This window comes from Burkholderia sp. 4M9327F10 (genome assembly GCF_005503145.1).
Lineage (GTDB): Bacteria > Pseudomonadota > Gammaproteobacteria > Burkholderiales > Burkholderiaceae > Paraburkholderia.
In genome coordinates, this window is record NZ_SCNV01000001.1 from 56722 (window position 1) to 287407 (window position 230686).

Consider the following 230686-nt stretch of genomic DNA (forward strand, 5'->3'; position numbering starts at 1 on the left):
CGCCACTGGTAAAGCCATCCGGCAACTTCGCCACGACCTTGTTTTTCTTGTCCACCATGGTGATCGAACTGGTACGGGTCTCGCGAGACTTGACTGCATCGAAGAGCCGCATACTTTCAAGCACGCGCACGGCGCTCCCGCGAAAGTCCACGGCGTAACCCCCTGGGCGGATATCCGGCGCCCGCTCCACCACCGTAACGTCGAAGCCGTACTCGCCCAGCCAGTATGCAAGCGCCGGCCCCGCCACGCTTGCGCCCGAAATCAAGACCCGCTTCGTCATGGATGCACCTGTTCCCCGGATGGATGCCTATCTTCGATGCGGCTCCGGCCCCTCGAAGACATGCGTTTGGCATAACGAGTGTAGGGCTTGCCGCCCTGATCACTCTTTCATCGCATGAAGCGAACGTTACATGAAGCGATCGCTTCATGCAAGACTTCGCGTGAACTGACAAAGACGATATTCACGCCGCCCGGCCACTGGTTGGCTCGAATAAGCACGCGGAGTTGTTTCTCTAGCGAGGCGGGCAACATTATTTCGCTGATTCGGGTTCGCGGTCATATGAACCAAAAAGCGACCCAAAGCGCCCCAAAAAGCCGCATTTATTTCGCTGCGAATCGCAAGTTTTATCAAGCCGAAAAAAATTGTTTCGTTTAGCGTCCTCGCGGGCGCTAATCAGGCAGTGCCGGTTATTGGAAATTCAGCGAAATCGGCGCATTGCCCGAACCTTACGAAATATAAGGAAATTCGCAACGCCCCCGAGTCAATTTATGGTTGGTCAGTCAATTAAAATTCAAAATCCGATACCGTAAGTCCCCAATCCGCCTTTAGCCTGTCCATGCTACCTGGCCGCGAGCGTTCGCCCGTGCGCAACACCCTTCAGGGGTACTCCTTCCTATCGCAATCCGTGACTTCTGCCGGATTGTGAGCGTGACGTGGACGAAGCAAAGTCATAGCGCCGCTTCGCATTGCCGGAAATACCGTGCGAAGCGCACAGAAGCGCCTTCCTGTCCCACGCGCCCCCCAACTGGAGCACACCATGACGAAGCTGATCCGCAGCATCAGCATTGCTTCGATTTGCAACCGCGAAACCCAACGTCTTCGGACCGTACCATGAGCACGCATCGCTTCACCGATCTATGGCGGCTGCGCAAACCCGCCAATCCCGCCGCCACCAACGGCCCCGCCGGCAGCACGCTCGCCGTGCAGTTGCGCGACGAGTGTGAAGCGATGGCGCGCTACGCGCTGCATCACGGGCTGCCGGTTGCACCGGAACTCATCGCACAGCTAAGCGCCCTGATCGGCAAGCCGGGGCCGGACATCCTGGTTGCGGCGCAGCAACCGGCGCGTGACAACGCCTACGCGCTCGCCGCCATTCATCGCAAGCTGGCGACGGCGATTGCACCCGCCACGCCGCAAGCGGTCACCTTGCTCGACGCACAGCACCGCGAGCGCCGCGTCTTCGCATGGCTCGGCCCTGTCCCGCTGATCAGGCTGCTCACCGTCGCGGCGCTCGGCTTTCTGGCCGCAGTGATTGTCATTGGACTGTCACCCGACGTATCGAGCGAAAACATCGATCGCGGCTTCCTCCAGTCGAACGGCACGCGGCTCTTGTGGAACGTGCTGTTTCTGCTGTTCTGCGCAGGACTCGGCGCGTCGTTCGCGACACTGTTCCAGGCACACCGCTATATCGCCGCGTCGACCTACGACCCGAAATACGACGCCTCATACGGCGCACGCCTGATTCTCGGCCTGATTGCCGGACTGATCCTCGTGGAGATGCTACCCGCGCGCCTGTTCGATCAAGGCAGCATGCACAGCTTCGGCAAACCGGCGCTAGCCATGCTGGGCGGCTTCTCGGCCACTGCCGTGCACCGTTTGCTGCAGCGGCTGGTCGACACCCTGGAGACGCTGGTGCGCGGCGACCGCGCGGACGACGCCGACGCCGCCCTGCAAACGCAGCGCTCGCGCGCCGCGCACGAGCGTACTCAATGGCAAAGCGAACTGGCCGCGAATCTGCTCGATTTACAGCAATCGCTCGACACGTCCACCTCCGGGGAAGCAGTGCGACGGCGCCTCGCCGACTTCACCCGCGCGATGCTCGCCGCCGATAGCGCCTCCGCGCCGCCCGCCGGATTACAGAGCTTTCAGAAAACCGAGGAGTGACGCCATGCTGTTTCTCTACAATCTGCCGTCTGCCGAGATGGGCGCGCTGATCGTCGCGGCCACGCTGATCGTCGCGCTTGCCGGCTATGCGCTGTTCCGCAGCTTCTTTCCGGTACGGCTCGACGCCGAACAACGCGGCATGACGATCGCGATGATGTCCGCGGTGACCACGATCAATTCGCTGCTGGTGGCGTTTTCGGCAATCTCGGTCTGGAGTTCCTACCAGGCCGCCTCCGACAACGTTGCGGCCGAAGCCGCCTGCGCAACAGAACTCTCCCACGATCTGGCGGCGTTCCACGCCGGGCAGGCCTACACGGCACGCCACGATCTGGGCGTCTATCTGCAGCGCGTCGTGCGCGACGAATGGCCCCTGATGCAGCAGCACGCCAGCTCCGATGCGGGCACCGAAGCCGCGTTCGACAGCATGTTCGCCGCAGTGAACCAGATCGAGCCTTCCGGCGACCGCGAGCATGTGTTGCTCTCCGAGGTACTGACCCGGGTGAACGAGATGGTGAAGTATCGCCAGCGGCGCCTGCAAGACCTCGACTCGGCGATGCCCGTGACCTTGTGGGGCGTCATGTTGCTCGCGAGCGGCATGTCGCTGGTCCTGCTCTACGCGCTGCCGGGTACGCGCTTTAACGTGGTGCTCGTGTCGATCTGGGCCATTACGCTTGGGCTCGCGTTCTTTTTCGTGCTGGCCGTCGACCGGCCCTTTGCCGGCGAAGTCAGCGTGGGCTCCGAGCCGATGCAACGGGCGCTTGCCACGCTCATCGCCGAAAACCCCGGGCAGGCGGGGCCGCCCACATGAACGTGAGCCGGCCCGCAACGGCTGAACAAGACGAGCCGGAGCCGGCGGACCGGCCGCCGCCGCGGCTCGTATCGTCCGGCCTGCGCCAGCCAGGATGCCGTTAGCTGTGCACACCGAATAGCGGCACGCTCTGCGTACGCGAGGCGTCGGCCGCCACGTGGCGAGCCAGCCATAGCGCAGCCTCGGTGCGGTTGCTGACGCCGATCTGGCGAAACAGGGCGTACAGATGATTCTTGATGGTCCCCTCTGCGACGTTCAACACCCGGCAGATCTGCTTGTTCGACTTGCCTTCGGCCAGCAGCCGCAAGACTTCGCGCTGCCGCGGCGTCAGGCGCTCGAACGAGCGCTCGTCGCCGGCTGGCCCATGCGAGCGCTCCGCCTGCGTGCCGATACCGTAGCTGGCCGGCACATAGATCGCCCCCGCCGCGACGCGGCCGAGCGCATCGGCGAATTCGTCGGCGCTCGCGTGCCGCTCGACGATCCCCGCCGCCCCCGCCAGCAGCGCGTCCGCAATCGCCTGGCGGCATATCGTACGGACCACGAACAGCCACGGCACGGCGCCGAGCGCGTCCCGCAGCACCTTCGGCCAACCCACCTGGGCCGCATGGTCGTCCCATTCGATCGTCACCGCTGCGAGGGTTCCTGGGGGCAGGCTGTCACGCAGCCGGTAAATATCCTCAGGATGCTGGGCGGCCCATACATGCCAACTGTTGTCACGTTTCCATAGCACGTCGGCAACCCCGGCTACGAAAAGCGGCGGACTATCGATCATCAGGACGTTCATTTGCGTTGTTTCCCTCGGTAAACGGAACGCTCGGATTGAGATTATTCGCGTCCCTTCGGCTCGCTTTTACCTCTGTTTTAAAAAGGGCGCACTAGGCCCGTCGATCCGTGACGAACGTTCTAATTCGGATACGTGCGTCTTTCATGAAGAATTTCTGTGTCATTTTCATGGGCTGTCGGGCATGACTGACGGCCTATCCCCTACCGTTCATTGTTTATGTAACGTGAATAAAGACAGCGAATCCGCGTTGTCGTAACAGAAAAGGGGAATTTTTATGGACGCCAATTTTATCGGCTCGGTCATTAACGCTTTGCCGATGGATCAAATGATTGCAGGGCCATTGAAAGCAATGATTAGCGCGCAAACCCAGGCGGCAAAGAGTTACGCCGACTTTCTGATGCAGGTCTGCATTCAGAACGGCAAGGCGGTCGCCGTGCAGTTCGACTACGACGAGACCCTGGTCGACGAAAGTGGCGTGTCCAAGGGCGTGATGCAGAAGACCATGCGCATTCCGCTGCTGGCTGCGATCGTCCATCCGATCATCGCGATCGAAGAAGGCACCATCGACTTCGAAATGGAGATCACGCAATCGGAGAAAGAGGCGTCGTCAACCGAAGCGGGCGGCGAGATGCAAGCCAAGTTCGGCTGGGGGCCGGTCAGCGTCAGCATCTCGGGACGCGTGTCGCACAAGTCGGAGCAGACGCGCAGCACGGATACGCGCGCCAAGTACTCGATCCACACCCAGGTCAAGCGGCAGTCGCCACCGGAAGCGCTGATGCGGGTGATCGATTTTCTGACCGAGGCGGCGACCAAGCCGGTCGTCACCGAGGACAAGTCGAAAGACGTGAAGCCGCTGCCCACCACGCCCACCGACGGCAAGCTGATCGGCGAGGCCCCGGCAGCCGGTGCGGCACCGGCGGCGGCGGGCGGAGCGCAGGCGGGTAGCGAGCAACAGGCTGCGTCCCACTAAGTGCGCTAGCGAGCGAGAGCGGACCCTATCATGTTCAGCTTCTTCAAGCGGCGCCGCGCCTCGCGCGATGCAGTGGCGGCCGGCGCGCCTCCCGGCGGGACAGGCGAGCACGCCACAGACGGCGCACACAGCGCGGTCCCAGCGGGCGCTGCACACACCAGCGGCACAGCGCAGCCCGCGAGCGCGACCGGCGAAGCAAGCTCACCCGACAGCGGCGATTCGCAGCAGCGCAGTTCGGCGCAGGCACTGCACCCGGCTGCTTCGGGCTCCTCTGAGTTCGGCCAGGCGCCTGCCCAACCGTCTGCCGCACCCGGAGATGCACCGCCGCCCGCTTCGCCGCCTCCCGCCTCACCGCCGTCCGGTCCGCCGCCGGCGGGCGCCGACCGCCCCCCTCCGCGCGGCCTCGCACTCGACGAGATCACCCGCGGCATGCAGCACGCAGCGGCGGCGGCCAACCAGTTGCTGGCGCAGCAGTACACCAGCGTACTCGACCAGTTCTTCGATCAGGACGAGGACGGTCTGCTCTCACCGCGCGAGGTGGAGGTTGCGCTCGATGCGAAGCACACGATGCCGGTGCCGCTCGTCGCGCTTGCCACGCCGCGCGGGCTCGCGCTCGAGCGGATGGTCGTGCATCTGACGGTGCGGGCCGACTTCGCCGAAGCACTGTCCGCCGGCGGTCTCGCGGGCGAGGACCAGCGCGGCCGCTTCTACGTGACGCTTGCGCCACCATCGGCGAAGAGCCGCACCGACGGCGATGCGCCGCTGCGCGACAGCCAGAACATCGACATTGAAATGCAGTTCGCGGCGCTCGACCCGCCCGAAGCGATCATGCGCGTGATCGACGAATACACCCACCGTCTGCTGCCGCGCGCACGGCCCGGCGACGAGGAGAACTCCCATGCCTGACCAACCCGAACGCACCGGTGCGCAAGGCATCGAGCTGATCAAGCAGTTCGAGGGGCTGCGGCTCGCCCGCTACCTCGACGCGGTCGGCAAGCCCACCATAGGCTACGGCCACCTGATCCTGCCGCATGAGCGCTTCGCGGCGCCGATCACCGCGAGCGAAGCCGAAGCGCTGCTCAAGAAAGATCTGCGCAACGCCGAACTCGCGTTACGCAAGCTGGTGCGCGTGCCAATCACGCAGCAGCAGTTCGACGCGCTGATGGCCTTTGTCTTCAACCTCGGCGCGGGACGGCTGCGTTCCTCGACCCTGCTGCGCTACCTGAATGCAGGAGCAGCCGCGCGCGCCGCCGACCAGTTTCTGGTCTGGAACAAGGCGGGCGGCAAACCGCTTGCGGGCCTCACGCGCCGCCGCCAGGCCGAACGCAAGCTGTTTCTCTCGTAGCTGCGTCGCGCAGGCCGCCCCCTTTGGGGGGCTTGCAGCCCTGTTGTCACCCGTCGCAGTCCTTTATAGCCATCCTTTCTCAAGGAGCCATCGTCATGATTCCGTCACGTTGCGGCCGCCGCAGCCGTTTTCTGCACACGCTCTCCAGGGCGGCTCAAGCCGCCTTCCTCGCCGCCGCTGCAAATATCGCAATGGCCGCGGCGCCTGCTGATCCCGCTTCTCAAACTCCCGCGCCAACCTGCAGCGCGGAAGTCGCCGGCATCAACAGCGCGTTGCAAAACGCACGACAGCCAGCGTTATGCGAACGCTGCGCGGCACGGCTCGCGCAAACGCTAGGCAGTCTCTACGCAAATGGCGTGTTGCCGAACTTCTACCGGTCCGCGGACGGCGCCAACTGGGACGACCCGCAACGCCGGCCGTCGATGCTAAGCGGCCTGAGCCTTGCGCATATCGGCGACGGCAAGGATTTCGCCGCCGACATTGATAGCGGCTACGGACCGCGCGGCGTGCTCAGGTTGCGCTACAGCGCCGCCAACCAGCCGCTCGACGTGACAACCGATGACCACCGGGTGTCGATCCCCGTGACGTATTGCACGAGCAGCGACACGCGCTAGCCGATGTGGCGGCCCGGTCTGCCTCAGTCGGCCAGCCGCCCAGCCGGGCCGTCTCGTCCAGGCCATCAGTCCTATACCTTCGACCCGGCCTTCCGCCCTATTCAACAGGTCCCGTTGCAAACGTACGCTGCAAGTGCGGCACAACACAGCACAAACAACCTGGCAGCCCTCACAGATACCTAACACGATGACAGGAGCAAAGGCATGAATGCAGCCCCGCAGTTCAATGGAATGACCCGTCCACTTCCTCTCCCGGCACGGAGGCGCCTGCGCGCATGTCTTGCCGGGCTCGTATGCGCACTCGCCGCAGCCGGTTATGCCCACGCTGCCGGCAGCCCGCCGCTGCCCGCCTTCGGCGCCGATCTGCAGCGCACGTCGGTATCGGGATTGTCCTCAGGTGCGTTCATGGCCGCGCAATTCGATGTGGCCTTCTCGACGCAACTGATCGGCGCCGGCATCGTCGCGGGTGGCGCCTTCCATTGCGCGGGCGAGTCGGAGTTCGTCACACCGGCGGTCGCTGCCGTCACGCTGTGCATGCAACCGCTTGGCGACGCGCCGGCCGCAGCCGGCGCATGGCGCGATGCGCGCCGTTACGCGCAAGCCGGAAAAATCGACAACACCTCAGGTCTGCGCGATCAGCGCATCTATTTATTTAGTGGTGCAAAAGACACCATCGTATCGACGCGCGTGGTCGATCAGGCGGAACAGTTTTACGAGCTTGCCCAGGTGCCGCGCGCCAACATCGAGTATCAGCGCAATGCCGACGCGGGCCATGCGCTGATCACCAACCGCCCCGAAGACTCGTCATGCGAAGCGAACAAAAGTCCGTTCATCAACAACTGCGGCTTCGAACAGTCACACGAAATCGTCCGCTGGATCTACGCGAAACCCGCCGCACCGCTCAATCCGCCCGCCGCGCAAGCAGGCGGCAAGCTGCTCGCTTTCGATCAGCGCGCCTTCGACCCCAGCGGGCGCGCCTCGCTCGCCGACACCGGTTATGTCTACGTGCCGGCCGAGTGTGAACACAGTGCCTGCGCGGTGCACGTGGTATTTCACGGCTGCGCGCAGAACGTGGACACCGTGGGCGAGCGCTTCGTGCGCGGCGCCGGCTACAACGAGATCGCCGATACCAACCGCCTCATCGTCGTCTATCCGCAGGTCGGCAGCAAGTCGGCCGTCAACCCGCTCAGTTGCTGGGACTTCTGGGGTTACACAAGCGCCGATCCGGAGCATCCCGACTTCTACACCCGTGAAGCGCCGCAGATGGCAGCGGTGATGAAGATGATCCAGCGTCTCGGCGAAGCGCGGCCGTAAGCGCCGCCGCATCAACCACCTCAAGAGCCACACGCCCTTTCATCTCCAACCCGCAACCCAATACAAGGACCCGTCATGCTTTCCTCGTTAATCGCGCAATGGGAAACCGCCAATCTCGCTGCCTTCGAGCTTCTCGGCAAAGTCGTTACGCAGTCGGCCAATCCGGCAGGACTGCCGGGCGCAGTCACCGATGCCGGCGCCTGGCGTGCGTTCGCACGCACCGCATTGCAAGCCGGCCAGCGCTACGCAACCGTATGCCAGTCCGCACTCGACGAAAGCTGGCGCGAGCAGCGCGACCGGCTGGCGCTGAAGGACACCGCGGCGGCCGTCAAGCAGCTCGCCACGCTGAATGCCGATCTTGCCACCCGCATCGCACAGGGTCACATGCAGCATGCCGGCGCACTCGCCGATGCCGCCGCGCAGTACCTCGACGATCTGTCCCACACCCGCGGCGTATCGGACCTCGCGATGGCGTTCGGCAAGTTTTCCGGCGACGTGCAGGCGCAAAGCCGCGCGCATGCCATGCACATCGCGGCGCTCGCGGGCGGTGTCGTCCCCGCCCTCGCGCAATGGGCCGACACGAATCTCACTGACGATACGGAGCGCGCGTCGTGAACATCCACCTGACCTTCATTAACCGCTCGAACGATTGCGGCGGCAGCGAAGTCGTGCTGTTCCAGCGCAACGTCGTCCCCGATCTCGACGAGCTCGCCATTGCGTGGAAGGTGATCCGCTATTGCGGGCGTGATTGCATTCACCCGTTTGTGTTTTCGACCGCACTCGAGATCGCATTGGGCGACGACCACGGCAACTTCTCGCCGAGAGTCGCCGCGCAGGCTGGCGAGCGCTTCGTGGTGAACGCCCATCCCAGCGGGCGCGGCCGGCTCGTGCCCGACGCCGCGGGAGCCAGCGGTGCAGACGGCGCCGGCAGCGGCGCGGATATCCAGGTCGTCAACCGGCTTCCACGCGGCGCCGTCAACGTCAACGCTTTTAGCTCGGGAAAGCTGATCGCCGCGAAACAGGCCGTCGCGCCCGGGCAGAAAGCGGAGTTCCGCTTCACCCCCGCGCTCTGGATCGCCGTCGCTTCGCAGGTACAGGAAAGCCGTGCGCTGAGCTCGGCGGTGATGTCGAGTGACAGCACGCTGCTGCAGCTTGGCGGCATCGCCGCGGCGGACATCGTGATGTCGGGCGGCGGCAGCGACGCGCAGGCGCAGCCGTTCAGCTTCGCGCTCGAAAACGTGGTTCACCTCTAGCGCATGACGCCGCCCGCGCAACGCGGGTCCCCTTCCGGTTTCGTTCGACGGCCTGTTCGCGAGGACAGGCCGGTGGCAAGGTACGCGGCAAACCGATTGCCGTTTTCTCAACTCAGGAGCAAACAAGTGGATATCCAGCTGAATTTCATCAACCGTTCCAACGATGCGAACAACTCGAGCATCGTGATCTTCCAGAAAAACGTCGCAACCGATTTCGACGAACTGGCGATTGCGTGGAAAGTGATTCGCAACTGCGGCCAGGGCGACAACCATCCGTTCAAGTTTCCGATGACGATGACCGTCAGCGCGAGCGACAGCTATGGCAACTACATGCCGCAGCAGAACGCGACCAACGGCCAGGTGTTTCAGGTCGTGCGCTCGACCTCGGGCGACGTGCTCACGCTCGCCACGGAGCCGGGCAACAGTTCCGAAGTCCAGGTGCGCAACGACCTGGCAAGCGGCGCGGCGAACGCCACCATCTACAAGGACGGCTCGCCGCTCGCGACCAAGACCTCGATCGCCCCGGGCCAGAAAGCCGTGTTCCAGTTCAAGCCGACGCTGTGGATCGGTGTCGCGTCGCAAATCGAGCAGGGCGCGCTGCTGAATTCGGCGGTGATCTCCGACATCAACACCGAGCTGTCGCTGCTCGGCATTGCCAGCGCCGACATTGTGCTGACGGGTGGCGGACCCGGCCCGCGCTCGCTGCCGTTCACGTTCCGGCTCGAACGCGTCGTGATGGCCTAAGGCATACGCTCAGGCACACACCGGCGGCAGCCGCCCGGCTGCCGCCCCTCCTACCAATCAGAAAGGGTCTGTCATGGACATCAAGCTTAACTTCATCAATCTGTCGAACGACGCCAACAACAGCCAGATTGTGATCTTCCAGAAGAACGTCTCCACCGACTTCGACGAACTGGCGATCGCATGGAAGGTCATCAGCAACTGCGGACGCGGCGACAACCACCCGTTCGTGTTTCCGATGCGCACCACGCTTTCCGCCAGCGACTCGGACGGCAACTACATGCCGCAGAAGCTCGCGCAGAACGGCGAAATGTTCAGCGTGTCGCGCGTCGCCTCGGGCAATGTGCTGTCGCTCGCCGGCGCCTCGCCGAGCTCGCGAGAGATCCAGTTGCGCAACGATCTGCGCACGGGCGCGATCACCGCGTCGGTGTTCAAGGACAGCCGCCTGCTCGCGCACAAGACCGGCATCGTGCCGGGACAGAAAGCGGTGTTCGAGTTCAAGCCGACGCTATGGATCGGCACCGCGTCGCAGATCGAGCAGGGCAAGGTCATGAACTCCGCGGTGCTCTCCGACATCAATACGGAGCTCTCGCTGCTCGGCATCGCACGCGCCGACATTGTCATGACGGGCGGCGGCGCCGGCACCAGCGCCGTGTCGTATCAGTTCAAGCTCGTGAACGTGGTGATGGGTTGAGCCACGCCTGAGCAACGCGTGGCGCTATCACAGGGGCGGCCCGGGGCTTTGCGGGCCGCCCCGTGCGCCGGCACCCGCAGCGCCTTTCAGGCCACCTGCGTCCCTACATGCGAGCGCAACACATCTACAAACGCCCGCACCTTCGCGGACGGATAACGGGCCGGCGGAAACAGCGCATGAATTCCCGCAGGCGGCGAAGCCCAATCGGGCAGCAGGCGAATCAGGCGCCCCGCCGCAACATCTTCGCCCACCGAAAAATTCGTCAGGAATGCCACACCGCCACCCGCCAGCGTGGCCGCCCGGCAAGCCGGCGCGGTATCCGCAAGAAATCCGGGGGCAAACCGCACGGTCTGCTTCCTGCCGCGCGAATTCTCCAGCGACATCGTCAACGGCTTCGGCAACACCGCCGTCCCCACAAACGGCATACCGGTCAGAGCCGCCGGCGTAGCGGGTTCCCCCCAGGCGGCGACGAACTCCGGACTCGCGACCACCCAGCGCACATAGCTGCTGATCTTCACCGCCCGATGGCTCGAATCGGCGAGCCGTCCCACCCGGATCGCCACATCCACGCCCTCGGCCAGCAGATTCACCAGCCGGTCGTTCGCCACCAGTTCGATCGACAACTCCGGATGCGCCTGCCGCAGCGCCACCAGCGCCGGCGCAACCACCATGGAGCCGTAATCCACCGGCGTCGCGACCCGCAGCGTGCCGCGTAACGTACCGCCACCTTCTTCCACTACCTGCAGCGCTTCGTCAGCAATACTTATTATCTGCCGACTCGCTTCATAGAACGCCCGGCCCGCCTCGGTAACGCTGACGCGCCGCGTGGTACGCACCAGCAGGCTCGCGCCCACCTCCGCCTCGAGCCGCTGCATATGCGTGCTGACCATGGTCTTGGCAATGCCGAGCCGTTCGGCCGCTGCCGTCAGCGATCCCGCCTCGACCACCGCCACGAAAACCGCCAGCCGGTTGAGATTCACATCGCTCGCGCTAGCCATTCGATTGTCCACTTTGAGAGGAAAGAGTAATCATGATTATCCACCTTCTCAGGTCAGTCCGCGGGGCATATGCTGGCCTCACCTACCCACTGACCTATTGTCACTTTGCTTTCAGGAGCGCTCGATGTCCTCTGCCAGGCCCACCCAACCGATCCGGCTGCATACCACCGCGCTGTCCGGCCACGGTCATCGCGTCAAGCTGTTCCTGACCATGCTCGATCTGCCGTTCACGGTGATCGGGCTGGACATGAAGGCCGGCGACAACCGCAGGCCGGAACATCTCGCGCTCAACCCGTTCGGCGAAGTGCCTGTGATCGAAGACGGCGAGATCGTGCTGAGCGATTCGAACGCAATCCTCGTCTACCTGGCGCGCCAATACGGCGATGCATCGTGGTTACCTCAGGACCCGCTGGGCGCCGCCGCCGTGCAGCGCTGGCTTTCGCTTGCCGCGGGCAAGATCGCCTACGGTCCTTGTGCCGCGCGTCTCGTGACTGTTTTCGGCGCGCCGCATCACCTGGAGACGGCGCAAAAGATTGCGGTCGCGCTGTTCAAGGTGCTCGACGCCGAGTTGAGCGACAAGGCGTTCGCAATCGGCGCAACGCCGACGATTGCGGACATTGCCGCTCATTCCTATATCGCGCACGCCCCCGAAGGCGGTGTTTCGCTCGAGCCGTATCCGCATATCCGCGCATGGCTCAAGCGCGTCGAAGCGCTGCCGCGCTTTGTGCCAATGCGCACCAGCAAGGCCGGCCTGCTAGCCGAAGCTGAATAGCTTCGCCACGCACGCCGCCTGCCCTGAGCATCTAGCGAGGCCATCATGTCTACTCCCGCCCATGCACCCCGCAGAGCCGAATCCCCGTTTCATGCGGGCGAACTCGCGGCACAGGAACGCGCCGGCGTGCGGGAACAGATGACCGGCGATGCGACCCGGGGTATCCGCGACTACATGCCCGAGCAGCACCGCCTGTTCTTTGCGGAACAGCCGTTCATGGTGCTGGGCGGGCTGGACGCGCGTGGTCAGCCGTGGGCCTCGCTGCGCGTCGGCGCGCCGGGCTTCGTCTCGGCGCCCGATGAACACACCTTGCGGATCGCCGGACGCGCTCCGGCCGGCGATCCGCTGGCTACGGCGTGGCACGCCGGTGCGCTGATCGGCGGACTCGGCATCCAGCCTGCCACGCGTCGGCGCAACCGCGTCAACGGAGTCATCGCGTCAATAGATGACGGGACGCTCACGGTGAGCGTGAGTCAAAGCTTCGGTAACTGCGCAAAATACATCCAGAGCCGTGCGCCGAGCTTGATCGCCTCGCTTCCCGATCAGGCGCGCGTCGTGCCTGAGTCATCCCCGGTGCTCGGTTCAGCCGAGCGTGCCCTGCTCGCCCGCGCCGACACGTTCTTCATCGCCAGCGCGAATGCATCCGACGAAGCCGGGTTCGCACGCGGCGCCGATGTCTCGCATCGCGGCGGCAAACCGGGCTTCATTCGCGTGGATGACGAACGCACGCTGACCACCCCGGATTTCAGCGGCAACCGCTACTTCAATACGATCGGCAATCTGCTGCAAGATCCGCGTGCGGGCCTGCTCGTGATCGACTTCGAAAGCGGCGACCTGCTCTATCTCGCGGTGGAGGCAGAGGTCATCTGGGAAGGTTCGGAACTGGAATCGTTTGCGGGTGCCGAGCGGCTCATACGCTTTCATATCCGCGAGGTTCGGCGCAGCCCGCGTGCCTTGCCGTTTCGCTGGTCCGCCGTGCAATATGCGCCGCAACTCGAAAAAACCGGCACATGGGCAACGCAAGCCGCGGCGCCTTCGGTGGCAAGCGCCTGGCGCAAGCTGAAAGTGGCGCAGGTGCGCGACGAGACGCCGTCAGCACGCTCGTTCTATCTGGAAGCCGCTGATGGGGCGCCGCTTGCCCGCTTCGAGCCGGGCCAGTTTCTGCCGATCCGTCTGGACGCGCCAGGGCTTGCTGCGCCGTTGAGGCGCACCTACACACTCTCGGATGCGGACCACGGCCGGTACTACCGCATCACCGTCAAGCGCGAAGGCGTAGCCTCCACACAGCTGCATGAGCATATCCAGCAAGGAGACGTGATCGAGGCGAGGACACCCGCGGGTATTTTCAAGCTGGACATCAGCAGCCCACGCCCAGTTGTCTTGCTCTCGGCGGGTATCGGCATCACGCCGATGATTGCGATGCTCAATACGCTTCTGGCGAATACAGGCGGGCAAACGCAGCCCGAGCGCATCTACTTCATTCACGGCGCACGCAACGCGAACGAGCATCCCTTCGCCGCGCAACTGATGGCAGCGGCAGATGCCTATCCGCATCTTTCGGTGCATCTGCGCGACAGCCAGGCCGCTACCGCCACGACGCAGGCAGAAGATCCGCTCGCCGCACACTCGGTGGGACGCGTGGACATAGCGTTTCTCAAACGCGTGCTGCCGTTCGGCGACTACGATTTCTATCTCTGCGGTCCGGCTGCGTTCATGCAGGACCTCTACAACGGGCTGCGCGCACTCAATATCGCTGACGAGAGAATCCGCTTCGAAGCGTTTGGGCCAGCAAGCGTCAAGCGCAGCGAAAGCATCGCCAACGGCGCGCGCGTGCAAGCACAGACGCAAGCGCAAGCGTCACCAGCGGCTCAAGACACCGGCCGGTCGTCGAAAGTGGTGTTTATGCGTACCGGACGTGAAGCACAGTGGTCGCAAAAGGCGGGCAGTTTGCTCGAACTTGCCGAGGCAAACGGTGTGGCGGCGGATTCGAACTGCCGATCAGGGACGTGCGGAACGTGCTCGACGCGGCTGCTCGCCGGTGCGGTGAGCTATCCGACGCCATGCGAGGCGCAGATCGAGCCGGGCCATGCGCTGATTTGCAGCGCGATACCGGCGAAAACGCAGACCGGCGAAGAATCGACGGTGATTCTGGATCTGTAACAGCTACAGCGCGGCTGCGGTGCAACGCGCCCCGAGACTTATTCCGGGCGGCGATGCGCTTCAGCGATGATGGCGCAGGTTTGCAGATGCAGTTGCAGCGCGCGGCGAGCAAGGGCGCCGAGGCGGGCAAGCCAGCTGCTAGCGGCGGGGGCGGACGTGGTGGTGATGTGGCTCATGGCAAGCTCCAACTCAAGCTAGGGTCTACTACCTAAGGGATAACCCTATTATAAACCACTCTTGCCGCAACGCAACAAATCAAAATAAATCCCGATTTACCCCAATCCTTGCGCACGGCTCCTGCGCCGCACCAATCCCCGCAACGCCTTACCAGTCAAGCTCTTGCGCGCAAATCGGCGAAGCCTGCGAGGCCGCGTCGCAGCAATTCCCCCGGCTTGACTCCCATCGGCCACCCTGCTGTACTAAATAAACCAAAGTGATTTAATCAAAAACGGCCGACCGAGACCCGCGCCACCCGGCGCAGGCAGCCCGAGGCCACCAGAGGCGCACTCAGCGCCCGTCAGCTATTGAATCGACCGTAGTCCAAAAACGTCGTTGTCAATTATCCGGAGGAGCGTCCCATGAAGCAGAATTCCCGCAGGCATCCCGCCGCCCGGCGTCTCGCCACGCTATGCGTCACCGCCGGCGCCGTCTGGTGCGCCAGCGCCACGCTGGCCGTCGCCGATCAGCCCGTAGTCGGACTCATCACCAAAACCGACACCAACCCGTTCTTCGTCAAGATGCGCCAGGGTGCGGAAGCCGCTGCGCAGAAGGACGGCGCCAAGCTGCTGACCGCCGCCGGCAAGTTCGACGGCGACAACGCGAGCCAGGTCACCGCCATCGAAAACATGATCACAGCGGGCGCCAAGGCGATTCTGATTACGCCGAGCGATACCAAGGCCATCGTGCCGAGCATCAAGAAAGCGCGCGCGGCCGGCGTGATGGTGATTGCGCTCGATACGCCGACCGATCCGCAGGACGCCACGGACGCCCTCTTCGCCACCGACAACTTCAAGGCCGGCGTCCTGATCGGCGAGTACGCGAAGGCCGCGATGGGCGGCAAGCCGGCGAAGATCGCCACGCTCGATCTCGCGCCGGGCGTCTCGGTCGGGGTGCTGCGGCATAACGGCTTCCTGCAGGGCTTCGGCATCAAGGAAGGCGACCCCGCCATCGTCTGCAGCCAGGATACGCGCGGCGACCAGGCGAAGGGCCAGACGGCGATGGAGAACTGCCTGCAGAAATCGCCCGACATCAACGTGGTCTACACGATCAACGAACCGGCCGCGGCCGGCGCGTATCGCGCGCTCAAGGCGGCCGGCAAGGACAAGGACGTGATGATCGTTTCCATCGACGGCGGTTGTGAAGGCGTGCGCAACGTCAAGGCCGGCGCGATAGCCGCAACCTCGCAGCAGTATCCGCTGAAGATGGCCTCGCTCGGCGTCGATGCGGGCGTCGAATACGCAAAGAGCGGCAAGAAAGTCGCGGGCTATCACGACACCGGCGTCACGCTGATCAGCGACAAGCCGATGAGCGGCGTGGACAGCAAGGACACCCAGTTCGGTCTGGCGAACTGCTGGGGTCAATAAGGTCAGTAAGCATTCCCTGGCAAATGGGAGGCTCGCCTATGAGCCTCCCGCCGATTTGCCGCGTGGCCGGTACGCCACGCTTTAGCATCGAGGAAACACATCATGTCGACTCCCTCTGCCCCGGCTGGCGGCCACCGCGCCTTGTCCGAGCGACTGCCCTCGCTCGCCGAAATCGGTCCGCTGATCGCCCTTCTGCTCGCCTGCGTGTTCTTTATCACGCAGAGCAACCGCTTCCTGTCGTTCCAGAATCTCTCGCTGATCCTGCAGCAAACCATGGTGGTCGCCGTCATTGCCATCGGCCAGACGCTGATCGTGCTGACCGCGGGCATCGACCTGTCCTGCGGCATGGTGATGGCATTCGGCTCGATCGTCATGACCAAGTTCGCGGTCAACCTCGGCGTGCCGCCTATCCTCGCGATTCTCTGCGGCATCGGCGCGAGCGCCCTGTTCGGCGCGCTCAACGGAGTATTGATCACGCGCATCAAGCTGCCGCCGTTCATCGTCACGCTCGGCACCCTGAACATCGCCTTCGCGCTCACGCAGATCTATTCGAACGCGGAAAGCGTCTCGAACCTGCCCGATGCGATCATGTTCCTCGGCAACACATTCAGCATCGGCCCGGCCCAGGTGACCTACGGCACGGTCCTGACGCTGCTGATGTATCTGGCCACCTGGTTCATCTTGCGCGACACCGTCCCCGGGCGGCACCTCTATGCACTCGGCAACAACGCCGAAGCCGCGCGCCTGATGGGCCTCTCGTCGCAGCGCATCCTGCTCACCGTCTACACGCTAGCCGGTGCGATCTACGGCGTCGCGGCCCTGTTGTCGGTGTCGCGTACCGGCGTGGGCGACCCGCAAGCGGGACAAACGGAGAATCTCGACAGCATTACCGCCGTGGTGCTCGGCGGCACGAGTCTGTTCGGTGGACGCGGCTCGATTGCGGGCACCTTGCTGGGCGCGCTGATTGTCGGCGTGTTCCGCAACGGCCTGACCTTGATCGGCGTGTCGTCGGTGTATCAGGTGCTGATCACCGGCATGCTGGTGATTCTCGCCGTCGCCGCCGACAAGCTGTCCCACCGCGGCGCTCGATGAGCTATCAGGAGCCTGTCATGTCTACTCCCCAAACTGCCTCTTCCAACGTGACGCCGGTCCTGCAGGCGCGTGGGCTCGTCAAGCGCTACGGCCATGTCACCGCCCTCGACGGCTGCGACTTCGAGGTGATGCCCGGCGAAATCATGGCCGTGATCGGCGACAACGGCGCCGGCAAGTCCTCGCTCATCAAGGCGCTCTCCGGTGCGACGGTGCCGGACGAAGGCGAGATTCTGCTGGACGGCAAGCCGGTCAAGTTCCGCAGCCCGCTCGATGCGCGCGCCCAGGGCATCGAAACCGTCTATCAGGACCTGGCGGTCGCGCCCGCCATGAGCATCGCCGAGAACCTGTTTCTCGCGCGTGAGCTCGTCAAGCCAGGCTGGCGTGGCTCGATCTTCAAGATGATCGACAAGCGCCGCATGCTCGACGAGGCGACCGCCCATATGAAGGGCCTGCAGATCGGCATCCGTTCGATGCGCCAGGCGGTCGAAACCCTGTCCGGCGGCCAGCGCCAGGGTGTCGCGGTGGCGCGTAGCGCAGCGTTCGCCCGCCACGTGGTGATTCTCGATGAACCCACCGCGGCGCTCGGCGTGAAGGAAGGCAACATGGTGCTCGAACTGATCCGGCGCGTGCGCGATCGCGGCCTGCCGGTCATCCTCATCAGCCACAACATGCCGCATGTGTTCGAGATTGCCGATCGCATCCATATCCAGCGGCTGGGACGGCGCGCGGCGCTCGTCAACACCAGGGACATCCATATGTCCGAAGCGGTCGCCATCATGACCGGCGCGAAAGAAGCGGACGTCAAGGCGATCGCATGACACACGCCCCCCGCTGACGAGCGCCTCGCCATGGACACGACCGGCACCAGGGCTCCCCTGAAGCGCACCGTCGGCTCGAATCAGGTCGGCATGCGGCAGTTCAACGAACGGATCGTGCTGCAGGCGATCCGTTTGCATGGCCCGCTCGCCAAGGCCGACGTGAGCCGGCTCACGCGTCTGTCGATGCAGACCGTCTCGATGATCGTCGACCGTCTGATCGACGACGGCCTGCTCGCGCGTCAGCCGCGCGTGCGCGGGCGCATCGGGCAGCCTTCGGTGCCGATTGCGCTGCGGCCCGAAGGCGCCTATACGATCGGCATCAAGGTCGGGCGCCGCAGCCTCGATGTGCTGGCGATGGATTTCGTCGGCCACGTCTGCAGCCGCGATGTGCTCGAATATGCGTACCCCGATCCGCGCGTGCTGTTTCCGGCGCTGGAGGCCAAGCTCGCACGCGTGAACGAAACGCTTGGCGAGCGTGCCAGGCAAGTGGTCGGCGTGGGTGTGGCGGCGCCGTTATGGCTCGGCGGCTGGCGCGATTTCCTGGGGGCGCCGCCGGATGCGCTCGATGCGTGGCACGACATCGACATTCGCGCCCGCATCGCGGCAATGACCGGCCTGCCCGTCGAATTCGCCAAGGACACCACCGCCGCCTGCGCCGCCGAACTCGTGATGGGCCAGGGGCGCGGCATCCACAACTTCCTGTATCTGTTCGTCGGCACCTTCATTGGTGGCGGTCTCGTGATCGACGGCCGGCTGCATGGCGGCCCGCACGCTAACGCCGGAGCCGTCGGCTCGATTCCGTTCATGGATAGCGCGGGTCAAACGATGCAAACCCCGGCATGGCCAGGTGCACGTCGGCCAACGCGTCAATTGCTGCACGCGGCCTCGGGGTTCGTGCTGGAACAACGGCTAAGCGACGCCGGTGCGCCGGCCGCCGCGGCGCACGATCATCGGGCGTTGGCGCCGGAGTGGCTGCGCCACACCGAACGCTGGCTCGACACGGCATGTCCCGCGATTGCCGGCGCGCTGATCAACGCGACCGCGCTGCTCGATCTCGAAGCCGTGGTGATCGACGGTGAACTCGACCGGCAACTGGTGCGCGAAATCATCCGCCGCACCGAGCGCGTGCTGGATGGTTTCGAATGGGAGGGGATGGTGCGTCCGCAACTGCTGGAAGGCACCATTGGCGCCGATGCGCGCGCCATGGGCGGCGCAATCCTGCCGCTCTATGCGCACTTTGCGCCGGTGCATGAGCTGTTTCTGAAACCCGCAACGGAAGCCGGGTACTGAGGGGCGGTACGCAAGCGCCCCACGTCTTCGCTTTTAGCTGCGCTTGAGCGCAGGCACGGCGGGCGCAGCAGGCGCCTTCGGTTCATCGAGCAAGGGCTGCAAGGTCGGCGCAAGCGACTTCAGCAATTGCACCGACATGGCGCTCGTAAACTCGTAGTGCGACGCATACGGTTCGTGAACGTAGGCGGTCAGCGTACCGTAGAAGCGGTCGCCCATGATGAACACGAAGGTCGCGCTACGGTTGACCTTGCGCGACTCGATCAGCCGGCCGCCGCGTGCGAACACCTCGAAGCGCTGATCGCCCGTGCCGGTCTTGCCGTACACCGGCAAGGTCGTGCCGTTGGGGAAGACCATGCCGTCCGCGAGACGCTTGGCCGTGCCGCCTTGCACGACATCGCTCAACATCTCATGCACGACCTTGACGATTTCCGGCGACAACTGCGTCTGCGGCGCCACCGTCGCGCGGACGAAGTGCGTTTCGTACGGCGTATCTTTGGCGAAGTCGAGCTGGGCGATGCTTTCGGTCGGCACCTTGCTGCCGCCATTGGCGATCACGCCGATCAGCTGCGCGAGCGCCGCCGGCCGGTCGCCCGACGCGCCGATCGCCGCCGCATAAGAAGGCGTCAGATTGGCGAACGGATAGCCGAGCGCCTGCCACGACTTGCCGATCGCGTCATAGGCGCGCAACTCGATCATGCGTTTGATGCGGCGGTCCTGGGTCGCGTGGTAGCGCGTCTTGAAGAGCCACGAATAAGTGCTCGCGCGCACGTCGCGGCTTGCCTCCTGAACCTGATCGAGCGTGACGTCGGGATGCTCGCGCAGATAGTTGACCAGCCACAGTTCCAGCGGATGCACGCGCGAGATATAGCCGCGGTCGTTCAGATTGAAGCGGTCCATCGCGTACTTCGTATAGAGCTTCGCGAGGTCGTCGTCACTCAGCCACTGCGCCGGCGTGCCCTTCAACTGCTCGCGCATCTGCGCGTCGAACCAGCCGAGCGAGCCATTGGGCGCCACGCTGCGCAACACGGTGGCGATCCTCGGCGGCGATTTATGCACGCTGTGCAGCATGATCGCCAGCGCGTCGTCGGGCACCTTGCCGTGGTACTTCGTATAGAAGCGCTTCATATACACGCGGCTTTCCTGATCGGCGAAGCGGGTCAGGTAAAGCTGGCGCGCGGCGGGATCGTCGAGCCATTGCGTCGAGGGCCCGGAGGTCTGGATCATCTCGTAGCGCACGATGTCACGCATCAGCCGCACGAACACGAGGTTCACCGAGTGCTGGAACGCGCGGTGCACGGTCAGGATCTGGCTGTTGTCGCTCGATTCGAAATTGGTGAAGGTTTGCGCGCCGCCGCCGGTATAGAACGTTTCGCCCGCGCTGGCCGAGTATTTTCTTTCCACGGCCGCATCGAGCATGGCCTGCAGCGAGTGGTCGGGCGTCTTCGCCAGATAGTCGAGCGCCCAACGCGTCAGGACATCCTGCGGATCGGGCTGAACGCGCTTGAGCTCGTCCACGCTCATCGAGGCATAGCGGTCGTGCAGGTCGGTGACGATCTGCAGGTAGGTGATGATCGTGCGCAGCTTGGCCGTCGAGCCGAGGTTCAGGCGCGCGCCCGAGTTGATATCGAACGGCTCGTTGACGCTGTCCGTTTGCACCCGCACGAGATTCGAACCGTTGTGCCGCTCATAGAGCGTCAGGCTGTAGGTGATCTTCGAAGGATCGTCGCCGGGGCGCAGCATTTCGAATCCATACAGCCCCGCGGCCTGTGCGCCGTCCTTGGTTGCCGCACTCGCCAACCGGTCGCTGACCGCCTGCTGAACCGCGTTATTGAGCGTGCCGGTAGCCTGCAGGTCGAGCCGGTCGAGTTCATAGAAGCTGCGCAGACCGAGTGCGGCCAGCAAGTGCGAGCGCATCGAGGTGACCGCCTTGCGGCTGATGAACGACTCATCGGTTTGCGGCACCCGCGTGGGGCTGAGCGCAATCTGCGCATTCAGCGCCGCGTCGCGCAATGACGGAGAGATGACACCGCCGGTAGCGAGCAGCCGCAGATAGCTATCGGTCATGCGCTCGAGTTCGCCGTAGCCATGATGCAGAAAGTACGACGGCGCGCGCTGCGCGATCATCAGCGACAGCACCTGGCGGAACGCCAGCGCCTGTTCGGTGAGGTTGTCCGCCGACGAAGGCGCGTTGAGAATCGCATTGACCTCGCCGAAGTCGCGCCCATACCAGGCGGCCAGCCCGTCGCCCATGCCGTTGATCTCGCCGATACCCGGCTTGGCCGAGAGCGGCACCGAATTCAGGTACTGCACGACGATTTCGCGCCGCGCCGGCATGGTCTGCGGTCCGTCCAGGTACGCGCGCACCGAGGCCGATGCGATCTGCCGCAGTTTCTCCGGCGGCGTCGCGGTGCGGCCGTCCGGCGAGTGGCGGAACTTCTCGATCTGCGTTGCGAGCGTGCTGCCGCCGGGCTGCGCCTGATGACGGTTGAAAACCCGCGCGCCCTGGTCGAGCAACGCATGGCCGAAACGTCCCCAGTCGATCGCGGGATTGCGGTTCGGCTGGTTCGGATCGAGCAGTTCGCGGTCTTCGATAAAGCACAGCGAGTTGACGATGAGCGGCGGGATCGCGTCGTAGCTCTTGTAGATCCGGCCAGGATAGGCGGCGTCAAACAGCGGCTGGCCGGTGCCGTCGAACAGTTGCAAGCCGGCCTGGTCTTTCTCCGGATAGGGCAGGAAGAGACCCTCGTCCGCGAGCGAAAGCATCCGTTCCGAATCGCGCGCTTGCGAGGCCACCACGAAACCGCGCGCAATCAGGCGCTGCTGAAACGTTGGCATGAGCGCATAGCCGAGCCGCTCGTCATACGGGCCATTGGTGGGGAAGCGGATATTGGGGCTTGCACCGTCTGCGAGCGTGAAGTCCACGTCGCGCGTCAACTCGGAGAGGTAGCGCGCCTGCAGGCGAGAGGTTTCGATTTCGATCTGGCAAAGTCTGGCCAGGATGGCCAGTGCCACCAGAATGGCCGCAAGCAGCGACCATTTGATCCACTTCCATACCGACGCACCGCCGGCAACGCGAAGCGGAAACCTAACGAGTGGCCGATTCATGGCGGCATCTCCCTCGCAGGCGCCGAGCGATTAACCTATAGCCTGCATTCAATCCAGTGTAGCGCGGATCGGCAAAACGCAAAGGCTCAGGAATAACCCCACAGTCTCGCGCCAACAACACCGCTTCAGCGAGTCGTGGCGCAGCGGCAAATGTAGTGAGATATTGTTGGTTTCCGCGCATGAAATCACTGCCGGGCCACCGGCAAAATCTGCGGGTTCGGCCCGTATAAAACGCGCTTTTCAATCTTTCAATTGCTCGGATTGGGAAAGTTGCTCATTCCGGTCAGGTCAGTTGCATTGTTTTGATCACTGACCCGACCGTGCCGCCGAATGAGCCTGCCCTAATACATCCTGACTGCTGATCCGCCGGGCATTGACCGTCCCGCCAGGCGTGAAGCTGTGCCGGCGCCGCCATACCTGCAATTGCACCGTTTTGCGCCGAGCGCCAGCTCTGGTCACCACGACTACCCCCGTCCTCCCTTCCCTGCGCGGCCTTTTCACGGGATGCGGCTTTTGACGCAGGGCTGCCTACGCACCGATATACGTCGCCGCCGGTGAAAAGGATGCAGGCCGGGGCGAAAAAAGCCGGATATAACCTCAGACGGAAATTGGGTAACATACCCCCGCATGCCTTTACCCATTCTTCCATGACCGCCAACACTCGGGACATCACGCCGGAAACGCTCACCGTGCTCCTCGAACGCGTCGCCAAAGAGGACGCTGCGGCGCTGCGGGAGCTTTATGACATCGCTGCGCCGAAACTGTTTGGCCTCGCGCTCCGTATATTGAGCAAGCACGAGTGGGCCGAAGAGGTCCTGCAGGACAGCTTCGTCAATATCTGGCGCTTTGCGGGGGACTACCGGCGCGGTTTGTCGGCCCCCATGACATGGATGTCGGCGATCGTACGCAACCGTGCGCTCGACCACCTGCGGCGGGTGAATACGCAGGAAACAGAATGGAGCGACGTGTTGGACGATCTGGTGGCAACAGGGGACCCCGATCCGGAAGCGCTGTCGGCTGTGAGCCTGCAGGCAAGATTGCTGGATGGGTGCATGCAGCAGCTTGAAGCGGCGCAGCGGCAGGCCGTCGCGCTCGCCTATCTGCGCGACCAGAGCCACAGCGAAATCGCCGAAGCCCTGAGCGTGCCGCTCGGCACGGTCAAATCGTGGATCCGGCGCGGCCTGAGCAAGCTCAAAAGCTGCCTGGGGGGTGCGCGATGAATCTGCACCGCTATCCCCAACTGGCCGACCTGCTGGCCGCCGAATATGCGCTCGGCACCTTGCGCGGCGGCGCGCGGCGCCGGCTGCAGCGCTACGCCGAGCACGACGTGGTGATCCGCCGTTTGCTGGAAGAATGGCAGCAGCGCCTCGAGCCGATGGCCGAACTGGTGCCCGCGCGGATGCCGTCCGCGGCAGTCTGGGAGGCCATCGAACAGCGGCTAGGCATTGCCGCAGCCCGGGGCCAGACACCGGAGCGGCCGCCGGTGCCGGCGCAGGCGGCTCCCGCCGCCCGTCCGGCCCGCGGCTGGTTCGACAACCTCGCGTTCTGGCGCGGCTGGGCAATCGGCGCCACGGCACTCGCTGCCATCGCCGTGGTGATGGCCGTACGTTCGTTGCTGCCGTCCGCGACGCTCGCCCCGCAAGGCGCGCCGACGCTCGCGCAGCAACCCGAGGCCGAGGTGTCGCATGTTGCAGTGCTCAACAACAAGGACGCGCAGCCCGTCATGCTGGTGGCGTGGGACGAAGCCCACTCCACCATGACGCTGCACCGGATCGGCGACACCCAGTTGCCGCCCGAACGCGCCATGCAGTTGTGGGGCATCCCGGCGAGCGGCCATCCGGTCTCGCTCGGCATGCTGCCCAACAGCGGCAACGGTAAAATCCAGGCCGCGCAACAGCGGCCGGAAAACTACGCGGCGCTCGCCATCTCGATCGAACCGCCAGGCGGATCGCCGAACCCGAACGGCCCGAGCGGGCCCGTGGTGTTCAGCGGCAAGCTGGTGCCGGTGTCCTGAGTCTGGTCTTTCAATCCGTCGCCTGCTGAAGCCGCGGGCGACGGCCAATTCCCCCTTTACTCTATGCAAAGCTTTTACGAAGCCACCGTGGTTCGACCCGAACGCGCCCGTCTTGCCGGGCGGCGCGCGGCCGACGTCTGCATTGTCGGCGGCGGGCTGGCGGGACTATCGACCGCGCTTGGCCTCGTCGAGCGCGGGGTGCGCGACGTGGTCGTGCTCGAGGCGCAGCAGGTGGGTTTCGGCGCGTCCGGGCGCAACGGCGGCTTCGTGTTCGGCGGCTATAGTCTCGACTGCGCCGATCTGCTGAAAATCCTCGGCCCCGTGCGGGCTCGCGAACTCTATACGCTCACCACCGATGCGGTCGACCTGATGCGCCAGCGCATCGCCCGCTACGGCATAGACTGCGATGCCACCCACGCCGGCGTGATTCTCGCCAACTGGTTCGACGAACCGGCGCGGCTCGAGACGCAGCGCCGCCTGATGCGCGACTCGTTCGGCGTCGACTGGGAGCCGGTCGATGCGGCCACCCTCGCCGCGCAACTGAAAACGCGCCGCTATCACGGTGGCCTGTTCGAGCGCAACGCGTTCCATTTTCATCCGCTCAAGTATGTCGTCGGCGTGGCCGCTGCCGTCGCCGCCGCGGGCGGGCAGATTTACGAGCACTCGCCGGTGCTGCGGCTGCGGCCGCAAGGCAGCGGCTTCCTCGCCGAAACCGCGGACGGCGCGATCGAGGCCCGCCAGGTTGTCATGGCCGGCGGTGGCTACGCACGCAACGTTTACCCGAAGGTGGAGCGCGCGGTGTTGCCGATCGCCACCTACGTGATGGCCACCGAGCCGCTCGGCACGCGCCTCGCAGACGCCATCGACACCGCCGCGGCGATCTACGACACCCGTTTCGCCTTCGACTACTACCGCCCGCTGCCCGACACGCGCATCCTGTGGGGCGGGCGCATCTCCGTGCTGAACCGCGAGCCGCAGGCGATTGCCCGGCTGCTGCGCGGCGACCTGCTGAAGGTCTATCCGCAACTGCGCGACGTGCGCATCGAGCACGCCTGGGGCGGCCTGATGAGCTATGCACGGCACAAGATGCCGCAGATCGGCCGCAGCGCCGACGGCGTCTGGTACGCGGTCGGCTTCGGCGGGCACGGCATGGCGCCCACCACGGTGTCCGGCGAATTGCTGGCGGCCGCCATCTCCGGCGAGCGGCCGGTGCCGGAAGCGTTCGCCAGTTTCGGCCTCACGCCCACCTTCGGCACGCTCGGACTCGCCGCCGCCCAATTGACCTACGCCACCATGCAGGCGCGCGACGCGCTGGCGGCACGCCGCCGCGCCCCGTCCTGAGGCCACACCGGCTGCGCCGCCCGATATCCGGCTGGAAACGCAAACTCGCGCAAACCCGCGCAACCTCGCGCAAAGCCGCACGACACCGCGGTAAAGCGCGAATTTCGCCATGCTAGAATGCGCCGTCATCGCCGCTCGAATACACAATGAAAAAGGGAAGCAAGGCCGCCGCGCCCGATCACTCCGACATCCCGTCCGAACCTCGGCGCAATGACGTCCAAGGTAGCGAGGCGCGACATGGCGACGCCCGCCGTAGCGACGCCCGCCGTAAATACGATCCCGAAGAAACGAAGCGCAACATCCTCGAAGTCGCGACCCAGGAGTTCTCCGCGATGGGGCTGGCCGGCGCGCGCGTCGACGCCATCGCCGAGCGCACCAATACCACCAAGCGCATGCTGTACTACTACTTCGAGAGTAAGGAAGGCTTGTACCAGGCGGTGCTGGAAAAAGTCTACGGCGATATCCGTGCGCTCGAACAGGACCTGCACGTCAGCGAACTCGATCCGGTGGAAGGCATGCGTAAGCTGGTCGAATTCACCTTCGACTATCACGACCGCCATCGCGACTTCGTGCGTCTCATCACCATCGAGAACATTCACGGCGCGAAGTACGTCGAGCAGTTGACGACGTTCAAGAGCCGCAACGCGAGTGCGATTCACACCATCGAAGACCTGCTGGCGCGCGGTGTTGCGAGCGGCCAGTTTCGCAACGACGTGGATGCGATCGACCTGCACCTGCTGATCAGCTCGCTATGCTTTCACCGCGTCGGCAATCGCCATACGTTCGGCACAGCGTTTGGCCGCGATCCGTCGCATCCACGCTTGCGCACACGGCATAGGGCGATGGTGGTGGATGCCGTGCTGCGGTTTCTGCGCACCGCTGACTGACCGGCACACAGCGAGGCGCCGGGCGAGGGCAAGCCAGGTTGGGTTGAGTTGGGAATGCCTGTGGCCCGCCCTCCTCGCACTTTGCACTTCGCATCTCGTATGCGAGCCTCAATCGGCAAGCACGATCCGTTTGATATCGCCGACGATAAAGATGTACGACAGCGCCCCAATCAGCGCAATCACACCGATAAACACCAGTGCGCCGACGAACGAGCCGGTCCACGCCACGATCAATCCCACCGCCAGCGGCGTAATGATGCCCGCCAGATTCGCCGCGAAGTTGAAGATGCCGCCCGTCACGCCGAGCAGGCCGTCCGGTGCGATATCCGACACCAGCGTCCAGCCGAGCGCCGCCATGCCTTGCGCGAAGAACGCCACCGACAGGATCACGATCACCGTCACGTTGCTCTCTACGTAGTTGGCGAGAATGATGGTCGACGCGAGCAGCAGGCCGGCGATGATCGGCAGCTTGCGCGCCACGTTGGCCGAGACGCCGCGCCGCAGCAGCCAGTCGGAGAACGTGCCGCCGAACATCACGCCGATCGACGCCGCAATAAACGGCATGATCGCGAAGAAGCCGATCTTGAGCCAGGCCATATGACGCTCGGTGGCCAGATAGGTCGGGAACCAGGTCAGGAAGAACACCAGCGTCGAATTGCCGGCAAACTGGCCGAGACAGATGCCGGTGAGCTGGCGGTGCTTGAGCAGTTGGCCGATGGTGCGCCATTCGAAGCCGCCCGGCTTGGGCGCCTGCCTGGAAATTCCGCTTTCCGCCTGCGGCTCGCCTGCGTTCTGCTTACGATGCGTCAGACCGCCGCCCGCTTCAATGTAATCGAGCTCCGCCGCATTCGCAGCCGGATGGTCGCGCGGCTCGCGATAGCAGATCCACCAGATCACGCCGAATACCAGCCCCACACCGCCTACTACGTAGAACAGCGAACGCCAGCCAAACGCACCCATCAGCGCGAACAGGAAAGGACTGAAAAACGCGAGGCCGATGTATTCGCCGACGGTATAAGTGCCCGTTGCCATGGCCCGCTCGTTTTGCGGAAACCATGTCGCCACGACGCGGCTATTGGTCGGGAAGCACGGCGACTCCGCCACGCCAAGGCCGAGCCGGAATGCCAGCAGCGGCGCGATGCCATGCACCAGCCCTTGCGCGAGCGTACACAACGACCAGAACGTCATCGACAGAAAATACGTCACCTTGCTGCCGAAGCGGTCGAGAAACAGGCCACCCGGAATCTGCGAGGCGACATAGCTCCACGAGAACACCGAGAAGATCAGGCCCATCAACGCGGCGTTGATGCCCAGCTCCCTGGTCAACTGCGGCGCGGCAATGCCGAGCACGGTGCGGTCGAGATAGTTGATCATGGTGCCGATCGCCAGCAGCCCGAGAATCCGGTAACGGACCCTCGTGCGGCGCACGCCGGTTGCAGACGCGCCTGATTGCAGCGGCGGCGGCTCCGGCAAATCGGATTGGGTCGGGTGAATCGGTTGCGGCATGTCTGTCTCCTCTGATCCCATGCAAAGCCGGGTTTTATTGGATGTGCTGCATAGCCCTTCGGTGCAGCTCGTTGCCCTTCGATGTCCGTCTATGGCCTGGGCAGCAGCGACTGGAAATGCGCGAACATCCGCTCGGCGTCCGGTTCCAGTCCGGTAAAAATGCGAAACGCGTCCACCGCCTGATAGACCGCCATGCCGCCTCCGCTCAGCGTGCGGCAACCCAATGCCTCGGCCGCCTGCAGCAACGCGGTGCGAATCGGGAAGTAGACGATATCGGCAACCCATAGCCCGCCATGCAGCAACTCCGCCGGCAACGGCAAGCCGGGCAGCTTCGCCATGCCGGTGGGCGTGGCGTGAATCAGGCCATGCGCCTGAGCGAGCGCATCGGCCAGCGAGTCGGCCTGCGCCCCTCCCGCGCGCACTGTCGCGGAAGGAAAACGCTGTTGCAGTTCGGCCGCGAGTTGGGATGCGCGAGTGTCGTCCACATCGAATAGCGTCAGCGTTTGCACGCCCATCGTCAGCGCCGCATGTGCAACGGCCGCGCCCGCACCGCCGGCGCCTAGCTGCACCACGCGTTCAAGCGGCGCACCCGGCAAGCCGCGCCGGAAGGCTCGCGCAAAGCCGGACCAGTCGGTGTTGTGACCAATCCGCTTGCCGTCTTTCAACAGCACCGTGTTGACGGCGCCCAGGGCGCGCGCGTCGGCAGACAGTTCGTCGAGCAGCGGAATGATCTGCTGCTTGCACGGGTAGGTGACGTTCAGGCCGTTGTAGCCCATCCTTTCGGCCGCAACCAGAATCTCCGGCAAGGCGCTCGCATCGAGCTTGAGCGCTTCCAGGTCGATGCGGCGGTAGACATACTGCAGGCCGAGCTGCCTGCCCTCTTCCTCGTGCATGGCAGGCGTCAGCGAGCCGCCGATACCCGCGCCGATCAACCCGACCAGATACGATTGCTTGTCAGCAGGAGTCGTCATTTCGCACTCCTCGCTTTCAGGATGGTTGCCATGCGCTCCAGAGCCAGCACATAGCCCTGCGTGCCGCAACCAATAATCACCGCCTCGGCCAGCGCCGACACATACGAGTGGTGCCGGAAAGCTTCGCGCCGGTGCACGTTGGAGATATGCACCTCGATCACCGGCTTGCCGATCGCACTCAACGCGTCGGCAAGCGCCACGGAAGTATGCGTGTACGCCGCCGGATTGATCACCACGCCATCTACCCTGGTGCGGGCCGCGTGCAGCCAGTCGATCAGTTGATGCTCGGCATTCGACTGCTGGAAATCCAGCGCAAGGTCGAGGCGTTGCGCAGCCTCGCGGCACATCCGTGCGACGTCGTCGAGCGTCTCGGAACCGTAGATGGCCGGCTCGCGCGTGCCGAGCAGGTTGAGATTGGGTCCGTTCAGGACCAGCACTGAGGCAAAGCTCATTACAGAGACTCCATGAAATTCAGGCGCGGGTGGTGCGGCGCAATACTGCCGCGCGGTACTGCCGATAAGCGGCCGCTTTTCCCCACTGTGGCACTAGTGTGCGCCAGAACGAGTGCCTGGGTCTTTTGGGGTTTTCGCTAATTTGTACGATCTAGTTAGTTTGTATAGAATCGCCAAAAATCGAGCTAATGTGGCGGAAACTGCCCATACGTTCGACGCTTCAAGGTAACCGGATGGACCATTCCGCAGCGCCATCAGCCGCCGCCGACGCTTTACAGGCGAGGTTCGGGCCCCGCTTCGGGCCGCGCCCTGGGCCCCGTCTACCGCCTCTTTTTTCTTGCCCGCAGGAGCCGTCATGCAACGTTCGATTGCCACCGTGTCGATTAGCGGAACTCTGGTCGAGAAGCTGACCGCTATCCAGGCGGCCGGTTTCGACGGCGTCGAGATCTTCGAGAACGACCTGCTCTATTTCGACGGTTCCCCCGCCGATGTGCGCCGCATAGCCGCCGATCTGGGCCTGAAGATCATGCTGTTCCAGCCGTTTCGCGACTTCGAGGGAGTCAGCGCCGAGCGGCTCGCGCGCAATCTGGAACGCGTCAAGCGCAAGTTCGACCTGATGCATGAGCTGGGCACCGACCGCCTGCTGGTTTGCAGCAACGTGGCGGCCGATACGCTGCGCGACGACGCGCTGATCGTCGAGCAGTTGGGCGCGCTGGCGCTGGCGGCGCAGCGGGCGGGCGTAATTGCGGGCTATGAGGCATTGGCGTGGGGACGTCACGTGAATTCCTACCGGCACGCGTGGCGGCTGGTGAATGAAGTGAATCACCCGAACCTCGGCATCGTGCTCGACAGCTTCCACACCTTGTCGATCGACGACCCGCTCGACGAGATCGCCAGCATCCCCGGCGAGCGCATCGCTTTCGTGCAGATTGCCGACGCGCCAAAGCTGGCGATGGACGTGCTCGAATGGAGCCGTCACTACCGCTGCTTTCCGGGCCAGGGCGATTTCGATCTGGCTGGCTTCACCGCCCGCGTGGTCGAAACCGGCTACCAAGGGCCACTCTCGCTGGAAATTTTCAACGACGGCTTTCGCGCGGCGCCGACGGCCGCCACGGCGGCGGACGGGCATCGTTCGCTGCTGTTTCTCGAAGAGCAGACCCGCAACAAGCTGAACCAGCAGGGCCAGCCGGCCGCGCAGCTCTACCGGCCGTCTCCGGCGCCCGCGCATGTGGGCTTTCAGTTCCTCGAATTCGCCGTCGACGACGCGGCGCGCACCCAGCTCGCCGACTGGCTCGGCAAGCTCGGTTTCCAGCGTGCCGGACAGCATCGTTCGAAAGAGGTGACGCTGTATCAGCACGGCGCCGCGTCAATCGTGCTGAACGCCGAAACGGACTCGTTCGCCAGCGCGTTTTTTCAGCAGCACGGGCTGTCGTTGTGCGCCTCGGCACTGCGTGTGGACGATGCGAAGCGCGCCTTCGAGCGCGCGGCGGGCTTTGGCTATGCGCCGTTCTCGGGTCAGGTGGGGCCGAACGAGCGCGTGCTGCCGGCGGTGCGCGCGCCGGACGGCAGCCTGAACTACTTCGTCGACGAAACGCCCAACGCGCCCACGCTGTTCGAAGCCGATTTCCTGCTGAACGACACTCGCTCACAGCATGCACCGGCGTTACTGAGCGAGATCGATCATGTGGTCCTCTCGCTGCCCGCCGACGCGCTGGATACGTGGGTGCTGTTCTTCCGCACGGCGTTGGGCTTCGAAGCCGAGCCGAGCTGGCTGGTGCCGGATCCCTACGGGCTGATGCGCAGCCGGGCGCTGCGCAGCCGCGACGGCTCGGTGCGCATTGCGTTGAACGCGTCGCTCGACCGGCACACGGCCGTAGCCGAGGCGCTGCAGACCTATCGCGGCTCCGGCCTGAATCACGTCGCCTTCCGCACTGGCGACATCTTCTCGGCAATTCCGCAATTCGTCGCCGCCGGTCTGCCGATCCTGCCCATCCCGCGCAATTACTACGACGACCTGGCGGCCCGCTACGCGCTGTCCGACGAGACGATCGAAGCATTGCGCGTGCGCAACATCCTTTATGACCGCGACGAGCACGGCGGCGAGTTTTTCCATGCCTACACGACCCAGCTCGATCAGCGCTTCTTCCTGGAGATCGTCGAACGCCGCGGCGGCTACGACGGTTATGGCGCAGGCAACGCCGCCGTCCGGCTGGCCGCTCAGGCGCAGCACCGCAAGCACAGCATCAACTAGTCGTTTGCATTGTTTGAGCAGTAACGGGCCGGAATAAGGCCTCGATAAAAACTACCAATTTACCTTGGCGATCTTTTCAACAACGAAGGAGACTGCAGATGAAGCAATCAGGCGGTAAATTCACCAAACTCGCATTTACGGCCAGCGCGGCCCTGCTCGCCAGCCCGGCTTTCGCGCAAAGCAGCGTCACGCTGTATGGGGCGGTGGACGACGCCATCGTCTATGCCAATAACCAGAAGGGCGCCTCGAACACCTATCTGCGCCAGGGCAACCTGTACGCATCGAAGTGGGGCCTGCGCGGCACGGAGGACATTGGCGGCGGCACCAGCGTGATCTTCGATCTGCAGAACGGTTTCGATCCGAATACCGGCGCGCTCTCGTCGGCCAGCCAGATATTCAATCGTCAAGCGTATGTTGGCGTGCAAAATCCCGTCTACGGTACCTTCACGATGGGCCGCCAGTACACGCCCTACTACCTGTTCGTCGGGCCGCTCGCCTCCAGCAACTGGCTGACCGGCGCAACGGGCGCACACCCGGGCGATATCGACGGGCTCGACACCACGATCCGCATCAACAATTCGCTGCAGTTCACCACGCCGAACTGGAACGGCCTGCAGGCGAGCGGCATGTATGCGCTCGGCGGCATTGCCGGCAGCACCGGCAAGGGCGAGACCATCAGCGCGGGCGTGCGCTACGCCATCGGCACGGTCAACCTCGCCGCCGGTTACCTGCGCATGGACAACGCGCAGCAGACGAGCGGCTTCGATTCGGCCTCCACGGGCAGCTTCGGAACCTCCTCGCTGAATACCGGTTACGTGTCGGCGAAGGCGCTCCAGCACATCGCCGCGGCGGCCGACTACACGATCGGCAACCTGATGATGGGCCTCACGTACTCGAACGTTCAGTACATCGCAGGCAGCCAGTCGATTTTTCACGACACGGCTATTTTCAACACTTACGCGGCGCTTGCGAGCTACCGGTTCACACCGGCTTTCGATGTTGCCGGTGCGTTCTCGTACACGCTGGCGTCGCAGGCCAACGGCATCACCAGCGCCGCGCGCTACCAGCAGTACTCGCTGAAACAGGCCTATCACCTGTCCAAGCGCACCACCCTGTATGCGCTGGAGGCTTATCAGCGCGCCAGCGGCGACACGCTCGGCGCGAAGGGTGCCGGCAATATCGTGGAAGCGACGCCGGCGGTCGGCGACTCGCAAAACTCGACGCCGTCGTCGACGAATTCGCAGTTCGTCGGCATGCTGGGGATCGCGGTGACGTTCTAGGCGCGGCGTCCCCATCTCCGAGGCACGCTTCTTGCGCCGATATAATCGCGTTTTGATGCGCCATCCGGCGCGGCGCGCGGTCTGCGGCCGCCGCCCGTCTGGCGCCGGCCGCATGCCGCTGGCCGCACGCCGCCAGTTGCATGCGGCAAGAACCGATACATCTGGAGACCTATGAAGAAGCTTGCCGTAGCCCTGTCCGTTCCCCTGCTGTTCAGCGCCTGCGCGTATTTCCAGAACCCGGATTCGGGCGAGCCCGTGATCGACGGCGACACGCAGCGCCCGGTCAACGACGTGGTGGCGTGCATGACCCAGGAAGCCGCCAAACATCACGCCACCTTCAAGACCACCCCGCTGCCGGAAGGCCAGATGCTCGATTTCGGCGACTCGAACGTCGTCAAGATCCGCGCTGACAACGGCGCGACCACCTACCGCTTTTACGCCGGCAAGCGCCACGTCGACAATCTCTGGATTGAGGGCGCGAGCAAGATTTGCGCACCCTGACGTAAGCCTTGGTAATCAGCTCCGGATAAAAAGTTACAAAAGTCGGCGGACTCAGGTCCGAGTCTTAAGAATCGTTTAAGACTTGGGCCCCATGATCCACCGGACAACGAAAAGCCGGAGGTAGGTACCATGAACATGACTGATCGCGACGCGAACCACACGGCCGTGCCGGCCAAGCGCCCGACCATGCTGCGCCGGCTGCTCAGCCACCACGAACTCGCCACGCTCCTGCTGTTGCTGCATGCGCCGATCGACGCGTTCGCCAAGCCTGAAATCCCGATGCTGCACGAAGCCGGCCTCGTCGAAACGGTGGCGAGCGAAGCCGGTGCGCCGAGCATCCGCCTGACGCCGGAAGGCAATGCCGTACTGCGCGGCCTGGGTATCCGCTAACCCGGCCAGCCGCCGGCCTGACGGCCATTCTGGCCGCAAAACCCGCTCATCAAGCCTGCCACACCGCGTAACCCGCTTCACGCAAGCCGATCCCCAGTTCCACCTCCATGTCCCGCGCACCATCATAGGGCATCGGATTGAACACCTCATACAGCTCCGGCATCAGCCGCAGGCCATAGTCGCGCACATAGCGATTCGCCTGAATATCGGCCTTATGCCGGTCGAAGCGCAGGTCCGGGTCCAGTCCCGTCATCCCCACATACACGCATGGCCGCTCGAACCGGTAGTCCGGATTGGCGCGGCGAAAACGCCCCTCGTTCCAGACCTTGTCCGACAACTCGACGACGTAGACGTAATAGTGAGACTCGGGCGACGGCTTGCCATGCAGTGCTAGCGTTTGTTTGGCGGTGTTGATTGGGCGTGTTAATCGGCCATCCTGGTGGGCCACCGTGATCGGCCACCTCGGCTGGCCACCCTCATTGGCCACCTGGTTGGCCACATTAGCTGGCCGCGGTCCCATGCAGCAGCATGCGGTATTCGGTCGGCGTGATGCCGACGGTCGCCTTGAACTGCCGGGTGAACGCGCTGTGATCCGTATAACCGCAAAGAGCAGCGACGTCCGTGACCTTGTCGTGCGACACCAGCAGCGCGGTTGCTGCATCCAGGCGCGTTTTCAGCAGCACCTGGCGCGGCGTGAGATGAAACACCTTATGAAAGTAGCGCTCGAGCTGCGCCACCGACATATCCGCCATTGCCGCCAGCTGCTTCAGATTCAGCGGCTGCACGTAATTGTCCTGAATGTACTGCACCACCGCCGCGAGCCGGCTATAGGCGGGATGGCTGCCCTCGTCCGCTTTCAGATCGCGCGAAATTCCGGCCAGGCCCACCACCTGCCCCGCCGGATCGCGCAGCGGCTGCTTGCAGGTCAGGCACCAGCCGGGTTGCCGCCCGGGATAGAGATGCAGCTCCAGTTGGTCGACCATCTGGTTGCCGACATGGATGATCGCCTTGTCCTGCGCCGTGTAGATGCGCCCGAAGCGGCGCGGGAAAACATCCTCGGCGGTCCTGCCGAGCAGCGCCGCCTTGTCCTTGTAGCCGCAGCGCGAGGCCAACGTGCGGTTCACCAGCGCGTAGCGGGCGTGAGCATCCTTGACGAAAAACACCACGTCCGGCATCGCATCGAAGACCGGTTCGAGCAGCGTGAAATGCGAAAGCATGCCCGTCAGCGTGGCGTCGGCCGAATCGGCTGGATGGGCCAGGTCGTGCGGGTGAGCCAGCGTGTTCATCTTGCGTGTCCCGTGCATCCGGTGCAGTGATGGTGTGCGGTCGATTATAGGGCCGCGTGCGGCGACGAAGAAATCAGTGGCACGCGCTCACTGCGCCTGCGCCGGGCTGGCTTCGCCAGCCGCGATCAGCGTGGCGATCTGCGCCGGATGGAACGGCGGACGCGGCTGCGCCGCCGGCCAGCCGAAATAGGTGCTGGCCGCCGCCCCGCAGATGCGCCCCTGGCATGCGCCCATGCCGCAGCGGGTGTGCAGTTTGGCGTCGCGCCAATGCGAATGCGCCTGCACTTCTGCGATCGTCACGTCTTCGCAACGGCACAGCAGTGTGTCCGCGGGTGGCAACGCCCGGGCCGCGTCACCCAGCGCAAACGCGGTCTCGACGCGCTGTGCAAAACGCTGCCAGCGCGAGCGTTGCGCGCGCAACGCGGTCAAATCGTGGGTTGCGCCGCTCGCCACCCATCCCGCCATTTCGCCTTCGGCGCGCGCCAGCTCCATCCCGCCGATGCCCGTGCATTCCCCCGCGGCCAGCACACCCTCAACCGAGGTTCGCTGCGTGTCGTCCACGCGCACGGCACCGCGTTCGTCGAGCGCGCATCCGAGTGCTTGCGCAAGCGTTACGTTCGGCACCAGGCCATAGCCGCAGGCAACGCGCTCGCAAGCGAGCGTCACCTCACGACCGCCGCGCAGGATCGTCACCTCTTCGACCCGGCCGGCGCCGCGCGCCTCGCGCACGAAACTGCCGCTCCAGTAACGCAGTCCAACGAATCCGCGTGTCAACTGCGCCGCCTGTACCAGCTTCGAAGGTGTCGCCGCGAGCGATGCGGTGAAGCGCGCCAGCGCGGCCGCCGGGGCCTGCTCGACCACCGCGGCTACCTCGGCCCCAGCCGCGCGCGCGGTGGCGAGCGTTGCCAGCAGCAGCGGCCCGCTACCCGCAATCACAATCCGCTCGCCGCGCACCGGTGTGCCGCCCTTGATCAACGCCTGCAGTGCACCCGCCCCGGTCACGCCAGGCAGTGTCCAGCCGGCAAACGGCAGCAGCCGTTCACGGGCGCCGGTCGCGAGGATCAGTTGACCATAGCCGATGCAGCTACCGCCGTGCTCCACTGACTCCAGCAGCAACGCTCGCCGCGCCAACGGCGCCACCACGCGCGTCGAAGGCCACACGGTGACGTTCGGAAGCGTCTGCAATGCCGCGTGCAGTTCGCGCAGCGGCGCCTTCGAGGCCTTTCGCGCTTGCCCCGGTCCTAGCCCCGGTCCTTGCCGCCAGATCTGGCCGCCAATGCGCGGGTTGTCGTCGAGCACGGCAACCCGCGCGCCGGATTGCGCAGCGGCACGCGCGGCATTGAGCCCGGCCGGCCCTGCGCCTACCACCACCACGTCATAGTGCCGATTCACGTTCACACCGGCCCCGTCGTCTGAATGACCTGTCCATCGCGGCAGACGGTCTGACAGGCCAGCGCATGCGCGCGGCCGTCGATGGTGACGCGGCACTCCTGGCAGACGCCCATGCCGCACAAGGCGGCGCGCGGCTGTCCGCTCACCGACGTGCGCGTGCCGCGCAACCCCGCCAGCGCCAGCGCGGCCACGACCAGAGTGCCGGCCTCGACCTCCACCGTGCGGGCGTCGATTGTGACCCGGACCCGTTCGCTTGCGCGATGACTAGACATGGCAGGCTCCCAGCGTGAAACGCTGCGGCAGGTACGGCTCCAATGGAATCGGCGCTGCGTCCTCCGTAATTTGCGCGGCGAGCAGTTTCGCCGTGGCAAGCGAGGTGGTCACGCCAAGCCCCTCGTGTCCAACCGCCAGCCACAGACCCGGCACCGTGTCTTTCATGCGGCCGATCAGCGGCAAGCCATCGGGCGTGGCCGCGCGAAAGCCGGTCCACGCGCGAATCCCGTTGAGCGTCGGCAACGCCGGCAGATAGCGCGCAGCCCGTTGCAGCATCTGCGCGAGCACGGACATCTCGACAGCGGGATCGGTCGTGTCGAACTGGCGCGACGAGCCGATCAACAACTGGCCGGTGGGCCGCGGCTGCGCATTGAAGGCCACCGACGTGCCCGTCGCATGATGGGCGCTTTTGATGTAGCCGAGTTCGAGCAGTTGATGTTGAATCAGGCCGGGATAGCGGTCGGTGATCAGCAGATGGCCCTTCTTCGGCTGAAGCGGCAGCGACGGCACCAGCGTCTGCGCTGCAATCCCGTTTGCCACAATCACATGAGCCGCGGCAATACGTTCGCCGTTGGCGAGCGTGACACCTTGCGCATCGACAGCGGCCACTTCCGTTTCGAGCCGCACGCGGATGTTTCCGGCCGCAGGTGATTGCGTCAGCAACCATTCGGCCACAGTCGGTGCGTAGACGATGCTGTCGTGTTCAATACGCAGGCCGCCCGCCATGTCCGCCGCAAGCGCCGGTTCGCAGGCTCGCAGCGCAGCGCTATCGAGCAGTTGCGCGGCCACGCCTCGCGCCGCAAACGCCTCGTGCATGGCGCGGGCCGCTTGCCATTCTTCGTCGTCAGCCGCGACCCACAACGTGCCGCAGCGCGCAAATGCATCGCGCTCGCGCAGTTGCGGTGCGAGCGCGAGCCACAGCTCGCGCGAATAGACGCTCAGCGCGAACTCGGCGGGTGAGTCGTTCATCACGACAATATGCCCCATGCCCGCGGCCGTCGCCCCGCCGCCTATGCCGCGGCGCTCCAGCACCTCCACCCGCATGCCGCACGCAGCCAGCTCCGCCGCGCACGCCGCACCGACAATCCCCGCACCGACGATAAGCACCTCTGCCGTCATGCCGTGCGCAGGCCCCATGCAAACGGATCACGCTCGTCGAAACACAGGCGCCCTTCGGCCATGATGTGTGCGTGTCCGGTGATGGTCGGCACCACGCTCATGCGCTCGCCGCCAGCTTCGTCCACGTGCCGGTAGGTGGCTTCGAACACGCTGCCGATAATGCTCTCCTGGCGCCACACCGCCCCTTCGGCCAGCTTGCCGTCGGCGGCGAGGCACGCCACCTTGGCGCTGGTGCCGGTGCCGCAAGGTGAACGGTCGTAGGCGTTGCCGGGACACAGCACGAAGCTGCGGCTATCGATCCCCTCGCGCGAACCGGCTGCGAACAGCTCGATGTGGTCGATCAGCGCGCCGTCGGCGCCGGTGATCTGCTGCGCAATCAGCGCATCGCGAATCGCCGAGCTGAAGGTGGTCAATTCGGGAATATGGCGCGCTTCGAGCGTGCGGCCATGCTCGGCGACGAGGAAAAACCAGTTGCCACCCCAGGCGATATCGCCCGTCAGCGCACCGTAACCCGGCACATCGACGCTCACCGCCTGGCGGTAACGATAAGCCGGTACGTTGCGCACCGCGACACTGCCGTCCGGATTGAGCGTAGCCTCGACGATGCCGACCGGCGTCTCGATGCGGTGCTGCCCCGGACCGATCCGTCCCATATGAGCGAGCGAAACCACCAGCCCGATCGTGCCGTGACCGCACATACCGAGGTAGCCGACGTTATTGAAAAAGATCACACCGGCCGCGCAATCCGCATGGTCCGGCTCGCACAGCAACGCGCCCACCACCACGTCCGAACCGCGCGGCTCGGTGACGATGCCGGCGCGCCAGTCGTCGAAACGCGTGCGGAACACCTCGAGCCGCTCGGCCAGCGTCCCGTTGCCGAGATCGGGGCCACCGGACACAACCAGGCGGGTCGGTTCACCACCGGTGTGCGAGTCAATTACGTTTAGGGTTTTCATGCCGCCATCTTAGGAACGCAGGCGCAGCCAGTCTTGGCGTCATTATGCGCAGATTATGACGATTTCAGCATAGTCTCCCACACACGTGACAACGTGCCGGAGCGCTCCCCGCGAGCGGCGCAAGCCACCGTAGGCCAGGTGCAACCGGCTAGCCGCCCATATGCCAGGAAATAACTTCCACGGAGCCGCGAACCGATCAGCAAGAATGTCTTGCCGAAGGCTTATTCAGGCAGCATGTGAGGTTTTTCCGGCGGCATCGCTGCACATCGCCTATGCTGAAATCGTCATCCGGCACGCGCCGATCGCGCAAGACAGCAGCATTTTCCCTGCTTACACTGCGAGCCATTCATCACACTCAGGAGAGAAGCTGTGGCACACATCTGGGAAGGCGTATTGCCTGCAGTCACCACCAAGTTCAACGCGGATTTCAGCATAGACCGTGCGTGGACCGGGAAAAATATCGAAGCGCAGATCGATGCGGGCGTGGACGGGATCATCGTGTGCGGCTCCCTCGGCGAAGCCTCGACGCTCTCTCTCGACGAAAAACTGGAAGTGCTCGATATCGCAGTGGACGCCGCCAGGGGGCGTGTGCCGGTGCTGCTGACGATCGCTGAAAACAGCACGCTCGACGCATGCCGTCAGGCCGAGGCCGGCGTGAAGCACGGCGCGGCGGGTTATATGGTGTTGCCGGGCCTGCGCTACCTGTCGGACCGCCGCGAGACGCTGCAGCATTTCCGTAGCGTGGCCGACGCCAGCGCCTTGCCGCTGATGATCTACAACAACCCGATCGCGTACGGTGTGGATACGACGCCGGAGATGTTCGCTGAGCTGGCCGACGAAAAGAAGATCGTCGCTATCAAGGAATCGTGTGGCGACGTGCGCCGGGTGACGGATCTGATCAACGCAGTCGGCGACCGCTACGCAATCCTGTGCGGCGTCGACAACCTTGCGATGGAAGCGGTCCTGATGGGCGCGCACGGCTGGGTAGCCGGCCTCGTATGCGCATTTCCGCGCGAGACGGTGGCGATCTACAAGCTCATCAAGGCAGGACGTGTGGAAGAGGCCCGCGCGATTTACCGCTGGTTTGCCCCGCTGCTCGCACTCGATGTCTCGCCGAAGCTGGTGCAGAACATCAAGCTCGCCGAAGCGATGGTAGGACTCGGCACGGAGCCGGTGCGGCCGCCGCGTCTGCCGCTCGCCGGCGACGAGCGCAAGGCGGTTGAAGCGCTGATCCGCCATTCGCTCGAAACGCGCCCTGCCTTGCCGCTACTCTGAGCAAGAAGCGCCGGCGGTTTTGGGCGAACCGCGGCGCGGCGCATCTGGGAAAACTGCGCTGGAAGCTCACGCCACCGCAAGACGGGGCCTGGGCGCCTCATTCCTGCTGTGCGCGCCTTCGCGCAGGCTCAGCAAGCGGTAACCGCTCTTATAGACCGGCTGAAGGCGAAAGCCGTTTTGCTGGTCGATCTCGAGCAGCAGGCGCAGGCGCGACACGTGACTGTCGATGGTGCGGGTGAATTCACGGAATTCGCGGCCCCACACCATCGCGAAGATATGATCGCGCGACATCACACGGCCAATGTTCGAGAAGAACAGCGACGCGAGACGGTACTGCGTGCCCGACAACGGCACCGGCACGCCACGCAGCGTGACAAGCTGGCGATGCGCGTCGAAGTGATACGGACCGACATCGAAGCTCGCGACGCTGTGCTGGTCCGGATACGCGCGCCGCAGCAGCGCAGCGACGCGTTCGCGGAACTCCGCGGGACGCACCGGCAACAGCACGTAATCGTCCGCACCGGCGACGAACGCGCGGACCGCGCTGGCCTCCGTGCCGTCGCGCGAAGCGAACATCACCGGCGTGCGGTCCGCACCCACGGCCCGCACCGCTTTCAACACGTCGACACCGGACAGGCGCACGCCGTTCCAGTCGAGTATGAGCAGATCGACAGTCGAACGGGCGAGCGCCTTCGACATGTTCAGTCCGTCGTCATAAGTCACGCAGCTATGGCCCGCTTGTTCCAGGATCTTTTCGATCGACTGGCGCTGCAGGGGGTCGCACTGAAGGATGGCAATACGCATGGGGATAACTCTCAGCTGATAGGTGGTCGGAGGCGATTCTGGGAGTCGTCCTGCCGGCAGCACATAGGAGCAGTCTGAAAAATTACCCACCGGGCGGCCGCTCAGGGTTTTCAGGCACATATGCGTTTTGCATTGGGCCTCTTGCCGCTCGCGTCGTGTGGGGAAACGGCAAACAGGCCTTTGCGCCGTGCCGCCGAAAATCGAACTTGTTCAATCTAATTAAGCACTTCCGGCGGACTTTCCGCTGCGTCGGGTAAAATCCCCGCTTGGCCGACGTTGTCACCGCACCTGCCGTATCCCGGCAGACGCGCCCGTGTTCCGTGCTCTACCCAGCGCCTTCGCACTTCTCGCCCGACAACCGCCGTATTCCACGCGCCAAGCGTGGCTTCTCATTCAATAAAACGACATAGCAATGCAAGCAACAAATCTGGGTGGAGCACAGCAGGCTGTCGCCCCACGCCCCCTCGGCTCAAGCGACTACAAAACGCTCGGCCTCGCCGCCCTTGGCGGCGCGCTGGAGTTCTACGACTTCATCATCTTCGTGTTCTTCGCCCCGGCGATTGGACAACTGTTCTTCCCGCAAGCGATCCCCGACTGGCTGCGCCAGTTGCAGACCTTCGGCATCTTCGCCGCCGGCTATCTGGCGCGGCCGCTCGGCGGCATCATCATGGCCCACTTCGGCGACCTGCTCGGCCGCAAGCGCATGTTCACGCTGAGCGTGCTGCTGATGTCGGTGCCGACGCTGTTGATGGGCCTGCTGCCCACTTACGCCAGCATCGGCCTGCTGGCGCCGGTGCTGCTGCTGGTGCTGCGCGTGCTGCAAGGCGCGGCGGTGGGCGGCGAAGTGCCGGGTGCGTGGGTGTTCGTGTCGGAACACGTGCCGCAACGTCATGTCGGCTATGCCTGCGGCACCCTCACGGCCGGGCTGACGGCGGGCATCCTGCTCGGTTCGCTGGTCGCCTCGGGCGTCAACCGGCATTTCGCGCCGGCGGAAATCACCGCTTTTGCCTGGCGGGTTCCGTTCCTGCTTGGCGGCGTGTTCGGCCTGTTCTCGGTTTACCTGCGCCGCTGGCTGCATGAGACGCCGGTGTTCGCGGATCTGAAGCAACGCAAGTCGCTCGCCGCGGAAATTCCCTTGAAAGCGGTGCTGCGCGACCATGGCCGCGCAGTCGCCGTGTCGATGCTGCTGACGTGGATGCTGTCCGCTGCGATCGTCGTCGTGATCCTGATGACGCCGACGCTGCTGCAAAAGCAATTCCATATCGCCCCCGCCACGGCCCTGCTGGCCAACGGCGTGGCGACGCTGTGCCTGACGCTCGGCTGCGTGGTGGCCGGCTCGATCGCGGGACGCATTGGCGCGGGACGCACGCTGTTTATCGGCGGTTTCGCGCTGGCCGCGTCGTACTACGTGATGTTCGCGCAACTCACCGTCGATCCCGCCAAGCTGCTGCCGCTCTATGCGTTGACGGGGTTCCTCGTCGGCGTGATCGGCGCCGTGCCGTTCGTGATGGTGAAGGCGTTTCCGGCCGCGGTGCGCTTCTCGGGCATCTCGTTCTCGTATAACGTCGCCTACGCCGTGTTCGGCGGCCTCACGCCGGTCGTCGTCTCGCTGATGATGAAGTCCAATCCAATGGCGCCCGCGCTGTATGTCGGCGCCGTGTGCATGGTCGGTGCGCTGACCACCTTCTTCATCAAGGACGCGCAGCAGGGACAAGCGCCGGGCCGCTAATCCGGCCAGGCCACTGAACGGGGTCAACAGCGGGGGCAGCAGCGGGGGGGCAGCAGGCCAGCGGCAGAGCGAATCGAGCCGGCAAATAGTAGACTCGCGCTCGATTCCCCGCTACATCGACACTTCACGCCGCGCCGAAACGTCGGGTGCCAGGCGGGGCTAAGATAGGTCTCATGAAAACGACCACCGCCCCCTTCACCCCCGCCATCGCTCGCCTCGTCGCGACGGTCAGCGTCGGGTTCGTCGTCACGCAGCTCGACGTGACCATCGTCAACATTGCGCTCGCCAGGATCGGCGCAGACCTGCACGCGAGCGTCGCGGGCCTGCAATGGATCGTCGACGCCTACACGCTCGCCTTCGCCGTGCTGATGCTGTCCGCGGGTGTGCTCGGCGACCGGCTCGGCGCACGCCGCATGTATGCCGGCGGCATTGTGATCTTCGCGCTTGCCTCGCTTGCCTGCGGCCTCGCGCTCAACGGCGCGACGCTGGTTGCCGCGCGTGCGCTGCAGGGTATCGGCGCTGCTGCGATGCTGCCGAACTCGCTGGCCCTGCTCAACCAGGCGTGCGGGCACGATCCGAAACTGCGGGCGCGCGCCGTGGGTCTGTGGACCGCCGCCGGCGCGATTTCGATTGCGGCCGGTCCGGTGGTCGGCGGCCTGCTGATCGCCGCCTTCGGCTGGCGCAGCATCTTTCTCGTGAATCTGCCGTTGTGCGCGGCCGGCCTGCTCGCCACCTTTGCGTACGTTCCCTCGCCTCGCGCGGCCCAGGCGCCGGCAGCCGCCGCACAACCGCCGCGCAGCATCGACCTGGTGGGTCAGTGTCTTGCCATCGTTGCGCTGACCGCCTTTACCGGCGCCGTGATCGAATGGCGTCCACTGGGCTTCACCAATCCGCTCGTTGCGGGCGGCTTTGCGCTTGCGCTCATCGCAGGAATCGCCTTCGTGATAAGCGAAGCCCGCGTCGCCGCACCGATGCTGCCACTGTCGCTGTTCCGCAAGCGCACGTTCAGCGCAGCCGTGCTGTTCGGTATCTGCGTGAACCTGACGTACTACGGCATGGTGTTCGTGTTGAGCCTCTATCTGCAGCGCGTGCGTGGCTACACGCCGTTGCAGGCCGGCCTTGCATTCCTGCCGCTGACGGGTGGATTCCTGGTCTCGAACGTGCTGAGTGGATGGGTGGTCGGACACTACGGCGTGCGGGTGCCGATGATCTGCGGCGCAATCACCGCTGGCCTCGGCTATGGGCTGCTGCATCTGGTGGACGCAACCACGCCGCTGATCGGACTGCTGCTGCCGTTCCTGCTGATTCCGTCCGGCATGGGTCTGGCAGTGCCGGCCATGACCACCGCTGTGCTGGCGTCGGTCGAACGGCAACGCGCCGGCACGGCCTCCGCGGTCCTGAACACCGCCCGGCAAGCGGGTGGCGCCGTGGGCGTGGCAGCGTTCGGCGCGCTGGTGAGCGGAGCGGGCGCCGCGCATATCGTGTTCGGCATGCAGGCGGCCACGGCGATTTCCGCGGGTCTGCTGCTTACGGCGCTGGTGCTGGCGTGCCTCGTCCATCCGGAGCCGCATGCGCAGCAACAACATGAAGAGGCCACGAAGCGTCCGCGCAACGCTGTGCGAGCCACTGAACGCAGCTAGGCAAAAACCGCTGTAGCAGGCACAACGCTACAGCGACGCCTCCTGAATCTCTCCCGAATCGAGCGCACGCTCAATCAGACCTTCGCCCTGCACCTTGCGGATCGCATCGGCGATCAGCCTGGCGGGTTCTTCGATCTCCGCCTTGAGCGCCCCGAGAAAGCCCGAGGCGTCGAGAATCACCAGCGTTTCCGCCGAATCCGCCCGGCTGATGATGACGCGATGCGGCGTCGGCCCTTCGCCGAGACTCGCGCAAAACGCCATGCTCTTGCCATCAATCGATTGCTCAAAATTTTGAATCATTGCCGACTCCTAGCCCCGGATTGAAACAGCCTGTCAGCGGTGCAGGCCGCCGCGCGGCGCGCGAGCGCCGTCAATGCTGATACCACCGGCGCCGGTCACGAACAGCAGGAGAAAGCCACCGGCAATCCCGATGTTCTTCCAGAAGTGAATCACCATGTCGTGCTGCATGGCTGCGTCCGTCACATTCCAGAAATCGTGCCCGAGGACGGCGGTCGCCACCGTGTACACCGCCATGATGAGCGCCAGTGGGCGAATCTTGAAGCCAAGCACCAGGCACAGGCCGCCCAGCGCCTCGACGGCAGTGGCGAGCGGCGCCGCGATCTGCACGAACGGCACGCCCCGGCCCTGCAGATACCCGACAAAACCCGCATATCCCATCAGTTTCATCACGCCGCCCCACAGGAACAAAACGGCCAGAGCCAAACGTGCGATGAAGATTACGATGGAATCGCCGGGACGCGTCATGAGAGAGGGCTCCTGTAGGTGAATAAGGAGAAGACCGGGCGATACGCTGTCAGTTCCCGGTAATTGCCTGTCAGAATATGCCCAATGGCACGCATCTCCAAGCAAAAACGCGCCCTGCCCGCCCTCTATCAGGCGAGTTTTCCCTACAAAACGGCATCAATCGGCCAGCCGATTGCTCGACCGATGGCTCGCCGCGCGAGACGGCTCTTGTTATAATCCTTTCATGATTTCGAACAAAATATAACGCACCTGTGCGTCACGGGCCCCAGGACTTCCATGCTGAAAACTGATCGCCTTCGCGCGCTCGCTGACGCGCTGGCCAGACAAAATGTGATGCGTCTGCGCGACGCGGCCGCGCTGCTTGGCGTCTCCGAGATGACCGTACGCCGTGACGTCGCCGCGAGCCCCGGGCAGTTCACCTACCTGGGCGGCTACATCGTCAGCGCGACCGACGTGCCGAACACTGCCGGCTACTCGCTGGAACAGGAAAAGGACCACTTCGCGCAAGCCAAGGCCGAGGCCTCGGCATTCGCCGCGAAACTCATCTCCGACAACGAAACGCTCTTCATTGATTGCGGCACCACCCTCACTACGCTCGCGCGGCTGATTCCTGCCGAGCGGCATGTCACGGTGGTCTGCTACTCGCTGAATGTCGCGGAAATCCTGCGGCGCAAGCCGAACGTGCGCATGATCCTGCTCGGCGGCATGTACGTGCCGTCGTCGGATTCATTCGCCGGTGAAGAGAGCATCGAGGTGCTGCGCCGCATGGGCATCAACAAGGCGTTTATTTCCGCGGGCGGTGTGGATCAGGCACGCGGCGTCACGTGCTGGAACTTCCACGAGGTTGCGCTCAAGCAGGCGGCCATGGCGAGCGCCGTCGAACGACATCTCGTGGTGGATACGAGCAAGTTCGGCGTAGTCAAGGCGGTGCGCTTCTCGCAGATCGACGACTTCGATTCGATCATCACCGAGAAGGGGCAGGAGCTGTGCCAGCGTAAATAAGCCTGCTGAGCGCCCCTGCGTCCTGGCGTGTCATTGGCTCACGGATAGGTGGCCACTTCGATCAGGTTGCCGTCCGGATCGCGGCAATAGACCGAGGTCATGGGACCGCGTGCGCCGGTGCGAGGGCTTGGACCCGCCTCGATTGCAACGCCTTGCGCCAGCCAATGCGCCTTGACGGCATCAGGGCTCGCCTGGGTTACAAAGCATAAATCCGCGCTGCCCGGCACCGGCGCCACGCCGGTAAACCAAGCGACAGTGTCGGCGTCCTTCGGGCGCAGATTGATCTTGTGCGCGCCGAAGTGAACGGCGACCCGCACGCCCGTGCGCGACTCGAAGTCGATGCGCTGCATGCCGAGCACACGGACATACCACTGTGCGCTAGCTTCGACGTCCGCTACGTTCAGAACGAGGTGGTCAAGCGTGTCTACAGAGAAGCTCATGATGATGAGGGATGCCGTATAGGTGTCAGTTATCCGAAGCAAGCGCAACCGGAAGCTCTTCCAGACACGCTGCGCGCACACGCTCGATCACTGCCGGCCAGCCCTCCTCGGTCCCGCGCCGGAACAGCCGCAGCGTCTGCGGATACCACGGCGAATCGGTACGTTCATGCATCCAGCGCCAATCGAGCCCCTGCCCAGGCAACATGACCCAGCACGGCTTACCCAATGACGCAGCGAGGTGGGCGATCGACGTATCGACGCAGATCACAAGATCCAGCCCAGCAATGATAGCCGCGCTGTCCGCGATATCGGTTACCTCGGAGCCGAGATGCAGCAAGGGCTGGCAAGCCGGTGGCGAGCGCCCCTCGTCCTCGCCCTGTCCTTTCTGCAGGCTCACAAAGCAGACATCCGGAACACTCCACAGCGGCGCGAGAACGGTGAGCGAAGGCAGCGACCGGTTAGCGTCGTTCTGATGCCGCGGATTGCCCTTCCAGACCAGGCCGATCCGGCGCCCCGCGGGTAGCGCCGCCAGCCGCGCGCGCCAATGCTCGACGAGCGGCGCAGCGAGCTCAAGCCGCGTGACCGGCGGAATCGTCTCCAGGGTGGTGCGAAAATGCAGCGGCGCACTCAACAAGCTGGTCCAGTAATCGAATTCCGCGGCCTTCGCCAAGGCGCTTTCGTGATCGAGCACGGCGTCGACACCATCCAAGGCGGCCAGCAAGCGCTGCAGCGCCGGAAGACAAGCTACCGTGACATGAACGGCGCCCTGCGCCTTGATCAGCGGCAGATAGCGAGCGAACTGCACGATGTCGCCGATGCCGTCTTCCTGCCAGAGCAGCAGCGACTTGCCTGCGAGTGCATCGCCGTGCCACTGCGGGCAAGGCAGCAAGCCCGGCGTCTTGTGGTAGATGAAGTCCTGCTTCCGATAGCGGTACTCGTAAAGCCGAAACCCTTCTTCGAACTGGCCGAGACTGATCAGCAGCGTCGCTAGCGCGAAGCTGGCGTCGGCATAGTCGGCGCGAATGGAGATCGCTCGCCGGTAAGACGCCTCGGCTTCGGCGAGGCGTCCGAGTTCCTTGAATACGTTGCCCAGGTTGTAATGCGCTTCGATGAGCTCGGGACGCAACGCAAGCGCCTGCTGGTAAGCCGCAGCAGCCTCGGGCAAGCGGTCGAGGGCCTGTAGCACGCCACCGAGGTTGTTGTGCGCCTCGACGCCGGCCGGATTGATGACGAGCGCCTCGCGATACGCCATTTCCGCTTCGGCAAGACGCTCCAGTTTGTGCAGCACGATGCCGAGGTTGTAGTGCGCTTCCGCGTAATCAGGGCGCTGCGCCAACGCCTGACGGTACGCGGTCTCCGCTTCGGCCGGCCGCTTGAGATCGCCCAGCACGCTGCCCAGGTTGTTGTGCGCCTCGGGGTAGTTCGTGCGAATCGTTACGGCAAGGCGGCAGGCAAGCTCAGCTTCGGGCAGCCGATGGAGTGTTTTCAACACACTGCCGAGGTTATTGAGCGCCTCGGCATACTGCGGGCGGATTGTCAGCGCCTGCCGGTAAGCCCGCTCTGCCTCCGCTATCCGCCCCAGCTCCCTGAGTGTGTTGCCCAGGTTGTTATGCGCCTCCGCACAGTCTGGGCGCGCCGCCAGCGACTGCCGGTAGGCGTTTTCCGCGTCATCGTAGCGGCGGTGATCGTAGAGCACGATGCCCAGGTTATAGAGCGCCTCGGCGTAGTCGGGGCGCAGCGCGAGCGCCTGCCGGTAGGCGACTTCCGCATCGCCGAAGCGCTTGAGGGCATACAGCACCGCACCGAGATTGTTGTAGGCCTGCGGCTGGTCGGGACGGATCGACGCCACGCTGCGAAACATCGCCTCCGCTTCCTCCAGCCGGTTCAGCCCCTTCAGCAGAATGCCGAGATTGTTATAGGCGTCGACAAAATCGGGCTGAAGCCGGATCGACTCGCGCCAGTAGTTTTCCGCATCCGCCCACTGGTTCAGACCAAGCGCGCAGACGGCGGCGACGTTCAAGGTCTCCACCAGGATGTGACGCTCAGCGCTCTCGCGCGACGCGAGCACCGGTTGCAGCAACGCCGCGGCTTCGGTGAATTTCCCGGCCGAACAGAGCGAAATGGCCAACTGATGAGGGGCTGTGCTGGAGGGCGCTAACGTCGATGCCGAAGTCATAGGTTGAGATTGCCTGGTTCGGCGTTTGTAAGGTCAGAGAAGGCTTTTCGGGTGTGGATGTCTTGCGGGTATCGCGGGGACGCCCATCGTGCAGTCGGAGCGCCCCACAACAAGGTTAAGGCAAGTGCAAGCCGCGCGATGGGGAGAAATAAGCGTGTTGGAGCACGCTATTCGGTGGATGGGCCGGTGAGGAGAAACTGCGGCCCTTGGGGTGGTCGCTGTTAGCGGACGGGTTCGAGGAGTTCGATGCGGTTGCCGAATGGATCGGCGGTAAACACGCGGGTAAAGCCGTCGATCGCCACATCGCTCTTGACCGGATACCCTGCCTCGTTCAGGCTGGCGACAATCGGCGCCAGGTAATCGACGATCAGGCCCGGATGTGCTTTCAACGCGGGCCGGAAATCCTTCTCCACACCCAGATGCAATTGAATCGCGCCGCAGGCAAACCAGACGCCGCCTCGCGCCGCCAGATCCGCCGGCTTTGGCAACTCGCCAAGCCCGAGAATATCGCCGAAGAAACGTCGCGCAGCCGCTTCCCCACCTGCGGGCATGGCTAACTGAACGTGGTCGATTCCGACTACCGGCATGGATGCGCTCCCGATCTTGTTGTGTGTCGACGCACTATAACGCGGCACGCAATCGGGCGACTTACAGGCTAATGCGCAGCGATTGATTCATTCACTTCCGCTCTATAAAAAACATGCGCGAGCGATTTTCGTAGCGGTGCGCTAAGCTCCCGGCCACACCAAACAAAAAAGCAGGAGCAACAAAGTTGACGCAGATTACGCTGCAACCCGTGACGAAGGACAACTGGACCACCTGCGCCAAGCTCGTTTTGCCGGAAAGCCAGCGCGGCTTTGTCGCTCCCAACGTCTACTCCATCGCCGAATCGAAGTTCGAACCGCATTATCAGCCGCGCGCGATCATGCTCGATACCGAAGTAGTAGGCTTCCTGATGTATTGCAAGGACGAAGAAGATAGCGACGGCAAGCACGACGTGTACTGGCTGTTCCGCATGATGATTGCGCAAACGCATCAGGGCAAAGGACTGGGGTACGAGGCCGTGCGCCTCGCCTTGGCCGAGATGCAAGCCATGGGAGCGAGGCGGGCCTACACGATGCATAAGCCCGGCAACGAGGTAGCCGGCAAGTTATACGTTCGCCTTGGCTTCAGGCGCGTCGGTGTACTCGACGATGGAGATGTCCAGTTGCAACTGGATTTCTAGGTTGATGGAGCAGCGTGCGTCGTCCTAAGGCTCGGGACACGCGCCGCTCCTGCAAACGCAGCACACCCAGCGCAACTAGTACGCTCAGTTGTACAGCAACTGGGTGCGCAGATCGCGCGTCACTGCAAGCCCCAGTTTCCTCAACTCCGGATATTCGTCGGGCTGCACCAATACGCTCTGCTTCGATATGACGAGGTCGCGGGTCACGGTAATCGTCCGGCCATCGGCCACATAGGTCGACGAGTACGTCCCGAAAGGCGACGCAAACTTGACCGGCTTGGGCAAATTCGGCACCGTCATGCCATCCGCCAGCGTGATGATGATCGTCTGCGTGACGTGGCGATTCAGGAACGGCAACGCGAAGTCGCGCTTTTCCGTCCCCAGTCCCTCGAACGTGAAGGCGAGATCATTGAGGCTGCCCAGCCCCGCGGGCACCTGCATCGCCCCTGGTCCCGGCAACTGCGCATAGCCCGGCACCTGAAACTCCGTTCGGTAAACTAACGGTTTCGTCAGATCGTGCACGTCGCCATGCTGATAGCTTCCGGTGCCGTTCTGCCCCGTCAGCGACATGATCCGGCTCGCAATCTGCGGCTCGACGCCTGGGGTGATGGAGGCGAATGCCTCACGCGTAACCCAGTCGAGCGCCCCCGTACTTTCAACCTCGCTGCTGCCCTTCACATCGCCGTCGCTATTCAGCGCGATGCGCGTTGTTGCCTGCTCCCGCGCACTGTCCGGCGTGCCGTTCGGCAACTCGACGATTTTCGCGTTGCCACTGCCATCGTCCACCATCAACCCAGGTTTGCCCAGCTCGGGGCCCGGCAATGTGCCGAAGCGCGCGAGGCCCGCCGTCGAATCCGCGTACAGGTTGAGATCCGGCAGATAGGTGATGACGTGATCGAATACGCCAAGCGGTGCGGCCACACCCGGCAGCGAATATTGACTGCCGCTATTCACCAGCACCGCCGTGCTCTTGATGCCCTTCGCGGCAAGCAAGGCTTGCAGAAGTGTCACATGATCCTTGCAGTCGCCGTACTCCGCTTTGAGAATCGCATCGGCGTCATGAGGCACGACGCCGCCGAACTCGAGCGTGATAGCGACGTAACGAATATGCGTGCTGACCCAGTTGTAGAGCGCCTCAGCCTGTGCTTTCGGATCAGTCATGCCCTTGGTCAACTGGTCCGCCTGGGCCTGGACTGCCGACGTCACGGCCGCCTTGGGCAAGGCACGCTCCTGATATGCGGCGCCGACGGCTGCGAAGCTCGGGAAGGTGCTAACGGCAACGTGCGGGCTATCGTCGTTCGCGCTCACGGACTCCAGTTCCGGTGCGTGTGCCGGCTTGTTCTCCAGCGTCCAGCGCCATACCTGGGTATCCGGCTTGTCAGATGCCACCGCGCCGCCGTTCATGCCCTTCGCATCTACATATAGTTTGAGCGAGGTGGGAGCGCGCACCGTGACAACCGCGGAGCGAATCTCGGTATGGTTGCCGAAGTATTCGATCTGCGAAAATTGGCCTGGGAAAATCGCCTTGCGCTGCGTTCTGTGTTCGCGAAACGTGATCGTGGAACCCGTCTCGACCCCGGGGAAAATGACGGTCTTCACCTTGCTGTCGTCGAACATCGGCGCGCCCGCGCTTTGCGCGCTCTGCTGCTCCATGATCTTGTCGGGCGCGACATCGATACGCTTGCCATCCCTGGTGGTCGTATAGGCATCAAGTACTTCGAGATCCTCCAGTGACGTGCTGTAACGCAACGACACCTGGCTACCCTGCTTGACGCTTTGTTCGGTATTGAGTCGCAGGCTCTCGGTCTCGTCTTTCGTATAGGTGCCGTCTGCATTGACCGTGTAGGTGATGTCGTCGGAAACCAACGTGAAATTGGGCTGAAACTCGGCTGCCTGAATCTGGGCGCATGGGCCGGCAACCACCATTGCGGCGGCTACCACTTGAATAATTTTACGCATTGACTTGATCTGTCTTTTGTTAAATCGGGGAGGCGCAACAAGGAGACGGGAAATATTGATTTATATTCACCCGCCGCCCTCAGGCAATATTGCTCCACCTTAATACACGTGTAAAGCCTACGTGATGAGCTTAAGGCAGGGACTTCCCTATTCGTTGAGGAGTCCCGTGTTTTTTCAGATTTTTCAGGTCTACGCAGCGGATACTTCCCATTTACTCGAAGCTCACATCACCGGAACCGGACCGGTTGACGATCCGCGCAGGAGGATTGCCGCGTATGCGCACGTCGCCGGAACCGGCCACGTTGATAATTGCCGAGGTCGACGCATAGCCGCGTAGATCGCCCGACCCCTGCACGCTTGCGTTCAAGCCCTTGGCATGCACCGCGCGAACGTCGACACCGCCGGAGCCTTTGATCGCCACGTTCACCATGTTCACGTTACCGGCGGCCACGACCGTGCCGGAGCCGGAGACACTCAGATTCAGTGAATCGCCGCTAATGCCGGATGCATTCAGCGATCCCGAGCCCGAAAGATCGATGGCCAGCAAGGACGGCGTCGTAATCACGACCTTGACCGGCTTCGTCAGGATTACCCGCTCCTTGAGCGTGATATCCAATACGTTGTCGTGCACGGTCGTGAGTACGAGCGGCACGACGTCGGCAGGACCGGACACTGAGATCGACGGCGTTGCGCCAATCGAGACGCTCACCTGAACAGGCGCATCCAGGCTGATACCCGAAAACTTGCCTGCCTGCCGCGCTTCGGTTCTATCAGAGCCTGCAACGATGGCGACGCCCGAAGACGCTCCAGCCGGCGAGTCGACACGGATAATGCCGCCCGGATTGCCCTGGGCTTCCGCCAGGCTGGTGAGAATGCAGCAGGCTGCTGCGACGGTTAGTGCGGCGACGGATATATTCATGGTTTTATCGATCCTTTGTCTCGGCTTTGGGCCACTCCGGTTGCGCATGATGCGCCTAAGGAGTGGGAGACGTCAAACCGGCGTCCGTGCGCTGCTCACCTCATACCGACGGTCATGCTGAATCGCTCGCGTCCAGTTCAGGGGAAAGCGTGCCAGTCATCGTCGACGAACCGGAGACTTCAACATACCCCTTGCGCAGCTTCTCCGCGATCAGCTTGGCGGTCTCCCGCTTAGCACGCTCAGCGGTCTCGAAAGTCTTGACGGTAGTGGTGCCCTTGGTCCCCATGCGCCCAAACACAATGGTCACGTCATTCTCCCCTGCCGCAATCTTCCAGAACTTGTCGGAGATACCCTGCTGAAAGCGCAATTCGGTGAAACCTGTCGGTTCCTGGGTAGGACGATCGGCCAGCTCCGCCTTTGCACGGCTTGCAGCGGTTTCAAGTGAAACGCTGGCCGGCACGCCCTCGAACGGATCGTCGTCGACCGGCGCCGCCGGATCAACGCGCAACGCGGCCTCGATCTGGGCAAGCACTGCGTCCTCATCGCGCAACCAGCTATTCGACGGGATATCGATCACCTTCCAGCCAAAGCGCCGAAGCACGGCGGGCTGGAACACGTAGCGGTCTTCCGTGCGGCCGTTCGCCTGGGCATCGAGCAGAATACCAAGCGCATGACTACGACCGTCTGGGGCGACAATCGCCAGATCGCAACGGAAACTGGCGCTGCCCACATCCGTCTGTACTGTATGCCCGCGCGCGCGCAACACCTCGGCAATCGCATGGCGCAGCGCATCGGGCGGCGCAACGCGCGCGAACACGCGCTGCGCCTCGGGGTTGAGCGTCGCCAGAATCGCCTGGCCGTGCGCGGCATCGCCGCGCGATTGTGCGTCTGCGAAGGCGAGGAAAGTGCGCAAGGCACGCGCGCCGTCGTTGTGCGTATTAGTGATCGCTTCGGCCCGGATGGTCGACACCACCGCCATATGCTGGCGGGCACGGCTGAAAATCACGTTGAGCCGCTTCTCGCCGCCGCGCTGGTTGATCGGGCCGAAGGTCATGGTCATCCGCTTCTTGCGGTCGGGCGCATAGCAGATGCTGAGCAGGATGATGTCGCGCTCATCGCCTTGCACGTTCTCCAGGTTCTTCACGAACAGGCTATTGATCTGACCGTCATCTTCCCGTGCGTACTCCTGCTCCAGACGCGCGGCGAAACTGGCATCGTCGGCGGCGAGCGCTTCGAGCGCGCTTTCGATTTCGCCCTGCTGCGCTTCCGAAAACGCGACGATGCCGATACTCGGACCGGGCCCGCGTGCCAGCAAATCGCGCACCATGCCGGCAATCAGCCGGGCCTCAGGCAGGTTGGTCCGTTTGTCATAAACGCCGTCCGCCACCGGATGAAAGCTGATCGCCCGCGCCAGCATCCGCTCGACGGCTGTCCCCGCCGCCTCAGGCGCTTCCGAGTGCAGGGGCTCCGGCGCGCTGGCACTCTCCGCCAGCGTGCGATCCGGTATCGTGATCAAACGGCCGTCGTAGAAGGCAGCATTGGAAAAACTGATCAACGCCTCCGAGCGGCTACGATAATGCCACGCAAGCAAGGTTGCGGGCAACGTGCGAGCCGCCTGGTTGAGCAGGCTGTCCGCATCGAGCTGGATCGCCAGTGCCTCGCCGTCTTCCTCGACGCTCACCTGGGTGTCCTCTTCATCGCGGGTCACCGAGAAAAAGCTCGTCGGAGGAAGCTGCATCTCGTCGCCCACGACGATGACTTGCGGCGCACGACTCAACGCCGGTACCGCCTCCTCAGTCGGAATCTGGCTCGCTTCGTCGAAGATGACCACATCAAACAGGTCGTGACGCAACGGCAACGTGTCGGAAACCGAAAGCGGGCTCATCAGCCAGATCGGCTTCAGGTCGCTCGCCACCGCGCCGGTCTCGCCATCGGCCAGATCGCGGATCGAACGGTAGCGCATCGTTTTGCCGAACTCGTGTTCAAGTTCGCGCCGGCCAGTGGTATAGAGCTTCTTAAACTCACGTCCCGCCGTATCGAGCTGACTGACTGAGATCGACGAGCGCCTCACATTGCTGCGAAACCGATGCTGGCCGGCCGCACAGATGAACGCCCCGTTGTCCTGCTGCAGGATGGTCCGCGCACGCGCCGCGCGCCGCGCACTGGATGCCAGGTCCGCCGCATCGAAGCGCTGCAGGGCCGGTTCTTCACGAAAGGCGCGAACAATCGCCTCGTGCAAAACCAGCGCTTCGATTCCAGCGGGATCGAGCGGCACCGTCCGCAAGGCAAAGGCGAAGCGCTCTCCGGCCGCGTCGAGTGCACCGAGAAGCGGCAGCAGATCGGGTAGATCTTCGAGCGCCTCGCGCAGATCGCGTATGGTCTCGGCCAGCGCCATCAGTGTCATCTCGTGCGCACCTTCAAGATGCTGTGTTGCCAGTGCGCCAAGCGCTTCGACAGCGTCCGCCACGGCGGTCACGCGCGCCATCTCAGCCGCGGGCTCGGTGCTGTGCCGCAGATCGCGGAGCAAGGCGCTGACGCTCGCAGGCGGATGATTTGTCCATTCGTCGCGCAGTGCGGCCAGCTTTTCACCATCCGTGGTGCCGAAGCGCTGGTTCAGCAGTTGCCGGGCATGTTCGTCGGCCTCGGTCGCTTCGTGCCGCGCAGCAAGCTGTTCGAGCACTGTCACGATGCTCGGCTCCACTGCATGCGCGGCGAAATCGTAGCGCGCCCGTACCGTTCGCTTGAGGCGGCGCCATGCACCGTTCAGAAACTTGAATAGCGACGTTTCCTGCCGGCGTGCCTGTTCCAGCGCAATACGGGTGTCGCCGGAGCTAAGCGGATCGGTCCAGTGCGATGAGGCCTCGAGTGCTGCGGCAAGCCGGGCGTGGCTGCGCCCTACTTCCTCGCGACGTGCATTGAAATCCGCAGACGCCTCGGACTGCGGATCCAGCAGAGCAAGGTTACCCGCCAGGTTGGTCCCGGTCGCTTGCCTGATGGCTTGCACCACACGCAACGCTTCACCGAGCGTCAGTTCCGCGGAAAGCAGGCCCACTTCGCCTTCAAGCACGGAATCGAGCGCATCAAATAGACGTTCGCCCTCAATCAACATCTGCTCAGCTTCGGCATAGCTGCGTTCATGTGCGACCGTGGCGTGCGAGAGCCTTGCAAACGGATGCGCAGCAAGACTCGACAGACCAAACGCGTCCGCCACTGCGCGGTGAAGCCGCTCTGCCAGCGCGCGATGCGCGTCCCACTCCACCGGAGCCGGCAAGCGTTCGCGGAGCGCCGCTCCGAGTTCCACTGGTTCCGGCAGCGCGATCAGGCGGCGCACCAGCACACGCAGGCTTTGACCGGCGGCATCGGGCACGCGCGTCATCGCCTTCTCAAACGCTTCGATACGGCCGAGATGGCGGTCACGCGCGGCTATCGTTCGCTCCCTCGCAGCCCGGCAAGCGTCGAGCGTATCGTCGCTCTTGCTCCAGTTTTCATAGCAGTCTCTAAGGTCTGCCACAAAGGCCTTCTTGTCCTCTTGCGAGTCGTGAATCAGGCAGGCAAGACGCCCCAGTCCCGCGAGGCGCAAGCGATTGAACACCACGTCGAGTGCGGCCCGCTTCTCGCAGACGAACAGCACGCGTTTGTTGCGGGCCGCATAGTCAGCAATCAGGTTGGTGATCGTCTGCGACTTGCCGGTGCCAGGCGGCCCCTGAATGATGAAGCTGCGGCCGGTGCGTGCAAGCGCCACGGCGGCTTCCTGCGTCGCATCGGCCGGCACGACGCCCCAGAGTTCCGCTGACGGCAACAGCTCGGGTGCGCTCTCCTCCAGGGCGCGCGGTTCGATCGAGAACAGATGGTCGAATGAGGTCGCGACGCTGCGCTCGTCGATGAGCTGGTTGTAATCGCGCACCAGCGACATCTTCTTGTAGTTGAAGTTGGCAAGCGTGACCTGGGTCAGGTCGATTTCCCACGAGAAACGATGACCCTCGCCACGCGCCAGCGAATAAGCCAGCGACTCGGCCTCGCCGCTACCGGGCAGCATGCGCTCCGGCTGCGCAGGCATTGCCGCACCCACGGCAATACGCTGCGGCAGCGGGCTGGGCTTCACATAAGTCTCGAAGAGCGCGAGGCCGAGCGGACGGTAATCGTCACGGTCATAGCTGAAATCCGGCCGCGTCAACGCTTTCGAACGGGCGCTGCGCCCGCGGCGGCGCTGAAAATTCCGCAGCCGTTGCACAGCTTTTTGGTGAACCAGCCGGATCGCGGGCTTATCCGTGAGCGCGAGGTTCACCCCTGGCTCGCTGCGCTGGATCTGGGCCACGAGGTCCGCATGGATGGTCTCGATGCTGGTCTGGGTCAGATCCACCGTTTCGGGCAACTGGATGTCATAGATCTGCCGCAGGTAATGACGCAGTACGGGGTTGAACTCAGCCTCGGTGTCGGCACAGCGCAGCAGGTACTGATCGCGCACGCCCTTCTTTCTCGCGAATTCGACCGGCAACCATAGAAGCGGTGAGGTGATCCGTTCGTGAGGCGCATCCTTGAGGTTGTGCCAGTGGAGAAACGCAACTACGAGACGCAGATGGCTATAACCGTATTCCGCTCGATCACGTTGCGCCTCCTGAAGAATGCGGTCGAATGCCGAGGACAGATAGGGCTGATCCTCGAAGCGCAGCCATTTTGCCAGCGACACCTGCCGGCCGCTCAGAACGTCCCTCGCAAATGCGCTATTCCAGGTGCAGAGTTGCTCGGGACGGATCGCATCCAGGCGCATCACAACCGGCACGCTGGCAACGGTGAAGTTGACGTTCCCCTGGCTGGGCCGGAAATGAATCAGCCGATTGCGGCGCGACAGATCGAATAGCCGGTCGCGCAGGTGGCTGAGTACGGCTACACGGCGGCCCGGAACGCCGGTTGCCTCGGCAAGCACGCGTTCCACGTCGAAACCGGCCGGCTGCTCGCGGTAGTGCTGCAACCGGTCCGCCAGCACGGCCAGATCGCTGGCGCGCTCATGACGATTGAGCGCGGTCATCTCGCCTATCAGCGAGGCGATCACCGGATGCAACGATCGATTGAAAACGAATGGATTGGTCCGGTGCGCGGAGAAACGGGTGACGTCGGCCTCATCGTTAAAATCGAGGTCACAGACAAGGCTTGCAAGGATCAAACCGATGGAAAAAACGTCGGTCAGCTCATCATGGTGGCCGATTGCATACTCCCAGCAGCGATAGCCGACCTGATAGGCGGGTTTGAGCAGCTCGTCATCTGCATCGCTACTAGCGGCTCGCAGGTCTTCAACACGGGTGCCGGTGTCGCTATCCGTCGTGACCCGGTACTCACCCACGATACGCAGCGCCGAACCGCTGTGCGGTTGCATCTGCCGTAGCTTCGCTTCATTCAGGCACGGCTCGACGCCTTCCGGCACGACCAGCACGAGCCTGCCGTCGCCCGTGTCGACGACATCTTCGGACCCGAGCGCGGCGACCCGCCCTGCACTGTGCAAAGCCGCCACGGCGCGCATCAATGGCACTAGCGCATGCACGACGTCTTCCGCAGGCAACGGCCCCGTGAGTTCAAGAAGACGCTGTTCTAGCGTCACCGGCACGGAAGTAGGATTCAACGTTTCAACCGGTTCGTTCATGTCAGGCGCCCTCCCCAAGCGGTGCGAGCAAGCGCTCGATAGCTTGCTTGCCAAGCTTTAGATCGCGCTTTAGTGCAACGCGGTAAGCGTTGAGCCCGCCGAAGCCCTGTGCAAGATGCGCTCCCGCGGTCAGTAGGGCGTCGCGAGCGTCCGGATCAGCCATGGCGAGGTCGAAGCTCAAGGCGATCAGATAGTCGCGTACCGAATCGTCGATACGATCTGGCGCAAGGGCCGCGTTATCGAACGGTAGCTCATCAACGCGCCAGTCCGGAAAATAGCGACGAAGTTGTGCCGGGACCGCCTCGCCAACCGCAGCTGGGTCAGCGGCGAGCCGCGCGAGGAAACCACGCGTGAGCGCAGTCAACTCATGCTGACGCGGCAAATCCAGAGCATTCAATGAAAGCGGACCGCGAATGCGGGCGTCGATCCAGGACTCGACGCCCGTGTCTTGCTGCCACCACTTATGGAGTGCCTGGACTCGCAGGAAGACCTCGGGATGCGTTTCGCCATAGGACTTGCCGGCCTCTGACTCAAGTTCGGCGGCCTGACGTAGATAGGCGTCAGGATCGGCGACAGACAGGCCCGTCATGGTCTTCACCAGCGTCGCGATAGCCGGCCTCGGCGAACCGGCCGCCTGGGCGGCGCCCCGGTCAGCATACAGCTCCGTGTAGAGCCGGTAAGCACGCGCCGTCTCGTTGTGGCTTGGCGCACACCCTTGATACGCAAGCGAATGATCGAGAATCCGGGTTGCGACGTGATATGCACCGTCATTGATCGACCAGAGCTTGTAGTGGGCCAGTTCGTGTCCGAGTAGCGCAATGCGCTCGGCTTTCGACAGCTTCTCCAGGACCGGTCCGTAGAAAATCAGATGGATCTCGCCGGGGATGTAGCTTAAGGCCGCGTTCATCGAACTGTCCGCGGCCTGGTAAAGCGTCACGGGCGCATCGAGTCCGAGCGTGTTTAGAACCAAGCGACAGTCCTCGTGTAACTCCGGGTGAGCCTCGGCATCGAGCCGGTAGGTTTCGCGCAGCAATTGCGAGCGCGTCTCCTGTACATGCTCTTCGTGTGTTCGTTGCGATGCGCTCCAGTTCCAGATCTCCGGCTCGTTTTCTCGAAGAAAAGCAACGATTGCCCGATGATAAGCAAGCGGCTCGAGCAATGGTGCGCTCACCCGGTCGTTCCTCGTGACGCTGTCATTCATATTGTTCGTTCTTTACACACAGCTAGGATGTTGAACGATCCAGGAGACGATACGTTCTCAAGGCCCGGATCGAATTCCCACAAACGTCGTTCGGCTTTTAAGGAACCCGAATCGGCTCCTGTGCCGATTACGGCACTAATTGGCCACATATGATCGCATATCTTTGCGGTCGATCTGTGGCGGGCTCCGCGATATGCGCAACCCGGCGGGCACCTTCTTTGACAACCAACAGGCTCTCCTAAACCCGCCGGTAAATCGAGTCCTTGCGGGTCATCAACTGACCGTCCACCATTTCTCGCCGCAAGGTCGCGCAGTCCTCATGGAATTTCTTGAGGAAGGTGTTGATCTCCTTCTCGCTGTACTCGCGGACCGGATCCAGTTGCTCGACCAGCCAGCGCAAAATAACACGGCGTTTCTTGAGCATGTCCGGAATCTTGACGAGACGTCCACCAACAATGAAGGACTTGAGAATCCGCTGCGTTTCGGCGTCTGCATTGGCTGCGAAAGGCGTGCTCTGCTCCTCCGTAATCGCCGTCACTTCGAAGTGCTTCTGGAAGTTCTGCAAGTTGGTGGCATTGAGGCTATAAACATGCGTATTGCCTTGCTTAGCCATGCTTACCAGATCCACATCGACCAGGCGGCTCAGATGATGCGAGATGGTCGGCTCGGTCAGCCCCAGTGCCTCGGCGATCGCCCCTACGCTCAACTCGCTCTCGGTGAGCAAACCCAGAATCTTCAGCCTCGATCCATCAGCCAGCGCCTTCAAGACCCTGACCATTTCGTTGATGTCGTCCTCGTTCATCGCTACTCCTTAGATAAATATCTAATTAGAAATCTATCAAAATAGAATGAGGCGGACAAGAAATATTTTGTGGAGCCTTTGCGGCATGCCACACGGGAACATGGGAACGGCCCAACGCCGCAAAGGCTTCCGCGGAATCTTTGCGGTCTGACGAGTGCTGGTGGAATATCGCGCTGTTGATGCGGGGCGCATGATGTTCATGCTGGTGGCGCATGCTTAAACACGTCCGCAGCGCCAGAACGGCAGATGCTTTTTAGTCAGGCCCGGCAGGGGTGGCTTATACGCCTTAGTCGGCGAAGCCGCGATAGTAGCGAAGTTCTCCCAACACCGCAGCGCCAATCTCGATCGACTTGCTCGTTCCGTCCGGGATAAAACCGGCTCGCTCGTAGAACACCCTGGCACGATGATTCTCTGCCAATACCCAGAGCGCGACGTTCTGGTAGCCCGCTTCGCGCAGCACCGTTCGCGATGCATCGCTTAAGCGTCTGCCCACGCCTTTCCCCCAGAATGCGGGCAGCACGTAAAACGCCTCCACTTCCGCCCATTGGGCGTCCTTATCCGCATCGCGGCAAGCGCCGAACGCGATCCAGCCCACCGGCACGTTGCCTAAGTGCGCCAGCAATACACGGATGCGACCCTTCTCAAGCGCTTTTCGCCATGCCTCGGTACGGGCAGCGACACTCAAATCCTTAAGAAACTGCGCGGGCACAATCCCTTCATAGGCAGCCTGCCATGTCAACACATGAACCGATGCAATAGACTCGGCATCGTCCACCTTTGCCTCGCGTATTTCAACCAGCATCCCCGTAGTCCTCTTGTAACTTCAAGCCAGCCAGATTATCCAAAGCAGCCCGCAGTGGGCCAGCGATAACCCAATACCGATTCGTGCGGATAGCCATTCTCGCAGACGCGGCCAAGCTGATTGCCACCCCAAGCGGGTATGGCAAAGCTCCCCCGCTTGATAAGGATAGACAAAGATTGAAGCCAAAAGCAAAACGCGACAGTAACGAAGCCTGCCGCCCCGCTCAATGCAAACCGGCCCGCATCCGCACTTCATATTCCTCTTCGACCGGCGCGGGATCGAGCAGACTATCGACAAAGCTTTGGGTCGCCGGGTCCTTGATGAAACTGCTCGCCGAACTGGCCGCGAGAATTGCTGCGCTCTCCTGCGGCCTGGCAATGACAAACCCCTGAACATAGTCCACGCCGATCTCTTTCAACGCACGCAAGGTATCGGCATCTTCAACCCACTCAGCCACGCTGCGCATGCCGAGATTGCGCGCGAGCGCGACAATCGCTTCGACGATGGCCGTGTCAGCGGGATGCGAGCACATAGTGCGAACAAACTCGCCATCGATCTTCAAGGCGTCCGCCGAGAGGCCCTTCAGATACTTGAACGACGTATATCCCGCGCCGAAATCGTCGAGCGCAATCTTGCCGCCCATCTCGTGGACCCGCGCGATGAAGCGCTGCGTGTTCTCCAGATCATGCAGCGCCACGCTCTCCGTGATCTCGAGGCAGAGGAAGCGAACAATAGAGCGGTAGCGTGCGAACAAGGCAAAGATGTCTTCCATGAACTGCTCGTCATTCAGCGAACCACCGCTCAGATTCACACAGACAAAACGCGTATTCGGCAACGCGTGCCGGTTGGTCTCAATCCATTCGAGCACGGTCGCCAACACCCACCTGTCGATGGCCGCGATGTTGCCGGACTCCTCCGCCGCCACAATCACCTTGCTGGCCGGCAGCGTAGAGCCGTCGGGCGCGCGCCAGCGAAGCAGCACTTCGAAGTCGAGCGATTCGGTCGGCGCCGCAAGCGACATGATCGGCTGCATGACGAGAAACAGGCCGGGGGGCAAGCGGTTCTGCCCAAGCGTCTCGACCAGCATGAGTTCTTTGGCACGCTCCTCGAATGCCGCCGCACCCTTGCGGTAGACGACAAGGTGGCCATGCGCCACCCCTTTCGCCTCCCGGCACGCGCCATCGGCATTCGACAACGCATCCTGCACCCGCACGCCGTGCGAGCACTCCACGAGGCCAATCGACGCCTTGACCTGAAACGCGCAATTGCCGACCTGGTAGGGAGCCGCACTAAGCAGGGTGACAAGTTCGCGGCACAGGATGATCGCCTCGTCGATACCCGTATCGCTCATCACGCAGATAAACTCATCCCCGCCGATACGCCCCACTGCATACTCAGGCCTGACAAGCGAGCGGGTGCGCGCTGCGACCTGCTTGAGCACTTCGTCGCCGGCGCGATGCCCAAACAGGTCGTTCACGAGCTTGAAGCGATCGAGGTCGATATAGGCCAGTGCCCAAGGCGTGTGTTCCTCGCTTTGTGCCGCAATCGCCCGTTCCACCCCCCGGCGGTTCAGGGAACCGGTGAGTGGATCGTGCTCGGCCAGAAAGTGCAGACGCTCGATAGCTTTCGAACGCTCGGTGACGTCCTGCAACGAACCTTCGATCCAGCCGTTCGAGCGCGTCGCCTTCAACGAATAGCGCCGCTCGTTCGTTCCGCGCTCGGGCGAACCGCTCAATTCGAGCTCACCCTCGCTCCCCTTCTGGGCTAGCGCCTGCAGGGCACCCCATGCACCCGCTTCGAAAAAATCTTTCCATTGCCGCGCCTTGTATTGCGTCTTGGGCAATTCAAGCATGGCACGCAACGCAGGATTGGCCCGCACGAAGCGGCCGTTCTCATCGAGCGTGAAGAGGCCGATCGGCGTGACGTCATAGGTGTTGCGCAATTCCGTCTGCATCTGGCGCCGCCGTTCACGCTCGGCACGCATCTGCTCTGCAATCGCAAAGGCGGCCATCATGCTCGACGACAGCGCGGCGATCACAGGATTCACGCCGCCGAACAGCAGTTTGATGCCGAAGGCGGCGCCCAATACTTCGGAAAACGTAGCAAATAGCACGACTGCCATCGACGCCACATACCATAGCACGGTGCGCGAACGCGTCTTCCACACAAGCCGCCCAAGCAGGAAAATCAGCACGCCCATGCCGAAACTGCTCAGCCCCCAAAGCACCGGAATGAACTGCGCGTAGCGCAGCGTCGCAGCGGCGGCGAGCAGCAGCAGACCGTTGTACTGCACGATGCGCAACGTCCAGCGATAACCCGCCACCTTCAACTCGCGGCGGAACAACTGACCGAACAGCGAAACCGTGAGCAGATAGTAGACAGCGAACGTCCCCTGGCGCAGCAACTGGATATGGTCGGGTGGGATGATGCGGCCAATCCACTCCATGTCCCAGCCCATCGCGTTCGCGCACAGGCGCAGGTTGCCGACCAGCCATACGGAAAAGATCACATAAGTCCATTCACGATTGATCAGCGCGGTGACGAACACGAACACGGCTAGCGTCAGCAGCCCACCCGCGATCAATGCCGAGCTTTCCTGGAAGTCGAGCGCCGAGCGGTCGAGGTCGTGCGCATTCCAGGCGAGCGCGTTTAGATACGCGGGCCCGGAGAACGTCCCGCGGCACAGAACCGCGCCCTGGGTATAAGGCGCGTCGAGGGCCAGTTCAAAGCCCGCCTTGATCGGGCTTATCTCGCCCTGGGCGCTTCTGCGGTCGCCTTGACCGAGCAAGGTCAGGTTCGAGGCGTCCCAGCAGGCGAGCCTTTGCGCGTGGCGCGAGGGAAATTCAATCAATGTCGGCTGACCCGAGCTCACAACCGGCGGGGTGAGCAGAAACCAGAAGGGGGTCTCGGCGAGATGGGTGCTGTAACGCCTGGTGGGCGGCGCCTGCAGTTCGCCTGTTAGCGCATGCAATGCCTCGGCGGGGGTGAGCGAGCCAGTCGCGTCCGGCAGCACGTGCAGGTCGACGGCGACTGAGCCCTTCGACTCGAATTGCCGTGGCGCCAACACCAGTGCGAGAACCGTGGCAGCCGCGATAACGCCCGGCACGCAATATACCGAGAATGTGAACAGCAGCCAGTCGATAAACGACCCCGCACGCATGTACCTCGATCGCGAAAAGAAAGTCGCCGGTTCCATACCTCGAATTCCCCTGTTGCGGCAGAGCCTCGACTTGGGTGGGCAATGGTAGAACTGACTTGGCTCCACCATTGCCACGGTACATAAATTGGCCTACCGATCGGACTATTTTGTTTTACCTACCGAGAGCATTGTGCGAAGCCTCCAGGCATCCTACCGTTTCTGGCCCAAAAGATAAATCTACTGGGGATAAATCGATGTCGGGATGGTGGGTTTGAAACACGAACTGAAACAGCGGGTGTCGCACCTCGGCCCAGCGTTGACGGGCAATCGCCACCGGCTTGGCTAATACCCGATGAGGTAAACCCCCAACGTGCGCCATCGGCAAGAACATATTTTTTTCGAAGACGTCATGGAACAGCATGGCTTCATACTCGCGATCCAATGGCGAACGCGCCGTAATGACCATCCAGTCGATCTGCTGTTGCTGGCAATATAAGAATAACGCTTTACACAGTCCGATTTTGACTACCCGCCCGATCATGCCGCCCGCCACGCCAAGCCGCGTGGCTTCCGCCAGACGGGTTCCCCGCAGCCAGTCGGGCAATGCGACTGACTGCTCCACCGCGAGCGGTGCAAACTGGTTGGTTTGAATCCGCATGGTGCCGAGCGGACCGCCGTCCAGTTTCGACTCAGCCAGCAGCACGACCGTGCCGGGCTCATGATCGCCCTCTTCTATGGTCATTTTGCGGGCGAAGTCTGGCAGATGCCGGCTGTAAGCCAACTTTCGCATGACAATGGCCTTTTGAAGGGACGGACGGTCGGCGACGATCCGAATGGTAAACGGCATTCTTTCCGTTTTCTGCTCCGCCGGCATGTCAAAATTTGCCGGGTCGATCGTTGATCCGCGAAGCGATTCGGAAATTAATACTGCTGGATTAAGACGATCCATTTCGTAACCCCATTTGAGCGATAAGAGAAGAAATCGCCGCACCGGGCACGCCATAAGTCCGTGCGTCAGCACGACAGAACAAGGCTCTCACGAACTCAAAATTGAAGGTGAGTCCTATCTAATGTTTTTGAGCAACTTAACAATTACGGTGTCTTCGGAATCGATTTTCCGCACTTGAACAGGGCCGGGAATGGTGTGGCCGGCGGCGACGGTAGTCTGCGTACGCCAAATACCGGGACATGCACTACACTTGGCGGCCGGATAGCGTCGTTTAGAGTCACCGGGTGGCGCTAAATCGCGCCCAGCCGCGACTGCCTGATTTCCCGAGCTTGCCGGCTTCGCAATCTGCCAATTTCTCGCCCATTAGTTACCCTTAACAATGATCAAACGGCCCAGACGCTTTTCATTAGCTCTTTACAATCCCACCTCTTTCCTTGTGGCTGAATCCGATATCAACCCCAGCCACCGACTCCGGCTCGCGCAACGATGAGCCATCAACCTGATAAACCGGCCGCGCAACCGCCCCTCCCCGCTTCAGACGAAGTGCCCAGCAGTCCCTATGGCGAGACAATCCAAAGCCTGCCGCGCAGCAAGCCGTTTCAGCGCTTCTGGCTGACACGCGTGCTTTCGTCACTGTCCTTCCAGATGCTCGCGGTCGCGATGGGGTGGCAGATCTACGCGCTCACGCATAGTGCCTTCGCGCTGGGTCTTCTCGGTCTCGCGCAATTTCTACCGATGTTCACGCTCACGCTGGTGGTGGGCCAGGTGGCCGACCGCTATGACCGCCGGCGTATCGCCGCAATCTGCCAATGTATAGAATCGGCCGCCGCGCTGATGTTCGCACTTGGAACCGTCAGCGGCTGGCTGAGTGCGCCCGTCATCTACGGAGTGGCCGCGTGCATCGGCGCGGCGCGCGCTTTCGAATCGCCCGCCGTCTCGTCGTTACTGCCCGGCGTGGTGCCACGTGCCCAGCTACCGCAAGCCACGGCATGGGCAACCTCGGCCGGCCAAACCGCACAGATCGTCGGACCGGCGCTGGGCGGGCTGCTCTATGGCATTGGCCCGGCTCCGGCATACCTGGTTTGCACACTGACCTTCGCCTGCGCGGCTGCCCTGGTCTGGCATGTTCCCCTGCAGGCGAAGCCCGCCACCCGCGCACCCGTGACGCTGGCATCCGTCTTCTCGGGCATCGCCTTCATTCGCAAACAGCCGGTGATTCTGGGGGCACTTTCGCTCGATCTGTTCGCCGTACTGTTTGGCGGCGCCACGGCGCTGCTGCCTGTGTTCGCTCGCGACATCCTGCACGCGGGACCGCTCGGGCTTGGCCTGCTGCGCTCAGCCTCCGCGGTCGGAGCACTGAGCGGCACCATCTGGCTCGCGCACTTTCCACTGCGTAAGCGGCCGGGGGCAGCCATGTTCGGCGGTGTGATTGTGTTCGGCGCAGCGACCATCGTGTTCGGTCTCTCACATCAGCTTCTGCTCTCGCTGCTGGCGCTGGCAGTGCTCGGCGCCTCGGATGTGATCAGCGTCGTCGTGCGTCTCTCGCTCGTACAGTTGCGCACACCGGATGAAATGCTCGGACGCGTCAGCGCCGTCAACTCGCTCTTTATCGGCTCGTCGAATCAGCTTGGCGAGTTCGAGTCGGGTCTGACTGCCGGATGGTGGGGTGCGCAACCAGCTGTGCTGATAGGCGGCATCGCGACAATCGGCGTAGCATTGCTCTGGATGAAGCTGTTTCCCGAGCTAAGACGCGTCCAGTCGCTTGGTCATGAAGACGAGCCTCTTAGGCCATAGTTCTTCAGATCTCCCAGGTAAATGGGTAACCAGGTGCGTTGCCGCGTAAGTTCGCGTTGCGTGCCGGCAACACCGCGCCGTGGGTGCGGCGCGGGCAATCCGGTCAGTCATCGCGGGTCAGTTTTACCGGGCCGCTGCGCTTACGAGTCGAATCGACCGCCGTGATCGAGAGCCGCAGCGTTCGAATTGCACCTTTCAATGGAGCGTCAGTCAAACTCAGAGTATCGGTCCGAGACTGACGCGAAAACGGAGGAGACATGCAAACCGCTCAACACCCTCACCATTTTCATCTCGAGCTGCGCCACGCAACGGTGCCCACCTATGTGACGAGCTACCTGTTCCCGATCCTGCTGCTGGCCTATGAGGTCTATCGGGTTGGGCGGTGGATCTACGACTACGGCATGAACTTCGCGAACTTCAGGTACATGGGCTATGAATTCCTGCTCATGCTGACGTTCGTCGGCCTGCAGATCTTCGTGGAAGTGGTGTTTCTCGCGTGCGCGGGCATCACCCGCCATCCCGACTTCGAACATCGGGTCGCGAATGTGCTGGTCGGTATTGGCTGCTCGCTCGTGGTGCTCGGTTTCGACCTGGCGTTGCAGTACGCGCTGTAGCAAGTTGGCGCGGGCGGCTCGCCCAGCGCCCGCTATCCTGCGGCCTGGTAAAAACTGAGCGCATCAGCTCTTGCGCTGCAACGCGAAGAGCGTACCGGCGAGGAGAATGAACGCGCCGATAATCACCTTTTGCCAGGTGCTAGGCACACCCACCAGGATCAGCACATTGTTGATCAGCGTGACCAGCACCACCCCCAGCAACGTGCCGACCACGGTTCCAGTGCCGCCCGTGATACGCGCGCCGCCCAGGATCACCGCCGCGATCACATCGAGTTCCGACCCGACCAGATCGAAGGGGTTCGCGAGCCGGTTATTCGACACGTGCAAAATCCCCGCGATTCCCGCCAGCATGCCCGTATAGCCGAACACGAACAGGTGGATCGCGCGCAGGTTGTAGCCAAGACGCTCGGCAATCGCGAGACTGCCGCCCATGGCGTAAACGCCACGGCCCATCATGGTGCGGTTCAGCAGCCACCACGTGAGCACGGCCGCTGCCACCAGCGCCAGCACCGAAACCGGCAGCACCGCACGCAAGCCATCTGCAGTCTGGTAGAAAAACAGGGGAATGCGGCCGAAGCGGTCCATGCTGTGCGGGATGTTCATGAAGAACGTCGTGCCGATGAAGGTCAACAGAATCCCGCGATACAGATACTGCGTGCCGATGGTGACGATCAGCGAAGGGGCTTTCAGACGATGCACGAGCATGCCGTTGATCAGGCCGAGCACGATGCCGCCGAGCGCTCCGGTAATCAGGATCAGGGCAAACGGTTCGTCGGGCCACCATGCGAACACGGCCTTGGTGATCGCATACATGGTCAGCGCGCCGATCGCCGTAAACGACACGTCGATGCCGCCGGAGGCCAGCACAACCAATGTGCCGAGCGCGAATAGCGACACCGTAGTCGCCGAATGCAGCATGTCGAACAGCGTCGCAAGCTGGAAGAAGCGCGGATTGATTGCGCCCACCACGATGCACATCACGACGATCAGCCCCGCCGTGAACCACTCGGGGTTACGTGCGAGCCTGGCGCGCACGCCTGGCGGCTTTACCTCAGGAGCAACGTCGACGACGGTTGGCGTGGTCATGGTCTGATTCATACGCGAGTTCATGCGAGTGACATCCTTTATACAGCGCTTTAAGCAGCTTCCGACAGCAGCGCGTGATACAGGTCAGCTTCGTTCAACTGATCGGCCTGGTATTCGTTGGCGACGCGTCCCTTCTTCATCATCAGGATGCGGTCGCAGTTTTGCAGCAGTTCGGGCAAATCGTCGCTGATCAGGATAATCCCAATGCCGCGCTGCGACAGGCGCTGCATGATCCGGTAGATGATGTCCTTGGAGCCGACATCCACGCCGACCGTCGGGCCGTGCAGGATCAGCACGCGTGGATCGATAGCGAGCCAGCGGCCAATCAGCACACGCTGCTGGTTGCCGCCTGAGAGCGATTGCACGGGCTTGTCGACGTCGGGCGTGGCGATCTGCAACTCCTTGACGGTCTCGACGGCGAGCGTTTGCGCCCTGGCCCGGTCGACCTGGCCGAAGCGGTCGCGCAGGCTCGAGATCATCGCAGTGATCACGTTGTCGCGAATCGGCTTGTCGAGAAAGAGCCCTTCGTTCAGCCGGTCTTCCGGCACGTAGCCAATGCGGTGGTCCTTGGCGTCCGACGGCGTGCGCAACGCAATGCGCTTGCCGTCGAGCACGATCTCGCCATGCTGCGCCGGCGCCACGCCCGCCAAAGCTCGCGCCAGCTCATTGCGGCCCGAATCCAGCAACCCCGTCACGCCAAGAATCTCGCCGCGATGCAGCGAGAACGACACCTCGGCGAACTGTCCATTGCGCGTCAGACCGCTCACGTCGAGTACCACCTCTTTGCCGTACGCGCCTTCGCGATAGCGCTCGCTAGACAGATGCCGCCCAGTCATCAGCTCGCTGATCTGGGCCTTCGTGTAGTTTGTGATCGGCCCCTGCGCCATAGTCTGGCCGTCGCGCAGCACGATCACCTCGCCGCCAATCGCGTAGCATTCGTCCAGCTTGTGGCTGACGAACAGCACCGTCACCCCGTCTGCGCGAAGCTTGCCCAGCACTGCAATCAGGTTATCCACTTCCTTCTGCGTGAGCGAAGTGGTGGGTTCGTCCATGATGACGAACTTTGCCTCGCTCGCAATCGCCCGCGCAATGGCGACAAGCTGGCGCGTCGCGAGCGGCAACTGCTCGACGAGCGTCGCCTGGAATGCTGCGTCGCCGGGCAAACCGACCGCGGCGAGCGCTCGCGCGGCCGTATTCGCCAGCGCACGGCGGTCGAAGGTGCGAGCCAGACGTCCGTTGTGCTCGGCCAGCTCGGAAGTCAGCCCGATGTTTTCAGCGACGCTCATATTAGGCAGCAGCGAGAGGTCCTGATACACCGTCTCGATGCCCGCAGCAAGCGATTCCAGCGCCGACAGCCGCGCGTGCCGCACGCCCTCGATCACGAGTTCGCCTTCGTCGGGCGGCTGCGCGCCCGAGATGATCTTGATCAGCGTGCTCTTGCCACAGCCGTTCTCGCCCAGCAGATGATAAATCTGCCCGCGCTCGAACGACAGGCTCACGCCACGCAACGCGTGCACGCCGGTAAAGCGTTTATGCACGCCGACCACCTGCAGGAACGGCACAGAAGCAGCGTCTGAATTCATAGTCACATCGCAACCTTCAAGGATGCGTCCGCCACCCGATTGAGGCGCGGACGCACCGTTACACAGGAATCGGCAACATGCTCAGCAAACACCGGACCGCCCCCAGTTTTCCTGCTCCTGGTACGGCCCGGTGCACAGCAACAACGAGAGTCGCGCCTAGAACGGGAAGTTCTTGTAGTTGGACTTGTCGACATTCACCCAGCCCTGGCCACGCACGATAATGCCCTTGCCGGGTCCCTTGGTGACGGTCACCTTGGTGTAGCCCGGAATGCCCAGATCATCGCCGTCATGCACGGTCTTGCCCTGGGTCAGCATCAGCGCAATCTTGTTCATGGCGATGCCCGCCAGCTTCGGATCCCAGAAGGCGATGCCGTTAATGGCGCCGCTTTCGAGGAACTTGCCGGCCTCGGTCGGCAGACCCGTGCCGTACACGCAAATCTTGCCTTGCATGCCGGCTTCTTCCACTGCACGGCCAATGCCGATCACGTCCAGCGACGACGAACCCTGGAAGCCCTTCAGGTCCGGATGCTTGCGCAGCACTTCCTTGGCGACTTCATAGGCGCGCTCGCCGTCGTTGTTGGTTTCGAGCTTCGGCTCGACCAGATCCATCTTCGGATACTTGGCCTTCGCGTTTCCGATACCGCCGTCCGCCCATTGCACCTGCGAGCGGCTGCCGAGCGAGCCGACCAGCACCGCCCATTTGCCTTCGTCGTGCATGCACGACGCGAGGCGCTCGTTCAGGCCCGCGCCATACGCCGTGTTGTCGAACGCTTCGATGTCGACCATCGTGTTCTTTTCGTTGTCGGCCTCATGCGTGACCACCTTGATGCCGCGATCCATCGCCTTCTTCAGCGCCGGTTCGAGCGTCGGCGGATCGTAGGGCACCACCGCCAATGCATCGACCTTCTTGGCGATCAGGTCTTCGATGATCTTCAGTTGCTGGGCCGCGTCAGCCTGGCCTGGGCCGGTCTGATACACGGTGACGCCGGGGTTGTCCTTGCCGAACTCCTTGACGCCGTCGTCCATGCGGTTGAACCAGTTAATACCGGTTACCTTGACCACCGTGACGATCGTCTCGTTGGTCGCAGCCTGCGCTGCGGCAATGACCCCTACCGCGAAAACGCCGGCGGCGATCGCGACGCTCAATCGATTCAATTTCATGCCATGTCTCCTTTTTCTTTCGCTATCGCCCTTCTTAACGATTGCGAACATCCAGGGCCCCGATGTCCGCCGCGTACTAAACCGGTACTCAAACCCGTCTGACCGCTGGCGCAGCCGCTAACGCTTCGCGCCCGCGTCCGTGCGTGCCAGACCGAAGATCGCGCTCACCCGCTCGCCACCGGCAAACGCCAGCGACAGCAAGAGCAGAAAACCCCACGCGCAGTCACCGAAGAACTGCGACACGCCGAGCAGATTGAACAGGCTCGCGAGAAACTGCAGCACCGTGGCGGCGAAGAACACTGAGATGATGCGGCCACGGCCGCCAGCGGGATTCACACCGCCCATCACCGCAATCAGGATCGAAATCAGCAGATAGGAATTGCCGTAGTCCCATTTCGCGCTCGACGTATGCGTGGCGCTGATCAGACCGGCCAGCGAGGCCAGCACGCCGCACATCGTGTAAGTGACAATCAGCATGCGGGCGCGCGGAATCCCCGCGTAAAACGCCGCTTTGGGGTTGGTGCCCATCAGGTACAGCCGCAGCCCGAACGGACTGCGCCGCAGCAGCCAGCCCAGCACGATGATGGCGGCAATGAAGATGATGAAGGAGATCGGCACCTGGAACGCCGTGCCGTTACCGATATCCGAAAGCTGGTCGACGTATTCCACCGGCACCGATGCGCCGTTGCTCAGCACCACGGCGATACCGGTAAACAGCAACTGCGTGCCGAGCGTGCAGAGAATCGGCGTGAGCCGCAGCTTCGCAATCACGACGCCGTTCAGCAAACCGCCGAGCAGGCCCATTGCCAGGACGATCGCACAAAACAGCGCGGTATAGGCAACCGGCGAGGCATCGCTGCTGATGAACTTCGGCACCAGCAGCGCGGCGACCATGCCCGACAGATTGGCAAGGCCGACACCGGACAGGTCGATGCCGCCGTTGCCGGAAATCATCGAAAGCATGATGCCGAGCGCCAGCAGGCCGAGTTCGGGCAACTGGCTGCCCATTGACTGGAGGTTGTCGATATCCACGAACTGGCCGTGCGACAGCCCCGTCGCAACCAGCACCACCAGGACGTTGACGACCAGCAGAAAATTCAGTTGCCGGTCGCCGAACAGTTTTCCAACAGCGAACGAGGACTTCATGGTGAAGACAGACTCCTTCAAACTGCAGCAAACTTCAGTTGGCCTTTGAGGCGTGCTTCATGCGCCTCTGGGACCATCCACGCTCATCGAGCCTCGTGTGTACGCAACCGTCAGTGCGTGGACACCGTCAGGCCCGCTTGACTCAATAGCTGGTTCACTTCGCTCAGTGTGGGCATCGACGGCGCAGTGCCCGGCCGCGTCACAGAAATACCGGCTAGCGCACAGCCGAAGCGCATCGCCTCCACCGGGTCTGCACCACGAGCCAGCGCCGCGGCGAAACCGCCGGTGAAACCGTCGCCCGCCCCTGCCGTTTCCACCACCCGGCCGCATTGGAACGCCGGCACCCGCACCGATTGCGTTGCCGAATGCAGCAGCGCCCCAGCCTCGCCGAGCGTCACGATCACCGTGCCCACGCCCTTGGCCAGCAGCACCTCGGCGGCACGGCGCGCATCGTCGGCGTTCTGGATCGGCACGCCGGTCAACGCAGCGGCTTCGGTTTCATTCGGCGTGATGTAGTCGCACAGCGGGAAAATATCGTCGTCGAGCGGCAACGCAGGCGCCGGATTGAACACGGTGGTCACGCCGTGCCGGCGCGCGACTTCAAGACCGCGCCGCGCGGCGGCGAGCGGTTGCTCCAGTTGCGTGACAAATACCTGGGCGGCGGCTATATCCGCTTCGATGGCATCGACATCGCCCGCATTCATCGTCCCCGCTGCACCGGCGGCCACGATGATCGCGTTCTTGCCGTTGATGTCGTCGACAAAGATATGCGCGGCCCCCGTGGAGACGCCGGGCACTTCCGTAGCGCGGGCGGTGATGCCTTCGGCGGCCCATGTCGAGCGCGCAATGGCGCCGAACGCGTCGTTGCCGATGCGCGTGCAGAACACCACCTGTGCGCCGGCACGCGCCGCCGCGACGGCCTGGTTCGAGCCTTTGCCACCCGGCCCCATTGCAAAAGCCGAACCGGCGATGGTCTCGCCGATCAGCGGCATCCGTTCAGCGCGGAAAGTCAGGTCGGTCACATAGATGCCGAGAATGACGACGCGCCCGTTCGGTTCGGACCGCGTAGTCATTTTCTGTGCTCCGTGCTTGCAACGTCCGGCGCCAGCAACACACCCTTCTTGAACACAAAGCAGCCATAGCCGCGCCGCTCACCGGTTGCGATCACGCAATACGCGGCTTTCGCCCGTTCATAGAAAGCGAAACGTTCGATCGAGCCAAACGTCAGGTCGCGTCCTTCGGCGGCATTCACTTCCGCTTGAGCTTCGCGCTGCACGACGGGAATCGTGTCCGGTTCACCCACCACTTCCATGCGCAGCGCCGGATGGTCGACAAAGGTGTCGAGCGGCAGCACGGACAATACCGCGCGAACCGCGCTCGCGGCATCCGCCCCGTCGATGCGCAGCAGCTTGCCCAGCACCGTTGCACGCGCAACGGAGTCGGCCGGGAAATTCGCGTCGCAAATCACCACTTCGTCGCCGTGGCCCATCGCGCGCAGCGCGTGCAGCACATCGGCATTCAACAGCGGGTCCAGATTCTTTAGCACAGTGTCTCCTCCATGTTCGATCTGCCTGCTGCCCGTCCACGTTCAGACGGTCAGTCTCCGTAAGGGATCCAGATATTCTTCACTTGCACGGCCTGGCGCAGCCACGCCGGCCCTTCGCTCGAGCGGTCGAACCAGTCGAACTGACGGCCATGATCGACAAAGGTGCGCTTCAGGTTGCCTACCGAGGCACGCTCGACCAGCGCGGAATCCGCGGCGCTGCCGAAGCACCAGAGCGCGTCGACGTCGTCGTGTTTCGCGAGCGCGGGCAGCAAGGCCGCGCGCTCGCCCGTCACGATGTTCAACACGCCGGCCGGAATGTCCGAGGTTTCGACGACCTGATACAGGTCGGTCGCAGTCAACGGGGAGGCTTCGCCCGGCAGCACCACTACGCGGTTGCCCATCGCCAGCGCCGGTCCCACCAGCGAGACGAAGGCGAGCAACGGCGCTTCGTCCGGGCACGCCACACCGATCACGCCAAGCGGTTCGTGCATCGCCAGCGCCACGCCGCGCAGCGGCGGCGTATGCACCGCACCGTCGAACTTGTCGGCCCACGCGCCGTAAGTAAACAACCGCGTTATCGCAGCTTCGACTTCCGCGTGCGCTGCCGCTTCCGTCACACCGGTGCGCACGACCAGTTGCCGGGCAAATTCGTCGGCCCGTACAGCCAGGTTCTCAGCGAAGTAATACAGTACCTGAGCCCGGTTGTGCGTGCTGGCCTGCGACCACTTCGCCGCACCGCGCGCCGCCTCGACGGCATTGCGAATGTCCTTGCGGTTGCCTTCGCCCACTTCGCCGACCGTCTCACCATTTGGGCCGTACACCGGCAGCGAATAGCCGCCGTCGGGGCGCACCTGCTTGCCGCCGATAAAGAGCTTGGCAGTGCGATCAATAGGCGTGACGTTCGAAGGAGTCGCGAGCGCGTCGGATGAACCCACACGCGTAGATGCCGCGCGTGCAGAACGCTCGGCCAGCTTAAGCCAGGCACGCGGCTTGAGGTATTCGTAAATGCCCTCGCGCCCGCCTTCGCGGCCATAGCCTGACTCGCGATAACCGCCAAAGCCCACCGCCGCATCGAACAGGTTAGTCGCATTGATCCAGACGACGCCCGCGGCAAGTCGCGGCGCGACATCCAGCGCGCGGCCAATCGTTTCGCTCCAGACACTCGCTGCGAGACCATAGCGCGTGTTGTTGGCCAGCGCGACCGCTTCATCCGGCGTGCGGAAACTCATCGTCACCAGCACGGGCCCGAAAATCTCTTCCTGGGCGAGCGTCGATGCGGGCGCCACGCCAGTCACGAGGGTCGGCGGGTAATAGCAGCCTTGCGCAGGCAGCGCGACCTCGGACGACTGCCACACCGCGCAGCCCTCGCGGCGGCCCGCGTCGACCAGCGATTGAATCCGTTCGAGCTGCACTGGATCGACAATCGCGCCCAGGTCGATGCTCTTGTCGAGCGACGGACCCACGCGCAAGGTCTCCATGCGGCGCTTGAGCTTCTCGATGAAACGCGCTTCTACGCCCTCTTGCACCAGCAGGCGCGAACCCGCGCAGCAGACTTGGCCCTGGTTGAACCAGATGGCGTCGACAACGCCCTCGACCGCCCCGTCCAGGTCCGCATCGTCGAACACGATGAACGGCGACTTGCCGCCCAGTTCGAGTGTCAGCGACTTGCCCGACCCCGCGGTAATCGAACGAATCTGCCGGCCCACTTCGGTGGAGCCGGTGAAGGCAAGCTTATCCACCGCGGGATGCTCGACAAGCGCCGCACCGGTGCGGCCGTCGCCGGTCACCACGTTCAGCACGCCCGCCGGCAAGCCGGCACGATGCGCCAGTTCGGCGAACAGCAAGGCGGTCAGCGGCGTGTATTCGGCCGGCTTGAGCACGACGCAATTGCCGGTGGCAATCGCCGGGGCAATCTTCCATGCGAGCATCAGCAGCGGGAAATTCCACGGCACGATCTGGCCGACCACGCCTAACGGTGCAAAGTCCGCGAACTCGCTGTCCTGCAGTTGCGCCCAGCCTGCGTGGTGCAGAAAGTGACGGGCAACCAGCGGCACGTCGATGTCGCGCGTCTCGCGAATCGGCTTGCCGTTGTCGAGCGCCTCGAGTACGGCAAAGAGGCGGCTGTGACGCTGCACCATGCGCGCCAATGCATACAGATGACGCGCCCGTCCGGCGCCGCCCAGCGCCAGCCAACCCGGCTGCGCGGCGCGGGCGGCCGCGACCGCCGCGTCGATATCAGCGGCATCGCCCTGGGCGATATGCGCAAGCAACTCGCCGGTGGCAGGTTCGCGCGATTCGAAGCGCTCACCCGCGGCCGGCGCACGCCACGCACCGCCGATGAAATGCCCGAAGCTCGCCTCGTGCTGCGCCAGCCAGGCGCGTGCGGGCTGATCGTCCTCGGGTGCGGGACCGTACTCCATCGAAGAAAAATATTCGGCTACGCTCATGGGATCGGTCTGTTCAGGCAACGGGGTGACGGTTGAAGGCGGAGTAACGGCCGCTCACGTGGTGTTCAAGCTGGCGTTCGATGTCGGCGAGAAGGCTCGATGCACCGATACGGAACAGTTCCGGTTCGAGCCATGCGCGCCCCAGCTCTTCTTTCATGAGGATCTGGTACGTCAGCACGGATTTGGCGCTGGAGACGCCGCCGGCCGGCTTGAAGCCGATCACGACGCCGGTGCGCTCGTAATAGTCGCGAATCATGCGCACCATCACCAGCGACACGTCGAGCGTCGCGTTCACGCCTTCCTTGCCGGTAGACGTCTTGATGAAATCGGCGCCCGCCATCATGCAGACCATCGAGGCGCGCGCCACATTCGACAGCGTGCGGATATCGCCGGTGGCGAGGATGGCTTTCAGATGCGCCGGGCCGCAAGCCGCGCGGAAGTCGCGCACTTCGTTGTACAGCGCTTGCCAGTTGCCCGTGAGCACATGCTCGCGCGTGACGACGATATCGATCTCCTGCGCCCCATCGGCCACCGACGCTTCAATCTCTTTCAGCTTAAGCGGATGGGGAATCAGTCCGGCCGGAAAACCCGTGGACACTGCCGCAACGGGAATGCCGCTGCCTTGCAGCGCATCGACCGCGGCCGCGACGAAGCGGTGATACACACACACCGCGCCGGTGGTGATGGCTTGCGGCGCGATGCCGAGCGCGCTGAGGATATCGGCGCGCACCGGCTGGCGCGCTTTCGCACAGAGGCGCCGAACGCGGCCCTCGGTGTCGTCACCGTTCAGGGTGGTCAGATCGATACAGGTGACGGCCTTTAACAGCCACGCCGCCTGCGCGTCTTTCTTGACGGTGCGGCGTGTACCGAGCGTGGCCGTGCGCCGCTCCACCGCGGACTGATTGACGCGCAGACCGTCGAGCCAGGCGGCGTCGAACGGCACGCCCGGATTGCGTTCTGGATGAGCGGCCACGCCGCGCCGCAGCGCGATGACCGATGACGACAAAGAAGGAGCTTCAGGCATGGGACGTCCGTGATTTTGTGCGACGCACAACAACGGCTGATGGTTAATTCGCAACCATCCTACATCGAATGATAGAATCGTAACAAGTAGGCGTTACGATCATTTCCTCGCAATAGATATATGCGATTTGCGTGATGAAGGGTGCAACGGCAGGGGCTGTGTTTGAATTCGGATGACAGTGCTGAACCGGTAGGTGCAGCCAAGCAAGGGGGTTTTGTACCCAAAATGGGTAGTTACATACCCATTTTGGGTACGTAGCTACCCATTTTGGGTATATACTTGGCGGGCGTGCCCCCTTGGTCGCTCACGCGCTCTGAAGCGCATCTGGAGACTTGCCATGAGTATTGCCGACTTCATGATTCCTGCTGGAATGCAGCAGGTTCTCGGTCGCCTATACGGATCACCGGATCGGTCCTTCAGACTGACGGAGCTATTAGACACATCGTCAGCAGGACGCGGAAATGCCCAAAGGCAGGTTCAGCGCCTGCTCGACGCAGGCGTGCTTCTGGAAGATGCGCGCAACGGGCGCCAGCGAAGCATTCGCGTCAACACCGACTTTGCGCTGTACCCCGAGCTTCGGGCTATCGTCGCAAAGTCGTTTGGCCTTGTGGAGCCATTCCGGGAAGCCCTTCGGCCGTTCCAGTCGCAAGTCGACGCTGCCTTTATTTTTGGATCGGTCGCCAAGGGAACGGATGGTTTCAGGAGTGACGTCGACCTGATGATCGTTGGAACGACATCCCTTATCGAGCTCACCGACGCGATGCTTGCGCTTGAGAAAAATATAGGACGGCCAATTCATATGACGTTATATGATCGTGAGGAATGGAGCGCATTGGTGGAAAACGACACAGTCGTAGCTGCCATCGCGCAAGGACCAAAGCTTCACATACTTCCCGATGACCCGTCCCGTTGAATATTCCAATCTGATCAAGGCCAGGGTATTCGTCGAGCAGGCAGCAACGCCCGGCGCCATTGATGCTTATCTCAAGAATGCAGACGCCTTCCTTGGGGCTGCGCAGCTACTCATGAACGCGGAGGATATCTATATGCCGGCGTTCTCAGCGGCGTACGAAGGCTTTTTTCAGGTCGTACAGGCGGTCCTGGAATTTTACGAAGTTCGCATCAAGGACGCGGGTAGAAATGCCGCCATCCAGCGCGTTTGCGCGGATCTGAAGATGAACAGCACCGAGATCAAGCTGGTCACCAACGCTCACGGTCGGCGCAACGACACGTCATACATTTCTCCGATTCCCCCCATATCCAAAGCGGAAGCAAAAGCGCTCATCGATATCCTGCGGAAGTATCTCCCTGTGGTCAGCGTGTTGACTCAGACCGGGAATGTCTGAGTCGCCGCCGTTCGTAGCACGCGCCTCATGTTCATGCGAAGATCGCGCCTGACGTACAAAGCACCCTGGCGCCGCCCCCAAACCGTTCCCCTGCCGGAGTCGCAGCACCATGATTGACGAAGCTCGCGTCGTGAGCGCCCTCGCGCCCCGTGCGATCGTGCCCGACGCCAGCCAGCGTGCGGCGATTGCCGCACTCGTCGCGCTGCTCGGCGGCCCCGCGCGGCGCAGATCCCCTGGTCATGCGCCAACGCCGCTGGGTGTCTACTGTCACGGCTTGCCCGGACGCGGCAAGAGCCTCGTAGTCGATACCGTGTTCGAACTGGCCGAATGCACCAAACGCCGCATCCACTTCCACGAATTTCTGCGCGAGATAAACCGGCGGCTCGTCAACGAACCGCGCGGCGACGACCGGCTCGGCTCGGTGTCGCGGCAGTGGCTCGATGGCATCGCCCTGCTGTGCTTCGACGAATTTCACGTCCACGATATCGCCGATGCGTTTCTGCTTGGCCGCTTTCTCGAAGTCGCGCTCGCACTCGGCACGCGTATCGTGCTGACGTCGAACTACGCGCCGCGGAGTCTGCTGCCGAATCCGGAATTCCACGAGCGTTTCGAGCCGACCATCGCGCTCATCGAACAACACTTCACGCTGATTCCTTTCGACGGCGCGCGGGACTACCGCTTCAGCGGCGCGGCAGCAGAGAGGCCGCGCTTTTTTGCGCCGCTCGGCGCCAGCACCGGCGAGCAGGTGCGACGGCTTTTCGTAGCGGTTGAAGGTGAAAACGCCCTAGGGCCGCAAACGCTCTCCGCCGCCGGCCGGCCGTTGCGTGTCCACGCGGCCGGCGCCGCGTTGATGTGGGTGGGGTTCGACGAACTATGCGGCGCAAGCCGCTCGCATCTCGACTATCTGGACCTCGCCGAGCGCTGGCAAGGCCTGATTGTCGACCCGTTGCACACGCATGCGCTCGCCAAAGCACATACGCTGCAGCGTTTCGTGTGGCTGGTCGATATCTTTTACGACCGCAAACGGGCTTTGTTCATCGCCTCGGATCAACCCATCGCAAGCGCGCTTGGCAACCTGGAAGGCGCGCATGACCTGTCGCGCACGCTGAGCCGGCTCGCGGAGATGCAATCGCGCGCATACCCGAATCCGTTCGACGGGGAGCAGGTTTCGTCAGATACCACGGTTTATCCCGTGTAACACGCGGCCTGCCGGATGCTCCCGGTTTGCGCTCATCGCACCTGATTACGTCCCGCGGCTTTGGCAGCGTAGAGCTGCGCATCGGCTGCCGCCAGCAGCTTCGCTGCGCTGCCCCCCTCGTGCGGCCGGCATGCCGAGCAACCCACGCTGATCGTCACATGACCGCTTTCAGCTCCGTTATTTTCGAGTCCCGCCGATTCGACACGCTTGCGGATCTTTTCCGCCACCTTGAGCGCCCCCTCAAGCTCGGTATTCGGCAGCACGACCGCGAACTCCTCGCCGCCGTATCGCGCGGCAAAATCGAGCGGGCGCCGCGTGCCCGATACAATGCGCTCGGCCACGACGCTCAGCACCTCGTCGCCCATCGCGTGGCCATAGGTGTCGTTGAAGCGCTTGAAATAGTCGATGTCCATGAACAGCAGCGCCAGCGGTGTGCGCTCGCGCACCGCCCGTCGCCATTCCTGCGCGAGCCGGTGGTCGAAGGCGCGGCGGTTATTGAGCCCGGTCAACGCGTCGGTCGAGGCAATGCGCTGTAACTCCGCTTCGGCCAGCACCTTGTCGCGCAGCGCAAAGGCGAACAGCCACGACACCACCACATACGCGCCGCCAAATAGTGCCGTCATCAGCAGCGCGAGCTCGCTGCGGTCCCGCCAGTTCGCGAGCACGTCGTCCACAGCCGGAGCAATTCCCACGATCAGCGGTGCGCCTGGCACATGCGCGAAGGTATAGATGCGTTCGACGCGATCTGCGCTGTCCTTCGACACAAACGTGCCTGACTGCTGTTTTGCCAGCAGCGGAAAGATCGGCGTATTCGCATAGTTGGCGCCAACCCCGCCGTGCGTCGCCGGCCGGCCCGCGAGCAGCGTGCCGTCGTCGAGCATGATGAAGGCGCCTCCGTTCGGGCCGAGATCGATACGGTCCACCAGTTGCCCGAAATACTCGATCCGGAAACTGACCAGTGCGACCCCGGCGAAGGCGTCATTCGGTCCGTTGATCCGCCGCGAGATGGCCACCGCCAACGCACCGTTGCGGACTTGCGAGGCATACGGCCGGGAAATATAGAGCCCGAGCGAAGGGTTGGCCTGATGCACAAGGAAGTAGTCACGCCTCGCGAACGAAATGCCGGGATAGGCCCGCCCGGTCTGCGACGCTTTCACGTAACCTTGTGCGTCGAGCACATAGGCGTCACCGAAGAACCACGAACTCATGCCGCGATCGAACAGCACGCGCTGGCGCACATACAACGGCAGCGTCCACGTTTCCGGGCGCTCGGCATCGGCCACCACGCCTTGCAGCGAGACATCGTAGATTGCCACGCTGCGCTGCAGATCCGCGGCAATGATCGCGACAAGATTGTGCGAATTCTCGGCGGCATGCCGGAGTTCCTCCGCGCGGCCGTTGTAGAACGCGAGGAACGTCAGCGCCGCCATCAGGCTCGCGGCAAGCATGCCGACCATGCCCGCGAGCAACGGATGCCGTCCGATCCAGCGGAAAATCTGCGCCCGTCTTTCGACCGCGCGCCGGGCCAGCCGGTAGCGCAAGGTTAGAACCCGTCGTCCCGACACGTACGTGCCTCCCCACGGTAGCGAATATGTTCGCTTCAGGGCAAGCGCGCTTGCTGCGCGCCTGCCGCCGCACTCAACCTTGCAGCGCGGTCTTGCCGCCTGGCCTGCCGCGTTTGGCCTTGGGCGGCACGCGTGGCGGCAAGGCCGACAACCGCATCATGTGGCGCAGCGCCATCATTGCGCCAATCGCTTCAAGCACGCCCGCCGGCACCCACATGATGAGACCGCCCAGGCTCTGGTCGAGCGCGGGCGGCAGCGACGTAAACGCGCGGCCGCAGAGCGTAAACACCGGATAGAGGTCATGCGAGGAGAACGTGATGATCGCGCCCACCAGAATCTGCGGCGTCATGGTGATGACCGGCGACAGAACACGCAGACCGGGCCGGGTACGGCTCGGCGGGCTGGGACGGTGGTCGAGCAGCATCCACCAGTACAGCAGGCCGCTTACCGCCACCGACCAGTTCATGAAGGTATAGATGCGCCAGTCCAGCATGGCGATGAACTGGATCGACGGAATCAGCCAGAACACCACGGAGACGACAAATGCAGCGGAGATAAAGGTGGGATGCAGCACGATCGCGGCAACCAGACGCACGGACCTGCGGCGTTGCCAGCGCCGCAGCGCACTACGCCAGCGCAGCGGCAAGCCGGCGCGCAAAGCGCTGCCCGGATAGGCGGCCATCAGGATCAGCGGCGCCAGGTGGTGCAACACCAGGTGCTGGAGCCGATGAACGAAGAACTGATGCTCGGCGTAATAGTCGAGCCGTGTGTGCAGCGCAATATAGAAGAGCCCGAGCCCGCTCCAGAACGCCACCCGCCGAACCACGCCGATACGAAGGCGGCGCGAGCCGCGCGCAAACAGCACGGCCACCGCGACGAAAACGGCGACGAGAGCAAACGACGGCTCCCATGGGTCAAGCAGGCGGATGAGCGGCATGGTGGATTCGACGGTAACCACAGGCCTGCACGTCCGGGCGGACGCGCAGCCTATGCAACGACCCACATGGTAACAAGGGTTCCGGCCCGAGTGCGCGCGCCGGGCACGGTCACTGCACTCGCGTGAACGGAGTCATGCCCGTCATGGTGGGCAGCACGAGCATGTCGTGCTGCCTGTCGTAGATGACGCTTTCGAGCCCGCCCGTCGCATTGACCTCCAGCACACCGTTGCGGTACGAGGCCGACGCCATCGCGCCCTTCATCCCGCCCGAGGTAGTGTTGGCGATGATAAAGCCGTCGTCATTACGGGAGATCTCGACACTTTCCCGGCCTTTGGTGCTCTGCCACTTGCCGATAAACTCGTCGCCTTCCTTGTTGCCGCACCCTGCCAGCGCGGCAAGCAGGATGGCAGCCAGCATCAAGGCATACGCGCGAATCATGTGACCCCTCCATTTATATAGTGGTTGGACCGCCGGACCTTGCGAAGGGGCGCAAGGTGGCGGCGATCGATTGTAGACACGATCGGGATAACGACAATCGGGTTAACGGCCGTTTGGCGCGCAACCTGAGGCTAGCGGCGCCAGCGGTTCGATACCGGCGCCGGCTTGCGGCTCTCCAGCCCCGCAGCCCTGCGTTGCCCGTCGAGCATTTCGTCGAGCCGGCGCGATTCCTTGTTGATGGAAAAGAGTTCCAGCAGGCAGGAGCCGATGAACAGCACAAAATTCAGGATCATCAACCCGATCACGACTTCGATCCAGTCAACCACAACAACCCCCATCGGCACTCGATTCTTCATTCAATGCATCTGCGCTGACTAAAACAATGAGCCATAAAAATGCCATACTCACGTTATTACTTCCCTAACCAGACAAGCACCCATCTTAAATGAAAAGCCAACTAGACAGATTTGTCTAAATTGGCTAAATCTTAAAATAATGTGAAATAATACCTAAATAGGCGTGAATGGCAAGGCGCAAGCTCGTAGACAGCTAGTGCTGCACTGAGTGTGTAGCCCGCGTAAGCTCCACGGGCTGTTGCACGAGCTTTTCCGCGCTGGCCTACCTGACGCCGTTGAGAGACTCAAGGGTATAAATCACATTGAAAACAATCAACAAAGTGAGCGAAATTCGTCACACGCGCGCGGCCGAGTCAATTGCGGTGATGAAATAAAAATGTCGTAAAAATTCGCGCCTGGCTCGCCTCTGACTACTCTGCGCGCTCACCCGCGCGGATCAGACGGAGTTGAATGTCTTCCTGGATTCGAGCCGTTCCCGCGGTTTTCGGGCAGCGCCGGCTGAGATGATTCAGGCCGTTGAGGCCATATATTGAACGACGGCAGCCCGGGGTTTCGACACCCCAGGCTGCCCTTGTCAGTCGTAGCGCACCGCTCAGAAGGCGCGCAAACACGTTCACGCGCCCCGGCGCGAATGCATTTGCCCTTACGCCGACGCCTAGAACGTGTGCCGTATACCCACACGCACCAGCGTCTGCGTATCGCCGGCCGACGAGATGCCGTTGGCCACGTCGCCGATCGAGGCCGTTGCGTTCACGATGTTGCCGTACTGGTCGAGCGTCTTGCCGCTCGCCTTCTGGTAGCCGAGCAGACCGTACAGCGCTGTGCGCTTGGACAGGAAGTAGAACGTCGACAGGTTGAACTGGTTGTACTTCGGACCCGACTGGCCCTGGATCGACGTGCCCGCCGTGTAGTCATAGCCTGCTGCCACGCGCAACTCCGGGTTGACCTGCCACGAGGCCGTCGCGCCCGCCGAGTTGAAGGTCTCCTTGCCCTTGAACAGCGAGAAGCTGCTCGCCTTGTACTGCGTGTTGCTGTACGACACGCCCAGCGTCACCGCCCCGATCAGGTACGTGCTCGACGCCGCGATGATCTGCATGTTCTGCGCCGTGGCGAAGCCCTGGTTGATCGACGACGAGAACGTGCCGTCATACGAGCTGGTCCACGTACCGCCGGTCGAGCCGTAGATATTGTTCGCCTGCAGGTAGGCCACGCCAAGCGCAAACGGACCGTGCGTGTACTGGCCACCCAGGCTCCACGTGCTCTCGTTCTTGAAGCTGCCCGCCTGGTTGCCGAAGCCGTACAGCGCGCCCAGTTGCAGGCCGCCGAACGACGGCGTCACATACTTGAGCGAGTTGTTCTCGCGCGACTGGTTGTCGATATTGTCGAGGTCACCCGGGTGCGCGGCCATGCCGGTCAGGAAGCTGGTCGGTCCGATCGAGCCGACGAAGTCGACGATCGGGTCGTACTGGCGGCCCATCGTCAAGGTACCGTACTTCGTGCTGGACAGGCCCATGAACGCCTGGCGGCCGAACTCGCGGCTGCTCTGCCCGAGCTGGCCGGTGCCGACGTTAAAGCCGTTTTCGAGCTGGAAAATCGCCGCCAGGCCGTCGCCCAGATCTTCCTTGCCCTTCAGGCCCCAGCGGCTGCCCGACCAGGTGCCGCTCGTGAAGGTGTAGTTCGACTTGCCGACCAGCACCGCGGGCGTGCCCACCTTGCCTGCCGTCTGCACGACCGCCTGGTTGCTGGTGTAACCCAGACCGGCGTCGACGATACCGTATAGCGTCACGCTCCCCTGAGCGTGGGCTGCTGCACAAAACCCGTTAAGGGCAACCAGAGCGAAAAGTGATTTTTTCATCATGTTAGGATTCCTATGTGTTAATAAAACCTCGACCGCCTTGTTCAAACACACTGCCTTGCTGATTCAGTGCCGCAACGCTCCGGGCCTGGCGTAAGCCGCCGGATTCAATCCGCCGCCACTACGGCCATGCCCTCCGCCGCCAGCCACTTCGCCACCGTCACCACCAGTTGATCGATGTCGTCAAACCCATGCGCGCCCTGCACATGGGGCGCGCCGCAGGAAGTAAACACCGGCTTGCCCCATTGCAGGCCGAGAGCCATCTCGGAGAGCGTGCCGAGCCCACCGCCCACTGCAATCAGGCAGATCGACGCGCGTGCAATCAGCGCATTGCGAGTAATCCCCAGCCCGGTCGGCAAGGCGACGGTGAGGTACGGGTTCGCCTGCGCCACATCCTCTTCAGGCAGCAATCCGATCACCACACCGCCGGCCGCTTTCGCGCCGCAAGCGGCCGCTTCCATCACGCCGCCTTTGCCGCCGCACAGCAGGGCCATGCCGGCGCCCGCCAATGCATAGGCCAGATTTCTCGCTGACGACAACTGCTCCGCGCTCGCCTCGCGTGGACCGATCAGGCCCACCGGCATGGCGTGGCGCTTGGGCCCCGTCTGCCGTGCGGCCAGTTTTTGCAGTGCCAGATAAGCCTGGTGTGACCAGTCAATCTCTACGTTGCCGTGCAAGGCATTCCCCCAGCGCAAGAACACAAGTACACCCGGCCATCAGCAGCAGTGACAGCGCTGCGGCCAGCGGAAAATCGGTCTGTCCGTCGGACAGCTTCAGATACATCAGGAGCGGCAAGATATTGATCTGCGTGCCGGCAAGCGCCAGCGCCGTGCCATAGGTGCCGAGTGCAATCGAAGTCACGAGGCACCAGGCCGAAGCGATCGAAGGCCACAGTTCGCGCAGCGCGACATCGAACACCGCCCGCAGCGGCGTAGCGCCCAAGGTCAGCGCGGCTTCGAGCGGCCGGCGGTCCAGGTTCGCGATGGCCGGATACAGCATCAACGCGACACGCGGGATCAGGTAATAGGCGTAGGCCACCACCAACCCTGCGCTCGTGTAGATCAATGAGCCCACGCTGGCCGGGTCGGCGCCCATCCGGGCAAGCAGGCTCGTCACGAAACCGGCGCGTCCGAACGCAAGGATGAAACCGTAGGCGATCACCAGCCCCGAGAACGCCAGTGGCACACCGAGCAAGGCGAGCAGCCAGCGGCGCCGTTCGGGTGACTGGTTGGCTAGCGCCATCGCCAGCGGCACGCCCACCATCAGCGAGACCGTACCGGCGCTGACCGCCAGCACCAGCGAATTCAGCAAGGCGCTCACCACCAGCGGATCCTGCGCGAGCCGCACGAACGCTGAACCGTGCTCGTCAGCCGCCGATACCAGCAACGCGCCGAGCGGCAACGCGAAAAACAGCGCGAGCAGCAGCCCCGCCGGTACGGTGCCGAAGCGCCGCACGAAGCCTGCGCCACCGGCCGGATTGGTTGACGATGCATCCATCGTGGCGTGCCCTCTGTTCAAGACTTACTTGGCGAGCGCGGCCTGCGCCCACAACTGGTCGACCTCGGCTTTCTTCGCGGCGGCCTTCACCACGTCGAGCGGATGCACCTGCGGCGCATCAGGCATCTTCGCGCGCATCTCCGGCGACAACGGCACGTCCGGCACGGCGGGACGCACATAGCCTTGCGCAAACAGCGCCTGACCAACGTCGCTCATGACCAGATTCAGCCAGAGTTGCGCGGCGTCCGGATTCGGCCCGTTCTTCACGAGGCTGATCGCATACGGCGCGGAGACACTGGCTTCCTTCGGAATCACCACTTCGGCGGCATCGCCCATACCGTCGGTGTATTTGGCCTTCAGTCCGTCGTTCTCATAGCCGATCAGGATCGGGATTTCGCCCTTGACGAACTTGGCGTAAGGCGTCGTACCTTCGACGCGCATCACGTTGCCGGCTTCGCGCAGCTTGCCGAAGAAGTCGGCACCGGGCTTCGGATTGTCCACGCTGCCGCCGAATGCATAGGCGGCGGCGAACACGTCCACCTGCCCCTGGCCGGTCGAACGCGGATCGAGATAGACCACGGAATTGCGGTACTCAGGCTTGAGCAGGTCGGCCCAGCCGGCCGGGACGTCCTTGACCAGTTTGCGGTTGACGAGGAACGCAATGTTCAGCGAATGAACCGTGAACCAGCGGCCGTCGGGGTCGCGAAAGACCGGCGGCAGCTTGTCGAAATTCACCGGCTTGAACGGCGCGACCACGTCCTTGTTGACCGCGTCGAGCGCCGAGCCCGCAAAGTAATACGCCGTGTCGGCCTGCGGGCGGCGGCGGGCCTTGTCGAGCGCGACCACGGTGGCGGCCGAGCCGATGTCGTTATAGGTAATCTCCACCTTCGGATAGCGCTTCCTGAACTCGGCGAACAGCGACTTCCAGTTGGCCCATTCCGGACCGGTATCGAACGACACGACAAGTCCTTCGTCCGCCGCCTTCTCATACAGCGCGTCTTCACCCGGATAAAGCGGCGCGGCCTGCGCGCTGCACGCACCGGCCAGCACTGTCATGGCACAGGCGAAACCGGCCGCGCGACGCACGCGCGACGAAAGACTAAACCACGGATTAAACCCTGCAAACATGGTGGTACTCCGTCAAACAAGATGAATGGACAATGTTCTGGTCAGGCGGACAACACGCGCAGATCCTCGGGAGCGATCGCAATCGCCTGTTCGGCGAGGCGCCGCCCTTCGCACAACAGCGGCGTCTGCGCGGAATCCGGCACGAAGTCGTAGCGGCAGGTCGCGCCGAAGTAGCGCACCTCGGTGCGCCGTCCGGCCAGCCGGTTGGGCGCATCGGCGGGGGGGTCGGGCTGCACGTGCTCGGGACGCACCAGCACGCTGACGCGATCACCGGGCCGGAACGACTGGGTGTCGGCGTACAGCACCGCAAACGACACGTCGACGGCGCCCGCGACAATCACCCGCCCCGGCATCACGCTCGAATGGCCCACGAAACGCGCCACCTGGGTCGACGCCGGCTGTGTATAGAGACGCTCGGGCGTATCGACCTGCAGGACGCGCCCAGCGTCGACCACGGCGACGCGGTCCGCCAGGCTAAGGGCCTCGTCCTGATCGTGCGTGACCAGCAGCGTAGTGGCGCCGCAGGCGCGCTGTAGCGAGCGGATCTCATCGCGCAGTTGCTGGCGAATCCCGGCATCGAGTGCGGCGAGCGGTTCGTCGAGCAGCAGAACCTTGGGTTCGATGGCAAGCGCGCGGGCCAGTGCCACGCGTTGTTGCTGGCCGCCGGACAGCACGGCCGGGTGGCGCTGCGCATGTTCGGCGAGGCCAACCCGTTCGAGCATCTCGAGCGCGCGGGCCCGGCGCTTGTCCTTGGCGACGCCGCGCATGCGCAAGCCATAAGCCACGTTGTCCACGACGCTCAGATGCGGGAACAGCGCATATTGCTGGAACACCATGCCGGTCTCGCGGCGCCACACCGGCACCCCGGCAACGTCGCGACCGTCGATGGCAATCTTGCCGCGATAACCGTTTAGCAGTCCTGCCGTGAGCCGCAGGATCGTCGACTTGCCGGAACCGCTGCGCCCCATTACCGCCAGCAACTCGCCGGGCGCGACCGTCAGCGTGACGGCCTCGATACCGTGCTGGGCACCGGGATAAGTGAAACTCACATTGTCGAAATGAAGACTCATTATTCTTACTTCAGCCGTTGAACCATGTTGACCGAGACCAGCGTCGCGATCACCGCGAGGCACAGCAGCACCACCGTGGCGGCGCAGGCCATGCCGGTTGCGCCGTAGAACGCCTGCAACAGCACCACTGGATAGTTGCGGTAGCGAAACCCGGCAATCAGATTGGAAACCTGGAACTCGCCGATCGAAAGCGCCGCCACCATCACGAGTCCCGAGAACAGGCTCTGTCTGAGATTGGGCAACACAACCGTGAGGAACTGGGAGAGCGGCGTCGCGCCGAGCGTGGCGGCACACGCCTCAAGCCGTTCGATGTCGAGATGGCGCAGGTCGCTGAGCAGCGTTTGCGTGAGATACGGCAGCGTCAATACCGTATGGGCGGCGATCAGCAGCGGCAACGAGCCGAGCCACGGCAGGGTGTCGCCGCTAAAGATCGCGATATAGCCGAAGCCGAGCGTGAGCGCAGGAACGCCCACCGGTAACAGCGCGATCAGGCGCGCAAGCGCCCCGCCGCCTGAACGCGAGCGGTAATGCAGCGCATACGCGAGCGGCAGGCCGATCACGGCGCTGGCGCAGCAGCAGGCGAGCGCGACCAGCAGACTCACGCCGAAGGCGCGGCGCAGGCTCGTGTTGGCGGCGAGATCCGCAAACCAGTGACCGGTGAAGCCGACCGGCAGCACGGTATTCGTCCACGTCTTGCCGAATGCACCAATCAGGAGCAACGCAATCGGCAGCAGCAGATAAATGGCAAACAGCACGACGACGATCTGCAGCGCGATGCGTCCGGCCGGCACGGCGCGCCAGGCGCCGCGACGAGCCGGAAGACGTGGCTGGAGAGCCGGTGCGGCGGGGGTGTGCATGCAAGCGTTCCTCGGGGGCAAACGGGACTGCGCCCGTTGTCAGGCAACGGCGCCGGGTTTCGAATTGCTTGCAAGTGTGCGGATACGACATGGCGTCGTCATGAAAAAAACGTACAAAACACGCATTGCGCTGTGCCGATCCGGAACAATTCGCGGAACGACTCGCGGAACAACTCGCTGGATCACCCGTGAAACAGCTCGCCCAATCCCTCGCGTAAAATTCGATGCCGCGCCGCCCATGAAACACCACTATCCCAACGTCGCAGAACTGCTCGCCTTCACGAGTTCGGCCAAACATCTGAGTTTTTCGCGGGCGGCACGCGCGCTCGGTCTCACGCCCAGCGCGGTGAGCCGGCAGATTGGCAGCCTCGAAGCGGCATTCGGCGTGCAACTGTTCATTCGCGACGGCCGCAACCTGCTGCTGACACGGGCCGGCACGCTGTATCTGTCGCGCGTGGCCGGGCCGTTGCGCGATATCGGCAACGCGTCGCTCGAATTGATGAGCGCGGCCGGACAGAGCGACCTGCTGACCATCGCCAGCGTGCCGACTTTCACGACCAAATGGCTGATTCCGCGCTTGCCGGACTTCCTCGCCAGCACGCCGGGCGTGACGATCAGCTTTTCCCGGCACCTCGCGCACGGCGACCCGTTTCCGCTCGATCTGGATGCAGCGATCCGTTATGGCGACGGCAACTGGGCCGGCGTGGAGTGCGACTACATCGATGGGCGCGTTTTCATGCTGGTTTGCTCACCTGAATATCAACGCCAGTATTCGCTGCGCAGCCTGCAGGACACGGCGAGTGCGCCGCGGCTGCTGCATGGGCAGGCGGAGCAGGTCTGGGCGCAGTGGGCCGACTTTTACGGTGTGCGCGACATGCACGCGCTCGGCGGCCCGCGCTTCGAGCAGTACTCGGTCCTGATCCAGGCGGCGCAAGCCGGTCTCGGGCTCGCGCTGGTGCCGGCCTTTCTGGTAGCGGACAATCTCGCGGCGGGTACGCTGATAGAACCCTTGACGGCGCCGCTCGAGGTCGATCATGGGCACTACCTCTGCTACTGCCCGGAGCGGCTGGAGGTGCGGCCGGCGCTGGTGCAGTTCCGGCGCTGGGTGCTGTCGCAGGTCAGGGGGCTCGACGCGAAGACAGGCGCGCGTCCTCCGCAGCCATTGAGCAGTCCTTTGAATATCGCAGGCTGACTGGCTTGCAGCGGTTGGCTGTTTTCGGCGCCGCTGCGGGTGCGCCAGCACCAGCGCAGCCAGCCGACCAACCCCAGCAAGGCGAGCCCCGCGCCGCCCAACACCGGCTCGCGCCACGCGAGCAAGGCAATGAAGGTGAACGCCCGTGCGCCGGCCAGCAGCGCGAAACCGGCGATCCCTGTGCTGAATGCGTCGAGGGCTTCGAGTAGGCGGGTAACAGCGAGCGTTACCGCGCAATCCGCGGCACGAGGCTCGTCATACATGATGTTCTCCTTGAATGCGATCAAGCCGCGCCAGGCGCAGCGTCGAGGAAACCGGTCACGGTCTGCAAGTGTCCGGCCATATCGACCACGCCGAAATCGGAACCCTTGACGATCGGCGTGCCGTCGGGCGTCACCAGTTCCCAGGAAAAACGCACACGGTTCGCGAAACCGTCGACATCCGTGGTGCGGCGGAAGGTATGGCGCGGGAAGCGTTCGTGGACCGCGCGAATCATCGCGTCGATCCCGTCGTGACCGTCACCTGACAGAAGCGGATCGAGATAGCTGCCGCTCGTGCTCCACGTCGCGGCAATCAGCTCGCGGCGGCTGGCCGCGTCGGCTTCGTTCCACGCGGCGAAATAACGGTCGATCAAATCGGTATTGGCGTTCATCGCAAACTCCTTCAGTGAATGGGATGAGCCGGACGCTCGGCAAACGGAGGGTTTGCGGCGGGCTCGGACTGAAGGATCGGCGATAAGGCGAGGCGGGTCGATTACGTCACAGGTAATGCAATTGTCTTGGGCGCCTGGTCAAAACCAGGCCCTCTCTCAGAAGTCCAGTTGATCGGGCAGAATCCCAAGCGCTGCCGCGATCTTCTCGCGCGATGACTTACGCAGTCGCTCGCTACCCTCCTGTTGAGCGTAAGCCGACTGGCTGATGCCGAGACGCTTTGCGACCTCAGCCTGCGTGAGCCCCAGATGCTCACGCCACGCACGTACCGGCGTGGCCCCGTCGACCGAACGGCTCACCACGTCATGGGGAATCAGGCCGCGTTGCGCGTTGTGCTCCGTCATATAGTCCGCGTAAGGAATGACCACGAAGGCGGGCTTCCCGTCCGGCCCGTTGATGACCTGAATGTTAGTAGGTGCGTTCATCGCGCTTCCTCACTTCTTCGATTTCGACGACCTTGATTGAGCCGTCCCAGTTAAACAGAACCCGGTAGTTGCCCACCCGCAGCCGGTAGCCATATTGGTGGTTTGTTAAGGCTTTGACGTTCTGACACTCGGGCATAGCCGTCAATGTGCCAACCCCGTCACGGATCGCAATCTGCTGCTGGCGATCCAGTTTGCGCAGTTGCCTAACTGCCTTTTGGGCCCAGTTTATCGCGGCCATCGCTTAAATTATAAGTTAAATATAAGTAATTTCAATCATATTTATAAGTTTAAGTGAAGCACGCAGTCACCCATCCTGAAAACATCCCATTACCCCCGAGGTAATGGAATCCCACCCCACCTTCGCTATGATCCCTCCATGAGCACCCTCTCCCCTCCCCAATCCGTCCCGCCGGGCAATCCGGCGGCCAGCCGCACGGTCGGCGAGTTGCTGCGCGACTGGCGGCAGCGGCGCCGGATGAGCCAGTTGCTGCTCGCTGCGGAAGCCGACATCTCGACGCGGCATCTCAGCTTCGTCGAATCGGGCCGCGCGCTGCCTAGCCGCGAAATGGTGATGCACCTGGCCGAACGCCTCGACGTCCCGCTGCGCGCCCGCAACGCGCTGCTGGTTGCGGCCGGCTACGCGCCGCTCTTCCGCGAGCGCCCCTTGACCGACCCGCAACTCACCGCCGCCCGCGAAGCAGTGGAACTGGTGCTAAAGGGTCACGAGCCTTACCCGGCGCTGGCGATAGACCGGCATTGGACCATCGTCGCCGCCAACCGCGCGCTGGCGCCGCTCGTCGGCGCCGCGAGCGCGAGCCTGCTGGAACCGCCGGTCAACGCACTGCGCCTGAGCCTGCATCCGCAAGGACTCGCACCATCCATCGTCAACTGGCATGCCTGGCGCGAACATGTGCTGGCGCGGCTGCAACGGCAGATCGAGGTCAGCGCCGACGACACGCTCGCCACCCTGCGCGACGAACTGGCCGCCTACCCGGCCCCGCCCGGCGCGTCCGACGCGCGCACAAACGCGGACAACAGCGCCACGCTCAACCAGATCGCCGTCCCGCTGCGCTTGCGTACGGCGCTCGGCGTGTTGTCGTTCTTCAGTACAACGACCGTATTCGGCACGCCCGTCGACGTCACGCTCTCCGAACTTGCCATCGAAGCGTTCTTCCCCGCGGACCAGCAGACGGCCACCGCCTTGCGCAACTACGCCGAACAGCAGGCGTCACAAGCTTCAGGCAGCACCGGCTAAAGCGCGCCGCCGCCCCGCAAGCGCCCCCCTGCTCCGCTAACATGCAAGGTCAACCCGCACGGAGACATCCGCATGGAGCGCAACCCGCTGATCCGCCAACTCGAACCTGCCGACCGTGACGCCTTCTTCCAGTTACGCCTGCGTGGCCTGCTGGCCCACCCCGAGTCGTTCGGTCAGAGCCACCAGGAAGCGCTCGAGAGGGGGCCAGGTCATTACGATGCGATCTTGCAAGGCGCCCGCGCCGCTGACGGCGATTTCGTGCTGGGCGCGTTCGCCGCGGCGGGCGAGCCGCTGATCGGCATGGTCACGCTACTGCGCGCCCAGCGCGAAAAGGAACGGCACAAGGCAGCGGTAAACGGCATGTATGTCGCCCAGGAAGCCGCAGGACGCGGCGCGGGACGCGCGCTGCTCGTCGAACTGCTGGCGCGGGCCGAACGGGTCGAGGGCTTGCGGCAAATCCAGCTCGTGGTCAACAGCCGCAACGAAGCGGCGAGCCATCTCTATGAATCGCTCGGATTTCGCCGCTACGGCCGCGAAGTCGGCGGCCTCTGTGTCGACGGGGTCTTTTACGACGCGGACCTGATGGCCCTGTTCATTTGAAGACCTGCGCGGGCCGGGCATCGTCCCGGCGCCCCCGTGCTCCGCTCTCCCGCCACAGCGCGGCGACACGGTAGCGGGATCACACAAATAGCACCCTGCCAACGAGCGAACCGACGTGTTCTGACAACACGCGGCAGTTGATTATCCAATTGGCATAAAGCTGTAATATTGATTCGTATAATACGCGCGTCGTGTCAGGCGGATTTCAAAGCCGGCACGCGCTCCCGGCTGCGTCAGCCGGCCCCTCTCCCTGCCCTCGTCTGCGCCCCAGTTTTCAGGGCTGCCTTCGTACCGGTCGGACCAGGCGGCGCCACTCCCTGTCACACGTTACAATTGCGTCCGAGTTTGTAACTGGGGCCACAGCAGAGTGTTACATCCCGATTTGTCCCCAACGACTCCCGACAAGCAGTATTTATTACTGAAAATTTTCCTCCCTTTCTTTTTGCTTTCCGTTTGAAACGCCTATTAGTGTTATCACGGGCAATCAAACAAATTTCCTCATACGATTTCTGCTATCACCCGCTTGCCAAGGCCCACGGGGCGTTGCTGGGCGCTTGGCTACCCCTCTTACCGACTCCACAGCCAAGTATTACGGTCACGTGAAAGAGTTACCGAAAAATGTTGTATTTTTGTGAGATATTTTTTTGAGAGGGTATTGATTTCCTGAAACCCACTTCATACAATTGCTTCCAAGGTGTTACGAGTTGTAACACCTTGTATCAAACGGGCAGGTTCAGTATCAAGTAGTGACATGTCGCCGGAGATCATCAGTGTCCGGCGAGGGTACAAAAGCATAACGGCGCAAAAAAGCCGACATAGCAATTCGGGGCTTCGGAAACAGCAAAAATGGACCGTAGCAGCGAGACGCGGGAGTCTATCCGCGAAATTAATTTGTCTTACATCATGCTTGCGCAGCGCATGTTGCGTGAGGACAAACCCATCGGGATGTTCCGTTTGGGCCTGTCGTCGGAACTGGCCGATTTGCTTGCCGGGCTGTCGCTCGCGCAAATCGTCAAACTGGCCTCTTCCGACCAGCTTCTGTGCTTTTTCCGCTTCAACGACCACTCCATGTTGTCGGCGCTAACGCAAACGACAAAGCATGCAGAAGTGTCGCCGACCCATGCGGCTATCCTGCTTGCAGGCCAGCCAGCAGAGCAATTCGCTTAACGAGGTGACTGCGATGCTCAAGCGAAGCCTGACGGAAGACGCGCAGGAAGTGTTTCGCGCCATTGCGCTGATCGAACTCGGCGCACGCATGCAAGTGCTCGAGAGCGAATTGACGCTGTCGCGCGACCGCATGATTCGCCTCTATCGCGAGGTGAAGGGCGTTTCGCCGCCCAAGGGAATGCTGCCGTTCTCGGCGGACTGGTACATGACGTGGCTGGCCAACATCCACGCATCGCTGTTCTACAACACGTACCTGTTCCTGAAGAACGAAGCGCGTTGCTCGCATCTGGACGCGCTGACCAAGGGTTACCGGCTGTATCTGGAACACTGCAAGCACAGCGACACCGAGCCGGTGCTGGATCTCACGCGGGCATGGACGCTGGTGCGGTTCTTCGACGCCGATATCCTGCAACTGACGCCGTGCTGCCGTTGCACGGGCAAGTTCGTCGCACACAAGCACGACTTGCAGCACAACGTCGTATGTGGCGCCTGCCAGCCGCCCTCGCGCGCCGGCAAGACCAAGAAGGCTGCTGCCGCAGCGAAGCAGGAAGCGCAAGAAGCGCTTGAAGCAGCCGCACAAATCGCCGAAGCCGCCTGAGCCGACTGTCGTTCGGCCGGCTCACCACAGCCGGCTTTCAACCCGGGTGGCTCGGCTCGCTTAACTCACCCACCCTACCGTCTGCACCACCAGCCAAAGGTTCGCCGCCGTAATGACGACGAACAGCAGCCACGCGAGCAGTCGCGTCGGCAGGCGATTGGCGAACTCGCCCATCAGCGAGCGGTCGTTCGTCATCCGTATCAATGGATAAAGCGCGAACGGCAATTGCAGGCTCAACACGACCTGGCTTGCAACCAGTAGCGTGCCGACCGCGCCGTTGCCGAGCGTCTGCACGCCGATCAAGGCTGGAATCAGCGCCAGTGCGCGCGTGATGAAGCGGCGTTGCCAGCACGGAATCTTCAGTTTCAGAAAGCCTTCCATGATGACCTGGCCCGCGACCGTGCCGGTAAACGTCGAGCTCTGCCCGGACGCCAGCAGCGTGATGGCGAACAGCACAGCCGCAAAGCCCGTGCCGACAATCGGCGCGAGCAGCCGGTAAGCGTCTTCGATCTCCGTGACCTGGTTGTGCCCGGTTGCATTGAACGCGGCGGCGGCGAGGATCAGGATTGCCGCGTTGATAAGGAGTGCGATGACCAGCGAGACGATCGTATCGAGGCGCGACAGACCGATCGCCGCGGCGATGCTGCGCGAGTCGCGCTTGACGGCGCGAGTTTGCACAATCGACGAATGCAGATACAGATTGTGCGGCATTACCGTCGCGCCAAGAATGCCGATCGCGAGATAGAGCGGCTCGCGCGCGCTGATGGCGTGCCACGACGGCACCAGCCCCGCCATCACCGACGGCCAGTGCGGATGCACCAGCACCAGCTGCACGATATAGCCAATGCCGATGGTGGCGATCAGTCCAAGGATGATCGCTTCGAGGTCGCGGAAATTCTTACCCTTCAGGCCGAGCACGATCAGCGTATCGAAGGCGGTCAGGATCACGCCGGTGGTCAGCGAGCAGTTGAACAGCAAGTGAAACGCCAGCGCGCCGCCGAGCACTTCGGCAAGGTCGCAGGCAATGATCGACACTTCGGCCAGCAGCCATTGAACCCGGGCGACGGCCGGTGAATAGCGGCTGCGCGAGAGTTGGGCGAGATCCTGCCCGGTCGCAATGCCGAGCCGCATGCTCAGGCACTGCAGCACGATCGCCGCGAGACTCGACAGCACCACCACGAACAGCAGGCTATAGCCGTAACGCGAGCCGGCTTCGATATCGGTGGCCCAGTTGCCGGGGTCCATGTAGCCGATCGAAATCAGCAAGCCAGGACCGGCGAACTGCAGGATTCTCTTCCAGAGCGGCGCGCCCTGCGAGACGGCGACAGTGCCCTGCACTTCGGATGGGCAGAACGGTGCAGTAGCGGTAGTCGGTAAATTGAATGGCAAGCCGGAGCCCTCTTGAGGTGGACGATGCGGCGGCGCGCAGACAGCGCCGCCGCAGCCGGCCTCAAGTGTACAAAGAAACTTCCGGCAATGTTCCGCTGAGTGCGTAGCGTCCCACGTCGCGCACGCGATAGTCGAGCGGGTCGTGCAAGGTATGGACGCGGGCGTTGCGCCAGAAGCGGTCGAGTGCCAGCGGAGCATGCGTGGCGCGGGCACCGCAGGCGTCAAAGAGATTCTGGCTGACTTCGAGCGCTGCCCGATGCGCGAGAATCTTCGCCTCCGAGGTCGCCAGCGCCACCTCGCCGCGCTCTTCGGCGCTGAGCGCGGAGCCTTTTTGCCATGCGTCCTCGAGCGAGCGTGCAGCACGTTCGGCCAGCGCCTCAGCGCTCACCGTCTGCAGGCGCATTTCGCCGAACCGGGCGATCAGGTAAGGATCGTCCGTGGCCTTCTCGACCCCGGAAGTAATCCATGGCCGTCCGTTCTGGGTCACGTATTGACGCGCCTCTTCGAGCGCGCCTTGAGCAATGCCGACGAACAGATTGGTGAGCACCTGTTGCGACACCAGCGTGCGCAACGTGGCATGCGGCGTGGGCGGCGTTTCCGAGCGGTGCAGCACTTCCTCCGGCTCGACCTTCACATGCGCAAACGACACGCTGCCGCTATCGGTTTGCCGCTGGCCAATCGGGTCCCAGTCTTCATTGACCGTGATGCCGTCGCGCGTGGTCGGCACGACCGCGAAAATCGGCTTGCCCGTCTGCGGATCGTGCGCCGAGACGGTCATCATCTGCGAGCCGCGCGTCCCCGAGCAAAAACCCTTCTGGCCGCTCAGGCGGAAACCGCCGTCAGCGGTCGCGCTTGCGACCAGGCGGGCGTCCAGCGGGTTGACGGCATTGCCCCACCACCAGCGGCCTTCGACCGTGCCGTGCAGATAGCGCTCCCGTTGCGCCGCATTGCCCCATACATTGACGCTTACCACCTGCAGGCACTGGAAGCCCAGCAGATGGGCGAGCGCACTGTCGACCCGCGCCAGCGCGCGAATGGTTTCATAGACCTGCGGCCACGGCGCCCCGGCGCCGCCGAACTCGCGCGGCACGGCGAGCGTCAACAGCCCCGCCTCGGCAATCCACTGCTTTTCCTGCGCGGCGTGGCCGCCTTCGCGGTCGCGCTGTGCGGCGCTTGCGCGCAACGCCTCCAGCAGGCCCGGCAGATCGCGCGGCGCGGACGACGCCGGCGTGGGGCCGAGGGCTACGGGACGGCCCGGCTGGTTCATACAATCTCCAGATCAGTAGCGCTCGCAATCGGTAGGAGCGTGGTCAAAAGGATAGGGGATGCCCATATCGGGCCATGCAACCGGCTCACGCGCGTTGCGTGAGCCGGCGCACCAGGCGGTCGCCGACAAACTGCACCACCGTGACGATGATAATCAACAGGACGATGACCGTCACCATCACCGTGGTATCGAAACGCTGGTAGCCATAGCGGATCGCCAGGTCGCCGAGCCCGCCGGCGCCGACCGCGCCGGCCATCGCCGACGAGCCGATCATCGCGACCACCGTGATCGTGAAGCCGCCGAGAATGCCTGGCAGCGCTTCCGGCAGCAGTACGTGCCAGATGATGTGGCGGCGCTCCGCGCCCATGGCCTGGGCAGCTTCGATCAGGCCGCGATCGACCTCGCGCAGGCTCACCTCTGCGACGCGGGCAAAGAACGGAATGGCCGCAATGCTAAGCGGCACAATGGCCGCGCCCACACCGATGGTGGTGCCGATCAGCAGGCGCGTGAGCGGCAACAAGGCGACCAGCAGGATGATGAAAGGGGTTGAACGGAACGCGTTGACGAGTGCGCCGAGCGTCGTGTTGACCGCTGGACGCTCGAAAATGCCGCCACGCGTGGTGGTCACCAGCACGAGGGCGAGCGGAATCCCCACTAACAGCGCGATCACCGCGGAGACACCTACCATCACGAGCGTGTCGCGAATCGCCCCGCCCAGTTCGGAGAGCCATAGATCAGACATAACCGAGCACCTCTACACGATTGGCGTACAGCCGCGCACGCTCGACAAGCGCGGCAATTTGCGTGCGAATGGCCACTGCCGAACCGGCGCCGTGCGGTGCGTCGCTCGCCTGCGCCTCCGTTGCCGCCGGAAGCTGCGCCGCCACCACGAGGCGCCCCTGCGCATGCCCTTGAATCCGGTCGATGCCACCGTGCAGGAAACTCACGCGTCCGCCCGCCACGCTCAATGCCTGAGCGAGCGCACCCAGATCCGGCTCGCGCTCATCCGCTCCCGTGAAGCGCACGTCGAGCAGCACCTGCGCATCGCCTTGCCCCTGGCCGAGCTCGTGCAGCGGCCTCACGCGAGAGGCGAGATCGGCCGGCAAGTCGTGCACCAGCGTGCGCAGCAACGCCCGAGTGGCATCGTGCTGCGGCGCGCCGAACACCTGCCAGACCGGCCCCGTCTCCACCACCTCGCCACGTTCGATCACCGCCACCGTATCGCAGACTTCGCGGATCACTTCCATCTCGTGCGTAATCAGCACGATCGTCAGCCCGAGGCGCCGGTTGATATCGCGCAGCAGCGTGAGAATCGCCTGGGTGGTTTCGGGGTCGAGTGCCGAGGTGGCTTCGTCGCACAGCAGGATATCGGGGTCATGCACCAGCGCCCGCGCAATCCCGACGCGCTGCTTCTGGCCTCCGGATAGGCTCGCCGGGTACGCGTTGCGCTTCTCGGAGAGGCCCACCAGTTCAAGCAGTGCATCGACCTTGCGCTCGATCGCCTCCTTCGGTGCGCCCGCGATCTTCAGCGGCAAGCCGATGTTCTGCCGTACCGTCTTGGCCGACAGCAGGTTGAAATGCTGAAACACCATGCCGGTGCGCCGCCGCAAGGCGACGAGGCCGCGCTCGTCAAGTTCGCCGACGCTGACCTCGTTCACGCGAACCACGCCGGAGCTGGGTTTTTCCAGACCGTTGACGAGCCGCAGCAAGGTCGATTTGCCCGCCCCGCTGCGGCCGATGATGCCGAACACTTCACCGTGCGCAACCTGCAATTGCACATTCGCGAGCGCGGGGGCCGCGTTGGGCGAACCGCGAAATACCTTGCCGACGCGGTCGAACACGACGGCCGGCGCCTGCACGCCGCCAGGCGCGTGGCGGGTGGACGACGCGGGAGCGGCTTCGATGAAACCCGGAGTGTCGAACAGAGAAGCCATCGAACGCGTCCTTGCGGCTACCACGCAACTGCGTAGAGATTGCCAAATGCCTTGTCGAGCTCCGCACGTACTGCCGGCGAATGCTGATAGATGGAAATGAACTTCAGGATACGCGGATCGTTCACGCTTTCCGGACGCACCACCCACTGGATCGCGAAGATCTTGTTCTCGGTGCCATCGAACAGCAAGGCGCTATTCGGGTCTGCCGTGCCCGCGAGCTTGAGGAAGCTCGGATAGCCTTGCGCGAGATCCACATCGTCGAGCGAACGCGCCAGTTGCGACGCCTCAAGCTGGACGATCTTCAGATGCTTGGGGTTGTCGATAATATCGAGCGTCGTCGCACGATAGTCGGTGCCCGGCTTCAGCTTGATGAGGCCCGCGCGCTGCAGCAACAGCAGGCCACGGCCCCCGTTTACCGGGTCATTCGCGATGGCGACGGTGGCGCCGTCCTTCAACTGATCGAAGCGCGTGACCTTCTTCGAATACAAACCGATCTTCATGATCGTGCCGGGAGCGATTGCCACAAAGTTATAGCCGCCCTGCTTTTTCGCGTTCTCCAGAAACGGAATGTGCTGGAAGTAGTTGACGTCGATATCCTTGTTTGCGAGCGCCGCGTTCGGCGTATTCCAGTCGGTGAACTCGATGATCTTCACATCCAGCCCCTGCGCCTTCGCTTCGCGCGCCGCTTCCTGCAGCGCACCGATTTGCGGCGTGGTGGAGATGCCGATTTTAAGCGTCCCAGCATCGGCCGCACTCGCACCCGGCGTGGCAAGTGCGCATGCCAGCGTCAGCGCACCCACGCCGCTCAGGCGCCCGAGCGACGCACCCGTTGCACGCAGCAGCGAGCGCACGGAGAAAAAGGAAAGACTCATGATGGACTCGTTCAATGAAGTGTTTGCTCGGCACGAGCGAACGCCCCGCGGCATGCGGCAACGCAGGCTGCGGGCAAGCGAATGGCAGAATTAGCGCCGCACGCGCGGCTTGAAAGGCGTGATGCAGGAGCCGCTTAGCGCGGACAGCGGAACGGTTGACGGGTCATCGCCTCTCTCCAGATGAGGAGCGAATCATGATAGACGCGGGGCAAGCGGCGGTCTACGAAGGGTTTTTGAAAAGGAAATCGCGCAGCGCGATATGTGACGGCGGCCAAAGCGCCTGCTGCACGGGAAACTGCGGAAAACGTAAGCCAGATGCGGCAAGGGGCTGAGCGACCCGCTCAGCCCCTTGAAGCACCGCTACGCTGCCGGCAATTGCACGATCACTGCTTTGCCACCTGCTGCTGTGCATCCTTCGAAGCAACATTCGCAGCCGCATTCGAAGCCGCAACAACCGCCACACCAGCAGCAGAAGCCCCAACCGGCGCACCCGCCACAGGCGCATCCGAAGCCGGCATGTCGCCCCAGCCGCCACCGAGCGCCCGGATCAGATTGACCGTCGACACCGCCTGCGTGCCTTCCAGATGGCTCGCCTGCAACTGCGACTGCAACACCTGGCGCTGGCTGTCGATCACATCCAGGTAGCTCACCTGCCCTTCCTGGTACTGCGTCTGCGACAGATGCGAAGCACGCTGCGATGCGTTCACCGCATCGTTCTGCGCCTGAATCTGATCGTCGAGCAAGCGCAGATCCGAGAGGTTGTCCTCGACTTCCTTGAACGCCACCAGCACCTGCTGGCGATACTGCGCCACGTCTTCGTCATACTTGCCGTGCGCCTGAGCCAGGTTCGCCTTGCGCCGGCCACCGTCGAACAGCGGCAGCGTCAGCGCCGTACCGGCAAGCGGCCCCAGCAGGAACGTGCGGCTCGACCACATGAACAGGTCGCCCAGCGTCGCCGACTCGTAACCGAAAGCCCCCGTGATATCGAGCTTCGGGAAGAACGCCGACTTCGCCAGACCGACCCTCGCATTGGCCGCGGCCATGGCGCGCTCGGCGGCCGCCACGTCCGGGCGGCGTTCGAGCAGCGCCGAGGGCAGCCCCGGCGGCACGCGGGCCGTCACCGGCACGAGCGGCGTTTCCGGGAACGAGAAGTTCGCCGGCGCCTTGCCAAGCAGGATCGCGAGGCTATGCTCGGAGGCAGCGCGTTGCCGCGCCACGCCAACCGCATCGGCCCGCGCGCTCGCCAGTTCGTTGCGTGCCTGCGCCAGATCCAGTTCGCTGATATCGCCCTCGTTAAAGCGGCGCTGGATCAGCTTCAGCGTATCCTCGCGCAACGCCACCGTCTGGCGATACAGGTTCTGATCGGTATCGAGTTCGCGCAACTGGAAGTAGTTCTGCGCCACATCGGCTTGCAGCGCGAGCTGCACCGAGCGGAACAACGCTTCGCTCTGCTGCGCATCGGCCTGGGTTGCATTCACGTTCGAACCGACCCGGCCGAACAGATCCGTCTCGTAAGACACGGTCCCTTGCGCACGCCACAGCGTGGTGGTTTCCGGACCGCTGCTTTGCGGCAGGAACTGCGAGGCGGACGACACGGTCTCGCGCGTCGGGCCAAAGCCCGCATCGAGCTTCGGGAACCAGTCGGAGCGTGCCGCCTGCACCGTCGCCCGCGATTGCTGCACTCGCGCCGCGGCCGCTTTCAGGTCCTGGTTAGCGGCAGCGGCTTGCTCTTCCAGGTCGTTGAGCGTCGGGTCGCCAAAAATCCGCCACCATTCGCCGCGGTGCGCGTCGTCCGCCGGCTGCGCCGGTTTCCATGTGCCGGCCTCTTGCGCTGTGATCACCGGCGCCTCCTTGAAGGCCGCCGGCGGTTCGACGTCGGGACGCTTGTAGGTCGGCTCGACCGAGCAGGCGGCGAGCAGCGCCAGCAGCAGGCCGCTCGCTGCGGCGCGGCCCCAGCCACTCAGAGATTGAACTTGCTTCATTATTGTTTTCCTCTTCAGGCGTCCGTTACCGGCAACGCGTAGTGCGGCGAGTCTTTTTGCGCGACGTGAATCTTGCCGCCGGCAAGCGTGCGCAGCACCACATAGAACACAGGGGTCAGCATCAGGCCGAACAGCGTGACGCCGAGCATGCCGAAGAACACCGCAATCCCCATTGCATGACGCATCTCCGAACCGGCCCCGCTCGACAGCACCAGCGGCACCACACCCATGATGAAAGCAATCGAGGTCATCAGGATCGGGCGCAGCCGCATACGGCTCGCTTCGATCGCCGCCGACAGCGGCGTATGGCCATCGTGTTCGAGTTCGCGAGCGAATTCGACGATCAGGATCGCGTTCTTCGAGGCCAGCCCCACCAGCACCATCAAGCCGATCTGCGTGAAGATGTTGTTGTCGCCATGCGTGAGCCAGACACCGGTCAACGCGGACAACAGGCTCATCGGCACGATCAGGATCACCGCGAGCGGCAGCGTCAGGCTTTCGTACAGCGCGGCCAGCACAAGGAACACCAGCAGCACGCTGATCGGGAACACCCACATGCCCGCATTGCCGGCGATGATCTGCTGATACGTCAGGTCGGTCCATTCGAGCTTCACGCCACGCGGCAGCGTTTCCGCAGCCACACGTTCAGCCGCGGCTTGCGCCTGGCCGGACGAGTAACCCGGCGCCGGTCCGCCGTTGATGTCGGCAGCCGTATAGCCGTTGTAGCGCACCACCATTTCCGGACCGAAGGTCGGCGTCACCGTCACCAGCGACGACAGCGGCACCATCTCGCCCGCAGCGTTACGCGTCTTCAGTTGCCCGATATCGTCGGCATGCTGACGGAACGGCGCATCGGCCTGCACCCGCACCTGATACACACGGCCAAAGCGGTTGAAGTCGTTCACATACAGCGAGCCCAGATAGATCTGCATCGTGTCGAACACGTCCGTCACCGGCACGCCGAGCTGCTTCGCCTTGACGCGATCCAGATCCACGTTGAGTTGCGGCACGTTGATCTGATAGCTGGAGAACGTCGGTCCCAGTTCGGGCGTAGTCGCCGCCTTCTTGATGAACGCTTGCGCCGCATTGTTCAGCTCGGCATAACCGAGCGCGCCGTGATCCTCCAGCTGCATCTTGAAGCCGCCCAGCGTACCGAGACCCAGCACCGGCGGCGGCGGGAACACGGCCACGAACGAATCCTTGATGGCGCCGTACTGCTGGTTCAGCGCACCGGCAATCGCACCGGCGGACAGGCTCTTGTTGCCACGGTCCTTGAACGGCTTGAGCGTGACGAACACGATGCCCGCGCTCGAGCTATTGGTAAAACCATTCACCGAGAGACCCGGGAAAGCCACCGCGCTTTCGACACCCGGTTGCTTGAGGGCAATCGAGCTCATATCGCGGATCACCTTTTCGGTGCGGTCGAGCGAGGCGCCGTTCGGCAACTGCGCAAACGCGATCAGGTATTCCTTGTCCTGCGCCGGCACGAAGCCGCCGGGCACGATGTGGGTGATCAACGCCGTCGCGCCGAGCAGGATGGCGTACACCACCAGCATGCCGCCCTTGCGTCGCAGGACACCGGTCACGCCGCGGCCATAGGCCGTCGAACCGCTGTGGAACACCTTGTTGAAGCCCTTGAAGAAGGGGCCCAGCACACGGTTCATCACGCGCGTCAGCAGGTCTTCCTTGGCGCCGTGGCTGCGCAGCAGCATCGCGGACAAGGCCGGCGACAGCGTCAGCGAGTTGAACGCCGAGATCACCGTCGAGATCGCAATGGTCACGGCGAACTGCTTGTAGAACTGACCCGTCAGGCCGGTCATGAAGGCGAGCGGCACGAACACGGCCACCAGCGTCAGCGCAATGGCGATAATCGGCCCGCTCACTTCCTGCATGGCCTTGTACGTCGCATCGCGCGCACTAAGCCCGCTTTCGATATTGCGTTCGACGTTCTCCACCACCACGATCGCATCGTCGACCACAATCCCGATTGCCAGCACCATGCCGAACAGCGACAGCGCATTGATCGAAAAGCCGAAGGCAAGCAGCAGCGAGAAGGTCCCGACAATCGACACCGGCACGGCGATCAGCGGAATGATCGACGCACGCCACGTTTGCAGGAACACGATCACCACAATCACCACCAGCGCGATTGCTTCGAGCAGCGTGTGAATCACCGCCTCGATACTGGAGCGGACAAACTGCGTCGGGTCATAGACGATCTTGTAGTCGACACCCGCCGGCATGTCTTCTTTCAGTTCCTTCATCTGCTCGCGCACCTGGTCCGAGATCGCGAGCGAGTTCGCGCCCGGCGCCTGGTTGATCGCGAGCGCCACTGCCGACTTGTTGTCCAGCAGCGAACGCAGGCCGTACTCCGAAGCAGCCAGTTCGATGCGCGCGATATCGCGCAGATAGGTCACGGCGCCATCCGGCGCGGTCTTGACGATGATGTCGCCAAACTCGCCGGTGGTCTGCAGACGGCCGCGCGCATTCACGGACAGTTGCAGTTGCGTGCCCGGCACCGAAGGCGAAGCGCCAATCACGCCGGCCGCCACCTGGATGTTCTGCTCGCGGATCGCGTTGACGACGTCGGTCGCGGTGAGGCCGCGCTGCGCCACCTTCTGCGGATCGAGCCACACGCGCATGGCGTAGTCGCCGGCGCCCCACAACTGCACTTCGCCCACGCCCTGGATACGTTCCAGCCGGTCCTTGACGTTCAGGAGCGCGTAGTTGCGCAGATACGTCATGTCGTACTGGTTGTTCGGCGAGATCAGGTGGACCACCATCGTCAGCGTCGGCGAGCTCTTGATGGTTGTCACGCCAAGGCGCTGCACGTCTTCCGGCAGGCGCGGCAGCGCCTGGTTGACGCGGTTCTGCACCAGCTGCGTCGCGAGGTCCGGATTGGTGCCCAGCTTGAAGGTCACCGTCAGCGTCAGATTGCCGTCGCTATTGGCTTGCGACTGCATATACAGCATGTTTTCGACGCCGTTGATCTGCTCTTCGAGCGGCGAGGCCACGGCTTCGGCGATCACCTTCGGGTTGGCGCCCGGATACTGCGCGTGCACCACCACCGAGGGCGGCACCACTTCGGGGTACTCGGAGATCGGCAGCTTGAAGAGCGAAATAATGCCCGCCAGCAGGATCAGGACCGATAGCACGCCCGCGAAGATCGGCCGGTCGATGAAGAATTTGGATATGTTCATGAGAGGCTCTTGAAATTGAAGCGCCGGGATGCGGCACGCAAGACACAACCGTTAAGCACTGGGCTCACGAGTTGTTCTGCGCTTTCGCACGTCCCTGCGTCTGTGCTACCGACGCGCTGTCCGCCGCGTCGTCGCCGTTCATCGGCACCGCATGAGCGCGCACCGTTTCGCCCGGACGCACCCGCTGCGTGCCGTTGACAACGATCCGGTCGCCGCTTTGCAGACCCGACTTGACGACGCGCAGGCTGCCTTGCATCGCGCCAAGCGACACTTCGCGGTAAGCAACGTGATCGTCCTTGTCGACCACGAACACGAACTTCTTGTCCTGATCGGTGCCCACCGCGGCATCGTCGATCAGCAGCGCCGGATGCGGCGCGCTGCCGCTCACCTTGATGCGGGCGTACAGGCCCGGAATCAGCGTGCCGTCCTGGTTGTCGAAGCGCGCCCGCACGCGGATCGTCCCCGACGAGGTGTCGAGCTGGTTGTCGACCGAATCGATCACGCCATTGCGCGAGTAGCCCGACTCGTCGGCGAGGCCCAGTTGCACCGGCACCTTGGTGCCGTCTTTTTCGCGGCCGATGTATTGCAGGTAGGTCTGCTCATCGGCATCGAACGAGGCGTAGATCGGTGAGACCGACACCAGCGTCGTCAGCGGCGGCGAGCTTGCACCGGCGGAAACGACGTTGCCCAGGGTAATTTCGGCGCGCGAGACGCGGCCCGAGACCGGCGCAATAACCTTGGTGTAGCCAAGGTTAATCTGCGCCGTTTCGAGCGCCGCCTGCGCAGCCTTGACGTTGGCGCTCGCGCCGCGCGCGGCGTTCTGCTTCTCGTCGTAGTCGCGCTTGGCGATTGCGTTGTCGCCGATCAGGCGTTGCGCGCGCTCCCAGTCGCTCTGCGTATAGCCCGCCTGCGCTTGCGCAGCGGCCAGTTGCGCGGCTGCGCGGTCGACTTCCGCCTGATACGGGCGCGGATCGATCACAAACAGCGTGTCGCCCTTCTTGACGAGCGCACCGTCCTTGAAGTTCACCGAGACGATCGTGCCCGACACCTGCGGACGTACCTCGACCTTCTCGATGGCTTCAAGGCGCCCCGAATAGGTTTGCCAGTCGCTGATGGTCTTCTCGACCACCGCCGCCACATCCACTTCCGGCACGATGGTCGGCGCGGACTGCGCGGGCGAGCTTGCGTCGACGCGAATCGCGCCGAACGTCGCCAGCCCGGCAATCACCACAACGGTCAGAACGGCTAGCGCCAAACGAGGACGCGAAGTTGGAAAAATAGACATGAATGGCTCCCGGCTTCAGTTAGTTAGATTGCTTAGTTGGATTGAAATGGGGTTATCGGGGCGTGCGCAGGTCGAAGCGGCACTCGAAAAAACGCACGGCCTCCTGCAGCGCGGCCGGATGGTCGGCCAGCGCGGCATGCGACACGCTCGGGTAACGCACGACCTGGGTCAGCACGCCCGCGCCGATCAGGTTGCTGGCATATTTCTCGGCCTCGACGTGCAGCACGTCGTTTTGCGCGGTCGCAATCAGCGTGGCGGGCAGCCCCGCCAGGCGCGACGCTTCGAGCGGCGCGGCATACGGGTGCATGCGCTGCGAGGCTTGCGGCAGATACGCGCGATAGCAGGCGGCGCACTCCTTGGCGGTGATGTCGGAGCGCAGCCGCGATTCGTCGCCGAGGCGCGTCAGGCTTGGGTCCAGCATCGGACCGAAGAGCGCCTGGGCGCTGATGCGCACGTCGCCGCGGTCGCGGGCAATAAAACTCAGGCAATTGGCCAGTTGCCCGCCGGCGTCGTGCCCGCTCACGCCGATATATTTGGTGTTGCCGCCAAACGCCCGCGCCCGGGTCTGCACCCACAGGGCCGCGCGGTGCGCGTCTTCAGGCGCGGCGGGAAACGGAAACTGCGGCGCGAGCGAATAACCCACCGAGACGACCAGCGCCGGTAAGTGCTCTGCGAAATAGCGTGCCGCGAAGTCGGCATGGTCAAGCGAGCCGCGCACAAAGCCGCCGCCGTGAAAATAAAGCAGCACAGGCAACGCGCTTTTGCCGGCTGGCCGATACAAACGCAAGGTGATGTCCTGCGCGTGCCCCTCTATCGTCACGTCGGTCACGTCGAGTGCCGTGCGTGCGGACGGTGCATCTGTCACCTCGGCGGCGCCAGACGGCATCAAGGAGTACGGCGGTTTGAATGCATTCATATCGAACGGCGCAATACGCTCAAAACTGGAATGATGCGAATTGTGAGTTCGGCAGACTCCTAAATAAATGCCTATAATCCGGCAACACAATTCGGCTCGCCCAAACAATCGAATCCACGGCCCGGTCAAACCCGACTAATCCGTGCCTTGCCGATTGGCTGCACGAGCCGCCAGCCCCTTTTGGAGGTTAGCCATGGACCGTCTTCAGGCCATGCAAGTGTTCACCCGTGTCGTCGACACCAATAGCTTCACCCGTGCCGCGGAAACGCTCGATCTGCCGCGCGCCTCGGTCACCACCATCATCCAGAATCTGGAATCGTTCCTCGGCACGCGCCTCATGCACCGCACGACGCGCCGCCTGTCGCTCACGCCGGACGGCGCTGCGTACTACGAGCGCTGCGTGCGCATTCTCGCGGACGTCGAGGAGACCGAGGCCAGTTTCCAGAGCGGCAACAAGAAGCCGCACGGCAAGCTGCGCATCGACATGCCGGGCTCGATCGGCCGGCTGCTGGTGATCCCTTCCCTGTGCGAATTCCACACTCGCTACCCGGATATCGATCTGCAGCTCGGTTTGACCGACCGCCCGGTCGACCTGCTGCAAGAGGGTGTGGACTGCGTGGTGCGGGTCGGCGCGCTGCAGGATTCGTCGCTGGTGGCGCGGCGCATCGGCATCTTCGAAGGGGTGACGTGCGGCGCGCCCGAGTATCTGCAGAAGTACGGCATCCCGCGCACGCTCGACGATCTCGACGCTCACAGCGCGGTGAATTATTTTTCGAGCCGCACCGGACGCGTGCTCGACTGGGCCTTCAAGGTGGACGGCAAGGAAATCGAGGTGAAGATGAAGGGCACGGTGTCGGTCAACGACGCAGATGCCTATGTCACCTGCGGTCTCGAAGGCTTCGGCCTGATCCAGCCGGCGCTGTTCATGGTGCTGCCGCATCTGCAATCGGGCCAGCTAGTCGAGGTGTTGCCTGACATCAAGCCGCTGCCCATGCCGATTTCGGCGGTCTATCCGCACAGCCGGCATCTGTCGCCGAAAGTGCGCGTGTTCGTCGACTGGATTGCGGAGCTGTTCGATCGCTGCCCGCTGTTGAGCGGCCGCTGCAGTCTCGACACGCCTTGCACGAAACGCACCTTGGAAGAGCGCGAATCCGCGCCGTCGCTCGATACGCCGGTGCTGACGGAGTGGGTCGCCTGATCCGCCCCGCAATTTGCATGACGGCAATCGCGGCCCCTGCGCCGCGATTGTTCTGAATTCACGACAATTCATTTCGCCGATCGGCGGTTTATCCTCCCCTCGCCGAAGCCTACATTTCACCCTGTCGCAGCGCCACAGTGCGCCGCAAACGAATCGACAGGAGTGAATCATGAAGCGCAATCTCTTCGCAGCACTGGTTGTTTCCGTTGCCATCAGCGCACCGGCTTTTGCAGCCGGCGGTGGTGGCATTGGTCGCGCCGGCACCTACGGCGACACGCCGGTGGGCGCCAGCACGGTCAGCCGCGCCGAGGTGAAAGCCGAGATCGTCACGGCCTATCGCGACGGCACCTTGCCCTCGCTGAACAAGACCACCTACCCGAACCTGAGCCTCGAAGGCCAGCGTCAAGCAGCTCGTCTGGCGGAACAGGGCCAAGGCGGCGACAGCACCACGAGCGTGGCGCGCGGCGAATAAAGGAGTCCATCATGAGCCCTTCAGAACTCGACCATTGGGATACCGACACCCCCGTGTGGACACCGTTCCGCCCGCAGCAGCAACACTCGTGAGCGCAGTGAGCGAAACGAGCCGTTAAGGCTGAGGTACGCCGTCACACCACTGGCTCCAGTGGGTCACGATCTGCTGGACCAGAGGATTGCCGGCGATAAACAGGTTGTCGACCGCAATCGTGAAGCCGCCTTGCGCGGCGTAGTTCAGCAGATTGTCGACGCTCGTCTGGCCCGAATAGGGCCTGTCGAAGTCTGAACCGGCGCGCAGGACGGCGACCCGGTTCAGGTCGACGCGATGCACGCTGGCCGCGCGCTTGAGCGCCTCATACGTGGCGTTGTCCTCCTGCTGCGTGGTGCAATAGGTGCCTTTGCCGTCGGTCAGCAGTTTGGTCCAGTCGCGCGCGCGCTCGCCGATGAGCGTGCCCGACCACCAGGTGTCGCCGGCGAGCGTGTCGCACTGGATCACCGAAGGCGGCAGATTGGCAGGCGCGTAGTTGAAGTGGGCGCGCGCCGCTTGCGCCTGTGCGTTATCGGCAAGCGTAACCTTGCGCGACAGCGCAAACGCGGCGTCCGCAAGCCGCGGATTGAGCTGGAACACCTCAGTGCGGTAGTCGAGCGGCGGCTTTTCGGACGGGCTCTTGGTGTTGATGCCAAGATAGCCCGTGTTCCAGTTCGACGGAATTTCGCGCCCATCGAGTTCCCACTGAATGCCGAAGTCGACCAGGTACTTGGCCCACGCCGCCGAGCCGACGGTGCCGCGCTCAGGGTCAATGCCGGCAATACCCGCCACCATGAAATACGTATGGCGCAGATCGAAACGCGATGAGAACGTCAGCGCCATGATCGATGCGGCGGCGTTGGCGTGACCCATGCCGGTGGTCATCACGCAGACGTCCTGCCTGTTGCAGTGAACAGTTGGATAATCGGGAGACAGACCGTCGACGGCGACGTCTTGCCAAGGTCCGAGATGATCGAGCCAGACCTGGCCTTCCGGGCCGAACATGGAAATGATCATCACCTTGACCGGGCGGCCGTGTGAACCATCGGCGCTTTGTGCTGCGGTGTCGTCATCGGCGCGCGCCGGAACAGTCGAGACAGCCGCGCACGCCGCGAAAGTGAGGGCGGCGCTTGCCGCGATAATACGAGTCAGCATCGGTGTCCTTCCTTTATTCTGTTATGCGGATTGGGAGGGCTCTACTACGTCTTACTGCCTTCGGGCCGGGCCCGGATCATCGCTGGGCGAATCGGCTTCGGCCACTTGGCCCGTGAAGTCTGCGCCACAATCCCATATGCTTCAACTGAACATGCGGAGTGGATAAGGGATGGCTTTGCATCGCTCGTCCCGATCGAAGCTCCGCTGTGTGCAATCGCAATCACTGACAGGAGCATGACGATGGACTATGTGAAACTGGGCCGCACCGGCCTCGATGTCTCGCGCCTTTGTCTCGGCTGCATGAGTTACGGTGTGTCGGAACGCGGCAATCATCTGTGGACGCTTGGCGAAAACGAAGCGCGCCCATTCATCAAGCAGGCGCTCGAACTTGGCATTAATTTCTTCGATACGGCCAACGTGTATTCGGACGGCACCAGTGAGGAAATTGTGGGCCGCGCGCTGAAGGATTTCGCGCGGCGCGACGAGATCGTGCTCGCCACCAAGGTTCACGGCCGCATGCAACCCGGTCCCAATGGCATGGGCCTGTCGCGCAAGGCGATCATGGCGCAGATCGACGCGAGCCTGCAGCGTCTTGGCACCGACTACGTCGACCTGTATCAGATCCACCGCTGGGACTACACCACGCCGATCGAAGAGACGATGGAAGCGCTGCACGATGTGGTAAAGGCCGGCAAAGCGCGTTATATCGGCGCGTCCTCGATGTACGCGTGGCAATTCTCGAAGGCGCTGCATGTGGCGCAACAGCATGGCTGGACCCGCTTCGTGACCATGCAGAATTATGTGAACCTGCTGTACCGCGAGGAAGAGCGCGAGATGCTGCCGCTATGCGCAAGCGAAGGGATTGGCGTGATTCCGTGGAGTCCGCTTGCGCGCGGCCGGCTTACGCGCGACTGGAACACCACGAGCGCCCGCTCCGAGACCGACGAATTCGGCCGCTCGCTCTATGCGCAAACCGAAGACGCGGACCGCCGCATCGTCGAGCGGGTCGGCGAGATTGCAGCAAGCCGCGGCGTGCCGCGTGCCCAGGTCGCACTGGCGTGGGTGCTGCAAAAGAGCGTGATTACCGCGCCGATTGTCGGCGCCACCAAAGCGCATCATCTCGACGATGCGGTTGCGGCGCTTTCGCTCAAACTGAGCGCGGAAGAAGTGCAGCAGCTTGAAGAACTGTATGTGCCGCATGCGGTGACGGGCTTCAAGTAAGCGGCGCGCGGTAAGGTGCGGAGTGGCGCCGCGCGTGCCACTCCGCGTTAAAACAGGAGCATGATCGCCGCAGGCTGCGCGCGGCGCTCAGCCCCGTTCAGAGCGTGGCACCTCAGGCTCGAAGAACACCCAGCGCACCTGAGGAAAAGTGGCCTGCAAATCGGCCTCGACCACATTGATCGCGTCAACCATCGCGCGGCCGCTCGGATAGTCGATCATCTCCGCCTGCACCGCAACTACTACATCGCGACCCCATTGCAGCGTGATCATATTGATGATGTCGCGAATCTCGGCACGCGAGCGCAGATGCGCTTCAATGGCGCGACGCACTTCCGGGCTCGCCGATTCGCCCACGATCATCGACTTCACTTCGCGCGCCACCAGCAAGGCAATCAACATCAGCAGCAGGCCGACCCCGATCGAGCCGAGCGCGTCGAACATCGGATTGCCGGAAATCATTGTCAGCAGCACCGCCACAAACGCAATGGCAAGGCCCGCCAACGCCGCGATGTCCTCGCCGGCCACCACCAGCAGCTCCGATTCGCGCGTTTCGCGAAACCAGCGCCACATGGATTTGTCGGGATGGGTCTTGCGAATTTCCCTGACTGCGCCCATCAGCGACAAGGTTTCAAGCACCACGGAAACACCCAGCACGACCAGCGCCACATAGGCATGCGCCAACGGCTCATGCTCGAACAAGCGGTGCACGCCCTCGTAGACGGAAAACGCCCCGCCGACGAAGAACAGCAGCAGAGCCACCAGCAGCGAGTAGAAATTGATTTCACGCCCGGCGCCCATCGGGTGCAACGGGCTCGGCGGCCGGCGCGCCTCGCGCAGGCCGAACAGCAAGAGCAGCTGATTGCCGCAGTCGGCAGTGGAGTGAATGGCTTCAGCGAACATCGAACCGGACTGCGTGAAGATGGCAGCGGCAAACTTGCAAATGGCAATTCCGATGTTGGCAGCGAGCGCGTAAAAGATGGCCTTCGGCGATTCTTCTTTCATCGGTCGCTTACGCCACTTCTACGCGCGGGATGCCGTCACGCATCTCGCCGATCACCGCGGCGCGATCGAATCCGTCCGCGCGGAAGATCGCCAGCACCTCATCCACGCTATCGGGTGCGCAGGACACCAGCAGGCCGCCCGAGGTCTGCGGGTCGGTGAGCAGCGCGCGGGCCCGCTCAGGCAGCCCTGCCCCGAGGCCAACACTCTCGCCATAAGAAGCCCAGTTGCGGCCCGACGCGCCGGTGATCACACCGGCGTCGGCGAACGCTTCGACACCGGCAAGCCACGGCAGGTCCGCATAACGCAAATGAGCGGCAAGGCCCGCACCGCGCGCCAGTTCGAGCGTATGCCCAAGCAGGCCGAAGCCCGTTACATCGGTCAGCGCATGCACTCCCGGCAAGGCGGCCAGTTCGGTACCCGGACGATTGAGCCTGGTGGTATTGGCAATCATCGCGGCATAGCTCGCTTCGTCGAGCTGGTTCTTCTTCAGGGCGGCCGAGAGCACACCGACACCGAGCGGCTTGCCGAGCACCAGCACGTCACCGGCGCGTGCCGACGCATTGCGCTTGATGCGTTGCGGATGAATCACGCCAAGCGCAGCGAGGCCGTAGATCGGTTCAACGGAGTCGATCGAATGACCGCCCGCCACCGGAATGCCGGCCTGGGTGCAGATGTCTTCGCCACCGCGCAGCACCGCCGCGATCACGTCGTGCGGCAGCACGTTGATCGGCATGCCGACCAGCGCCAGCGCGAGAATCGGCTTGCCTCCCATGGCGTAGACATCGGAGAGCGCATTGGTTGCTGCAATACGGCCGAAATCGTACGGATCGTCGACGATCGGCATGAAGAAGTCGGTGGTGGCAATGATCGCCTGCTCGTCGTTCAACCGGTACACGGCCGCGTCGTCCGATGTCTCGGTGCCGACCAGCAGGTCGGGAAAGGCCGGCAGCGGCACGCTGCGTTTGAGCAGATCGGCCAGCACGCCCGGCGCGATCTTGCAGCCACAGCCGCCGCCGTGCGAAAGGCTCGTGAGGCGCGGTACGGCAGGGTTCGAAGCAACATGATCGGTCATGGCGGGTTCGGGGCGCGGCTTGAAGGCGCCCGGGATGAAATGGCAAGAATGGCTATTATGGGCAATCCGGGGGGCACGCGTCCAACTGCGCCGCCCTCAGGCACGTTCCAGCACCGCCATTTCGCGCACGATCACCAGCAACACCGAGAGGCTCGATCCCCCCGAAGCCCGCAGATCGGCAAGCAGGCGCGCATAACGCTCAAGTGGCGCCGCGCGTTGCGCCTGCCATTTTTCGACCCGTTCCTCCGGCGTCGATGCCTCCGTCGCCCCGCTCAGCGCGCTCGTCGTCAAGGCGCGTTTGAGGCGCGCCAGCTCGGCAAGCGCGGCGGCCCGCGCCAGCATGTCCCAATGTGTCGGCGTGGGTAGCGAGTTGGCGCGCTCGCCGATCCAGCCATAGTTGAGTTGCGTGCCGAGCGCAAAATAGACCCCCGCGACCAGTTCCAGACGCGTGTTGCAGGTGGCCGCCACCTCGGCGATATCAAGCAGCGCCGCGGAGATTTCACCGCTCGCTACCCGCACCGCCAGTTCGCTATCGACACCCGCATCCACCAGAATCCGCTGGCGCTCCGACAACGCATCCAGATCGGCGGTCGGCAACAGCGCCGGCCATTGCGAGGCCAGCCGCTGCGCGGCATCGCGGCAGCGGGCGAGCAGCGCCGGCACGTCACTGACCGCGCCGGACTGCAATTGCCGCAGGAACCACAGCGCCGCCCGTTCCACCAGGCGCGCCACTTCAACGAACATGCGCGCCTGCACGTCGTCGGCCACGCGGTTGTCGAGCGCGTCGATGCTGTGCCACACCTCGTCGAGATCGAATACGTCGCGCGCCATGATGCAGGCACGCACGATCTCGCCTGGCCTCGCGTCGGTCTCCTCCATCAGCCGGTGCACGAACTCGCAGCCCACCCGATTGACCAGCGCGTTGGTCAGATAGGTGGCGAGAATCTCGCGCCGCAGCGGATGGCGGTGCATCGGGTCGCTGAAGCGATGCCGCAACGGCTTCGGGAAGTACTCGATCAGCATGCCGCTCACCAGCGGATCTTCCGGCATGTCGGATTCGAGCAGCGCGTCGTACAGCCACATCTTGCTGTAGGCGAGCAATACCGCACGCTCCGGCGAGGTCAGCCCTTGCTTTGCAGCCTGGCGTTCGGCAATTTCTTCGTCGCTCGGCAAGAACTCGATTACCCGGTTCAAACGCCCTGCCCGTTCGAGCCAGCGCATGAAACGGGTCTCCGCATCGAACAGTTCGACGCTGTAGCGGCCCGCAATCGACAGCGCCTGGGTCTGGTAATAGTTGTCCTGCAGCACCAGCAGACCGACCTCACTCGTCATATCGGCGAGCAGCGCGTTACGCTGCTTCTCGGTCATCTCGCCGTCCGACACCACGAGGCCAAGCAGAATCTTGATGTTGACTTCGTGGTCCGAACAATCCACGCCGGCGGAATTGTCGATTGCATCGGTGTTGATGCGGCCGCCATGCAGCGCAAATTCAATGCGCCCGAGATGCGTGAGCCCGAGATTGCCGCCCTCCGCCACCACCTTGCAGCGCAGATCGGAGCCGTTCACGCGCACCGCGTCATTGGTGCGGTCGCCGACCTGCGCATGCGTTTCGCGGCTCGCCTTCACATAAGTGCCAATGCCGCCGTTGTAGAGCAGATCCACCGGCGCCTGCAGGATCGCGCGAATCAGTTCGTTCGGCGGCAGCGCGGCCGCGTTGATGCCGAGCACCACCTGCATGGCGGGCGATACGGGGACCGTCTTGGCGGTGCGCGGAAACACACCGCCGCCGGCCAAGATCAAGGCAGGATCGTAGTCGGCCCAACTGGAGCGTTCGAGGATAAAGATGCGCCCGCGCTCCGCGAGGCTCGCCGCCGGATCGGGATTGGGGTCGAGAAAGATATGCCGGTGGTCGAACGCAGCCACGAGCTTGATATGCGGCGAAAGCAGCATGCCGTTGCCGAATACGTCGCCCGACATGTCGCCGATGCCGACTACCGAGAAGTCCGTCGCCTGGGTGTCCACACCCATCTCGCGGAAGTGCCGCTTCACCGATTCCCACGCACCGCGTGCGGTGATCGCCATCTTCTTGTGGTCGTAGCCGACCGAGCCGCCTGAAGCGAACGCATCGTCGAGCCAGAAACCGTACTCCTGCGAAATGGCGTTCGCGTAGTCGGAGAACGTCGCCGTGCCCTTGTCCGCGGCCACGACCAGATACGGATCGTCGGGGTCGTGCCGCACCACGTCGGGCGGCGGTACGATCTCGTTGCCGGCGAGGTTGTCGGTCAGATCGAGCAGGCCGCGCAGGAAGGTCTGGTAGCAGGCAACGCCTTCGCGCATCCACGCTTCGCGCTCCCCTGCGGGCGGCGGGTTCTTGACGACGAAGCCCCCCTTCGAGCCGACCGGCACGATCACCACATTCTTGACCATCTGCGCCTTCATCAGGCCAAGCACTTCCGTGCGGAAGTCTTCGCGCCGGTCCGACCAGCGCAGCCCGCCGCGCGCCACGCGTCCGCCACGCAGATGCACGCCTTCGACCCGCGGCGAGTACACCCAGATCTCGAACATCGGCTTCGGCTCGGGCAAGCCCGGCACACGCGCCGGGTTGAACTTGAACGACAGGTAGGGCTTCGGATGACCCTCCTGATCGAGCCGGTAGTAATTGGTACGCTCGGTCGCCTTGATGACGCCGAGGAACTGCCGCAGGATGCGGTCCTCGTCGAGATTCGGCACCTGGTCGAGGGCGGTATCGATCCACTTGAGCAGCAATTCGACACGTTGCTCACGCGTATCCCCGAGCAGCGGATCGAAGCGTGCCACGAACAGTTCCACGAGCTTGCGGGCAATCGTGGGATTGCCGGTCAGCGCACGCTCGATATACGCGTCGCTGAAGGTCGAGCCCACTTGCCGCAGATACTTTGCGTAGGCGCGCAAGATCGTCACCTCGCGCGCCGCAAGATGGGCACGCAAGACGAGACGGTTGAAATCGTCGCTTTCTATCGCGCCGGTCCAGACCTGCTCGAACGCGTCTTCAAAGAGGCTTTTCACGCGCTCGATGTCGAACTCGGTATCGTCCGCGAGTTCGAGGCCGAAATCATGGACCCATGCCGCGGTCGCATCGAGCGCTTCGATCAGATAGGGCCGCTCTTCGTCGACGCGCACGCCGAGATGTTCGAGCATCGGCAGACTGCGTGACAAGGCAATCGGCTGCCCCGCCCGGTAGACCTTGAAACGAAATGCGCGCGGCCCGGATTCGATTGGACGATACAGGTTCATCGCAATCCGCTCGCCGCCTTGCAGCCGCTCGATCAGTTCGATATCGCGCACCGCCGTGCGGGCCGGATAATCGTCGCGGTAACCCGCCGGAAACGAATCGGCGTAGTGCTGCAACAGACGATTGCCCTGCTCTTCGCCAAACGCGTCGATCAGCGCGTCGGCCAGATCGTCCTGCCAGCGGCGCGTGACCTGCACGAGGCGCGCTTCGAGTTCGCGGGTGTCCACATCGGGCATGGCGCCCGGTTCGGCGTGCACGACAAAATGAATCCGTGCGAGCGTCGACTCCGACAGCAAGGGCGTGAACTCGACGCTCGCCCCGTTGAACGCGTCGGTCAGCAGGTTGGCGATGCGGCGCCGCAGATCGGTGTTGTACTTGTCGCGCGGCACGAACACAAGGCACGAGACGAAGCGGTCAAAGCGGTCGCGCCGCACGAACAGGCGCGTGCGCTGATGTTCCTGCAACCGCAGCACGCCGAGCGCGGTATCGTAGAGCTGGTCCTCCTCGGCCTGGAACAGTTCGTCGCGCGGATAGGTTTCAAGCACCGTCACCAGCGATTTCGCCAGATGCCCCTTCGGCAAAAAGCCGGCCCGCCGCACGATGTTGGCGCATTTGCGGCGGACAATCGGAATCTCCGCCGCCGAGACGAAATACGCCGTCGACGTATACAGCCCGATGAAACGCCGCTCGCCGATCGTCTTGCCATCGGCATTGGTGAGCTTGATACCGACGTAGTCGAGATAGCCGGGGCGATGCACGGTGGCGCGCGAATTCGCCTTGGTCAGGAAAATCGGCCAGGCCCCGTGGATGATCTGCGCGGCGGCGGCCGGCAGCGGCGTGACATCGGCGGCGCCCACTGGCCGCAGCATCTCGCGCAGAATGCCGAGTCCCGAATCCGGCTGCGGCCGCAGGCCGAAGCCGACGTCGTGCGAGACCAGCTCGTAATCGCGCTGGCCGAGAAAGGTAAAGTGGTTGTCCACCATCCATTCGAGGAACGCACGCGCTTCCGAGCCTTCCACGCCGGTCTCGCGCAGTTTCATATCCTTGATGGTGGCATGCGCGATCTCGACGATCTTCGGCCAGTCTTCCACCGCGGCGCGTACGTCGCCTAACACTCGGGCAATGTCGTCCCTCAATGCATCGAGCTTCGCCGCGTCGCCACAACGGTCCACTTCGAAGTGAATGAAGGAAGCGAGTTGCGACTGGGTGTCGGACGCGTCTTCGGCGCCCTGGCCGACCCGCACGATACTGCCGTCGGCGCCGCGCCAGATGCGGAATACCGGATGCACAACCGAATGGAGCGCGAGCCCGAGCCGGTTGACGGCCATTGAAACCGAATCGACCAGAAACGGCATGTCGTCGTTGACGATTTCGACCACCGTATGGTCGGAATGCCAGCCGTGCTGCTCGAGAATGGGGTTATAGACGCGCAGCCGTTCGCTGCCGGGAACGAAACGCTGCGCCGTTTGCCAGTGTGCCAGCGCGGCGCCGTAGAGATCCGCAATCGCGCGGCTTTGCACATCGTCGGCATCGACGAAATCGTAGTAGTGGCGCAAAAAAGGTTCGACGACGGCGAATGCCGGTTCCGGCAATCGCCCACGTGCGAATTCGATGACGTCGTTCAGCAGATGCGCAACGGATTCTTCGTTCTTCGCTTGCATGATCTCCTCCACAACGGGCGGCAATCGACTGCATCGTGAGACACGAATTATGCGCCTGATAAGCGAAATTCGATGTGCGCGCGCACATCGAATTCAGGCTGAGGTTTACGCCTAGGTGACGAGCCGGATGCCCAGCCTCAGCCCAGAAAAACGTATTCCGCAAGATAGGGACTGCGCCCTTCCTGGCCTTCCTGCGTGCACGGGCCGCTCGGCGCCACGCCGCCGCGCGTGTCGAGCCGCTGGACGTAGCGCACCGTTGCGAGCAGGCCGGAGCCCCCGACGTTGTTTGCCTGCAGCAGCAGAAGCGGGATGCTGCCAGGCTGATCGGTATTCGGCGCCTGCTGCAGCACCTTGCCGGTGATCTTGCTGCCGTCAGTGGCTTCCCATGAAGGTCCGGCGCCGTGCTTCACGACCAGTTGACCCGACGCGTCGTACAGGTCGGCGCTAGGCGCCTTGAAGACCCACGCAAGCTGATTGTTCGAATCGCGCTTGCAGACATAGATCTGCGTGCCGCTTGCCTTGAGCGCAGCGATCACGTGGGTCGCTTCGCCAGGTGTCAGTGCAGCGGGAACCTCGGTTTGTGCAAGTGCGGCATTCATGCAAACCGCGCTGCCGGCGAGCGCGAGCGCAACACTCGTGAAAGCGCCCGCTATCCGGCGAAGCGGGGTACGGTGCAAAGCAAAGCTTAACGACATGCAGTGATCTCCTGAGTTTAAAACGCGCACTAAAACATTCTCCCCGGCGCGTCCGCAGCCTCGGGCAACCACGCCCCGATGGCCTCGCTTGTCCACACCGGATCGTCGTGCGGCAGATCGTGGCCGGCCCACGGATGCTGGATATGCGCCGCGCCCCACGCTGCCGCCAGTTTCGCCGAGCATACCGGGTTCACCAGTCGGTCGTGCGCCGACGACAGAATCAATGTAGCGCAGCGCGGCACGCTCGCGCCGGCACTGAAGCGCGCCGCCGCCCATAGCTGACGCAGCGCATTGGCGCGGCTCACCGGCGCACTCTCGCGAATCGCCACCCACGCGGCGAGATCGTCCGCCCGCGCCTCGGCATGGTTGCAGGTCAGCCGGTGGATGATCGCCTCGGCTTCGTGGCCGCGGCGCCAGTCGGCCGCCACCCGCAGCAGCCCCGGCCACGCCTGCGGCCGCAGACGCTCCGTCATGCGGCTGAACGGCCGCATGCTCGTATTGATCAGCACGAGCCGTTCGATCTCGCCGGGGTGCTGCTGCGCCCAGGCGGTCGCCACCATCCCGCCGAGCGACATTGCCAGCACCCGGTACGGGCCGGGCACGCTGCTTTGCTCTACCGCCGCCCGCACGAAGCCGACCATCGCAGCCACCTCGCCCGGCGCACGCTGGTCGATCAGCGCGCCGTTGCCCGGCAGGTCGAGCTGCAGCAAGCTGTCGGTCTTGACCGCGTCATGCAGGACAGCCGGGAAGCGGCCCCAGTGACGCGTCTCGCGCGTGAGTCCACGCAACAGGATCCACGTGCTCATGCACCCGCCGCCCGATACCAATGTTGAATCGCGTAATGCAGCAGTTGCTGGCGCCGGCTGCCCTGCGGCAACCAGCGCTGCGAGGCGAACGCTGCCCGCGTCAGGAAATCGAGCAGGTTCGCATGGCGCCGCAGCACCCGTGCCGTGCGGTGCGCTTTCACCGGATTGAACATGCCCTGGCGCGAGAACAGTTGCCGCGGATTCTTCTTGATCCACAGCCACGAGCCGAGTTCCAGCGTCATCGGCAGAAATACGTGCTCCGCCGGCGCACGGTCATAGGCACAGTCCCACAGATCGCCGTGCAGCAGATATTGATGGCTCTGCGGTTCGAAAGCGTAGCCGTGATGCGGATGGGCGCGCTCGAACATCGATTTCAGCACGAACATCTCGGGCAGATGCGGCATCAGCTTGCGTGTGCGCGCATAGGGAAACCAGATGCTGTCGCGCCAGCCGTAACCGGAGTGGCAATCGAGCGCGAAGCTGAGCGGCCGCGAGGCCAGTTCGGTATCCACCAGCTTGAGCAGCGCGGCCGCCTCGACTTCCATCGGCGCACCGCGCCGTCCGCGATACCACGGCAGCCACGCGCCCAGGCGCTGGCCGCCCGCCAGCAACGGCACGCGCTCGTCGGCGTCCTGCGGCGCGTTGCGCATCAGGTCCACGCCGTTCGGATTGGCGCGCGTGGCCGCCCACATCCCCCCCGGATTGCAGATGGGCATAAAGATCAGACGAATCGATTGCAACTGCCTGACCAGCAGCTCGTCCCATTCGAGGCGCGACAGCAAAGAGCGCATGTAGTCGAGCACCAGTTGCGTGCCGATGCGCTCGAGGCCGTGAATGCCGCCGAAAAACCCGATGGCCGGCGCCTGTGGATCGCTCGAGCCGATGCTCGCCGTCAGCACAGGAAAGGTGCGGCCGTGGACGTGCGCCTCGCAGAGCGTGTTGACTTCGAAGCTAGCGCTGCCGGCGTCGAGGATCGCCTTGAGATCCTCGTACTCCGCGAAGCTGTCGGGTAGAAAGCTGAGAGCCTGCATGGCGACGCCGAATGTGATTTGCAAGGTTATTGGGGACGGCACACGCGCTGTCTTCAGCAATATAGCCTGTTCGCGGCAAATATTAGATGACGGCGTGTGCGCCCTGCAGTTAGTGTCACATGGCTGACACATCGCTGCACGAACAAGGCCTCGCGCTCCGGCGCAAATTTCCCACACAGATAAAGTCGTATAGACGTTTAGATATCTTCACCGAACCGTCACAGAGCGTTCCTAGAATGGCTCCCACATTCCGGCGCGTGCCGGAGGCATGGACGGGATACGTATGGAAGCAATCCGCATCGAACGCCTCAGCAAGACTTTCACTAACGGCCGCAAGGCGCTCGACGAAATCGATCTGCGCGTCGGACAAGGCGAGATGGTCGCGCTGATCGGCGCGTCGGGCTCGGGCAAATCGACGCTGCTGCGCCACATCGCGGGCTTCACCGTGTCCGACGCACAGCCATCGCAGATTGCGATTCTCGGGCGGCCGATTCAGCAGAACGGCCGCATCGCGCGGGAAGTGCGGCGGATTCGCCGCGATATCGGCTTTGTGTTCCAGCAGTTCAATCTGGTCAACCGGCTCTCGGTGGAAACCAACGTGCTGATTGGCGCGCTGGCGCGGCTGCCGCTGTGGCGGCGCCTCGCCGGGCGCTTTCCGCGCAGCGAGCGCGCGCTCGCGCTGACTGCGCTCAGCGAGGTGGGGATTGCCGAACACGCTCGCGAACGCGCGGCGACGCTCTCCGGCGGACAGCAGCAACGCGCGGCGCTGGCCCGCGCGCTGGTGCAACGCGCCCGCATCGTCCTCGCCGACGAGCCGATCGCCTCGCTCGACCCGGAGTCGTCGCGCCGTGTGATGGAGATGCTGCGCGTGCTCAACCGCGACCATGGCCTGACCGTGCTGGTCTCGCTGCATCAGGTAGACATGGCGATGCAGTACTGCCCGCGCACCATCGCCCTGCGCCGCGGCAAGGTTGTCTACGACGGCCCGTCCGCCGCGCTCACCGCGCCGCTCCTGAAACAGCTCTATGGCGACGATGTACGCGAGCTGCTGGCCGAGAGTGCTGATGGTGTCGAAGGTGTCGACGGTGCCGAAGTTAAAGGCACGTCTGAAGCCGATCACCACACCGCCCCGGAGCACACGGATTCACCGCAGCGGCGCTATGCATTCGCCGCCGATCCTGCTCACGCCACCTGAAACCCCATAACCTGGCTTTCTCCTTCTGCCCTCCCTTTAGCAAACTGGATTACTAGTTCGATGAAACTCCTGCGCTCACTGATCGCCGGCGCGGCTGCACTTGTGTGCGTCGCCGCTCACGCCGAAGACCTCAATCTCGGCATCATCTCGACCGATTCGTCCGCGGTGCTCTCGCAGCGCTGGCAACCGCTGATTGACGACATGAGCAAGCAAACCGGCCTGCATGTCAAAGCATTCTTCGCGACCGACTACGCCGGCATTATCGAAGGCATGCGCTTCAACAAGGTCCAGGTGGGCTACTTCGGCAATGCCTCGGCAATGGAAGCCGTGGATCGCGCCAACGGTGAAGTGTTCGCCAAGATCACGTATGCGAACGGCGACTCCGGTTACAAATCGGTGCTGATCACCAATGTGAACAGCCGCTTCAAGACGCTCGACGATGTCTTCAGGAATACCAAGGATGTCACACTGGGCTTTGGCGATCCGAATTCCACCTCGGGCACGCTGATTCCCGGCTACTACCTGTTCGCGAAGCACAATGCGCCCGTGAACACCTCGTTCAAGGCCGTGTTGCCGTCGAGCCATGAAGCGAACCTGCTGGCCGTGGTGAACAACAAGATCGACATCGCGACCAACAACACCGAGATGCTCGACACGCTAAAGAAAGACCACCCGGACAAGTTCGCCCAGGTACGCGTGCTGTGGACCTCGCCGCTGATCGCATCGGACCCGCTCGTATGGCGCAAGGACCTGCCGCAGGCAACCAAGGACAGGCTGCGCACGTTCTTCCTCAACTACGGCAAGACCGACCCGCACGAAAAGGCCGTGATGGCGGCCATCACCGGTTATAGCGGCTTCACGGCATCGTCGGACGCGCAGTTGCTGCCGATCCGCCAGATTGCGTTGTTCCAGCAAAAGCAGAAGATTGCCGCGGATACGCATCTGTCGGACGACGATCGCAAGACCCAGCTCGCCGCGCTCGACGCGAAGCTGGACGCATTGAACGCCGCGATCTCGAAGCAATGAGCGCCGCCGACCTGAGCCCTCACCGCACGGCTAGCACGACGCGCGCGGCCGGCGCGTCGGCGGATAGCGGGGTCGGCAAACGAAGCTGGCTGTCGTTGCTCGGCTGGGTTGCCGTGTTTGCCGTGCTCGGCATTGGCTGGCACGGCGCGGATATGCGACCGTTCGATCTATGGTCCGACGCCGGCAATATGGGGCAGTTCGCCAAGGACTTCTTTCCGCCGGACTTCACCGAATGGCGTACGTACCTGCACGAAATGTATGTGACGCTGTCGGTCGCGGTGTGGGGTACGGCGCTTTCGCTGGTGTGCGCTGTGCCGTGCGGCCTGATGTGCGCGCGGAACATGGCGCCGCAATGGGTCGTGCAGCCTGTGCGGCGTGTCATGGATGCGTGCCGGGCGATCAATGAAATGGTCTTTGCGATGCTGTTCATTGTTGCGGTGGGTCTTGGGCCGTTTGCCGGTGTGCTGGCGTTGTGGGTGCATACCACGGGGGTGCTCGCCAAGCTGTTTGCTGAAGCGGTTGAGGCGATTGATCCGCGGCCTGCTGAGGGGGTGCGGGCTACCGGCGCAACCGGGCTTGATGAGATTGTTTTTGCTGTTTTGCCGCAGGTGATGCCGCTTTGGATCTCTTATGCGTTGTATCGGTTTGAGTCTAATGTGCGTTCCGCGATGGTTGTGGGGATGGTTGGTGCTGGCGGGATTGGTGTTGTGCTTTATGAAGCTATACGGTCGTTTGATTATGCTTCTACTGCTGCGGTTTTGATTTTGGTTATTGTTGTTGTCACTGTTATTGATCTTTTTTCTGCTTGGTTGCGGGGGAGGGTTATCTGATTGGGTGGTTTGGTTTTTTGGCCTTTCCTTGTTTTGCTTTTGGTCTATTGGTGTTGCCCCTGTGCGGGGCGGCACTTACTTTCTTTGCCGCCGCAAAGAAAGTAAGCAAAGAAAGCGGGCTGCAACCGCTAGCCCGTAGTGAGCCATCCCGGTTTGCTACCGGAAACGGCCCAAGACGAGACCCGCTCTCGTACCACCTACCTTAGTGACACAGCATTCATCCGTTCCAGCGTTGCGCTTCGCGCTTCGCCGTTGGGCATAACTCTTTCGGTGTGCTCGTTGGTGGGTGGTTTATCACTTCCTCACGCGAACTGCGGTAGCGTTGCGTCGATCGCGTCTGCGAGTGTATCGAAGGCCGGTGCAATCTCCTCGTCCGGTACGCAGGCGTAACCGATCAATAGTCCTGATGGTGACTCCTCCGGCTGCGCGTAGTAGCCCGATAGCGCTCGCACGACAATGTTGCGCTCCAGTGCCGCTGCTGCAACTGCCCGGTCGTCAGTACCCTCCGGCAATTGCATCACCAGATGCAGGCCAGCATCGCCGCCGACCGCCGGCATGGCGTCGCCGTAGCGGCGCGCGGCAGCGTCCAGTACCGTCTGGCGCCGTTGGCCGTAAAGCGTACGCATCCTGCGAATGTGCGAGGTGAAGTGCCCCTCTGCGATGAACTCGGCGAGTACCGCCTGTTGCAGCAGTTGTCCCTCTCGATACAACTCGGCGCTCGCGGTCGCGAAACTCTCGGCGAGCGCCTCGGGTACCACCAGGTAGCCGATACGCAAGCCGGGGAACAGCGTCTTGCCGAAACTGCCGACATAGATCACCTGTCCTGCTGTGTCCAACCCCTGTAGCGATGCCAGCGGCCGGCTGCCGTAGCGGAACTCGCTGTCGTAATCGTCCTCGATGATCCAGCATTGATGCTGTCGTGCATATTCGAGCAACATGCGCCGCCGTGCGAGGCTCATCACCATGCCGAGCGGGTATTGGTGCGATGGCGTGACCAGCATCAGCTTCGGCGGCTGAGCAAGATCGTCTGCTGACGGGTTGATCCCTTCGGTGTCGACGGCGATCGGCCGCGATTGCAAACCTGAGACATGCAGCACGCTGCGCACGCCCCAGTAGCACGGGTCTTCGGTCCAGATCACGTCGCCCGGATCGGATAGCAGGCGCACAGCCAGATCGACCGATTGATGAATCCCCGTCGTGATGATGATCTGCTCGGGCGTGCAGCGCACCGAACGTGAGGTGCGCAGATAGTCGGCAAGCGCATGCCTCAATAGCGCGAGGCCCCCGCCCGGTGCATACGTCAGCAACTCCGGCCTCAGCCTGCGCCAGTACTTGGCCTGCAGGCGGCTCCAGACACGGGCAGGAAACTTCGAGACATCCGGCACGCCTGGCATGAAAGCCCCCCACTGACGCTTCGACACCCCCGCCCCGGCGATCAATCGCGCCCCGCGCAGGGACAACGCCCGCCGTGCAGAGAGCGGTTGCGGCGCCGCGGCAGCCACGGCGGCGTCCGCTGCACCGACGATTTCATCAGGAGCGCTATCGGCCACGAAGGTGCCGCGTCCGGTGGTGGACGTGACATAACCCTCGAGTGCGAGCTGTTCGTAGACCTGGGTGACGGTATTGCGCGCAATGCCGAGTTCATTGGCAAGCAGCCGCGAAGACGGCACCTTGCTGCCGGCAGGCAGTTCGCGCGACAGGATGGCCTGCTGCAGCAAGCGGTGCAGTTGCCGGTAGATCGGCTGGCCGTTGCCGCGGTCCAGGCGCTGGGCCAGCCAGTCTGACAAAACGCTTGCACGCATAAGTGGCTCCTACATTTTTACTGAAATGGCTCTGAACGTCAGAGCCAAATCTTATTATAGTCGCTGCATGTGCCGTACCGAGTGGGCGGCTTCTGCCAAGACGGGAGTGAAGGAGATGACTGTGAAAAATGCTGATCTGAAGAGCCGCAAGGATGCCGCGACGCCGCGAGGCGTGGGCGTGATGTGCGATTTCTACGCGGCGCGTGCCGAGAACGCTGAACTGTGGGACGTTGAAGGCCGGCGCTTTATCGACTTTGCAGCGGGGATTGCCGTGTGCAACACAGGTCACCGGCACCCGAAGATTGTCGAAGCGATCCGCGCGCAACTCGATCGGTTCACGCACACGGCTTACCAGATCGTGCCGTACGAGTCGTATGTTTCGCTGGCGGAGAAGATCAATGAACGCGCGCCGGGCGACCACCCGAAGAAGACCGCATTCTTCACGACGGGCGTGGAAGCCGTTGAGAACGCCATCAAGATTGCGCGCGCCGCGACGGGCCGGCCGGGTGTGATTGCATTCACGGGTGGCTTTCATGGACGCACGATGATGGGCATGGCGCTGACGGGCAAGGTTGCGCCCTACAAGATTGGCTTTGGACCGTTTCCCGCGGACGTCTTCCACGCCCCGTTCCCGAATCCACTGCATGGCGTGACGACGGCGGACTCCTTGAAGGCGATTGAATTTCTGTTCAAGGCCGATATCGATCCGAAGCGAGTTGCTGCGATTATCTTCGAACCGGTACAGGGTGAAGGTGGCTTCTACCCGGCGCCAGTGGAGTTCGTGCGGGCGCTGCGCAAGCTGTGCAACGAGCACGGCATTTTGCTGATTGCGGACGAAGTGCAAACCGGTTTTGCGCGAACCGGCAAGCTGTTCGCGATGCACCACTACGACGTGGTGCCGGATTTGATGACGATTGCCAAGAGCCTGGCGGGCGGCATGCCGTTGTCCGGGGTGGTGGGTCGCGCAGAGATTATGGATGCGGCGGCGCCTGGCGGATTGGGCGGGACATATGCGGGGAATCCGCTCGCTGTGGCGGCTGCGCATGCTGTTTTGGACATTATCGATGAGGAGAAGCTCTGCGAGCGGGCTGTTTTGCTTGGGGATCGGTTGAAGGCGAAGCTGGTCTCGTTGCAGGGTGAGGTACCGCAGATTGCCGATGTGCGTGGGCCAGGGGCGATGGTGGCCGTTGAGTTTTGCAAGGCCGGGACGCATGAGCCGGATGCAGACTTTACCAAGCGGGTTCAGGCTCGCGCGCTGGAGCGCGGGTTGTTGTTGCTCGTTTGTGGGGTTTATTCCAATGTTGTTCGGTTTTTGTTTCCTCTCACTGTGCAGGAGGGTGTCTTCGACGAGGCTTTGGGCGTGATTGAGGATGTGTTGCGGGAAACTGTTGGTGTGGTTGTTTAGGGTTTCTTTTATTGCCTGCGCGGCGCTTTGGGGTGATTTGCCTGCGGCGCCTTGGTGTTTGGTTGTTTTTTTTATGGTGTTGGCCTTTCCTTGTTGTGTTATCGGTCTATTAGCGTTGCCCCTGTGCGGGGCGGCACCTACTTTTCTTTGCCGCCGCAAAGAAAAGTAGGCAAAAGAAAGCGGGCTGCAACCGCTAGCTTGTAGTGAGCCATCCTGGTTTGCCACCGGAAACGGCCCAAAACGAGACCCGCCCTCGCACCGCGCCCGTTAGTGACAAAGCACTCATCCACCCCACTCCGCACTCCGTGCGTCGCGGTCGGGTTTGCAAGGGAAACCAGGGGGCGCAACGACAACCACTTGTAGCGAGACCAAGCAACCGGCCAGCCGCAGCAATCAAACCGTCTGATTTCGGCTATGGAAAAATCCATATAGTTAGAATACCTACATATTTAACGGATCGAGTTATACCCAACGGCGGGGCGCGAAGCGCAACGCTGGAACGGATGAATGCTGTGTCACTAAGGTAGGTGGTACGAGAGCGGGTCTCGTCTTGGGCCGTTTCCGGTAGCAAACCGGGATGGCTCACTACGGGCTAGCGGTTGCAGCCCGCTTTCTTTGCTTACTTTCTTTGCGGCGGCAAAGAAAGTAAGTGCCGCCCCGCACAGGGGCGAAGCTAATAGACCGATAGCAAAGCAAGGAAAGGCCAACACCCTAGAAACACCGACCAAATACAAGGCGCCGCAGGCAATAACCCTTAGCACACCAAAAACATTCCACCATTAACGGAGTAAAAAAAGATGCCATCGCAGATAACCCTAAAAGACCCAACCCTGTTAAGAACAGAATCCTACATAGCAGGCGAATGGACAGAATCAGACGACACCACAACGCTGGAAGTAAAAAACCCAGCCACCTCAGAGCTAGTAGGAAAAATCCCCCGAATGGGCCAAGCAGAAACCCGCCGTGCGATCGAAGCGGCCAACAAAGCCTGGCCAGCATGGCGAAACAAAACCGCCAGGCAACGCTCAACGATCCTCCGCACCTGGCACGACCTGATGCTGGCGAACGCCGACGACCTCGCCCTGATCCTCACCACCGAACAAGGCAAACCCCTGGCCGAAGCCAAAGGCGAAATCCTCTACGCCGCATCCTTCCTGGAATGGTTCGCAGAAGAAGCCAAGCGCGTCTACGGCGACACCATCCCCACGCCGGCGGCGGATAAACGCATCGTCGTCACCAAAGAACCCATCGGCGTGTGCGCCGCCATCACCCCGTGGAATTTTCCCGCGGCCATGATCACCCGTAAGGTCGGTCCCGCGCTTGCCGCCGGTTGCCCCATCATCGTCAAGCCCGCCGAGGCAACGCCGTTCTCCGCGCTAGCCCTCGCCGTGCTCGCCGAGCGCGCCGGTGTGCCGCCCGGTATCTTTAGCGTCGTTACCGGCGACCCCAAAGCCATCGGCGCCGAAATGACCGGTAACCCGATCGTGCGCAAACTGTCGTTCACAGGCTCGACCGCCATTGGCCGTCTCCTGATGGCGCAATGCGCTCCCACCGTCAAAAAAGTCTCGCTCGAACTCGGCGGCAACGCACCCTTCATCGTCTTCGAAGACGCCGATCTCGATGCGGCCGTCGCCGGCGCCATCGCCTCCAAATACCGCAACAGCGGCCAGACCTGCGTCTGCACCAATCGCTTCTATGTGCACGACAAGGTCTATGACGCCTTCGCCGCCAAGCTGCGCGAGGCGGTCGAGCAGTTGAAGATCGGTCGCGGCACCGATGACGGCGTCACGCAAGGCCCGCTCATCAATGAGGCGGCCGTGCTCAAGGTCGAGTCGCATATCGAAGATGCGCTCGCCAAGGGCGCTCGCATCGTCACCGGCGGCAAGCGCCATGCGCTCGGTCACGGCTTCTTCGAACCGACCGTCCTCGCCGACGTCACACCGGCCATGAAAGTGGCCCGTGACGAAACGTTCGGTCCGCTCGCGCCGTTGTTCCGCTTCTCGTCGGATGAGGAAGTCGTCAGCCTCGCCAACGATACCGAGTTCGGACTCGCCTCGTACTTCTATAGCCGCGATATCAGCCGCGTGTGGCGCGTCGCCGAAGCACTCGAATACGGCATGGTGGGTATCAACACCGGGTTGATCTCAAACGAGGTCGCACCGTTCGGCGGCGTCAAGCAATCCGGGCTTGGCCGCGAAGGATCGCACTACGGTATCGACGACTATGTCGTCATCAAGTATCTGTGCATCGGCGGGGTTTGAGGTAAGGCGGCAGCGGCGGTCATGTCCGACTCTGGGCATGACCGCTTCCAACTCGGGCAAATCGCGAGCTTTGCCTTCAGGACGGCCAATGCAACGCGGCACGAAGCTGAGCTGCGCGTTCGGCCGCCGCGCTCTGGTCGCTCTGTGTGCCCGTCAGATATTGGCTGGTGTCGGACGTGCCGGTCTCAGACGTGCCCAATTGCAGCAGGGCCAGTACGTTTCGCGCCAGCAGTCCGTTCACGCATGCGTCGGGCACCGAGCATAACTGGCTCAGCATGGCCAGTGCCGCCGGGTTGGCGTGGGCGGCCAGCGCAAATACGCGGTCGCCCAGCATATCGCCGCTCGGCAACGGAATCCCCAACCACTGGTCCGGGTAGCGATCCGCCAGCGTCAGAACGGCGGCGGGCTGGCTTGCATCAGCGGCCTTTTTTAGCAGATCGTCTGCGTAGCGCGCGCCGTGCAGTTTCACATCGCCGCAGCGCAATCCTTCCTCCTGGGCAGACAACACTCCGCGCTCGCAGGCATCGGCCCAGGCCGCCGCTTCAGCCAGACCTTCCGGGTCGCTGCGCGCGACAAGCGCACTGAAGTCCGGATACGAAAGCGCACGTTGCAGTGCCTCGCTTAGCGTGTTGCTGATGCCGGGCCCCGACTGCACAGCGGTGCCGCTGCGTCCTGCGGACTCGAGCTGCGCCAGCACGTCGATACCCGAGTGTGCGGAGGAATTCGGTTCATTGGTTAAGCGCGGCGTCGAGTGCGCGCTGCCAGTCGCAAGCGCATCCGGGGTCTGGGTCGCCGCCTGTGTGGCGACGGGCGTCGTGCGCCCTGCTGCAAACGTCGGCCAGCGCCCCATCAATGCCAGGGTCACGGCAATCGTGACGGATCCGCATATTACCCATCCTGCGAAACTCAATAGAGAGGTCGCAGCAGTTTTTTCCGCCTTGCGCGAGGACCGCATGTCAGCTCCCATATCAGCGAACAAAATCGGAAACCATTCTATTCGGCGCGCGCCTGATTGTGCGAACCATTGCAATACCGGGAAGCAGAATACGTCAATTGCATCACACCGCCCGGTAAAGCCGCATTCTGGCTAACCGAGACAATTCATGCGAGCGTTTTAAATCACAGCCGGGTGACGATCTTAAGCGCCGCCTGCCACCACCGCCTGTTTGGATCAAAGACTCTATGTACACGCAAGGCCTGTAGGGCTAGTGTATGCCCACAAATTATCTGAATAACCGGCCATCGGGTGCAATGCACCACGACATCACGATCTATCGAGGAAAACAACTGCATTGAAAAATCGCGATGCACAAAGCATATCGCGAACTTCAGCTTATTTTTGATGCAATTTGCATTGTTCGCATGAAACGCTTTTCCGTTTAAGGCGTCGGTTTGTGCCGCGCATAACGGTTGGCGCGCTTGTCCGCAGAAAGCTCATAAACCGGCACACGAATGCCGGATGAATCAGTGTTGTTGTGGTTTTTAATAAAAACATAGCCACGGAGACAAATGATGGCGTATCGAGAAAGCACGCGAGGCTTTGCAGTCTTCATCATTAGCGCACTCGCATTTCCTGTACTGCTGGCGGCGTGCAACGGCAGTTCGCCCGGTGCACCGGGTCCTATCTCCGTCACGCAATGTAGCGGCAGCAGTTGTACGCCACAGGGTGCGCCCTCTTCCACGCCCGTGACTGTCAAGCAGCTCTGCCCCGAGTCGCTCGACTACTCGACGACCTATACGGGCGGCTCGGGAAGCGGCGAATACATCAAGGTGCAGTTCGACTCCACCAAGATGCAGTATCAGATGACCTTTGTCGAATCGTTCGTGCCCACCTCGGCTGGGCAGATCAACCAGTCGCGCGCAGGTCTGACCATCACCGGTTCGTACGTGCATCCCAACCAGTACCAGGTGACCGACTCGACCGGCAAGGTCAGCACGCCCTATGCGTTGCTGACCGCCGAGCAGAATCGTTGCGCGATCCTGCTGGAAAACGGCGCGACCTCGGACCGCAGCTATTCGATCACCGTCAACCCGCAGGATCCGCCCATGCTGTTCGTCGGCGAGGGGATCGTCGGCGGCGGCATTCCGGGCGCCTCGATTCAATTTAACGGCGTGCAACTGTTCCCCGGATACACGATCGGTGCGGTCCCGGCGCGCACTTTCGATTCGTACCCGTTCCTAGGTTTCAGCCAGACGGTCACCGATTTTTCCAAGGTTGCGGGTACCTACAACGAATTGGGATTTCGCGTGACGCCCGAAGGTACCAGTTTCCAGAGCGGAGCACCGGTCGTCACCGCGGGCAGCAATGTCGGCTGGCAGCCGGACGCGATCCAGGCCTCTGAAACCTTCAATGCCGACGGATCATGCGTGCCTGACACATCCACTTACTCGTGCAAGTCCACGGGCGCGCCATGGACGCTGCGAACCAATGCGAATGGCACGCCCGACAACGTTTTCGTCAGCACCCCGCCAAGCGGACAGTTCTACTACCCCGCGGTCGGCCAGTCGATCACCCAGCTGGTCGGCGGCACCAACAGCGCTCACGGCATCATGATTGTCGGCAACGTCAACGGTCAACTGGTGCCGGTCATCATCCGGGTCGGGTATGCCTCCACCACGGCGGGTAATCCCTTCGCCTCGGTGCTGGACGACCAGCTCGGCATTTCCCTGCTTGCGCCCGCCTCGCAACTGACGTCAGGCAGCTTGAGCGGCGGCTATATCGGCGCCAACAGCGCGTCTGCCTGCGGTGCGGTCACGTATGGCGGCGCCGTGCAAGGCAGTGTGGTGATCAACGGCCAGTACACGACCGCCTATGCCTCCGCCGGTGCTTGCATTGACGGCAGCGCGTCGAGCGCACCGGGCGTGAACTACACGTCGACGCTGTTTCAAGGCTCGGTGGGGAAATTGATCGACCCATTCACGACTGTGGACTCGGGCGACTTCAACTTCGACTATACGCAATCGAAACCGGGCCTCGTCAACGTCACTGCGGCAAGGCCGCTGATGTCGGGCAATACCCAGATCTACAAGGCCGGCGATACCGGCGTGATGGTTCAGGTGGGGCCGGTGTACGGATTGCTGATGAACGGCGTCAATACCCCCTCGGCGACACCAACCCAGGCCGGCATCGTCAACCCTTACCTGTCGATCGGCGCATTCGTGCAATAGCAAACCTATTACGCATGGGGTTCGTATGTCCTTGAGGTTAACCCAATCTTAAGGATTACGAATGACTCTGTGCGGCCATCCGTATCACATTACGCATGGCCGCACGGATGGAGGCAGTTTGTTTCGTCAACAGGCGAGGCAGCGATGTCCCTGCACACCACTGCATGACGCCTATGTCCGGCAACTTCGTTGCCATTTAACCATGGAAGGCAAATCATGAAGCTCATCAAGACGTTCGCTCGCGGTGGTGCTGTCGCCCTCATTTGCGCCGCCCTCTCACCTATTGTCTCAGCCGCCACAATCGGCCCGGCGGGCTCATCCTTCAGTGCGCCAGGTACGATCAACGTCAGCACACCGATCGCTCCGAACGTCAGTTGCGGCATCACGCTGAGCGGCGTAGTCAGCACCGACGGCAGCTACGCCCAGATCAATTCCGTTGCCATCACCGGCGGTGGCCTATGCGGTGTGCCGCAGATCATCGGCCTGCCATGGAAGCTCGTCGCCACCAGCACGACGGCTGGCAATGTGGCGAACGTCGGGTTTAGCGTGCTGGGCGCGAATTGCGGCCCGTCGACCATCAACGGTAGCTGGAGCAACGCAACCAATACACTGAGCGCAAGCAATCAGCCGCTTACCGGCAATTGCACGGTCAATAGTCTGTCGGTCAGCCCGAACCCGGCGTTTACGGTTTCGCCGTAAGCGCCGCACGAGCTTCGCCGCGTTACGCGGCGAAGCTCACCGTGAAATTGCTGCTCATGGCAAGACTGGAGCCAGTTGCAGGAACAAAGGGCGGCTCGGTCTCAGCGAAACATGCAACACGGGTTGGGGCGCACTCATCCCGTCGGGCACAGACAGTTGAAACCGCTGCAAGAGCATGGCCGCGATCACGGTCAGTTCGGTCATGGCAAGGTGCTGCCCCAGGCAAACGCGCGGCCCGGCGCCAAACGGCAGATAAGCGCCGCGCGGAACCTCAGGTGCGCCTGGCGCGAAGCGCTCCGGCCGGAACGCCAGTGGATCAGGGAACCAGCGTGAATCGTGGTGCATCGCCTGAACCGGCACCATGAACATGGTTCGTGCAGGGAACTGCCAGGCGCCCAAGGTAATCGGTTTAAGCGAGCGGCGGCTGTTGAGCACCGGTGCGCTCGGGTAAAGACGCAGCGTTTCCTGAAGCGTCTGCGTCAGATAAGGCAGCGACCGCAAGTGGTCCACGGTCGGCGCGCGGCCCGCCAGCACGCTGCGAACTTCCCCACGCGCAGCGGCCTGCACTGTGGCATGGCCGGCCATACACCACACCCACCAGGTCAGCGTCGCCGCAAGGGTTTCATGGCCCGCGAGGAACGTCGTCATGCATTCGTCGTGCACCGCTTGTAGCGGCCACGCCTGCGGGTCATCGAAGTGCATCTGCAACAGGCTGGACAACAGGTCGCCGGGCCAGCTATCGCGCGGCTGGCGCATGCGAGCCTGCAAATGGCGGCCAACCATGTCCCGCAGCATAGCCAGCGCCGCACGCTTCGTGCGCTTCCATGGCGCCCAGTCAGGTGCGCTTGCCGGCCAATAGAACTCGGCATTGGCCGCTACGATCACCGTATGAACGGCCCGCTCTGCGATACGGGCGTCATCGCCTAGTGCAGTTGAAAACATCATGCGCAGGATCAGGTCCATGGCCACCGAGGTCAACGCACTCTCGACCGGCCAGCGCGGGTCCTTCTGTGGCCAGCGCGTGAACGCCTGTTCGACGGCCGCCACCATCGAGGGCACGAAAGCCTCAACCGCTTTGCGCGAGAAATTGGGCAATAGGGCGTGCCGCTTGCCGCGCCATATATCGCCCTCGGCAATGAACACGCTATGTCCCTGCAGACGGGAAAAAACACGCATCCCTCGTTCCCAGCGAATCAACGCCTCGTGGTGCGTGACCAGCAGGTCCCGTGCAAGTTGCGGATCGGCGACCACGATCTGATGTTCGGGCCAGATGCGCAGATGCACCACATCGCCGAAGCTCTGCTGCCAGCTTGCAAGCGTGCCCAGCATGTCGTTGGACATGCGCCTGAGCAAACCCCAGCCCGTCACACCAGTTGGCGGCCCCGGCGGCCAGACACCAGGAGGATGGCAAAGCGGCGGCGCGGACGATGGCTGCGCGCGGAATGGGCATTGAGGCGAAGAGGGTGTGTTCATGGCACGTATTGTTCGCCTTTGCAGCGGCAGCGTCTTGAACGCAAACGACATCGCCCACGCGGTCTGCGGACGAGGCTTGCGGTGTCCGGCGTGACACCCGCGCTGCGTTTGCTTAAACTGCGTCACCATGATGCTCGAGATTCCCTCGCTCCTGCCGCCCTGTCCCGATCCGCTGATCCGCGCTGCTCGCATCGCCCCTGACGAGACAACCCCACATGCGCGGCTTTACCTCGCACCGGCTGCTTTGCAAGGCGCGTTTGTGGCGCTCATCAGCCGCGATACGCGCAGCCTGCAGCTGAATAGTGCGCAACGCGTAACGCATTTTCCGGCCTCGCCGCTGGTGTGTCTTTCATGGTTCCAGGAGGCTGACGTAGGGCTGGCGGAACGCACGGCGGACGGTCCGCAATGGCGCCCGTTCGGTGCTGCCGTCGTGCTCTCCGGCAGCCAGTCTCGCCCCACCGCTAGCTGGGCGCCGTCTACGGGGCGCGGCTACATATTGTGCTTGACCGTTGACGTTGCCCAGACGCTGTTTGGAATCGATCTGACCGCGATTCATGACCGGTTCGTCGACGCACAGACGTTACTCGGCAAAGTCTGGTGGCCTCTATTGGAGGCGCTGCTCGGCGCTCACGACGATGCAGCCACCCTGTCGGTACTCGAACGCCATCTTGTACCGCGCTGGCACGCACTCCAGGGACGAAAATCGGGCGCGCCTTCGTTGCGTCAAGCGGGCCGTCATTGGGTCGAACGCCTCGCCTGGCAGGCCCACGAATGGCGGCGCACGCTCAGTCCACGCCAGGTGGAACGCCGCATCCAGGCGTACAGCGGGCGATCCTTGCGGCAGTGGCAATCACTGGTGAAATCCGAAGGCGCGTTCTTTAGCGCAAGAGATCGCTTTGACGTGGGACAAGCGTTCGACTGGGCCGCACTAGCCGCCGATGAAGGTTTTGCCGATCAAGCCCACCTGAGCCGCAAGACCAGACAGATCACAGGTTTTACGCCCAGCGAATTTGCTCAGCGTTTTGTGCACGATGAATCGTTCTGGTTGTACCGCTTATGGGTGTGACCGTGCTCTCGAACAGAAAGGAAAATTCAATGCCGCAATCCTTCACCCGGCGAAGCCTGATCCTTGGACTGCCACTTCTTCTTGGCATGAGCGCTGCTGGTCCGCTTTTCGCATCCGAATCGCCGCTAGCCGATATTGAACGCCGATACGGTGGCCGCCTCGGCGTCTTCGCTCTCGATACCGGCTCAGGACGAACGCTCAGTTATCGCGCCGACGAGCGCTTTCTGATGTGCAGCACGTTCAAGGGACTGCTGGCCGCGCAGATACTCGCGCGTGTAGACGCGGGAAAAGAGAACCTTGCGCGCCTCGTACGCTACACCGAGAAAGACCTTATTTTTACCTCGCCCGTGACGAAGGCCAACGTGGCGCTTGGCGCCATGCCGGTTGGCGCGCTCTGCCAGGCCATCGTGGAGGTGAGCGACAACACGGCCGCGATTTTGCTGATGCGAAGCGCGGGTGGACCCGCGGGCCTAACCCGGTTTATCCGCGGCCTCGGAGATACGGTCACCCGCTCGGACCGGTATGAGCCCGAGTCCAACAAGTACAGTGGCTCGCTGGACACAACCAGTCCCAAAGCAATCGCCACGCTGGCGAACAGAATTCTTTTAGGCGATGTTCTGAGCCCAACATCGCGCGCACAACTGGAAACCTGGATGGTCGCGGCGCGGCCCGGCCTCAACAGGATCCGGGCGGCCTTGCCTGCGGATTGGCAGGCCGCGGATCGGCCCGGAACAAGCGTCGAAGAAGAAACCAACGACTACGCATTAGTGCGGCCGCCCGGACGTGCTCCGCTGCTCATAGCCGCTTATTACGACGCGCCGGGCGTCAGTATGGACGCTCGCGAGGCCGTTTTGCGGGAGGCCGGCGCTGCCTTCGTGAACTGGGCCAAGGCCAGCGCGTGATGACAAAAGCGGCTTCTCAAGGCCGCCCGGCTGAAGAAAAAACGGCGCGCACCTCGCGGTACGCGCCGTCAAAGCGGCAAGTGCGCAGTCCGGCAGCGAGCCGGACCGCACGCATCAAAAGATATTGCGCATGCCCACTGCAATGCCGGTCTGGTTGTTGCGGCCTGGGAAGTCCGCGGTCGCGGCCCCGGTTCCGTGAATGAAATCGACTGTGCCGTACACTTCGGTGCGCTTGGACAGCGAGTACTCGGCAAGCAGCACACCCGAGTAGCGGACGCCGCGGCCGAGTGTCGTGCCGTCGGCATCCAGCGCATTGCGCGAGTGGTCGTAGTAGCCCGCTGCGGTCAGCAGCAGCGGCGTCGTCACCTGCCAGGTTGTACCCACGTAGAAGCCATCGTCGATCCGGTTGGTGTTCGTGACAGGTGTCGACCAGCCGGCAGCCGGCGAGTTCGCCGCCGCCATATACAGGTCGACCATACCGGTGTTGTCCTGCGCATGCAGCCAGCCCGCATAAGCCTTGACCGTGCTGAATGCATACACCGCGCTCACGTTGACCACCTTGAACTTGTTGTTCTGCGGGTCGCTGTTCTGCTGGTAGCCGGCGTCAAGCGACAGGCCTGCGTATGTATAGGACGCGGTCAGGCCATACATGCTGTTCGCACCCGTGCTGCCGGCGACGCCGCCAAAGCTGTACATGCCCTCGACATTCAGGCCACCGAACTGGCCGTTGTACTTGACGGAGTTGTTCTCGCGCAGGCCGTAGCCGAGTGCGCCGGGCAGCCAGCCATCCTGATCGAAGTTACCCACGGTCAGCGGGTCGTAGACATTGCCGAGCTGGTCGAACAGCGGCGTGTTCTGGCGGCCGAAGGTGAGCGCGCCGTACTGGTTGCTCGACAGCCCAACATAAGCCATCCGGTTGAACAATTGATTCTGGCTCGCGAACTGCCCATTCCAGAGATTAAAACCGTCTTCCAGCCGGAATACGGCAGACAGGCCGCCGCCCAGGTCTTCATTGCCCTTCAGGCCCCAGCGGCTGCCGGTAATCGGGCCGACGCCCATCGAAACCTGGCTATCGTTGTTCGCGTTCGCGTTGGTCAGATAGCGCACGCTCGTGTCGACAATACCGTACAGCGTGACCGAGGTTTGCGCAAAAGCGGCGTGGGCCGAGAGGGCAAGCAGTGCCCCGCCAATAGCAATCGTGATTTTCTTCACCGGGATTTTCCGTTTGTTTATTTATTGGGCACTCCGCCTCTGTCGGCTGCGGCCTCAGGTCATGGGCCAAGTGCATTTACGGGGTCGATGATATTTCTGTGACAGAATTTTAAAAAATCTTTTAATTCCCATGTCGCCTGTTTGCAACATTTGATGCGAACCGGTGTTACGCGTAAAGCCCCGCCAGAATAGCGGCGCATTGGCGCCCAAGATCGAATTGATGCCTGTTTGGTATTTCCCCTCATTGGAATGGGTTGGCCTCGCGTGCTTATTCGAAGCGAAAAGCGCTTGTGGAAAGCGTGCTCTATGCGTTTCGCATCGCACTTTGAAATCCCGCTACGTTTGCTGTCCCTCCCAGCACGACCCATGCTTCCCGCATCGCCACCTGAGCAATCGGCGATCTGTTCACATCCGTGTAAAATACACAAATCATGCAGAAAACCACATACAGGTATTGAGATGCAAAACACGACCGGCGAGCTGCACCGTGCACTGATGGACCTGGTGGGCATCATCAACCGGCCGAAGCCCGACGAAATACTGCTTCAGAAAGCGGGCGTTTCGCTGGACCGGGCATTGTTCCCGTTGCTGGTCAGGGTCGATCTGTATGGTCCGCTGGGTGTGGTCGAACTCGCCGATCTGGTTGGCCGCGATCACTCCACGGTCAGCCGTCAGATCGCCAGGCTCGAGGAGCTTGACCTGATCGCACGCCGCCCCGGCCGGGCCGACAAGCGGGTACGCGAGGCCGTCACGACCAAGGCGGGCCGCGAGATGGTCGAGACGATCGGCGCGGCCCGCAACCGGCTGTTCAACGAAGTGCTTGCCGAATGGAGCATGACTGAGCGCCGGGATCTGACTCGTTTGCTGAGAAAGCTGGTCGACTCGGCAAACCAGGCTTTGCTAGCCGCCGAAGACGAATCGAAATAGAGCGATCGTCGTGGCTATCTTCGCGCCCTCGCCTTGATGCAGCCTAAGCAGACGGCGCGCGGGCGCTGACCATCCAGCAAGCGGCGGTATAGCGCACGTCGGCGCCGCGCACATAGGGATCAAAAGCGCTGCGGACTGTTTTGACGACTTGCTTGCGCGTGTCCGGGTCCACCTCCTGAAGACACAGACCGACGGGGCCGAGTTGGCTGAGATAGTCGATCAGCCGGTTTTCGGGCAAGGTGCACGTCACATCGACCGGCCGAATGTCGATCTCAATCCAGCCGCTTGCTTCAAGGATGGAAGCAACACGTTGCCGGTCCGCGAAAGCGAACTGTCCCGGCGCACCCGGCCGGCGAGCAGGCAGATTCGGCAGCAGTGGCGCGGCGGCACGCTCGGCCGTCGTCATGAACGGATTGTCCGCAGCACTGCGCCAAGCGACGAAGACAAGTTCGGCGTCGCCGCTTGCCGCATGAAGCAGGTTCGCGAAAGCCCGGACCGGGTTATCGAAGAACATAACGCCGAAGCGCGAAATAATGCGCTCAAAGCTCGCCGGCCCGAAGGCCTCGGTTTGCACGTCGGCGAGAATGAAGCGTGCCGCGGAGCCTTCCCGTTCCGCACGTGCGCGGGCAGCCGCGATCATAGGCGCAGAAATGTCAGCACCAAGGCAATGCCCCGTTGCGCCGAGCTGCCGGGCCACCGCCAGCGTCGTGCTGCCCGTGCCGCAACCGACATCGAGGACACGCTGCGCAGAGGCATCGCCAATCCTCTCGACGAGCAGTTCTTCAAACGGCTTGAACATCCCGTCGAGCAGCGCCTGGGCTGTCACCCAGGCATGTCCGGCGCCGCCATTCCAATGAGCCGCCTGTCCGTTTTCTGTTTGTGGTGTACCGTCCATGAGCGTCGTCCTCGCTTGCTGCGGAAAGTGGAGGCTACACTATGCAAGTTCAAGTCGACTTGAGGTCAAGCGGTGACCAAGCTAGACATTGCCGAGGTGGTACAGCGTTCGGGCGTTCGAGCCTCCACACTGCGCTTCTACGAGGAAAAGGGGCTGATTGCCTCCAGCGGACGGTTGGGCTTGCGCCGTCAGTTCGATGCGGGCGTGCTGGACCGGTTGGCGCTGATCGCGCTGGGGCGCACGGCTGGATTCTCGCTCGACGAGGTCGCGCTGATGTTCGCGCCAGAGGGAAAGCTGCGCATCGACCGGCAGATGTTGTCGGCCAAAGCGGATCAACTCGACAGAACGATCCGTCAACTGAGCGCCGTGCGTGACGGGCTGAGACACGCGGCTGCGTGTCCCGCACCGAGTCATATGGAGTGCCCCACCTTCCGGCGCATCATGCGGGCCGCGGCATCGGGCGCGATTGGCCGGCCCAGGAAGGGCCGCACGCCGCCTACTGCACCGTGACCGTCGCGCGCATATTCGGGTGGATGCCGCAGAAGATCTTATAGACCCCCGGTTTATCGAACTTGTACTGGAAGGTTTCGTTCTGATCGAGCGCGGCGGAACGGAACAGGCCCGCGTCGTTGACCACCGTATGCGGCTCGCCATCGAGGTTTTTCCACGTCACCGTCGTGCCGGCCTTGACGGTGATCGCCATCGGCGAAAACATGAAGTTCTTGATCGTCACGGCGTTCGTCTCCTGCGCCTGAGCAACGGAGAAGCCGGCCGACGCCGCCAGTAGCATCGCCCCAAGCGAAATACCTGTCAAAATTCGAATAGCATTCCTAATCATGATGATTGTCCTTTTTCCTGGTATTGATCTGTTGGTTCAGACAAGCGTGCTGTCGTCCAGCGTCGCCTTGAGTGGATGACGCATGATCTTGATACTGGTCACACCGAGCATCCGCGGCAGTTGATCGCTCGCCACCGTCAGCGGCATGGGTCCTGGCCCCTCGCCTGCGGCCGGCTGCGGATAGGCGGTCGAACGCGCCGTGTGGAAGGTGATATTGCCTTCCACTTTCGAAACGATCTGGTGAATATGGCCGTTCAGCACCGTAACCGAGCCGAAACGCTTCAGATAGCTCATGGCCTGGCCGGCATCCCCTGTGCCCCAGCCCCACGGCTCATAGATCGTCCACATCGGCATATGCGCAAACACGACGATCGGCGTGCTGGACGAGCGGCCTTTCAGATCGTTTTCGAGCCACGCAAGCTGGTCGTCACCCAGTCCACCCAGGCCGTTCGGCTTGAAATGCATCACGTTGACGAGCGCGATAAAGTGCACGCCGTTGTGGTCGAAGCTGTAATAGCCCTTGTTATCCGACGCCTGGCCGAAACGATTGAAGTACTCCGTGCCGGGGCCGTCGGTTACGTCGTGCTCGCCCGGCACCGTATGCAGCTCGGTGATATTCAGCCCCGCCAGCAACTGCGCCGCGAGATCGAACTGCTCCGGCCTGGACAGGTGCGTGATGTCGCCGGTGTGTATCGTCAAAGCCGGCTTGACCGGCATCGCGTTGACGAAGTCGATGGTCTGTTTGAGCGTGCCGGCTACGTCGGGATTGGCCTCCTTGTTAAAGCCAATATGCGTGTCGCTGATCTGCAGGAACAGCGGCACGCCCGCTGCCATTGAGGAATCCTTTTCACCGGCCGCCAGCGCCAGTTCGACCGGCGTGAGAATGCCGCCGGCAAGGACAAACACCGTGCCCACACCACCAAAGGCGAGACACTTCAACGCGCCGCGGCGCGACGGATCGGATGGCAGATCTGACGGCATGGTGACCTCACGATTGAAGTTCAGGAGGTAGGCCGGCGGCTCATCCGCCGGGCCTCCTGACTGGATTCAATGAGGAGACTGCCGCGTCGCGCGGTTTATTCCGCGAATCAGAACTATTTTGTTGAACCGGACCGGACTGCGCGCCGATCGTCAGGAAGCCGGGTGCGCGCGCAGATTCGTGATGAAGCCATTGAGCTCGGCATCGCCTGCATCGGTGACGACCCAGTAATTCATTCCCGCGGCGCTCCAGTTCGCGAGATGGTAGCCCTGCCGCTCGATAACGTGCGGTGTAGCGCCTGCATCGTTGCCTGGCCAGACATACAGATTGATGGGGTGCAGTTTGTAACGGTAAACCATCACCGCAACTGCACGTCCGTTCAGGTAATCGAGCCTGCCGCCCACCAGCGGATACCCTTCTTGCGCGAAGTCAACCACTGGCGGTGCAAAATCGAGCTTGCCGTCGAACCACGGTTTGACCGTGTGGCGATCCGTCGAGACCACGTCATACAGATGATCGAATTGCAGCGATCGCACATGACTGTCCACCAGTTCCTGAGTCAGCCGCGTGTTGGCGGAAGGTATCGAGAGATACAGCCCCGCGCTCCAGGTCAACGCCACGAGGCTCAACACCATTGCACCCGCCGGCGCCCAGCCGAGCCGCGCGCCGGCGCCGCCCTGACCTGCGCCGCCGCCAAAAGCGCCGCTCCCGGCCAGCCATTCAGTGAAACGCTGCCATGGCGAGCGCCGCCCCGGCAGCGCGGCGCGGATGCGTTGCGCCAGCTCCGGCGGCGCTTCCCAATGCAGATCGGCCTGGCGCAGTTGCGCGCTGACCTGGCGCTGCTGCTCATAGGCCTGCTTGCACAACGCGCAGCCTGCGAGATGACGCTCGAATTCGAGCGACTCGGACAAGCTCAGTTCCTCGTCGATATAGCCTGGTAGCAGTTCAATCGCCTGTTCGTGCTCCATCACGCCTCCTGATCCGTCGGTGCGAGCAGCGCCGCAAGTTGCTGGCGGCCGCGCCCGAGGCGAGACATCACCGTCCCCATGGGAATCCCCACGATCACGGCGATTTCCTTGTACGACAATTCTTCCAGCTCCCGCAGCACCACCACCTCCCGGTATTCCAGACGCAAGCTGCGCAACGCGTCATGCACCCGCTTGCGGCTCTGATTCCGAATCAGGCGCACCTCGGGACTGTCGTCGTTTCCCGCGCTATCGCTCTCGAGGCTGTGCAGATCCTCTTCGAATTCCGTCGTCTGCGCCGCATGGCCCCGGTTCTGCTGATGCCATGTATAGAAGGTGTTACGCACGATGCTCAGGAGCCATGCACGCGCATCCTCGCCACGGAAGCTGCCAAAGAAACGAAACGCGCGCAGGTAGGCCTCCTGGACGACGTCCTGGGCGTCCTGGTCGTTATGCGTCAGCCAGCGCGCAACGTTGAAGGCCGAATTCATGTGAGGCAATACCAGCGACTCGAAGCGCTTCGCGATAATTGGATCGGCCATTGTGAAATCCCTGCGGTAACCCCTCGTAGTGACCGACACTGAGCAGACCGCCCATGTGCCGTTTTTATTCCCGGGCTCGCCGGGCGCTCGCACCCGGGCAAAGGATCGACGATTTCTGGGGCATTGTAGCCCGCATCAAGGCTCGCAACGGACTGCGGGGAACGGCCGGCAGAAAGCCGGCGGGCGGGACAGGCGGAGAGCCGCGCAGCTAGGGCGCGACACCGAGAGACTGAGCCTCGTCACGCAGGACGGCAGCCAGTCTGGGAACGGCGAAATCGAGGAACATGCGGGCCGACAATGCTACGCCATGGCGCGCCGGCAAAATTGCATAGACCGTCGCGGGCTCGGGGCCCCAGCCGGAACCGTCCTCGAACACATCGACCATCTGATTGGCCCGCAGCGCGTCCCCGCACAAATAGCGCGGCATACAGGCGACGCCCATCCCCGCGATGACCGCCGCCTGCTGCACCGCGACACTCCCCGTGATGAGATGCGGCAGATACTCGTGCGTGTACTCGCCTTGGGCAGGATGCACGAACCGCAGCGTTTTCAGCCCGCCTTGCGCCGCCCGCGCGTGGAGCTTGAATGCGCAGAGTTGTACCGGATGAGAAAGCCGCCCATGCGCCACCAGTTCCGGGCTCGCCGCGACCATCATCGGCACCGTGCCGATTGTCCTGGCCACGAGGCTAGAATCTCCGAGCGGGGCGCTTTGCAGACAGAACGCGAGGTCAAAGCCCTCGGCCACGATATCGGGCACCCAGTTGCGGGTGTCGACGAGGATATCCAGTTGCCTGTGCCGTTGGCAGAATTCGGCGGCCAGCGGCATCAGGGTCAAGGCTGCAAACGTGGCGGGGGCCGTGATGCGCAACAGGCCGCGCGGTTCGCCATTCATTTCTTCCGCTACTTTGAATGCCGCCCTCGCCTCGTTGGCCAAAGTACGGGCGTGCCGATAGATCTGCTCGCCGGCGGCCGTCAGCGAAATAGACCGCGTATTGCGCTGAAGCAGGCGCACCCCCAGGCGCTGTTCCAACTCCGCCACGCGCCGGCTCAGCTTGGAGCGCTGCATCCCCAGGCTGCGCGCGGCGGCCGCAAACCCTGTTTGCTGAACGACTTCCGCAAACAGGACCAGGTCCTCGAGCCTTTCCATATTCAACATCCCCGAAGCTTCTCTACGTTAGCTGTTGTCGCGAATCCAATGTGCACGCCGGATTGCGCAGGTCCGCGCCGGACCGGCAGTGCCGCGGTCGCGATATCATCGCAGTCTTTTATAAGCATTCCTATTGAAATAGGATTTCAATGTAAATTGTTATCGCGTTTTTGCAGTAATTGCTTATCTCAGCGAGCTAAAACGTAGATAGCACGATTTATGTTGAGGATAATGAACAGTCAAAACGCGCCTTGCAAGGGGACAATAGTCAAATCACGTCAAACCCGTTGACATTCGAACGCTCGTGCATTTCGAATGCTGGATTGTCCTGGCGGAAAGGACAGCGCGTTGCTTCAGGTGCTAGTTCACATCAGGAGTGTTAATCGATAAAGTGGGCTGCAATTCGTCGAGCTCGATACCCTTGGCGAGTTCGCGCGTTTCGTTCCCCTTGTTCGCCGTACGCCTTGACGGGGCGGCGATTTTTTTCACCTCCAGCAAGGCGTCGCGAACCGCCGCGCGAACGCAGGCTAACTGCTGGGGCGAACCCGGTTCATCGGGCGGCACACTGTCGCCAGGCACGCACACCAATCCGTTCTTTCGTAGCGGCGGAATCGGCGCCCAGCGAAGATGCCTCGCACGTCCTTCATTTCCCTTTTTTGCCCGGCCCCGCAGCAACCTCTGTAAATCGACGTAAAACGATGTAATCTCTCGGTTTTTCCTCCAGTCGTGAAGCAGGATGATCCGAGCCTTGGCGAGCCAAAAACAATTAGCTACGGCGGCATGCACAAGGCCCAGCCATACGAAACACCGCTCGCGCTGCACGGCTGCGCTGCTGGTGCTCGGCCTGTCGGCCTGGCTGCCAGCCGCCCATGCAGCCGACACGGCCTGCACGGTAGCAGGCGGCCCCGCCGGCCGTCCCTCGGTCGGCCTCGTCCTGTCCGGCGGCGGCGCGCGCGGCTACGCCCACCTGGGCGTGCTGAAAGTGCTCGAAGAAAACCGCATCCCGGTCGACTGCATTGCCGCCACGAGCATGGGCTCGGTGGTGGGCGGCCTGTACGCGAGCGGGATGACGGCGCAGGAGATGGAAACCCGCCTCGCCCAGATCAACCTGGCCGATATCGCGTTCGACGTCACCGAACGCTCCGATCTGCCCCAATCGCAGCGCGAAGACGAGCAGCTCTACGCCGGCAGCCTTTCGGCCGGCTTCAGCAGTAACGGCTTCCGGTTGCCGGCGGGGCTCGTACAAGGCAACCGTCTGCAAGCTTTGCTGCAGGACTGGACCGCCGCCGTGCCCGGCAACACCTCATTTAGCCAATTGCCGATTCCGTTCAGGGCAATCGCCACGGATCTGCAAACCGGCCAGAAGGTCGTGCTCGACCACGGCTCGCTCCCGCAGGCCATTCGCGCCAGCATTGCGCTGCCCGGCCTGTTTGCGCCGACCGTGGTGGACGGCCGCACGCTGGTGGACGGCGGCCTCGTCAGCAATCTGCCGGTCGAAACCGCTCACGATATGGGCGCCCAGGAAGTGATCGCAGTGGATATCGGCTCGCCGTTGCGCCCGCTCGACGCGCTCGCCTCACCGGCCGACGTCATGCAGCAGATGATCGGCATCCTGATTCACCAGAACGTGGCGCATCAACGGGAACAACTCGGCGCCAACGACGTGCTGATCGAACCGACGCTCGGGGCGTTGAGCTTTACCGATTTCGCCAACGCTCCGCAGGCGATTGCCGCGGGCGAGGCCGCTGCGCGCGCCGCCTTGCCGAGGCTGCAGCACCTCGTGCTCTCGCCGGAACAATACGCCGCCTGGCGCGCCGCACACATAACGCCCGTAGCGAAACCGGTGCGGATCACCCGCATCGTGGTGAATTCGCATGGCGCCGTGCCCGAACGGCGTATTGTCCAGGCGCTGAACGTGCACCCCGGCGATGTCTACGATCCCAAGACGCTCAACAAGAACCTGCTCGCGCTGACCACGGCCGGCGATTTCGAAAGCGTGACGCAGCGGCTCGTGAGCGACGGGGACGAAAACACCCTCATCGTCGATGCCCAGGATAAGTCCTGGGGCCCGAACTTCCTGCTGTTCGGGCTCGGCCTGTCGGCCAGTTCCTCGGACGAAGGCGGCTTCCGCCTGCATCTGGGCTACCGCCGGCCATGGCTGACCTCGTCGGGGCTCGAGGGATTGATCGACGGCACCGTGGGCAGCGACATGCTCTCGCTGCACGCGGAGCTGCGCCAGCCGCTCTCGTACTCGTTTGGCTATTACGTCGCGCCCTATGTGGAATTCCAGCGCAGCTACGCGAATGTGTTCCAGGACGATCCGTATATCAAGCTCACCCAGTACCAGCAGCAGACTGAGCGCGCGGGCCTCGACTTCGGCCTGCCGCTTGCCAATCTGGGCGACTTCCGGGTGGGTGTCGCCTATGCGCATGGTTTCGCTTCGCCGCAATATAACTTCGAAAACTACGATGACAACGGCAACCCCATCGGCCTCGCCTACCCGGATATCTACGGCCGCGAGTTTACGGTGCGCGCACGCCTCGTCATCGACCAGCTCGACGACCCGCTGTTCGCGCGCAAGGGCTATTACCTGGAACTGCGCGGGGAGCGCTCACTGTTCGCGCAACCGCAAAACACCTTCACCGAGGTCTACGGCAAGGCACTGGTGGCCGCGAGCTACGGGCGTCAAAGCGTCAACGCCAGTATCGAGGCCGGCAAGGACTTCGAGAACACCAATCCGGTCAATCCGTTCGGCTTCGTGCTAGGGGGCTTCCAGCATCTGTCCGCTTATGCCGCCGATCAGCTGGCGGGCAACGCGATGCTCTACGGCCAGGTGACGTACATGAACCAGCTGACCACGTTTAACGTCTCGCCCATCCACGCGCTGTTTGCCGGCGTGAGCCTTGAAGCCGGCAACGTGTGGGACGGCGAGATTCAATACGGCGGCGGACCGCTCAAGCGCAGTATCACGTTCTTCACCAGCGCGACCAGTTCGTTTGGACCGATCTACCTGGGTGTGGCGTTCGCGCCCGGCGGGCGCAACAACTTCTACATCCAGCTTGGCCACACGTATTGAAGGGGAATAGAAGAAGCGCAGGCCGGCTTCATCGCAGTTGCGCTGGGGCTCCGCAGCCGCTTAAACCGTACCCGCCGGCCAGCTGATTTCGAAGCGCGCCCCCGGCAGGCTGACGGGGTCTGTGACCGCGATCCGGCCATTGTGCGCGCGCAGGACCTGCTGCGTGATCGCGAGACCCAGGCCGTAGCCGCCGGTGTGGCGGTCGAGCCGCACAAAGGCGTCGAAGATGCGCTCGCGCTCGCTTTCCGGCACGCCCGTGCCGTCGTCTTCGACAAAGATCTCCACATTGCCGTGCCGCACGGCCAGCCCCACCAGAATCCGCGAGCGCGCGTATTTGCTGGCGTTGCGCAGCAGGTTGCGCATCGCGTACGACATCAGGCGCTTGTCCATGACTACGCGCAGTGCCGGGTCGATTTCGACCTGCGGCACGATCTCCTTCTCGGTGTAGAGCAGCGCCGCATCGTTGACCTGGCTGTCGAACCAGGTGGTGAGCACGGTCGCTTCGAGATTCGATTGCAGCGAGCTGTATTCGAGCCGCGCATAGGTGAGGCTCATGTCGATCAGTTCGTCCAGCTCGGTGACGTCCTGGTCGATGCTTGCGAGAGCGCTCTCGTACTCGGCGGCGGAAGCCGGCTCGCGCAACACCTCCAGCGCGAAACGCACACGGGCAAGCGGCGTGCGCAATTCGTGGGAGATGCCGTTGGTCAACTCGCGTTGCGCGGCGATCAGCCGCTCCATCCGCTCGGCGAGCGCATTGAGCGTGCGCGCGAGCGGTCCGATGATCGTGCTGTACGACTCGCGTGCCCGGGTGTTGAAGCGGCCGCCGGTAAAGTCGATGGCACGCTCGCGCACCATCACCAGATCGACCCAGACCGGCCGCATCCAGCGGTATGTCACCACGGCCGGTGCGCCGAACACCACCAGCAGGGCCGCTACGAGACCGCCCGGCGAGGCGGCGAAGCCATGCCAGACCACAGCCGCCGTCAGCTCGAACGACAGGACGAGCAACGGGATCAAGGCCACCACCAGCGCAAGGCCCAGCAGACGAAGATAGGCCCGCACATAGAGCCTCGACCAGCTCGGCATGCGGTCGGCACGGGTGTCCGTCCAGGAACGGCGAAAGTGCAGCCAGCGCCATTTGAGGTAGCGCAAAGCGGACAGTTTGGGCGCGGCAGGATTCATGGTCACGGACGTCGAAGGAAAAGGCGTGCGCCGGCCAGGGAAGACCGTTCAGCCTTTTCGGGTTCGTTCGGCCAGCGCGGCGCTCACGTTAGCACATCGGGACGCTGCACAAACGCGAGCGTCCGGTCGGCGACGGTTTCACGTTCGTTGTCGAGCGTGATCATGTGATAGCTGTCGGTCAGGCGTACCAGGGTGACGTCGCGGCTGCCGAGGTGTTCGCAGACGAATTCGGCCGAGCGGATGCTCGTCACCTCGTCCTCTTCGGAGTGCATCACCAGCGTTTCGCAGGCCACCCGCGGCAGCGCGCGTTTGACCGCGAAGCGCATCCAGTCCACCTGAGCGATCGCGGCGAGCGGCACATACGGATAATGAACGCCACTGCCCTTTTGCAGCGCGCGGCGAATCAGGTTGCGGATACGGTCGTTCTTGATGCCGAACGGCTCGCCCTCCGGCACCCGTATCAGATGACGCAGGCCCGGCACGCAGTACAGCAGGTAGCGCAGCGGACGCAGCCGCGAGCCGCCCCAGCCGTCGAGGAAAAGCGGTGGCGAGAGCAGGATCAGGCGGCCGCGGGTCATGCGCTCACGGGCGCTCAGCATCACCGCGAGCAAGGCGCCCATCGAAATGCCGGCAACGTCGACGCGTTCATAGCGAGTCATCAGCTCGCGATACGTGCGGCTCAGCAGGAGCATGTAGTCGCGCAGGCTGACGCCGCTCAACTGGTCCGGACGCGAGCCGTGGCCCGGCAGCGACGGCAGGTAGACATCGCAGCCGATCTGCTCGAATTTGCGGTCGAGCGAGCCGAAATCGTGACGCGTGCCGCCCAGGCCATGAATCATCAAAACAGCATGTTTCGAGAGGGGTAAGGCACGGGCGGGCATGACGCAGGCTTTGAGATGAAAGAGCTTGCGATACTAGCCATGCGACGCGCGCGCGACTGTCGATTTGAGACCAGTCTGTGTGGAGTTTTGTCGCGCCGGGGAGAGGACTGCCGCCGGGGGACGCGATCAGCGCTCTACTCCCACGCCACCTTGCTGAACTGATACCCCTTGCCGCGCACGGTCTTGATACGCTGCGGCGTGCCCGAATCGTCGTGCAACTTGCGGCGCAACTTCGAAATGCCGCCGTCAATGGTGCGGTCAAGGCCGTCGAATTCGATGCCGCGCAGTTGCCGCATCAGGTCGTCGCGGCTCACCACCTCGCCCGCGCAACTCACCAGCGCCCACAGCAGGTCGAATTCCGCGGAAGTCAGGTCCGGGCGGGTGCCGTCCGGCAGGGTGACGGTGCGCGTCGCCCGGTTGATTTCGAACTTGCCGAAGGTAAAGCGCTCAGGCTGGCCGGAAACTTCCGCGCCGCGCCCCGCCACGCGGCGCAACTGCGCCTTGATGCGCGCCAGCAGGACGCGCGGCTCGACTGGCTTGTGGACGTAATCGTCCGCGCCGAATTCGAGGCCCAGCACTTCGTCGAACTGTTCGTCGCGCGCGGTCACCATGATGATCACGCCGTCGAATTGCTCGCGCGCCTCCCGGCAAATCTGGAAACCGTCCTTGCCGGGCAGATTGACGTCGAGAATCACGAGGTCCGGCTGGCGCTTGAGAATGGCGGGCACTGCGTCGTTGCCGTTCAGCACCACCTCGACTTCATAGTCGTGCTTGCGCAGATAGCCCGCGACCAGCGCGGACAGGCGATTATCGTCTTCGACGAGCAGAATCCGGAAAGGCATGAGTGAATCGTCTGGAACTGACAGGGGTTCGATAGCGGCAGAAAAGCGCCGCCGCCGTGCAAAACCCGATGAGGGCGGCCAGCGTCGCCGCCAGGGCACGCAGAATCACAGGATCATACCGCGACGCCCACCTCCCCTGCTTGCCGGCGGCGAAGCCCACCCCACTTCGGGGCGTCATAGCATAGCGGAGAGTTTCGGCAGGGCCGGGATCAGGCGACAAAACTCGACAATTCTCCAGCCAATCCGACGCGCACACTCGGGACCATGTGGCCCCTAAACGACAAACACCCGCAAGCCACGGCTGAAATACAAAAGGCCCCATTCGCTAACGAATGGGGCCTTTGTCTGTAAGCTTGCCGCTGCCGGCAATCAGACGCGTGGATGCGCCTCGATCAGACGCGCTCGATGGCGATCGCAATACCCTGGCCGACGCCGATACACATTGTGCAGAGCGCAAAGCGCCCTTGCGTGCGCTGCAACTGATACATCGCGGTGGTGACCAGCCGTGCGCCGCTCATGCCGAGCGGATGACCCAGCGCAATCGCGCCGCCGTTCGGATTCACGCGGGCATCGTCGTCCGCCACGCCGAGCGCGCGCAGAACCGCCAGGCCCTGCGAGGCAAACGCCTCGTTCAGTTCGATCACGTCGAACTGATCCACCGTCATGTTCAGCCGCGCCAGCAGCTTTTGCGTGGCCGGCGCCGGGCCAATGCCCATCACGCGCGGCGCAACCCCGGCCGTGGCAATGCCGAGCACCCGCGCCCGCGGCGTCAGGCCGAAACGTTTGGCGGTCGCTTCGTTCGCCAGCAGCAAAGCCGCGGCGCCGTCGTTCACCCCCGAGGCGTTGCCGGCGGTCACGGTGCCGTCCGGGCGCACCACGCCTTTCAGTTTGGCGAGCGCCTCGAGGCTGGTCTCGCGAGGATGTTCGTCTTGCGACACCACGAGCGGATCGCCCTTCTTCTGCGCGATGGTCACCGCGATGATTTCCTGCGCCAGCGTGCCGTCGCGTTGCGCACGGGCGGCCTTCTGCTGGCTGCGCAGCGCAAACGCGTCCTGATCGGCGCGGCTCACGTGGTAGTCGGTGGCGACGTTCTCGCCGGTTTCCGGCATCGAATCGACGCCGTACAGCTGCTTCATGAGCGGATTGACGAAACGCCAGCCGATGGTCGTGTCGAAGATGTCCGCCTGGCGCGAAAACGCGCTCGTCGCCTTGCCCATCACGAACGGGGCGCGGCTCATGCTTTCGACACCGCCCGCCACCATCAGCGCGGCCTCACCGGATTTGATCGCGCGTGCAGCAATGCCCACCGCGTCCATGCCCGAACCGCACAGGCGGTTCACGGTGGAACCCGGTACCGCCTGCGGCAACCCCGCAAGCAGCAGCGACATGCGCGCGACGTTGCGGTTGTCTTCGCCCGCCTGGTTGGCACAGCCGTAGATCACATCGTCGACGGCGCTCCAGTCGACTTCCTTGTTGCGCTCCATCAGCGCCTTGAGCGGCACTGCGCCGAGGTCGTCGGCACGCACCGACGATAACGAACCCGCGTAACGGCCGATCGGCGTGCGAATCGCGTCGCACAAGAAAGCTTCAGTCATGAGTGTCTCCAGTTGGGCGCTGCCTCGGCGGTATCACGAGGATGCAAAATGTTCTATATACGAACACTAGATCGCATATCGAACAATGAATCATGATGATAGGCGTGCCCAGGAAACCATGTCAAGCGTGGACGATGGGGGCACATCGGGCGACGGGCGACGGGGACGATACCGGCAGGCGGCGGCCCGAAACGACGCCGCGCCGCCTTCGCCGTCAGCCGGCCCGCAAATGCTCGTCCTCGATGTAGCTGCGGATCACGTCCGCAAAGTCCGTTTCGACCGGCAGGCCAAGTTGCTCGGCACGGCGGGTGTCCCAGCGGCCCGGCCAACTGCCGACAATCTTTTCGATGCGAGGATCGGCCTGCCAGTCGATACGCCGCACCACCTCATCGCCGGCAACTTCCCGCAGCGCCGCGACCATCTCGTCGACGCTCACCGAAATGCCCGGCAGATTCAGCACGCGTTGCTTGCCGAGCGCCGCCGCGTCGAGTTCGAGCCCCGCAATCAGGCAGGCAATCGCCTTCCTCGGCGACAGCAGCCACAGCCGCGTGCTGCCGGCCACCGGGCACATTGCGCGCTCGCCGTTCAGCGGTTCGCGGATGATCCCGCTCGCGAACGACGAAGCCGCTGCATTCGGCTTGCCGGGACGCACGCTGATGGTGGGCAGCCGCAACACCCGGCCGTCGACGAAGCCACGCCGCGTGTAGTCGTTCAGCAGCAGTTCCGCTATCGCCTTCTGCGTACCGTATGAAGATTGCGGATTGAGCGCCGTCTCGTCGCGAACCAGATCGGGCATCTCGCCACCATACACCGCGACCGAGCTCGTAAATACCACCCGGGGATGGTGGCCGCGCATCCGGCAGGTTTCGAGCAGCAGCCGCGAGGCATCGAGATTGATGCGCATGCCAAGCTCGAAATCCGCCTCAGCCTGGCCGCTGACAATCGCGGCCAGATGGAAGATGGCCGACGTTCCAGCGTCGATCACGCCTTCCAGCACGCTGCGCTCGGCGATATCGCCGACCTCGATGCGCACCCGGTTATCGTTAAACCCACTCGCCGCAACCACGTCCAGCAACACGAGCTCGGTCAGCGGCTGCGGCTCGCCATGCGCGTCTTTCAATGTGCCGCGCGCCAGCAGTTCACGCGCGAGCCGCTGGCCGAGAAAACCCGCACCGCCAGTGATCAGTACTTTCATGATGCGTGTTGTCCTTGACCGGAGTGATTCTCCAGATACGGCTTGAGCCAGCCCAAACCTTCCGATGTACCCGAACGAGGCTTGTATTCGCAACCAATCCAGCCGTCGTACCCGAGCTGGTCGATCAGATCGAACAGGTACGGGTAGTTCAGTTCGCCAATGTCCGGTTCATGCCGTTCGGGCACGCCGGCAATCTGGATGTGGCCGATACCCGCCATATCGCGCTTGAGCTTGACTGCCAGATCGCCCTCGACGATCTGGCAGTGATAGCAGTCGAACTGCACCTTCAGGTTCGGCGCGCCCACTTCCGCGCAGATTGCCTGCGCTTCATCCTGGCGGTTGAGAAAAAAGCCGGGGATATCGCGCGTGTTGATCGGCTCGATCACCACCGTGACGCCGTCGGCCTGGGCAGTGCGAGCCGCGTAGGCCAGGTTCTGCAGATACACCTCGCGATGCCGCTCGCGCGATTGCCCCTCCGCGATCCGGCCGGCCATCACATGCAGCTTGCGGTTGCCGAGCTCGCGTACATAGCCGAGCGCGGTGTCGATGCTGCGGCGAAACTCGTCCTCGCGGCCGGGCAGCGAGGCAATGCCGCGCTCGCCCGCCGCCCAGTCGCCCGGCGGCGCATTGAAGAGCGCCTGGGTCAACCCATGGTCGCTCAGGCGGGCCTTCAATGCCGCGGCCGGAAAATCGTAGGGAAACAGAAACTCCACGGCCTTGAAACCGTCGCGCGCCGCAGCGGCGAAACGCTCAAGGAAACCGTGCTCGTTGTACATCATCGTCAGGTTGGCAGCGAAGCGAGGCATTGCAACAACTCCTTTTACGATTGAACCGCCTGGCACCCTGCGCACCTGGCGGACAGGCAAATGCGGATATCTTTACCGGTTGACGAGTTTCGCCGGGGTGAACCAGACGGCAAGCGCGCCGATCACCAGCATGCCGGCCAGCACATACATGCCGGATTGCGTGCTGTGCGTCAGATCCTTCAGATAACCGATCATGTACGGGCTCGCAAAACCGGCCAGATTGCCGATCGAATTGATGATGGCGATACCGGCGGCCGCTGTTGCGCCCGACATGAAGGCCGTAGGCAAGGACCAGAACAACGGCGCGCAGGTCAGCACGCCGGCCGCCGCGAGCGACAGGAACGCGATGGACACCACGGTATTGTGCGCAAACGAAGCGGCAACCGTAAAGCCTATCGCCCCGCACAGCGCCGGCCCGATCAGATGCCAGCGGCGCTCGCGCAGCCGGTCCGAACTATGGCCCATGAGGTTCATCACGACAATCGCACAAAGGAAAGGAATCGCGCTAAGCAGCCCGATTTCGAACGACCCGCTCACGCCTGTCGATTTGACGAGCGTGGGCATCCAGAACGTCAAGCCATACTGCCCGGTGACGAAGGCAAAGTAGATCAGCGACATCCACCACGTGCGCGGATCGCGAAACACGCCGCGCAGCGAATGGGTTCGGGTCTTCTCCTGCTGTTGCGCGGCAATGTCGTCGGTGAGCAGGCGCTTCTCGCGCTGGCTGAGCCATTTGGCGTTGGCGATGCCATTGTCGAGGTACAGGATCGTTGCAATCCCGATTGCGACAGCCGGGACCGCTTCGATCAGGAACATCCATTGCCAGCCGGCAAAGCCCTGATTGCCATGAAACGATTGCATGATCCAGCCGGACAGCGGATTGCCGAAAATGCCCGAGACGGGAATCGCCGACATGAACACCGCGATGATCTTCGCGCGCCGATGCGACGGAAACCAGTAAGTCAGGTACAGGATCACGCCGGGATAGAAGCCGGCTTCGGCCAGCCCCAGCAGGAAACGCAGGATGTAAAACTGCGCGGGCGTCTTCACAAACACGAACACCGCGGACAGCAGACCCCACGTGATCATGATCCGTGCGATCCAGATGCGCGCGCCGAGCTTGTGCATCAGGATATTGCTCGGCAACTCGAACAGGAAGTAACCGATGAAGAACACGCCGGCGCCGAGGCCGAATACCGTTTCGCTGAACGCGAGATCCGTCGACATCTGCAGTTTCGCAAAGCCGACGTTGACGCGGTCGAGATACGCGACCACGTAGCACAGCATCAGGAACGGCACGATGCGCCAGAATACCTTTCTGTAGGTGCGTTCAACTTCGGCCGTGCCAGGTTGTCCGGCGACCTCTGCAGCGAGACCGTCGGGTCGGATAGAAGCCGCCTGGTAAGAACTCATGCATTGTCTCCTTTGATAAAAGGCCTGCGATAGGCTGCCTGCGGCAGCCATCGGGCTTTATGGTTATCAGTCGCGTCGCAAAGCCCGGCTTTGGGGCGTGCCGCCTCGCCTTCGGGCGTGCCTCTGTTAGCCAGCGCTACCAGCGTGCGCCGAACACGAGGCGCAATTCGTCGAGCGCCGCGGCGTCGAGCGGCGCCGGACGCGGGTTCGTCATCAGCCACAGGCGCGCCGTCTCCTCCAGCTCTTCCAGCGCGTACGAAGCCTGCGCCACCGAGCGCTCCCAGACCACCGGCCCGAGCCGCTCCAGCAGCACGCCGCGCACGGTGTCGGCCAGTGCGGCGATCTGCTCCGCCACCTCGGGAGCGCCGGGGCGCCGGTAGCGGATCAGCGGAATGTGACCGACTTTCATCACGTAGTACGGGGTGATCGGCGGCAGTACGTCGGCCTCGCTCCACACGCCCGCCAGCGTCAAGGCCACCAGATGCGTCGAATGGGTATGCACGATGCCGCGGGTTTGCGCGTTGCGCGCGTAGATGCCACGATGCAGCGCCAGCGTCTTCGACGGCTTGCCGCCGGATACCGCGTTGCCCGCCAGGTCGACCTTGGCAATCTCCGCGGGATCGAGCCGGCCGAGACAGGCATCGGTCGGCGTGATCAGCCAGCCGTCGTCGAGGCGTGCGCTGATGTTGCCGGCGGTTCCCACGGTATAGCCGCGCTGATACAGGCTCGCCCCCGTGACGCAGATTTCCTCGCGAATTCTGGCTTCCTCACCGCTATGGATTCCTAACGTCATGACACCGTTCCATCGAGATGGCGCAACGCCTTGGCAAAGAAATCAGACGCACCGAAGTTGCCGGATTTGAGCGCGAGCGCCAGCGGCGCATCGCCGGTGGTTGCGGTGGCCGGCACGCCTGGATCGATCTGCGCGCCGATGCGCAGCGTATGCACGTCGAGCGCCTGGACCACCGCACCCGAGGTCTCGCCGCCCGCGACCACGAACTTGCGTACGCCCAGTTCACGCAAGCCGCGTGCGATAGAAGCCAGCGTGCTTTCGACCAGGTGTCCCGCCTGTTCGACACCGAGTTCACGCTGGACGGCTTTCACTTCGTCGGGTGTCGCAGTGGCGTAGATCAGCACCGGCTGGTCAGCGCCGAAGTGTTCACGTGCAAAGGCAAGCGCCTGATCGACCACCGGCTCGCCGCGCGCCGCCGCCAGCGGGTCGATACGAAACGCCGGCCGGCTTGCGCGCCAGGCCGCGACCTGCGCGTTGGTCGCCTTGGAGGCGCTGCCTGCCAGCACGACCGAGCGGCCTCCGATTGACGGCAAGCGACCCGCGTCTGCCGTCCCGCTCAGCAACCCGGCGCGGCGAAAGTTTGCCGGCAAGCCGAGTGCGACGCCGGAGCCGCCTGTGATCAGCTTGAGATCGGCGCAGGCCTCACCCAGCGTATGCAGATCGGCATCCGAGAGCGCGTCGGCAATCGCCATGCGCACGCCATCGCGCCTCAATGCGTCAAACGACTCGCGCACCGCCTCCACGCCGTGCGCCACGCGGTCATAACGCACAAGCCCGACCTTCGACGCCGTCTGCCGCTGCAAGACACGCACGAGATTCGCGTCGGTCATCGGCGTGAGCGGGTGGTTCTCCATGCCGGACTCGTTGAGCAATACGTCACCGACGAAGAGATGGCCGCGACAGATTGTTCGTCCGTTCTCGGGAAACGCTGGGCAAGCGATCGTGAAGGCTTCTGCGCCATCATCCTGCTGCCCGGCAGAGCTAGAAATGGAGCCAGGGCCAGACAGCGCATCGAGCAACGCATCCGTAACCGGACCGATATTGCCCGCCTCCGTCGAATCGAAGGTCGAGCAGTACTTGAAGAAAAATTGACGGCAACCTTGCGCGCGCAACCAGTCGAGCGCGGCGAGCGATTGCGATACCGCATCGGTGGCCGGGATGGTGCGCGATTTCAGCGCAACCACCAGCGCATCGGCCGCCACCGGTTCGTTTGAGCGCGGCACGCCAATGGTCTGAACCGTGCGCATGCCGCCGCGCACCAGCATGTTGGCGAGGTCCGTCGCGCCGGTGAAGTCGTCGGCAATACAGCCTAGAAGCGGCCGCGGCGATGAAGAGGTCATGGCAGTGCTCCTGCTATCACTTCGCCGCCGGCACGTCGATGCCGGGGAAAATCTTGATCACCGCCGAGTCGTCCTCGCCGCCGTGCCCGGCCGACGACGCCATCATGAACATCTGATGGGCCGCAGCCGAAAGCGGCAACGGGAATTTCGAACGACGCGCGGTATCCAGCACGAGGCCAAGATCCTTGACGAAAATATCCACTGCCGAGAGCGGCGTGTAATCGCCCTTGAGGATGTGCGGCACGCGGTTCTCGAACATCCACGAATTGCCGGCGCTATGCGTGATCACGTCGTAGAGCGATTCGGCGTCGACGCCCTCGCGCAAACCAAGCGCCATGGCTTCCGCGGCGGCGGCGATGTGCACGCCCGCGAGCAACTGGTTGATGATCTTCACTTTCGAGCCGACACCATGCGCATCGCCCAGCCGGTAAACCTTGCCGGCGATGGCGGCCAGCACATCCTCGCAGGCGGCGTAGGCCGCGGCGGGGCCTGAGGTCATCATGGTCATCTCGCCGGATGCGGCGCGCGCCGCACCGCCCGACACGGGTGCGTCGAGCATCTGCAGCCCGGCGGCCTCGATGCGCTGGCCAAGTTCGATCGCGAAGTCAGGGGCAACCGTCGCGCTCGCGATCACCACCCCGCCCGGCTTCATGCCGGCCACCGCGCCCTGCGCGCCGAACAGCACCGCCTCGGTTTGCACCGCGTTGACCACCAGCGTGATGACCACCTCGCACTGCGCCCCCAGGTCAGCGGGGTTTGCACAGGGGATGCCGCCCTCTGCAGCGAAGCGCTCCAGCACGGCGCTGCGCAAGTCGCACGCGTGCACCCTGAAACCTGCTCGCAGCAACGAGTGGGCAACGCCCAGCCCCATTGCTCCCAGGCCGATGACTCCGACATTTCTGGACATGCTCTACTCCGGGTGAGATTCGTATCGTTCGAGGCGCTCGCGCCGCCGGTACACCCGCGCGCTGCGCTCACGCCTCACGGATCAATGAATGGTCAAGGCTCAGCAAATGCCGGCCTCCGCCAGACGGCGGGCGGCGTTGTACATGTGCGTGCGGGCGGCGTTACGCGCTGCCATCGGATCGCCGGCGCGAATCGCCGCGACAATCGCCGCATGCTCGTCACGCACCTGGCGCGAAAAGTCTTCGCGCAGCGCCTCGTTGCGGCGCGTGATGACCGTGCCGGCCTCCAGGTACTGATTCAGGAACGCGAGTGTCTTGAGGAAATACGGATTGCCGGTGGCCACAGCGATCGCGCGATGAAAGGCCACGTCCTCTGCGACGCCGTCCTGCCCCTCGCTTACTGCCTCGTCGATCTTTGCCAGCGCGGCGTCGATCGACATCATGTCGGCGTCGCTGCGACGCATCGCGGCCTCCGAGGCGACCTCGGCTTCGATCGCCCGGCGCAGCGCGAGAATCTGCAACACCGAACCGGCTTCCACCGCTTCTGCGTAGTCGATGCGCAGCGGCCGGATCGCGCCGTGCGCAGCGATGAACACCCCGCTGCCCTGGCGCGGCTCCACCACGCCCTCGTTCTTCAGGCGCGAAATCGCCTCGCGGATCACCGTGCGGCTCACGCCGAACTGCTCGGCCAGCACGGCTTCGGTCGGCAGCTTGCCGCCGCGCGCAAAGGTGCCTTTATCGATCTGCTTGAGCAACTGCTGCGCAACCGTGTCGCTCAATGCGCGGGCGGGAATCTTTTCGAACATGTGACTCTCAATTAGTCATGTTATCGGGTCATCATACAAATTACAGATCAAATCTGCATCCACGAAAACCCTGGGCTCGACGCCGAGGGGCGGGTGCCCCTCTCAGCACGCCGGGTTTGCCAAGGCGCTACGCAGATAGAAAATCGGCGAGGTTGGCGAAATTCAAGGCATAAGCTATCTTCACGGCTTTCCGCACATCTGCGCGCAGGCCGGGCAGACGCCCGTTCCTTGCACCCGCAGGCGGCACGCCCCGTTATCCCACGCATTTCCCTGAAAAGGCCCATGAGCAAAGCCCCTCAAGCGTCTACCGCCGATCCTGCCAGCGCGCCTGACGTGACGGACGCCCCGGACAAGCCGGGCGACTCGTATGTCCAGTCATTCGCGCGCGGTCTGGCGGTGATCCGCGCGTTCAACGCGGAGCGCCCCGAGCAGACGCTCACTGACGTGGCCGCCGCCACTGGCCTCACGCGGGCCGGAGCGCGGCGCATTCTGCTGACCTTGCAGACGCTCGGCTATGTCGAAGCGGAGGGGCGCCTGTTCCGCCTGACGCCGAAGATTCTGGATCTCGGCTTCGCCTATCTGACCTCGATGCCATTCTGGAACCTGGCCGAGCCGGTGATGGAAGAGCTCTCGGCGCAAGTCCACGAAAGCTGTTCGGCAGCCGTGCTCGACCGCACGGAAATCGTCTACGTGCTGCGCGTGCCAACCCACAAGATCATGACGATCAACCTTTCGATCGGCAGCCGCCTGCCGGCGTATTGCACGTCGATGGGCCGGGTGCTGCTCGCCGCGCTCGATGACCAGACGCTCGACGCCACGCTCGGTTCGACGCAGTTGTACGCGCACACGCCGCGTACGGTCACCGACAAGGAAGAGCTGAAAAAGATCATCGCCCAGGTGCGCCGCCAGGGGTGGGCGATTGTCGATCAGGAACTGGAAGGCGGATTGATTTCGCTGTCCGCGCCGATTCGCAACCGGCAGGGGCGGGTGATTGCGGCCATGAATATCAGCGGCAATGCGCAGCGCAATTCGGCCAAGCAGATGGTGAAGGCGTTTCTGGAGCCGCTGCAGCAGGCGGCGCAGAATGTGTCGGATCTGGTGGCGCGGCGCGGGTAGGCGGGGGCTCAATCCCGCGCTTGCTGCCCCACTCAATCCCCCAAATAGCGCTCGACTAACCGTGTCCAATAAGCCGCACCAACCGTCAGATTCCGGTCGTTGAAATCATAGTGCGGGTTGTGCACCATGCAGCCGTCCTCGCCCACTCCATTACCAATACGCAGGAACGTCCCCGGCCGCTGTTGCAGCATGAACGCGAAGTCTTCGCTACCCATCAGAATGTCAGTTTGCGCGACCACCTTGTCGTCGCCCACCAGTTCGCGGGCCACTTCGATCGCGAATTCGGTTTCCGCCTCCGAGTTGACGACCACCGGGTAGCCTTCGATGTACTCGACCAGCGCCTTGCCGCCATAGCTTTGCGCCTGGCTCTCGGCCAGTTCGATGATGCGTTTTTTCAGCAGCGCGCGGACTTCCGGGCTGAACGAGCGCACGCTCAATTCAAGCCTGGCAGTACTGGAAATCACATTGTTGGCGGTGCCCGCATGCATCGAGCCGACCGTCACCACGGCCGGTTGCGATGGGTCGACATTGCGCGCCACGATGGTCTGCAGCGCCATCACAATGCTTGCCGCCACCACCACCGGGTCCACCGTCAGGTGCGGACGCGCCGCGTGGCCGCCCACGCCCTCGATCGTGATAATGGCCTTGTCGCCCGCCGACATGAACGGCCCCTTGCGAAACAGGAACACGCCCGGCTCCGCACCCGGATGGTTATGCACGCCGAACACGGCATCGCACGGAAAGCGCTCGAACAGGCCGTCTTCGATCATCTTCTTCGCGCCGCTGTCGATACCGCTTTCTTCCGCCGGCTGGAAATACAGATGGACGGTGCCCGAGAACCGCCGCGTCTTCGCGAGGTGCTCAGCCGCGCCGAGCAGCATCGTGGTGTGGCCGTCGTGGCCGCACGCATGCATCTTGCCGTACGTGCCGCTTGCGTAAGGCAGACCGGTCTCTTCGACGATCGGCAGCGCGTCCATGTCGGCGCGAATCCCGATGCTGCGCACGCCCTCGCCCACCCTGAGCGTGCCGACCACGCCGGTGCGCCCGACTCCGCGCGTCACCTGCCAGCCCCATTGCTCGAGCTTCCCTGCAACCAGCGCGGCGGTTGCGACCTCTTCGTAAGCGAGCTCCGGATGATGATGGATGTGGTGGCGAATCTCGCGCAGTTGCTCCGCTACGGGCGCGAGATGTTCGACTTCAGTGAACTGGCCGGCGGCATGGGATGCTTCGTTCATCGTGGACTCCGAATTGTTGGGCGCCGCAGCCAGCGCGGCGAACTGGCCAGCATTGTAGCCACACTATCGTGTGAGCGCCTGGCGCTCGGGCGTGAGCGCTAACCGTGCCGCCCATGCCCGTGCCCGTGCCCATGCCGTTAAAGACCGTGAGTCGCCGCGCCGCGCACCACTTCGACAAACGCGCGGCCGGCGTCTTCGAGTGCGCCGGAATTGTCGATGGTGGTCATCTGCACACCATCCGGCAATGAGAACGGTGCACGCCGCGCGAGCCGCGCCGCGACCTGCTCCGCGTTCTCGCGGGCCCGCGCGCCGAGGCGCGCTTCGAGCACATGCGGCGCGGCGTCGACATGCACAATGTCCGCGGCCGGATAACGGCGGAGCGTTTGCTCCAGATGTTGACGCGAGCCGTTGACGACCACCGTGCAGCCGCGCGCGAGCCAGCCGTCGAGTTCGATGCCGATGCCATAACGCAAGCCGTGGCTCGACCATTCCAGCGCAAAGAGGCCGAGTGCGGAGCGCGTCTCGAACTCTTCGGGCGTCAACTCGACGTGATCTTCGCCGTTGCCGCTCGGCCGGGTAATGTAGCGATGCGCAAACAGGATAGGCTCGCCGGTGACCCGGTTACGCGCGAACCCCAGCAGTGAATCCTTGCCCGCGCCGGACGGGCCCATCACGTAGATCAAACGGCCATTCATTGTTGCTCCACTCCACCAGTCTGAAACGGCAAGCGCTGCCATAGCACGAAGGGTTCGCCGGGCGCCGGTTCGACGAACAGCGCCGCAGCGTCGACCACCAGAGGCCCCAGCGCGGCAATCCTGTCGTGCCACCACGCGACGAGCGCCGCGCGTTCATCCACGGCTTCGAGCGAACTGGACAGCGTCATATGAAAACGGAATTCGTCGAACACGTACGGATAGCCCCATTCGACCAGCAAGGCGCGCTGGCGCTCGGTCAACGGGGCCGCCATCCGGCGTGCCAGATCGGCTGCGGACGGCTTGGCCCGCAAGCCGCCGAGCGTACGCATGGCGCTCGAGGCCAGCTCGCGCATGCCGGCTTCGCCCACGGGTTCAGCGGGCCGCAGCGCGACGAAATCGCCTAGCGTGGCGGCTTCGACCCGCAAGCTAAAAGGGAGGCGTTGCTGGGCCCAGTGGCGCGCGTCATCGAGCACCGTGCGCGGCGTCACGCCGTCAGCAAGCCGAAAGGGAGCGACCAGCGTGCCATGCCAGCCGTAACGGCGCGGCGCCTGGGTCAGTTCGCTCACCGGACGGGCGAGCGTGAGCGGTTGCGGCGGCGTGTAGGCGAGGCCGCTTTCCACGTCGCCGCCGAGCCATTCAGAACCGGCCTGCCACCATGCAGAATCGCGCGATGGTGCGTAATACACCGCAAAACGCGCCTCGGCTGACCATTCGAACCCTTCGTTCGCCTCGTTCACCCCCCACGCCGCGCTGCTCATACGTCGTTTTCCACCATCAGTTGCACGCGGTCCGCAGCAAAGTGCGTCACGCCGTATTTGACCGGGACGCCTTCCAGATCGACGTCGACGTTCTCGACCCACAAGACCGGCTGCTGGCGGTTGATATTCAGGCGCCGCGCCACTTCCGCCTCCGGCAGCACGCTGCCGATGCGGCTCCACTTGCGCAGGTAGTCGGACACGCCGAATTCGGCCAGCGCCTTGGTGATACCGCCGGTACGCTGGAGCACGTCAGGCAGGTCCGCAAAGCGCGCCGCGGGATACCAGCTGCGTGCATAGGTCAGCGGCACGCCGTCCGACTGGTTGAGCGTCTCGATCCGGTAAACCGCGGCCCCGGCGCGCAGGCCAAGCGCCTTGGCGACATTCGGCTCGGCCTTCACGCGCGCCGCCGACAACATGGCGCCGGCCGTGGTGTGATGCTGCTGGCGCAGGTTCTCGGTAAAGCGGGTGCGGCGGCCAATCGTATAGTCGATCGCGCCGGGTTGCACGAACGTGCCGCGCCCCTGCTCCACACTCACGAGGCCCAGAGCGGCGAGGCCCAGCATGGCGCGGCGCACGGTATGGCGATTGACGTCGAAGCGCTTGGCCAGTTCGCCTTCGCTCGGCAGGCGTCCCTCTGCGCCGAAACCGCTGGCCGCGATTTCCGCGGCGAGGATCTGCTCGATTTGCCGCCACACGGCAACGCCCGCGCCCCGTTCGAGCTGCGTGCCCGGCATGGCGGTATCGTTCGATGTCATGGTGCTGTCATTCCCTTCAGTTCAAATATTCGTTGTGACGTGCATTGTAGTGCGCAAGCCGTGATGGAAATATGAAAACACGAGTGTGCCGCAAGCACAACCATTTTAGCTCTAAACGTCTAGACGTTTAGATGAATAGATGGTCAAATGATGTCTCGCTGGATCAACAGGAACCCCGATGAGTGCCCCTAGTGTCACTGCCGCCTCGCCTTCCTCCGCCACGCGGCGCGCATGGATGGCCGTGCTCGCGCACACGCCGCGCGCCGAACTTGAAGCCGCACTGACTCGCGCGCTGGATGGCGCGAGCCCCCCGGAATTCGACTGGCTGCGGCCGCCGGAAACCGGTCTTGCCATGGTGCGCGGCCGCGTCGGCGGCAGTGGCGACGCCTTCAATCTCGGCGAAGCCACCGTCACCCGCGCCACGCTGCGCCTGCGCAGCCCGGCCGAGCATGCGCCGGTGGGCGTGGCCTGCCACCTGGGCCGCGACCGCCGCCGCGCCGAACTCGCCGCCATTGCAGACGCATTGCTGCAACTGCCCGAGCAGCACGCGCGGCTGCACGGTCAACTGATCGAACCGCTCGCCGCCCAGCTCGCCGAACGGCGCGCCACACGGCGCCAGGAAGCCGCGTCCACGCGCGTCGAATTCTTCACGATGGTGCGAGGCGACTGATGGACAACCTGACGAAACACGCGATGAACTCCTCACAGATTGCCCTCTCCACCCTCGCCCCCGGCTTTGTGGATCCGGTGCACGATACCCAGGCGGTGTTCCGCACGCTGCTCGACGCGCTGTCGCGGCCCGGCACGGTAGGCGTGGTGGAAAACGTGCTGCCGGCCGCGCAAGCGTCGGGCTCGCACCGCTCACGCGCCGATCTGGCCGCCCTCGCCGCGCTGCTCACGCTGTGCGATTACTCTACGCCGGTTTGGCTCGCGGAGCCGGACGCCGCCTTGGCCTCCGCATTACGCTTTCATACCGGCGCGCCGCTGGTCGACGAGGTACACGACGCGGCGTTTGCCTATATCCATGACGCCGCGCTGTTGCCGGAACTCGAACATTTCTCGCTCGGCGCAGCGGAAACACCGGAGCAATCGGTGACCCTGCTGATCCGCGTGGAAGCGCTGACCGGCGGCCCGCAAGTCGTGCTGAGCGGCCCCGGCATCGAGCACACCGCCACCATCTCGCCGCTCGGCCTGCCCGAACACTTCTGGCGCGAACGCGCCAGCCTGGCGCCGCTGTTTCCGTGCGGCATCGATTGCTATCTCGTCTGCGGCAGCACGCTGATCGGCTTGCCGCGCACAACTCATGCAAAGGTGAACTGATGTACGTTGCCGTCAAGGGTGGAGAGCGCGCGATCGAAGCATCGTGGCGCCTGCTCGACAAGTCACGCCGCGGCGATACGCGGCTGCCTGAATTGAGCGTCGGACAGATCCGTGAGCAATTGCGTCTCTCGGTGGCCCGTGTGATGACCGAAGGCTCGGTGTACGACGAAGAGCTCGCCGCACTGGCCATCAAGCAGGCCGCAGGCGATCTGGTGGAGGCGATCTTCCTGCTGCGTGCGTATCGCACGACATTGCCGCGTTTCGGCTACACGCAGCCGCTCGATAGCGAAGCGATGGTCGTCGAGCGGCGCATCTCCGCCACCTTCAAGGACGTGCCGGGCGGGCAGTTGCTCGGCGCCACTTACGATTACACGCAACGCCTGCTGGATTTCACGTTGATGGCTGAAGCGCAGGCCAACGGCGAAGAATCCGCCAAAAGCGCCGGCAAAGATGCCCACAAGAGCGCCGCCGCAGCACCCGACGCCAGGCCGGAATCGATGCCGCGCGTCGTCACGCTGCTCAACAAGGAAGGGCTGATCGAGCAGGAAACGCCCATTCCCGGCGCAGCCGAACCGGGCGACCTGACGCGCGAGCCGCTTTCGTTCCCGGCGAATCGCGCCACCCGCTTACAGAATCTTGCACGCGGCGACGAAGGCTTCCTGCTGGCGATGGGCTATGCAACGCAGCGCGGTTATGCGAACTCGCATCCGTTCGCGGGCGAAATCCGCTTCGGCTCGGTAAGCGTCGAGATGGAACTGGATGAACTGGGCGAGGCGGTGGAGATCGGCGAGATCGACATTACCGAATGCCAGATGATCAACCAGTTTGCCGGCAGTGGCGAGGTGCCGCCCACCTTCACGCAGGGCTACGGTCTCGCCTTCGGTCATTCGGAGCGCAAGGCCATGGCCATGGCGCTGGTGGACCGCGCACTGCGCGCCGAAGAGCTCGGTGAAACACTCTCCTCGCCGACCCAGGATATCGAATTCATGCTGTCGCATAGCGATAACGTGGAAGCGTCCGGCTTCGTCCAGCATCTGAAACTGCCGCACTACGTGGACTTCCAGGCCGAGCTTGAACTGGTGCGCCGTTTGCGGGCGCAGCATGCCGCGCAAGCGGAGCAGGCGGCACGGCAGGAACAACCAGCAGAACACGTAAAAGCGCCTACGGCACTGCAAAGCGCCAACGGCCACGATCAGCAGGAGCAAGCCGCATGAACGCGCCCGAAACACTCATGGCCAGCGAGCCCTTCGACAGCGCCGCCGTTGGCTACAACTTCGCTTATCTGGACGAGCAAACCAAGCGGATGATCCGCCGCTCGCTGTTGAAAGCCGTTGCGGTGCCCGGCTATCAGGTGCCGTTCGCCTCGCGCGAAATGCCCTTGCCGTTCGGCTGGGGCACGGGCGGCATCCAGGTGACCGCCGCGATCATCGGCCGTAGCGATACGCTGAAGGTGATCGACCAGGGTTCCGACGAGACCACCAACGCGGTCAATATCCGCCGCTTCTTTGCACGCACGGCCGGCGTGGCGACCACGCGCCGCACCGCGGAAGCCACAATCGTGCAGACCCGTCACCGGATTCCCGAGACGCCGCTCACCGACAAGCAGATTCTGGTCTACCAGGTGCCGATGCCCGAGCCGCTATTCCGGCTCGAACCGCGCGTGGCCGAAAGCAAGAAGCTGCATGCACTGGCCGACTACGGCCTGATCAGCGTGAAGCTGTACGAGGACATCGTGCATCACGGCAGCATTGCCACGACGTACGACTATCCGGTGATCGTCAACGAGCGCTATCTGACCTCGCCCTCGCCGATCCCGAAGTTCGACAATCCGAAGATGAACATGAACCCCGCGCTGCAGTTGTTCGGCGCCGGGCGCGAGCGGCGCATCCACGCCATTCCGCCGTACACCAAGGTGCGCAGCCTCGACTTCGACGACCATCCGTTCGAAATCCAGCGCTGGGAGCACGCCTGCGCGCTGTGTGGTTCGAAGGAAAGCTTCCTCGACGAAATGATCGTCGACGATGCGGGCACACGCATGTTCGTCTGCTCGGATAGCGATTACTGCCACGAACGCCGCGAACAGCAGGCAGGCGATCAAGCCGAAGGAGAATCCGCATGAGCGCGCGCATGACACCGCTGATGAGCGCCCGCGCCATCACCAAGCAATACGGCGGCCGCAACGGCTGCCGTAATGTGAGCTTCGATCTGTATCCGGGCGAGGTGCTGTGCATCGTCGGCGAATCGGGTTCGGGCAAGACCACCTTGCTCAACACGCTCGCGCTGCGCACCGAGGCCGATAGCGGCACCCTGCACTACCATGCCACGCACGGCGAGCAGCTCGATCTGCTGGCGCTGTCCGAGCCGCGCCGCCGTTTGCTGATGCGCACGGAATGGGGCTTCGTGCAGCAGAATCCGCGCGACGGCCTGCGCAGCGGCGTATCGGCCGGCGCCAATATCGGCGAACCGCTGATGGCGGTCGGCGCGCGCCATTACGGGCAGATCCGCCACACGGCGACGCAATGGATGGAGCGGGTGGAACTGGACCCGGCGCGTATCGACGAATTTCCCGCCGCTTTTTCCGGCGGCATGCAGCAGCGCCTGCAGATTGCGCGCAATCTGGTCACCGGGCCGCGCCTCGTGTTCATGGACGAACCCACCGCCGGTCTCGATGTGTCGGTGCAGGCACGCCTGCTCGACCTGTTGCGCACGCTCACCACCACGCTGCATCTGTCGGTGCTGATCGTCACGCACGATATCGGCGTGGCGCGTCTGCTCGCGCATCGCCTGATGGTCATGCAGGGCGGCGAGGTGGTCGAAGCGGGGCTGACCGATCAGGTTCTCGACGATCCGCAGCACCCGTACACGCAAACGCTGGTTTCTTCCGTTCTGCCGGTTTGAGGTCCACGATGTCATCCATCGAATCACACGCGCACGAACGCGCTTTCATCGACAACGCCGCGCTCATGCTGCGCGCCGTCAATATACGCAAAACCTTTACGCTGCATGCGCAAGGCGGCGTGCAGATCGACGCGCTCGCGGGCGTTTCGCTCGAAGTCGAACAGGGCGAATGCGTCGTGCTGGTCGGGCCTTCGGGCGCCGGCAAGAGCACGTTGCTGCGCTGCCTGTACGGCAACTATCTGGCGAGTTCCGGCTCCATTGCGATCCGCTCGGACGCTCACGATGAGCAGCACGTCGCCATTACCGGCGCCGAGCCGCATGACGTGCTGCGTCTGCGCCGCAACGTGGTCGGCTATGTGAGCCAGTTCCTGCGCGTGATTCCGCGCGTCACCACCCTCACGCTGGTCGCCGAACCGCTGGTGTCGCGCGGCGTGGCCGAAGACGAAGCGCGCGAGCGCGCCGCGGCGCTGCTGGCGCGCCTGAACGTACCGGAGCGGCTGTGGTCTCTCGCACCCGCCACGTTCTCCGGCGGCGAGCAACAGCGTGTGAACATTGCACGCGGGCTGATCGCCGGACATCCGCTGTTGCTGCTCGACGAGCCCACGGCCTCGCTCGACGCCGAAAACCGCGACGTGGTCGCCGATCTGATCACTGAAGCACGCGAGCGCGGTGCGGCGATTGTCGGTATCTTCCACGATGAAGACACGCGCACGAAAGTGGCAACGCGCCGCCTCGAACTCCAGCCGCCGCTGCGTCATCAAGCGGCGCTACACTGACCTACAACCCAGCATACTGACTACGGAGCATGTCGATGTTGATCAGGAACGCTCGCATCGTGACGCGAGACGATGTATTTACCGGCGTGGTGCGCATCGAAGACGGCAAGATCCATGACGTCGAACGCGGCACCACCTCGGCACGCGAGGCCGAAGACTGGGACGGCGATTATCTGCTGCCCGGTCTGATCGAACTGCACACGGACAATCTCGAGAAGCATCTGATACCGCGGCCCGGCGTGCAGTGGAATACGGATGCGGCCTTTGTGATCCACGATGCGCAGGTGGCGGCAGCCGGCATCACCACCGTGTTCGACGCGCTCGCCATCGGCTCGCGCTCGAATATCGGTCTGCGCGGCCGCGATCAGCAGATGCAGTGCGCGCAGGCACTGCGCCGCTTCTCCGAGCGGCAACTGCTGCGCGCGGAGCACTTTCTGCATCTGCGCTGCGAAATCGCCACGGCCGATGTGATCGAACTGTTCGATCTGTTGTGCGAGCATCCGCTGCTGCGCCTCGCTTCGGTAATGGATCACACGCCGGGCCAGCGGCAATGGCACGACCGCGAGCAATGGCGCCGCTTCCAGGAACGCAATGGCAAGCTGACCGACGAGCACGTGACAATCACACTCGCGGCGTTGACCGATGAACAGCAGCTTTACGCGGATGTGCACCGCCGCGAGATCGTCGCGCGCTGCAAGACGCTCGGCCTGCCGGTGGCGAGCCATGACGACACGCTCGTCGAGCACGTCGAACAGGCCGCCGCCGAAGGCATCGTGCTGGCCGAATTCCCGACCACCCGCGTCGCCGCGGAAGCGGCGCGCGAGCATCGCATTTCCACCATCATGGGCGCACCGAATATCGTGCGCGGCGGTTCGCACTCGGGCAACGTGTCCGCGCTCGAACTCGCCAAGGCGGATCTGCTCGACATCCTTTCGTCGGATTACGTGCCGTCGAGCCTCTTGACCGCCGTGTTCGAGTTGGTCGACAAGGCGGGCTGGACGCTGCCGCGCGCCATGGCGACGGTGTCGGCCGAACCGGCGCGCACGGCCGGACTGCATGACCGCGGCGCGATCGAGCCCGGCCTGCGGGCGGATTTCGTGCGGGTGACGATGCTCGATACGCTGCCGGTGCCGCGTGCGACCTATCGCGAAGGTGCGCGAATCGTTTGAACGGAGGCCCGAAAAACCTCTGACAGTGTGCGGATAGCGCAACAACAACGGGACTGGCCGCCCCATCGCGCGGCGGCCAGAATCCCGCTCCCTCCCCGCGACCACTCGCGTCGCACCAGTAGACAACTTCTTTACGCAGCAGTTACGATGCGGTCCGCATACGCAAACGACCGCCGGAAAGCGGCTGGCATGTTTTTGCGGACGCAGCGCAGGCCACATGTCCAGCCTGCCTGAGTCTGCGCACGCCGGGGCGCCTGGCCTCGAACGCTGCCATGCCGCGCCATCCGGTGTTCTACTGAGTACGCAATCTTTTTGACCTGATAAGCTTTGCCCGCGCTGCAGGCCGCCCCGGCCGGCAGCCGTTGATCCCTGCCCGGTCGTGAGTCGCGCCGGGCACGATCCCGCAGCGGCACAACCGCATGCGGGAGTAATACGAACCACTCCGAGGAGTAAAACAGTGAAAAAACTGCTAGCGGCTTTGACGGTTGCTCTGCTTGCCACCGTCTCGATTGGCGCACATGCGAAAGACTGGTCGACCATCCGGTTCGGCGTAGACGCCAGCTATCCCCCGTTCGAATCGAAGGGCCCGGACGGCAAGCTCGTTGGTTTCGATATCGACCTCGGCAATGAAATCTGCAAGCGCCTCGCGGCAAAATGCGTCTGGATCGAAAACGACTTCGACGGCATGATCCCGGCACTGAAGGCGAAGAAGTTCGACGGCGTGCTGTCGTCCATGTCGATGACGCCGCAACGTGCCGAACAGATCGCCTTCTCGTCCAAGCTGTTCAACACGCCGACGCGCCTCGTCACCAAGAAGGGTTCGGGTCTGCAGCCGACGCCGGAATCGCTGGCCGGCAAGACGGTTGGCGTCGAACAGGGCACGATCCAGGAAACCTACGCGAAGACCTACTGGGAGCCGAAGGGCGCCAAGGTGGTCTCGTACCAGAACCAGGACCAGGTCTACACCGACCTGCTGTCGGGCCGTCTGGACGCCTCGCTGCAAGATGCAGTAGAAGCTGACATTGGCTTCCTGAAGACGCCGCGCGGCGCCGGCTACGCGTTTGCCGGCAATGACATCGTCGACGAGAAGATTCTCGGCAACGGTGCCGGCATCGGCCTGCGCAAGGAAGACGCCGACCTGAAGGCCAAGGTCGACAAGGCGATCGCCGACATCATCAAGGACGGTACGTACAAGAAGCTCGAGAAGAAGTACTTCGACTTCGACGTGTACGGCAGCTAAGCTGTGACTGGCGCGGTACGCCGCGCCCCACCGCCTGGCATCACCCGACGGGCCCCGCAGCAGATGCGGGGCCCGTTTCTTTTGGCGCAGCCCATTGCGGCGGCAGATCGGCTAAGATCGAACGTCTGCCTTGCGCCGCGCGAGCCGCACCGGTCGTGCCGCAAGCCGTGCAAGCCTGCATTTTTTAAACTGAAATCAACGACATAGCGCCGCCACCCCCGTGAGGCCGGCGCCCTCCAGAGACTATGCAAACCTTAACCCATCCGCTGATTTCCCCGACACTCGGCACCGCGCGCAACCTGACGAGTTTTCACTATGGACCCGGCGGCGGGCAAAAAATCTATATCCAGTCTTCGCTGCACGCCGACGAGCTGCCCGGCATGCTGGTGTCGTGGGCACTGCGCCGCAAGCTCGAAGCGCTCGAAGCCGCCGGCAAGATCCAGGGCGAAGTGGTGGTGGTGCCGGTCGCGAACCCGATCGGCCTGAACCAGCATTTCCTCGGCCATCTCTCGGGCCGCTTCGAAACCAATACGGCGCAGAACTTCAACCGCAACTTCCACGATCTCGCGGCCCTCGTGCTGCCGGTCATCGAAGCGCGCCTCACCGACGATATCGACCACAACCGCAAGGTAATCCGCACCGCCATGCGCGAGCGCCTCGACGCACTCAAGGCGGAGACGGAACTGGAATCGCATCGTCTCGCGCTGCAGAAACTGTCGTACGACGCGGATGTCGTGCTCGACCTGCACTGCGACTGGGAGGCTGCCATGCACCTCTACACCAACCCGGACCTGTGGCCGGAAGTCGAACCGCTGGCGCGCTACCTTGAATCCAAAGCGTCGCTGCTCGCGCTCAATTCGGTGGGCAACCCGTTCGACGAAATCCATAGCTTCTGCTGGTCGGACCTGCGCGGCCGGTTCGGCGAGCGCTTCCCGATTCCGAACGGTTCGGTGTCGGTCACGATCGAATTGCGCAGCCAGCGCGACGTCTCGTATGAGTTCGCCGAGCACGACGCGCAGGCAATCATCGAGTATCTGACGCATCGTGGCGTGATTGCCGGCACCCCGGCGCCGCTGCCCGCGCTCGAATTTGCCGCCACGCCGCTTGCCGGCGCCGAGCCGATTGTCGCGCCGATCAGCGGCGTGCTGGTGTACCGCACCGAGCCGGGCACCTGGGTCGACGTCGGTCATCCGATCGCCGACATCGTCGACCCGCTGACCGACCGCGTGGTGACGCTCAAGAGCGGCGTGGCCGGCGTGATGTATGCACGGCATATCACGCGTTTTGCCACCGCGGGCCTGGAATTCGCGCGCATCGCCGGCGCGAAGGCTTTCCGCTCGGGTTCGTTGCTGTCCAACTGATAGCGTGCGTGACGGTAGCGGCACAAACGCCGCTACCGGCTTAACTAACGGCCGTCTGGTGCCCCCCGTCTGGCGGCCCCTCGCATTCTCTTAGTTGTGCGTAACATAATTCACCTAATCGCGCTTCGCAGCGATCGCCCGGCCTCTGGTCCCTCACGAAGTCCCGCCCGTCTGCTTCGGGCCATATACCACAGCTTTGCAAGCACGGCACTCACGGTGCCAGCCGATTGCAATCTGTTGCACTCCGGCGCTGCGGCGCGCAAACGTTGTCTTCACAGGCGCATCAGCGCCTGGACCGTGCACGACATTCCCCGGGCCCGTAATCCAACTGTAGCGTTCGCGCGACAATTTTAAAAAATTACTTACCTGTCACATAGCTTTCGCCACCCTCCATTAAATTTGCGGCCATCGCGTGACCTGCCAACAGAGCCAGGCACACGATCGCCTCTTTTTAATCGGAGAATCTCTTGAACAAGAAAGTATTAGCCACCGCCATCCTCGCAGCTTTCGCAGGCGCCGCTCACGCTCAAAGCAGCGTCACGCTGTACGGCCTGGTCGACGCAGGTGTCACGTACGTGAATCACGCCACCACCTCCGCGGGCCCGAAGAGCCTGTACCAGTTCGGCGACGGCGTCTCGCAAGGCAGCCGTTGGGGCCTGCGCGGCTCTGAAGACCTCGGTGGCGGTCTGAAGGCAATCTTCAACTTGGAAAACGGCTTCAACGTGGGTAACGGCACGCTGGGTCAGGGCAGCACGGAATTTGGCCGTCAAGCCTACGTCGGCCTGACGCAGAACGGCGTCGGCTCGCTCACGCTCGGCCGTCAATACTCGTTCTCGACCGACTATCTGGGCGGCTCGTATGCCAACGGCGGCCAGACCGTCGCCGGCAACTACGGCTACCACATCAACGATATCGACCAGCTCACGTCGAGCCGTATCAACAACTCGGTCAAGTTCAACAGCGCGAACTTCTACGGCCTGACGTTCGGCGCGATGTACGGCTTCTCGAACACTGCTGGCGCGTTCTCCGGCGCACCGAGCACCCAGACGAATGCCTCGTCGTCTGCCTACAGCTTCGGCCTGAACTACACGAACGGCCCGCTGGGTATCGGCGCAGCGTACACCGACATCCGCTATCCGGGCTCGGCCTCGCCGTCTTTCCCGACGGCGTTGTCAAATTCGGTGGCAACGATCAAGAACAGTGTCGTGAAGGATCTGGCTACGACCGGCGTTGGCGCCAAGTACTCGATCGGACCGGCTACGGTGTGGGCTCTGTGGACGCACACGAACATCGAGCAGATCATCGGCCACATGACCACGTTCAATGCGTATGAAGCAGGCGCCAAGTACGCCATCACGCCGGCACTGACGGGCGCGCTGGGCTACACGTACATGCAGGCCAAGGATCTGACCAACGGCCACTGGAACCAGATCGACGCCAGCGTTGACTACGCACTGAGCAAGCGCACCGACGTGTACCTGCTCGGCGTGTTCCAGGACGCCAAGGGCACGACCTCGACCGGCGCACAACTGCAATCGCAGATCGGCGTGAGCACGGGCAGCTACCTGCCGACAGCCGGCGCCGACACGCAACTGGCCGTTCGCGTGGGCCTGCGTCACAAGTTCTAAGCGGAAACTGCGTCTCCGGGAGGGCGGCACGCTTCCCGGAACGTACCGTGTGTATCAAGAAACGCCTGAACGAAGGCGCCTGTCATGGGCGCTCAGTTCGGGCGTTTTGCATTTGAAGGACGCCCTCGCCGCGCGCCGATTCCTGGTCACCAGCCCATGTTATACGACGACATACCATAACCCAATCTCAGCAATCTCCATACAGTTGGTCGAAGCCAGGCATAAGACGTCAAAATCCGTCAAATTTGGGGTAAACACCAACCGGCCACGGCTTACGCCAACGCCCTACGTGAGATACGATGACCGACAATAAAGTCTCGCGGATGGCCACTCCGCCCTCAAGCGTCCGGCTGGGATCCCTTCAATTGCGCAGGCAAGCGTCGGGAGCCGATTCGCAACCATGAAGTCAGTCATTCTCGCCCGCATAAAAGCGAAAACATTGAGTTAAACAAAATACCAACGATCTTTAAACTGGAGATGGAGATATGAGTATCAAGCGAGTCGCGCTTTACCGTGGAGCGGTAACGGCGCTGTGTGCAGCCTTCTCGGCGGGTGTTCCGCTTGCCGCGCACGCCCAGAGTAGCGTGACGTTGTACGGCGCCGTCGATAACGGATTCAGCTACAGCAGCAATCAGCATGGCAATCACAACTTCTACATGAGCCAGGGTTACCTGAACGCGAGCAAGTTCGGCTTTCTCGGCTCAGAAGACCTGGGTGGCGGCCTGAAAACGATCTTCCGGCTCGAAGCCGGCTACAACTCGCTAACTGGTGCAGCCAGTTCGTCGGGCTATGAATTCAACCGCCAGGCCTATGTCGGGTTGAGCGATGACCAATACGGCACGTTCACGTTGGGGCGCCAGTACACGCCGTACTTCAACTACGTCGGTGCACTGGGCCCGACCGGCTACCTGACCGGGGCAACCGGCGCACACCCGGGCGACCTCGACGCGCTCGACACCACCTTGCGCTTCAACAATTCGCTGACCTATACGTCGCCGCTGATCAGCGGCCTGCAGGGTAGCGTGCAGTACGGTCTGGGTGGCGTGGCGGGCCATTTCGGCCAAGGCAATACGCTCAGCGCGGCGCTGCGCTACGAGATGGGCAATTTCAGGGCCGCCGTCGGCTATGTTCACCTGAACGACCTCGCCAGCAGCAACGCGGTGGGCACCGTAGCCGACAACTCGCCCGTCAACAGCGCCTACGCCAGCGCCGAAACCAACCAGATGGTCGCGGCGGCGGCGCAGTACAAGTTCGGCGGTTTGATGGTCGGGCTGAACTACTCGAATGTGCTGTATCGTCCGGGCACCGTGTCCGCTTTCAGGCAGACAGCCGTGTTCAACACCTATGGCCTGATATCCACCTACCAGCTGACGCCGGCAATCGTGCTGGCCGGCGGGTATAGCTACACCCGGGCGAGCGAGTCGAACAACATTTCCGATTCGGCACGCTATAACCAGGTCTCGTTCGAGCAGACCTATTCGTTCTCGAAACGCACCTGCGTCTACTTCCTCGAGGCGTATCAGCACGCCAGCGGCCAGGCGCTTGCGTCGAACGGCACATCGATTGTCAACGCGGTAGCGGTCGTCGGCGATTCGCAAAACGGCACCCCCTCGTCGGGACCGTCGCAGTTTGTCGGCACCATCGGCCTGCGTCACTTCTTCTGAAATGACGTTGCCCGGGAACGCATGAGTTGAACGGGTCGGCGGCAGGCAGGCAAGCGATGCCGCCGACCTTACATATCGCATGCAGTGGATGTTATGGCGCGGGCACCCGACGGGTCCACGACTTCAGCAATCCGGCAATCGTGCAGCGATTCGTCCGATTATTGCCTGTCGAGCGGCGCCACCGTCCAATCAATCAAGTTTGTTCAGACCCAATGCCCCGGTTGTGTCGTGGCGCGGACATGTCGCCTACATAACGCCAATATTGTCACCCGTGATGCAACACGTAAAATAAACCAACACGCATCACGGTTAAAACGGAACATGACTGCACTACCGTCACCGGGCGTATAAAGGTGGAGACGAAGTGGTCCAGTCCATAAATCGTAGAGCAGCGCTAGTCGCCCTTGCCCATGCTGGCCTGCTGTGCATGCGCCCCACTTTCGCATCCAGCCCTGCGCCACGTGTCGTGTTCCTCAATCCCGGCGAGGCCACCGAACGTGGGACGGGGCAGCACTGGCAACTGGTTTCGCGATTCATGCGGGTGGCGGCCAAAATCTTCGGCATGCAACTGGAGGTCCTGTACGCCGAACGTGACCACCTGCTGATGGTGCGTCAGGCAAAGGAAGTCGCAGAGCGCATCGACGCACCTGATTATGTGGTGATCGTCAACGAGAAGATGGTTGCCGATCACATGCTGAAGGCGCTCGCGCGTTCGCCCGCCAAGGTCCTGTTGATCCACAATGACCTCACGCCAGGTCAGCGCCGCGAGATCGGCAACGAACGGGAAGGCATCCGCAACTGGATAGGCACGGTAACAGCAAACGCCGCGCAAGCCGGGGAGCGCCTGATGCAATATCTATATCAGCGCGTAAGCCCAAGGGGCGCGCAGGTGATCGGCATCACGGGGGACCCGAATACCCCGGTGTCGCTCGAGCGTGCTCAGGGAGTCGAGACATTCCTGTCCCGCGTTCCCGATGCGCATGCGTGTCAACTGGTGTTCGGCGACTGGAGCTATGCCGATAGCGCGCAAAAGGCTCGCGTACTGCTGGCGCGCTACCCCGAGGCCAACGTGATCTGGGCTGCGAACGACGCCATGGCGCTCGGCGCCCTGAGCGCAGTCGAAGAGCGCCACGCGCACGTGCTGGTGGGCGGCATGGGAGCGTTGCCGGAGGCCCTGCTCAGTGTCGCCAACGGTGGTCTGGCCGCCATGGTGGCAGGCGACTATTTCATGGGAGCATGGGCGATGGTTCTGCTGTACGACTACCATCACGGCAGGGACTTTGCCGCATCCGGAGACGTGCGCCTGAAACTCGACTTCCTTCGCGTCGTGCACCGCGAGATCGCGGCTCAATACTATGACACCGTGTTCACACATGGAGAGTCCCTGAACTTCGCTCTCTACTCGAAGTACCTGCATCCTGATTCTGGTCCGTACGACTTCGCTCTGCAACGAATCCTGAACGCCATCCCGGCACTCTCATGATGCATTTCTCGCCGCGCCATGCGCTGTACTCGCTGAGCCTGCACACCAAGCTGATGCTGGCGCTTGCCGTGCTTGTCGCGCTTGTTGCCGGCAGTTCGGCCTATGTCGTGGCGGAGCACGAACGCGAACGCCGCTTGAGCGCGCTGGAGCAGCGTGCCGCGCGGATCGCCGATCTGCTGAGTCATTCGCTGGCGCAGCCACTGTGGAACATCGACCGGACAGCAATCGACGAACAACTCACGGCGCTCGCCCCCAACCCCGAGGTCGTCGAATACGCGGTCACAGCGACGAACTACGGCACCATCTCCACGGTCAAGGGACCGCACCCCTACGACAGCAACGACAACGTGGTTTGGGTGCGCCCGATCGAATACACCCCACCGGGCGACGCGCCGCGGGAGAAGATTGGCGAGGTCCGCGTGGTCCTCACGCGCGCCGTGGCCGAACAGTCCATCACCGCCGCACGCCGCGCCATCCTCTGGACGGTGGCAATCATCGTAGCGGCGCTTTATCTCGTCACGTTCGTTCTGCTCAAGCGGATGGTAAGCGGTCCGATCAATCGTCTCGAGGAAATGGTTGACCGGATCGCCGGCGGCGACCTTCTGGCACGCTGTGTCGTGGAGTCCGGCGATGAACTGGGCCGGCTCGCCATCCGCGTGAATTCGATGGCGGAACGGCTGCGCCAATCCACCACCTCTTTGCGTGAAAACGAAAGAAAATACCGCAGCATTGTTGAGAACGCGCTAGAAGGCATCTTCCTGCTCGATCGCTGCGGCAGGCTGACCGAAGCCAACCCCGCCATGGCGCACCTGCTTGGCTACCCGAACCCGGCTGCGCTGATTGCAGCAGGCGCAGTGGCCTCCTACAGGCATCCGTTTGCGCCGGAACAAACCGCGGAACTGTTCGAGGTGCTGCGCGCGAGGGGCGAGATCGTGGGTGTCGAGCTGCGTTTGACCCGTCTGGACGGAGTCCCGATCTGGGTGGAGCTGAACGCTCGCGGCGTCGACGTCGACGGCGACTATGCGCCCTTGCTGGAAGGCCTCATGACCGATGTGACCGCCCGCAAACGGGTGGTGGAAAACCTGCGGCAGCACCGCGACCAGCTCGAACGCGAAGTAGCCGAACGCAAGCGCACCGAGGCAGAATTACTGACTTCACGCGAGCGCCTGCGGCAACTTTCCGCGCATCTGGAAGCCATTCGCGAGGAGGAGCGCAAACGCATTGCGATGGAGATCCACGACGACCTTGGCCAGTTGCTAACCGCCCTGAAAATGGACGTCTCGTTGCTGAGGATGCACCTCGCGGACGATTCGGCTGCACTTCACAAGGCCAACGGCATGCGCGAGCTGGTCGAAAAAACCATTGAGATTGTGCGCAGCGTGGCAAGTCACCTGCGTCCGGCCGCGCTCAATTTCGGCCTCGCCTCGGCGCTCGAGTGGCTTGCCCAGGATTTCACGCGGTATACGCAGATTCCCTGTCACTTTCATCTTGAGGGTCCTGAGCCGCGCCTCTCCGACGCATCAGCAACAGCAATCTTTCGCATCGCCCAGGAATCGTTGACCAATGTCGCCCGTCACGCCCACGCGACCCGCGTCGACGTGACGCTGTGCCACCACGAACAGGGAGTCGAACTGACAATCCGTGATGACGGGCGTGGTTTCGACGTAGCGGCAGCGCGCGACGGCTACTCATACGGCCTCCTTGGAATGGCCGAACGCGCGCGGCTGATCGACGCCAACCTGCGGTTCGAAAGCGCCACCAAGGCCGGATGCGTGATCCGTCTCTCGGTTGGCGCGACCTCAATCGCTACGTCATACTAATTACCGCGCTTCGCCCTGTCAGGCGGCGCGCCGGCCAATATTCATGGCAGGCCGGCGGCTCGTGGGCGGAAACACATGCCAGGTGCCGTCGTCGTGGCGGAAGAAGAACAGGACGACCGGGCCGCTCGAACTTCGTGCCTCGATGCAGACACGGCAGATCCTGCCGGAACTGGATCGCTGCGTACGCAACACCCGGACCGGCTGCGAACCAGCCGCGCCCATCCATTTGTCGACCAGTACGCGCAATGATGAGTTCTGCGTCGCCACCATAGCCCCTCCGAGGTGCCCATGAACGCATCGTAGGGCGTTCATTAATGCACCTCCATCGGCAGCGGCGGATAGTTCGGTCAGGAAGGGACGATTCCCCGTTCAGGATTTCCTGAGCGATCCTGACGGGCGACGTTCTTTCCAGACGTCACCCGGCGAACCGGACGTGTCCCGTTTATTCAGCGGCGAGACCGTGTCTGATCGCGTAGCGGATCAGTTCAGCGTTGTTGCCCAAGCCAAGCTTTTGCATGAGCCGCATCTTGTGCGTGCTGATGGTCTTCGCGCTCAGTGCGAGCGTCTCGGCGATATCGTTGATACTTTTGCCTGACGCCAGCATCTGGAGCACCTGAAATTCGCGGTCTGACAGCACCTCATGCGGCGGCGCGTCGCCCGAGTGCGTCTCGAAGATAATCGCGTCGACCAATTTCGGGTCAATAAAGCGGCCGCCCGCGGCCAGCTTGCGGATCGCAGCCAGCAGCACCTCGGGATCGCTGTCTTTGGTGACGTAGCCCGTCGCACCCGCGCGCAACGCACGCGACACAACCTGGGCCTCATTGTGGATACTCAGCACCAGCACCGGCAACGCAGGTTGCTCGGCGCGCACCCGCCTGATCAGGTCGACGCCGCTGATGCCAGGCATCGTCATGTCCAGCAGCAACAGATCAATGTCGCAGCTACGTACTTTTTCAACCACCTCCGAACCTTGCGCGGCCTCTCCCGTCACGACGATATCGGCCGTAGTTGCGATGATCTGTTTCAAGCCCCCGCGCACAATCGCATGGTCGTCCGCAATCAGTATTTTGATCATGAATATGATCCGCCAGCGGGCGGAATGTGAATGGAAAGCGCGATACCGCTGCCGGGAGCGCCCTATTCCCTTGAGTGCTGTGACTTTCGTTTTTCCTATTCTGCACTCGTTGGCGAATCGCGGTCTACCGCTAGTTCGCCATGGCGCCACTGCGGCGCCGGAGGGACTGCAAGTCCATTATCGAATACGCAGTGCACATGTACCGGCCTCGTTCGCACCGCAACGCAAACCACGCGGATCCGGGCCGGGATGTCTGCTTCAACCGGAGACTGCCCGCAGCGATTGCCTGTCAATCATCCACGAGCCGCGCTCCGGCGCCGATGCCTGAAACAGAATTTCGTCCGCACAGTCCGCAAGCTCGAACAACTCGTGCGTGGCCTCGGCACTGATCGCATCAAGGTGAGTCTTGCGCAGTTCCGATAGCGTCTCGCGAAGCCGCCGGATCGATGCGGGCTCGCTGTCCATCAGCGGCCAGCAATGCAGCAGATACGTAAGCGGCGTCACGCTGCGATGCTCGCACCACAAATCGAACAGGCGCATGCAAATCGTATTGATACGCTCCACCGCATTTTCGCGTTCTGAGAGGTGGGGGATCATGGGCAGCACCAACGATAGATTTGCGATAACTAATACTAGGCGGGCGATATGGCTAACGCAGTCAGGAAGCGCGGAAATTGCGTGAGATAGACACTGAAGAGAGAGTAAGGAAATCCCTACTCATGGAAACCGGGCCGCACGCCACCTCATTGGTTGCCAACTTACGAGAAATAATCTGAAAGTGTACGTACAAAGGGAATTTGCGTTTACCCGCGTATTGATATGAAGAAACAAATCTCGCTGCCGTTAACGGAGCTATGAAGGGCTTGTCACCCCTGTGCAACGCGCAAGCATTGCCGGATCGATTTCCCTGTTCTGGTCTTTTACGTCGACGAAGCGAGTTATGAACATCGGCAATATGAAACTTGGCGCCAAGCTGATTTGCGCCTTTATCCTGGTGTCGGCCATCAGTGCCATCGTCAGCGTGATCGGCGTCCGCAATATGGGGCAGATCAGCGCTAACGCAGACACGACCTATCGCCTCGATCTGGTGGGGCTCAACCTGATCCAGCAGGCCAATGCCGATGTGCTGCGAGTGGGCACCTATCTGCGCAACGCGATCCTGGCTTCCACTGCCGACCAACGCTCAGCGTCTCTGGACCAGGCTGAAAAAGCGCTGGCTTCGGCGCGCGAGCACCTCAATCAGGCCGAGCCGCTGGTCTACACAGAGAAAGGCAAAGCCACCTTCGCCGATCTCGATCAGAGCTGGAACGACTACCTTCAGGCCTTCAATGAAATGAAAGCCAGGATCAACGCCGCCGGGTTACAGGACCAAGCCGGCCTGACCGCCTATCTGTTGGGCGAATACCATCAGAAGGGCTTCAAGACCCTCGTCCTGATGGGCAACCTGGTCGACGTGAAACAGGGCGACGCACAAACGACGGCCGCATCTAACGACAGGGTGTACGACCAGGGCCGGAGTCTGATGCTGGTTCTGGTGGCGCTGTCTGTATTGACCGGTGTGGCCATCGGTGTCTGGATGGCGCGCAATGTGACGAGGCAACTGGGGAGCGAGCCGGCGACGGCGGCCAGCCTCGCCAAAAGCGTGGCAGCCGGCGATCTTAGCGTCAGCATCGATCTGCGCCCAGGCGACACGCACAGCCTCATGGCCTCGCTAAAGGTAATGCGCGATGCCTTGTCTCAGGTTGTGGCGGAAGTCCGCGAGAATGCCGAAGGCGTGGCGACCGCGAGCGCGCAGATTGCACAAGGGAATCTGGATCTGTCGAGCCGCACCGAGGAGCAGGCAGCCTCGCTCCAGGAAACCGCCTCGAGTATCGAAGAACTGACCGCCGCGGTCCGTCACAACACGGACAACGCGAAGCAGGCGGCCACGCTCGCCGGCACTGCCTCCGGTGTCGCCCAGCAAGGCGGCGAGGTGGTCGGACGGGTCGTCGACACGATGCGCGAAATCTTCACCAGTTCAACCAAGATGTCCGAGATCATCACCGTGATCGAAGGCATTGCCTTCCAGACCAACATCCTCGCGCTCAACGCAGCGGTCGAGGCGGCTCGTGCCGGCGAACAGGGCCGTGGTTTCGCTGTCGTGGCCGGCGAAGTGCGCGCGCTCGCGCAGCGCAGTGCCAGCGCCGCAAAGGAAATCAAGGACCTGATCGCCGATTCGGTCAACCGGGTAGAGGCCGGCTCAACGCTTGTCGAGCAGGCGGGCGGCACGATCAACGAGATCGTCGCTTCGGTGAAGCGCGTCACCGACATCGTGGTTGAAATCGCCTCGGCGTCGCAAGAACAGAGCACCGGCATCGAGCAGGTCAACCAGGCCGTCACCCAGATGGACCAGGTCACCCAGCAGAATGCCGCGCTGGTGGAAGAGGCTTCGGCGGCGGCTCAGTCGATGGCGCAGCAGGCCCAGAGCCTGCGTGCAGCCGTGGCCTTCTTCAAGGTCGACGGCGGGCAGGTTGCCGTATCGCGAGCGAGTACGCCTCGCAATGAACCGCAACTGGTGTCACGGAAAGTTCGCGCGTCGCCGCCTGCGAAGTTGACCAAGCCCGCAACGACGCCGCGCCCGAGCGCCAAAGCGAGCGCCGAGGTCTCGACCAGCACTGCCGAGACAGCCGACTGGCAGACGTTCTGAACGGGCAGCCCCGTTCGTGTCGGACGGCACACCGTAGCCGCACTGACCGATGTTCGCGATCCACATGCGTCATGGGGCCGATAACACCTCGCTGCGCTCGCCCCGACCATTGAGGCAATGCATGCGAGCGACGTTGTAGTTGAGGAAGAGTACTCACGGATGGAGACACGGGCCCTTTCCACGCGGGCCCGATGAAGCAGCACAGAACGCAACTGCAGTCGGTGCGCAGTGCGTTCAGAGCCGTCTCGCTGTCTCCACATGCCGGGGTGCCGCCGGCTTCGTCACGTGGCGCTTTCGAGCGCCACGGGCGATGTCCGGATGGGGATAGCGAGATCCGATTATCGTTTTCTACTCGGATCGTACTCAAAAATATGAAATCAAACGCTCTCTCCAATGTATCGACAACGGTTGTACAGTCGTTGGAAGCCGCGAACATCGACCACGTATTCCTCGTGCCGGGGAAGATGATCTACCCCTTGCTGGACGCAATCGACAAATCACCCTCGATCCGCGGGATTGTCTGCGCTCATGAGACCAGCAGTGCTTTCATGGCCGATGGTTATGCGCGGGCCAGCCGGAAATTTGGCGTATGCGTGGGAATTTCCGGACCGGGCACCATGAATTTCGTACCCGCAATGGCGGCCGCTCACGCAGACCGGATTCCCATGCTCTATATCACCGGAGGGGTCTCGTCGCGCGCGGAAGGCAAAGGCGCATTCCAGGACGCTACGCTCAGCGGCATTTTCGAAAGCGGTGTGGTGAGGAGCCTTGTAGAGAATGTCGTGGAACTGAAGAACAAGGACAATCTCCAGGCCGAAATGCGCCGCGCAGCAGAGGGATTGAACTGGATGCGTCGAGCGCAGTCTTTCGTGAGCATCCCCGTCGATATCCAGCGGCAGGACGTTCAGCCCGGTTACGACGCATCGCGGCAACCGTACGATCACGACGAATTCAACGCCCTCGAGGTTCCCGCCAATCGCGCGGCGCTGGATGCCTTGTGCAGCCGGTATCTGCTCAAATCGAAGCGGGTTGCTTTCCTGATCGGCAGTCGCGGCAATGATCCGGAAACCGCGCAGGCCCTGCTCGACGTGGCAGAAAAATTCTGTATTCCTGTCGCGACCACCCTATCGGGAAAGGGCGCGTTTCCCGAGGATCATGTTCTTTCACTCGGCGTTTACGGCTTCTCCGGGCACTCGCGAGCCGTTCGTGCCATCAACACGGACGAACTCGACGTGCTGGTCGTGTTCGGCAGCGACCTGAATCAGCGCGACAGCATGAACTGGACAGAGAAACTGGCTGCCTGGAAGGAATTGATCATCTTCGACGACAGCTTCGACGCGCCGGCAATGGGACATGTCGCGCGCAAGCGGGTTTTCTCCGGGATCGGCGCCACATTCCGCGCGCTGGCCCAGATGGACACGCGCCAGAGCGACGACCTTCAGGCCGCGTTCGAACGAAGAAAGTCATGGGTCGCCGAGCTCAACGAAACCCCGCTGTACGACTATCAGTTCGAGCAGCCCGGTGCACGGAGTTCGGGTGGCGATCTATCGCTCTATACAGGAGATGTCGTCAAGCAGCTATGCCAACTGCTGCCGAGAGACGCAAACGTTGTCGTGGATTCAGGCGCTCACCGGATATTCATGGCTCACTACTGGCTCTCGTCGGGCATTGGCAACTATTTTTCGTCCAGCTCCCTCGCACCAATGGGTTGGGCAGTTGCCGCGGGGATCGGTATCAAGCTTGCAGCGCCGCAGCGTCCCTGCGTCGTAGTGACCGGAGACGGATGCATGCTGATGCACGGAATGGAGATACAGACCGCAGCCCGATACGGCGTAAAAGTACTCTATGTTGTCCTGAACAATGCTGCGCATGGCGCGGTCCATATCGACGCGATCAGCAACGGCTCCATTCCCGAGCAGTTCAGCAAGCTCCCGAGCCATGACTGGGCCGCCTTTGCTGCTTCGGTCGGGGTCGCGGCGCGCAGGGTCGATCACCTCGACGATCTGGCAGATGCGCTGGGCGAGGCGTCCCGATTTGACGGCCCATTCCTGATCGAGGTACTGACCGGTGTCTTTCCCGCACCGAATCGGTACTACGCGGAATGTGCCGCTTCTGCATGAGAATGCACGGGGTCGACGCCGCTGCCAGGCGTAGCGGCGTATGCGCGGAACACGTTATGGCGAAGCAGTCCGGCCACCGCCTCTGGTGTCCGGAATCTGCACCGTACCAAGCCGGTAGTAGCCGTCGGCCCCTTGATCTTTCAGGGCCAATTGCATGGGCATCAAGTAGTGTCGTGGGTCGGCAACCCGGATATCCAGTTCGTAGCGGCCTGGCGCCAGGTCTGTCGGCAAGACGAAGTTATCTGCAAAGGAAGTGGGGCTGCCCGGTAAAACATTGCGCAATTCGATGCCTGATGCGAAGCGGCCCGAGGTTTGCCACGCCGCCGCGCTGACGGCCCCGGACGCTCGCAGCACGAACTCGACCCGCCAGGGGACGTACGTGGGCGTGATGCCGCCATTGTTCCATTGCGTGTTCAACGACAGTACCGCGCGCCCCTGATCCGACTGACCGACCTGCACAGCGATTCTGCCCGGCCAATAGCGGTAGCCGGCCGTCAAGCCGGCGGTCCATACAGCCGCTTGCTCCGTCTGCGTCAGCGCGGACCATGTTCCAGTGCAGAAGGCACCGTTCTTGATTGCAGCGAGATGATATTGCGGCACCTCTTCAAGAATCGCGAGCTGGTTGGTCGTCGGATCGGTCTCGAAGGTTTGGCACGGGAATTCCGCTGAACTGCCGTTGCCGAACGGTTCGGTCACAAAGGGCGCATGCTTCCAGCGCCCGGCGACGAGGTCTTGTCCGTCTGCCGACTTGCATTCTGAAGCAGGCGGAAAACCCGCCGCCCAGCCCGTGTAAGAGCCCAGGCTATCGCGCCGCAGGCCAATGGGTGCATTGCCGACATTGATATGCATTGCGGTGCACAGGCTGGTGGCATCGTCGGTCAGCATGACGAGCTGCTTGTTCGGGAACGCCCTGACATGGGCCCAGATGATCGCCTGCTTCGATGTGTCGCTACCCGCCTGATACGCACCAGGCACGCCGTTATTGGCTTCGTACGCCTGCTCGTTGATGTTGTAGTAGGTCGCGTTGGTAGCGTACGGAATGGCGCCCCACTTGTAGTCGGTACTATCGGGCAGTCCTGCCGTGTGCCATTCGCCCCAGCTACCGTAGAGACCAATGTCGATTGTGCCGATCCTCGGATCTCCGTCGTATCGGTTGCCAAGCGCTTTGAGCAGCGCCCATATCCTGCCGATAACGAATTTGTCGTTCCAGTCCGGCACGAAGTAGTGCCCCTGTGTCGCGTCGGTCGGATTGACCGGCAATAGCCAGCCATGCGCTTTTCCGGCTCCGTCCTTGAGCAGGTACGCCGGTGAGTCACTGTAGATGGGATAGCCGTCGTCTCCGGTCGTGACGTTGGTATCGAGCTTGTATTGCGGATTGAACGCCATCACGCGAAAGCCAAACGTCGCGCCGCGCGGCAGGCATGCCGCACCGGGTTTCGACAGTGCACACGGTTCGAGCACGTGATCGATGACCGACAGGTCGTAGTGCCCCTCGAGCGGTTCGAGCGTATGCCACGACAGGCGTCCATAAACGTTTGCCGGCACGCCCGGCAGCGGCGCCGCATCCGATGTAATCGGCTGGAAGTTCAGATCGGGGGCGCAGTGCGGGCAAGGAGGATTGTTCGGCCCAATCAGCTTTTGAGCGACCACTGTGTAAAAGCCGCTGGTGGGATTGAACAACTCGTTGCTGACAACCCATTGCTGGGTCGCCGGATCGAACGTCGCCTGGGCCGGCGGCAATTTCGCCGGCGTCAATACTTGCGATGCGGTTTCGACGGGCGTGCTCGCGCTTTGCGCAACGGCCCCCGTCGCGACGAAACACAGGCTGGCGAGGATGGATAGCCGGGTGATACCGCGGATTATCATGATGCGCATGTCGTGTTCTCCTGTCGTCGCCAATCAGACTGTGACGTGGTGAATACAGTTCGGCGTCCCATAGGCAGCGGGCGCTTCTGGCCCGCTTCCACACCCCTATGTCATAGCATACGAACGCGACACGTATGCAAGCGCAATGCGAAAATCCGGCCGGATTGACGTCGCGCATGCGCCTTGCATGGGAAAATAGGTGACCCACTGTGCGACGTTCGACACTTTAGTTGCGATTGTCGTCAAGCTGCAGGTAGAAATCACGCGTGTTGTGCGGCAGGTCACGACTGAAGACGGCTGCGCGCGGCTCGAAGAAGTAACGTAGGAACGCGAGTGCGGCAAACTGCTTGTCGCGGCCCGGAGTAACGTTGGCGTCTGCGAGTGCGCCAGCCTGCCAGCGTGAGGAGAGTTTTATTGTTGCTGCGAGCTGTGCGTGTCCATAGAGGCCGTGGTCATGGCTTCCTGCGCAGGTGAGTGCTACTGCGCCAGAGGCGGCTGTGCTGCCCAGGGCGTTGCCGATGTCTGCCGGCAAGCCGAGCGGCAAGCAGCTTTCCGTGTCCTGAAGCGTATTGTTCCAGCCCAGTTCGAGTGTTCCCTGCCATTGCCACGTGCGTCCCTCTTCCGACAGCCATTGCAGCGCGGCGCCGGTGCTGAGCGACGATTGCGGACTGTAGTAGCCGCCTTGGCCGTAGCTATAGAAGTTCTCATTGCGCTGGTAAGCGAGATAGTGCAGCGCCGGTCCTATGGTGAAATAGTCGAAGCGTGGCACGTGCAGGTCGTAGCCGCCCGAGAGATCGGCCGACCAGCCTTCGTTGCCCACGACGTTCATCCCGGTCAACCATCGCTTTTCCAATGCGGCGTTGACGTTCCAGCGAGGCGCTACCTGCCAGTTTATCTGCGCACCCTGCGTTTCCTGGCGCACGGCACCCCACTTGTCGTCGCCAAAAGCCATCCCCTGCCACGACAGCAGCGAATCGCGCACCGGCGTCACGCCGGCATAGGTGGACCATGTGCCCCAATTGGTTCGCTGGCCGAAGTTGACCACAGCGTCTGGCCGGAAACCGGCTGGCCAGCCTTGCGTGGCGCCGGCCGACACGCTCCAGTCGAATGGCGACAATGTACCGGTGCGAAACGTGTTTGCGACCATGAACTGGAGTTCCTCCGCGACGGCGGAGCCTCCTAGCACATGACTTTGCGCGGCCGTCTTCCACCTCTGGAAGTTGGTGTCATCCGGAGGCGGTGTGTCGTTACCAAAGACACTCGATAGCCCCGGCACAGTCTGGTCCGGCGAGGTCATTCCGGCGTTCATGAACAACTGCCGATACCGCACCTCAAACTGAGCCGTATTATCGATCCACTCCCCCCGCACCTCCGGCGCGATCGTATCGAGCCGTCCCTGGCCGGATGTGCCGATGTGATCCGACCACGTGAACCCACCGGAGACCGACGCCGCGTCGATGCCGCTCAGGTCGGCGGGAACATACCGCATGATCCGCTGGCTATCATCGGCCCCCGCGAGCGCCTCGCGCAAGGCTACCCTCGATGCAACGAACTCCTTGCGATAGTAAAGCTGCTGCGCATTCAGCGCATACAGATACGAGTTGACCAGCCCATCGTCTCCCGCGGCGGCGCCCCGGCGCGGTACCGCACCCCGATGCGTCGCCCGTAAGGCGAGCGCCAGGCCTTCAGCGCTGTCGTCGCTGTGATCACGGTTGTACTGGGCGCGAAATAGCGTCACGGCTTCTGCGTAGCGGCCAAGCGCGTAAAGGTTCCAGCCGCGCAGCATGTCGCTTGCAGTTGCCGGCAGGCCTTCGCTTGCCGCGGTGTCGAGCAGTTGCAAGCTTTCGCGGTAGCGATGCTGCTCGTAAGCGGCGCTCGCACGCGCAAGCGCAATCTGCGCACGCGCGCTGCGGGCGCGCGGCTCCTGCTGCAATGACGGCGCGTCGAGCAATGCCTGCGCTCCATCGAGGTCGTGTTGCCCGATTCTCACCTGCGCAAGGCCGAGCGTTGCGTCCAGGTCGTCGGGCGCCAGATCGCGAGCGAGGCTGAACCAGTCAGCCGCCGCGTCGGTATGACGTTGGGCAAGCTCGATCCATCCGGCCAGCGTCGCCGCAGGCGCATCGCGGTACGCACGGATCGAAGGCGCGAGTGCCGCGAGCTGCTGCGCAGCCTCCGCCGTGTCGGGCGGCAGGGCGCCGAGTGCGGCGATGTCACGCAGATAACGCAGACGCTGAAAGGCACGCTCGCCCTCCTCGTCGCGCCGGCCTTGCGATGCTTCGAGCGCAATCAGCGCATCAGCCTGCGCCGGCGGCAATTCGTGTTCGGCCCGGTAGAGCGTCGCGATACGGTTCCTGCTCGGCTCGCAGGTGGGAATCAGGCTGCGGTAGAGCGGCTCAATCTCATCCACATGGCCGGTGCGCGCAAACACATCTGCGGCCTTCCAGACACGATCGATGTGTGCGCAGCCGAATGCTTCCGGGGCCCGCGCGATCAGCAGGCGCAACTGCGCAGGTTCGCCGTTCAGCGCCGCGGCGATATCCGCTTCCTGCTGACGGCGTGCACGCTCGGCAGCGAGCGCCTCGGGCGGCGTCCATGACGGAAAATCACGTGCGATCGCGGCGAGGCTGCGATCGTATTCGGCCAGCCGGTTTTCGTGCAGCAGGCGCCAGAGTGGACGTTCATCCGGCGCGGTTGGCGCGCTCGGGCTGTCGGCGTCGTCGGCCACGCCTGCGCCTCCGCCCGCGCTTGCGCCTACGCCTGCGCGCACAGCCGGTTTAACGGCAGGCAGAGCTCGCTCCAGCAGGTTCTGCTGCTCCGTACGGACGACGTGCGGCTGGGAAGCCGCATCGTCCGCACTGCCCAGGCTCAGATGCGCTTGCCGCAGCACGGTCACCGCTTGCGCGCCGGCCGTACTCGCGCTCGACGTGCCGCCCCTCTCCACGTCGAGCAGGTTGTCCTGCGCTGCCCACAATGAACCCGACATCGTCATGCACAGCCACAGCGCGCCACACCACCGGGCCGTGTTACTGGTCCGCATCGCGGTGCCGGTTCCGGTGGTGGCGTTGCAGCAATATCGTGGTCGACGCCGCAAATACCGCAAGCAGCAGGATCAGCACGGCATAGCCAAGCCACGGATGCCGGGACAGCACGAAGCCAAGATGGTCCCACACGCCGAGCGTGCCGGCTTCATAGGTGCCGCCGACCCGAGTCGTCCACAGTCCGTCGGAATCGAAGCTTAGCAGTGCGACATTGCCATCGAGATTGCTCCAGTAGTTCGGCTCGACCAGCCGCGTCACGCCCAGCAGCAGTTGGGGCGCGTTGCCGGCGGTGAGCACCGTGACCGTGCCGGCGCGCCTGCCCCGGTACTGCATGACAAGCAGCCGGTCCGACAAGGGAATGTCGCCACGCAACGTCACGCTTACCGCTGCAGCATTGGCAGGTGTTCCGAACCAGTTGTCCCAATGTTGCGCGAACCAGTTGCCGCCGGGCTGTCCGGCACCGGACATGCCGTCCGCGATGCGCGCAGTATGCCCGGGTGACCATGGCGCATCCTCGAGTGCCGGTGGCGGCAGTGCGCCCGCGGCGCCGATCAGGATCGTGTCGCGGCCCGACGCGGGCTCGCCGAAGGTGACCTGAGCGGACGTGAGCGGCGCCATTTGCATCTGCGCGAGCCGGGCCATCAGTGTCCATGCGGCGGCGATGGTGTCGTTGTCATGAGCCGCGACCCGCACGGCAAGCCCTGCGCCATCGGGCTGCACGGTGTACGGAAAGCCGCCGTCGGCAAGCCGCCTGAGATCCGGCAAGGTGGTGAAGTGCGATGCAGGCGGCAGCGTCAACGTGGAATCGTCGAACACCGTGAGCATGAGATTGGCCATTGAACGCAGCGCGCACCGGTCGGTGATAAGCGGCACAAGCACGGGCCGCAGCGACAGCGTGTTGGCGCCCGGGTGGAAATCGCGCAACGGAATGGTGACGCGGTAGCGCCGCATCACCGCGCCCTGCTGCTGGTCAAGCGCGATCACCTGCTCGAATCGTCCGTTCAGGAAAATGTTGAGCACCGAGTCCTCGCGCATCTTCGCACCCTCGGTAAAGTTCATGTCTAGGGTCACGCGTGCGTCTTCGGGCGCATAGATGTCGGCGGGCAGCCGCACCTCCATGTCCGCGTGATCGCCGGGGCCCAGGGTACGGCTCGTCAGACCGAGTTGACGGAAGGTGTGCGGCGCCGTGCCCGACACCGTCCCGTCGGCGGACCACGCGGGCGGGTTCGATTCGTCGAGCTCGCCGATCAGCATCTCGTTACGGTGCGGCAAGCGCAGCTCATGGTGGGCGAACGCGCGTGCTGCACGCTCGACTTCGCTGTCGTTACGGCCGCTGACCACGAGCACGAAATGCCGCGCATCGCCGGGCTTCGGGTAGATGCCGAGAAAGCCGTTCTGGATGCGTGCCACGATCTGCGGATCGAGCTCGCCGCGCAGGGCATCGCTTGTGCCGATGAGCAGGACGTCCGCACCCGCGAGCGGCGCAAGCGACAGCCCCGGCAGAATGCCGTCGCCGGTGGCGCGCTGCGCGTCGAGTACCCGCAGCGACGGAGCAAGGTAGCGCAGGCGCAGTGCGGCGCCTTCGGCGAGCATGCCGCCGCCGGCGAGCTGCTGATCGCTATCCGGATGCGCTGCGCTCACGATATCCAGCGCACGCGCAGACCACTGCCGCGGGTCGATCAGGTCGTCGAGATCGGACAGTGTCGGCGTGAGCGGCTTGAGTTCCGTCTGCATCTGCAGCGTCGAGGCGCTGGTGTCGATCTCGGTCCAGAGTTCGGGGGAGTCCGGGTCTTCACAGTTTTCTGTCGCATGCTGCGCGGCTGCAAAGGACAACGTGTTGTATCCGGGATGCGGCAGCTCGGCCGGAATGCGGATATCGGCGGTTGCCTCGGGTTGTCGCGAGGACAGCTGCAACTGCGCGATGGTACGGCCGTTGAGACGCACAGCAAGCTGCGAGCGATCGGTGATCAGCGAAATCGAATTGGATACCACCAGATGCAGTGTGGCCGCCAGCACCTGCTCGCGTGCGGACACCGGCACGCTCATCGAGCTGGACGCCGCAGCGCCGGTCAGGCGCAGCGCGCCGGACAGATTGGCCAGCGTAGCCAGCGAAACGGGCGCGGTTTTCGCGGCACCGGCCTGCGCGTCCACGGGCTGGGGGGCGCTCTGGTTCGCTGGATGGGCAGTGGCACACGCTGCGCCACAGACGAGCGAGGCCAGTACGAAACACATCGCCTGGGCGATGGCGCGGGAAGTCGACGATGTACTCATGAGTCTGCTTTGGAAAAGAAACCGGATGAAGCGATCGCGCGCGATGCCATTCGCCATGGAAATTCCGCGTAGCGCAGCATGCCGCGGAAAAAGCCGCGGTAATGGCTGAACGCGTGCACCGTGCCGAGACTGGCGACAATGCCGAGGCTGCGCACGATGCCCACGCGCCGGTTGCGGCTCTCGCGGAAGTCGCGCCAGCGGCCGCTGTCGCCGAACACGAGCGCAACCTGTTCCGACCGGCCGGCCACACTGTCGTCCGCAAATTGGGCGCCTACCGTCAGCGAACCGTCGGCCGCAGGGAAAACATTGCGGATCGTGACCGGAACACGGCTCAAGCGGTCCAACGCGATGTTGAAAATTTCCAGCGTTGCGGCGCAGTTGCGCGGAACGCTCGCTTGCACGCTGGCGGGAATCACCATCCTCAGACCGCCCGCAGACATGTCGACGACGCGGCACGCCAATGCCGTCTGCCCGTCTGCCTCGGCAAACCCGGGCGGCAGGTGCAGTACGGCTTCGAGATCGGCCGGCACACGCGGCACAGCGCGCCGTTGCTTGCGCTCGTACAGCACGCCGATGCAGGCGTTGAGCAGGACCAGGTTCAGCGCGCTCCAGCCGAGCGACGCCACGATCACGTCGCGATGAGGATAGCCGTGCAGCAGTTTCCAGATGCCGGCAGCGGTGCCCAGCAGAACCAGCAGATAGACCAGATAGAAAGGCCCAGCCAGCTCGGAAATGGTGTCTTCCTCGATCCGCTCGCCCTTGGGCGTCACCTTGAAGGCCGGCGCGCGTGGATTGATCATGACCGATATCACCGCGCGCAGCGAGAACATCGACTGAAGCAGCTCATACACCTCGGAGATCAGCGTCCAGCGGTAGCGGCCGAACAGGAAATCCGAGGCGAGGATCGCCGCGATCATTTGCGGCAGGCCATACGCAAAGAACTCGGGGATCGTCGCGTTATAGAACTGCAGCCCGAACATCAGATACATCACCGGCGAGAATACGAATACGAGGCGCGCGTAACAGAAGAACCAGAAAAAGGCATTCGAGAAATAGCACAACCGCTGTGCCAGCGTCAGTCCTTTCAGGCGCAAGGGATTGCGCAGCAGGAATAGCTGGATCATGCCCTGCGCCCAGCGCGCACGCTGCACAATGAAGCTCGCAAACGTTTCCGGTTGCAGACCCGAGATCAGCGCTTCGTTCACGTAAGTGCTGCGGTAGCCGCGTGCGTGCAGTGTCAGGGCCGTCTCGGCGTCTTCCGTAATCGAGGTGCCGGCAATGCCGCCGATTTCCTCGAGATAGCGGCGCCTCAGCACTGCCGCGGAACCGCAGAAAAACGAGGCATTCCAGAAATCGAGGCCGCGTTGCACGACGGAATAAAACATTTCGTTTTCCGGCGGCATCTTGCCGAACATGCCGAGATTTTTTTCGAGCGGGTCGGGATTGATGAAGAAGTGAGGCGTCTGCACGAGATACAGCTTCTCGTCCCGCTGAAAATGGCCGACCGTTTTCTCGAGAAAATCGGCGGTAGGCACGTGATCCGCGTCGAAGATCACAATCAGCTCACCGTCCGTGCGGCCGAGTGCGGCGTTGATGTTGCCCGCTTTCGCGTGCTCGTTGCGCTCGCGCGAGAGATAGAGACCGCCATGGTGTTCGGCCAACTGCGTCAAGGCCTGCACCCGCGCATGCGCCTCGGCGGCCTTGCCCGCGTCCGCCTGGTTCAGCTTCTGCTGCGTGCCGCCGTCATCGAGCAGATAGACGCGCAGAAGCTCACGCGGATAGCGCATGTCGAGCGCCGCCCGCAGCGTGATTTCCAGCATGTCGGCCGGTTCGTTGTAGGTCGGAATGAATACATCGACGCGCGGCAGCGCACCGGGCGTGCGGATCAGCGGCACGGGTCTGCGCTGCAGCGGATGACTGTTGACGAACAGGCCGAGCATGGCCACCACGATTCCGTACAGTTCGGCGACGTACAAGAACAGCGCGAAGATGAAGTCGGCAAGCCCGTTGTAGCCCAGCGTAGAAGTCGTGCGCCAGAAGAGATAGCGGAAGGTCAGGAACGCCGAGCAGGCGAGAAAGAACAGGCGGGTGCGTTCGAGTTTGGCCGTGTGCCGCAGCAGGAGCATGGCGCCGAGCACGGCAAAGGAGACACAGAACTGGGCCCTCAGATCGAACCTGACGGTAGCCAGCACGACGATCGCCGCCAGCGAGCCCGCCCACAGACCCGCCACGACCCGCTCGGGCAGCGCCGAAAGCGGCAACGCGTCGACGAGCCGCACGATCACGTTTTCGCGCTTTGTTTTGGCAGCAGCAGAGGGCCGCGCCTCGTCGACGAGCGGCGCGTCAGTCACTTCACTCATGTCTGAACTTTGTCGTGTGACGCCAGGCGCGCCAGCGGCGGTGCGTCGCGAAACGGGCAGGAAAGAAACGGAAAGACTTCTGGCTACAGGGATATCGGCACTCTGGCGCGAATATTTAGCCTTTTCCAATCACTGTTGTGCAGACCCGTCCATCTCAAACGACTCCCCCGCCGCGCGCCAGGCGCCACGGCCCGCCTCTTTCGCCGCATAGAGCGCCATGTCCGCGGCCTTGTATAGCGCCATGGCATCCTTTGCGTCCTGCGGACACCGCGCGACACCTATGCTCGCCCTCACGTCCAGGGAGAGGCTTCGATACGGAATCGGCTGGGCGAACGTAGCGATAATGCGTTCGCATACCGCGGCCACCACCTCGCGCTCGCCCGGCTGCCTGAGCAGCACGGCGAACTCGTCGCCGCCCAGACGGGAAACCAGATCGGCCTCGCGTGTCGTCAGGCGCAGGCGCGAGGCCACGGCCTTCAGCACCGCGTCGCCTGCGTCGTGGCCATAGGCGTCGTTGATCGGCTTGAAGCGGTCGAGGTCGACCAGCACGAGCGCGAAGTCGGCGCCGAGGCGCACCTGTTCCACCAGGTGTTGCAGATCGTCATTGAAATGCCGTCGATTCGCGAGCCCCGTCAGTCCGTCGAAGTAAGCCAGTTGCTCGAGCCGTTGCTCGCTGATCTGCAATTCCGCCGTGCGGCGCACGAGCTCATCGGAGCGTTGCTGGAGTTCCTGTGTCCGCTGGGCTATCAGCGCCTCCAATGCCGCGGCACGCCGCCGCAGTAAGCGCGTGCGCACCTGAATCAGCATGACGAAGAGCGCGAGCAGCAGCACTGCCATGATCACGCGAAACAAAATCGTCTCGTACCACGCGGGCACGACGCGGATCGGCAGGTTCACCGAGGCCGTCCACAGGTCCGGACGATTCGACGCCCGAACCTGCAGCGTGTAGTTGCCGGGCGGCAGGTTGGTGTAGTGGGCGATGCGCAGGTCGGCCGGCGAATCAGTCCATGCCTCCTCCAGCCCGGCCAGGCGGTAGGCGTAACGCGTGCGCTCTGGCGACGTGTAATCGAGCAGCGCAAAGGTCACCTGCACCGTGCGTTGCGCGGGAGCGAGCGTGATGCCGGACAGTGAGACCGGCCGCCCATCCTGATCTGTGAGCACGATGGGGGCCTTGAAGTGCGACGGTTGAAATTCAGTCGGATGCACGACCGTCAAGCCGCTGCCGCCAAACAGCAGATCGCCTTCTTGCGTCGTATCAGCCGCCGAGGTCCAGTACGGGAACAAGCCCACGCCGTCGGCCTGTTGCAGCAGCGTGGTGGCCAGTGTGCCGCCGTCGATGCGCAGGATGCCGGTATCGGTGCTCACCCAGGCGTTGCCCTGCGCATCGAGCAACAGGGCGTTCGCCGCGTTGTTCTGCAAACCCTGCTCATGACCGATGCGGCGCACTCGCACAAGCGCGCCTCGCGCGTCTCGTTCGACCACCCTCACCCCGCCGCCGTAGAACGCGACCCACAAGCGGCCCCGCCTGTCCTGAACCACAGAGGCAACCCGGCTGCTGGGCAAACCGGCCCGCTCCGGCTCCTCCGGCCAGGGCCGCTCGAGGCGGCCGCTGGCCGGCCAGTACCGTACCAGCCCTGTCGACGTCCCCACCCACAGCGATCCGTCTTCGAGGCCGTTCACGGTCATGATGTCCGCGGTTTGCAGGCCTGGGGCGCTGTGCGCCGCTGCGCCTTTTGCGGACAGGTCGACGTAGCTCAGCCCGTTCGTCCCGCCGATCCAGAGCCGGCCGCCGGCCACACGCACGGCCCTGACGAGCGCAGTCGGCGGCCGGCCGGGAAACTCCATCCTCTCGACACTGCGGCCGCCGTCGAGCGTCCGGTACAGACCCTCCGCGGTGCCGATGTAGACGCTACCGTTCGGCCCTTCCGCGATCGAGAACACAGCGCCCTTGGGAAGCGCGATGCGCGACACCCCGTCTTCGGCCGCGAGGCGCCCGCCGCGTTCGCGGCTTGGCTGAACGATCTCCACGCCGCCGCTGTTGCCGCCGAGCCAGACACTGCCGTCCGCTCGCACCAGCACCGCGGTCACCCCCGCTCGCGTGCCGCCGAGCAGGTGGCCATCGCTGCCATACCAGGTGGATATCGCCCGCTGGGTAGGATTGATCGAATCGAACAGATTCGGCCCGCCGGCCCAGACAAGACCACTGCGGTCGCGCAGCAGCGCCGGCACATCGTCCTTGGCGAGGCTGCCGAGCAACCCAGGGTCATGACGCAGGCGCCGCGTCGTCCAGCTCCGGGTATCGACCTGCACGATGCCCTGGAACCACGTGCCCAGCCACACCTGGCCATCGCCGGCATCAATGATCGAGGAGACCCAGTCGGTCTCGATCCCTTTTCCGTCGCGGCGTTCACTGTCGCGCACCTGTTGGGCAGTCGCGGTGCCGGGCTCGATCACAAACGCGCCGTTCGCGTGCGTGCCGATCCAGATACGCCCTGCCCCGTCCTCCGCCAGTTGCCAGATCTCGATGGCGCCCTGGGGGATGCCGGCCGCCGGCACTTGCTGAAAGGCCCGCGCGCCGGGGCGCAGCAGGTAAACTCCGTCCACCGTGCCGACCCACAGGTTGCCGCGGCGATCAGTGAGGAGGGCATTGACGCGATGAGCCGGCAGATTGGGGGCGATGGCGCCGTCGGCCTGGTGCCGCACCTTGCCCGTGACGAGATCCAGCCGGTCCAGCCCGGCGGCCGTGCCTACCCAGAGACCGTCCGCGCCGTCAGCGGCAAGCGCAAACACGCTGACACTGCTCAGGCCCGCCGGGCCCGCGCCCAGTGTCCAGAAGCGGCCCGTTGCCTTGTCGAGCCGCGCCAGCCCGCCGCCATCGGTAGCGGCCCAGATACGGTCTTCGCGGTCCTCGTACAGCGCGGTGACGTAGGACGCCGGCAGGCTGCCGGATGCGCTGGGGCTGGCGACATAGCTGTGGAAGCGGTAGCCGTCCCAACTGGCGAGACCGGTCTGCGACGCGATCCAGATCAGGCCGTCCCGATCCTGCAGCATGGCTGTCGGCACAATGTCGCCGGGCAGCTCGATGTGGCGAAACACAGGCGTCGCGCCAACGTACCAGGCGTCGGCTGCGCCGGCGGGCGGCACCGCCGCCATCGTCATCAGAGGCGCAAGGAGGCAGCTTAGAATCTGCCGCCAACAAGGCTTCCATTTCGACATTGAACTCTGTTCCCCGGTAGGTCGTTTGTTCGTCGCGACGTTCGAGCGCGCCGCATCCGCACCACGCTATCCATAGAAAATATCGGCAAATAAAAACACTACTTTAGGCTTCCTTATAAATCGGCCGCAGTGATGCCGTCATTTACCGGCACGGACGTAAGGTTATCCTTATAAAGCAATGAGGATAACCTTAACCCCTTGGCGATTCGCGGGCAGATTTTCGAATTTCTCGGTTGGCAGTCCAGATTTACTACAACCCACGCATTTGATTTCCTTATATTTATATAAAGTGCTTTCCCACAAAAATTTCAGTAAAACCCTACACGTCCGCCACTTCAAAGACCCAATCGTGTCGCCGTATACCCATATAGATGATCTGTCACTGACCTTCGTTTTTTGGCCCTGCGGGATCACGGATCTTCCATAGAGACAACATGGGCAACTTTGCACATACGATCAAACCCAGGATCGTTCTTGCGTTTGGCGCTTGCGTCGCGCTAATGGTCAAAATAGGGGTGGCGGGGCGCGGCATGCCTGCATACCGGGACGTGTGGCCTCGCCTTCGGTCCAGCCGGCCCGCCGCGCGCCTCGCGCTCTGGCTATGTGTGGTCAGGGATTCGTTTGTGACATTGATGCCCCTGACCTTCTTCGGCCTCGCCGCCGTGCTGCTGCAAAACCTGCCCTGGGATGCCTATCAGCATGCGATGGCCGCGCCTGGCGCACGCGCGTGGCACGAACGCCTGCACCTGATCGTACTGGCCACGCACGGCGTGATGGGACTGGCGCTGGCTCCGCTCATCGCCTCTCAGCTCGTGCACCGCCTGCGTTCGATTTCAGCCTCGATTTCAGCCAATGGCATGGAAGTGCCCCCAGTCATGGCGGCGCTATCGGCACTCGTCAACTTCATGCTCTTCGTGTTTGCCGAGCCGGTCTCCAGCGAAAGTTTCGGGCGCAACGCCATGCTCCGCGGCATCGTGGTGGGCATCGCTTCGGCCGAGCTGCTGCGGCTGATGATGCGCGTGCGCTGGTTCGCGCCGGCACGCGTGCCTTACGACGTCGAATCCAATTTCTACTTCGGCATGCGGCTCACGCGGCCCGTCGTGGCGTCGGGCCTGATCGCGCTGGCGGCCGTGGGCTTGCCGGACCGGCTGTTTAACCTGTCGCACGTGGCGCTCGCAGGCTTCGTGGCCTGGGCCCAGGCACACGGAGCAGCCGCATGGATGCTTAGCCTGGCGGCGGCGGCCCTGAACCAGATCCTATGGTTCGTGGGCGTGAACGGCGGCAACATGCTGGACGTCTATGCGACCGACCTGTTCGCGCAGATGAACTCGGCCTACACCAGCGCACTGGCGTCGCGGACCCTGTTCAACACCTTCGTCCTGCTCGGGGGGTCCGGTGCGACCTGCGGTCTGATCGTGGCGATCCTGCTGGTCGTCAAGCAGGGGCCGCAGCGGCGCATCGCCAAAATGTCCATCTTGCCGGCCGTCTTCAACATCAACGAGTCGCTGACATACGGCCTGCCCATCGTGCTGAATTCGACTTACCTGATTCCTTTTATCTGCGTGCCACTGGCGCTCTGCCTGCTGACGCTGGCCGCGGTGGAGAGCGGCTGGCTGACGCTTCACCCTGTGGCCATGATGTGGACCACCCCGCCGCTGCTGTCCGGCTGGATGCTTACGAACTCATGGCGAGGCGTCTTGCTGCAACTGGTCGAGATCTGCCTGAGCACGGCGCTATATCTGCCGTTCGTCCGCAAGGCCGAGAGTAATCGCAGGACACGCGAGGCCAAGACTGCGCAGGTCATCATGCAGACGATTCTCTGCAATCCATCGGCGCGCGCGCCTTTGGTCCGGCGCCACGATGAAGTCGGCCACATCGCGCGCGGGCTGCTCTCCGATCTCCGGGACGGCTTGAACCACGGCCGCCAGACCCTGAGCCTCGTCTACCAGCCGATGCACGACCGGGCGGGCAGCGTGGTCGGCGCCGAGGCACTGTTGCGATGGCATCATGCGCGTTACGGCGCCCTTTCGCCGCTCGTCGCGGTGACCCTGGCCGAAGACAGCAAGGAGATTCATCGCGTGGGCGCCTGGATCATCAACGAAGCCTGCGCATGCAAGGCGCGCTGGAACGCGGCGGGCCACCGGCAACTGACGCTGGCGATCAATCTGTCGCCGGTCCAGCTCACCGATCCGGGGCTGCCGGCGCGCGTGAACGCGGCATTGCGCACGCACGGACTGGAGCCAGCCGAGATCGAGCTGGAGATTACCGAGTCGGCCGAAATACCGGATGGGGAAGTTGTCGAGGAAACGTTGAGACAACTCGCTGCGGCGGGCATACGCCTTTCGATGGACGATTTCGGCATGGGACATTCGTCGCTGCTTTACATGCAGCGCTTTCCGGTGTCCTCGATCAAGCTGGACGGCTCTCTTACGCGCGCGGTGCTGGCCAACAGCACCACTGCCGATGTGATCCGCACGATCACGGCCTTGGGCCGCTCGCGCAACGTGAAGGTGGTGGCCGAATTCGTGGAGACCGAGGCACAACGCTGCGCGCTCGTCGAGCTCGGTTGCGACATCTTCCAGGGTTACTTCCACAGCGCGCCGCTATCCGAGCAGGCCTGTCTGGATCACTTCAGGCAGCATGCGCGGCAGGCCGCTCTGGCTGACTAGCGCGCCCGGAACGGTCGCAAGGGCAATCGTTCCAGCCATATCGTCTAAACGGTGCTCAATGGCCGTTCAAGAAAGCGAGCGACTTCATCGGCCGGTATCGGCCTGGAATAGAGGTAGCCCTGAACCATCCGGCCTCCAAGCGTCTTTAGAATAGCCAGTTCGTCGCGGGTCTCTATGCCTTCGACAATACAATCGAGGCCCATGTCCCGGCTCAGCGCGAGAAGCGACTTGACGATCTTGTAGCTCGCGGATTTTTTGTCCAGATCGGTGACAAAACTGCGGTCGACTTTAATTTTTGTCAGAGGCAGCGCGTGGAGGTGCGTCAGGCTCGAAAAGCCGGTGCCGAAGTCATCCAGCGAAATACCACATCCAATCGATCGCAAGATTTCTGTAGCATTGCGCACCTGTTGAAAATCGCGAATAAACGCGGTTTCGGTCACTTCGAAATCAAGCCGGGTGGGATCGAAACAGCTTTTACCGATTGCCGTAACGATAGCGAAGACGCTCTCGGGAGAACTGAGATCGTGAGCAGACAGGTTAAAGGAAAGGCGTATGCAGCCAGGCCACAGCGAAGCGTGCGCAAGCGCTTTTTTCAACAATATCTGGGTGATCGTTTCGATCATCCCTGTGCGTTCGGCAATCGGAATAAACTGCGCCGGTGAGACTGAGCCCAATGCCGGATTGAACCAGCGGGCCAATGCCTCGAATCCGATCGTCGCGCGGCTCGAAACATTGACGATTGGCTGGAACACAACAGTCAGTTCATCTTCGAGGTTGGCGTGCTGCAGCGCCTGTTCGATCTTCGCGTCAGACCGAATCTTGGCGTCGTGATCGATCGAGAAAAGCGTCACCTTGCCACGGCTCGTGCGCTTGCCGTGATAGAGCGCGTAGTCGGCATTCGCAAACAATTGCTCCGTGTCGGCCGCCATATCGGGGTAGACCGAAAATCCTATTGACCCGCCTATTTGCAGCGTCGTGTCTCCCAACGGCGCAGCCATTCGTATCGCGGAGCAGATCAACTCCCCCATCGCCACGAGTTCGCGGGTATCGCCAAAGTTCGAGGCCACAATCGAAAATTCGTCGCCACCCAGCCGGGCAACATAGTAGTTTGCCGGACAGGCTTCCTTGAGCCGCAGTCCAATAGTCTGAAGCAGTTTATCGCCGGTTGCATGGCCGTAGATGTCGTTGACGGACTTGAAGCCGTCCAGATCGACAATGCCCACGGCGAGACGGCCTCCAGTCGATTTTGCCTGCGTATACGCGTTGTCAAGGTAGGAGAAAAATGCGCGACGGTTGGCGAGGCCCGTCAGGCTATCGATATTGGCAAGCTGGAAATTTTCCGAGCGCGCACTCACCATGCCGGTAAAGTCGCGATAGTGGATCAGCAGAATGGCCAGCATCGCAGCGGAGACAAGCGCCGTGTTGATTGCGATTGCAACAAACACGAGGTTGCTGGACAGCGAGAAGAAAACAACAAACGAACCGTTGACAATGAAGGCAACCGTGAAAGCCGCCGAGCGCAAATGCATCATGCAGAAAATCACACCGATAACGGTGATTGCCATATAAAAGGCGACATGGGCCTTTTCGTAGGCGCCTCCGTAGGGAAATAGCGCGAATGCCCACAGCGTGAAGGCGATGGCAATCATGCCCGAGAGCTTCTGGGTACCGGACAGTGCCTTTAACGCTGCATCGAAGGTGGCCTCCCGCCTCGAGCGGCGCAGCCAGCCGATCACCCGCACCAATGAGAGCAGGGTCATGGCAACCGGTATGTCGACCGTTATCCACCGCGGCGCCACGTGCATGTGAGTCGTCGCTACGCCCCATGTGTTGATCATCAGGATCACATACATGAGGGGCATCTGAAACGTGAAAGCTCTGTACTGAGCGATCAGTAGATCCGGGTTCCGGTCGGGAATAGCCGCAGCTTCTTTGACGGCTTTCAAGAACTTCATGAGGATCATTACATTATCTGAACAGAGTTGTCTTTGTGGTACGCATCGATGAGTCGATGTCCGGGGCGGGACTCTGCGAAGCTAATGGTAACGTGCCCGAAATCATGGCTACTAGACGGGTATACGGCGACGCGCTCCGATCTCTGTAGTGGGACGTGGGTAGGGATTTCCTGAAATTGCTGTAGGAATGCGTTTCCGGACACAATCCAAGATGGCCGGCGGGTCCAGCCGGCGCTGGGGAGCAGGGGCCGCCGCCGGCAGATGGGAATGGGCAGTGAAAACCCGGAAGATCCGGACGACCCGGAAGAAATGGCTCCAGCTTAGGCGAATTGCCCGATTGGCTTGCTTGCCGGTAATCGCACCGTTGCAGCAGCCGCAACCTGACTGTGCGTCAGCGCGGACAACACAGTGTGGTCCCCAAAGCGGAAGGAGCAAAGTATCTGCGAAACGGTGGCTAATCTCGCGATCTCTTTGAGCGAGAGCGCCGCCAGAAGATCCGCCACCTCCGACGACACGCCGAGACTGCTCATGCCCGCGGCTTTGTCTTCTACAAGCAGGCGCTGGACCAGCAGAAGATAGGCGAGATTCATCTCGTGGATCAAACGGTGCGTGTCGCGTTCCATTTCAACCACCTCCCGTGATACCGGCCGGATCGTCTTTGCAGTGAAGCCACGGCGCAGCGAATGGATGCAACACAGTTGCCGTGTAACGATGCTAGGGCAGCTGTGTGTACCCCGCAGTCAGAAGCGCCAGAAATTTCGTTAGTCCTATCCTGAATTTTCAGTCAGGAATTCCCTGGACGCGCACTGTGCTGCTACGAACCCTGCATCAGCGCCGTGATCTGATCGGGCGACATGGCGCCGAGATAGATCCGGAACTCGTCGATCGATCCATTGAAGAACGGATCGGCGGAATACTGCGAGCGTCCAATCCAGTTCTGCGCCGTCGGGCCGACGCGCCACGGCGCAAAGACGACATCGGATGCACGGCCGATCGCGCTGCCGTTCAGATACAGCGTGGCAGCCGTGCCCGATAACGTTACGGCAACGTGCGTCCACTGCCCTGTCGGCAACGCAACGTTGCCGTTGATGCCACGCTCGCCGTGGCCGCCGTTGGTCGTAATCGCAAAGCGCATGACGCCAGTGGAATTCTTCGGCGTGAGAAACAGATAGCGCCCCGTGCCCGCGCCGAAATCGAAGATGCGCTGCCATGCCTTGCCGCCGTTCCACAAGACCCATGCGGCGATGGTGAAATCCGAGGTGCCGGCCACGACGTTGTTGGGCAGGCTGACATAGCCGCTCGCGCCATCGAGCGCCACGGCGTTGCCCGTGTGGCCCGCGACGTGAGTCGCCGCGCCGACGAGTGTGCCCGTATAGCCGTTGCCCGTCGCGTCGGCCGCGCTCGTGCCACTGGTCTCGTCGAATTTCAGATAGGCATGCAACTGCAGCGCCGTCACCGCGGCGGCCTCCGCCGAATTCGCACTTTCGCCCGAGGCTGTCTGCGCACTCACGACGTAATACCAGGTGCCTGCCGGCGGATTGTCCGTGTAGGTGAGAGGGTCGGTAATGCCGGTCGCGATGGTCGAATACGATCCGCCCGAACTCGACGCGCGTTTCACGTCATAACTCGTGCCGTTCGCTACACCCCACCATGACAGTACGACCTGGCCCGCATCCGGAAATGCCGTAAGACCGCTTGGCGCAGAAGCGGGCGTGACGGCGTCGCGTGTGCAGGTCAGCGTGCCGTAGCCGAGCTGGTCGTAACCACCGCTCGTGGTGCCGTAGTTGCCACCTCCGCCCTCGGGCTGGATCGCCAGCGCGAACTTCGTCGACCAGGGCGCCGCCAGTCCTTTGCGATTGACGTAGTGGTTGTAGACGAGCGCCCAGCACGGCCGGATCGTGCCCTGCGAGGCCGTCGAAAACGCCGTTTGTGTCACGTCGACGTTCGAATAAGTGACATACGGCACCGTGAGATAGCTGCCGCCGGGCTGGACCAGATTCGCCTTCGCCACGTATTCCGCACCGGCGAGAAAGCGATTGTTGTCATAGCCGTACAGGTCGATTCCCTGGTTCCAGGCCATCTCGCAGATGGCGCCGCCAAGCGCGACACCGAGCGTGTTGTGTCCCTGGTCGCGCCCCGTCTCCTGCCATTGCCCGAGATAGCCGGGGTGCAGGTAGTAGACCGCCTGGGCGATCGCGCCGTTGCCGGTCCCGTCGATAAAGTAATTGGCGGCCTGGTCGAACAGCGCGTGGTCGTCGCAAAGCACGCCGATTGCCATGATCGACGCCATGTTGCAGAGATCCCAGTTGGCCCAGTAGTGCGTGATGTCGGTGTTGTTGTGCCGGTTGAGAAAGTCGACGTTGATCGGGTAGAAGATGTTGCGCATCATCGACTGAAACGCCGCCAGACCGGCCGCGCTCCAACCCGCGTAGCCGCGCATGATCTCACCGGCGTTCGCGAACTCGTAGCCATAGATGCCGGCCGCGAGATCGACGTTGCTGTCGCCGCCGAGCCGCTGCAAGGTCGAAGACCAGGCATTCATGATCTGCACGGACTTGTCTGCATAGGCCGTGTCGCCCGTTACTTTCCAGTACAGCGCGCATGCGTAGGCCGCGGCGATGTCGTTGTATAACACCGGATAGTTTTGCGCACCGCTCCCGCCGCGGTCGACTTCGACCTGAGGGCGCGGCGACCACGACAGCCGCGTGTGGCCGTTGGCGACCAGCACCTTCCAGCCCTCATACCACGGGGACGCCTGCGCAGCGACCTTCTGCGCCATCCTGTCGAAGTCGGCTTGCGTATGCAGCAACCCCGGGTGAACGAATGCGCCGCTGGTGACGATATCCGTGGCGCCGTTGGCAGCCTGGGCCAAGGTCACGCTCGTGGCGGCTTCGCGGCTGGCCGCGCGGCTCACGGCCGCGGCCGCGGCGCTGGAAGTGCCATCGCAGGCAGACAGCGCGAGGGCGCCGAGGCTGTAGAGAAAGCTGCGCCGTGAGAGACCTTTGCCTTGATCGTTGTGACTCGTCATGTTGTCCTTGTTCTTGTTGAATGAACCGCCAGTGGAAGGTGGAACGCCGGCGGCCAATCGCGTCGTCACAACACCGGGGAAATTTGACACACATCTTCTCGCAAACGTTTGCCGTGACAACCGGCAGCGTGACGCAAACCCGATCGGCCTAAGCGGGTTATCGGACAGAAATGCTTTGTCGCACAGTCCGAATGACGTACGGATTTCTTGAATTTTTTGTAAGGATAAGCTGACACGCGCGACTTAGCCGGATTCGCCAGCGCATGCCTGGCACTCCGTATGACTAGGCGACCAAACCCGCTTCTTCAACCCGGCCGCGCCCCGCGGCCTTGGCCAGATACAGTGCGTGATCGGCAGCCTTCGTCAGATCCGTCATCTGAGCACCTGTTTCGACGACCTGACTGGCCACGCCGACACTGATCGTGACATAGGGCATATGAGACGAACCGGCATTGGGAATCGCCAGTGCCGCCACCGCATCGCACATCCGCTGGGCGACATGCGCTGCCGCCGCCGCGTCGGTCTCCGGCATCAACACCACAAACTCTTCGCCACCATAGCGCGCAACCAGATCGCTGCCGCGCCGCACGGTCTGCGCAAGGCATTCGGCAACCGACACGAGGCACCGGTCGCCTTCGACATGGCCATGACTGTCGTTGAAGCGCTTGAAGAAATCGATGTCGATCATCAGCAACGACAGCGTCGCCCGATCGTAGGCGCCGCGCCGCCAGTGCGCGCTCAGCGCGGCATCGAAAGCGCGGCGATTGGCGACACCGGTCAGCGGGTCCGTCGTCGCGAGCCGCTTCAACTCGTCAAGTGCCGCAGCAAGCCGCGAATGCAGAAGCGTATTTTCGACCAGCAGCAACAGAAGCACGAAGCTGCCGGCGGCCATGCCGTAAAATCGTCCGAGATAAAACCCGAGGTCGTAGCGTCCGCCGTTGAACACAGCACTCAACGCGATATCGCAGATCCAGACGCACAGCACGACCATCAGCCACAGGTCGATCGTCGAACGGGACCTTTGCCGGTACAGCACTACGAGGGCGAGGAGACAGAGTCCCCAGACTGCCCCTGCCACCCATCGCATGGTCGGCGTGTAGTGATTATTCTTGATGATTTCAGGCAGCAGCCATTCTCCCGCAGTGGCGAAGACAACCATTCCCAGTGCAAGACACAGCACCCCGCCGACGATAAGCGCCAGCCTCTTTGCTCCCACCGTGTAGCCTGTCATCCGGTCCTGCTTCCGGTCCTTGAGCAGTGCGTAGGTCATGACGAAGACCGGAAACCCCGCATGCCAGAACATGTAGATCCAGGCCGTGCTTTGCGGTCCTGCGTGCAGGAGTCCCGTTGGCGAGAACAACCCCGGAAAGCTCAACATGTGAAGAAGAGCGATCACTGAGGTGTACAGATAGCCGCTCGCCAATGCGCCGAGTGCCCGCGAGCGGGCGATCACACACTGGCCGAACAGCAGCACGGCGGTCACCAGATCGTTAAGAATGACCGACGATTCGTATACCGGGATAAACGCGGGCACTTGAGGCAGTGCAATCCTGGCGAACGGCACGGCAACCAGAAAGATGCCTATCGACAGGAGCGCGACGGCTCCAGCAAGCAGGCGCGCGTGCCGGTGTATGGGATGCAGGCCGGGTGAATCGGCGTGCTCATCGATAAGTCCAGACATCAGGCCTTGTTGCGCCATCATTGCTCACCAGCTTCTGTTGGGTCATCAGAGGATCGGCGCGGCACCTGCCGATTTCGCCGTCAGTATATGTCGAACGAAAACAGCCACCGATATCCGGACCAGGGCCGAAGCGGAGCAGCAAGGTTTGTAGGGCAGCCGCCCCCCTGCGGGCGACTGCCTAATCACTCAAGCCACGCGAAGTCTGGCGTCAGTTTCCTAAAGTTGAGGGATTTTTTTCCAAATATCTGGTGTTTTAGCTTTCGCGGACTATGCTGAATCACTATGGAATGGCCAACTGACCCAGCCCTCTATCCGCCATATTTACGCCCACGGATCCGACGAGGTCTCGGCGTCCGTTCTGGCGCCCAATATCGTGCCTGGCGGAACATTCAAAACACTGCGACGACGGGGTCAGCCGGTTGCCTCCCGGGGATAAGTGTCAATCGGCGCTACGAGATCCTCGACGAACCGGCGCGTATCTACTTCTTCCTTTTAGAGCGGGTGCCCGAGTGACCTTGCCCTCGTTTGACGAATCCCATAGCTGGCTGAATTATGCGGCTTCACCTCTCTGAGCCGTGAACCAGTTCCTTTCGAATGTCATGGGGCTGACGTAATCGAGCGTTGAATGTAACCGGCGCGCGTTGTAAAAGCCCAGCCAGTCAATCACCTCATCCATTGCTGCTTGCTGGGTGGCGAAGTGTCGTCCGTGCATGCGCGCTACCTTCAGCGAACCCCATAGACTTTCCGTCGGCGAATTATCCCAACAATTACCACGTCGGCTCATCGACGAACGCATGCCGTGGGCCTTCAACGTGTCCTGAAACAGGCCACTGCAATACTGGCTGCCCCTGTCGCTATGCACGATTACGCCGGCGTCAGCGCGACGCCGGAACCACGCCATTCGCAATGCGTCTGTGACCAGTTCAGCCTTCATGTGCGGCTGCATCGACCAGCCCACCACCTGCCTGCTGAACAGGTCGATGATGACCGCGAGGTAGACCCAGCCTTCGGCTGTCGCCACGTACGTGATGTCGGTCGTCCAGACCTGGTTCCGTACGTTAGCGGTGAAGTTGCGCTCCAACAGATTCAGCGCCACCGGCAAATCATGGTTTGAGTTCGTCGTCGCGATGTACTTGCGCTTGTGGCGGGCTCGAATGCCATGCTGCGCCATCAGTTTGCGAACCCGTTCCTTGCCCACGCGCACGCCTTGCGTGAGCAACTCCTTCCACATGCGAGGCCAGCCGTATTCGCCCTTGACCCGCGTGTGAATCGCCTTGACTTGCGCGAGCGGTGCATCGTTGCTTACGCGGCTTCGGTGCGGCTTGTCGTGCGCGGTGCGTTGCCGGCGCTGATGATATCCGCTGGGACTGACTTCCAGCACTTCGCATAGCACCGAGACTGGCCAGTGGCGTCGATTTTGCTCGATGAACGCGTACTTCACATCGATTCCTTCGCGAAGTACGCTGCGCACTTTTTTAATATATCTCGCTCCATCTTTAGGCGCGCTACCTCCGCACGCAGCCGCGCCAGTTCCATCTGTTCCGGGCTCACAGGCTTCGTGCTTGCGCCGGCCAGCTTGCCTTCCCGGTCAGCCTTAACCCAGTTGTACAGCGTCTGTTCCACCACACCCAGTGTCGCCGCCACTGCTGCCATGCTTTGCCCGGCTTTGACCAGTCGTACCGCTTCCAGCTTGAACTCGAGCGTGTACTGTGCCCGCTTTGCCTTGCTTGTCATTGTTCTTCTCCTTGCTTGAGTTTACCTGCTCAGCAAGGGATTCGTCTTTCGGGGGCAAGCTCAGTCCACGCTTACGTCAATGTCAGGTCTTTTGCAGACCTTCCCCTACACGATGGTGCACAAGGCGCCGCAACGCACCGCGGCGCCGCACCAGGCCCTCGCAGCCGTACCGGCCAAATAGGCGCGGCATATGCGGTCCGCCGCGTCGTGCCCGACGTACGCTCAACGTTTGGAGGCGGGCCAGGGCACATGGGCAAAATGGGCCGCGAGATAGTCGAGCAGCACGGTCACGCGCGCGGCCCGCAGCATGCCGGGCGGTGTGACGAGATTGACGTTGATGTCGGCGATCTTCCAGTCGTGCATCACTTCCTCAAGCTCGCCGCGCTGCAACGCGTCCCACACCACGAACTCCGGCTGGAGAGCCAGGCCGTGCCCGGCAATCAGTGCCGGCATGATCACTGCGGAATTGTTCGTACGGACGCGGCCACGCACCTGTGCCTCGGATTCCTCGCCCGTCACGTGATGGAAACGCCAGTACCCCGGCGTCGGCAGGTTGGTGTAGATCAGGCCGGCGTGCGCTTCGAGATCGCGCGGATGACCAGGCCGGCCGTGCCGCTCGAGGTACAAAGGTGACGCGACGAGCGGCCGGCGCACTGCGCAGAGCTTGCGCGCGCGCAGCGAAGAATCGGTCAGCTCGGCGATCCGGATTGTAACGTCGAAGCCGCCGGACACGACGTCGACGATGTGATCGGTGAGCACGAGGTCAATGTCGACCTTCGGATAACGATCGAGAAACGCGGGCAGCAACGGCGACAGATGCAGCAGACCGAACGACATGGGCGCATTCACGCGCACCAGTCCATGCGGCTCGAGCGCCTGCGCAGACGCTTCGCTCTCGATCAGTTCGGCATCGGCGAGCAGACAGATCGCGCGGTCGCGCAGCAGCTCGCCCGTCGGCGTGAGCGAAAGCTTGCGCGAGGTCCGGTACAGTAGCATCGCGCCGAGCCGCTGTTCAAGACGGGCAATCGCTTTCGAAACCGTCGGTTGGGATACACCGAGCAGTTCGGCGGCTTTCGCGAACGAGCCTGCCTCGGCGACGCGCGCAAAAGTGGCCCAGGCTTCGAGATCGGGAAGGGTTGACATGGTCGGAGTGAAGTCGTGCAAATGGATGCGGAAAGAACGGTAAGCGCGACGTGCCGCGCGTAAACGGTGACGGGCATTCCAGTCCCGTCCGGAGACGGATCGCATGGAATCTTACCTACTTTCGTTGGGCGCCGGCGTACTGATCGGCGTCGTGTACAGCGCGATCAGGGCGCGCTCGCCTGCCCCGCCCCTGATCGCCCTCGTTGGCCTGCTCGGCATGTTGATCGGCGCGCAGGCCCCCCTCCATCAAGCAATGGTTCGGCCTCTAGCCGCCATGAGGATACGCCCATGAACGACATTGATACTCTACCTGACCACCATGTTGCCGCTCACTGCAACCGCTGACGAATACGCTGCTATTACACTCTGGAGCATGCCTGCTGCTTTCAACCTCTGACGGGCGTCGTTAAAAGACCGCATACGCTGGAAGCAGTTCATCCAGCGAGCCACCGCTCAGTCTGTACAAACAACGGATTTGTGGCGAGCACTATAAGTTGCTCGTAGACCAGTCTCGCCGGTTCGCAGCGCTCTCGGAGTCTTTGAATCTTGAGGTATTCCTTACTTGCACCCACATTGTTGTGTGTACGGGAAACACTGGCCACGCCCACGAGCGCGCGGAGTCTTTGCTGTGCGAAGCAATACCGCCAACGAATATCGCCCAGGAAGTCCCTAGCTTCACGATCGCTATGCTCATGCTATCTGGAACCAACCACCTGCTTACTGCTCCAGACCTTGCCGCTCGCGCGCTAGCGCATCGACTTGGGTTAGTCATCTTGCCCTGTCCGCTACGGCTACCGCCGTTTACCATCTCGCAATATTGGCACAAACGTTTCGCGCTAGATCCGGCCCCCAGATGGCTACGCAACCTGATTCACGACGCGGCGGCAGAGGCCCTGAATCTCGAACCGTTCGAAATGCCGATCGGCGCAGCCCCCGTGCGTCCCTGCGACTTCTTCACTCCCCGGACCTCCGGGCTACTGCCGACGAGCACCTATTTGAGTCGACCGGTGAAAGCCAGAGGGTCGAACATCCGGCGCTCGCGGAGTATCAGAGATCGATTTAGGCTATGTCTCTGCATATCAAAATGAGTGACGTATGCCGAAGTTGACTCCGTAGGTCGCTGCACCCTTAACCCCGTGCGTGATGGCTGAATCAGTTACCGACAGGCCGGTGTTCATGTTGCCGTGATTGCTCACCATACCCGCTTGTGCGTAAAGGGCCGTTCTTATCGAGATTTGATAAATTGCGCCGAAACCCGTAAGCAGCGAGTGATTTTCATCATGGTTGTGGTCGACCGAATACCATGCCCCTGCATTCAGGCTAATGCTCGGAGTAATGATGTAATTCCCACCGCTGCCATAAACATACTCGTTGAATGATCCCGCCACGTTGTAGTTCACAAACGATGCCTTGAGCGTTAATCCATTAACTCTGCACGCAACACTGAGCGTCCGACCGTCAAACGGTATGGTCGTGGGTAATGGAGTACTCACCCCGCCAGCGTTTCCGTGATATGCCGCTGCACTTACCATAACCGTACCATTGTCATATTTTTCGCTGGCAGACCACTGTTGGCCGGACCGGAAGTCTCCCGTGACACCTCCCGGAGCGAACATGACACTTGCTTCGAAGCCAGCTATTTTCGGACTAAGATAGGTAATGGCGTTCGAATTAACCCCACCAGTAAATGAGACATTGTCCGAATAGATGTCAAGGCCGCTCGCGAATGAAGAAATACCGCGCGGATCAGAGTCAAATATTGCGAGAGCGAAAGGAGATATCTGCTCTCCAAATCGCAATTCTCCGTACCGTCCGCTGATACCGACCCACGCTCTACGGCCCCAAAAATTCCCGTTTGATGTCCCGTATCCGCCGTTTGCCATGCTGATTCCGCTCTCAAGGTCGAAATTTGCTGTCAGCCCCCCCCAAAGATCTTCACGCCCCCTAATGCCGAACAAAGAAGGACCAAGCCCACCATTGGTGAGGGAGAAAGCGTTCCCGGCATTACCTCCCGTTGACGTTGCAACCTTGCTTGCATACTGAATCCCCGCATCCACAATGCCATACAGAGTCACGGCGGATTGGGCGTGCGCCGCTCCATACCACATCATCGAAGCAAGTCTAATTGCCCATATGATACGTTTGACAGAGGAATGAGACATCTTGCCTCCAAAATTAGTTATGCAAATTAAATTAAGAGAATTATTACTTAGACGTATCAACAGACATCCACCAACGGCAGGATTTACTTAATTACTCATGGGTTAGTAACTTAGAGCGTGTCAGGCACTTTCGGTGAAACCTGGTAACCTGGCGGAATGCCAGAACGCAAGCCGTACCACACGGACGTTTCGGACGAAGAATGGAGCTTCGTCGCCCCATACCTGGTCTTGATGAACGAAGACGCGCCGCAGCGCCGATACGAGCTGCGTGAGATGTTCAACGCACTGCGCTGGATGGCGCGCGCCGGTGCATCGTGGCGCATGCTGCCAACCAACTTCCCGCCGTGGGAGATGGTCTACCAGCAAACGCAACGCCGGCTCAACGCGGGTTGCTTCGAGGCGATGGTCAACGACTTGCGTTCGGTGCTGCGCGTGACACAGGAGCAACGGGGCCAGCCCGGTGCAGTTATCCTGGATGGCCGCACGTTGCAGTCCACGTGTGAAAGCGGTCCGCGCGCGGGCTACGACGGTCACAAGCGCAAGCGGGGCAGCAAGGTTCATATGGCCGTCGACACGCTGGGCCTGCTGCCTGCGGTCCACATTACGTCCGCCAACGAGCAGGAGCGGGCACAGGTGGACGAACTGGCGCGTCAGGTTCAGCACGTCACTGGTCAGACGGTGAAACCCGCCTTGGCTGACCAGGACGACTCGGCTGCACAGGCCGCACGAGACGAAGGCATGGAGTTGCAGGTCATCAAGCTGCCCGAGGCGAAAAAAGGCTTCGTGCTGCTGCCGCGTCGCTGGGTGGTCGAGCGCAGTTCCGGATGACCCAACCGCTTGCGGCGGCCGGCTCGCGACTATGAGCGCTTGCCTGAAACTCTGGCGAGCCTTCACTTCGTCGTTTTTGCCATGCTCACGCTCGTCCATGCCGTGCCCATTATCCAAAGTGCCTAACACGCTCTAGCAGGTAAAATTGTGAACTGGATACCCTCCACCGCGTCGAAGCCTCTCATTAAAAGAGACAGCAGAGCCTTTTCGCGCCGACTCGGTGCATGGCAAGGCGTAGGCGCAAGGTGGTGAAACACCGATTGTCGAACGCCCTAGCCAGCAGCAAAGCATAAGCGTGGCGTCCGCTGTCAACTCGAAGGGGACCTTTTGGTTTGCAACGTACGAAGGACGCCTTTCCGGCGAGCTGCTTGTGGCGCTTCTCAAGAAACTGATGTTCAAGCGCAAGAACGCGGCGCATCTCATTGTCGACGGATTGCCGGCGCATAAGAAAGCAGTCGTCAAGGATTACGTCGCGGGCGTCCAAGGCAAATTGACCCTGCACCACTTGTCTGGTTACACGCCTGACCTCAATCTGGGTGGCTTGGTCTGAAGCCACGTCAAGCGCACCGGTGTCGCGCGACGCCCTTTGCAAAAGGGACGAAAAGCTGGGGCCAAGGATTAACGAACAGCTTGTAGAAATTGACGAAGCCCCGGGCTCGTGCGTTCGTTCTTCAGGCATCCGTCTGTCTCCTGCATTACTGATTTATGAGTAAGTCTGCGAGACAAGCCGTCTCCTGATGCAAACAGGATTCGTATGCAGCGGTTACGATTCTTCCAGCTCTCGCCCTGCTGTCTCCGGGAGGATCAGCAGGGCTGCAAATAGCAGCACATACGAGGTCGCCGCAAATACCCCGATAGCGCCACCGAGAGACAGCTTCGCGGATGCATAACCGATAAGCATTGGAAAGACGGAGCCGATACCGCGGCCAACATTGAAGCTGAAACCCTGAGCGTTGGCGCGGATGGTAGTTGGGAACAGCTCGGAGAGGAAAGAGCCAATGCTGGCGAAAATTCCCGAAGTGAACAGTCCCAGAGGGAATCCGATCCACACGAGATATCCGTGACCCAGCTCGAACCGTGTGTACGCGAAAATCGTGACCAACGCGCCAAGTGCGAAGAGCGCGAGAGTCTTTTTCCGGCCAATGGCATCCGCTAGAAATGAGCCGAACAGATACCCTGTGAACGAGCCACAGATCACTACCCCGAGATACGCTCCCGTGTTCACAAACGAGAGTCCTTTCACAAGTTTGAGGTAAGCAGGCAGCCAGACCATGACTGCAAAGAATCCACCATTGATCCCCGTGCACATCAGGGTCGCAAGTGCTGTACGTGCCGCGTACCTCCTTGTGAAAATACTAAATATTGCACTGAAAGCCGACACTTGACCGCCCTTCGTACGCCGAAACGTAGCCGGTTCACTCACGTGACGACGCAGTAAGAGGATAATAATTGCAGGCGTCGCACCGATGATAAACATTACGCGCCACGCAACAACTGGCTCAAAATACGAAAAGCAGATAGTGGAGATAATCGCGGCCAATCCCCAGCCAATCGACCATCCACCCTGCACAAAACCCACTGCCCTGCCGCGTGCATTGGATTGGAAGCTTTCAGCAATCAGAACTGCGCTGATCGCTGTCTCACCTCCAAAACCCAGCCCAAGAAATGCACGAGCTGTGAACAGTTCACCGTAGTTGGTCGAGATGCCGCTGGCAAAGCTGAATACGGAAAAGAGGAGAATGGTCCACTGGAGCACCCTCACCCGCCCGAACCGGTCTGCCAGAATGCCGGCACCCCATCCACCTAACGCCGAAGTCAGGAGGGAAACCGAGGCAATCTGCCCGGCTTCGGCGTTCGAAAGCCCCCACAACCCGATGAGAACAGGAATGACAAAGCTGTACATCTGGGTGTCCATCCCGTCGGCCGCGTGGCCGGCGAACGACGACCAGAATGCAGCTTTCTGCCTTGAGTCGGAGGCTGAATACCAGCTACGGCTCTGCGCCGTAACACGGCTATGCTGGACAACTCGTTGCGCGTTCGGATCCATATATCTGCCTGCCTAGAACTTGAGGCCGTTAAAATTTAATTTCTCTTAGAATCTATTTCGGATAACAAAATTTTTGTCCACCTACAATAATCCCATCATCCTTGCATCGTAATAATTATAGGATTACTAACTATGTAGTATCGTATGTACATTGTAGATGTGCCGGCCGTGAAGGGGCTGTCTCAGCCTTCAGTCTAACAATCCTTAAGGCTCTACCTGGCTTACCTGCGTGCGCTCAAGATGACGATCTGAATTTCGGATTGCACTTGTAGAATCTGCGCCACGAGTCCCGAGGCTATTTTTTTACCTGTGCCCCTCTGACGCGCCACTCGAATCGCGCGTCAGAGGGTTATTCCCGACCGGCCCGAAATCAACTACTTCAGATTTTGGAAAGATCCAGTGTCGGCGGCCAAAAGAGTTCCTTCGGCTCAACACGCCGCTGCGAGAGACCCTGTGCAAAGTGATAGTCAGAAAACTTGTCGATTGTGTGTTGATTGGCCCCAAGACCATAGGGCCAGTAATCGTCGCCCATTAGGGCTTTTGCTTCGTTATGGTGATGCACCATCCACGGAAGCGTCGCGGCAAGGTGACAGATTTCGTCCAGTTCCTTGATCGCGAGTGCTTTTGCCTTCATGAAAGCCTTGAAAACTGCTACCGGCAACCAAGGGTTCTGCTCTGCCAGCGACTTCCTGACACCGACCATGTGCATGATTGGGAAAATTCTGGTTTCGCGAAAGTAATCCTTTTCTACCGACAGATAATCTTTGAAAAGCCGACCAACGTTCGGAGCGCCCCGCAGAAAACAGGAAGGCGCGCGCGCTCCGATGTAACCATCGAGCTCGCCGGATTCAAGCATCCCAGACAGGGTCTTGTCGTCCGAGATCTGTTCAAGATGCACACCATCTTTCAGTGCAATTGGAGCACGCTCGCCGCGCCCGGTCTCCTCAACGCCACCTCTGAACCATTGAATCTGCCCCGGCGTCACACCGTACTGCTCTTCGAGGATGCCGCGGATCCACACGTTCGCGGTGATTTGATATTCAGGCAGTCCGATTCTCTTTCCGATGAGATCTTTCGGAGAGTTGATATCTCGATCAGTACGCACATAGATACCCGACTGGCGAAACACACGCGAGATGAACGCCGGAACTCCAACATATGCATTGTCGCCACGCGCCGTCGTCATCATGTGGCTGCTCATGGAGATTTCGGTGACGTCGTACTCCTGGTAACGGAACGCACGATGAAAGGCTTCCTCCGGTTCTAGCGCTGTCGCGACTACCTCGCACCCCTCAATCTGCACCCGCCCATCGATCAGTGCTTGAGTACGGTCATAGTTTCCGCATGCGAGGCTAATTTTCAGCTTGCTCATTGTCGATTCCCTTGCGTTCGAATCTTGCTAACTGAACTGACGTGGTTGCACGTAGTTCACTAAAATTGCTCGACCCTGCGCTGCTGGCGCGATGGAAGACCGCGCTGGCAATGCTGGTCGCGATGCTATCAACGTCTCCACCACCCGGAAGTACAGGCCAGCCCCAAGATGTCGGAGAAGGCTGATGTGATGCCTTGGACTGGTGTTTCGCTTATCCATTTCACATCCATCAGCATACTGACGACATCATTCTGTGTAGAGAATATTCCAGTGTCAATAGGGAGAATGTGGTATCCCGCCGAGTGCGTCCCCCAATAGAAGCACGAACGGTACGGCGTCAACGCTCAAGCAGCACCGCAGCTCAGATGATTGACGACAGAGGTGAAATGCTATCGGATCGGTCCGACGCGAGCAGAGGACGGCATTGCCGGTTCTACATTCCACGACAGCAACTCCTCGATGCGGTTGACCGGGTGATCGGCGATGCGCTCAAGCACGAAGCCGAGATACGCCTCAGTATGGAGGACGTTCAGGCGAGCCGAGCCAATGAGGCTGTACATTGCGGCTGCGCGCTCGCCGCCGGATTCGGAGCCGACGAACAGGAAGTTGCGCCTCCCGAGGGCCACGCCGCGCAGCGCCCGGTCCGCGATCAGGTTGTCGATCTCTGCCCAACCGTCTGTGCAGCAGCAGACGAGTGCCGACCAGCGATTCAAAGCGTAACGGATGGCTTTGGTCGTGTCTGACTTCACCGGCGTGCTGCAGGCGGACGCGTCTGCCGGCTACGCCGAGCTGTATCGCGGTGAGCAAATTCAGGAGGCTGCATGCCTAGCGCACGCGCGTCGCGAAATCCACTATCTGCATACCGTACGACCCGTTGCCGTCACCGAAGAGGCGCTGCGTCGGATCGGGGCACTTTACCGGATCGAGGAGCAGATCCGTAGCCAGCCGCCAAATGAGCGTCGACGTGTACGCCAGGCACGGGTTGTACCGCTGCTCGACGATATGAAGCGCTGGTTCGAAGAAACGCTTACCACGTTGTCAGCGAAGTCCGACACCACCAAAGCGATTCGCTACGCGTTGAATCGTTGGCCGGCATTCGTCTACTACTCCACCGATGGACGGGCGGAGATCGATAACCTCGTTGCCGAGCGTGCCCTGCGCGGGGTAGCTCTCGGTCGCCGTAACTTCATGTTCGCCGGCTCTGACACGGGGGATGAGCGGGCGGCCGCAATGTACCGCCTGATCGGCTCGGCGCGTCTAAACGGCCTCGACCCAGAAGCGTATCTTGCCTATGTCCCCAAGCGGATCCCCGATCATCCGGCAGACCGCATTGACGACCTGCTGCCGTGGAACGTCGCGCCTTGCTTACCCTCTACCGCGAGGGCCATGCCAATTCGATAGCCACTCTTGCGGCCATCGTTAACTCCTGCCGCTATGGCTATCATCTGATGCTTACGAAAATCCCGACGCAGTTGTAATTGAAACGCTTTCATCTGCGAGCACCATGTGCGCATGCTCCGCATCAACCAGCACACCGACATATAATGTTGCTGAGGAGGTCATGTATGCACAAACGCCTCCAACGTCTGAAATTTTGCGCTACGATCTATTGCATTGATGCGAAAAACGCAGACCGATTCGTTTATTACTAGAGAATTGGATATGAGACCTTCACCCTCCGAGGCAACTTTTAAGGATGAAACAATCGAAACCGGGCATCTGTGGCAGCGACCCGGGTTTCTCATCCGTCGCCTGAACCAGATTCATATCGCACTGTTTTTTGAGCAATGCAAAGACTTCACTATCACACCCGTTCAGTATGGTTTGCTAACCACGCTGAGTGAGCGGCCGAACCTCGACCAGACGTCCTTGTGCGCCGAAGTTGGGGTTGACCGAACTACAATGGCTGACGTGCTTCGGCGACTGGAACAGCGCGGTCTCGTCAAGCGGAGCCCGAGTCCGGTCGACGGACGCCTGAAAATCGCAAACATCACCCCAAAAGGCCGAAAAGCGATGGAAGAAATGTACGAGAGCATGCGTAAAGCCCAAGTGCAGCTTCTATCTCCGCTCAGTCCAAAAGAACAAGCAGCGTTCGTTCGCATGATGATGCAACTGGTCGAAGGAAATAATCAGTACGGGCGCACGTCACTTAAGCATTTCGACTGACCGCGCTTTTACCGCTTTCCTACTTTCTATTCATTGATCCGGCATTCGTAGCCCGGAATTACAGATCGCGCACGATTGAGAGTACCTCATTGCGCGACGCCAAGGCCACATACTTCTGCCCCATATCGAACAGGTTTGCAGCACGCGGTTCAATCGCCCGATCTCCTACGCAGTCCGGCAGGACAAACGGGCAAAAAGCCGTATTGCATTACATCAACCACGCTTGCGCGCACAGCCACTGGTGACGGTACCTGCGACGGCGAGCGTCTGCGCGCCACGCTCGGCGAGCCATGCTGCCAGTGAAGTTCCGAAGAACGCCGAAGGTACCGTTTTCAGCACGATGAGTTCAACCATGACTGGTGTCAATTCCGGAACGATCCAGCTCTGTTGGTCACAGCACCCCGGCGACGTTTCGGCGCAACACCTGCGCGCCCACTCCATCAGATGGGATAGGCGAGATCGTTTGCAATCGTCGCCGTATCGTAGACAGTCTGCTTTTCCTTAAGCAGCAGGATGTTGCCACCATTGAGGGAGAAGCGGTCGAAGAGGCGACCGGCCTGATGTAGTGATGTTGCGCCCTCAACCAGGGTTTGCAGCAGCAAGTAGTTGCTTTGCGCGACAATTTCTTCGTCCGTCACGTTAAGGATGCGGACATTCGTCACGAAATGCAGCATCTGCCGGGGTGCAAACATCTGTGTGCGCGAAATAGCGACAGCACGGTCGCGCAGCATATCCCGCCCTTCCGCATAGATCAGTCCAACTGGAAAGCCGTGAAGCGCGTTCTCGTATTCGGTGACACGGTACAGGCAATCTTCAGTAAAAAACTCCGGCCAACTTTCGATGTCGCCGCTATCCAAGGTTGCACAATACTCAGCGTGAAAGTCTTCCACGGCCGCACGAGCAGCAAGTGCCTTGTCGTTCGCAATCAGCTTCTTTTCAAATCCTGGCAGCATTTAGAACCCCATCACTTCACGATAGTGTTTGTACATGGCGCGAATCGCGGCTTCGGAAATCAGGTTGTCTGCAGTTCCGACCTTATCACCGTCAAGCTTGATAACGCTCCGGTTAGTCACCGAGCGGCGCACACCCTCCTGAACAAACTTCATCGCCTCGTTGTCCTCAAGGCCCAAAAAACCGGACGGTCCCATCAGGTTACCCTGGCGCAGACGATGACGGGTCACGTCGTCTGTATCGTCCTCGTAACCAAACATCGTCCAAAGCATGATCATGCTGTTAGGGCCGTTTGGAACGATATGGCGAACGCCCAAGGTATTCATTTCGCGCTGGACAATCAGGTTAGGCCAGATCGTCTGCATCGTTACGGACCACTCCGAATCGAATTCCTTGACGTATTCGAGGAAACGCTCATCCTTCAGGGTCATACCTTCGTGGAACGACCGCATTTCCTTCTTCTTGTCCGCGTCCACGGTGGCGTATAGCGAATCGCTTTTCGCGGATGCCATCGTCCCGTGAATACCGTACTTGTTGTCAGCAACCATTGCCGACCGGTTACCAGCAACCAGCAGGCCAAACACGACGAGGAATGAGTGCAGCAGCGTTGCGTGGTACGGATCCTTCAGATTCTCGTGATACATCTTCCAGTTGCACGGCAGCTCATTCTTGTAGAACCCGAGGATACGAAGCTTCTTCCCATTGAAGACCGCATCGAAATCCTTGAGAATTTCCGGTGTCAGGTATTCTTCAATGGGTTCCATATCGTGCGTGAACGACGCAAACACGATGCCGTTACGCGTCGTAACCGCAAGCTTCTTGAGACCATGATCGTCGTTGCGAAAATCGCGTGGCATCCCGCCGAGCTTGTTCACCCCACGCTTGAAAGGAATACCCTGGAGGTTTCCTTTGAGGTCGTAGGACCACTGGTGATACGGGCAGACAAATTCTTTGTTGTTTCCACGCGTATGACGGCAGAATTCTGCACCACGGTGTGCACAGCGGTTTTCGAACACATGGATCGAACCATCTTCTGCGCGCGAGACGACAACAGGCGTTGGGCCAACATATGAGCGCTTGTAGTCGCCGCTGTTAGGCACTTCAGCCTCCAGCGCAACGAAATTCCACGTGCGCCCGTGGAAGATCCGCTGAACCTCACGCGCGTACACGTCGTCACTCGTATAAACCCAATCGGGAATGGCCTGGAGACCCTCTTCCGGCCATACGAGTTGATCAATCGGCTTGTTTTTAACGCTGGGCGTACCGAGCCCGATTACTGTCTCTGACGAATACAAAGCACTCTCCTAAATACATTATGAACGGGCGTTGCGCTCGATTTGTCGCAACTTGACACTCGGATCTGCGAGCGCTGCGGCGTCTATCTGCACAGTCTGTTCGACAAGACGGCGAATTGCTCGCAGGTCTCCACCGCTATTTACGGCAAGCGCGTATACAATGACGCTGTCGCGCAATCCCATCAGCAGGGTCTTGTCTTCCGACGCCTGACGCTCGATCCAATGATCGACAGAGCCGTCGAGCATTCCCAACATCTGCAGGTTCCAGTCGTACTGATCCGTCCAGAACCACGGGGTCGGGCGGTACTCGATGGACTCCCCGAGCATATTGCGGGCGGCAACGATTGCCTGATCCTGCGCGTTCTGCCATGACTCGAGGCGCACACGTCGCTCGTCAGCACCAAACGGGAAATTCGCGCAATCGCCGGCGGCATAGATCCCGGCGACAGAACTCTCGCAATGTGTGTCGACGCAAATCCCGTTACCCGTCTCTAGGCCAGACTCCTTCGCGAGTTCTTCGTTCGGCTCCTGCCCCACCGCGACCACGACAAAATCAAAATGCTGCGACGCATGGTTCGCAAAAGTCAGTGCGACTCCGGCGTTATGCTCCACAGAGGAGACAAGCTCGGCATCGAACATGAACTTGACATCGTTTTGCTCGTGCTTCACACGCAACCGTTCGGAGAATTCGCTTGGTAACGCTCGCCCGAGTAGTCGCTTACCGGATTCAATTACTGTGACGTCGATTCCCCTCACCCGCGCGCTGGCCGCAAACTCCAGCCCAAGAAATCCCCCACCAATAACAGCGACGGAGCGCGCGTCAGTCATGCGATCCCGAATATTCAAGGCGTCGGGCAGCGTACGAAGCGTAAATACATGCCGGCTATCCGGAACACTTGCCAAGTGGCGTGCACGGCCTCCCGTAGTTAACAGGCACTTGTCGAATCTAACCCTCAAACCACTTTGAAGTGTCGCAACCCGGCGGATTACGTCGAGCTTCTCGACGCTGTCAGCAAGCCAATCAATCTTGTTAACGCCGTAAAACTCACTCGAATGCAGCCATGCGCTAAAGCACTCGTTGTCGTGGGCAGCTGTCAGAACAGCTTTCGACAAGGGAGGACGCTCGTACGGCCGGTTCTTCTCATCACCGATCAGAAATACCCTACCGTCGAAGCCGTGCGCCCGCAGTGTCTCCGCTGCACGGCCCCCAGCTTGTCCTGCGCCGATGATTAGAATCGTTTCCATTAGACTTCCCGGCTGTTTCAAAAATTCAGACCTTCAGAGCTCAACCATCACCGCGCCGTTTTCGACCTGAACCTTGTAGGTCTTCACTGCAGTCGTCACGGGCGCACAAAGCGCTGCACCGGTCCTTACGTCGAACCTCCCCTGATGAAGCGGACATTCGATGCATCCATCTTCCAGATAGCCGTCACTGAGCAACGCGAACTGGTGGGTGCAGACGTTGTGAGTCGCGTACACCTCGCCGTCGACCAGATATAGCGCGATCTGCTCGGTGTCGATGGTTGCCGCGTAGGGCTCGTCCGGGCTCAGATCTTCGAGATTTGCCGCGAATTGGAATGCCATCGTCTTGCCTTCTATTTTGTCAGTATGCTGATGAATTAATGGTAACAGCAAATTTTAGCGAGTCAATATGATGAAAATTATCGTTTACCCTTGAGACGCCTCAAGAGCGGCGAGAGATTGGGCACTTTGCCCGAAAGCGGCGGTGACCTTTTAAGTCGACATCGCGCGGGAGACAGCCTATGACGATCAGGCACACGTGGATCGCCTTTCTGGCAATCAGCATTACGCCCGCGTTTGCGCAAACCGCCTCAGCGGTGATCGATGGTCTCACGCAAAAGCTCGCCGTTGCACATTTCGGCATAAAGAGTCCGACCGGTAGTTCCGACCAGATTGGACCGATGCCGCCGATGGTATGGCCGTCGTGGTCCGTCCGGGTGGCCTTGGCATGAAGGCAGACGCAGCGGCGCGTCAGAACGGACGATCAACGATCGTGGAACAGTATTGCCTGTACGTCGAATGGAATGTGCAGAAAGGTGACGATCGAACGCTATAGGCACTTTGGATAATAGGCACGGCATGGACGAGCGTGAGCATGGCAAAAACGACGAAGTGAAGGCTCGCCAGAGTTTCAGGCAAGCGCTCATAGTCGCGAGCCGGCCGCCGCAAGCGGTTGGGTCATCCGGAACTGCGCTCGACCACCCAGCGACGCGGCAGCAGCACGAAGCTTTTTTCGCCTCGGGCGGCTTGATGATCTGCAACTCCATGCCTTCATCTCCTGCGGCCTGTGCAGCCGTGTCGCCCGTATGGCCCTGGTCAGCAAAAGCGGGTTTCACCGTCTGCCCCGTGACGTGCTGAACCTGACGCGCCAGTTCGCCCACCTGTGCCCGCTCCTGCTCGTTGGCGGGCGTAATGTGTGGACCGCAGGCAGCGGGCCCAGCGTGTCGACGGCCATATGAACCTTGCTGCCCCGCTTGCGTTTGTGACCGTCATAGCCCGCGCGCGGACCGCTTTCACACGTGGACTGCAACGTGCGGCCATCCAGGATGACCGCACCGGGCTGGCCCTGCCGCTCCTGTGTCACGCGCAGCACCGAACACCAGGTTTCACCGAAAGTGCCTAACACGCTCTAGCAGGCTGTTGAAATAGCTCCCGCCGTCGTCATCGGAGCGGGAGCGGTAAACGTTGAAACAAGGGAACGGACAACACTGAGACCGAAACGATGCGCGGAGCGGACGGCTACACCGAGGCGATGTTCACAATGGCCAAGCTGGATGACTTCATGCCTGCCAGCCCCCCCTTGCGGCCGATTCCTACCTGGCTGAACGATGCGCTCAAGCGCATGGACCTGGTGTTCGCACGCATGTACGAGGGTGATGCGAAGGGCGGCCGCCCGAGTATCGCCCCGGAGAAACTAATTCGCGCGCTGCTGTTGCAGATGCTGTATTCGATTCGGAGCGAACGCATGCTGATGGAGCATATCTCCTACAACATGCTGTTTCGCTGGTTTGTCGGCCTTGCGATGGACGATGCGGTGTGGGATCACTCGACCTTCAGCAAGAACCGTGACCGACTGCTTGAGCACGACGTCATCGTGGGACTGTTCAACGAGACGGTTGAGGCGGCACATGCGCGCGGTTGTCTGTCGGGCGAGTATTTCAGCGTGGACGGTACGTTGATTCAGGCGTGGGCCGGGCACAAGAGCTTCGTGTGCAAAAACAGGGCCGATGATGATGCGCCGCCCGATGGCGGTGCGCGTGAGCGCGAGAACTGGCACGGTGAGAAGCGTAGCAACGAGACGCACGAATCGAGCACGGACAGCGAGGCAAAGCTGTTTCGCAAGAGCCGGCGCACCGGTGCGCTGCTTTGCTAGATCGGGCACCTGCTTACGGATAACCGGCATGGCCTCGTGGCGAACGCGCAGGTAACGCAGGCCAGCGGTACCGCCGAACGCGACGCCGCGGTCGAGATGCTCGCGGACGCAGCGCAACTTGCAAGCGCGCCCATTACGGTTGGGGCCGACAAGAACTACGACACGGCGGGCTTCGTGGCAAGTTGCCGCGCCAATCGTGTGACGCCGCATGTGGCGCAAAACGACGGCCGCGCGGGTGGCTCGGCCATTGACGCTCGTACGGCACGCTGGGCCGGCTACGCCATCAGTCAGCACAAGCGCAAATGCATCGAGCAGGTCTTCGGCTGGGGCAAGACGGTCGGCCGTATACGTCAGGCAACGTATCGCGGCCGCGAGCGGGTCGAACAGTTGTTCCTGCTGACACAAGCGGCCTACAACCTCACGCGCATGCGTACGCTCGCCGGCAGACCGGCATAGAAACGCAAATCGGCGAAGAGACGGCATTGGTTCCACCTGAATTGAGGACGCTCGGTATCAAATCGACACGAGCCAGACCGACGCGGCGGTTCTTCGGAAAGGCATGCCGCGCGCCGGCGAGGTGTATTTCAACAGCCTGCTAGAAGCTAGCGGCTGCAGCAGGAGCAAAAATTCCTTAACCTTCGGAAATTGAAGTCTGGTACCCTGCGCCCTTTGCTACCGCTTGCATTCGACTCGATGGAATCCCCCTTCAACGACCGTGGCGTCTCGGTTACGCGCAACGCGCTCTCCGCCGCCGGACAGGTCTTTCCGCTGCGCGAAATTCTCAACGTGCGCGTCGTCACCGTGCAAAAAAACAAGATCCTGCCCATTGCGCTGGCGGTGATCGGCCTGGCCGGCGCGATAGTGGGCGGCGTGTTCCGCTCGCCTGCGGGCATCGTGTGCGGCATCATGCTCGCAGTCGTGGGCTGGCTCACATGGTCCACCCAGGACGTGACGCATCGCCTGCTCGTCGAAACCAGCAGCGGCGAGCGTGAAGCGCTGTCGAGTATCGATCTCGAGTTTGTCGAGCGCGTGGCGCAGACGGTGCGCGAGACCATGGCCGCCGCGCCCGCTTCAGGCCCGGCAGCAGCGCCGCAAGCCTGACAGGATGGACTTGCGCCCTGCAACGGACAGCGCTGGTGCACGACGTCGTTAACACAAAATTAACCCGGAAGCCGCCAGCTTTTGCACTCGCTTGAGACTCGCGCGGCTACAGTGGACCTGTCTCCACAACACGCCGCCGACCTCCGTGGCGGCGCACCTACGATGTTTCAGTCCACCGTCACGCCTGCCACGCTGAGCCACCGAGGTTTGCGCGCACGCGCTTCCTCGACACCTGCTACACCTGTGCGCGTACCGCTCGTCACACTCGACGTCACGGTGCCCGGCACCTCCTCAGCCACCGGCAGACGGGCGTTGCACGCCGCACTCGGCAAAAACCTGCGGCTCTACGTCGTCACCATCGACAAGCGCAACGAGCGCATCACCTTCCGCGTCGAAGTCGTCTCACGCACCCTCGATGAAGTGATCGGCGCCCTCGCCGGCGCGCTGGACCGGGCCATCCTCGGCCGCGCGGTGGAAAGCATGGTCCGCAGTCCTGCGTGATCGTTCGCACGGCGTCTGATACGAATCAAGCCTTTACACATTTTCTCAATTCGGTCTGGCGAGGCAGGTAGAGTCTGCGGTTCTTTTATCCCGCGTTCCCTTCCGCAGGCCTCGCAAGCGCTCCAGTTTCACTGCCCACAAGGCAAACGGACCTCGCGACCGCCGCCCTTGCGGCCCGCTTCACCGCTCACGATGCACCGCCTCCGCCAGGGACACGCTCTTTTACAAAGTGCGCGCCATGTCCCTCTTGTCCCGAAATTCGCTGCATTCCCTGCGCGGCCGTTTGACCGCCCTCACCACAGCGGCGCTGCTGGGCGCTGCCGCCTTGAGCGGCTGCGCGGTCAGCTTTCCTGTGCCCACGCCGCCCACACCCGCCGCCACACTGATCAACGGCGGTAACGACGGTGTGCTGATCCCGTTGAAGGTCGAACGCGCCGACGAAGGTCACGCGCGGCTCGGCCTGCCGGTCCAGCTCGACGGCAAGGCGGTCTATCTGGCGTTCGATACCGGCACCCAGGGCGTGCGCGTGTTGTCGAAAGTGTTGCCCGGCACGAACTATCCGGCCGCAGGCGCCACGACTTCCCTGACGTTTGCGAATGGCGCCCAGGTCTCGGGTCCGTCAGTCAAGCTGCCGTTCAGCGTGATCGGCACGAAGCCGGTGGATGCCACCGTGCAAAGCGTCGACGACGTGCGCTGCCAGCGCACCCAGAGGCGGTGCCTCGCCATGGATGGCTACACCGGTGAATTCGGCTGGGCGTTCTCGGGCATCTTCGGCGCCGGCGTCGCGCAGCCGGACGACGACTGCTGCACGCAGCCGCTGCGGGCGTTGCCGGGCAACATCGGCCAGCGCTACCTGGTGCGCTCGAATTTCGCCAAGCCGTTTGTGATCCTGAGTCCGTCGAGCGCTCTCACGCAGAATTTCACCATGGTGCCAATGACGGCCGCACAGGGAGGCGGCAGCCAGTGGCCGGTGGGCTGCGTTCAGGTCAGCAACAAGATGCGCTTCTGCGCGCCTGTGGTGTTCGCCACCGGCAGCACCGGCATGATCCGCGTCGAAACCGACAAGGCGCCAAACTGGACCGACGACGGTGACGAAAACGCCGTGCTCGCCCAGGGCAACTACGACGTCGCACTCGGCGTCGGCTCGTGGGGGCATCGCTACGAAGGCGCTCAGGTCACCATCGCCAAGGCGAAACCGGGCGCTAACCGGATTGTGGTGGGCCTGATGGCGATGCAGAACCTCGACGTGCTGCTCGACTTCCAGCACAGCCAGCTCGGGCTGCGCGCGGCGCAAGCGTCGGAGACGTTTGCGCCGTAAGCATCGGAGTAGCGCCATGCACGCTGCGCCGCGTCTCTGCGCGCGGCACAGCGTCTTCCTTCAGGACATATCCACTGGCTTCACATGCCAGATCTCGCGGGCATATTCGCCAATCGTGCGATCCGACGAGAACTGCCCCATGCCGGCGACGTTCTCGATCGCGCTCTCGGCCCACGCCCGCTGATTGCGGAAACGCTCATCCACTTCATTCTGCGCCTTCGCAAAGGCCGCGAAATCCGCCAGTACCATGTAGTGATCACCCCAGTCCACGAGGGTATGGAAGATGTCCGAGAAGCGCAGCGGATCGTCGGGCGAAAAGAAGCCCGTGCGAATCTGATCGAGCGCCATGCGCAGTTCGGGGTTTTCTTCGTATAGCTGGCGCGGACGGTAGCCGGCCGCGCGCAGGTCGTCCACCTCGTCAGCGGTATGACCGAAGATGAAGATGTTCTCGCGCCCCACCGCATCGCAGATCTCGATGTTCGCGCCGTCCATCGTGCCGATCGTCAGCGCGCCGTTGAGCGCCAGCTTCATGTTGCCGGTGCCCGAGGCCTCGGTGCCTGCCATCGAAATCTGTTCGGACAGATCCGCAGCAGGAATGATCAGCTCCGCCACGCTCACGCCGTAGTTCGGCACGAACACCACCTTCAGGCGATCGCCGATCAACGGATCGTGATTGACCTTCTCGCTCACATCGCCGATCAGCTTGATGATGGTCTTCGCCATCCGGTACGCGGAAGCCGCCTTGCCCGCGAACATCACCACCCGCGGAACCCAGTCGAGTTCCGGATTGGCGCGAATCTGGTTGTAGCGCACGATCACATGCAGCACGTTCAAAAGCTGCCGCTTGTATTCGTGAATGCGCTTCACCTGCAGATCGAACAGCGCACCTGGGTCGAACGAGACCTTCGTGTGGTGGGCGAGATGCTGCGCGAGGCGCAGCTTGTTCTGCCGCTTCGCCTCGCGAAACGCGTCGACGAACGCGCTGTCGTTGCGCAGATCGCGCAGTCTCTCGAGTTCGAACAGATCGCGGCGCCAGTGCGTGCCGATCTGCGCGTCGATCAGCGACGACAGCGACGGGCTCGCCTGCGCCAGCCAGCGGCGCGGCGTAATGCCGTTGGTGACATTGGTAAAGCGTTCGGGGTAGAGACGCGCGAAGTCCGCAAAGATGTCGCGCGTCATCAGTTGCGAATGCAGCTTCGAGACGCCATTGACCTTCTGGCTCGCCACAATCGCCAGATACGCCATGCGCACGCGCCGCTGGCCGTATTCGTCCACCAGCGAAATGCGCCGGATCATCTCGGCGTCGTGCCCCGACTGCTCGCTGACGTGCTTGAGAAACTGCGCGTTGATCTCGAAGATGATCTCGAGGTGGCGCGGCAGCAGACGCGCCAGCATTTCGACATCCCACGTTTCGAGCGCTTCCGGCATCAGCGTGTGATTGGTGTACGAGAACATCTGCTGGATCTGGTGCCATGCCTTGTCCCACGGCACATGATGCACGTCGACCAGCAGGCGCATCAGCTCGGGAATGGCCAGTACCGGGTGGGTATCGTTCAGGTGCACCGCGACCTTCTCCGCAAAGCGGCCGAAGGTGCTGTGCGTGCGCTGATAGCGGCGGATCAGGTCCTGCATTGTCGCCGAGACGAAGAAATACTCCTGGCGCAGGCGCAATTCGCGACCGGCCGGTGTGGAGTCGTCCGGATACAGCAGGCGGGAGACGTTCTCCGACATCGTTTTTGCATCGACGGCGCTACGGTAATCGCCGCGGTTGAACGCGGACAGGTCGAGCTCATCGGTCGCCCGTGCGGACCACAGGCGCAGCGTGTTGGTCGCGCTCGTCGCGTAGCCGGGGATGACCGTGTCATAGGCCGTCGCGTTGACGTGCTCGGTGTCGATCCACTCCACGTGGTCGCCGCGCTGCACCGTGCGGCCGCCGAAATGCACCAGATAGCGAATCTCGGAGCGCGGAAATTCCCATGGGTTG

The 230686-nt window shown here is 62.6% G+C and carries 189 protein-coding genes and 9 pseudogenes (2 of these 198 running past the window's edge); 82 read left to right on the forward strand and 116 right to left on the reverse strand.

Features of this window, described 5'->3' with window-relative positions:
• Positions 1-280, reverse strand: the start of a protein-coding gene (locus FFS45_RS00260) for an FAD-dependent monooxygenase (RefSeq protein ID WP_137952695.1). It extends 893 nt beyond the left edge of the window; only the first 280 of its 1173 coding nucleotides appear in the window; it begins with the start codon at positions 278-280; its stop codon lies off the left edge, out of view.
• Positions 281-1111: 831 nt separating this feature from the next.
• Between FFS45_RS00260 and FFS45_RS00265 the strand changes: the two genes are divergently transcribed.
• Positions 1112-2164: a hypothetical protein gene (locus FFS45_RS00265; RefSeq protein ID WP_249362493.1), complete on the forward strand. Its 1053-nt coding sequence runs from the start codon at positions 1112-1114 to the stop codon at positions 2162-2164.
• A gap of 4 nt (positions 2165-2168) precedes the next feature.
• On the forward strand, positions 2169-2972 hold the full coding sequence (locus tag FFS45_RS00270) for a DUF4239 domain-containing protein (protein ID WP_137952696.1): 804 nt from the start codon (positions 2169-2171) through the stop codon (positions 2970-2972).
• A 100-nt stretch (positions 2973-3072) separates the two neighbouring features.
• Here the strand turns inward: FFS45_RS00270 and FFS45_RS00275 are convergent, their stop codons facing one another.
• Positions 3073-3756 carry a response regulator transcription factor gene (locus FFS45_RS00275; RefSeq protein ID WP_137952697.1) on the reverse strand — a complete coding sequence of 228 codons (684 nt, stop codon included), beginning with the start codon at positions 3754-3756 and terminating at the stop codon, positions 3073-3075.
• Positions 3757-4030: 274 nt separating this feature from the next.
• Between FFS45_RS00275 and FFS45_RS00280 the strand changes: the two genes are divergently transcribed.
• The 9 genes from FFS45_RS00280 to FFS45_RS00320 all read left to right on the forward strand — a co-directional run bounded on the left by FFS45_RS00280 (position 4031) and on the right by FFS45_RS00320 (position 10687).
• Positions 4031-4726 carry a DUF2589 domain-containing protein gene (locus tag FFS45_RS00280; protein WP_137952698.1) on the forward strand — a complete coding sequence of 232 codons (696 nt, stop codon included), beginning with the start codon at positions 4031-4033 and terminating at the stop codon, positions 4724-4726.
• A 30-nt stretch (positions 4727-4756) separates the two neighbouring features.
• Positions 4757-5632 (forward strand): DUF2589 domain-containing protein, encoded by an 876-nt coding sequence (locus FFS45_RS00285; RefSeq protein WP_137952699.1) that lies wholly within the window; start codon positions 4757-4759, stop codon positions 5630-5632.
• Positions 5625-6071, forward strand: coding sequence for a lysozyme (locus tag FFS45_RS00290; protein WP_137952700.1), 447 nt, complete (start codon positions 5625-5627; stop codon positions 6069-6071). Before FFS45_RS00285 ends, FFS45_RS00290 begins: the two co-directional genes overlap by 8 nt.
• Positions 6072-6166: 95 nt before the next feature.
• Positions 6167-6685 carry a hypothetical protein gene (locus FFS45_RS00295; RefSeq protein WP_137952701.1) on the forward strand — a complete coding sequence of 173 codons (519 nt, stop codon included), beginning with the start codon at positions 6167-6169 and terminating at the stop codon, positions 6683-6685.
• 204 nt (positions 6686-6889) lie between these two features.
• On the forward strand, positions 6890-7999 hold the full coding sequence (locus tag FFS45_RS00300; protein ID WP_249362495.1) for a PHB depolymerase family esterase: 1110 nt from the start codon (positions 6890-6892) through the stop codon (positions 7997-7999).
• 75 nt (positions 8000-8074) lie between these two features.
• Complete coding sequence (locus FFS45_RS00305; RefSeq protein ID WP_137952702.1) at positions 8075-8614, forward strand: hypothetical protein; 540 nt, start codon at positions 8075-8077, stop codon at positions 8612-8614.
• A complete protein-coding gene (locus tag FFS45_RS00310) occupies positions 8611-9252 on the forward strand; it encodes a hypothetical protein (RefSeq protein ID WP_137952703.1) in 642 nt (213 codons plus the stop codon). The genes FFS45_RS00305 and FFS45_RS00310 overlap by 4 nt, the downstream gene beginning before the upstream one ends.
• Positions 9253-9378: 126 nt before the next feature.
• Entirely contained in the window at positions 9379-9996 is a 618-nt protein-coding gene (locus tag FFS45_RS00315) for a hypothetical protein (RefSeq protein WP_137952704.1), read from the forward strand.
• Between the two features lie 73 nt (positions 9997-10069).
• Positions 10070-10687 (forward strand): hypothetical protein, encoded by a 618-nt coding sequence (locus FFS45_RS00320; protein WP_137952705.1) that lies wholly within the window; start codon positions 10070-10072, stop codon positions 10685-10687.
• 86 nt (positions 10688-10773) lie between these two features.
• Here the strand turns inward: FFS45_RS00320 and FFS45_RS00325 are convergent, their stop codons facing one another.
• Complete coding sequence (locus tag FFS45_RS00325; RefSeq protein WP_137952706.1) at positions 10774-11685, reverse strand: LysR family transcriptional regulator; 912 nt, start codon at positions 11683-11685, stop codon at positions 10774-10776.
• 124 nt (positions 11686-11809) lie between these two features.
• Here FFS45_RS00325 and FFS45_RS00330 point away from each other — a divergent pair, with 124 nt between their 5' ends.
• Complete coding sequence (locus FFS45_RS00330) at positions 11810-12457, forward strand: glutathione S-transferase (protein ID WP_137952707.1); 648 nt, start codon at positions 11810-11812, stop codon at positions 12455-12457.
• 45 nt (positions 12458-12502) lie between these two features.
• The gene (locus FFS45_RS00335) at positions 12503-14617 is read left to right on the forward strand and encodes a pyridoxamine 5'-phosphate oxidase family protein (RefSeq protein ID WP_137952708.1); all 2115 of its coding nucleotides are present in this window, start codon (positions 12503-12505) and stop codon (positions 14615-14617) included.
• Positions 14618-14655: 38 nt separating this feature from the next.
• On the opposite strand, the gene FFS45_RS41535 is transcribed toward FFS45_RS00335, so the two are convergent.
• Positions 14656-14793, reverse strand: coding sequence for a hypothetical protein (locus FFS45_RS41535; RefSeq protein WP_171029525.1), 138 nt, complete (start codon positions 14791-14793; stop codon positions 14656-14658).
• 402 nt (positions 14794-15195) lie between these two features.
• Here FFS45_RS41535 and FFS45_RS00340 point away from each other — a divergent pair, with 402 nt between their 5' ends.
• The 4 genes from FFS45_RS00340 (at position 15196) to FFS45_RS00355 (ending at position 19400) form a co-directional block, all read left to right on the forward strand.
• The gene (locus FFS45_RS00340) at positions 15196-16200 is read left to right on the forward strand and encodes a sugar ABC transporter substrate-binding protein (RefSeq protein WP_137952709.1); all 1005 of its coding nucleotides are present in this window, start codon (positions 15196-15198) and stop codon (positions 16198-16200) included.
• Between the two features lie 102 nt (positions 16201-16302).
• The gene (locus tag FFS45_RS00345) at positions 16303-17292 is read left to right on the forward strand and encodes an ABC transporter permease (protein WP_137952710.1); all 990 of its coding nucleotides are present in this window, start codon (positions 16303-16305) and stop codon (positions 17290-17292) included.
• A 17-nt stretch (positions 17293-17309) separates the two neighbouring features.
• Positions 17310-18110: an ATP-binding cassette domain-containing protein gene (locus tag FFS45_RS00350; protein ID WP_137952711.1), complete on the forward strand. Its 801-nt coding sequence runs from the start codon at positions 17310-17312 to the stop codon at positions 18108-18110.
• Positions 18111-18140: 30 nt separating this feature from the next.
• Positions 18141-19400, forward strand: coding sequence for an ROK family transcriptional regulator (locus tag FFS45_RS00355; protein ID WP_137952712.1), 1260 nt, complete (start codon positions 18141-18143; stop codon positions 19398-19400).
• 33 nt (positions 19401-19433) lie between these two features.
• Here FFS45_RS00355 and FFS45_RS00360 read toward each other — a convergent pair whose 3' ends face one another.
• Positions 19434-22505, reverse strand: a complete 3072-nt coding sequence (locus tag FFS45_RS00360; protein ID WP_137952713.1) for a transglycosylase domain-containing protein — start codon at positions 22503-22505, stop codon at positions 19434-19436.
• Between the two features lie 647 nt (positions 22506-23152).
• On the opposite strand from FFS45_RS00360, the gene FFS45_RS00365 reads away from it, so the two are divergent.
• The 4 genes from FFS45_RS00365 to FFS45_RS00380 all read left to right on the forward strand — a co-directional run bounded on the left by FFS45_RS00365 (position 23153) and on the right by FFS45_RS00380 (position 26747).
• The gene (locus FFS45_RS00365; protein WP_137953063.1) at positions 23153-23725 is read left to right on the forward strand and encodes a sigma-70 family RNA polymerase sigma factor; all 573 of its coding nucleotides are present in this window, start codon (positions 23153-23155) and stop codon (positions 23723-23725) included.
• Positions 23722-24519: an anti-sigma factor gene (locus tag FFS45_RS00370; protein ID WP_137952714.1), complete on the forward strand. Its 798-nt coding sequence runs from the start codon at positions 23722-23724 to the stop codon at positions 24517-24519. The genes FFS45_RS00365 and FFS45_RS00370 overlap by 4 nt, the downstream gene beginning before the upstream one ends.
• Before the next feature lie 63 nt (positions 24520-24582).
• Complete coding sequence (locus tag FFS45_RS00375) at positions 24583-25860, forward strand: FAD-binding oxidoreductase (RefSeq protein WP_137952715.1); 1278 nt, start codon at positions 24583-24585, stop codon at positions 25858-25860.
• Between the two features lie 146 nt (positions 25861-26006).
• The gene (locus tag FFS45_RS00380; RefSeq protein ID WP_137952716.1) at positions 26007-26747 is read left to right on the forward strand and encodes a TetR family transcriptional regulator; all 741 of its coding nucleotides are present in this window, start codon (positions 26007-26009) and stop codon (positions 26745-26747) included.
• A gap of 108 nt (positions 26748-26855) precedes the next feature.
• On the opposite strand, the gene FFS45_RS00385 is transcribed toward FFS45_RS00380, so the two are convergent.
• The 3 genes from FFS45_RS00385 to aroQ all read right to left on the reverse strand — a co-directional run bounded on the left by FFS45_RS00385 (position 26856) and on the right by aroQ (position 29676).
• Positions 26856-28253: an MFS transporter gene (locus tag FFS45_RS00385; protein WP_171029526.1), complete on the reverse strand. Its 1398-nt coding sequence runs from the start codon at positions 28251-28253 to the stop codon at positions 26856-26858.
• A gap of 89 nt (positions 28254-28342) precedes the next feature.
• On the reverse strand, positions 28343-29224 hold the full coding sequence (locus FFS45_RS00390) for a shikimate dehydrogenase (protein ID WP_137952717.1): 882 nt from the start codon (positions 29222-29224) through the stop codon (positions 28343-28345).
• The gene (gene aroQ / locus FFS45_RS00395) at positions 29221-29676 is read right to left on the reverse strand and encodes a type II 3-dehydroquinate dehydratase (protein ID WP_137952718.1); all 456 of its coding nucleotides are present in this window, start codon (positions 29674-29676) and stop codon (positions 29221-29223) included. The genes FFS45_RS00390 and aroQ overlap by 4 nt, the downstream gene beginning before the upstream one ends.
• Positions 29677-30031: 355 nt before the next feature.
• Here aroQ and FFS45_RS00400 point away from each other — a divergent pair, with 355 nt between their 5' ends.
• The 4 genes from FFS45_RS00400 to FFS45_RS00415 all read left to right on the forward strand — a co-directional run bounded on the left by FFS45_RS00400 (position 30032) and on the right by FFS45_RS00415 (position 34098).
• On the forward strand, positions 30032-31927 hold the full coding sequence (locus FFS45_RS00400) for a sugar phosphate isomerase/epimerase and 4-hydroxyphenylpyruvate domain-containing protein (RefSeq protein WP_137952719.1): 1896 nt from the start codon (positions 30032-30034) through the stop codon (positions 31925-31927).
• Between the two features lie 98 nt (positions 31928-32025).
• On the forward strand, positions 32026-33207 hold the full coding sequence (locus FFS45_RS00405; protein WP_137952720.1) for a porin: 1182 nt from the start codon (positions 32026-32028) through the stop codon (positions 33205-33207).
• A 171-nt stretch (positions 33208-33378) separates the two neighbouring features.
• Complete coding sequence (locus tag FFS45_RS00410) at positions 33379-33708, forward strand: hypothetical protein (RefSeq protein WP_137952721.1); 330 nt, start codon at positions 33379-33381, stop codon at positions 33706-33708.
• Positions 33709-33843: 135 nt separating this feature from the next.
• Entirely contained in the window at positions 33844-34098 is a 255-nt protein-coding gene (locus FFS45_RS00415; RefSeq protein WP_137953065.1) for a hypothetical protein, read from the forward strand.
• 49 nt (positions 34099-34147) lie between these two features.
• On the opposite strand, the gene FFS45_RS00420 is transcribed toward FFS45_RS00415, so the two are convergent.
• The 6 genes from FFS45_RS00420 to FFS45_RS00445 all read right to left on the reverse strand — a co-directional run bounded on the left by FFS45_RS00420 (position 34148) and on the right by FFS45_RS00445 (position 39124).
• On the reverse strand, positions 34148-34486 hold the full coding sequence (locus FFS45_RS00420) for a hypothetical protein (RefSeq protein ID WP_137953066.1): 339 nt from the start codon (positions 34484-34486) through the stop codon (positions 34148-34150).
• A gap of 112 nt (positions 34487-34598) precedes the next feature.
• A complete protein-coding gene (locus FFS45_RS00425; RefSeq protein WP_137952722.1) occupies positions 34599-35384 on the reverse strand; it encodes an AraC family transcriptional regulator in 786 nt (261 codons plus the stop codon).
• Between the two features lie 87 nt (positions 35385-35471).
• The gene (locus FFS45_RS00430; protein WP_137952723.1) at positions 35472-36776 is read right to left on the reverse strand and encodes an FAD-dependent oxidoreductase; all 1305 of its coding nucleotides are present in this window, start codon (positions 36774-36776) and stop codon (positions 35472-35474) included.
• A 2-nt stretch (positions 36777-36778) separates the two neighbouring features.
• Entirely contained in the window at positions 36779-37048 is a 270-nt protein-coding gene (locus FFS45_RS00435; protein WP_137952724.1) for a (2Fe-2S)-binding protein, read from the reverse strand.
• Entirely contained in the window at positions 37041-38168 is a 1128-nt protein-coding gene (locus tag FFS45_RS00440; protein ID WP_137952725.1) for an FAD-binding oxidoreductase, read from the reverse strand. The genes FFS45_RS00435 and FFS45_RS00440 overlap by 8 nt, the downstream gene beginning before the upstream one ends.
• A complete protein-coding gene (locus FFS45_RS00445) occupies positions 38165-39124 on the reverse strand; it encodes a 4-hydroxyproline epimerase (protein WP_137952726.1) in 960 nt (319 codons plus the stop codon). The genes FFS45_RS00440 and FFS45_RS00445 overlap by 4 nt, the downstream gene beginning before the upstream one ends.
• 369 nt (positions 39125-39493) lie before the next feature.
• Between FFS45_RS00445 and FFS45_RS00450 the strand changes: the two genes are divergently transcribed.
• Positions 39494-40399, forward strand: a complete 906-nt coding sequence (locus tag FFS45_RS00450) for a dihydrodipicolinate synthase family protein (protein WP_137952727.1) — start codon at positions 39494-39496, stop codon at positions 40397-40399.
• Positions 40400-40465: 66 nt separating this feature from the next.
• Here the strand turns inward: FFS45_RS00450 and FFS45_RS00455 are convergent, their stop codons facing one another.
• Complete coding sequence (locus tag FFS45_RS00455; RefSeq protein ID WP_137952728.1) at positions 40466-41203, reverse strand: response regulator transcription factor; 738 nt, start codon at positions 41201-41203, stop codon at positions 40466-40468.
• Positions 41204-41615: 412 nt separating this feature from the next.
• Between FFS45_RS00455 and FFS45_RS00460 the strand changes: the two genes are divergently transcribed.
• Both FFS45_RS00460 and FFS45_RS00465 read left to right on the forward strand, forming a co-directional pair.
• Positions 41616-42932, forward strand: a complete 1317-nt coding sequence (locus FFS45_RS00460; RefSeq protein WP_137952729.1) for an MFS transporter — start codon at positions 41616-41618, stop codon at positions 42930-42932.
• A 173-nt stretch (positions 42933-43105) separates the two neighbouring features.
• Positions 43106-44572 carry an MFS transporter gene (locus FFS45_RS00465; RefSeq protein ID WP_137952730.1) on the forward strand — a complete coding sequence of 489 codons (1467 nt, stop codon included), beginning with the start codon at positions 43106-43108 and terminating at the stop codon, positions 44570-44572.
• Between the two features lie 27 nt (positions 44573-44599).
• On the opposite strand, the gene FFS45_RS00470 is transcribed toward FFS45_RS00465, so the two are convergent.
• Both FFS45_RS00470 and FFS45_RS00475 read right to left on the reverse strand, forming a co-directional pair.
• The gene (locus tag FFS45_RS00470) at positions 44600-44872 is read right to left on the reverse strand and encodes a hypothetical protein (RefSeq protein WP_137952731.1); all 273 of its coding nucleotides are present in this window, start codon (positions 44870-44872) and stop codon (positions 44600-44602) included.
• 33 nt (positions 44873-44905) lie between these two features.
• A complete protein-coding gene (locus FFS45_RS00475; protein ID WP_137952732.1) occupies positions 44906-45337 on the reverse strand; it encodes a DoxX family protein in 432 nt (143 codons plus the stop codon).
• A gap of 276 nt (positions 45338-45613) precedes the next feature.
• Here FFS45_RS00475 and FFS45_RS00480 point away from each other — a divergent pair, with 276 nt between their 5' ends.
• Complete coding sequence (locus tag FFS45_RS00480; protein WP_137952733.1) at positions 45614-46339, forward strand: DeoR/GlpR family DNA-binding transcription regulator; 726 nt, start codon at positions 45614-45616, stop codon at positions 46337-46339.
• Positions 46340-46377: 38 nt separating this feature from the next.
• Here FFS45_RS00480 and FFS45_RS00485 read toward each other — a convergent pair whose 3' ends face one another.
• The 3 genes from FFS45_RS00485 to FFS45_RS00495 form a co-directional block, all read right to left on the reverse strand.
• Positions 46378-46779 carry a VOC family protein gene (locus tag FFS45_RS00485; RefSeq protein WP_137952734.1) on the reverse strand — a complete coding sequence of 134 codons (402 nt, stop codon included), beginning with the start codon at positions 46777-46779 and terminating at the stop codon, positions 46378-46380.
• A 25-nt stretch (positions 46780-46804) separates the two neighbouring features.
• A complete protein-coding gene (locus tag FFS45_RS00490) occupies positions 46805-48955 on the reverse strand; it encodes a tetratricopeptide repeat protein (RefSeq protein ID WP_137952735.1) in 2151 nt (716 codons plus the stop codon).
• Between the two features lie 221 nt (positions 48956-49176).
• Entirely contained in the window at positions 49177-49542 is a 366-nt protein-coding gene (locus FFS45_RS00495; protein WP_137952736.1) for a glyoxalase, read from the reverse strand.
• A gap of 185 nt (positions 49543-49727) precedes the next feature.
• On the opposite strand from FFS45_RS00495, the gene FFS45_RS00500 reads away from it, so the two are divergent.
• Positions 49728-50180 carry a GNAT family N-acetyltransferase gene (locus tag FFS45_RS00500; protein WP_212745676.1) on the forward strand — a complete coding sequence of 151 codons (453 nt, stop codon included), beginning with the start codon at positions 49728-49730 and terminating at the stop codon, positions 50178-50180.
• Between the two features lie 84 nt (positions 50181-50264).
• On the opposite strand, the gene FFS45_RS00505 is transcribed toward FFS45_RS00500, so the two are convergent.
• The 8 genes from FFS45_RS00505 to FFS45_RS00545 form a co-directional block, all read right to left on the reverse strand.
• The gene (locus FFS45_RS00505; RefSeq protein ID WP_249362497.1) at positions 50265-52139 is read right to left on the reverse strand and encodes a DUF3857 domain-containing protein; all 1875 of its coding nucleotides are present in this window, start codon (positions 52137-52139) and stop codon (positions 50265-50267) included.
• 211 nt (positions 52140-52350) lie between these two features.
• On the reverse strand, positions 52351-53058 hold the full coding sequence (locus FFS45_RS00510; RefSeq protein ID WP_171029527.1) for a DUF2807 domain-containing protein: 708 nt from the start codon (positions 53056-53058) through the stop codon (positions 52351-52353).
• Between the two features lie 112 nt (positions 53059-53170).
• Entirely contained in the window at positions 53171-58693 is a 5523-nt protein-coding gene (locus tag FFS45_RS00515; RefSeq protein ID WP_212745677.1) for an AAA domain-containing protein, read from the reverse strand.
• 1 nt (position 58694) lies between these two features.
• Positions 58695-59894, reverse strand: a complete 1200-nt coding sequence (locus FFS45_RS00520) for a M48 family metalloprotease (protein ID WP_137952738.1) — start codon at positions 59892-59894, stop codon at positions 58695-58697.
• Positions 59895-60132: 238 nt separating this feature from the next.
• Positions 60133-60696, reverse strand: coding sequence for a metalloregulator ArsR/SmtB family transcription factor (locus tag FFS45_RS00525; RefSeq protein WP_137952739.1), 564 nt, complete (start codon positions 60694-60696; stop codon positions 60133-60135).
• Positions 60697-60982: 286 nt separating this feature from the next.
• Entirely contained in the window at positions 60983-61498 is a 516-nt protein-coding gene (locus FFS45_RS00530; RefSeq protein ID WP_137952740.1) for a GNAT family N-acetyltransferase, read from the reverse strand.
• Between the two features lie 223 nt (positions 61499-61721).
• Positions 61722-64658, reverse strand: coding sequence for an EAL domain-containing protein (locus tag FFS45_RS00540; RefSeq protein WP_249362499.1), 2937 nt, complete (start codon positions 64656-64658; stop codon positions 61722-61724).
• 151 nt (positions 64659-64809) lie between these two features.
• Complete coding sequence (locus tag FFS45_RS00545; protein WP_137952742.1) at positions 64810-65586, reverse strand: hypothetical protein; 777 nt, start codon at positions 65584-65586, stop codon at positions 64810-64812.
• Positions 65587-66072: 486 nt separating this feature from the next.
• Between FFS45_RS00545 and FFS45_RS00550 the strand changes: the two genes are divergently transcribed.
• Positions 66073-67380 carry an MFS transporter gene (locus FFS45_RS00550; protein WP_137952743.1) on the forward strand — a complete coding sequence of 436 codons (1308 nt, stop codon included), beginning with the start codon at positions 66073-66075 and terminating at the stop codon, positions 67378-67380.
• A 257-nt stretch (positions 67381-67637) separates the two neighbouring features.
• Positions 67638-67994: a hypothetical protein gene (locus FFS45_RS00555; RefSeq protein ID WP_137952744.1), complete on the forward strand. Its 357-nt coding sequence runs from the start codon at positions 67638-67640 to the stop codon at positions 67992-67994.
• 63 nt (positions 67995-68057) lie between these two features.
• Here FFS45_RS00555 and FFS45_RS00560 read toward each other — a convergent pair whose 3' ends face one another.
• The 8 genes from FFS45_RS00560 to deoC all read right to left on the reverse strand — a co-directional run bounded on the left by FFS45_RS00560 (position 68058) and on the right by deoC (position 77987).
• Complete coding sequence (locus FFS45_RS00560) at positions 68058-69104, reverse strand: ABC transporter permease (protein WP_137952745.1); 1047 nt, start codon at positions 69102-69104, stop codon at positions 68058-68060.
• A 26-nt stretch (positions 69105-69130) separates the two neighbouring features.
• A complete protein-coding gene (locus FFS45_RS00565) occupies positions 69131-70663 on the reverse strand; it encodes a sugar ABC transporter ATP-binding protein (protein ID WP_137952746.1) in 1533 nt (510 codons plus the stop codon).
• 156 nt (positions 70664-70819) lie between these two features.
• Complete coding sequence (locus FFS45_RS00570; protein WP_137952747.1) at positions 70820-71824, reverse strand: autoinducer 2 ABC transporter substrate-binding protein; 1005 nt, start codon at positions 71822-71824, stop codon at positions 70820-70822.
• A gap of 117 nt (positions 71825-71941) precedes the next feature.
• Entirely contained in the window at positions 71942-72970 is a 1029-nt protein-coding gene (locus FFS45_RS00575; protein ID WP_137952748.1) for an ABC transporter permease, read from the reverse strand.
• A 110-nt stretch (positions 72971-73080) separates the two neighbouring features.
• Positions 73081-74043: a ribokinase gene (gene rbsK, locus FFS45_RS00580; protein ID WP_137952749.1), complete on the reverse strand. Its 963-nt coding sequence runs from the start codon at positions 74041-74043 to the stop codon at positions 73081-73083.
• Positions 74040-74516 (reverse strand): RbsD/FucU family protein, encoded by a 477-nt coding sequence (locus FFS45_RS00585; RefSeq protein WP_137952750.1) that lies wholly within the window; start codon positions 74514-74516, stop codon positions 74040-74042. Before FFS45_RS00585 ends, rbsK begins: the two co-directional genes overlap by 4 nt.
• A 50-nt stretch (positions 74517-74566) precedes the next feature.
• Complete coding sequence (locus FFS45_RS00590; RefSeq protein ID WP_137952751.1) at positions 74567-76963, reverse strand: aldehyde dehydrogenase family protein; 2397 nt, start codon at positions 76961-76963, stop codon at positions 74567-74569.
• 13 nt (positions 76964-76976) lie between these two features.
• On the reverse strand, positions 76977-77987 hold the full coding sequence (deoC, locus tag FFS45_RS00595) for a deoxyribose-phosphate aldolase (protein ID WP_137952752.1): 1011 nt from the start codon (positions 77985-77987) through the stop codon (positions 76977-76979).
• Between the two features lie 337 nt (positions 77988-78324).
• Between deoC and FFS45_RS00600 the strand changes: the two genes are divergently transcribed.
• The 3 genes from FFS45_RS00600 to zapE all read left to right on the forward strand — a co-directional run bounded on the left by FFS45_RS00600 (position 78325) and on the right by zapE (position 80531).
• The gene (locus tag FFS45_RS00600) at positions 78325-78900 is read left to right on the forward strand and encodes a nucleotidyltransferase domain-containing protein (RefSeq protein ID WP_137952753.1); all 576 of its coding nucleotides are present in this window, start codon (positions 78325-78327) and stop codon (positions 78898-78900) included.
• Positions 78884-79333, forward strand: a complete 450-nt coding sequence (locus tag FFS45_RS00605) for a hypothetical protein (protein ID WP_137952754.1) — start codon at positions 78884-78886, stop codon at positions 79331-79333. Before FFS45_RS00600 ends, FFS45_RS00605 begins: the two co-directional genes overlap by 17 nt.
• Positions 79334-79442: 109 nt before the next feature.
• Positions 79443-80531: a cell division protein ZapE gene (zapE, locus tag FFS45_RS00610; protein ID WP_137952755.1), complete on the forward strand. Its 1089-nt coding sequence runs from the start codon at positions 79443-79445 to the stop codon at positions 80529-80531.
• 32 nt (positions 80532-80563) lie between these two features.
• Here the strand turns inward: zapE and FFS45_RS00615 are convergent, their stop codons facing one another.
• The 10 genes from FFS45_RS00615 to FFS45_RS00660 form a co-directional block, all read right to left on the reverse strand.
• Positions 80564-82096: a GGDEF domain-containing protein gene (locus tag FFS45_RS00615; RefSeq protein WP_349292304.1), complete on the reverse strand. Its 1533-nt coding sequence runs from the start codon at positions 82094-82096 to the stop codon at positions 80564-80566.
• Positions 82097-82169: 73 nt separating this feature from the next.
• Positions 82170-83033, reverse strand: a complete 864-nt coding sequence (locus tag FFS45_RS00620) for a cytochrome c oxidase assembly protein (RefSeq protein ID WP_137952756.1) — start codon at positions 83031-83033, stop codon at positions 82170-82172.
• A 109-nt stretch (positions 83034-83142) separates the two neighbouring features.
• Positions 83143-83472 carry a hypothetical protein gene (locus FFS45_RS00625; RefSeq protein WP_137952757.1) on the reverse strand — a complete coding sequence of 110 codons (330 nt, stop codon included), beginning with the start codon at positions 83470-83472 and terminating at the stop codon, positions 83143-83145.
• A 131-nt stretch (positions 83473-83603) separates the two neighbouring features.
• Complete coding sequence (locus FFS45_RS00630; protein ID WP_137952758.1) at positions 83604-83828, reverse strand: hypothetical protein; 225 nt, start codon at positions 83826-83828, stop codon at positions 83604-83606.
• 655 nt (positions 83829-84483) lie between these two features.
• Positions 84484-85683: a porin gene (locus FFS45_RS00635; protein WP_137953071.1), complete on the reverse strand. Its 1200-nt coding sequence runs from the start codon at positions 85681-85683 to the stop codon at positions 84484-84486.
• A gap of 107 nt (positions 85684-85790) precedes the next feature.
• A complete protein-coding gene (locus tag FFS45_RS00640) occupies positions 85791-86267 on the reverse strand; it encodes a TIGR00725 family protein (RefSeq protein ID WP_137953072.1) in 477 nt (158 codons plus the stop codon).
• Between the two features lie 70 nt (positions 86268-86337).
• On the reverse strand, positions 86338-87180 hold the full coding sequence (locus FFS45_RS00645) for an ABC transporter permease subunit (RefSeq protein ID WP_137952759.1): 843 nt from the start codon (positions 87178-87180) through the stop codon (positions 86338-86340).
• A gap of 24 nt (positions 87181-87204) precedes the next feature.
• Positions 87205-88236 carry an extracellular solute-binding protein gene (locus FFS45_RS00650; protein WP_249362546.1) on the reverse strand — a complete coding sequence of 344 codons (1032 nt, stop codon included), beginning with the start codon at positions 88234-88236 and terminating at the stop codon, positions 87205-87207.
• A gap of 113 nt (positions 88237-88349) precedes the next feature.
• On the reverse strand, positions 88350-89378 hold the full coding sequence (locus FFS45_RS00655; protein ID WP_137952761.1) for an ABC transporter ATP-binding protein: 1029 nt from the start codon (positions 89376-89378) through the stop codon (positions 88350-88352).
• Between the two features lie 5 nt (positions 89379-89383).
• On the reverse strand, positions 89384-90235 hold the full coding sequence (locus tag FFS45_RS00660) for an ABC transporter permease subunit (protein WP_137952762.1): 852 nt from the start codon (positions 90233-90235) through the stop codon (positions 89384-89386).
• Between the two features lie 238 nt (positions 90236-90473).
• Between FFS45_RS00660 and FFS45_RS00665 the strand changes: the two genes are divergently transcribed.
• On the forward strand, positions 90474-91427 hold the full coding sequence (locus tag FFS45_RS00665) for a LysR substrate-binding domain-containing protein (RefSeq protein WP_137952763.1): 954 nt from the start codon (positions 90474-90476) through the stop codon (positions 91425-91427).
• Between the two features lie 283 nt (positions 91428-91710).
• Here FFS45_RS00665 and FFS45_RS00675 read toward each other — a convergent pair whose 3' ends face one another.
• The 3 genes from FFS45_RS00675 to FFS45_RS00685 all read right to left on the reverse strand — a co-directional run bounded on the left by FFS45_RS00675 (position 91711) and on the right by FFS45_RS00685 (position 92800).
• Positions 91711-92079, reverse strand: a complete 369-nt coding sequence (locus FFS45_RS00675; protein ID WP_137952764.1) for a nuclear transport factor 2 family protein — start codon at positions 92077-92079, stop codon at positions 91711-91713.
• A 156-nt stretch (positions 92080-92235) separates the two neighbouring features.
• Complete coding sequence (locus tag FFS45_RS00680; RefSeq protein ID WP_137952765.1) at positions 92236-92562, reverse strand: helix-turn-helix transcriptional regulator; 327 nt, start codon at positions 92560-92562, stop codon at positions 92236-92238.
• Positions 92546-92800, reverse strand: coding sequence for a type II toxin-antitoxin system RelE/ParE family toxin (locus FFS45_RS00685; RefSeq protein ID WP_137952766.1), 255 nt, complete (start codon positions 92798-92800; stop codon positions 92546-92548). The genes FFS45_RS00680 and FFS45_RS00685 overlap by 17 nt, the downstream gene beginning before the upstream one ends.
• Before the next feature lie 138 nt (positions 92801-92938).
• Here FFS45_RS00685 and FFS45_RS00690 point away from each other — a divergent pair, with 138 nt between their 5' ends.
• From FFS45_RS00690 to flhC, 4 genes are all read left to right on the forward strand, one after another.
• Positions 92939-93817 carry a helix-turn-helix transcriptional regulator gene (locus FFS45_RS00690; RefSeq protein WP_137952767.1) on the forward strand — a complete coding sequence of 293 codons (879 nt, stop codon included), beginning with the start codon at positions 92939-92941 and terminating at the stop codon, positions 93815-93817.
• 72 nt (positions 93818-93889) lie between these two features.
• On the forward strand, positions 93890-94417 hold the full coding sequence (locus FFS45_RS00695) for a GNAT family protein (RefSeq protein WP_137952768.1): 528 nt from the start codon (positions 93890-93892) through the stop codon (positions 94415-94417).
• Positions 94418-95263: 846 nt separating this feature from the next.
• Entirely contained in the window at positions 95264-95584 is a 321-nt protein-coding gene (flhD, locus tag FFS45_RS00700; protein ID WP_074269023.1) for a flagellar transcriptional regulator FlhD, read from the forward strand.
• A gap of 13 nt (positions 95585-95597) precedes the next feature.
• Positions 95598-96182, forward strand: coding sequence for a flagellar transcriptional regulator FlhC (flhC, locus tag FFS45_RS00705; protein WP_137952769.1), 585 nt, complete (start codon positions 95598-95600; stop codon positions 96180-96182).
• Positions 96183-96242: 60 nt separating this feature from the next.
• On the opposite strand, the gene FFS45_RS00710 is transcribed toward flhC, so the two are convergent.
• The 9 genes and pseudogenes from FFS45_RS00710 to FFS45_RS00750 all read right to left on the reverse strand — a co-directional run bounded on the left by FFS45_RS00710 (position 96243) and on the right by FFS45_RS00750 (position 109027).
• Positions 96243-97571: an Nramp family divalent metal transporter gene (locus FFS45_RS00710; protein WP_137952770.1), complete on the reverse strand. Its 1329-nt coding sequence runs from the start codon at positions 97569-97571 to the stop codon at positions 96243-96245.
• Positions 97572-97632: 61 nt separating this feature from the next.
• Positions 97633-98838 (reverse strand): acyl-CoA dehydrogenase family protein, encoded by a 1206-nt coding sequence (locus tag FFS45_RS00715; RefSeq protein WP_137952771.1) that lies wholly within the window; start codon positions 98836-98838, stop codon positions 97633-97635.
• A gap of 85 nt (positions 98839-98923) precedes the next feature.
• Entirely contained in the window at positions 98924-99580 is a 657-nt protein-coding gene (locus FFS45_RS00720; RefSeq protein ID WP_137952772.1) for a methionine ABC transporter permease, read from the reverse strand.
• Positions 99573-100772: an ATP-binding cassette domain-containing protein gene (locus tag FFS45_RS00725; protein ID WP_137952773.1), complete on the reverse strand. Its 1200-nt coding sequence runs from the start codon at positions 100770-100772 to the stop codon at positions 99573-99575. Before FFS45_RS00725 ends, FFS45_RS00720 begins: the two co-directional genes overlap by 8 nt.
• A gap of 17 nt (positions 100773-100789) precedes the next feature.
• Positions 100790-101521: pseudogene (locus FFS45_RS00730) on the reverse strand (MetQ/NlpA family ABC transporter substrate-binding protein); the annotation flags it as partial.
• A 506-nt stretch (positions 101522-102027) separates the two neighbouring features.
• Positions 102028-103626 carry an efflux transporter outer membrane subunit gene (locus tag FFS45_RS00735; protein WP_137952774.1) on the reverse strand — a complete coding sequence of 533 codons (1599 nt, stop codon included), beginning with the start codon at positions 103624-103626 and terminating at the stop codon, positions 102028-102030.
• A 14-nt stretch (positions 103627-103640) separates the two neighbouring features.
• The gene (locus FFS45_RS00740) at positions 103641-106826 is read right to left on the reverse strand and encodes an efflux RND transporter permease subunit (protein ID WP_137952775.1); all 3186 of its coding nucleotides are present in this window, start codon (positions 106824-106826) and stop codon (positions 103641-103643) included.
• A 64-nt stretch (positions 106827-106890) separates the two neighbouring features.
• Entirely contained in the window at positions 106891-108111 is a 1221-nt protein-coding gene (locus FFS45_RS00745) for an efflux RND transporter periplasmic adaptor subunit (RefSeq protein ID WP_137952776.1), read from the reverse strand.
• Positions 108112-108163: 52 nt separating this feature from the next.
• Entirely contained in the window at positions 108164-109027 is an 864-nt protein-coding gene (locus FFS45_RS00750) for an alpha/beta hydrolase (RefSeq protein WP_137952777.1), read from the reverse strand.
• Between the two features lie 193 nt (positions 109028-109220).
• On the opposite strand from FFS45_RS00750, the gene FFS45_RS00755 reads away from it, so the two are divergent.
• Entirely contained in the window at positions 109221-110225 is a 1005-nt protein-coding gene (locus tag FFS45_RS00755) for a LysR family transcriptional regulator (protein WP_137952778.1), read from the forward strand.
• Between the two features lie 169 nt (positions 110226-110394).
• Complete coding sequence (locus FFS45_RS00760) at positions 110395-110697, forward strand: DUF4148 domain-containing protein (protein ID WP_137952779.1); 303 nt, start codon at positions 110395-110397, stop codon at positions 110695-110697.
• Between the two features lie 114 nt (positions 110698-110811).
• On the opposite strand, the gene FFS45_RS00765 is transcribed toward FFS45_RS00760, so the two are convergent.
• Positions 110812-111882: a purine nucleoside permease gene (locus FFS45_RS00765; RefSeq protein WP_137952780.1), complete on the reverse strand. Its 1071-nt coding sequence runs from the start codon at positions 111880-111882 to the stop codon at positions 110812-110814.
• A gap of 240 nt (positions 111883-112122) precedes the next feature.
• Here FFS45_RS00765 and FFS45_RS00770 point away from each other — a divergent pair, with 240 nt between their 5' ends.
• Positions 112123-113103: an aldo/keto reductase gene (locus FFS45_RS00770; RefSeq protein WP_137952781.1), complete on the forward strand. Its 981-nt coding sequence runs from the start codon at positions 112123-112125 to the stop codon at positions 113101-113103.
• An 87-nt stretch (positions 113104-113190) separates the two neighbouring features.
• Here the strand turns inward: FFS45_RS00770 and FFS45_RS00775 are convergent, their stop codons facing one another.
• The 6 genes from FFS45_RS00775 to FFS45_RS00800 form a co-directional block, all read right to left on the reverse strand.
• Complete coding sequence (locus FFS45_RS00775; RefSeq protein WP_137952782.1) at positions 113191-114105, reverse strand: cation diffusion facilitator family transporter; 915 nt, start codon at positions 114103-114105, stop codon at positions 113191-113193.
• 7 nt (positions 114106-114112) lie between these two features.
• On the reverse strand, positions 114113-115177 hold the full coding sequence (gene selD / locus FFS45_RS00780) for a selenide, water dikinase SelD (RefSeq protein WP_137952783.1): 1065 nt from the start codon (positions 115175-115177) through the stop codon (positions 114113-114115).
• A 96-nt stretch (positions 115178-115273) separates the two neighbouring features.
• Positions 115274-120109 carry an NAD-glutamate dehydrogenase gene (locus tag FFS45_RS00785; protein WP_137952784.1) on the reverse strand — a complete coding sequence of 1612 codons (4836 nt, stop codon included), beginning with the start codon at positions 120107-120109 and terminating at the stop codon, positions 115274-115276.
• Positions 120110-120246: 137 nt separating this feature from the next.
• On the reverse strand, positions 120247-120804 hold the full coding sequence (locus FFS45_RS00790) for a DUF3455 domain-containing protein (RefSeq protein WP_171029528.1): 558 nt from the start codon (positions 120802-120804) through the stop codon (positions 120247-120249).
• Between the two features lie 29 nt (positions 120805-120833).
• The gene (locus FFS45_RS00795; protein WP_137952785.1) at positions 120834-121610 is read right to left on the reverse strand and encodes an alpha/beta hydrolase; all 777 of its coding nucleotides are present in this window, start codon (positions 121608-121610) and stop codon (positions 120834-120836) included.
• A complete protein-coding gene (locus FFS45_RS00800) occupies positions 121607-122641 on the reverse strand; it encodes a M14 family zinc carboxypeptidase (protein WP_137952786.1) in 1035 nt (344 codons plus the stop codon). Before FFS45_RS00800 ends, FFS45_RS00795 begins: the two co-directional genes overlap by 4 nt.
• 268 nt (positions 122642-122909) lie before the next feature.
• Here FFS45_RS00800 and phnC point away from each other — a divergent pair, with 268 nt between their 5' ends.
• From phnC to phnE, 3 genes are read left to right on the forward strand one after another with little or no spacing between them, the layout of a single operon-like run.
• Positions 122910-123836 (forward strand): phosphonate ABC transporter ATP-binding protein, encoded by a 927-nt coding sequence (gene phnC / locus FFS45_RS00805; RefSeq protein WP_171029529.1) that lies wholly within the window; start codon positions 122910-122912, stop codon positions 123834-123836.
• A 60-nt stretch (positions 123837-123896) separates the two neighbouring features.
• Positions 123897-124862, forward strand: coding sequence for a phosphonate ABC transporter substrate-binding protein (gene phnD, locus FFS45_RS00810; protein WP_137952787.1), 966 nt, complete (start codon positions 123897-123899; stop codon positions 124860-124862).
• Positions 124859-125692, forward strand: a complete 834-nt coding sequence (phnE, locus tag FFS45_RS00815) for a phosphonate ABC transporter, permease protein PhnE (RefSeq protein WP_137952788.1) — start codon at positions 124859-124861, stop codon at positions 125690-125692. The genes phnD and phnE overlap by 4 nt, the downstream gene beginning before the upstream one ends.
• A 302-nt stretch (positions 125693-125994) precedes the next feature.
• Here the strand turns inward: phnE and FFS45_RS00820 are convergent, their stop codons facing one another.
• Positions 125995-127494, reverse strand: coding sequence for a PLP-dependent aminotransferase family protein (locus FFS45_RS00820; protein WP_137952789.1), 1500 nt, complete (start codon positions 127492-127494; stop codon positions 125995-125997).
• A 115-nt stretch (positions 127495-127609) separates the two neighbouring features.
• Between FFS45_RS00820 and FFS45_RS00825 the strand changes: the two genes are divergently transcribed.
• Positions 127610-128899: a 4-aminobutyrate--2-oxoglutarate transaminase gene (locus FFS45_RS00825; RefSeq protein ID WP_137953076.1), complete on the forward strand. Its 1290-nt coding sequence runs from the start codon at positions 127610-127612 to the stop codon at positions 128897-128899.
• A gap of 797 nt (positions 128900-129696) precedes the next feature.
• On the forward strand, positions 129697-131160 hold the full coding sequence (locus tag FFS45_RS00830; protein ID WP_137952790.1) for an NAD-dependent succinate-semialdehyde dehydrogenase: 1464 nt from the start codon (positions 129697-129699) through the stop codon (positions 131158-131160).
• Between the two features lie 76 nt (positions 131161-131236).
• Here the strand turns inward: FFS45_RS00830 and FFS45_RS00835 are convergent, their stop codons facing one another.
• Positions 131237-132025, reverse strand: a complete 789-nt coding sequence (locus FFS45_RS00835) for a hypothetical protein (protein WP_137952791.1) — start codon at positions 132023-132025, stop codon at positions 131237-131239.
• Positions 132026-132669: 644 nt separating this feature from the next.
• On the opposite strand from FFS45_RS00835, the gene FFS45_RS00840 reads away from it, so the two are divergent.
• On the forward strand, positions 132670-134328 hold the full coding sequence (locus tag FFS45_RS00840) for a DUF2957 domain-containing protein (protein WP_249362503.1): 1659 nt from the start codon (positions 132670-132672) through the stop codon (positions 134326-134328).
• A gap of 216 nt (positions 134329-134544) precedes the next feature.
• Positions 134545-135027, forward strand: coding sequence for an alkane oxidation protein activator PraA (gene praA / locus FFS45_RS00845; protein ID WP_137952792.1), 483 nt, complete (start codon positions 134545-134547; stop codon positions 135025-135027).
• A 54-nt stretch (positions 135028-135081) separates the two neighbouring features.
• On the opposite strand, the gene FFS45_RS00850 is transcribed toward praA, so the two are convergent.
• On the reverse strand, positions 135082-136500 hold the full coding sequence (locus FFS45_RS00850; RefSeq protein ID WP_137952793.1) for a cytochrome P450: 1419 nt from the start codon (positions 136498-136500) through the stop codon (positions 135082-135084).
• Positions 136501-136627: 127 nt separating this feature from the next.
• On the opposite strand from FFS45_RS00850, the gene FFS45_RS00855 reads away from it, so the two are divergent.
• Positions 136628-137566 carry an AraC family transcriptional regulator gene (locus tag FFS45_RS00855; protein WP_349292305.1) on the forward strand — a complete coding sequence of 313 codons (939 nt, stop codon included), beginning with the start codon at positions 136628-136630 and terminating at the stop codon, positions 137564-137566.
• 29 nt (positions 137567-137595) lie between these two features.
• Positions 137596-138468, forward strand: a complete 873-nt coding sequence (gene bla, locus FFS45_RS00860; protein ID WP_137952794.1) for a class A beta-lactamase — start codon at positions 137596-137598, stop codon at positions 138466-138468.
• Positions 138469-138582: 114 nt separating this feature from the next.
• Here bla and FFS45_RS00865 read toward each other — a convergent pair whose 3' ends face one another.
• The gene (locus FFS45_RS00865) at positions 138583-139680 is read right to left on the reverse strand and encodes a porin (protein ID WP_137952795.1); all 1098 of its coding nucleotides are present in this window, start codon (positions 139678-139680) and stop codon (positions 138583-138585) included.
• A 459-nt stretch (positions 139681-140139) separates the two neighbouring features.
• Here FFS45_RS00865 and FFS45_RS00870 point away from each other — a divergent pair, with 459 nt between their 5' ends.
• Positions 140140-140607: a MarR family transcriptional regulator gene (locus tag FFS45_RS00870; RefSeq protein WP_137952796.1), complete on the forward strand. Its 468-nt coding sequence runs from the start codon at positions 140140-140142 to the stop codon at positions 140605-140607.
• Positions 140608-140650: 43 nt separating this feature from the next.
• Here FFS45_RS00870 and FFS45_RS00875 read toward each other — a convergent pair whose 3' ends face one another.
• On the reverse strand, positions 140651-141502 hold the full coding sequence (locus tag FFS45_RS00875; RefSeq protein WP_137952797.1) for a class I SAM-dependent methyltransferase: 852 nt from the start codon (positions 141500-141502) through the stop codon (positions 140651-140653).
• 72 nt (positions 141503-141574) lie between these two features.
• Here FFS45_RS00875 and FFS45_RS00880 point away from each other — a divergent pair, with 72 nt between their 5' ends.
• A complete protein-coding gene (locus FFS45_RS00880) occupies positions 141575-142012 on the forward strand; it encodes a helix-turn-helix domain-containing protein (protein WP_137952798.1) in 438 nt (145 codons plus the stop codon).
• Here FFS45_RS00880 and FFS45_RS00885 read toward each other — a convergent pair.
• The 6 genes from FFS45_RS00885 to FFS45_RS00910 all read right to left on the reverse strand — a co-directional run bounded on the left by FFS45_RS00885 (position 141999) and on the right by FFS45_RS00910 (position 146552).
• The gene (locus FFS45_RS00885; RefSeq protein ID WP_249362507.1) at positions 141999-142340 is read right to left on the reverse strand and encodes a cupredoxin family copper-binding protein; all 342 of its coding nucleotides are present in this window, start codon (positions 142338-142340) and stop codon (positions 141999-142001) included. The genes FFS45_RS00880 and FFS45_RS00885 overlap by 14 nt on opposite strands.
• Positions 142341-142376: 36 nt before the next feature.
• A complete protein-coding gene (locus FFS45_RS00890; RefSeq protein ID WP_137952799.1) occupies positions 142377-143321 on the reverse strand; it encodes a metallophosphoesterase in 945 nt (314 codons plus the stop codon).
• Between the two features lie 150 nt (positions 143322-143471).
• A complete protein-coding gene (locus tag FFS45_RS00895) occupies positions 143472-144287 on the reverse strand; it encodes a zf-HC2 domain-containing protein (protein WP_137952800.1) in 816 nt (271 codons plus the stop codon).
• Positions 144287-144826 (reverse strand): sigma-70 family RNA polymerase sigma factor, encoded by a 540-nt coding sequence (locus FFS45_RS00900; RefSeq protein WP_137952801.1) that lies wholly within the window; start codon positions 144824-144826, stop codon positions 144287-144289. Before FFS45_RS00900 ends, FFS45_RS00895 begins: the two co-directional genes overlap by 1 nt.
• A gap of 208 nt (positions 144827-145034) precedes the next feature.
• Entirely contained in the window at positions 145035-145982 is a 948-nt protein-coding gene (locus tag FFS45_RS00905; RefSeq protein ID WP_137952802.1) for a LysR substrate-binding domain-containing protein, read from the reverse strand.
• A gap of 351 nt (positions 145983-146333) precedes the next feature.
• Positions 146334-146552 carry a hypothetical protein gene (locus FFS45_RS00910; RefSeq protein ID WP_137952803.1) on the reverse strand — a complete coding sequence of 73 codons (219 nt, stop codon included), beginning with the start codon at positions 146550-146552 and terminating at the stop codon, positions 146334-146336.
• Between the two features lie 157 nt (positions 146553-146709).
• Between FFS45_RS00910 and FFS45_RS00915 the strand changes: the two genes are divergently transcribed.
• Positions 146710-149049 (forward strand): patatin-like phospholipase family protein, encoded by a 2340-nt coding sequence (locus FFS45_RS00915; protein WP_137952804.1) that lies wholly within the window; start codon positions 146710-146712, stop codon positions 149047-149049.
• Between the two features lie 60 nt (positions 149050-149109).
• On the opposite strand, the gene FFS45_RS00920 is transcribed toward FFS45_RS00915, so the two are convergent.
• The 11 genes from FFS45_RS00920 to FFS45_RS00970 form a co-directional block, all read right to left on the reverse strand.
• On the reverse strand, positions 149110-150231 hold the full coding sequence (locus FFS45_RS00920; protein ID WP_137952805.1) for an ATP-binding protein: 1122 nt from the start codon (positions 150229-150231) through the stop codon (positions 149110-149112).
• Between the two features lie 83 nt (positions 150232-150314).
• Entirely contained in the window at positions 150315-151112 is a 798-nt protein-coding gene (locus FFS45_RS00925; RefSeq protein WP_137952806.1) for an alpha/beta fold hydrolase, read from the reverse strand.
• 134 nt (positions 151113-151246) lie between these two features.
• On the reverse strand, positions 151247-151954 hold the full coding sequence (locus FFS45_RS00930) for a response regulator (RefSeq protein ID WP_137952807.1): 708 nt from the start codon (positions 151952-151954) through the stop codon (positions 151247-151249).
• A gap of 392 nt (positions 151955-152346) precedes the next feature.
• The gene (gene pcaF, locus FFS45_RS00935) at positions 152347-153549 is read right to left on the reverse strand and encodes a 3-oxoadipyl-CoA thiolase (RefSeq protein ID WP_137952808.1); all 1203 of its coding nucleotides are present in this window, start codon (positions 153547-153549) and stop codon (positions 152347-152349) included.
• Between the two features lie 214 nt (positions 153550-153763).
• Positions 153764-154744, reverse strand: coding sequence for a D-erythronate dehydrogenase (gene denD, locus FFS45_RS00940; protein WP_137952809.1), 981 nt, complete (start codon positions 154742-154744; stop codon positions 153764-153766).
• The gene (gene otnI / locus FFS45_RS00945) at positions 154741-155550 is read right to left on the reverse strand and encodes a 2-oxo-tetronate isomerase (RefSeq protein WP_137952810.1); all 810 of its coding nucleotides are present in this window, start codon (positions 155548-155550) and stop codon (positions 154741-154743) included. Before otnI ends, denD begins: the two co-directional genes overlap by 4 nt.
• A 72-nt stretch (positions 155551-155622) precedes the next feature.
• Positions 155623-156963 (reverse strand): MFS transporter, encoded by a 1341-nt coding sequence (locus FFS45_RS00950; RefSeq protein ID WP_137952811.1) that lies wholly within the window; start codon positions 156961-156963, stop codon positions 155623-155625.
• A 136-nt stretch (positions 156964-157099) separates the two neighbouring features.
• A complete protein-coding gene (locus FFS45_RS00955; RefSeq protein WP_137952812.1) occupies positions 157100-157756 on the reverse strand; it encodes an aldolase in 657 nt (218 codons plus the stop codon).
• Entirely contained in the window at positions 157753-159096 is a 1344-nt protein-coding gene (gene otnK / locus FFS45_RS00960) for a 3-oxo-tetronate kinase (RefSeq protein ID WP_137952813.1), read from the reverse strand. The genes FFS45_RS00955 and otnK overlap by 4 nt, the downstream gene beginning before the upstream one ends.
• A 16-nt stretch (positions 159097-159112) precedes the next feature.
• Positions 159113-160003 carry an L-threonate dehydrogenase gene (gene ltnD / locus FFS45_RS00965; protein ID WP_137952814.1) on the reverse strand — a complete coding sequence of 297 codons (891 nt, stop codon included), beginning with the start codon at positions 160001-160003 and terminating at the stop codon, positions 159113-159115.
• A 99-nt stretch (positions 160004-160102) separates the two neighbouring features.
• Positions 160103-160807: a FadR/GntR family transcriptional regulator gene (locus FFS45_RS00970; RefSeq protein WP_137952815.1), complete on the reverse strand. Its 705-nt coding sequence runs from the start codon at positions 160805-160807 to the stop codon at positions 160103-160105.
• Between the two features lie 282 nt (positions 160808-161089).
• On the opposite strand from FFS45_RS00970, the gene FFS45_RS00975 reads away from it, so the two are divergent.
• Positions 161090-161923 carry an IclR family transcriptional regulator gene (locus FFS45_RS00975; protein WP_137952816.1) on the forward strand — a complete coding sequence of 278 codons (834 nt, stop codon included), beginning with the start codon at positions 161090-161092 and terminating at the stop codon, positions 161921-161923.
• 32 nt (positions 161924-161955) lie between these two features.
• Here FFS45_RS00975 and FFS45_RS00980 read toward each other — a convergent pair whose 3' ends face one another.
• From FFS45_RS00980 to phnF, 4 genes are all read right to left on the reverse strand, one after another.
• On the reverse strand, positions 161956-163158 hold the full coding sequence (locus FFS45_RS00980; RefSeq protein ID WP_137952817.1) for a M20 aminoacylase family protein: 1203 nt from the start codon (positions 163156-163158) through the stop codon (positions 161956-161958).
• Between the two features lie 137 nt (positions 163159-163295).
• Positions 163296-163853: a phosphonate metabolism protein/1,5-bisphosphokinase (PRPP-forming) PhnN gene (gene phnN, locus FFS45_RS00985; protein ID WP_137952818.1), complete on the reverse strand. Its 558-nt coding sequence runs from the start codon at positions 163851-163853 to the stop codon at positions 163296-163298.
• The gene (locus FFS45_RS00990; RefSeq protein ID WP_137952819.1) at positions 163850-164611 is read right to left on the reverse strand and encodes a DUF1045 domain-containing protein; all 762 of its coding nucleotides are present in this window, start codon (positions 164609-164611) and stop codon (positions 163850-163852) included. The genes phnN and FFS45_RS00990 overlap by 4 nt, the downstream gene beginning before the upstream one ends.
• The gene (gene phnF / locus FFS45_RS00995) at positions 164608-165366 is read right to left on the reverse strand and encodes a phosphonate metabolism transcriptional regulator PhnF (protein WP_137952820.1); all 759 of its coding nucleotides are present in this window, start codon (positions 165364-165366) and stop codon (positions 164608-164610) included. Before phnF ends, FFS45_RS00990 begins: the two co-directional genes overlap by 4 nt.
• A 178-nt stretch (positions 165367-165544) precedes the next feature.
• Between phnF and phnG the strand changes: the two genes are divergently transcribed.
• The 13 genes from phnG (at position 165545) to FFS45_RS01060 (ending at position 180725) form a co-directional block, all read left to right on the forward strand.
• Positions 165545-166036, forward strand: a complete 492-nt coding sequence (gene phnG, locus FFS45_RS01000) for a phosphonate C-P lyase system protein PhnG (RefSeq protein ID WP_137952821.1) — start codon at positions 165545-165547, stop codon at positions 166034-166036.
• A 23-nt stretch (positions 166037-166059) separates the two neighbouring features.
• Positions 166060-166686, forward strand: coding sequence for a phosphonate C-P lyase system protein PhnH (gene phnH, locus FFS45_RS01005; RefSeq protein WP_137952822.1), 627 nt, complete (start codon positions 166060-166062; stop codon positions 166684-166686).
• Positions 166686-167900: a carbon-phosphorus lyase complex subunit PhnI gene (locus tag FFS45_RS01010; protein WP_137952823.1), complete on the forward strand. Its 1215-nt coding sequence runs from the start codon at positions 166686-166688 to the stop codon at positions 167898-167900. Before phnH ends, FFS45_RS01010 begins: the two co-directional genes overlap by 1 nt.
• Complete coding sequence (locus tag FFS45_RS01015) at positions 167897-168805, forward strand: alpha-D-ribose 1-methylphosphonate 5-phosphate C-P-lyase PhnJ (protein ID WP_137952824.1); 909 nt, start codon at positions 167897-167899, stop codon at positions 168803-168805. Before FFS45_RS01010 ends, FFS45_RS01015 begins: the two co-directional genes overlap by 4 nt.
• 8 nt (positions 168806-168813) lie before the next feature.
• Positions 168814-169584: a phosphonate C-P lyase system protein PhnK gene (phnK, locus tag FFS45_RS01020; RefSeq protein ID WP_137953080.1), complete on the forward strand. Its 771-nt coding sequence runs from the start codon at positions 168814-168816 to the stop codon at positions 169582-169584.
• Positions 169585-169592: 8 nt separating this feature from the next.
• A complete protein-coding gene (gene phnL, locus FFS45_RS01025; RefSeq protein WP_137952825.1) occupies positions 169593-170360 on the forward strand; it encodes a phosphonate C-P lyase system protein PhnL in 768 nt (255 codons plus the stop codon).
• A gap of 35 nt (positions 170361-170395) precedes the next feature.
• Positions 170396-171529 carry an alpha-D-ribose 1-methylphosphonate 5-triphosphate diphosphatase gene (locus tag FFS45_RS01030; protein WP_137952826.1) on the forward strand — a complete coding sequence of 378 codons (1134 nt, stop codon included), beginning with the start codon at positions 170396-170398 and terminating at the stop codon, positions 171527-171529.
• A 457-nt stretch (positions 171530-171986) separates the two neighbouring features.
• Positions 171987-172769 carry an ABC transporter substrate-binding protein gene (locus FFS45_RS01035; protein ID WP_137952827.1) on the forward strand — a complete coding sequence of 261 codons (783 nt, stop codon included), beginning with the start codon at positions 171987-171989 and terminating at the stop codon, positions 172767-172769.
• Positions 172770-173014: 245 nt separating this feature from the next.
• Complete coding sequence (locus tag FFS45_RS01040) at positions 173015-174130, forward strand: succinylglutamate desuccinylase/aspartoacylase family protein (protein ID WP_137952828.1); 1116 nt, start codon at positions 173015-173017, stop codon at positions 174128-174130.
• Between the two features lie 467 nt (positions 174131-174597).
• On the forward strand, positions 174598-175758 hold the full coding sequence (locus FFS45_RS01045; protein ID WP_137952829.1) for a porin: 1161 nt from the start codon (positions 174598-174600) through the stop codon (positions 175756-175758).
• Between the two features lie 485 nt (positions 175759-176243).
• Positions 176244-177422 carry a porin gene (locus FFS45_RS01050; RefSeq protein ID WP_137952830.1) on the forward strand — a complete coding sequence of 393 codons (1179 nt, stop codon included), beginning with the start codon at positions 176244-176246 and terminating at the stop codon, positions 177420-177422.
• 427 nt (positions 177423-177849) lie between these two features.
• Positions 177850-178905 carry an ABC transporter substrate-binding protein gene (locus tag FFS45_RS01055; protein WP_137952831.1) on the forward strand — a complete coding sequence of 352 codons (1056 nt, stop codon included), beginning with the start codon at positions 177850-177852 and terminating at the stop codon, positions 178903-178905.
• The gene (locus FFS45_RS01060; RefSeq protein WP_249362511.1) at positions 178902-180725 is read left to right on the forward strand and encodes a histidine kinase; all 1824 of its coding nucleotides are present in this window, start codon (positions 178902-178904) and stop codon (positions 180723-180725) included. The genes FFS45_RS01055 and FFS45_RS01060 overlap by 4 nt, the downstream gene beginning before the upstream one ends.
• A gap of 18 nt (positions 180726-180743) precedes the next feature.
• Here FFS45_RS01060 and FFS45_RS01065 read toward each other — a convergent pair whose 3' ends face one another.
• The 3 genes from FFS45_RS01065 to FFS45_RS01075 form a co-directional block, all read right to left on the reverse strand.
• Positions 180744-181037 (reverse strand): hypothetical protein, encoded by a 294-nt coding sequence (locus FFS45_RS01065; protein WP_249362513.1) that lies wholly within the window; start codon positions 181035-181037, stop codon positions 180744-180746.
• A 130-nt stretch (positions 181038-181167) separates the two neighbouring features.
• Positions 181168-181800, reverse strand: coding sequence for a response regulator transcription factor (locus FFS45_RS01070; protein WP_137952832.1), 633 nt, complete (start codon positions 181798-181800; stop codon positions 181168-181170).
• 258 nt (positions 181801-182058) lie between these two features.
• Entirely contained in the window at positions 182059-182397 is a 339-nt protein-coding gene (locus tag FFS45_RS01075) for a hypothetical protein (protein ID WP_137952833.1), read from the reverse strand.
• 343 nt (positions 182398-182740) lie between these two features.
• On the opposite strand from FFS45_RS01075, the gene FFS45_RS01080 reads away from it, so the two are divergent.
• Positions 182741-184486: a methyl-accepting chemotaxis protein gene (locus FFS45_RS01080; protein ID WP_137952834.1), complete on the forward strand. Its 1746-nt coding sequence runs from the start codon at positions 182741-182743 to the stop codon at positions 184484-184486.
• A gap of 371 nt (positions 184487-184857) precedes the next feature.
• On the forward strand, positions 184858-186606 hold the full coding sequence (locus FFS45_RS01085; protein ID WP_137952835.1) for a thiamine pyrophosphate-binding protein: 1749 nt from the start codon (positions 184858-184860) through the stop codon (positions 186604-186606).
• A gap of 54 nt (positions 186607-186660) precedes the next feature.
• On the opposite strand, the gene FFS45_RS01090 is transcribed toward FFS45_RS01085, so the two are convergent.
• The 5 genes from FFS45_RS01090 to FFS45_RS01110 form a co-directional block, all read right to left on the reverse strand.
• Positions 186661-188481 carry a hypothetical protein gene (locus tag FFS45_RS01090; RefSeq protein WP_137952836.1) on the reverse strand — a complete coding sequence of 607 codons (1821 nt, stop codon included), beginning with the start codon at positions 188479-188481 and terminating at the stop codon, positions 186661-186663.
• A gap of 217 nt (positions 188482-188698) precedes the next feature.
• Positions 188699-191509 carry a cellulose synthase subunit BcsC-related outer membrane protein gene (locus FFS45_RS01095; RefSeq protein WP_249362515.1) on the reverse strand — a complete coding sequence of 937 codons (2811 nt, stop codon included), beginning with the start codon at positions 191507-191509 and terminating at the stop codon, positions 188699-188701.
• Positions 191496-193781 (reverse strand): cellulose biosynthesis cyclic di-GMP-binding regulatory protein BcsB, encoded by a 2286-nt coding sequence (locus FFS45_RS01100; RefSeq protein WP_137952837.1) that lies wholly within the window; start codon positions 193779-193781, stop codon positions 191496-191498. Before FFS45_RS01100 ends, FFS45_RS01095 begins: the two co-directional genes overlap by 14 nt.
• The gene (gene bcsA, locus FFS45_RS01105) at positions 193778-196141 is read right to left on the reverse strand and encodes a UDP-forming cellulose synthase catalytic subunit (protein ID WP_137952838.1); all 2364 of its coding nucleotides are present in this window, start codon (positions 196139-196141) and stop codon (positions 193778-193780) included. The genes FFS45_RS01100 and bcsA overlap by 4 nt, the downstream gene beginning before the upstream one ends.
• Before the next feature lie 129 nt (positions 196142-196270).
• Positions 196271-199300 carry a ligand-binding sensor domain-containing diguanylate cyclase gene (locus tag FFS45_RS01110; RefSeq protein ID WP_171029531.1) on the reverse strand — a complete coding sequence of 1010 codons (3030 nt, stop codon included), beginning with the start codon at positions 199298-199300 and terminating at the stop codon, positions 196271-196273.
• 680 nt (positions 199301-199980) lie between these two features.
• Here FFS45_RS01110 and FFS45_RS01115 point away from each other — a divergent pair.
• Positions 199981-202026, forward strand: coding sequence for an EAL domain-containing protein (locus FFS45_RS01115; protein ID WP_171029532.1), 2046 nt, complete (start codon positions 199981-199983; stop codon positions 202024-202026).
• Between the two features lie 44 nt (positions 202027-202070).
• On the opposite strand, the gene FFS45_RS01120 is transcribed toward FFS45_RS01115, so the two are convergent.
• From FFS45_RS01120 to FFS45_RS01150, 6 genes are all read right to left on the reverse strand, one after another.
• A complete protein-coding gene (locus FFS45_RS01120; RefSeq protein ID WP_137953084.1) occupies positions 202071-203981 on the reverse strand; it encodes an EAL domain-containing protein in 1911 nt (636 codons plus the stop codon).
• Between the two features lie 320 nt (positions 203982-204301).
• Positions 204302-204604, reverse strand: a complete 303-nt coding sequence (locus FFS45_RS01125) for a flagellar transcriptional regulator FlhD (protein WP_137952841.1) — start codon at positions 204602-204604, stop codon at positions 204302-204304.
• Positions 204605-204795: 191 nt separating this feature from the next.
• Positions 204796-207009 carry a LamG-like jellyroll fold domain-containing protein gene (locus FFS45_RS01130; RefSeq protein WP_137952842.1) on the reverse strand — a complete coding sequence of 738 codons (2214 nt, stop codon included), beginning with the start codon at positions 207007-207009 and terminating at the stop codon, positions 204796-204798.
• A gap of 283 nt (positions 207010-207292) precedes the next feature.
• Positions 207293-208711, reverse strand: a complete 1419-nt coding sequence (locus FFS45_RS01135) for a GGDEF domain-containing protein (protein ID WP_137952843.1) — start codon at positions 208709-208711, stop codon at positions 207293-207295.
• A gap of 529 nt (positions 208712-209240) precedes the next feature.
• Positions 209241-210424, reverse strand: a protein-coding gene (locus FFS45_RS01140) for an IS3 family transposase (protein WP_137952844.1) whose coding sequence is annotated in 2 segments (ribosomal slippage) — positions 209241-210160 and positions 210160-210424 — 1185 coding nt in all. Because the reading frame shifts where the segments join, the coding sequence is not laid out codon by codon here.
• A gap of 222 nt (positions 210425-210646) precedes the next feature.
• Positions 210647-211567: a LysR family transcriptional regulator gene (locus FFS45_RS01150; protein WP_137952845.1), complete on the reverse strand. Its 921-nt coding sequence runs from the start codon at positions 211565-211567 to the stop codon at positions 210647-210649.
• A gap of 103 nt (positions 211568-211670) precedes the next feature.
• Between FFS45_RS01150 and FFS45_RS01155 the strand changes: the two are divergent.
• Positions 211671-211836: pseudogene (locus FFS45_RS01155) on the forward strand (DUF1427 family protein).
• 810 nt (positions 211837-212646) lie between these two features.
• On the opposite strand, the gene FFS45_RS01165 reads toward FFS45_RS01155, so the two are convergent.
• Positions 212647-213729, reverse strand: a complete 1083-nt coding sequence (locus tag FFS45_RS01165; RefSeq protein ID WP_249362516.1) for a porin — start codon at positions 213727-213729, stop codon at positions 212647-212649.
• A gap of 156 nt (positions 213730-213885) precedes the next feature.
• Between FFS45_RS01165 and FFS45_RS01170 the strand changes: the two are divergent.
• Positions 213886-214683 (forward strand): annotated as a pseudogene (locus FFS45_RS01170) (IS5 family transposase).
• 79 nt (positions 214684-214762) lie between these two features.
• Positions 214763-215266: pseudogene (locus FFS45_RS01175) on the forward strand (transposase); the annotation flags it as partial.
• 54 nt (positions 215267-215320) lie between these two features.
• Here the strand turns inward: FFS45_RS01175 and FFS45_RS01180 are convergent.
• From FFS45_RS01180 to FFS45_RS01190, 3 genes and pseudogenes are all read right to left on the reverse strand, one after another.
• Complete coding sequence (locus tag FFS45_RS01180; RefSeq protein ID WP_137952847.1) at positions 215321-216604, reverse strand: MFS transporter; 1284 nt, start codon at positions 216602-216604, stop codon at positions 215321-215323.
• Positions 216605-216983: 379 nt separating this feature from the next.
• A complete protein-coding gene (locus FFS45_RS01185; protein ID WP_137952848.1) occupies positions 216984-217976 on the reverse strand; it encodes an ABC transporter substrate-binding protein in 993 nt (330 codons plus the stop codon).
• A gap of 389 nt (positions 217977-218365) precedes the next feature.
• Positions 218366-218722 (reverse strand): annotated as a pseudogene (locus FFS45_RS01190) (transposase); the annotation flags it as partial.
• Here FFS45_RS01190 and FFS45_RS01195 point away from each other — a divergent pair.
• Positions 218715-219377, forward strand: a pseudogene (locus tag FFS45_RS01195) (IS66 family transposase); the annotation flags it as partial. The pseudogenes FFS45_RS01190 and FFS45_RS01195 sit on opposite strands and share 8 nt — an antisense overlap.
• A 261-nt stretch (positions 219378-219638) precedes the next feature.
• Positions 219639-220142 carry a MarR family transcriptional regulator gene (locus tag FFS45_RS01200; protein ID WP_249362518.1) on the forward strand — a complete coding sequence of 168 codons (504 nt, stop codon included), beginning with the start codon at positions 219639-219641 and terminating at the stop codon, positions 220140-220142.
• Positions 220143-220200: 58 nt separating this feature from the next.
• Here the strand turns inward: FFS45_RS01200 and FFS45_RS01205 are convergent.
• From FFS45_RS01205 to FFS45_RS01225, 5 genes and pseudogenes are all read right to left on the reverse strand, one after another.
• Positions 220201-220526: pseudogene (locus tag FFS45_RS01205) on the reverse strand (isochorismatase family protein); the annotation flags it as partial.
• A gap of 56 nt (positions 220527-220582) precedes the next feature.
• Complete coding sequence (locus tag FFS45_RS01210; protein ID WP_137952849.1) at positions 220583-221095, reverse strand: aromatic-ring-hydroxylating dioxygenase subunit beta; 513 nt, start codon at positions 221093-221095, stop codon at positions 220583-220585.
• Entirely contained in the window at positions 221096-222388 is a 1293-nt protein-coding gene (locus FFS45_RS01215; RefSeq protein WP_137952850.1) for an aromatic ring-hydroxylating dioxygenase subunit alpha, read from the reverse strand.
• An 18-nt stretch (positions 222389-222406) separates the two neighbouring features.
• Positions 222407-223633 (reverse strand): FAD-dependent oxidoreductase, encoded by a 1227-nt coding sequence (locus FFS45_RS01220; RefSeq protein WP_137952851.1) that lies wholly within the window; start codon positions 223631-223633, stop codon positions 222407-222409.
• Positions 223634-223666: 33 nt separating this feature from the next.
• Positions 223667-223972 carry a non-heme iron oxygenase ferredoxin subunit gene (locus FFS45_RS01225; protein WP_137952852.1) on the reverse strand — a complete coding sequence of 102 codons (306 nt, stop codon included), beginning with the start codon at positions 223970-223972 and terminating at the stop codon, positions 223667-223669.
• A 179-nt stretch (positions 223973-224151) separates the two neighbouring features.
• Here FFS45_RS01225 and FFS45_RS01230 point away from each other — a divergent pair, with 179 nt between their 5' ends.
• On the forward strand, positions 224152-224361 hold the full coding sequence (locus FFS45_RS01230; protein WP_137952853.1) for a hypothetical protein: 210 nt from the start codon (positions 224152-224154) through the stop codon (positions 224359-224361).
• 133 nt (positions 224362-224494) lie between these two features.
• Here the strand turns inward: FFS45_RS01230 and FFS45_RS42190 are convergent.
• Positions 224495-225093: pseudogene (locus FFS45_RS42190) on the reverse strand (transposase); the annotation flags it as partial.
• 38 nt (positions 225094-225131) lie between these two features.
• Here FFS45_RS42190 and FFS45_RS01240 point away from each other — a divergent pair.
• The 4 genes and pseudogenes from FFS45_RS01240 (at position 225132) to FFS45_RS01255 (ending at position 228702) form a co-directional block, all read left to right on the forward strand.
• Positions 225132-226238, forward strand: a pseudogene (locus FFS45_RS01240) (IS5 family transposase).
• Positions 226239-226475: 237 nt separating this feature from the next.
• Complete coding sequence (locus FFS45_RS01245; RefSeq protein ID WP_137952854.1) at positions 226476-226883, forward strand: DUF6232 family protein; 408 nt, start codon at positions 226476-226478, stop codon at positions 226881-226883.
• Between the two features lie 162 nt (positions 226884-227045).
• Positions 227046-227384 (forward strand): hypothetical protein, encoded by a 339-nt coding sequence (locus FFS45_RS01250; RefSeq protein WP_249362520.1) that lies wholly within the window; start codon positions 227046-227048, stop codon positions 227382-227384.
• Between the two features lie 238 nt (positions 227385-227622).
• The gene (locus FFS45_RS01255) at positions 227623-228702 is read left to right on the forward strand and encodes a hypothetical protein (protein ID WP_249362522.1); all 1080 of its coding nucleotides are present in this window, start codon (positions 227623-227625) and stop codon (positions 228700-228702) included.
• Between the two features lie 60 nt (positions 228703-228762).
• On the opposite strand, the gene FFS45_RS01260 is transcribed toward FFS45_RS01255, so the two are convergent.
• Positions 228763-230686, reverse strand: the 3' portion of a protein-coding gene (locus tag FFS45_RS01260) for a glycogen/starch/alpha-glucan phosphorylase (protein ID WP_137952855.1). The gene runs 530 nt beyond the window's last position; the window shows 1924 of its 2454 coding nt (coding positions 531-2454); its start codon lies beyond the right edge, outside the window; it ends in the stop codon at positions 228763-228765.

What these genes read in the sequence shown, in the direction of transcription:
- FFS45_RS00265 (WP_249362493.1), top strand. Translation starts at nt 1,112, where the DNA reads ATGAGCACGCATCGCTTCACCGATCTATGGCGGCTGCGCAAACCCGCC.
- FFS45_RS00270 (WP_137952696.1), top strand. Translation starts at nt 2,169, where the DNA reads ATGCTGTTTCTCTACAATCTGCCGTCTGCCGAGATGGGCGCGCTGATC.
- FFS45_RS00275 (WP_137952697.1), bottom strand. Translation starts at nt 3,756, where the DNA reads ATGAACGTCCTGATGATCGATAGTCCGCCGCTTTTCGTAGCCGGGGTT.
- FFS45_RS00280 (WP_137952698.1), top strand. Translation starts at nt 4,031, where the DNA reads ATGGACGCCAATTTTATCGGCTCGGTCATTAACGCTTTGCCGATGGAT.
- FFS45_RS00285 (WP_137952699.1), top strand. Translation starts at nt 4,757, where the DNA reads ATGTTCAGCTTCTTCAAGCGGCGCCGCGCCTCGCGCGATGCAGTGGCG.
- FFS45_RS00290 (WP_137952700.1), top strand. Translation starts at nt 5,625, where the DNA reads ATGCCTGACCAACCCGAACGCACCGGTGCGCAAGGCATCGAGCTGATC.
- FFS45_RS00295 (WP_137952701.1), top strand. Translation starts at nt 6,167, where the DNA reads ATGATTCCGTCACGTTGCGGCCGCCGCAGCCGTTTTCTGCACACGCTC.
- FFS45_RS00300 (WP_249362495.1), top strand. Translation starts at nt 6,890, where the DNA reads ATGAATGCAGCCCCGCAGTTCAATGGAATGACCCGTCCACTTCCTCTC.
- FFS45_RS00305 (WP_137952702.1), top strand. Translation starts at nt 8,075, where the DNA reads ATGCTTTCCTCGTTAATCGCGCAATGGGAAACCGCCAATCTCGCTGCC.
- FFS45_RS00320 (WP_137952705.1), top strand. Translation starts at nt 10,070, where the DNA reads ATGGACATCAAGCTTAACTTCATCAATCTGTCGAACGACGCCAACAAC.
- FFS45_RS00325 (WP_137952706.1), bottom strand. Translation starts at nt 11,685, where the DNA reads ATGGCTAGCGCGAGCGATGTGAATCTCAACCGGCTGGCGGTTTTCGTG.
- FFS45_RS00330 (WP_137952707.1), top strand. Translation starts at nt 11,810, where the DNA reads ATGTCCTCTGCCAGGCCCACCCAACCGATCCGGCTGCATACCACCGCG.
- FFS45_RS00335 (WP_137952708.1), top strand. Translation starts at nt 12,503, where the DNA reads ATGTCTACTCCCGCCCATGCACCCCGCAGAGCCGAATCCCCGTTTCAT.
- FFS45_RS41535 (WP_171029525.1), bottom strand. Translation starts at nt 14,793, where the DNA reads ATGAGCCACATCACCACCACGTCCGCCCCCGCCGCTAGCAGCTGGCTT.
- FFS45_RS00340 (WP_137952709.1), top strand. Translation starts at nt 15,196, where the DNA reads ATGAAGCAGAATTCCCGCAGGCATCCCGCCGCCCGGCGTCTCGCCACG.
- FFS45_RS00345 (WP_137952710.1), top strand. Translation starts at nt 16,303, where the DNA reads ATGTCGACTCCCTCTGCCCCGGCTGGCGGCCACCGCGCCTTGTCCGAG.
- FFS45_RS00350 (WP_137952711.1), top strand. Translation starts at nt 17,310, where the DNA reads ATGTCTACTCCCCAAACTGCCTCTTCCAACGTGACGCCGGTCCTGCAG.
- FFS45_RS00355 (WP_137952712.1), top strand. Translation starts at nt 18,141, where the DNA reads ATGGACACGACCGGCACCAGGGCTCCCCTGAAGCGCACCGTCGGCTCG.
- FFS45_RS00360 (WP_137952713.1), bottom strand. Translation starts at nt 22,505, where the DNA reads ATGAATCGGCCACTCGTTAGGTTTCCGCTTCGCGTTGCCGGCGGTGCG.
- FFS45_RS00365 (WP_137953063.1), top strand. Translation starts at nt 23,153, where the DNA reads ATGACCGCCAACACTCGGGACATCACGCCGGAAACGCTCACCGTGCTC.
- FFS45_RS00370 (WP_137952714.1), top strand. Translation starts at nt 23,722, where the DNA reads ATGAATCTGCACCGCTATCCCCAACTGGCCGACCTGCTGGCCGCCGAA.
- FFS45_RS00375 (WP_137952715.1), top strand. Translation starts at nt 24,583, where the DNA reads ATGCAAAGCTTTTACGAAGCCACCGTGGTTCGACCCGAACGCGCCCGT.
- FFS45_RS00380 (WP_137952716.1), top strand. Translation starts at nt 26,007, where the DNA reads ATGAAAAAGGGAAGCAAGGCCGCCGCGCCCGATCACTCCGACATCCCG.
- FFS45_RS00385 (WP_171029526.1), bottom strand. Translation starts at nt 28,253, where the DNA reads ATGCCGCAACCGATTCACCCGACCCAATCCGATTTGCCGGAGCCGCCG.
- FFS45_RS00390 (WP_137952717.1), bottom strand. Translation starts at nt 29,224, where the DNA reads ATGACGACTCCTGCTGACAAGCAATCGTATCTGGTCGGGTTGATCGGC.
- aroQ (WP_137952718.1), bottom strand. Translation starts at nt 29,676, where the DNA reads ATGAGCTTTGCCTCAGTGCTGGTCCTGAACGGACCCAATCTCAACCTG.
- FFS45_RS00400 (WP_137952719.1), top strand. Translation starts at nt 30,032, where the DNA reads ATGCAACGTTCGATTGCCACCGTGTCGATTAGCGGAACTCTGGTCGAG.
- FFS45_RS00405 (WP_137952720.1), top strand. Translation starts at nt 32,026, where the DNA reads ATGAAGCAATCAGGCGGTAAATTCACCAAACTCGCATTTACGGCCAGC.
- FFS45_RS00410 (WP_137952721.1), top strand. Translation starts at nt 33,379, where the DNA reads ATGAAGAAGCTTGCCGTAGCCCTGTCCGTTCCCCTGCTGTTCAGCGCC.
- FFS45_RS00415 (WP_137953065.1), top strand. Translation starts at nt 33,844, where the DNA reads ATGACTGATCGCGACGCGAACCACACGGCCGTGCCGGCCAAGCGCCCG.
- FFS45_RS00425 (WP_137952722.1), bottom strand. Translation starts at nt 35,384, where the DNA reads ATGAACACGCTGGCTCACCCGCACGACCTGGCCCATCCAGCCGATTCG.
- FFS45_RS00435 (WP_137952724.1), bottom strand. Translation starts at nt 37,048, where the DNA reads ATGTCTAGTCATCGCGCAAGCGAACGGGTCCGGGTCACAATCGACGCC.
- FFS45_RS00440 (WP_137952725.1), bottom strand. Translation starts at nt 38,168, where the DNA reads ATGACGGCAGAGGTGCTTATCGTCGGTGCGGGGATTGTCGGTGCGGCG.
- FFS45_RS00445 (WP_137952726.1), bottom strand. Translation starts at nt 39,124, where the DNA reads ATGAAAACCCTAAACGTAATTGACTCGCACACCGGTGGTGAACCGACC.
- FFS45_RS00455 (WP_137952728.1), bottom strand. Translation starts at nt 41,203, where the DNA reads ATGCGTATTGCCATCCTTCAGTGCGACCCCCTGCAGCGCCAGTCGATC.
- FFS45_RS00460 (WP_137952729.1), top strand. Translation starts at nt 41,616, where the DNA reads ATGCAAGCAACAAATCTGGGTGGAGCACAGCAGGCTGTCGCCCCACGC.
- FFS45_RS00465 (WP_137952730.1), top strand. Translation starts at nt 43,106, where the DNA reads ATGAAAACGACCACCGCCCCCTTCACCCCCGCCATCGCTCGCCTCGTC.
- FFS45_RS00470 (WP_137952731.1), bottom strand. Translation starts at nt 44,872, where the DNA reads ATGATTCAAAATTTTGAGCAATCGATTGATGGCAAGAGCATGGCGTTT.
- FFS45_RS00475 (WP_137952732.1), bottom strand. Translation starts at nt 45,337, where the DNA reads ATGACGCGTCCCGGCGATTCCATCGTAATCTTCATCGCACGTTTGGCT.
- FFS45_RS00480 (WP_137952733.1), top strand. Translation starts at nt 45,614, where the DNA reads ATGCTGAAAACTGATCGCCTTCGCGCGCTCGCTGACGCGCTGGCCAGA.
- FFS45_RS00485 (WP_137952734.1), bottom strand. Translation starts at nt 46,779, where the DNA reads ATGAGCTTCTCTGTAGACACGCTTGACCACCTCGTTCTGAACGTAGCG.
- FFS45_RS00490 (WP_137952735.1), bottom strand. Translation starts at nt 48,955, where the DNA reads ATGACTTCGGCATCGACGTTAGCGCCCTCCAGCACAGCCCCTCATCAG.
- FFS45_RS00495 (WP_137952736.1), bottom strand. Translation starts at nt 49,542, where the DNA reads ATGCCGGTAGTCGGAATCGACCACGTTCAGTTAGCCATGCCCGCAGGT.
- FFS45_RS00505 (WP_249362497.1), bottom strand. Translation starts at nt 52,139, where the DNA reads ATGCGTAAAATTATTCAAGTGGTAGCCGCCGCAATGGTGGTTGCCGGC.
- FFS45_RS00510 (WP_171029527.1), bottom strand. Translation starts at nt 53,058, where the DNA reads ATGAATATATCCGTCGCCGCACTAACCGTCGCAGCAGCCTGCTGCATT.
- FFS45_RS00515 (WP_212745677.1), bottom strand. Translation starts at nt 58,693, where the DNA reads ATGAACGAACCGGTTGAAACGTTGAATCCTACTTCCGTGCCGGTGACG.
- FFS45_RS00520 (WP_137952738.1), bottom strand. Translation starts at nt 59,894, where the DNA reads ATGAATGACAGCGTCACGAGGAACGACCGGGTGAGCGCACCATTGCTC.
- FFS45_RS00525 (WP_137952739.1), bottom strand. Translation starts at nt 60,696, where the DNA reads ATGAACGAGGACGACATCAACGAAATGGTCAGGGTCTTGAAGGCGCTG.
- FFS45_RS00530 (WP_137952740.1), bottom strand. Translation starts at nt 61,498, where the DNA reads ATGCTGGTTGAAATACGCGAGGCAAAGGTGGACGATGCCGAGTCTATT.
- FFS45_RS00540 (WP_249362499.1), bottom strand. Translation starts at nt 64,658, where the DNA reads ATGCGTGCGGGGTCGTTTATCGACTGGCTGCTGTTCACATTCTCGGTA.
- FFS45_RS00545 (WP_137952742.1), bottom strand. Translation starts at nt 65,586, where the DNA reads ATGGATCGTCTTAATCCAGCAGTATTAATTTCCGAATCGCTTCGCGGA.
- FFS45_RS00550 (WP_137952743.1), top strand. Translation starts at nt 66,073, where the DNA reads ATGAGCCATCAACCTGATAAACCGGCCGCGCAACCGCCCCTCCCCGCT.
- FFS45_RS00555 (WP_137952744.1), top strand. Translation starts at nt 67,638, where the DNA reads ATGCAAACCGCTCAACACCCTCACCATTTTCATCTCGAGCTGCGCCAC.
- FFS45_RS00560 (WP_137952745.1), bottom strand. Translation starts at nt 69,104, where the DNA reads ATGAACTCGCGTATGAATCAGACCATGACCACGCCAACCGTCGTCGAC.
- FFS45_RS00565 (WP_137952746.1), bottom strand. Translation starts at nt 70,663, where the DNA reads ATGAATTCAGACGCTGCTTCTGTGCCGTTCCTGCAGGTGGTCGGCGTG.
- FFS45_RS00570 (WP_137952747.1), bottom strand. Translation starts at nt 71,824, where the DNA reads ATGAAATTGAATCGATTGAGCGTCGCGATCGCCGCCGGCGTTTTCGCG.
- FFS45_RS00575 (WP_137952748.1), bottom strand. Translation starts at nt 72,970, where the DNA reads ATGAAGTCCTCGTTCGCTGTTGGAAAACTGTTCGGCGACCGGCAACTG.
- rbsK (WP_137952749.1), bottom strand. Translation starts at nt 74,043, where the DNA reads ATGACTACGCGGTCCGAACCGAACGGGCGCGTCGTCATTCTCGGCATC.
- FFS45_RS00590 (WP_137952751.1), bottom strand. Translation starts at nt 76,963, where the DNA reads ATGAGCGTAGCCGAATATTTTTCTTCGATGGAGTACGGTCCCGCACCC.
- deoC (WP_137952752.1), bottom strand. Translation starts at nt 77,987, where the DNA reads ATGCCTGAAGCTCCTTCTTTGTCGTCATCGGTCATCGCGCTGCGGCGC.
- FFS45_RS00600 (WP_137952753.1), top strand. Translation starts at nt 78,325, where the DNA reads ATGAGTATTGCCGACTTCATGATTCCTGCTGGAATGCAGCAGGTTCTC.
- FFS45_RS00605 (WP_137952754.1), top strand. Translation starts at nt 78,884, where the DNA reads ATGACCCGTCCCGTTGAATATTCCAATCTGATCAAGGCCAGGGTATTC.
- zapE (WP_137952755.1), top strand. Translation starts at nt 79,443, where the DNA reads ATGATTGACGAAGCTCGCGTCGTGAGCGCCCTCGCGCCCCGTGCGATC.
- FFS45_RS00620 (WP_137952756.1), bottom strand. Translation starts at nt 83,033, where the DNA reads ATGCCGCTCATCCGCCTGCTTGACCCATGGGAGCCGTCGTTTGCTCTC.
- FFS45_RS00625 (WP_137952757.1), bottom strand. Translation starts at nt 83,472, where the DNA reads ATGATTCGCGCGTATGCCTTGATGCTGGCTGCCATCCTGCTTGCCGCG.
- FFS45_RS00630 (WP_137952758.1), bottom strand. Translation starts at nt 83,828, where the DNA reads ATGAAGAATCGAGTGCCGATGGGGGTTGTTGTGGTTGACTGGATCGAA.
- FFS45_RS00635 (WP_137953071.1), bottom strand. Translation starts at nt 85,683, where the DNA reads ATGAAAAAATCACTTTTCGCTCTGGTTGCCCTTAACGGGTTTTGTGCA.
- FFS45_RS00640 (WP_137953072.1), bottom strand. Translation starts at nt 86,267, where the DNA reads ATGCCGGTGGGCCTGATCGGTCCACGCGAGGCGAGCGCGGAGCAGTTG.
- FFS45_RS00645 (WP_137952759.1), bottom strand. Translation starts at nt 87,180, where the DNA reads ATGGATGCATCGTCAACCAATCCGGCCGGTGGCGCAGGCTTCGTGCGG.
- FFS45_RS00650 (WP_249362546.1), bottom strand. Translation starts at nt 88,236, where the DNA reads ATGACAGTGCTGGCCGGTGCGTGCAGCGCGCAGGCCGCGCCGCTTTAT.
- FFS45_RS00655 (WP_137952761.1), bottom strand. Translation starts at nt 89,378, where the DNA reads ATGAGTCTTCATTTCGACAATGTGAGTTTCACTTATCCCGGTGCCCAG.
- FFS45_RS00660 (WP_137952762.1), bottom strand. Translation starts at nt 90,235, where the DNA reads ATGCACACCCCCGCCGCACCGGCTCTCCAGCCACGTCTTCCGGCTCGT.
- FFS45_RS00665 (WP_137952763.1), top strand. Translation starts at nt 90,474, where the DNA reads ATGAAACACCACTATCCCAACGTCGCAGAACTGCTCGCCTTCACGAGT.
- FFS45_RS00675 (WP_137952764.1), bottom strand. Translation starts at nt 92,079, where the DNA reads ATGAACGCCAATACCGATTTGATCGACCGTTATTTCGCCGCGTGGAAC.
- FFS45_RS00680 (WP_137952765.1), bottom strand. Translation starts at nt 92,562, where the DNA reads ATGAACGCACCTACTAACATTCAGGTCATCAACGGGCCGGACGGGAAG.
- FFS45_RS00685 (WP_137952766.1), bottom strand. Translation starts at nt 92,800, where the DNA reads ATGGCCGCGATAAACTGGGCCCAAAAGGCAGTTAGGCAACTGCGCAAA.
- FFS45_RS00690 (WP_137952767.1), top strand. Translation starts at nt 92,939, where the DNA reads ATGAGCACCCTCTCCCCTCCCCAATCCGTCCCGCCGGGCAATCCGGCG.
- FFS45_RS00695 (WP_137952768.1), top strand. Translation starts at nt 93,890, where the DNA reads ATGGAGCGCAACCCGCTGATCCGCCAACTCGAACCTGCCGACCGTGAC.
- flhD (WP_074269023.1), top strand. Translation starts at nt 95,264, where the DNA reads ATGGACCGTAGCAGCGAGACGCGGGAGTCTATCCGCGAAATTAATTTG.
- flhC (WP_137952769.1), top strand. Translation starts at nt 95,598, where the DNA reads ATGCTCAAGCGAAGCCTGACGGAAGACGCGCAGGAAGTGTTTCGCGCC.
- FFS45_RS00715 (WP_137952771.1), bottom strand. Translation starts at nt 98,838, where the DNA reads ATGAACCAGCCGGGCCGTCCCGTAGCCCTCGGCCCCACGCCGGCGTCG.
- FFS45_RS00720 (WP_137952772.1), bottom strand. Translation starts at nt 99,580, where the DNA reads ATGTCTGATCTATGGCTCTCCGAACTGGGCGGGGCGATTCGCGACACG.
- FFS45_RS00725 (WP_137952773.1), bottom strand. Translation starts at nt 100,772, where the DNA reads ATGGCTTCTCTGTTCGACACTCCGGGTTTCATCGAAGCCGCTCCCGCG.
- FFS45_RS00735 (WP_137952774.1), bottom strand. Translation starts at nt 103,626, where the DNA reads ATGAAGCAAGTTCAATCTCTGAGTGGCTGGGGCCGCGCCGCAGCGAGC.
- FFS45_RS00740 (WP_137952775.1), bottom strand. Translation starts at nt 106,826, where the DNA reads ATGAACATATCCAAATTCTTCATCGACCGGCCGATCTTCGCGGGCGTG.
- FFS45_RS00745 (WP_137952776.1), bottom strand. Translation starts at nt 108,111, where the DNA reads ATGTCTATTTTTCCAACTTCGCGTCCTCGTTTGGCGCTAGCCGTTCTG.
- FFS45_RS00750 (WP_137952777.1), bottom strand. Translation starts at nt 109,027, where the DNA reads ATGAATGCATTCAAACCGCCGTACTCCTTGATGCCGTCTGGCGCCGCC.
- FFS45_RS00755 (WP_137952778.1), top strand. Translation starts at nt 109,221, where the DNA reads ATGGACCGTCTTCAGGCCATGCAAGTGTTCACCCGTGTCGTCGACACC.
- FFS45_RS00760 (WP_137952779.1), top strand. Translation starts at nt 110,395, where the DNA reads ATGAAGCGCAATCTCTTCGCAGCACTGGTTGTTTCCGTTGCCATCAGC.
- FFS45_RS00765 (WP_137952780.1), bottom strand. Translation starts at nt 111,882, where the DNA reads ATGCTGACTCGTATTATCGCGGCAAGCGCCGCCCTCACTTTCGCGGCG.
- FFS45_RS00770 (WP_137952781.1), top strand. Translation starts at nt 112,123, where the DNA reads ATGGACTATGTGAAACTGGGCCGCACCGGCCTCGATGTCTCGCGCCTT.
- FFS45_RS00775 (WP_137952782.1), bottom strand. Translation starts at nt 114,105, where the DNA reads ATGAAAGAAGAATCGCCGAAGGCCATCTTTTACGCGCTCGCTGCCAAC.
- selD (WP_137952783.1), bottom strand. Translation starts at nt 115,177, where the DNA reads ATGACCGATCATGTTGCTTCGAACCCTGCCGTACCGCGCCTCACGAGC.
- FFS45_RS00785 (WP_137952784.1), bottom strand. Translation starts at nt 120,109, where the DNA reads ATGCAAGCGAAGAACGAAGAATCCGTTGCGCATCTGCTGAACGACGTC.
- FFS45_RS00790 (WP_171029528.1), bottom strand. Translation starts at nt 120,804, where the DNA reads ATGTCGTTAAGCTTTGCTTTGCACCGTACCCCGCTTCGCCGGATAGCG.
- FFS45_RS00795 (WP_137952785.1), bottom strand. Translation starts at nt 121,610, where the DNA reads ATGAGCACGTGGATCCTGTTGCGTGGACTCACGCGCGAGACGCGTCAC.
- FFS45_RS00800 (WP_137952786.1), bottom strand. Translation starts at nt 122,641, where the DNA reads ATGCAGGCTCTCAGCTTTCTACCCGACAGCTTCGCGGAGTACGAGGAT.
- phnC (WP_171029529.1), top strand. Translation starts at nt 122,910, where the DNA reads ATGGACGGGATACGTATGGAAGCAATCCGCATCGAACGCCTCAGCAAG.
- phnD (WP_137952787.1), top strand. Translation starts at nt 123,897, where the DNA reads ATGAAACTCCTGCGCTCACTGATCGCCGGCGCGGCTGCACTTGTGTGC.
- phnE (WP_137952788.1), top strand. Translation starts at nt 124,859, where the DNA reads ATGAGCGCCGCCGACCTGAGCCCTCACCGCACGGCTAGCACGACGCGC.
- FFS45_RS00820 (WP_137952789.1), bottom strand. Translation starts at nt 127,494, where the DNA reads ATGCGTGCAAGCGTTTTGTCAGACTGGCTGGCCCAGCGCCTGGACCGC.
- FFS45_RS00825 (WP_137953076.1), top strand. Translation starts at nt 127,610, where the DNA reads ATGACTGTGAAAAATGCTGATCTGAAGAGCCGCAAGGATGCCGCGACG.
- FFS45_RS00830 (WP_137952790.1), top strand. Translation starts at nt 129,697, where the DNA reads ATGCCATCGCAGATAACCCTAAAAGACCCAACCCTGTTAAGAACAGAA.
- FFS45_RS00840 (WP_249362503.1), top strand. Translation starts at nt 132,670, where the DNA reads ATGATGGCGTATCGAGAAAGCACGCGAGGCTTTGCAGTCTTCATCATT.
- praA (WP_137952792.1), top strand. Translation starts at nt 134,545, where the DNA reads ATGAAGCTCATCAAGACGTTCGCTCGCGGTGGTGCTGTCGCCCTCATT.
- FFS45_RS00850 (WP_137952793.1), bottom strand. Translation starts at nt 136,500, where the DNA reads ATGAACACACCCTCTTCGCCTCAATGCCCATTCCGCGCGCAGCCATCG.
- FFS45_RS00855 (WP_349292305.1), top strand. Translation starts at nt 136,628, where the DNA reads ATGATGCTCGAGATTCCCTCGCTCCTGCCGCCCTGTCCCGATCCGCTG.
- bla (WP_137952794.1), top strand. Translation starts at nt 137,596, where the DNA reads ATGCCGCAATCCTTCACCCGGCGAAGCCTGATCCTTGGACTGCCACTT.
- FFS45_RS00870 (WP_137952796.1), top strand. Translation starts at nt 140,140, where the DNA reads ATGCAAAACACGACCGGCGAGCTGCACCGTGCACTGATGGACCTGGTG.
- FFS45_RS00875 (WP_137952797.1), bottom strand. Translation starts at nt 141,502, where the DNA reads ATGGACGGTACACCACAAACAGAAAACGGACAGGCGGCTCATTGGAAT.
- FFS45_RS00885 (WP_249362507.1), bottom strand. Translation starts at nt 142,340, where the DNA reads ATGATTAGGAATGCTATTCGAATTTTGACAGGTATTTCGCTTGGGGCG.
- FFS45_RS00890 (WP_137952799.1), bottom strand. Translation starts at nt 143,321, where the DNA reads ATGCCGTCAGATCTGCCATCCGATCCGTCGCGCCGCGGCGCGTTGAAG.
- FFS45_RS00895 (WP_137952800.1), bottom strand. Translation starts at nt 144,287, where the DNA reads ATGGAGCACGAACAGGCGATTGAACTGCTACCAGGCTATATCGACGAG.
- FFS45_RS00900 (WP_137952801.1), bottom strand. Translation starts at nt 144,826, where the DNA reads ATGGCCGATCCAATTATCGCGAAGCGCTTCGAGTCGCTGGTATTGCCT.
- FFS45_RS00905 (WP_137952802.1), bottom strand. Translation starts at nt 145,982, where the DNA reads ATGTTGAATATGGAAAGGCTCGAGGACCTGGTCCTGTTTGCGGAAGTC.
- FFS45_RS00915 (WP_137952804.1), top strand. Translation starts at nt 146,710, where the DNA reads ATGATCCGAGCCTTGGCGAGCCAAAAACAATTAGCTACGGCGGCATGC.
- FFS45_RS00920 (WP_137952805.1), bottom strand. Translation starts at nt 150,231, where the DNA reads ATGAATCCTGCCGCGCCCAAACTGTCCGCTTTGCGCTACCTCAAATGG.
- FFS45_RS00925 (WP_137952806.1), bottom strand. Translation starts at nt 151,112, where the DNA reads ATGCCCGCCCGTGCCTTACCCCTCTCGAAACATGCTGTTTTGATGATT.
- FFS45_RS00930 (WP_137952807.1), bottom strand. Translation starts at nt 151,954, where the DNA reads ATGCCTTTCCGGATTCTGCTCGTCGAAGACGATAATCGCCTGTCCGCG.
- pcaF (WP_137952808.1), bottom strand. Translation starts at nt 153,549, where the DNA reads ATGACTGAAGCTTTCTTGTGCGACGCGATTCGCACGCCGATCGGCCGT.
- denD (WP_137952809.1), bottom strand. Translation starts at nt 154,744, where the DNA reads ATGAAAGTACTGATCACTGGCGGTGCGGGTTTTCTCGGCCAGCGGCTC.
- otnI (WP_137952810.1), bottom strand. Translation starts at nt 155,550, where the DNA reads ATGCCTCGCTTCGCTGCCAACCTGACGATGATGTACAACGAGCACGGT.
- FFS45_RS00950 (WP_137952811.1), bottom strand. Translation starts at nt 156,963, where the DNA reads ATGAGTTCTTACCAGGCGGCTTCTATCCGACCCGACGGTCTCGCTGCA.
- FFS45_RS00955 (WP_137952812.1), bottom strand. Translation starts at nt 157,756, where the DNA reads ATGACGTTAGGAATCCATAGCGGTGAGGAAGCCAGAATTCGCGAGGAA.
- otnK (WP_137952813.1), bottom strand. Translation starts at nt 159,096, where the DNA reads ATGACCTCTTCATCGCCGCGGCCGCTTCTAGGCTGTATTGCCGACGAC.
- ltnD (WP_137952814.1), bottom strand. Translation starts at nt 160,003, where the DNA reads ATGTCCAGAAATGTCGGAGTCATCGGCCTGGGAGCAATGGGGCTGGGC.
- FFS45_RS00970 (WP_137952815.1), bottom strand. Translation starts at nt 160,807, where the DNA reads ATGTTCGAAAAGATTCCCGCCCGCGCATTGAGCGACACGGTTGCGCAG.
- FFS45_RS00975 (WP_137952816.1), top strand. Translation starts at nt 161,090, where the DNA reads ATGAGCAAAGCCCCTCAAGCGTCTACCGCCGATCCTGCCAGCGCGCCT.
- FFS45_RS00980 (WP_137952817.1), bottom strand. Translation starts at nt 163,158, where the DNA reads ATGAACGAAGCATCCCATGCCGCCGGCCAGTTCACTGAAGTCGAACAT.
- phnN (WP_137952818.1), bottom strand. Translation starts at nt 163,853, where the DNA reads ATGAATGGCCGTTTGATCTACGTGATGGGCCCGTCCGGCGCGGGCAAG.
- FFS45_RS00990 (WP_137952819.1), bottom strand. Translation starts at nt 164,611, where the DNA reads ATGAGCAGCGCGGCGTGGGGGGTGAACGAGGCGAACGAAGGGTTCGAA.
- phnF (WP_137952820.1), bottom strand. Translation starts at nt 165,366, where the DNA reads ATGACATCGAACGATACCGCCATGCCGGGCACGCAGCTCGAACGGGGC.
- phnG (WP_137952821.1), top strand. Translation starts at nt 165,545, where the DNA reads ATGAGTGCCCCTAGTGTCACTGCCGCCTCGCCTTCCTCCGCCACGCGG.
- phnH (WP_137952822.1), top strand. Translation starts at nt 166,060, where the DNA reads ATGAACTCCTCACAGATTGCCCTCTCCACCCTCGCCCCCGGCTTTGTG.
- FFS45_RS01010 (WP_137952823.1), top strand. Translation starts at nt 166,686, where the DNA reads ATGTACGTTGCCGTCAAGGGTGGAGAGCGCGCGATCGAAGCATCGTGG.
- FFS45_RS01015 (WP_137952824.1), top strand. Translation starts at nt 167,897, where the DNA reads ATGAACGCGCCCGAAACACTCATGGCCAGCGAGCCCTTCGACAGCGCC.
- phnK (WP_137953080.1), top strand. Translation starts at nt 168,814, where the DNA reads ATGACACCGCTGATGAGCGCCCGCGCCATCACCAAGCAATACGGCGGC.
- phnL (WP_137952825.1), top strand. Translation starts at nt 169,593, where the DNA reads ATGTCATCCATCGAATCACACGCGCACGAACGCGCTTTCATCGACAAC.
- FFS45_RS01030 (WP_137952826.1), top strand. Translation starts at nt 170,396, where the DNA reads ATGTTGATCAGGAACGCTCGCATCGTGACGCGAGACGATGTATTTACC.
- FFS45_RS01040 (WP_137952828.1), top strand. Translation starts at nt 173,015, where the DNA reads ATGCAAACCTTAACCCATCCGCTGATTTCCCCGACACTCGGCACCGCG.
- FFS45_RS01050 (WP_137952830.1), top strand. Translation starts at nt 176,244, where the DNA reads ATGAGTATCAAGCGAGTCGCGCTTTACCGTGGAGCGGTAACGGCGCTG.
- FFS45_RS01055 (WP_137952831.1), top strand. Translation starts at nt 177,850, where the DNA reads ATGCGCCCCACTTTCGCATCCAGCCCTGCGCCACGTGTCGTGTTCCTC.
- FFS45_RS01060 (WP_249362511.1), top strand. Translation starts at nt 178,902, where the DNA reads ATGATGCATTTCTCGCCGCGCCATGCGCTGTACTCGCTGAGCCTGCAC.
- FFS45_RS01065 (WP_249362513.1), bottom strand. Translation starts at nt 181,037, where the DNA reads ATGAACGCCCTACGATGCGTTCATGGGCACCTCGGAGGGGCTATGGTG.
- FFS45_RS01070 (WP_137952832.1), bottom strand. Translation starts at nt 181,800, where the DNA reads ATGATCAAAATACTGATTGCGGACGACCATGCGATTGTGCGCGGGGGC.
- FFS45_RS01075 (WP_137952833.1), bottom strand. Translation starts at nt 182,397, where the DNA reads ATGATCCCCCACCTCTCAGAACGCGAAAATGCGGTGGAGCGTATCAAT.
- FFS45_RS01080 (WP_137952834.1), top strand. Translation starts at nt 182,741, where the DNA reads ATGAACATCGGCAATATGAAACTTGGCGCCAAGCTGATTTGCGCCTTT.
- FFS45_RS01085 (WP_137952835.1), top strand. Translation starts at nt 184,858, where the DNA reads ATGAAATCAAACGCTCTCTCCAATGTATCGACAACGGTTGTACAGTCG.
- FFS45_RS01090 (WP_137952836.1), bottom strand. Translation starts at nt 188,481, where the DNA reads ATGCGCATCATGATAATCCGCGGTATCACCCGGCTATCCATCCTCGCC.
- FFS45_RS01095 (WP_249362515.1), bottom strand. Translation starts at nt 191,509, where the DNA reads ATGCGGACCAGTAACACGGCCCGGTGGTGTGGCGCGCTGTGGCTGTGC.
- FFS45_RS01100 (WP_137952837.1), bottom strand. Translation starts at nt 193,781, where the DNA reads ATGAGTACATCGTCGACTTCCCGCGCCATCGCCCAGGCGATGTGTTTC.
- bcsA (WP_137952838.1), bottom strand. Translation starts at nt 196,141, where the DNA reads ATGAGTGAAGTGACTGACGCGCCGCTCGTCGACGAGGCGCGGCCCTCT.
- FFS45_RS01110 (WP_171029531.1), bottom strand. Translation starts at nt 199,300, where the DNA reads ATGACGATGGCGGCGGTGCCGCCCGCCGGCGCAGCCGACGCCTGGTAC.
- FFS45_RS01120 (WP_137953084.1), bottom strand. Translation starts at nt 203,981, where the DNA reads ATGAAGTTCTTGAAAGCCGTCAAAGAAGCTGCGGCTATTCCCGACCGG.
- FFS45_RS01125 (WP_137952841.1), bottom strand. Translation starts at nt 204,604, where the DNA reads ATGGAACGCGACACGCACCGTTTGATCCACGAGATGAATCTCGCCTAT.
- FFS45_RS01130 (WP_137952842.1), bottom strand. Translation starts at nt 207,009, where the DNA reads ATGACGAGTCACAACGATCAAGGCAAAGGTCTCTCACGGCGCAGCTTT.
- FFS45_RS01135 (WP_137952843.1), bottom strand. Translation starts at nt 208,711, where the DNA reads ATGATGGCGCAACAAGGCCTGATGTCTGGACTTATCGATGAGCACGCC.
- FFS45_RS01150 (WP_137952845.1), bottom strand. Translation starts at nt 211,567, where the DNA reads ATGTCAACCCTTCCCGATCTCGAAGCCTGGGCCACTTTTGCGCGCGTC.
- FFS45_RS01165 (WP_249362516.1), bottom strand. Translation starts at nt 213,729, where the DNA reads ATGTCTCATTCCTCTGTCAAACGTATCATATGGGCAATTAGACTTGCT.
- FFS45_RS01180 (WP_137952847.1), bottom strand. Translation starts at nt 216,604, where the DNA reads ATGGATCCGAACGCGCAACGAGTTGTCCAGCATAGCCGTGTTACGGCG.
- FFS45_RS01185 (WP_137952848.1), bottom strand. Translation starts at nt 217,976, where the DNA reads ATGAGCAAGCTGAAAATTAGCCTCGCATGCGGAAACTATGACCGTACT.
- FFS45_RS01200 (WP_249362518.1), top strand. Translation starts at nt 219,639, where the DNA reads ATGAGACCTTCACCCTCCGAGGCAACTTTTAAGGATGAAACAATCGAA.
- FFS45_RS01210 (WP_137952849.1), bottom strand. Translation starts at nt 221,095, where the DNA reads ATGCTGCCAGGATTTGAAAAGAAGCTGATTGCGAACGACAAGGCACTT.
- FFS45_RS01220 (WP_137952851.1), bottom strand. Translation starts at nt 223,633, where the DNA reads ATGGAAACGATTCTAATCATCGGCGCAGGACAAGCTGGGGGCCGTGCA.
- FFS45_RS01225 (WP_137952852.1), bottom strand. Translation starts at nt 223,972, where the DNA reads ATGGCATTCCAATTCGCGGCAAATCTCGAAGATCTGAGCCCGGACGAG.
- FFS45_RS01230 (WP_137952853.1), top strand. Translation starts at nt 224,152, where the DNA reads ATGACGATCAGGCACACGTGGATCGCCTTTCTGGCAATCAGCATTACG.
- FFS45_RS01245 (WP_137952854.1), top strand. Translation starts at nt 226,476, where the DNA reads ATGGAATCCCCCTTCAACGACCGTGGCGTCTCGGTTACGCGCAACGCG.
- FFS45_RS01250 (WP_249362520.1), top strand. Translation starts at nt 227,046, where the DNA reads ATGTTTCAGTCCACCGTCACGCCTGCCACGCTGAGCCACCGAGGTTTG.
- FFS45_RS01255 (WP_249362522.1), top strand. Translation starts at nt 227,623, where the DNA reads ATGTCCCTCTTGTCCCGAAATTCGCTGCATTCCCTGCGCGGCCGTTTG.